Origin of the sequence: Rhodococcus sp. 4CII (genome assembly GCF_014256275.1) — a bacterium.
Taxonomy (GTDB): domain Bacteria; phylum Actinomycetota; class Actinomycetes; order Mycobacteriales; family Mycobacteriaceae; genus Rhodococcus_F; species Rhodococcus_F wratislaviensis_A.
In genome coordinates this window covers 1,085,797-1,316,482 of the sequence record NZ_JACCFE010000002.1, presented here as the reverse complement: position 1 = coordinate 1,316,482, position 230,686 = coordinate 1,085,797, and the positions used below count along the sequence as shown (strand labels likewise).

The window sequence follows — 230,686 nt, the reverse complement described above, 5'->3', positions numbered from 1 at the left end:
CGCGCCCATACATCACCTCCACCGGGTGTCACCGACTCGACGAGCGACCACGCCTGATCGGCGGGGAGGTCGATTACCAGATATTTGCCGGTGCCCGCGGGGGTGGCGGCGACGACGGTCGCGACGCCGGCCCGTCGCTGGAAGAACGTCTGACGGACGGTCCACCCGATGATGCCGTCGGCCTCGAGGCTGTGCCTTGCGCGGTCGAGGGAGCCGCTGCTGGTGATCAACCATCCGGGTAGCACCGCATGTCCGAGACCCCGGTACCGATCCCACGCCAGTGCCACGCCGCCGACGGCGAGCACGCCGATTCCGGCCCACGCGGCTCCGAACACGGGCCGGTCGAGGATCAGGAACATCAGAGCGACGGCGAGGGCGATCTCGGCGGGGATCAGCGCCCGCGTGTAGCGCCGGCGTGCGGCGACCGGGCCGTGCGCCGTGAGCGCGACCGCTGCCTGCCGGTGGTCGCCGATCACGGTGGCCATCACCCGTTCGGCTTCCGCGCGCGGACCCTGGGGGAGCAGGAGCGAGGACTCCCGGCGCTCCGCGCTGACGCCGGTCATGACGGCGTCCAGTCGCGCGCCACCGGCGAGTCGCAGCAGGAGCGGTTCCTCGAGCGTCGTACCGCGGAGACGGGCGCGGTCGAGTGTGGTCTGGCGGGTCTTCAACAGCCCGTGACTGACGTGAAGGGTGCGGCCGTTGTCCGTCAGCCTCATGTTGCCGTAGGTCAGCAGGTACCGGACGCACGCGAGCGCGCTCGCCGCGATCAGGAGGACGATGCTGCCGACCACCACGGCGAGGACGATCCCGACGCGCTCGGCGGATTCGATGCCCTCGGCCACCGTCGACGAGCGGGCGATCTTCGCGCCGATCCCGTACTGGAACGCGAGTCCGACAATGGCCGCGATGGTTACCACCCCGGTCACCGAGAACGGGGCGTAGCGCACCCAGGCCGGTGTCCAGTGGCCGATCTCGGTCACCGCCGGCTCCCGAGCGACCGCGGTGTGCTCGGCTCCGGCAGCGGCCTGACGGTCGAGCAGTGCGGCGCGAAGGTCGGGTACCAGCCGTGCGGAGAGCGCGTTGAGTTCGAACTTCGCCGCGTCCGGCTTGGACCCGACCTGCTTGCCGGTGCCGATGCGCACAATCGACAGGCCCAGTAGGCGATGCAGGACCCCCGCCTCCACGTCGACGGATCGGATGCGGTTGCGCGGAACCGACAGCAGGCGTTTGCGGAACAGGCCCTGCCGTAGTTGTACGTGCACCGGGCCGATCCGGTAGCTCGTCGTGAACCAGCGCGAGATACCGAACACGACGAACACGACGACAGCGACGAGACTCCACACGTGGTTGCCGCTCTGCGTGCCGATCACCAGCGAAATCAGCAATACCGGCAGAAGTTTCACGATCTCGTTGACCGGGTGGACCAGCAGCATCCGGCGGTCCAGCCGCAACCAGGGCTGCTCCTCCTCGGCGGCGACCGCGGCCTCGCCCTGCGCGATGGGGGGAGCGATTCCCGGTTCCGGTGCCGCACTCACGTGGCGTCACCGGCGTTGGTGCCCGCGACCTCGGTGAGCCGCGCGACGGTGCGGTCGGCGGTGTCCTGATCGAGGGCGGAGATCTTGACGGCACCGGCGGACGACGCCGTCGTGACGGTGACGGTCGCCAGGCCCAGCATGCGGTCGATGGGGCCGCGTTCGGTGTCGACGGTCTGGATGCGGGAGATGGGGGCGATGCGGCGTTCCTGGGTGAACCATCCGCTGCGGGTGTAGACCGCGGTGTCGCTGATCTCCCAGCGGTGCACCCGGTACCGCCAGATCGGGACGACGGCGACGTGGACGATCGCGAGCACGACGGTGATCGCGAGGGCCGTGACGTGCACCCACATGGGCCACCAGTGGAAGACGAGCGCGACGGCTTGCACGACGAAGACGGGAAACCAGAGAAGGGCGGCGTTGATCGCCCACAGTTGCCTGGCCTTGGGGCTGGGCCGCCACAGCGGGTCCGCCATCGTGACGGTGGTGGGCACACTCATGCCCCTACTTTGGCCGTGCCCCGCCATTCTGTCGAGAAGCGACCTATCGTGGGAGGACCCCCCGAAGTGAAAGGAGCGCAGACATGACGTCATTCGATGCGGCCGATTCTCCGGAGGTTCCCGAGGCGGACCGGCTCGAGCAGGAACTCGCCGTCGACGACGACACTTCCGACGAGGTCGAAGAGGTGTCGTCGCTGGAGGTGAACGAGGCGGACGTGGCCGAGCAGAGCCGGTCGGTTCCGGTCGACGAGGACTACCCCCGCGGATAGCGATCCACACGGCTACCGGGAGTCTGGGTGGCAGCGTCCGTCGTCGATGGCGCATGATCGCTGGGTGACCCATTCAGGTGAAGAATCCGGCCGGCCCACGATGCTTCCCATGCCCGGTGTTCCGGCACCGGCCCCGTCCGGCGCGTCTGCGCAGGACGTGACACCGTCCGCCTCCGCCATGCGGCGGGTGTTGCGGCGGGCGCGGGACGGCGCGACTCTGAACGTGGACGAGGCGACGGTGTTGTTGCAGGCCCGCGGCGACGACCTGGCCGATCTGTGTTCGTCGGCGGGCAAGGTCCGGGACGCCGGGTTGCTGGCGGCAGGTCGGCCGAAGGCGGTCACGTATTCGCGGAAGGTGTTCATCCCGCTGACGCGGTTGTGCCGGGACAAGTGCCATTACTGCACGTTCGTCACCGTGCCCGGCAAGTTGCGGGCGGAGGGACGCGGCGCGTATCTGGAACCGGACGAGGTGCTCGAGATCGCCCGGCAGGGCGCCGAATTGGGCTGCAAGGAAGCGTTGTTCACCCTCGGTGACCGGCCGGAGGACCGGTGGCCGGAGGCTAAGGCGTGGCTCGACGAGCGGGGTTACGACTCGACGCTGGACTACCTGCGGGCGATGTCGATCCGGGTGCTCGAGGAGACCGGGCTGTTGCCGCACCTGAACCCGGGGGTGTTGAGCTGGGAGGAGATTTCCCGCCTCAAGCCGGTGGCCCCGTCGATGGGCATGATGCTCGAGACGACGTCGACCCGGTTGTTCACCGACAAGGGGCAGTGCCATTACGGCAGCCCGGACAAGGATCCGGCGGTGCGGTTGCGCACCCTGACCGATGCGGGCCGGTTGAGTGTGCCGTTCACCACCGGGATTTTGGTGGGGATCGGGGAGACGGTGCGGGAGCGGGCCGAATCGATCATGGCGATCCGGAAGTCGCACAAGGCGTTCGGGCATGTTCAGGAGGTGATCGTGCAGAACTTCCTGGCCAAGCCGGACACCGCGATGCGCGATGTCCCGGATGCGGGCCTCGAGGAATTCCTGGCAACGATCGCGGTGTCCCGGTTGCTGCTGGGGCCGGGGATGCGGATCCAGTCGCCGCCGAATCTGGTGTCGACCACCGAGTGCGCCGCCCTGTTGGGGGCGGGTGTCGACGACTGGGGTGGGGTCTCGCCGCTGACCCCGGACCATGTGAACCCGGAGCGGCCGTGGCCGAACCTGGACACCCTCGCCGAGATCACCGCGGCGGCCGGGTTCGAGTTGACCGAGCGGACGGCGGCGCAGCCGCAGTTCGTGCTGGCCGGTGCGCCGTGGATCGATCCGCGGATCACCGGGCACGTGCAGGCCCTCGCGGACCCGCACACCGGGTTGGCGAAGCCCGGGACGCGTCCGGTGGGGTTGCCGTGGCAGGAGCCGGACGAGTCGTGGGAGTCGGCGGGTCGGGTGGATCTGAACACCGAGATCGACACCGCCGGTCGCAACACCGACACCCGCAGCGACCTGGGGAGCGCGTTCGGGGACTGGGAAACCGTCCGCGAACAGGTCCTCGAGCTCAGTGGCCCGGTGCGGGTGGACACCGACGTGCTCGCGGCCCTGCGCAGCGCCGAACGGGATCCGGCCGGGCTGTCGGACGACGAATACCTGGCGTTGGCGACGGCCGACGGCCCGGGGTTGGAGGCGGTGGTCGCGTTGGCCGATGCGCTGCGCAAGGACGCGGTCGGTGACGAGGTGACGTATGTGGTGAACCGGAACATCAACTTCACCAACATCTGCTACACCGGGTGCCGGTTCTGTGCGTTCGCGCAGCGCAAGGGTGATGCGGATGCGTTCACCCTGTCCACCGGGGAGGTCGCGGACCGGGCGTGGGAGGCGCACGTGGCGGGGGCGACGGAGGTGTGCATGCAGGGCGGTATCGACCCGGAGTTGCCGGTGACCGGGTACGCCGATCTGGTGCGGGCGGTCAAGGCGCGGGTGCCGTCGATGCACGTGCACGCGTTCTCGCCGATGGAGATCGTGAACGGGGCGTCGCGGGGTGGGCAGAGTGTCCGGGACTGGTTGACGGAACTGCGGGAGGCCGGTCTGGACACCATTCCCGGCACGGCGGCGGAGATCCTCGACGACGAGGTGCGCTGGGTGCTGACCAAGGGCAAGCTGCCGACGGCGACGTGGGTGGAGGTGGTGACCACCGCGCACGAGGTGGGGTTGCGGTCGAGTTCGACGATGATGTACGGGCACGTGGACAACCCGAAGCATTGGGTGGGGCATCTGCGGGTGCTGTCCGGGATTCAGGACCGCACGGGTGGGTTCACGGAGTTCGTGCCGTTGCCGTTCGTGCACCAGAGTGCGCCGCTGTATCTGGCGGGGGCGTCGCGGCCGGGTCCGACGAACCGGGACAACCGGGCGGTGCACGCGTTGGCGCGGATCATGCTGCACGGGCGGATCCCGAACATTCAGACCAGTTGGGTCAAGCTGGGGGTGACGGGCACCCAGGTGATGTTGCAGGGCGGCGCCAATGATCTCGGCGGGACGTTGATGGAGGAGACGATTTCCCGGATGGCGGGATCCGAGCACGGCTCGGAGAAGACCGTCGCCGAGCTGCGGGCCATCGCCGAGGGCATCGGCCGCCCGGCACAAGAACGCACTACGACACACGCACGACGCGAGGGAAGGTCGCCGGCCGCATGAGCGAGACGGATCGCCTCGGCGACGACACGATCGTCACCATCCTGAATCATGTGGCGCGGGGCATCAACCCGGTTCTCGACCTGGCCCTGACGGACCCGTTCGGAATCAAGGCTCGGACGTTCGGCCCGACCGCGGAGCAGCGCGGAGCCGTGGAGGCGCTGCTCGACGGCATCGCCTGGATCCTCGACACCATCCAGGTTCCCGGGACGGCGTCGTGGGACGAGGCCGGCGACGACGAGCGGGCGCGGTGGTGGGTGACGCGGATCGGTGCCGTCAACACCCTCGCGGTCGCGTTCCCGGGCATGTTCGGTGTGCTCGTCAACCGGCTTCCGATCCAGGACGTGCTGGGCTTCGCGAACCAGGCCGTCGTGCTCGTCGCCGTGGCCCGAGAGCACGGGGTGACGGAACGGTCCGAGCAGGTGGATCTGCTGGCGTCCGTGCTCTGCGCTCGCGAGACGGAGGCGCGGGCCGCGCTCGCCGACGCGGCGCGGCGACCGGCTTCCCGGGACGAGCAGCCGCTGTGGCGCCCGTTCCCGCTGATCGATGTCCTGTGGCGCACCGCCCGCACGGTGCGCGCACTCGGCAACGAACTCGACGAGCGTCCGCAACCGGGCCCGACGTCCACTCTCCTCGGGAACATCCCGGTGATCGGTGTCGTGGCTGGATATCTCGGCGAACGGGGCGCGCTGGCGAGAGCCGCGAAACAGGGCGAGAAGTGGATTGCGTCCCGGGCAGCGCTTCCCGCAGCGGTGCGCGTGGTCAGGTAACCCTCACCGCGGAGAGGTCGACCGGGCAGGCGATAATAGGGTCTTCCGCGGGGTACAAGCGGCCCGTACCTCGTGCTTACTCGTGTCAGAAAGGCAGGGAGAGCGGCAGTGCCCTACACGATTGCTGAACCGTGCGTGGATGTGTTGGACAAGGCGTGCATCGAGGAATGCCCTGTCGACTGCATCTACGAGGGCGGGCGGATGCTCTACATCCATCCCGACGAATGCGTGGACTGCGGCGCCTGTGAACCCGTCTGCCCCGTCGAAGCCATCTTCTACGAAGACGACGTCCCGGAACAGTGGAACGGCTACATCGCCGCGAACGTCGACTTCTTCGACGACCTCGGTTCCCCCGGCGGCGCGGCCAAGCTGGGCAAGGTCGACTACGACCCGCCGTTCGTCAAGGCTCTGCCTCCCATGGGCGAGGACTAGATGTGCCTCGTATCTCGGTAGCCAAAGCTCTTCCCGACTTCCCGTGGGACTCACTCGAGTCGGCGAAGGCGAAAGCCTTCGCGCACCCGGGCGGCATCGTCAACCTGTCCGTGGGCACCCCGGTCGATCCTGTCGCCCCGATCATTCAGGAGGCGCTGACCGCGGTCGCCGCGGTGCCCGGATATCCGACGACGCACGGCACGGACGAACTTCGTGACGCGGCGGTCGAGGCTCTGCACCGTCGATTCGGGATCACCGGAATCGATCCGGCGGCGGTGCTCCCCGCGATCGGCACGAAGGAGCTCATCGCTTGGCTGCCGCGCCTGCTGGGTCTCGGCGCCGAGGACCTCGTCGTCATTCCGGAGCTGGCATACCCCACGTACGAAGTGGGTGCTCTCCTCGCCGGGGCGCGCGTGCTCCGCGCCGACGGACTCAACCGGCTCGGTCCGGAGGGCGCGTCGCTGATCTTCGTGAACTCGCCGTCCAACCCCACCGGCAAGGTGCTCGGGCTCGAGCATCTGCGCAAGGTGGTCGACTGGGCGCGACGCCGGGGTGCGATTGTCGCCTCCGACGAGTGCTACCTCGGGTTGACCTGGGAGGGCGAAGCGCTGTCCATCCTGGACGAGCGGGTGAACGACGGCGACCTCACCGGCCTCCTCGCGGTGCACTCGCTGTCCAAGACATCCAACCTCGCGAGCTACCGCGCGGGATTCGTCACCGGTGACCCGGCGTTGGTGGCCGAACTTCTCGAGGTCCGCAAGCACGCGGGCATGATGGTGCCGTTGCCGATCCAGTCGGCGATGACCGCCGCGCTCCGCGACGACGACCACGAGAACGAGCAGCGTGAGCGGTACCGCCGCCGCCGCGAGATCCTTCTCGCCGCGGTCCGGGGCGCCGGATTCACCGTCGACAACTCCGAGGCCGGGCTGTACCTGTGGGCCACCCGCGGCGAAGCCTGCCGGGACACCGTCGAATGGTTCGCCGACCGCGGCATTCTCGTAGCACCGGGGGAGTTCTACGGGCCCGGCGGTGGCACCCACGTGCGCATCGCGCTCACGGCCACCGACGAACGGATCGCGGCCGCGGCCGAACGACTGGTCTGAGCCGAGTCGGCCCGGCGCGGGTAGCCGCGGTGTCAGGATTGTGCGGTGACCCTCGACGACGTCGCCGACGAGCTGTACGGCCTCGACCCCGGCGAGTTCGTCGAGGCCCGCACCGCGCGGGTGGCGGCGGCACGGGAGAGCAAGGACCGTGCGCTGGCGACCGAGATCGGGAAGCTGCGGAAGCCGACGGTCGTGGGCTGGCTCGTCAATCTGCTCGCCCGTGAGCTGCCTGACGAAGTCGATGCCCTCCTCGCCCTCGGCGAGGCACTCCGCGACGCGCAACGGCACCTGTCCGGGCCGGACCTGCGGCGGCTGACGACGCAGCGGCAGCAGGTGGTCCGCGCGTTGGCGCGCAAGGCCGGTGAACTCGCCGCGGAGCGCGACCGGACCGTCGGGGAGGACGCCCTGCGGGAGGTCGGTCAGACGCTGCACGCCGCCCTCGCCGACGCCGAAACCGCCGACCAGGTGCGGCGCGGCCGGGTGGTGACCGCGGCGACCTACAGCGGGTTCGGTCCGGCCGGACTCGCCGTCGTCCAGGGAAAGTCGGCGAAGCGGCCGTCGAAGTCCGGACCCGCCCCCACACCACCGGCCGAAAAGCCGAAGAAATCGCAGGAGCGTGATCTCGACGCCGAACGCGCGGCGGCCGCAGCGGAACTGGCGGACGCCACGGCCCTGGCCGACGAGGCCCGCGATGCCCTGGACGACGCGACGGCGGCGTGGGAGCAGACTCGGTCCACGCTGACCGAGATCGACCATCGGATCGCGGAATTGCGCGCCGAACTCGACCACGCCGAGCAGGAGCGGCAGTTCACCCGGAACGCGGAGACGGCGTCGGCGGAGGACGTGCAGCGGGGAGAGCGTGATCTGGAGACGGCGGAGCGGAGGGTGGAGGAGGCTCGGCGCACTCTCGACGATCTCGGCTGAGAAGCGTCCCGAAACCTTGACCTCGAGCGCGGTTCAGGTTCTAGCCTGGCCTCATGTCCTTCACCCAGCAGGAACTCGACTACCTGGCATCGCAACGCCTCGGCCGGCTCGCCACGGTCCAACCGGGCGGAACCCTGCAGGTCAGTCCGGTGGGCTTCCACTACAACGCCGACACGTCCACGATCGACATCCAGGGCTACAACATGGCGGCGAGCCGGAAATTCCGCAACGTCGCCGACAACGGGAAGGTGGCGTTCGTCGTCGACGACGTGCCGTCCGTCGACCCGTGGCGGGTCCGTTGCGTCGAAATACGCGGCCGGGCCGAGGCTCTCGACGCCGAGGCCGCGCAGTCGAACGGACTCGGCGGCCCGACCATCCGCATCCACCCCGAGCGGATCATCAGCTTCGGCCTCGGCGCCACCGACCAGGACGTCCATCAACTCGTCTCGAATGCCCGCGACGTGTAGCGGCGGGCTACGCGATGTCGGGCGAGTAGCCGGCCGCGAGCACGGCGACGGTGGACGGCGGCGTCAGAACGGTCGCCGTCCCGGACGGACGCGCCGACGGTGTCCCGTATCCGTCTTTCGACCACGGGACGACGGTCTCGTCCAGCACGACAGCGGGTTCGCCGTCGAGTAGGGCGAACGTGCCGCGGGGCAAGGACGACCACGCGGCCTCGTGGGTGCGCTGACGGGAGCCGTCGAGTCGTTCCGCGTGCAACCGGGCATCCATCTCGTCCGCGCTCGGCAGTCCGCCCCCGTCGGCCCGCTGCCAGGCGGCGCGAAAGTCGTTGTATCGCGCGCGCCTGCAGAGGGCGCACGGTCGGTGCCCGGCCGCGAGCGCCACCGCCTCGTCGTGGAAGAACAGCACCGTGTAATGCCCCTCGCTCCACTGCGGCACCGTGCGGGCGGGGTAGTCGGTGACGCAGGTGATCCACCGTCTGCCTGCATGGTTACGCACGACGGTGTGCCCGCGGTGCAGGCAGCCCCGGTTGCCCATGAACCGGCCGCGGAGTGGAATCGCGACGACGTCGGATCGGGGTGACACACGATTCCGTTCGGGCATGTGGCCGATGGTAGCCAGCCCGTCGGCGCGTCAAAACCGGATGGGGACCCCCGGGCAGCGCTAACCTGGGCTCGAGGGTTCCGTTCGGACGGGTGTCCCCGTCCGACCCGCGGTTCCCGGTCACAGTTCCTCACGATCTGAGGGCAGGAGGCAGGCAGCAATGGACGCCATCACCCAGGTTCCGGTGCCCACCAACGAGCCGGTCCACACGTACGCGCCGGGCAGTCCCGAACGTTCCCGAGTACAGTCCGCACTCGCCGACATCGGCACCGATCCGGTCGACATCCCGCACGTGATCGGGGGGAAACACCGGCACGGCAACGGCGACCGCGTCGACGTCGTCCAGCCCCACCGGCACTCCGCCGTGCTCGGCACGCTGCGCAGCGCCACCCACGACGACGCGTCGGCGGCGGTCGAGGCCGCGTCGGCGGCGGCACCGCACTGGCGGGCGCTCTCGTTCGACGACCGGGCCGCGGTGATCCTGCGCGCCGCCGACCTGCTGTCGGGGCCGTGGCGCGAAACGCTCGCCGCCGCGACGATGCTCGGCCAGTCGAAGTCGGTCCAGCAGGCGGAGATCGACGCGCCGTGCGAGCTGATCGACTTCTGGCGCTTCAACGTTCACTTCGCACGTCAGATCCTCGCCGAGCAGCCGATCTCCTCGCCCGGCGTGTGGAACCGGCTGGAATACCGGCCGCTCGAGGGCTTCGTCTACGCGATCACCCCGTTCAACTTCAGCGCGATCGCCGGCAATCTGCCGACCGCGCCGGCGCTGATGGGGAACACGGTGATCTGGAAGCCGTCGTCGACGCAGACCGTCGCCGCGTACTGGACGATGAAGCTGCTCGAGGCCGCGGGACTGCCTCCCGGTGTGATCAACCTGCTCACCGGCAGTGGGCAGGCGGTGTCGGAGGTTCTCCTGAACGATCCGCGCCTCGCCGGTATCCACTTCACGGGGTCGACCCGCACGTTCCAGCACCTGTGGAGCGAGGTGGGCGCGAACATCGGGAAGTACGCCGGCTACCCGCGGCTGGTGGGGGAGACCGGCGGCAAGGACTTCGTGGTCGCGCACGCCTCGGCCGACGAGGACGTGCTGCGGACGGCGCTGATCCGCGGGGCGTTCGAGTACCAGGGGCAGAAATGTTCGGCCGCCTCCCGCGCGTATGTCCCGAAGTCGTTGTGGCGGAGGATGCGCGACACGTTCACCGCGGAAGTCGACGCTCTCACCTACGGTGACGTGACCGATCTGGAGAACTTCGGCGGTGCGCTCATCGACCGGCGCGCCTTCGACAAGAACGTCGCGGCCATCGAACGCGCCCGCAGCACCGCAGGCCTCGAGATCGCCGTCGGCGGCAAGTACGACGACAGCGTCGGCTACTTCGTCCGGCCCACCGTCCTGCTGGCCGACGACCCCACCGACGAGGCGATGACCACCGAGTACTTCGGTCCGATCCTCACGGTCCACGTCTACGACGACTCCGCCCCGAACGCGTTCGCCGACGTGCTCGCCCGCGTCGACTCGGCGGCGCCGTACGCGCTGACCGGGGCGGTGATCGCCGACGACCGCCGGGCCGTCGAACAGGCCACGTCGGCGCTCCGGTTCACCGCCGGAAACTTCTACGTCAACGACAAGCCGACCGGTGCCGTCGTGGGGCAACAACCGTTCGGCGGCGCCCGCGCATCGGGCACCAACGACAAGGCCGGGTCCAAGCTCAACCTGCTGCGGTGGGTGTCGGCCCGCACCATCAAGGAGACGTTCGTTCCCGCCACCGACTACCGCTATCCGCACATGGGGTCGCAATGAAAGCGCCCACCGTCCTGGCGAATCCGCTGCGCCCGGCGATCCTCGCGGCGGCCCGGTCGTCGCGCGTCAAACGTGCCGTCACCGGCGCCCCGGTCACCCGGCGACTGGTCGACCGTTTCGTGGCGGGCGAGAGCCGGGAGTCGGCGCTGGTGTCGGTCCGGGAGATCCTCGACTCGGGCCGGTCGGTGTCCATCGACTTCCTCGGGGAGGACACCCGGGACGCGACGGGAGCGCAGGCGACCGTGGACGAGTACCTGGCGCTCGTCGCCGACCTCGGTGCCCTTCCCGAAGCGGCGGAAGGGAAATCGGGTGTTCGCCGGCTCGAGGTGTCGATGAAGCTGTCGGCGCTGGGGCAGTCGCTGGCCGGCGACGGCCGCCGGATCGCCACCGACAACGCGCGCACGATCTGCGCCGCCGCGGACGCCGCGGGCTTATGGGTGACCGTGGACGCCGAGGACCACACGACCACCGATTCGACGCTCGCGATCGTGCGGGACCTCCGCACCGAATTCCCGTGGCTCGGTGCCGTCGTGCAGTCGTATCTGCGCCGCACCGAGAACGACTGTCGCACCCTCGCCGGCGCCGGTTCGAGGGTCCGGTTGTGCAAGGGCGCGTACCGGGAACCCGAATCGGTCGCATTCAAGGACCGCGCCGCCGTCGACGCGTCGTACCTGCGATGCCTCGAGATACTCATGGACGGGGCCGGATACCCGATGGTGGCCTCACACGATCCCGCGGTGATCGACGCGGTCGCCCCCCTGGTCGGGCGCACGGGCCGCGCCGCGGACGCATACGAACACCAGATGCTGTTCGGGATCCGCGACCTCGAGCAACGTCGGCTCGCCAATGAGGACAAGCAGGTTCGGGTGTACGTGCCGTATGGCAGCCAGTGGTACGCGTACTTCATGCGGCGACTGGCCGAGCGCCCCTCGAACCTGCGCTTCTTCCTCCGTTCGGTGGTCACGCGGGACTGAACGCCGATCGGTTCCGGTGGGGGATTGCCGTTGTAAGGTTTCGCGGTGAAGACTTCGGGCGACGGATGGACCAGTGCGGTCCTCTTCGCCGTCGTCCTCGTGCTCGCCACGCTGCTCGCGTCGACCCGAATCGGAGAGGTCCGGCTCAGTCGTCCGCCGCGCACCGCGGTGGTGTTGTGGCTGTTGATCGCCGTGCCGTCGCTGCTGCAGATCGTGCTGCCCGCCGTCCTCGACGCCCTCGAGCGGGACCCCACCCAGATCCGGGACCACCAGTGGTGGCGGATCGTCACGTCGGTGGCGGTGCAGGACGGCGGACTCGCCGGAACGGTGGTGAACCTGCTCGTGCTCGCCTGGGTCGCGCCGCTCGCGGTCCGGGTCTGGGGCGGCATCCGCGCCGTTCTGCTGTTCGTGGCGAGCCAGGTCATCTTCGGTCTGTTCACCGCGTTTCTGTTTCCGTCGCCGGGGGCAGGAAATTCGGGTGCCACGCTCGCGCTGGCCGCGTCCCTCGCCGGTCTGGTCGTGATGCAGTCCCAGGAAAGGCGCGCCCTCGCAGCGAGCGGCGGAATCGTGCTCGCCGGCGTCCTGCTGGTGACGATCGACGACGCACACGGATGGGCGGTGCTGACCGGGGCCCTGCTCGGCGCAGCACTGGCCACCGTCAGTCCGCCGCCGGGAGACCTCGAGGGCCGCGTCCGCGCTCTGTGAGAGGCTGTGCGATGTGCTGCTGCGATCTCTGAATCCTCTGGCCGTCGCCCGGGGCGACGACATTCCCGACGCTCTCCGGATCGGCGACGCCACCCTGTCGCGCGGCGACGTGCTCGGTGCGGCGACGTCCGTGGCCGAGCGGGTGGCACGCGCGGATCGGGTCGCGATTTTCGCCACCCCCACCGTCACCACCGTCCTCGCGGTCGTGGGATGCCTCATCGCGGGCGTGACCGCGGTGCCGGTGCCGCCCGATTCCGGCCCGGCCGAACTCGAACACATCCTGCGTGATTCGGGTGCGCAGGCATGGCTGGGCGAGGCGCCGCCGGATCCGGCGGGACTGCCCGTCGTTCCGGTCCGCGTCCACGCCCGGTCGTGGCACAGCTACCCCGAACCACCCGAGTCGAGCATCGCGTTCGTGCTCTACACGTCCGGCACCACGGGACCGCCCAAGGGGGTCCTGATCAGTAGGAAGGCCATCGCCGCCGGCCTCGATGCCCTCGTGGACGCCTGGCAGTGGACCGGCAACGACACACTGGTGCAAGGACTTCCGCTGTTCCACGTCCACGGGCTCATCCTCGGTGTGCTGGGACCGCTGCGGATCGGCAGCCGCCTCGTCCACACGGTGAAGCCCACGCCGTCGGCGTACGCGGCGGCCGAGGGAACGATGTACTTCGGTGTCCCGACCGTGTGGAGTCGCATCGCCGGCGACCCCGAGTCGGCGCGTGCGCTGTCGGGTGCGCGACTGCTGGTGTCGGGCAGCGCCCCGCTGCCGGTGCCGGTGTTCGAGAAGCTGCAGGAGCTGACCGGGCACGCACTGATCGAGCGCTACGGCATGAGCGAGACGATGCTGACGCTCAGCACCCGGGCCGACGGCGAGCGTCGCCCGGGGTGGGTGGGTGTCCCGGTCCGCGGCGTCGAGACCCGGCTGCGGGACGAGGCCGGGCGGGACGTTCCGCACGACGGCGAGTCGATCGGCGGGCTGCAGGTACGGGGGCCGATGCTGTTCGACGGCTACCTCGGCAGGCCCGACGCGACGGCCGAGTCCTTCACGGACGACGGCTACTTCAAGACCGGCGACGTGGCCGTCATCGATCCGCAGGGGTTCCACCGCATCGTGGGCCGTGAATCCACGGACCTCATCAAGTCGGGCGGATTCCGGGTCGGGGCGGGGGAGGTGGAGACGTCGCTGCTCGGCCACCCGAGCGTGCGGGAAGCGGCGGTGGTCGGGGTTCCCGATCCGGACCTCGGCCAGCGGCTCGTGGCGTTCGTGGTGGGGGACAACGTCTCGGAGACCGAGCTGATCGAACATGTGGCCACCGAACTGTCGGTGCACAAGCGCCCCCGCGAGATCCGCGTGGTCGAGTCGCTTCCCCGCAATGCGATGGGCAAGGTGCAGAAGAAGCAACTGTTCTGACGTCGGTAGGGTGGCTAAAGATACCGGCCCGACACGGATTGGCAGGCGCACAGTGAGTGTGGAGAGCATCGTTCAGAGCACCCGGATAGTCCTCGCGTCGCGGCCGGACGGTGCGCCGACCCCCGACAACTTCCGATTGGAGGCCGTCAACCTGCCCGAGCCCGGCGAGGGTGAGGTGCTGATCCGCGTCATCTACCTGTCGCTCGACCCGTACATGCGCGGCCGGATGAGTGACGCCGAGTCGTACGCCGACCCGGTCGAGATCGGCGAGGTCATGGTCGGTGGCACGGTCGGACAGGTCGTCGAATCGCGACACCCGGATTTCGCCACCGGTGACTACGTGCTCGCATATGCGGGCTGGCAGTCGCATGCCGTGGTCGACGGCAACCAGCTCCGCAGACTCGACCCGGCCGCCGCACCGTTGTCGACCGCCGTCGGGGTCCTCGGCATGCCCGGTTTCACCGCTTACTCCGGCCTACTGAAGATCGGGCAACCCAAGGCTGGCGAGACGGTCGTCGTCGCGGCGGCCAGCGGTCCGGTCGGTTCGGCCGTCGGGCAGATCGCGAAACGGAAGGGTGCCCGGGCCGTCGGGATCGCCGGTGGCCCCGAGAAGTGCGCCTACCTGCTGGACGAACTCGGATTCGACGCCGCCGTCGACCACCGGTCCCCGAACTTCGCCGAGGAACTGCGTGCGGCGTGCCCCGACGGCATCGACGTGTACTTCGAGAACGTCGGCGGCACGGTGGCAGCGGCGGTGCTGCCGCTGCTCAATCTGTACGCGCGCGTTCCCGTGTGCGGCCTCATCGCGCAATACAACGACACCGAGGCACCCGAGGGCCCGGACCGGCTGCCCGGATTCTTCAGCCGGGTGCTCGTCAAGAGCCTGACGATCCGCGGATTCATCCAGCGCGAGTTCGTCTCCGAGATGTACGCCGACTTCCAGCGCGACGTGTCCGAGTGGATCCGGGAGGGGCGCTTCGCCTATCGCGAGGACATCGTCGACGGGATCGAGAATGCGCCCGCGGCGTTCATCGGACTGCTCCGGGGCAGCAATTTCGGCAAACTCGTCGTCCGGGTCGCCGAGGAGAACTGACCGGCGCACGACCGCCCCGGAACGGCCCTTCCCGGCGCTCGCCGTATTCGCCCTGGACACAGCGCTGTCGTGATACAACGGTGACAGAAGCGAACCCTCGTTATGTGTACGTGATGTCGATGGTGCGAGAGTTCGGTGTCATCCACACACGGGAGCGATGTGAACTATGACGAATCACAGTTCGGGGGCGGGCTCGCAGATCCTCGTCGACGGCAGGCCCGCGTCCGCTCCGCTCCGCGACACCGTGACGGTCGCTCGGAAACTCGTCCGGCACTTCGCCGACAACGTGACCCCGTGCGGTTCGCTTCCCGGCGAACAATTGCAGAGCGACGTCATGGATTTCACCGTGGTCTGCCTCGGCCTCGGCATCCAGATGCTCGACGAGGGCATCGGCCCGACGGACGCGGACCTCGCGGAGGTGCGCAACAGCTCGGCGCGCTGGGCCCGCGACGGATTCCCGCTGACACTCGTGCTCCGGATCCTCCACGAAGGCATCCGGGAGGCCGGCGACCTCGTGGCGTCGAATGCCCGGACGGAGGACCTCCCCGAACTGCTGGCCATCCAGAAGGTGATGTTCAGCCTGCTCGAATGCGTGACCGTGGCCGCCACCACCAGCTACGTGGAGGAACTCGAGGCCGTCAACAGCGAACGTGACGGCGCCGCGGTCAACCTCGTCACGGCGCTGCTCAGCGGGCGGAAGGCGGCGACCGCGGCCCGGCACGCGGGGGTGGAACTGGCCGACGAGTACGTGGTGCTCGGACTGTCGATACCCTCGCATCCCACGGAGGCGGTGACCCACCGGCGGAAGACCGTCGTCGCCCGGCAGAAGCTGCGGAGGTTGCAGATCGAACTGGCGGACGCCTCGGGTGGGGCGGCCCTGTGTTCGCTGAGCCCGGACGGCGGAACGCTGTTGCTGCCGGGGGCGCCGGAGCGGGCGTGGATGATCTCCCTGCTCGACCGCATCGGCGCGGCGGCCGGAGTTCCCCTCACCGCCACCTCGACCCGGGTGCACACCGCCGGGATCCCGGCAGCGGCGGAGCAGGTCCACGAACTCCTCGACCTGGCCGATCAACTCGCACTGCCGCCGGGCCTCTACGCGATGGGCGATCTGGCGCTCGAATACCAGCTCACCCGTCCCGGGCCGGGACGGACCCACCTGGCGCGACTCCTCGACCCGCTGCAGGGCTCACCCGAATTGATCGAAACGCTCGAGGTACACATCGGTCACGACCTCAACCGGCAGCGCACCGCGAAGAAGATGCATCTGCACACCAACACGGTGGATTACCGACTCGAGCGGGTGGCGCAGTTGACGGGCTGCGACCCGACCCGCCCGTCCGGGTTGCGGCAGATCCAGGCGGCGCTCGTGGCTCGCCGGCTCGAGGTCGCGCACACCCAGCGTTGAGGTTGCCCTGATCCGGACGTCCGACACCGGTGCAGACCCGTACGCTGCACCGTTCGCTACGATGTGGGCCGGATCATGTCGGGTCCAGTGCGTATTCGGTCGTTTCGTGGCCGAAATGTCAGGAAGGCAGACGATGGCCGGAGGGCGTCATTCGAGCGCGCACCAGGAGCGGTCCGGTCGTTCGCCCGCCTTCTACGCGGTGTGCGCCGCAGTCGTGATCGGGCTGGTGGCCTCCGTGGTGGTCGTCATCCAGGCGGTGCGCTCCTGGGCAGACGAATGCGATCAGATCACCGACTACACCCTCGCCGCCGACCCGAGCATCGTTCCCGCCCTCGACCGAATTCTCGGTGACGCGAAGGACACCGACCTGAGCTGTGCGAACGTCACGGTCGGCGCCGCGACGTCCGGCGACATCGCGGGACGGCTGGGGAAGGGCACCGACGCCCCGGACCTGTGGATCCCCGACTCCGGCGCCTGGGTGGGCAAGGCGGCACTCACCGCGGCCGGTCCGATCGAGGTGATGACGGGGTCGATCGCGTCTTCGCCCGTCGTCCTGGCGTCGCGCGAGGAGGACGCGCCGACGTCGCCGACGTGGCTCGCGGCCCTCCAGATCAAGGACATCCAGCTGGGAAACCCCCTCGTGACCGGGGTCGCGCAGGCCCCGATCAACGCCGCGCTCGCCGAGGGGCAGGCCGATCCCGTGTCCGCGGGGACGGTGCGGGCCGCGCTGGTCCCGCTCGCGCAGGAGGAGAGCGCGCGGACCGCGGACGAGCCGATCGGCGAGGACATGCTGCAGGGCGTCGTCGACCGCGGCGGAGTCGCCGTGGCCACCGAGCAATCCGTGCTCGATTTCTCCGACGGCGACGGCGCGCGCACGATCGCCGCGACGGTGCCGCCGAGCGGCAGCAACTTCATGAACTTCCCCCTCGTGGTCACCGCGCCCGCGCCCGATCGGCATTACCGGGCGACGCAGGTGGCCCGTGCCGTGGCCGATGTCCTCGGCGGTGAGGGCGCGCGCGGTGTCCTCGCCGATCACGGGTTCCGCGGTCCGGACGGGAGTCCACTGCCGGACGGCCGCGGCGTCGGCAAGACCACCAAGCTCGCGCTCGAGGACGAATCGGCGCTGCAGGACGCGCTCGGCGGATGGGCGCTGATGGCACTTCCCATCCGCACACTCGTCGCGATCGACGTCTCGGCCTCGATGGAGATGCCTGCCGGAAACCGGTCCCGCATGGACCTCACGGTCGACGCGGCCCTCGCCGGCAACGCGATGTTCCCGGACAGCGTGTCGGCGGGACTGTGGGCGTTCTCGCAGGGGCTGGGCGGGGGACCGCAGGACTACAAGGAGATGGTCCCGATCCGCCGCTACGACACCGTGGTCGACGGTGTCTCGCAGCGGCAGCTGATGGCGCAGCAGGCGACCAAGGTGGAAGGGCTCATCGGCGGTGGCACCGGCCTGTACGACACGACGCTCGCCGCGTTCCGGACGGTGCAGGAGACGTACGATCCGCGCGCCGTGAACAGTGTGATCATCCTGACCGACGGCGCCAACGAGGACCCGGACTCCGTCACCAGGGACCAGCTGATGAGCATCCTGCAACGGGAGACGGATCCGGCGCGGCCGGTCATCATCGTGACGATCGGGATCACCGACGACGCCGACGCGGCCACGCTCGCCGAGATCTCCCGGGTGACGGGAGGGTCGAGCTACGTCGCCAAGGACCCCGCCGACATCGCGAACGTGTTCGTCAACGCGTTGGCGGCCCGAGGACGGCGATAGCGCCTACCCTGATGCCGGCTGGGACTGCCTGCGCAGCCGGGTGTTGAGCACACCGAGTGCCGCGATGACGAGGAACAGGACGCACGTCGAGATCAGCTGGACGCGGGCGTCGGTGTCGAACAGCATGAGCACCACGAATCCGCCGAGCATCGCGAGCGTGAGGTAGCTGAGCCACGGAAAGAGCCACATCCGCACGGTGAGCTTGCCCTCGCGTTCGAGCTGCGGGCGCAACTTCAGGTGCGAGACGACGATGAAGATCCAGATGACCAGGAGGGCCGAACCGACGGCGTTCAGGAGAAGTCCGAGGAGGTCGTCGGGCAGCCACCAGTTGAGCAGCACACTGACGAAACCGAAGAACACCGACAGCAGCACCGCGTTCAGCGGGACACCCGAATTCGAGATCCGGGCCATGAACGCGGGACCGTCGCCGCGACGGGACAGCGAGTACGCCATCCGCGACGTGCCGTAGATGTTGGCGTTGAACGCCGACAGCAACGCGACCACGACCACCAGTTCCATGAACCCGGCCACGTACGGAATGTGCGCCTGGTTGAGCACCGCCACGAACGGTCCACTCTTCAGGTCCGACGAATCCCAGGGAAGAACGAGGACCATGATCGAGATGGACCCCAGGTAGAAGACGCTGATGCGCCAGACGACGCTGCGCACCGCCACGGCGATCGAGCGTTCGGGGTCCTCCGACTCGGCGGCAGCGATGGTCACGATCTCGATGCCGCCGAACGCGAATGCCACCACCAGCAGTCCCGCGGCGACACCGGCGAAACCTTCGGGCATGAAACCGCCGTGGCCGAAGAGATTGGTGGTGCCCACCGGTTCCGTGTCCGGGAGCAGGCCGAACACGAGCAGCACGCCGATCACCAGGAACCCGATGATGACGGTGACCTTGATGGCGGCGAACCAGAACTCGAACTCGCCGAAGTTGCTGACCTTCGCGAGGTTGACCGCTGCGAAGAAGATCACGAACACGAGCGCGACGACCCACTGCGGCACCCCGGGCAACCAGCCGCTCACGATGCCGGAGGCGCCGGTGATCTCGGCGCCGAGCACCATGATCAGCATGAACCAGTAGAGCCACCCCATCACGAATCCGGCCCAGTCGCCGATCCCGATCCGCGCGTAGTGCGAGAAGGAACCGCTGGCGGGTATCGCTGCCCCCATCTCGCCGAGCATGCGCATGACGAAGACCACGATGATGCCGGCGAGAAGGTACGAGACGAGGACGGCGGGACCGGCCGTCGCGATGCCGACACCGGTCCCGAGGAACAGTCCGGCACCGATCGCGGACCCGAGGCCCATCATCGTGAGATGACGGACCTTCAGGCCCCGGCCGAGGGTGCTGGTCGAATCGGTCATGGTGCCGGGTGTTCGCGTGCCGCTCACAGTGTCAGTCGTTTGCGTGCAGAGCCGCGTTCAGTTCCACGCCGGTTCCCTTCCACGGCACGACCTCGACTGCACCGGAGACGGAGTTGCGGCGGAAGAGCAGATTGGACTGGCCGTTGAGGTCCTTGGCTTTCACGACGGTGCCGTCCGGGCCGGTGACCTTGGTGCCCGCGGTCACGTACAGACCGGCCTCGAGCACGCAGTCGTCGCCGAGCGAGATACCGAGACCCGCGTTGGCGCCGAGCAGGCACCGCTTGCCGACGGAGATGGTCTCCTTGCCGCCACCGGACAGGGTGCCCATGATCGACGCGCCCCCGCCCACATCGGATCCGTCGTCGACGACGACCCCCGCGGAGATCCGGCCTTCGACCATGGAGTTGCCGAGCGTGCCGGCATTGAAATTGACGAAGCCCTCGTGCATCACGGTGGTGCCGCTCGCCAGGTGGGCGCCGAGGCGCACGCGGTCGGCGTCGGCGATACGGACACCGGACGGGACGACGTAGTCGACCATCCGAGGGAACTTGTCGACACCGAACACGGTGACCACGCCGCGGATCCGCAGACGCGAGCGCACCTTCTCGAAGCCCTCGACCGCGCAGGGGCCGAAGTTGGTCCACACCACGTTGGACAGCAAGCCGAACAGACCGTCGAGGTTGACGCCGTGCGGCGTCACGAGGCGGTGGGAGAGAAGGTGAAGGCGCAGGTACGCGTCGTGGGCGTCGGCGGGCGGCGCCGACAGGTCGGCGATGGTGGTGCGCACCACGACCTGGTCGACCTCGCGTGCCTCGTCGGGTCCGGCGAGAAGTGCCAGATCGGAGGGGATGTCGCCACCCTCGATCCGCTGGGTCCCCGCCTCGGCGAAGTTCCCCAGCTCGGGCGCCGGAAACCAGGTATCGAGAACGGTGCCGCCGACGGTCACGTTGGCGATGCCTACTGCTGATGCTCCCTGTGTGCTCACGGCACTAGAGGTTACTGCCTCATTACTCGCACATTCCGAGCCGGTCGTTATCAGCGCGTGATCGATTCGAAACCGAGCGGGTTCGGGCGCGATGGGAGACGATGCACGGGCTGTTTGCAAACCCTGTCGGGAAGGTTGTGAGAATGCGCGTTCCACAGTTCGGTCGTTCCTTGCGAAGCACGCTGCGGGTGGCCGCGGCGGGTGCACTCCTCGCCGGGGCGGTCTCCGTCGCGGCCCCGTCGATCGCGGTCGCCGCGCCGACCTGTCCGGGCGCGGGTCAGGCGCCCGTTCGAGTGGGCAGTATTCCGGGTGCCGCGCTCGAGGGTGCGACGGTCGACGGCGCGGGCCGCCTCTACACCACCGACCTCGTCAGTGGTCGCGTCTTCCGGCTCGACGCCCCCGGCGCGGCGGCCGTGCCCGTCGCGACGGTGCCGAGCGGCGGCGCGGGCGCACTCGCATGGGCGACGGACGGATCACTGCTCGTCGGGTACGGCGCGGACGCCCGGGTGCTTCTCGGCGACGTCCTCCGTCCGGGCGCGATCGCGAAGCTGAACACCGCGACGAACGTGCTCACGCCGTTCGCCTCGGGGCTGAGCGCGGCGAACGGGCTCGACGTGACGGCCGACGGAATCGCATACGCCACCAACGACTTCGGCACCCAGATCGGCCGGGTGTTCCCGGACGGCCGGGTCGAACCGAACTGGGCGACGCTGCCCAGCGCGAACGGTGCGGTGCTGGGTGCCGACGACCGGTACCTGTACGTGTCGCGGACATTCGTGAATCCGGGGGTGAGCCGGATCCCGCTGGCGAACCCGGGCGCGCCGGAGAGCATCCTCGACCTGACCGGTGGCGACGTCCTCGCCGCACCCGACGGCCTGACGCTGGACTCGAAGGGCCGTCCGGTCGTACCCGCCAACGCCCGCGGCGAGATCTGGCGGATCGACGCGCCGGGACGGTACTGCGTCCTCGGGTCGGGCCTGCCGACCTCCAGCGTCGTCACCTACGGAAAGGGCGCTACCGGCTTCGCCGCCGGGCGCCTGTACCGGGTCGGCTTCGACGGGGCGATCTACGAGATTCCCGGCGGGGTCGACGCCTGAGCACCCGTGACGGGGCGTCCGCCTAGGGTGGACGGGTGAGCACACTCGACCTCCACGCCGACCCCATCGACCTCACCGCCGCACTGGTGGACATTCCGAGCGTCTCGCACGACGAGTCGGCGATCGCCGCCGCCGTCGAGTCGGCGCTGCGGGAACAGACCACCGGGTTCGAGATCATCCGCAACGGCAACGCGGTGCTCGCCCGCACCGACCGGGGGCTGCCGAGCCGGGTGATGCTCGCCGGCCACCTCGACACCGTGCCGATCGCCGACAACGTGCCGTCGCGGCGTGAGGGCGAACTGCTGCACGGCTGCGGAACGGTCGACATGAAGTCGGGGGACGCGGTGTTCCTGCATCTCGCCGCCACCGTGGAGTACCTCGCGCACGACCTGACGCTGGTGTTCTACGACTGCGAGGAGATCGCGGCCGTCCACAACGGGCTCGGCCGGATCGAGCGCGAGATCCCCGAGTGGCTGCGGGCGGACGTCGCGATCCTCGGCGAGCCGACGGGCGGGCTCATCGAGGCGGGCTGCCAGGGCACGTTGCGGGTGACGCTCACCACCCGCGGCACCCGCGCGCATTCCGCGAGGTCGTGGCTCGGCGACAACGCGATCCACCGGTTCGCCCCGGTCCTGCAGCGGCTGTCGGACTACACGGCGCGGTCGGTGGACATCGACGGCTGCGTCTACCGGGAGGGGTTGTCCGCAGTGCGGATCGCCGGGGGAGTGGCCGGCAACGTCGTGCCCGACGCGGCGGAGATGGACGTCAACTTCCGCTTCGCCCCCGACCGCAGCGCCGAGCGGGCGATCGACCACGTGCGGGAGGTCTTCGACGGGCTCGAGCTGGGGTTCGAGGTCACCGACCTGTCGCCGGGCGCCCTGCCCGGATTGAGCGATCCGGCGGCCGCGGCCCTCATCGAGGCGGCCGGCGGGCAGTTCCGCGCCAAGTACGGGTGGACCGACGTTTCGCGGTTCTCCGCGCTCGGCATCCCGGCCGTCAACTACGGTCCCGGCGACCCGAACCTCGCCCACAAGCGGGACGAGCACGTGCCCGTGCAGCAGATCACCGACGTGACGGCGGTGCTGCGCGCCTATCTGACCGCGTCGTGACTGCCCGGTGCCCCTGGCGGGCCAACCGTTAGCCTGGGGCGCATGGCACCCGAGAAGAACAATTACGGTCGGAAGTCCTCGTCCGTGAAGCACCGGGGTCCGGTGCAGTTGAGGCGCGCCCGCAAGGACGAGACCACCACCGACGAGCAGTTGCTCGACGAGCGGGGGCGGACCGACTGGGTGCACACCGACCCGTGGCGGGTCCTGCGGATCCAGAGCGAGTTCGTCGAAGGGTTCGGTGCCCTCGCCGAGGTGCCGCGTGCCGTCACCGTGTTCGGGTCCGCCCGCACCGAGCCAGGTCACCCCGAGTACGAGGCGGGACGGGCGCTGGGTGCACGCCTGGCCGAGGCCGGATACGCCGTCATCACCGGTGGCGGCCCCGGTGTCATGGAGGCCGCCAACCGCGGCGCCAGCGAATCGGGTGGATACTCCATCGGCCTCGGCATCGAGTTGCCGTTCGAGCAGGGCCTCAACGAGTGGGTCGACCTCGGCATCAACTTCCGGTACTTCTTCGCCCGCAAGACGATGTTCGTGAAGTACTCGCAGGCGTTCATCTGCCTGCCCGGCGGCTTCGGGACGCTCGACGAGCTGTTCGAGGCGCTGACCCTGGTGCAGACGCGCAAGGTCACCCGGTTCCCGATCATCCTGTTCGGCACCGAGTACTGGTCCGGGCTGGTGGACTGGATCCGCGGAACCCTCGAACACAGCGGCAAGATCTCGGAGGGCGACGTCAACCTGCTGCACGTCACGGACAGTGTGGAGGAGGCGGTGCAGATCGTCGTACGCTCGCAGCAGGGTGTCGACGAGGCTGCTCTGCTCGGAACGGAGGACCAGTGGTGATACCGGAAGGCGTTCCGTCGCAGCCGTTCTCGGTGTGCGTCTACTGCGCCTCGGGGCCCGTGGGCGACCACTTCCTGGAACTCGCCGCCCAAGTGGGTGCCGAAATCGGTAAGCGCGGTTGGCAACTCGTGTCCGGCGGCGGCAACGTCTCGATGATGGGTGCGGTGGCCGAGGCCGCCCGGGCCGCCGGTGCGACGACCGTCGGGGTGATCCCGAAAGCGCTGGTGCACAGGGAAGTCGCCGACGTCGATGCCGACGAGCTGGTGGTCACGGACACGATGCGCCAGCGCAAGCAGGTCATGGAGGACCGGGCCGACGCGTTCGTCACGCTGCCCGGCGGCATCGGCACGCTCGAGGAGCTGTTCGAAACCTGGACCGCGGGTTATCTCGGCATGCACGAGAAGCCCGTCGTCCTGCTCGATCCGCACGGTCACTACGCGGGGCTGCTGGACTGGCTCGACGGGCTGCGCGGGGGCGGGTTCGTCGCGCAGCGCGCCCTCGATCGGCTGCTCGTCCGGACGGATGTCGGGGCGGCACTGGACGCCTGCGTCTCCTGAGGCCCGATCGTCCGTCCGCGTCGTGGCGCGCGTTGTTACCGTGCAGTAAGGTGACCTGACTCATACTGCACGCCCGAGGGGATGTCATGCGTTCTGAAGCTCGTTCGACGATCAGCCTGGTCGACCTCGCCTGGCGGCTGCCGGCCATGATCCCGGAGCTGCCGATCATGGCGAAAGGGGTTCTCGGACTGATCCGGACCCCCGACGCGAAGGAATCGATCGGGCTCGTCTTCCAGCGCGCGGCCGCGGCGCACCCGCGCCGCACCTTCCTGCGGTTCGAGGGCAACTCGCTCAGCTACCGGAACGCGAACATCCGGGTCAACCGGTACGCCCACGTCCTCGCCGACCTCGGGGTGTCCCGCGGGGACGTCGTCGGGATCCTGGGCAAGAACGCACCCGAGACGCTGCTCATCGCGCTCGCCGCCGTCAAACTCGGCGCCGCCGCCGGGATGCTCAACCACAACCAGCGCGGAGACGTCCTCGCACACAGCATCTCGTTGCTCGAGAGCCGGGTGCTGGTGGTGTCCGAATCCTGCGGCGAGGCCGTGGATTCGCTCGACGAACCGCCCGCCGCGGCGTCGGTGCTGTACTACGACGACCTCGACCGGCTCGCGGAGAGCGCCGCCGACGACAACCCCGAGGTGTGCGAGCAGATCCAGGCCCGGGAGAAGGCCTTCTACATCTTCACCTCGGGCACCACGGGATTGCCCAAGGCGAGCCTGATGAGCCACTTCCGCTGGCTCAAGAGCATGTCCGGGCTCGGCAACATGGGAGTCCGGCTCCGCGGCAGCGACGTCCTCTACTGCTGCCTTCCGCTGTACCACAACAACGCGCTGACGGTCTCGCTGTCGTCGGTCCTGGCATCGGGTGCCACACTCGCCCTCGGAAAGCAGTTCTCGGCGTCCAAGTTCTGGGCCGACGTCGCACTGAACCGGGCCACCGCATTCACCTACATCGGTGAGCTGTGCCGCTACCTGCTGAACCAGCCCGAGCAGCCCGGCGACCGCGACAACGACATCCGGCTGATGGTCGGAAACGGTCTCCGCCCGGAGATCTGGACCGAGTTCACCACCCGGTTCGGGATCTCTAGGGTCGCCGAGTTCTACGGCGCGAGCGAGTGCAACATCGCCTTCGTCAACGCTCTCAACGTCGACAAGACCGCGGGCATCTGCCCCCTCCCGCACGCCGTCGTCGAGTACGACGAGGACAGCGGATCGCCCCGACGGCACTCCGACGGCAAACTCCGCAAGGTCCGCACCGGCGAGGTCGGGCTGCTGCTGTCGAAGGTCACGGACCGGGCCCCGTTCGACGGGTACACCGACGAGGAGGCCACCGACAAGAAACTCGTCCGCGACGGATTCGACGACGGCGATTGCTGGTTCGACACCGGCGACCTCGTGCGCCGTCAGGGGTGGTCGCACGTCGCGTTCGTCGACCGGCTCGGCGACACGTTCCGCTGGAAGGGCGAGAACGTCGCGACCACCGAGGTCGAGGGCGCGCTCCTCGCGCACCCCGCGGTCGAGCACGCCGTCGTCTACGGGGTCGAGATCCCCGGAACCGACGGTCGCGCGGGGATGGCCGCCGTGACCCTGCACGAGAACGAGGAGTTCGACGGCCGGGACGTGGCGGAGTTGCTGTTCTCCCGGCTGCCGTCATACGCGGTGCCGCTGTTCGTCCGCGTCGTCGACTCGCTGGAGCAGACGTCGACGTTCAAGAGCCGCAAGGTGGAACTCCGCAAGGAGGGCTACGAGGTCGAGGACACCGAGACGTTGCACGTCCTGGCCGGGCGCAGCGACGGTTACAAGCCCTCGTACGACGGATATGTCGACGAGGTCGCGAAGGGTGCGCTGCCGCGCCCGTGAGTGCTTATTAGCCGCCGGACGTCGACAGGTACTCACGAGCGCCGACGGCGCAGCGAAACCTGCGTGCCAGTATTGACGCCATGGCCGAGAGACAGTTACCGCCCGAGCCCGACTGCCCGTCGCCCACGCTGTGCGGGCGCCCCGTAGCGGTCGATCGTGCGCTCGTGATGGCCATCGTGAACCGGACACCCGATTCGTTCTACGACCGCGGTGCCACCTTCGCCGACGCCGCGGCGATGTCGGCCGTCGAGCGGGCCGTCGACGAGGGCGCCGACCTCGTCGATATCGGCGGCGTGAAGGCCGGGCCGGGTGACATGGTCGACTCGGCCGAGGAGACCCGGCGGGTGGTGCCGTTCGTGGCCGCGATCCGCGAGCGCTACCCGGAATTGCTCATCAGCGTCGACACCTGGCGCAGCGACGTGGCCCGGCTGGCCGTCGCCGAGGGCGCCGATCTCATCAACGACACGTGGGCCGGTGCCGACCCGGCACTGGTCGAGGTGGCCGCGGAGACGGGCGCCGGCATCGTCTGTTCCCACACCGGGGGAGCGGTCCCGCGGACCCGGCCGTTCCGCGTCCGCTACTCCGACGTCGTCGCCGACGTCCTCGACGAAGTGGTTCGGGCCGCCGACAACGCGGCCCGGCTGGGGGTGCCCGCCGATTCGATCCTCATCGATCCGACCCACGATTTCGGGAAAAACACCTACCACGGGCTCGAGTTGTTGCGGCGAGTGGAAGATCTTGTAAATACGGGATGGCCAGTGCTCATGGCGCTGAGCAACAAGGACTTCGTCGGGGAGACTCTAGGTGTAGATCTCGTCGAGCGGTTGGAGGGAACATTGGCAGCGACAGCTATGGCCGCCGCAGGAGGCGCCCGCGTCTTCCGTGTCCACGAAGTTGCCCCCACGCGTCGAGTGGTGGACATGGTGGCCGCGATTCAGGGCCGACGCGCACCGTCCCGCACCGTGCGGGGGCTGGCATGAGTGCCGTGGGGGCCCGGGCGGCCCGTACGATGGTGGCGGAGGAGCGGCCCCCGCGTTCCTGGGCCGAGGCGAACAGCTGGGACCAGCCGTCGTGGAGCATCGCCGAACTCGAACGGGCCAAGGCGGGGCGCACCGTGTCGGTGGTCCTGCCCGCGCTCAACGAGGAGGAGACCGTCGCCGCGGTGGTCGACACCATCCACCCGCTGCTCGGCGGTCTGGTGGACGAGCTGATCGTGCTCGATTCCGGCTCGACGGACCTGACGGCGGACCGGGCGCGGGCGGCGGGTGCCACCGTGATCAGCCGGGAGGAGGCAGTTCCGGCGTTTCCTCCCGTGGCGGGCAAGGGTGAAGTGCTGTGGCGATCGGTCGCCGCGAGCACCGGCGATCTCATCGCGTTCGTCGACTCGGATCTGATCAACCCGGATCCGGCGTTCGTCCCGAAGTTGCTCGGACCGCTGCTGACGGCGGACGGCATCCATCTGGTGAAGGGCTATTACCGGCGTCCGCTCCGCCTCAGCGGGACGGAGGACGCCAACGGGGGCGGCAGGGTGACGGAACTCGTGGCCCGGCCGATGCTGGCCTCGCTGCGTCCGGAACTGACGTGCGTGCTGCAGCCGCTGGGCGGTGAGTACGCGGGCACCCGGGAGTTGCTGTCGGCGGTCCCGTTCGCCCCCGGCTACGGCGTCGAGATCGGGCTGCTGCTCGACACCTACGACCGTCTCGGCCTCGGTGCGATCGGCCAGGTCAATCTCGGGGTGCGTAAGCACCGCAACCGCCCGCTGTCCGAACTCGGGGTGATGAGCAGGCAGATCATCGGCACGATGATGCGCCGCTGCGGAGTGCCCGACTCCGGCGCGGGGCTGACCCAGTTCCTGGTGGACGGCGACTCGTTCGTTCCGACCACGACGGACGTCGCGCTGGCCGATCGTCCGCCGATGAACACGGTGTGCCCCTGACCGCGCACACCTCAGGGAGGATGCTGTCGGACGTCCGTGACAGGATCGGAGCATGGTGACAGCCCTGCTCTATCTGCTCGTCATGGCGTTCGTCGGCGCGATGTTGTTCCTCGCCGCCAGTGCGGTGTTCGGCCGTTCCGAGGAGCTCGCGCCGCTGCCGCCCGGCACCACGCTCACCGCCCTGCCTGCCGAGGGCGTGACGGGTGCCGACGTCGAGGCGTTGCGGTTCCAGCAGACGCTGCGGGGATACAAGGCCAGCGAGGTCGACTGGGCGCTGGCCCGGCTGGGACGTGAAATCGATTCGCTGCGTGAACAGTTGGCCGCGGTCGAAGCCGCGTCCGAAGATCCGGGTGACGTCCGATGAGCGCCGAGGACCGGGTGCGGTGCGCGTGGGCGGTCGACACGGACGGGTCCAGGCTGTACCGCGACTACCACGACCTCGAGTGGGGTCGCCCATTGCACGGCCGCGACGAACTGTACGAACGGCTGTGCCTCGAAGCGTTCCAGTCGGGACTGTCGTGGATCACGATTCTTCGCAAGCGGGACGCCTTCCGGGAGGCGTTCGCCGGGTTCGACCCGGAGGCGGTCGCGCGGTACACGGAACGGGACGTCGAGCGTCTGCTGGGGGACGCGTCGATCGTGCGGAACCGGGCCAAGATCGAGGCGTCGGTGAGCAACGCGCGTGCCCTCCTGGAGTTGTCGGACACGGACCTCGACACGCTGCTGTGGTCGTTCGCCCCGCCGCCGCGTCCGAGCCGTCCCGCCACCGTGAACGACGTCCCCGCGGTCACACCCGAGTCCACCGCGATGGCGAAGGAATTGAAGCGCCGGGGTTTCAAGTTTGTGGGCCCTACCACCGCGTACGCGCTCATGCAAGCCACCGGGATGGTAGACGATCACGTCGCTGCCTGCTGGGTGCCGATCGCCGCCTGAACTGCCGGTGGACCTGCCTATTTGTGACTCAGGTTCCCGGTACTCGTGTCCATAGGGAAGAATGGATGACACAAGCCTCGCCGAGTGTTGGCGGGGTGCCAAAATTTGTCGAGGCGCAAGCAGGCAGCGCAGATCTGGAGGGAGCAGAGGATGGCGGCCATGAAGCCCCGGACCGGGGACGGTCCCCTCGAAGCAACCAAAGAGGGACGAGGAATCGTCATGCGGGTTCCGCTCGAGGGTGGTGGACGTCTGGTTGTCGAGCTCACCCCGGAGGAAGCTGCCGCACTCGGTGAAGAGCTCAAGGGCGTCACCAGTTAGTCGAGTGCGGACAGACCCTCACAGGGCAGGCCCCGTCGCCGTTGTCGGTGCGGGGCCTGCCTCATGTCCGGGACGAGGAGGCGAACGTTCGTGCTGGCCGATGTGATCGACCTGCTGGCGTGCCCGCAGTGCCGGGCGAGCGTCGAACTCGACGAGGGTGCGATCCTCTGCGACGCAGGGCACTCGTTCGATGTGGCGCGTCAGGGCTATGTGAGCCTGATGACCGGGGCCGGTGGCAAGTTCGACGGCGACAGTCCCGACATGATCGCCGCGCGCGCGGAGTTCCTCGGCGGCGGCAGCTTCGACCCGTTGATGGACGCGGTCGCCGACGCGGTGGTGGCCGGCACCGAGCCCGGTGCCGACTCGCGAATCCTCGAGATCGGCGCGGGCACAGGCCACTACCTGGCGCGCGTTCTCGACGCCGTCCCGTCCGCGCGGGGGATCGGTCTCGACGTGTCCAAGTACGCGGCGCGGCGGATCGCCCGGGCGCACCCGCGCGCCGGAGCGGTGGTTGCCGACGTGTGGCAACACCTTCCGGTGCGCGACCACGCCCTCGATCACGTCCTGTGTGTGTTCGCGCCCCGCAACGCCGACGAGGCGCACCGGGTGCTGGCCGAGTGTGGCTCCCTGGTGGTCCTCACGCCCACGGAGCGGCATCTGGGTGAGCTGGTGGACCTGCTCGGCATGGTCCGGGTGGACGACCGCAAGGTCGAGCGGCTCGGCGCGGCGATGTCCGGGCGGTTCGAGCGCACCGACCACGTCGCCGTGGAGTATCCGATGTCGTTGTCGCACCTCGACGTCACCCGGCTCGTCGGAATGGGGCCGTCGGCGCGGCACCTCACACCGGACCGGCTCGCTTCGTCGATCGCGGCCCTCCCGCAGGAGTATCCGGTGACGGCGTCGGTGACGGTGTCCACCTACACCCGGCTCTGAAATCCCCGGTCAGCGCCGCGACAGCGCGTCCTGGTACACGTCGAGCGTCTGTTGTGCGATGGCCGCCCAGGAGAACTCGGCGATCGCGCGTGCCCGCCCGGCCTTTCCCATGGCCGCAGCGGTGCCCACGTCGGAGGTGATCGCGTTGACCGCCTCCGCCAGCGCGTGTTCGAATGCCTCCGGCTCGTACGAGTTGTAGTGCACCAGACGGCCGGTGACCCCGTCGTCCACCACCTCCGGGATACCGCCGACGTCGGACGCCACGACCGCGGTCTCGCAGGCCATGGCCTCGAGGTTCACGATCCCCAGCGGTTCGTACACGGACGGGCACACGAAGACGGTTGCGGCCGAAAGGATCTCCCGCACCTGTTCGGTAGGCAGCATCTCCCGCACCCAGAACACGTTGCCGCGGTGCGCCGCCAGGGCGGCGACTGCCTGTTCGGTCTCGGCGGCGATCTCGGGTGTGTCGGGTGCGCCCGCGCACAGCACCAGCTGGATGTCGGGCGCGAACTGGTGTGCGGCCGCGATCAGATGCCCGACGCCCTTCTGCCGGGTGATCCGGCCGACGAACGCCACCATCGGCTGGTCCGGGTCGACGCCGATCTCCGCGAGCGCGGACTGCCCATGAGCTGCCGGTCCCGCGTGCCAGACGGAGGTGTCGATCCCGTTGCGCACCACATGGACCCGGTGCGGGTCGACGAACGGATACGCGTCGAGGACGTCGAGTCGCATCCCCGCGCTCACGGCGATCACCGCGTCGGCGTGTTCCACCGCGTTGCGCTCGGACCAGGACGAGATGCGGTAGCCGCCGCCCAGCTGCTCCGCCTTCCACGGCCGCCGCGGCTCGAGGGAGTGCGCGGTGAGGATGTGGGGCACGTCGTACAACGCGGAGGCCAGATGGCCCGCGAGGCCCGTGTACCAGGTGTGGGAGTGCACCACGTCGACGCCGGTTGCGGCGTCGGCCATGCGCAATTCGGCGGACAGCGTCGCGAGCGCCGGATTGGCCCCTGCCAGCGCGGGGTCGGGAGTGTGCACGACCGCTCCGACGCGCGGAGCGCCCATACAGTGCACGTCCACCTCACAGAGCTGCTTCAACTGAGCAACCAGTTCGGTGACGTGTACACCCGCACCGCCGTAGATCTCCGGTGGGTATTCCTTGGTCATCATCGCCACCCGCACCGGCCTAACCTAGCCGTCCGGGCCGCTTCGGGCCACCGCTCTCGGACACATTCAGGTATCGGAGAAACGGTGACTCGGCGCTTCGCTGGCGGGGGGAGTGGCTGCCGGATAGGTTGACAGGGTGAGGAGCCAGCCACATGTGCTTGGAATCGTGCTCGCCGGCGGCGAGGGCAAACGTCTCTATCCGCTCACCGCGGATCGGGCGAAGCCCGCTGTGCCTTTCGGAGGCGCCTACCGGTTGATCGATTTCGTGCTCAGCAATTTGGTCAATGCGGGATACCTCCGCCTGTGTGTGCTGACGCAGTACAAGTCGCACTCGTTGGACCGCCACATCTCTCAGACGTGGCGACTGTCCGGGTTCGCGGGCGAATACATCACTCCCGTTCCCGCGCAGCAACGTCTGGGTCCGCGCTGGTACACCGGTAGTGCGGACGCGATCCTGCAGTCGCTGAACCTCGTCTACGACGAGGACCCCGAGTACATCGTGGTGTTCGGCGCAGACCACGTGTACCGGATGGACCCGGAGCAGATGGTGCAGCACCACATCGAATCGGGCGCCGGAGTGACGGTGGCCGGGATCCGGGTGCCGCGCAGCGAGGCATTCGCGTTCGGCTGTATCGACAGCGACGAGTCCGGGCGCATCGTGCAGTTCCTCGAGAAGCCGGCGCATCCGCCGGGAACCCCGGACGACCCCAACATGACGTTCGCGTCGATGGGTAACTACGTGTTCACCACCAAGGTGCTCGTCGACGCCATCCGGGCCGACTCGGAGAATTCCGACTCCGACCACGACATGGGCGGCGACATTATCCCCGCGCTCGTCGAGGCGGGCGAGGCGTCCGTGTACGACTTCAAGGACAACATCGTCCCCGGCGCCACCGACCGCGACCGGGGTTACTGGCGCGACGTCGGGACGCTCGACGCGTTCTACGACGCGCACATGGACCTCGTGTCGGTCCACCCGATCTTCAACCTCTACAACCGCCGCTGGCCGATTCGCGGGGAGACGGAGAACCTGGCACCCGCCAAGTTCGTGCAGGGCGGACTCGCGCAGGAGTCGGTGGTCGGCGCCGGGTGCATCCTGTCGGCCGCCACGGTCCGCAACTCCGTCCTCAGTTCCAACGTCATGGTCGACAGCGGTGCCACCGTGGAGGGCAGTGTCCTCATGCCGGGCGTGCGGATCGGCAAGGGCGCCGTCGTGCGCCGCGCGATCCTCGACAAGAACGTGGTCGTCGGCGACGGTGAGATCATCGGCGTCGACCTCGAGCGCGACAAGCAACGCTTCGCCGTCAGCAACGGGGGAGTCGTCGCCATCGGCAAGGGTGTGTGGATCTAGCTCACAGCTTGGACGCGCAGAGCAGGCCGTCGCCGATCGGCAGGAACACGCGGATCAGCTGGTCGTTCTCGGCGAGCGCCTTCGCCGCCTCGCGGACGGCGACGGTCGCGGCGTCACGCTGGCTCGGATCGACGACGCGACCCCCGTGCAGGGCATTGTGCAGCACGATGGCGCCCCCCGGACGCAGCAGTCGGACGCCCTCGCGGACATAGTGGGGGTGATCGACCGGTGCGCTGTCGACGAACACCAGGTCGTAGGCCCCGTCGGCGAGGCGCGGCAGGACGTCGAGTGCCCGGCCGTTGATCAGCCGCGTCCGGGCGGGTGCGATCGCGTTGGTCCGGAACGACAGCTTGGCGGCCCGCTGGTGTTCGGGTTCACTGTCGATGGTGGTGAGGACGCCGTCCTCGCGCATTCCCCGGAGCAGCCACAGGCTGCTCACGCCGGCGCCGGTCCCGACCTCGACGACCGTCTTGGCGTCCAGCATGCGGGCAAACAGGGCGAGGGCAGCACCGACCGCGGGAGGTACCGGCGCGGCACCGAGGTCGTCCGCCCGCTCCCTGGCCGCACCGAGGGCCTCGTCTTCCCGGACAGCCCCTTCTGCGTGGGTGAGTATCCGTTCGGCGTTTGTCTGCACGCACATGAGGTTATCGGGGTCTCGTCATCGCCGCTGCGAGGCGCGCTCGACACAATCCCCCGACACGCTCGTCCGCGATTCTCAGGATTAGCTCAGCTTGCTCACACCCCGCACATATCGCGGTGGGAAAGAGTATGACCAACGCCAGATCCGAAGACCGCCCGGCGGGGAGATCACGACGACGGAAGAAAATCCGGTGGCCCGGGAACAAATCCCGGAACCCGGGAGTTGACGCCTATACCACGTCCAGTGATCTGCGGTCCTGAGTAGGAGGATCCACTTAACTCGATGAGCAACCACTCGATGGCTCCAGACGAGAAGAACACCGATGGGCAGCCGTCGGAAGCCGAGCTGACGGGCACCGCTGTGTTCGATGCCACAGGCGAGAAGTCGGCCATGCCGTCCTGGGACGAACTCGTCCGCGAGCACGGTGACCGGGTGTACCGGCTGGCCTACCGGCTGTCGGGCGACGCGCAGGACGCCGAGGACCTCACCCAGGACACATTCATCCGTGTCTTCCGGTCGCTGTCCGATTACCAGCCCGGCACGTTCGAAGGCTGGTTGCACCGCATCACCACCAACCTATTCCTCGACATGGTCCGCCGTCGTAACCGCATCCGCATGGAAGCGCTGCCGGAGGACTACGATCGTGTCCCGGCCGACGGGCCGAACCCCGAGGAGATCTACCACGACGCCCGCCTGGACGCGGATCTGCAGGCAGCGCTCGATTCTCTCGCCCCGGAGTTCCGTGCCGCGGTCGTGCTGTGTGACATCGAAGGACTGTCCTACGAGGAGATCGGTGCCACACTGGGTGTCAAGCTCGGAACCGTGCGCAGCCGTATCCACCGCGGCAGGCAGGCTCTGCGTGATCATCTGGCTGTGAACGGAAAGGTTGACTCCGATCAGATCGGCGTCGGGTAGTTACCAGGAGGGACGAATGACGCAGGGGCGTGTACCTCGCCAGTTTGGCTCCACCGAACACCTGGCGAGTGAGGCCATCGCCGCCTACGTCGACGGCGAACTCCGCATGTCCGCCTATCTCCGGGCCGCCCATCACCTGTCCATCTGCGCCGAATGCGCGTTCGAGGTCGATTCTCAGCAGCAGGCGCGGCGGGCGCTGCGCCGCAGCGGCGACGTCGCGATGCCCTCGGGCCTTCTCGGTCTGCTGAGCCAGATTCCCAGCTGCAACCAGGGCGATCCCGCAGACAAGCCCCCGTTCGGCGCCCACTCCGCGGATTCGCCGGTCACGAGCGAGTACTCGATCACCAGCCGGATCTGGTCCCGGCGCCGGCGCCGTTGAGCGCATCCGGACCGACCACGGCGGTGTCCGCGCCCGCGGGACCATCGGTGATACTGGGGCGCGTGACGGACGCACACGAGGGGGACACGACAGCGTGACGGCGGATTACAAGACTCCGGGTCCCGGTACGACCGCACCCGACGGTCCCGCGTCGGAGGAGTCGGGCACGCTTCGCCCGGCCGATGCGCCGCGGCTCGATCCGCGGCCCGTGTACCGGCCGAACATCGACGCGGCGTCCAGTCGCGCGTTCGGCAGACCGGGCGGCGTCACCGGTTCGTTCGCCCCGTCGGATACCAGGCGTGAGAGCGAATTCCGCACGGCCGGGGCGCCGGACCCGGTGCTCGCGGAGGCGTTCGGCCGTCCCGAGGGCGAGACGGACACCATCCAGAGAGATCCCCACGAGAAGCCCGCGACGCCGGTGGACGCAGCCCCGCCCGCCGACCCCTGGCGCGATCCCGCGGCGGGCGTCGAGCTCGGCTCCCCGGCGTTGCACCCCGAAGAACGCTCCCGCCCGCCCGCACCTGCACTCAGTGCCCGCGAGGTCCTGTTCGGCGGCAAGGTAGCCCCGAAGGCCCTCGTCACGCTGGGCGGACTCGCACTCGCGATCGGCCTGGTCGGCGGGCTCCTCGCCGCCGTGATCACCGCCGACCGCAGTTCGCTCACCAGTCGGAGCGTCACCCTCGTCCAGGGCGGCGGCGACGAGGACCTCGGGCAGTCGCCCGTCGCGCGGGTCGCCGATGCCGTCCTCCCCGCCGTCGTGTCCATCCAGGTGGCGGTCGGCGACCAGGGCAGCACCGGTTCGGGTGTCGTCATCGACGGTGCCGGCTACATCGTCACCAACAATCACGTCATCTCCGCCGCGGCCACCGCGCCCGACGGCGGCAAGATTCAGGTGATCTTCTCCGACGGCACCAAGGCCGATTCGCAGATCGTCGGCCGCGACATCAAGACCGACCTGGCCGTCCTCAAGGTGTCGGCCGACAACCTGACGGTCGCGGAACTCGGCAAGTCCGGGGACGTGCAGGTCGGTGAGGACGTCGTCGCCGTCGGCTCCCCGCTCGGCCTCAGCAAGACCGTTACCCGCGGAATCGTCAGCGCCCTGCACCGCCCGATGCGGTTGTCCGGGGAAGGCTCCGACACGAATGCCGTCATCGATGCCGTCCAGACGGACGCCGCCATCAACCACGGCAACTCGGGCGGGGCGCTCGTCGACGACACGGGGCGGGTGATCGGCATCAACACCGCCATGCTCAGCGAGTCGGGTGGATCGGTCGGCCTCGGATTCGCGATCCCGATCGACGACGTCACGACGGTCGCGCAGACACTCATCCGGGACGGGCAGATGCATCACCCGGACATCGGCGTCAACGCCCGCACGGTCGTCAACGACAACACCAGCGGCGCGCAGGTGGCCAATGTCCGCTCGGACAGTCCGGCCGCGCGGGCGGGTGTGGTCGAGAACGATGTGATCGTGAAGGTCGGCGACCGCACGGTCACCAGCGCCGATGAACTCGTCGTCGCCGTCAACCTGCAGAAGATCGGCGAACCCGTCCGGGTTCAGCTGATCCGCGAGGGTCGACTGGTCGATGTCGACGTGACCCCGGCGTCCGACTGACTCGAGAGGTTGCTGTGAGATCGCTCCGCCATCTGGGCACCGACCCGCACCGCACAGTAGGCTGACCACGTGTTCGGCAACATTGGTTGGGGCGAGTTCATGGTCCTCCTCGTCGCGGCTCTGGTCATCTTGGGACCCGAGCGGCTGCCAGGTGCGGTCAGCTGGGTTACGAAATCTCTGCGGCAGGTCCGTGAGTATGCGAGTGGCGCGAGCCAGCAGCTCAAGGACGAGCTCGGTCCGGAGTTCGAGGATCTTCGCAAGCCGCTGTCCGACCTCAATCAGCTGCGCGGCATGACTCCGCGCGCCGTCATCACCAAGCATCTGCTCGACGGTGACGATTCGATTTTCACCGGCAACTTCGACAAGCCGAATCCTGTGTCGTTCGACAAATCGGGAACAAAAGCGGTGAGCGCCGACCCGTCGACGCCCACCGCACCGCAGAACAAGCCCCTGACGGCCGGCGAGCGTCCCCCGATCGACCTCGACGCGACATAGGCGCTTCGCGCTCGTGCGCCTTTTCGGTTGCTGGAACAACCAGAAAGGCGCACGGGCGCGGAGCGCCTAGAGGTGGCGGGTGGTGTCGATTCCCAGCGACATTCCCGCGAGTCCACGCTTGCGCACGGCCAGCTTGTCCGCGATGTCGCGGAGCGCCGACGCGGCCGGTGAGTCCGGGTGGCCGAGGACGATGGGAACTCCGCCGTCGCCGCCCTCACGGACCGCCTGCTCGAGCGGGATCTGGCCCAGCAGCGGCACCTTCGCGCCCACGGCCTTGGTGAGACGGTCGGCGACGGCCTGGCCGCCGCCGGAACCGAAGATGTCCATCCGGCTGCCGTCCGGCATGTCCATCCAGGACATGTTCTCGACGACACCGACGATGCGCTGACGGGTCTGCAATGCGATGGCACCGGCGCGCTCGGCGACCTCGGCCGCGGCCTGCTGCGGGGTGGTGACGACGAGGATCTCCGCGCCCGGGATCAGCTGAGCGACGGAGATGGCCACGTCGCCGGTGCCGGGCGGCAGGTCGAGGAGCAGAACGTCCAGATCGCCCCAGAAGACGTCGGCAAGAAACTGCTGCAGCGCGCGGTGCAGCATCGGACCCCGCCACACCACCGGAGTGTTGCCCTGGGTGAACTGGGCGATGGAGATCATCTTCACGTCGTGTGCGACGGGCGGCATGATCATGCGTTCCACCTGCGTGGGCTTGGCGTCGGTGCCGAGCATGCGGGGAACGGAATGACCGTAGATGTCGGCGTCGAGAACGCCCACCGACAGCCCGCGCGCCGCCAGTGCGGCGGCCAGGTTGACGGTGACGCTGGATTTGCCCACGCCGCCCTTTCCGGACGCGACGGCGTAGACGCGGGTGAGGGAGCCGGGCTGGGCGAACGGAATGACCGGTTCGGCCGAGTCGCCGCGCAGCGACTTACGGAGTTCGGTGCGCTGCTCGTCGCTCATCACGTCGAGTTCGACTCGGATCGCGCCGACGCCGGGAACATCCGCGACAGCTTTGGTGACGCGGTCGCTGATCTCGGTCCGCATCGGGCAGCCGGCGGTGGTCAGGTAGATCGCGATGTCGACGCTGTCGTCGGCTGCGATGTCGACGCTCTTGACCATCCCGAGTTCGGTGATCGGTTTCCGGATCTCGGGATCCTGGACGCGCGCCAGGGCGCTACGTACAGCGGACTCGCTCAGGACTGACATGACTCAATCGTAAGGATGCGCGCTCAGTGGATGCGCGGCAGGTCCGCGGCCGCCGGGATGATGCCGCTGGAGTAGCCGGCCGACCACGCGAGCACGTTGGCCACGTAGGCGGCGGAGTTGTTGTAGCGGTGCACCGCCTTGGCGGCCTGAATCGGGTCGCGAACGTCCAATCCGCCGTCGCACAGGTACTTTCCGGTGGTCAGCGCGGAGTCGAAGAGGTTCTGCGGATCGGCGACGCCGTCGCCGTTTCCGTCGCCCGCGTAGTGGTTCCAGGTCTCGGGCAGGAACTGGGTGGGTCCGACGGCGCGGTCGTAGTTGGGGTCGCCGTCCAGCTTGCCGCCGTCGGTGTCGCGGATCACATTGTTGCCGCCGAGCGACCCGTCGAGGACGGGGCCGAGGACGGGTTCGAGCATGTTGCCCTTGTCGTCGGCCTTGCCGTCGTAGGCGTGGGTGGACTCGACGCGGCCGATTCCGGCGATGAGCGTCCAGTACATGTGGCAGTTCGGTTGTTCGACGGCGAGCATGCGCTCGGCGTTCTGGTAGGCCGCGACATTGATCGCCGGGATGCCGAGTGCGCCCTGGGCGATGCTCGTCGGGAGGGGAGGGGTGGCCTGGACGGGCGCGAGTGCCGGCGGGGCGGCGGCCTCCTGAGCTGCGGGCGCAGCTTCCGCGGCGGTCTCGGCTACGGGAGTGATCGACTCCGCGGCCTCGGGAACGGCGGCGGGCGCCTGCTCGGCGACGTCGGCGGCCTCGGACGAGGAGCTCGTGGAGAGGAAGGGCACCTTGGGTGCGGCGCCGGCCGTGTTGGCTGCGGTGATCAGTCCGATGGGGACGAGTCCGGTAAGCGCGATGACCGAATTGCGGCGGATATGGGAGTCCGTCTTCTTGTTGTGCCGACCCACTCGATTGCCTCCTGCAACCCCCGTCTCGGGGTGTTCCGTTCAACTGACCGGATCGAGGCTACCTGATTCGATACATTTCCGTTATCCAACCGTGATCAAACGAAGTTGCATCGGGGGCTTCCGTTACTCGGAATGTACGTACGCGAGGGTAACGAACACGACAAGGTCACGCCAGGACCGAACGTGGCCGAGTGTCGAGTCACCGCCCGGCCGGACCGACCGGGCTACCGGCAACACGCCGCCGCGCGCCCTGCGAGAAAGCAGAGCGCGCGGCGAAACGGGGAGTGAACTACCGGGGAACGGTGGCCGGTGGCACCGCCGCTGCGGGCGCGAGCGGATCGGGTGCGGGCGATGCCGGGGCGGCGGGATCGGCCGGCGCGCAGAAGATCAGACAGGGCAGCTGCGGCAGCGGCGGAAGCCCGGGAATCGGCGGGGCCGGAGCGGGCGACGCGGGGGTGGCCGCACCGTCGGTGGCGGGCGAGGGCGTCGTCGCGAGATCACGGGTGAGGTCGGACCCGCCGGCGGCGGCGTCCGCGAGATGTCCGGGCGTCGGGGAGGCCGCCCCCGACAGCTGGCTCGGGGTCGGGGTGCCGCCGTTCTTGTAGGCGTTCGACCAGGTGATGACGTTGGCGGCGTAGGCGGCCGAGTTGTTGTATCGCAGGACCGCGCGGGTTTCCTGGAGGGGATCGCGGAGGTCGAGATTGCCCGTGCAGAGGTACCGGGCGGCGGCCAGCGTCGCATCGAAGACGTTGTTGGGGTCGGCCACGCCGTCGGCGTTGCCGTCGGACGCGTACTTGGCCCACGTGGACGGAATGAACTGCATCGGGCCGACGGCGCGGTCGTGAGCGGGGTCGCCGTCGGTGGCGCCGCGGTCGGTGTCCCGGATGACCTCGTTGCCCGCCAGCCGTCCGTCCAGAACCGGTCCCAGGATGGGGGTCAGGGTGGTGCCCACCGAGTCGGTGCGGCCGCCGCCGGCGTGACCCGATTCGATGCGGCCGATACCGGCGAGCAGATGCCACGGAAGTCCGCACTGCGGGGCCTCCGCCATCATCTCGAGTTCCGCGGAGCGGTATGCGTTGAGCACGATCTCCGGGATGCCCAGGGCGCTGAGGACCACCGGTGCGGCGATGAGTCCGGTGCCGGACGGCGACGTCGGAGATGTGGGATTTGTCACGGGAGGCACGGGCAATGGCAGCGGCGGCGGGGGCGCTGCCCGCTGCGAGCGCGCGACCCGCGGCATCGGTGCGACGAGACCGGACGGCGGAAGATATGCGGCCTGCGGGATGGTGCCCGCGATAGTCGACGTCCCGGCCGTGGCGCTGAGGGCGGTGGTGCTCACCGCCGCGTCACTGACCGCAGGACCGCCGGTGGAGGAGCCGAGAGTGGCGACGGCGCCCACCGTCAGGGCAGTCACCGTCAACAGTCCACGTATCCGCACTCGATCACCCCCTGCGGTGCTCTTCGTTTCGGCACACCGCATACATCCGAGAAGATGTGACTGACGTTACATATACGTGATCGGCGCTGCCGGAGATTGCGGGGATTCGCCGGCGCTCATTTCCGTCGGGGGCGGGTGTCGTCCTCGTCGGCCAGCAGGGTCTTGATCTCGTCGAGCTCGCGCCGCAGGTAGTCGCGGGTGGCGACCTCGCCGATCGCGATGCGCAGAGCCGCCAGTTCCCGGGCGAGGAACTCGGTGTCCGCCTTCGTCTGCTCGGCGCGCGAACGGTCCTCCTCGAGGGACACACGGTCGCGGTTCTCCTGGCGGTTCTGCGCCAGCAGGATGAGCGGCGCCGCGTACGCCGCCTGGGTGGAGAACGCCAGGTTGAGGAGGATGAACGGGTACGGATCCCACTGCAGCCGGACGGCGAAGACGTTGATGACGATCCAGACGATCACGATCACCGTCTGGATCATCAGGTAGCGGCCGGTGCCGAGGAAGCGGGCGAAGTTCTCGCTGGCCCGCCCGACGGCCTCCACGTCGTATGTGACCCGGAAGCGCCGGGTGCCGCGCGGGGTGTCGAGGCGCTGTCGATCGGACAGGCTCCGGGCGGCTGCGCTGGGTGCCTTCTCGCTCATCCGTCGATCTCCTCTTCACGCCAGTCCTCGGGGAGCAGGTGGTCCAGGACGTCGTCGACGGTGACCGCTCCGATCAGGTGGTCTTCGGCGTCGACCACCGGCCCGCACACCAGGTTGTAGGTGGCGAAGTAGCGGGTGACGGACGTCAGGGAGTCTTCGGGGGCCAGCCGCGGCATGTCGGTGTCGAGCAACCCGCCGACCAGGCTGGCGGGCGGCTCGCGCAGCAGCTTCTGCAGGTGAACGCAGCCGAGGTAGCGCCCGGTCGGTGTCGCGGTCGGTGGACGGACGACGAACACCATGCTCGAGAGGGCGGGGGTGACGTCGGAGATCCGGGCACGGGCCAGGGCCTCGGCCACCGTCGTCGAGGCCGTGAGGACCACCGGCTCCGGGGTCATCAGACCGCCCGCCGTGTCGGGGGAATGCTCGAGGAGGCGGCGGACCGGCTCGGAGTCCTGCGGGTCCATCAACTGCAGCAGCGATTCGGCCTCGGTCTCGGGAAGCTCGCCGAGGAGGTCGGCGGCGTCGTCGGGGTCCATGGCCTCGAGGACGTCGGCGGCCCGCTCGACCTCGAGGTGCATGAGCAGATCCGTCTGGTCGTCGGACGGCAGTTCCTGGACGACGTCGGCGAGGCGTTCGTCGTCGAGTGCTAGTGCGAGTTCGTGGCGGCGCTTCTCCGGCAGGAGCCGCATCGCGTTCGCGACGTCGGCCGCGCGCATCCCCTCGAACTGGGTGAGCAGCGCCGACACGCCCTGGCCGGGCATCGCCAGGTCGGTCTGCGTGAGGCCCTGGACGTGCTGCCACTCGACGACGTGCATGGCGGCGCGCCTGCCGAGCCGGCCGCGGTGGCCGCGCACCGCGACCTTCGACACCACCCAGTCCCGGGTGCGGGTCTGCTCGATGCCGAGATCGACGACGATGATGTCGGCGTCCCACAGCTCCTCGAGTTCCGGGTCGTCCACGCGCACGTGGGAATCCGCCACCTGGGCGAGCGCGAGCACCTCGCCGGGTCGCTGCTGGAATCGGCGCAGACTGACGTTGCCCGTCGTGAGCGTGACGGAGCTCGGTTCGATGGCGGTGACACGGAGCATCGGGACGAAGATGCGTTTGCGCGTGAACAATTCGATGACCAGTCCGAGGACGCGCGGCTGCTGCCTGCCGACGCGGGCGGTGATCACCACGTCCCGGACGCGCCCGATCGACTCCCCGTCCGGGCCGAGCACCACCAGGCCGGCCAGCCTGGCTGCAAAAACCTTGTTCGCAGCTGCCATGATTGCCAGGCTAGATCCTTGTGCAGAAATACAGGCAATCGAACACTGCGAAAGTGGAGGACCGTCCGTCATGAGTTCCGTCTACAGGCCACGGCGATCGGTGCTCGCCGTTCCGGGCAGCAGCCGCAAGATGATCGACAAGGCGAAGGGGCTGCCCGCGGACGAGATCTTCCTCGATCTCGAGGACGCGGTGGCGCCGCTCGCCAAACAGGAGGCGCGGGGGACCATCGCCGAGGCCCTGGCCGAGGACGGGTGGGGAGACCAGATCAAGGTGGTGCGGGTCAACGACTGGACCACCGAGTGGACGTACGCCGACGTCGCCGAGGTCGTGGGGCGTGCCGGCGCCCACCTCGACGCGATTCTGTTGCCGAAAGTGCCGGACGCCAGCCACGTTCAGGCACTCGACCTGTTGCTCACGCAGGTGGAGAAGGCCAACGGGCTCGAGGTCGGGCGGATCGGCATCGAACCGCAGATCGAGAATGCGATCGGGCTCACCAACATCGACGCGATCGCGACGGCCAGCCCGCGCGTGCAGACGCTGGTGTTCGGTCCCGCCGACTTCATGGCGAGCATCAACATGCGCACCCTCGTCGTCGGGGAGCAGCCGGACGGCTACGACCGCGGGGACGCATATCACCACATTCTGATGACCATTCTCATGGCCGCCCGCGCGCACGGGCTCCAGGCCATCGACGGCCCCTACCTCCAGATCCGTGATGTGGAGGCCTTCCGGCGGTCGGCGCAGCGCACGGCCGCGCTCGGCTTCGACGGCAAGTGGGTTCTGCATCCCACCCAGATCGAGGCGGCCAACGACGTGTTCAGTCCCCGCCAGGACGATTACGACCGGGCCGAACTGATCCTCGACGCCTACGAGTTCCACACATCCGCGGCGGGCGGGGGGCGCGGCGCCGTGATGCTCGGCGACGAGATGATCGACGAGGCGAGCCGCAAGATGGCGCTGGTGATCTCCGCCAAGGGGCGCGCGGCGGGCATGAAACGGACCACCGAGTTCGCGCGACCTGACGGGGGATAGCTGCAGCAGGCAGAATGGTTGTCACAGGACCGATCCTGAGAGAACCACACGAGGAGACCAGCTGACGATGACGAATCCACTCGGACAGTCCAACGGGGCGCGGCGTGGGGCTCTGCCGGAACCCCCCACGGGCTGGCCCATCGGTTCGTACCCCACGTACGCGGAGGCGCAGCGCGCCGTCGATTACCTCTCCGATCAGGAATTCTCGGTGGAGGACGTCACCATCGTGGGTGTCAACCTCATGCAGGTCGAGCGGGTGCTGGGCCGCCTCACCTGGGCGAAAGTCATTGGCGGAGGCATTGTTTCGGGCGCATGGCTCGGTGTGTTCTTCGGTCTGCTGCTGGGCATCGTCACCGGTGGTTTCCTGGCACCGCTCGTGGTCGGCATCGTCGGCGGCATCATCTTCGGGCTGATCTCCACGACCATCCCGTACGCGGCGACGCGGGGTACCCGGGACTTCGCGTCCACGATGCAACTGGTGGCCGGCCGGTACGACGTGCTGTGCGAGCCGAAGTCGGCGGAGACCGCCCGGGACATGCTGGCCAAACTGGCGCTCTGAGCGGCGCGCCCGCGGCGGCCTGCGGGTCGCGGTCTGATCACGGATTGCGTCCTATTCGCGACGTTCGCGGCGATTTCACCCAGTTCGCCGACGATGTCGGATAGGTTTACGGCGCAATGCGAGGGCCGCTGCTCTCGCCGAAACCGTGACCTGTCGGTGGAGTGCGCGTTCCGGCAGGAACCAATGCGCGGGCCCGCGTGCCCAGCCGTACCGCGACTGGATCCGTGAGGGGCCGCTCGAGGAGGCGGCTGTGCTGCATCGCACCAAGCCCGGACGCTCGCTGAAGTGGGGACTGATCGGTGCGGCCACGGTCCTCACCGTTCCCCTGCTGGCCGCGTGCGGGTCGTCCGAGGACGGCGTCGTCCTCAGTTTCTACACCGCGGCCGACGGCGCCGAACAGTACGCGGAGGCCGCGGCCAACTGCACGGCCGCGGCCGGGGGCCGGTACACCGTGGAGCAGCGCACGTTGCCGAAGGGTGCGGACGATCAACGCCTCCAGCTGGCCCGTCGTCTCACCGGAAACGACTCCTCGCTCGACATCATGACGCTCGACGTCGTGTGGACCGCCGAGTTCGCCGAGGCGGGCTGGGCGTTGCCGCTCCCACCCGACGTCGCGGCGAAGGTCGGCGAGGGCACGCTGGAAGGCCCACTCGAATCGGCCAAGTGGCAGGACCAGCTGTACGCCGCGCCGCTGAACACCAACACCCAGTTGCTCTGGTACCGCAAGGACCTGATGCCGGACGGGCAGCCGCCGCAGACGTGGGATCAGATGATCGACATCGCGGAGGGCCTGGCCGGGGAGGGGCGGCCCAGCTGGATCGGGGTGCAGGGCAAGCAGTACGAGGGCCTGATGGTGTGGTTCAACACGCTGCTCGCGAGCGCGGGCGGATCCGTCGTCGCCGACGACGGGACCACCGTGACCGTCGCGGACGGCGATGCGGCCCTGACGGCGCTCGAGGTCATGAAGCGGGTCGCCACCGCGAAGGGTGCCGACCCGTCGGTTTCCCAGGGCGACGAGGCGTCGTCCCGGCTCGGTATGGAGAGCGGAAAGTCTGCGTTCGAGGTCAATTGGCCGTTCGTGCTGCCGGGCATGATCGAGAATGCCGAGAAGGGCGACCTCCCGTTCATCGACGACAAGGGCAACCCGACGTCGGAGAACACGGGCAACACGGTGCTCACCGTCGACGGTCAGCAGAACTTCCTGCCCGCGCCGTACCCGTCGGTGATACCCGGCCGGCCTGCCGAGGTGACGATCGGCGGCTTCAACGTGGCGGTCGCGAAGACGAGCCGGCATCCCGATCTGGCGTTCGAAGCGGTGCAGTGCCTGCGAAACGAGGAGAACCAGCGCAACAACGCCGTCAACGGTGGTGTGCCGCCCACGTTGGCGAGCCTGTACGACGACCCGGCGTTCCAGGAGGCGTACCCCGCGTGGCGTGAGGTGCGGGACGGCCTCGACACCGCCTCCGTGCGGCCGGTGTCTCCGGCATACCAGAGCATTTCGACCCTGATCACCGCCACGTTGAATCCGGTCGGTGACATCGATCCGCCGCGCACCGTCGACGAACTCGCCGAACAGGTCCGCAAGGCGGTCAACTCGGAAGGGCTGATCCCGTGACGACCGAAACCGTGCAGGCGGACCGCGCCGAGGAGCCGAAAGTCGCGTCGAAGAGCCAGCTTTCGGAGGGCAAGAAGGCCGAGCGCCGCCTGGGACTGTGGCTGGTGGCCCCGGCCGCGATCCTCATGATCGCGGTGACGGCCTATCCCGTCGTGTACGCGGTGTGGCTGAGTCTGCAGCGCTACGACCTCCGGTTCCCCGACGAACGCAAGTTCGTCGGCCTCGCCAACTACGTGTCGGTGCTGACGGACGGGTACTGGTGGCAGGCGTTCGCGGTGACGGTGAGCATCACCGTCGTCTCGGTGGTGATCGAGTTCGTCCTGGGCCTGATCCTGGCGCTCGTGATGCACCGGACGCTGGTCGGGAAGGGGCTGGTGCGGACGGTGGTGCTCATCCCCTACGGCATCGTCACGGTCGCGGCCGCGTACAGCTGGTACTACGCGTGGACGCCGGGAACCGGCTATCTCGCGAACCTGCTGCCCGACGGCAGCGCACCGCTGACCCAGCAGATTCCGTCGCTCGCGATCATCGTGCTCGCCGAGGTGTGGAAGACCACCCCGTTCATGGCGCTGCTGCTGCTCGCCGGGCTGGCCCTCGTTCCCGACGACCTCCTCAAGGCCGCACAGGTGGACGGCGCCGGGGCGTGGACACGGCTGGTGCGGATCATCCTGCCGTTGATGAAACCCGCGATCCTGGTGGCGTTGCTCTTCCGCACGCTCGACGCGTTCCGCATCTTCGACAACATCTACGTCCTCACCAAGGGCGCCAACGACACCGGTTCGCTGTCGATCCTCGGTTACGACAACCTGTTCAAGGCGTTCAACCTCGGTATCGGGTCGGCGATCAGCGTCCTCATCTTCCTGTGCGTCGCACTCCTCGCGTTCGTGTTCATCAAGCTCTTCGGCGCGTCGGCTCCCGGGTCCGACACGGAAGGAAACCGATAACCATGGCCGTCGTCGACACCCCTCGCCGTAAGATCAGCTGGTCCGTGGTCAACCTGCTGGTCCTGCTCTACGCGCTGATCCCGGTGTTGTGGATCGCCAGCCTGTCGTTCAAACCCGCGGGAACGATCAAGGACGGCAAGTTCATTCCACAGAAGTGGACACTCGACAACTACCGCGGAATCTTCCAGACCAACGCGTTCACCAGTGCGCTGATCAACTCCATCGGCATCGGCCTCATCTCCACGGTAATTGCCGTCGTCATCGGCACCATGGCCGCCTACGCCATTGCCCGGCTGGACTTTCCGGGCAAGAAGCTGCTGGTCGGGGTGGCGCTGCTGATCGCGATGTTCCCCCAGATCTCCCTGGTGAGCCCCTTGTTCGACATCGAACGTAGGCTCGGGCTCTTCGACACCTGGGCGGGCCTGATCCTGCCGTACATCACGTTCGCGCTCCCGCTCGCCATCTACACGCTGTCCGCCTTCTTCAAGGAGATCCCCTGGGAACTGGAGAAGGCGGCCAAGATGGACGGCGCCACACCGGCGCAGGCGTTCCGGAAGGTCGTGGCACCGCTGGCGGCGCCGGGCATCGTCACCGCCGCGATCCTGGTCTTCATCTTCTGCTGGAACGATCTGCTGTTCGCGATCTCGCTGACGTCGACGGAACGCTCCATCACCGCGCCGGCGGCGATCGCGAACTTCACCGGCGCCTCCCAGTTCGAGGAGCCGACGGGGTCGATCGCCGCGGCCGCGATGGTGATCACGATCCCGATCATCGTCTTCGTGCTGTTCTTCCAACGACGCATCGTGGCCGGCCTGACCTCCGGCGCAGTGAAGGGATAATCTTGTGGCCGAAATCGTGCTCGACAAGGTGACGAAGCTGTACCCGGACGGCGCCAAGGCGGTGAGCGACGTCGACATCACGATCGCCGACGGCGAGTTCATCATCCTGGTCGGACCGTCCGGTTGCGGAAAGTCGACCACTCTCAACATGATCGCCGGGCTGGAGGATATCTCGTCCGGGGAACTGCGGATCGCGGGGGAGCGGGTCAACGAGAAGGCGCCGAAGGACCGCGACATCGCGATGGTGTTCCAGTCGTATGCCCTGTACCCGCACATGACGGTGCGGCAGAACATCGCGTTCCCGCTGACCTTGGCGAAGATGTCGAAGTCGGACATCGCGGCGAAGGTCGACGACGCCGCGAAGATCCTCGATCTCACTCAGCACCTCGACCGCAAACCGGCCAACCTCTCGGGCGGGCAGCGGCAGCGGGTCGCGATGGGCCGGGCGATCGTCCGCAGCCCCAAGGCGTTCCTGATGGACGAGCCGCTGTCGAATCTCGACGCCAAGCTCCGCGTCCAGATGCGCACCGAGATCGCCCGGTTGCAACAACGACTCGGCACCACCACGGTGTACGTCACACACGACCAGACGGAGGCGATGACCCTCGGCGACCGGGTGGTGGTGCTGCGCGGCGGGGTGGTGCAGCAGATCGGCGCGCCGCAGGAACTGTACGACCACCCGAACAACCTGTTCGTCGCGGGATTCATCGGTTCACCGTCGATGAACTTCTTCCCGGGACAGCTGACGGCCGACGGGGTGTCGACCCCGCTCGGCGAGTTCACGCTGCCCGCGGAGACGCTCGGCCGGATCGGGGCGTCGAATTCGGCGAAGGACGTTGTGGTCGGTATCCGCCCCGAGCATTTCGAGGACGTGGCGCTCGTCGACGCGGCGCAGCGAGACGCTGGTGCCAGGTTCACGGCCAACATCGAGGTGCTCGAGTCGATGGGGTCGGACAAGTACGCCTACTTCACGGCCGAAGGCCCGCAGGTGAACTCCCGGGAACTCGAGGAACTCGCCGCCGATTCGGGTACCGCGGTCGCGGGCGGCGGGCAACTGGTGGCCCGGTTGTCGGCGGAATCGTCCGCGGTGCACGGCAGTCCGCTGGAACTGTGGTTCGACCGCTCGAAGATTGCCGTGTTCGATCAGAACTCGGGGGCGAACCTCACCCGGTGACGGGAGTGTGGCGCTCACCAGTGCGGCTCGTGTTCGCGCCGCCGAGACCCCCGACGGTGCCCCACTCGGCGGCCAGGGCGGTGGCGTGGACCTCGTTCTCCTCGTCGTCTGACGGGGTCCGGGTGGTGCGGGTGATCCCGAAGAACGGCAGCAGCCCGGCGAGCGCGGCCGCGGTCGCGCCCACGACGAACGCGATCACGTAGGCCGATTCGGTCGGGACACCGGTCCCGGGAATGGTGATGCCGGCGAGCAGGGTCGCGAGCAGGGCGCTGGCGAACGAGCTGCCCACGGACCGGGCGATCGAGTTGATGCTGTTCGCGACGCCGGTCTCGTCCTGCCGGACCTCGGCCACCAGCAGCGACGGCAGGGATGCGTACGCGAGGCTGATGTACGTGTTGATCAGGAGGATGGCCGCGACCACTTCCCACGTGCGGTCGTGGGCGAGGATGAACACGAGGAACCCGCTGACGCCGACGACGCTCGCCGCGATCAGGACGGCGCGGGGGCCGAAGCGGTGGATCAGCTTTCCGCTCAGGATCGAGGCGATGACGCCACTGATCGCGCCCGGCAGCAGGTACACGGTGCTCGCCTCGAGCACGGTGGCGCCGAAGCCGTACCCGGCGATCGCACTCGGGGTCTGGACGAAGTAGGAGCTGCCCAGGAACATCACGAACATCGACATGCCGACCACGAGCGCGGACAGATGGGTGACGAGGACCGGTGGGTCGGTGAGCAGCCGGGGTGCGACGAGCGGATCGGTGATCCGGCGTTCGTAGAGGAACCAGCCCGCGAGGACGAGGATGCCCGCCACTCCGCTGGCGATGGTGACGGGGGACGCCCAGCCCCACGTGCCGCCCTCGGCGAGCGGCAGCAGGACGAGGACCAGGCCGGCGGCGAGAGCGGCCGCACCGATCCAGTCGATGGAACCCGCACCGCCGCGCGGCCGGCGGGGGATGGCGATCCAGGCGAGGACGAGTCCGGCGGCGGTGATGGCCGACGAGAGCCAGAAGACGCGGTGGAAGTCGGCGCCGTCGGAGACCAGGACCCCGGTGAGGACGATGCCGAAGCATCCGCCGAAACCGAGTGTGCCGGAGAAGATCCCCATGGCGCCGGTCAGCTTGTCCGCGGGAAGTTCGTCGCGCAGGACCGCGATACCGATGGGGAACAGCGCGAACGACACGCCCTGGAGCACGCGGGCGAAGATCAGCACCCCCACGGACGTCGACACCGCACCGATCAGGGAGCCGAGCAGCACGACCACGAGCACGCCGAGCAGGACGGGCCGTTTGCCGCGGAGGTCGGCGAGGCGGCCGAGGACCGGTGTTGCGGTGGCGGCGGCGAGGAGATTGGCAGTGAGGAGCCAGCCGACGGCCGTCGGACCGACGTCGAGTTGCGCGCCGATGGTTCCGACGATCGGTACCACCAGCGTCTGCAGAACGGCGACAATCATCACGACGAAGCACATGACGGGCAGGAGAGCCCGGGCTGCGGTGGTCGATCCGGCGGCCATGGGGTCCTCCTGTGGTGATGGGTGCATGGGCGTAGGTAAACACGGTACTGGGGCTAACTAACGAGGGGGTTCACGGTGGGGTCCGAACGGATGTCGAATCGAGCGCTGGGCCGGGCGACACTGGCCCGGCAATCACTGCTGAGCCGTTCGGACCTGTCCGCGCTCGACATGATCGAGCACCTCTGCGGTCTGCAGGCGCAGGCGCCCGCACCGCCGTACTTCGCGCTGTGGGCGCGGTTGACGCGGTTCCGTGCGGAGTCGCTGTCGGACCTCATCGAGAATCGCGCGGTGGTGCGCATCGTCGCGATGCGAGGGACGGTCTTCGCGCTGTCCGCGGCGGACGCCCTCTCCTTCCGTCCCCTGACGCAACCGCTGCTCGACCGGGACCTCCACACCAACCCGCAGCACCGCGCGGGTTTGCACGGCGTCGACCTCGACGCCCTCGCGGCCGCCGGACGCGAACTGGTGCGCGACGAACCCCGCACCCAGTTGCAGTTGCGGCCACTGCTCGAGCAGCGGTTCCCCGGCAACGACGGGGCAGCGCTCGCCCACGGGGTGCGGGGACTGGTCCCGATGGTCCAGGTTCCGCCGCGCGGCCTCTGGGGCAGATCGGGGCAACCGGCACTGTCGACGCTGGAGTCGTGGGTGGGCCGCCCACTGGCCGCCGCGCCGTCGATCGACACGATGCTGCTGCGCTACCTCGCCGCATTCGGTCCCGCGAGCGCCCGGGACGCCCAGGCGTGGTCGGGGCTCACCCGGCTCGGCGAGGTCCTGGACCGGTTGCGGCCCGGACTCCGGGTGTTCGCGGGAGAGTCGGGGCGGGAGCTCTTCGACCTCCCGGACGCGCCGCGACCCGATCCGGGGACCCCGGCGCCGGTCCGCATCCTCGCGCCGTTCGACAACGTGCTGCTTTCGCACGCCGACCGCGGTCGACTCCTCGACGACGAGCTGCGCAGGAAGATCTTCACGCAGAACGGCATCATCAAACCGGCGGTCCTCGTGAACGGCAGGGTCGCGGCATTCACCACCACCGTGGTCGAGAAGGCCCGGGCCACACTGGAAGTGGAGCCCTTGGTGACCGTCGCCAAGACGCACCGCACCGCGATCGAGGCAGAGGGCCGGCGACTGCTCGAGTTCGCGCATCCCGGCGCGGAGGAGCGCGTCGTGCGATTCACGGATCAGGGCCGGTGCCTGCGGGGGGCGCGCTGACGGAGCTCGGCAATGATCTCGTCGTTCCAGACATGCCTGCGGACGAGGCGGTACCGCTCCCGTGCCACCCACAGGTAGGCCTCGGCGTCGGTGTGGTCGGGCAGCATCTCCGCTGCTCGCAGCATCCGGACCACCGGCAGGAACTCCTCACCGAACCAGCGCCGCGCCACGGTCTCACGGCCGAGGAATTCACCGACCTCCTGCATGAGCCGGAATCCCCAGGCCTCGACGCTCTGGCCGATCTCCGCGTACTCCCACGGATCGGTGACGACGACGGCTGCCCGCTGGGGGCCGCTCAACGGCACCCGGGTGAGGAACAGGCGGCGGTGGTCCTTGATGACCAGGTCGCCGCGCTGCGCGATCCCGTCGGGTGAGATCTTGGTCTGGATCTCGGTGACGTAGGCGTCGATCGTGTTCCAGTGCATCGCGTACGCGATCGAGACGCGATGGTGGCCGTCGCTGACGAAGTGCATCGACCCGATCCGGTACACCTGGATCGGCGGCACCGATTCGCCCCGGCGTTGTGCAGCGGCGAGCCGTTGCCAGCGTTCCCGCACGCGGGTGGAGGTGGGCCGGAAGAACCGGTCGAAATCGCGGGTGCGGTCGACGCTGCCGACGATGGAGTTGACCGGGATCACCTGCAGTCCGAGCGACCGCTCGCCGACCCGGCCGACCGCCGCGACCACCTCGTCGAACGGCAGGATCTCGTTGACGTCGTCGGGTTCCCGGCGCAGCCAGTTGACCAGCCGCGACAGTTCGGCGCGACGACGCTGGCGGGTGAAGTCGTTCTCCGCGTCGGCGGCGGGGAACCCGGTGTCACGTGCCATGCCGGCGCCTCACGATCGTGGGATCGGCCCCCGGGGCCAGTTCCATCAGGGTGAAACCGACGGTGTTGATCACCGTCGTCGCGCCGAGCGTGCGGTCCTCGGCAGCTCGGCCGTACGGGTGGACGTGCCCGTGGATCATGACGCGCGCCTGCAACCTGCCCGCCAGGTTCTCGAAGCATTCGAAGCCTCGGTGCGGCGGATCCTCCTGGTCTCCGACACCCCGCGGAGGGCTGTGCGTGAGGAGCACGTCGACGCCGGACACACCAGAGCGGCGCGCGTGCCACGCACTTGTCAGCGCCAGGTTGCGGGCTCGTCGGCGCTGTTGCCGTTCGGTCCATTGATTGGGGCCGTCGTTGTAGCGGATCGACCCGCCCAGACCGGCGATGCGCAGTCCCGCAATCCGCACGATCCGGCCGTCCGCGTTGACCGCGCCACACGGCCCCGGCCACGCCGAGGGCAGGCCCGCCCGCATCCACCCGACGCGCCCAGCGGAGTAGCCGGACAGGTCGGCGTCGTGGTTGCCCGGCACGAACACACACGGAGCGTCGAGTGCGTCGATCAGGTATTCCAGGTAGTCGAACGGGAGATCGCCCGCGCCGAGAATCAGATCGACATCCATGGCACGCACCTGCGAACTCCACAGCGACTCGATCGTCTCGTCGGACACTGCGAGTACCGAGACCATGCTCCGACGCTACCGGCTCGAGAGGCCGGAGGACGGGTGAGCGGGTTCGGTGGTTTGATGACGGAGTGACTGACAGCGTTGTGGCCTCTGTTCGCGCGCACCTGCGGGAGCAGTTCGGGGGCCCGGAGCCGACCGCGGCGTCGGTGACGTTCCTGGGTGTCGAGCCCCTCGATGTCCTGCGATTCGCTCCCGACGACGAAGAACTCGTTCGGTACGCGACCCTGGGTTGTTCCCGGCACCCGATGGGCGACCCCGGTGAGTTGGTTGCCGACCCACTGCGCGGACCGCGTGCCGAACTGATCCTCACGCTGCGCGGCGGCACCGGGGTGGCGTCCGGGGTCGCACGCACCCTCGCGGTGCTCGCGGCCGCGCCGTCCGTCGAAGGTGTGGTGCTCGTCGAGGACGCCCTGCTCGACCTGGGGGAACCGCTGTGGAAGGACGCACCGTTCACCGCCGTGCTGCTCGGCGCGTCGACCGTCCCCGACCTCCCGCTGCCCGAACCGGCGGAGGCCGTTCAGTTCCTCGCGGTCGTACCGATCACCGGCACCGAGGCGGCGTGGGTGCGACTGCGCGGCGCCGGGGCGCTCCGCGACGCCTGGGCGGAAGCGGGTATCGACGTCCGCGATCCGAACCGCGGCGCCGCCACGCTCTAGAGCCAGTGGTTGCGTCGGAACGTGACGAACAGGCCCACCGTGATCGCTGCGATCACGACCAGAACGCTGTGATAGCCCAGTTGCCAATGTAGTTCGGGCATGTTGTCGAAATTCATGCCGTAGATGCCCGCGATCATCGTCGGCACGGCCGCGATCGCGACCCAGGCCGAAATCTTGCGCATGTCGGTGTTCTGCTGCACTGCGATCTTGGCGAGGGCGGCGTCGACGAGCGAGCTCAGGACCTCGTCGTATTCGGCGATCCGCTCGGCCACGGTCGTGTGGTGGTCGAGCACGTCGCGGAAATAGCGGCGGATCTCCTTCGGCACCGGATTGCCCGGCGACTGCGTCAATCTCAGCAACGGATTGGCCAGCGGGTTCACCGACCTCCGGAGTTCGACGATCTCGCGCTTGAGGAGGTAGATGTGCTCGACGGCGACGCTGCTGCGCGGGCTGAACACCGCCTCCTCCATGCTGTCCACGTCTTCCTCGATGGCCTGGGTGACCTCGAGGTAGGTGTCCACCACGTGGTCGGCGACCGCATGCAGCACCGCGTACGGGCCCAGGGCCAGTCGCTCCTGGTTCTGTTCGAGCGCACGACGGACGTTCGCGAGCGGGGAATGGTCACCGTGGCGCACGGTGATGACGTAGTCGGCGCCCACGAACACCATGACCTCGCCGGTCTCGACGATCTCGCTGGCGGTGGCCACCGACTCGTGGGGAACGTAGTTGACCGTCCGCAGGACCAGGAACACCACGTCGTCGTAGCGTTCGAGCTTGGGGCGCTGATGAGCGTGGACGGCGTCCTCGACCATCAACTCGTGCAGGCCGAACGTCTCGGCCACGCTCTCCATCTGTCCCTCGTCGGGGGCGAGCAGTCCGACCCACACGAACCCCTCACCGCGCCGGCGGACCTCGGCGAGCGCGGCCTGGTGCGTGAACTTGCCGGGAAGTCGTGTGCCGTCGACGTAGACGCCGCAGTCCACGATGGCGCGGGCGGTGGGGATCCGGATCTTGGGGCCGGCGTCCTTGCTGCCGCGCTGGTCCTTGTCGCTGCCACGCTTGGGGAGTGAGGGCACAGACGGCACCGGGGCCCTCCCTTCACCATCGAGTCGGAAACGCTGCCGAGTCGGAAACGCTGCTGGTGAATCGTACGTCAGCGCCGACTGCGGGTCGGCGGCGTCGGACGACACGCCAGGCTCCCGGGCCGCACGCTCGCGACCCGCGTCGCCACACCTGACAGACTGGTTGGGTGCTCATCGATCTCCACACCCATTCGACGGCTTCCGACGGAACCGACAGCCCGGCGGAGCTGGTGCGCGCCGCGGGGGCGGCGGGACTCGACATCGTGGCGATCACCGACCACGACACCACCGCGGGGTGGGCCGAGGCGGTCGCCGCCCTTCCTGCGGGACTGTCGCTGGTGCGGGGTATGGAGATGTCGTGCGAGGGGCGGGGTGAGGACGGCAGGCCGGTCGCGGTGCACCTCCTTGCGTACCTGTTCGACCCCGCGCATGCCGCGTTCGCCCGCGAACGGGAGCGGCTGCGGAACGAGCGGATCGTGCGGATCCGGGCGATGGCCGAACTCATGATGGAGGACGGTCTCCCCATCGACGCGGACGAGGTGCTGGCGGAAGCCGGACCTGCGGCGGGACGCCCCCATCTGGCGAGGGCACTGATGCGCGCGGGAGTCGTCGGCAGCGTCGGGGAGGCGTTCGTGGATCTGCTGGCCCCGCGCGGCCGCTACTTCGTCGACAAGTCGGACACACCGCTCGACGACGCGGTGCGGCTGGTGGCGGAGGCCGGGGGCGTGAGCGTCCTCGCCCACGGGCGAGCGCGGAGTCGGGGGCGGCTGTTGTCGCTCGATCACGTCCGGGACCTGGCCGGTGCCGGCCTGCACGGACTCGAGGTGCACCACCCCGACCACTCGGCCGACGACGCGCGGGTTCTGCAGGAACTGGCCGACGAAGCCGGTCTGGTCGTCACCGGTTCCTCCGACTACCACGGGACGAACAAGGCGATCCGGCTGGGAGAGTTCGCGACCGATGCCGACGAGTTCGACACGCTCGTGTCGAAAGCGTCCGGGGTGCAGGTGGTCTCGGCATGAACACCCACGAGTCCGAGCGGTACGACCCCTACGCCGTCGCCGTCCCGAGAACGGTGACGCCCACCGAACCGCCACGCAGTCCGCTCGTCGTCCGGGCATTGCGCGCCCTCAGCGGGGCCGTCGCCGCCGGTGTGGTGATCCTGTGCCTCGTCGTGATCGGCTCGGCCTACGTGGGCGGCGGCCGAGGATTCCCCGGCCCGGGAACCGTCTCCATCAGCGCGCACGTCGTCGCGTCCGTGTTCGTGATCGTCGCGCAGCGGATCGCGGACCGCAGGGAGGGCGTTGTCGCGGTCGTCGCGTCGGTGGCCGTCCTCGCGGCTGCGACCCTGCTGCTGTCCACGCAGTGGTGGGGCTGACGGACGTTCGGCGCGTTATCTGAAACCGGCTCTCACAGTGACCCGTCGGTAACTTGTTCTCACAGGTAGAGGGCAGAAAACGTGAGACATCTGACTGTCGCCACAATTTGATTGTGCATCGATCCTCGTGCCAGACTTGGCACCACTCCGACGTCGGCGCCACCGCCCTTCGGCGGGGGTTTAATGGCAGTGTTGCCAGGGCTCACCCGCCCTTGCCATGACGCTTCGGACGTTCTGCGGCCATCGTGATCGCGCACCCCGGAAGCTTCACCCTCAGTTGTCGTTCGTGGAGCAACTGTGAGGATCAGCGCCGATCCTCACGGTTACTTCTCAGTAACCCGGCCCCGAGTGAGCCTGGACTTAGCAGGAGTGTCATCGTGTCCATCGTGTCCGAACCCACCACACCGCAGAAGCTCGAGCTGACCGACGAAGAGATCTTCGCCGGCCACATCGGGGGGAAGCTCTCCGTAGAGACCACCACCGCTCTCGATTCGCAGCGCGCCCTGTCCATCGCCTACACGCCCGGTGTCGCGCAGGTTTCCCGCGCCATCGCGGCCGACGAGACCCTCGCCGACCGGTACACCTGGACCAACCGCCTCGTGGTCGTCGTCTCCGACGGCTCCGCGGTCCTCGGTCTCGGCGACATCGGCCCCCGCGCCTCGCTTCCGGTGATGGAGGGCAAGTCCGCGCTGTTCAAGAACTTCGCCGGCCTGAACTCGATCCCCCTGGTCCTGGACACGAAGGACCCCGACGAGATCGTCGAGACCCTGATCCGGCTGCGCCCGAGCTTCGGGGCGGTCAATTTGGAGGACATCTCCGCCCCGCGCTGCTTCGAGATCGAACAACGCGTCATCGAGGCGCTGGACTGCCCGGTCATGCACGACGACCAGCACGGCACCGCCATCGTCGTCCTCGCCGCGCTCAAGGGTGCGGTCAAGGTCCAGGACCGGGACCTGTCCTCGCTGCGGGTGGTGATCTCCGGGGCCGGTGCCGCCGGCGTGGCGTGTGCGAACATCCTGCTCGCCGCCGGCATCGCCGACGTGACGGTCCTCGATTCGAAGGGCATCGTCTCCGCCGACCGCCAGGATCTGAACGCGGTGAAGGTGGATTTGGCGGCCCGCACCAACCCGGCCGCACGCCGCGGCGGCATCGTCGAGGCCCTGGACGGTGCGGACGTGTTCCTCGGGGTGTCCGCGGGCACGGTGCCGGAGGAGCTCATCGCGACCATGGCGGAGAACTCCATCGTGTTCGCGCTGTCGAACCCGGACCCGGAGATCCACCCCGACGTCGCCCGCAAGCACGCGGCGATCGTCGCCACCGGGCGCAGCGATTTCCCGAACCAGATCAACAACGTGCTCGCCTTCCCCGGTGTGTTCCGCGGCGCCCTGGACGCCGGTGCCCGCCGCATCACCGAGGGCATGAAACTTGCCGCCGCCGAGGCCATCCTCTCGGTCGTCGGTGACGAGCTGGCTGTAGACAAGATCGTTCCCAGCCCGCTCGATCCTCGCGTGGCCCCCGCTGTCGCGGAGGCAGTCGCCGCCGCTGCTCGTGCAGAAGGCGTCACCGGCTAGCGAGAATCCGTCGAACACCCCGGACCGGAGCCCGCACCAAGGTTCCGCGGACGGGGTGTTTGCCGTTCACGGAGTGTTCGAAAAGTGTTCGCCGTCAAGCGCGGTCGGTGATCTGCTCGGCGCTGGGGTTGCGCCGCAGTCGGCCGGTGCCCGGAACGGACGCCCACACCGCAAGGGCGAGTAACCCGTCCACGACAAGCGCGAGAATCGTCACGAGAAGCGCGCCGACGAGAACCCGGTCGTACTGCCGAAGGGCAAGTCCGTCGAAGATGTAGCGGCCGAGTCCGCCGAGATTGACGTACGCGGCCACCGTTGCCGTCGCGATGATCTGCAGGGTGGCGTTGCGCAGCCCGCCGAGCATGAGCGGCAACGCGTTCGGGGCTTCGACACGCGTGAGCACCTGCCACTCGGTCATCCCCATTGCGCGGGCTGCGTCCACGACCGTCCGGTCGACATTCGCGACGCCCGCATATGTGCCGGCCAGCACCGGCGGGATACCGAGGATCACCAGCGCCAGGATGGGCGGGATCAGACCCAGCCCGAGTAGGAGCACCAGGAACGTCAGCAAACCCAGCGTCGGCAGCGAGCGCAGCGCGTTGACGAGACCGACGACCACCACGTCGCCCTTGCGCAGATGCCCGATGATCAGACCGATCGGCACCGCCACGACCGCGGAGAGCGCCACCGCCAGGAAGCTGTACCAGAGGTGTTCGAGGATTCGGGCGCCGATTCCGGTGCTGCCCGACCAATTTGCCGGGTCGACGATGTACTCCCACGCGCCGCCGAAGATGGTCATGACGCCTCCTCGGCGGCCGGGAGCGTCGATTGCCCCGCGACCAGCGGCGTGCGCCCGACCTTCTTCTGCCGGGTCCACGGCGTCAGCGCACGGCCGACCAGGAACAGCAGAAGATCGAACGCGAGGGCCAGCGCGACGATCGCGATGATCCCGGCAAGGATCTGGTCCGGGTAGTCACGCTGGTATCCCTGCGTGAACAAGGTGCCGAGACCGCCGATCCCGATCAGTGAACCCACCGAAACCAGCGAAATGTTGGTCACCGCCACCACCCGCACGTTCGCGACGAGAACGGGGAGAGCGAGGGGCAGTTCGACGGTGAGGGCCCGCCTCAGGCGGGTGAAGCCCATCGCGGTGGCGGAATCGACGACATCGGCGGGAACCGAATCGAGTGCCTCGGGCACGGCGCGGATCAGCAGGGCGGTGGAGTAGATCGTCAGGGCGATCACCACATTGAGCGGGTCCAGGATCTGCAATCCGACGACGGAGGGGATCGTCACGAACAGTGCGAGCGACGGGATCGTGAACGCGATTCCGGCCGCGATCAGCGTGATCTTCCGCAACCAGGACGCGCCACGGATCGCGGTTCCCACCGGGACGGCGATGAGCAGGCCGATGAGGAGCGGAACCAGCGCAAGATATAGATGGGTCTTCGTCAGGTCGACGACGACCGAGAAGTTGTCGATGAGCCACCGCATCGGATCACTGCCCGTCCGGGGTCGCCGGTTGGGCGGTGAAGTGGTGCTCACCCCTCGCACGATCTTCGGCCGCCCGCTGCTCGGCCAGCTTCGCGATCACCTCGGAGCCGAGGATGCCACCCGAGACCGCGCCGTCGGCGTCGACCGCGACCCCGATGCCGGACGGCGACGAGATGGCCGCGTCCAGGGCCTGCCGGAGGTCCGAGCCGGGTGTGAACAGCGATCCGCCCGCGGCCGTGCATTCGGAGACCGGGCGACCGGCCCGCGCTCCCTCGACGCCGGTCACGTCGATCCATCCCCGCGGACGGCCCGAATCGGTGACCACCAGTACCCACTCGCCCTGTTCGAGCCGCAGGCCGGGCAACTCCTTCTCGCTCGCGGTCCGGATCGTGTGCAGCGGAACCTGATCTGCGCTCCGGAACGACAACCCCCGGTAACCACGGTCCCGTCCCACGAACGAGGCGACGAAGTCGGTGGCCGGCGCCGACAGCACCGTGTCGGGTGCGTCGTACTGCTGCAACCGGCCGCCTGGTCCGAACACCGCCACCCGGTCACCGAGTTTGACGGCCTCGTCGATGTCGTGGGTGACGAACACGATGGTCTTGCGCATCTCGGCCTGCAGGCGCTGCATCTCGGCCTGCAGATCTTCGCGGACAACGGGATCGACCGCGCTGAACGGCTCGTCCATCAACAGGATCGGCGGATCGGCGGCCAGCGCCCGCGCGACCCCGACACGCTGTTGCTGCCCCCCGGACAGCTGGCCGGGATAGCGGGACGCGAGTGCCGGGTCGAGCCCGACCCGTTCGAGCACCGTCAACGCGGCCTTGCGGGCGTTGCGCCGGGAATCGCCGCGCAGCACGGGGACGGTCGCGACGTTGTCGACCACCGTGCGGTGCGGCAGCAGTCCTGCGCTCTGGATGACATAGCCGATGCCGAGACGAAGCTTCACCGCGTCGGTCCGGGCGATGTCGCGGCCGTCGACGGTGATCGTTCCCGCGGTCGGGGTGATCATCCGGTTGATCATCCGCATCGACGTGGTCTTGCCGCAGCCGGACGGCCCGACGAAGACCGTGAACGATTCGGCGTCGATCTCCAGGTCGAGGCCGTCGACCGCCGTCGTGCCGTCGGGGTACTGCTTGGTGACTCCCGAGAATGTGATCACCGCAGGCTCCTCACGAGACCGGCTTGTCGAGTCCCTGGTCCGTCACCCACTGCTTCGCGGCCGCGGCCGGTTCGGTTTTCGCGTCGCCGGACACCGAATCATTGAGCGCGACAAGCTCTTCGGTGGTCAGCTTCGCCGACAGCGCGTCGAGCGCCCGGGTCAGCTTGTCGGAGGACTTGGTGGTCCGGACGACCGGCACGACGTTCTGCGCCGCGAAATTGTTCTGCGGGTCCGCGAGCACCACGAAACCGTTCTTTGCGATCGCCGGGGACGTCGTGAAGATGTCTGCCGCCGTGATCTGTCCCGACGCGAGGGCACCGACCGTCGCCGGACCACCGCCGTCGGCGATCGGGACGAAGTTGTCGGGTGTGATGTCGAGGCCGTACTTGGCCTTCAGCCCGGGCAGGCCACCGGGGCGTTCCTGGAATTCGGCGGGAGCACCGAATTTCACCTCGGCCGAGTGCGCCGCGAGATCCCCGATCGAGGTCAGATTCCAGCGCTGCGCCGTCTCCTTGGTGACGACCACGGCGTCTTTGTCCTCGGCCGGGGCCGGGGTGGTGATCTTCAGCTCGGAGCCCAGCGCGGCCGGAAGCGCGGCGTCCACGTCGGCGGCGCTGGTGGCCGTCGAATCCGGATCGAGGTATTGCAGGAGGTTGCCCGTGTAATCGGGAATGACGTCGATCGAGCCGTCTTTCAGGGCGGGAATGTACGCCTCACGGCTGCCGATGTTGAACTTCGTGCTCACGTCGAACCCGTTGGCGCGGAGTACCTCGGTGTAGATGTTGGCGACCGTCTCGGATTCGGGGAAGTTCGCCGATCCCACGATGATCGTGTTGGGGTCGTCCCCGGATCCCTCGCCGCCCGCGGACAGGGGATCGGATCCGCCACCACACGCTGCGAGCGACACGACGGCGGCCGTCGCGAGGGCGATACTGCCCACGGAGCGGCGGGTGAAGCCCGACAGAATTCTCGAGGTGCGCATCAGCGTCCTTCCCGTTGTCACCGGCGCCGGACCTGCCGACGGAAACCGGTGGACGCGTGTCCGCGCCATCGGTTGGCCAGTGTAACGATAGGGACGGACAGAGCACGGTTTTCGACCAGCTCGAGGTAAACGAAAGGCGCGACGTGGCACACACACGGACAGGCGAATCGGGCGGACGCGGACCACGCCCGGCACGGTGGTCCCGGGCATTGATCACCGCGTCGGCCCTGCTTCTCGTCGTGGGAACGTCGGCGGCGTGCGGCGGCGACGCGACCCTCGACGGTTCCTCGGGCCGGCCGACGGGCGAGATCGTGGTGGGGGCCGGTGACGGCGCGGACAGCCGGATCCTGGCCGAGATCTATGCCGGTGCCCTGCGTTCGACGGGGGCGCCGGTCACGAACGAGGCGGGGCTCGGCGACCGGACCGCATACCTCGGTCAGCTCGATGCCGGAAACGTCACGCTGGTACCGGAGTTCACGGGCCGGTTGTTGCGCTACTACGACCCCGGCTCGGTGGAGACCGAACCGGACGACGTGTTCGAGGCGTTGAGCAAGGCTCTGCCGCAGGGGCTTTCGATCTCCGACTACGCAGCTGCCGAGGACCGCTCGGCACTGGCGGTGACGTCGCAGGTGTCCGGGACGCGTGATCTCACCACGCTCGACGAGTTGGTGCCCGCATGCGCCGGGAGTACCGCGGCGCTCGGCCCGAACTTCGAGGCAGACGCCCTTCCCCGGCTGACGGGGTGCACTTTCGCGCAGACCCGGACGGTGGCCGACGACGCCGCGGCTGTCGGGGAACTCGCGGGCCCGGACGCTCCGGACGGCGCCCTCGAGGTGGCCGGAGTGACCACCGCGTCACCGGACGTGGCGGCCGCGGACCTGGTACTGCTGGCGGACGACGAGCACGTGTTCACCGCACAGAACGTGGTGCCGCTGTTCCGGATCGGAACCCTCGGCGAAGCTCAGCAGAAGGCGCTCAACGTCGTGGCGGGTGAGCTGACCACCGCGGACCTGGCCGACATGATCGGCCAGGTCCGCGATGGTGCAGGTTCAGCCGACGTGGCGCGCGTGTGGCTCGACGCCCATCTGTGAACCCAGGAAGGCCCCGAGTTCGGCGACCGCGTCCGCGGCCTCGCGGACCAGGGACGCCTGAAGATGGGCGACGTGCCACAGCCGGGCGTACTCGGTGAGCATGACATCGACCTTCGACGCATCGAGCTTCGCCACGAACTCCATGATCTGCGGGTAGAGCACCTCGTCCACCCCGACATGGACCAGGGTGGACGGCAGCCCTGCCAGATTCGCGTGCAGCGGTGCGTAACCCGGGTCGTGCGCATCGCCGGTACCGAGGTACTTCTCGGCGGCGTCGGTCGACCACGCCGTGTTGACCACGAGATCCCGGTCTCGGGAGGTGTCGCGGCGGCCCGGATCGACCCACGGCGAGATCAGCGCCAGCGCGGCCGGAGTCACACCGTGCCGGTCGATCAGGCGCCGCGCGGTGGCGACCGTGAGACCCCCGCCCGCCGAATCCCCCGCGACGGCGAGTTGCCCTGTCGCGTAGCCGTGTTCCGTGGTCAGCTCGAGATACGCCGCCACCGCGTCCTCGAGTCCGGCCGGGAACGGATGCTCCGGAGCCAACCGGTAATCGAGGGTGTAGACCGCGCTGCCGGACTCCCTCGCGAGGTGAGCCGCCAGCGAACGGTGTGTTTTCGGAGAACCGATCGTGTACGCCCCGCCGTGCAGATACAGCACCGCGGTCCGGGGATCGGTGGCTCCCACCGTGATTCGCTCTGCCAACCGGCCCGCCAGCACGGCCGGACGGACGACGGCGCCTGCAGGCAACTGCTGCAACGGGGCAGCGAGTTCGAGGATCGCCCGCTGGACCGCGTACGGAAGCCTCGCATTGAGGCTGAGCCGGTAGAACGGCCGGAGGGCCGTCGCGACGACCGGCAGCGGCAGGTGGAAGGTCATCGGTACCTCAGTTCGACTTGGGAAGAATTCGTCCGGCGATGACGGCGACCACCCGCTGATAGCTCGGCCCGACGATTCGCACCCAGGCGTCGAGGAACTTGGCGTCGCCGCCGATCAGCACCCGCGGCTTACCCTTGCGGACACCGGTCACGATGGTCTCGGCCGCCGCCTCCGGCGTGGTCCGTGCAAGCTTCTGGTCGAAGAACTTCGCGAACGTGTCGAGGTCTTCGCCCGGGCCCGCTGTCGCGTTGCGGGCGATGGCCGTCTTGATGCCGCCGGGGTGCACGCACGTCACCTTGACCGGGTGCTTGGCGATCAGCATTTCCTGGCGCAGCGACTCGGTGAAACCGCGCACCGCGAACTTCGCCGAGTTGTACGCGCTCTGACCGGGCATCGACAGCAGACCGAAGAGGCTCGAGACGTTCACGACGTGACCGTCGCCCGACGCGATGAGATGCGGCAGGAAGGCCTTCGTGCCGTTGACGACTCCCCAGAAGTCCACGTCCATGATCTTCTCGATGTCCTTGAACTCGGACTTCTCGAACTCACCGTGGTAGGCGATGCCGGCGTTGTTGTACACCTGGTTGATCGTGCCGAAGTGAGCGCGCACCGCGTCGGCGTACGCGAGCACCGCCTCGCGCTCGGTGACGTCGAGGTGATCGGACTTGACGTCGGCGCCCAGCGCCTCGGCCTTGCGTGCGGTCTCGGCGAGCCCGACCGTGTCCATGTCCGAGATCGCCAGCCGGGCACCCTTGCCCGCGAGGTTCAGGGCGAGTGCCCTGCCGATGCCGGAACCGGCGCCGGTGATCACGACTACCTTGCCTGCGAACTCGCTCACTGTGCTGTCACCTTGTCGTCGTCGAGGTCGATCTGTGCCGGGATGGCGGTGGAACCGGGGACCGAGCCGTTGACGTACACGGGTGCCGGCAGGTCCGCGGTGGCCACGCTGTCGTACGCGCCGAGGTCGAAACGCCTGGTCTCGTTGCGGAACTGGAACGTGAAGCCCGGCCACAGTGTCGTGTTGTTGCCGTGCTTGTCGAGGTACCAGCTCGCGCACCCACCGTTGTTCCAGACGCTGTGCGACAGTTTCTCCTGGAGATCGGCGTTGTACCGGTCCTGCGCGTCCTGACGGACCTCGATCTTGCCGATGTCGTACTTGTCGAGCGTCTGCAGGGCGTCGACGAGGTAGTTGAGCTGTGACTCGATCATGAAGACCATCGAGGTGTGGCCCAGACCAGTGTTGGGGCCCACGAGGAAGAACATGTTGGGAAAGTTCGCGATCGCGGCGCCCTTGTAGCCCTGCTGTCCGCCCTCGTCGAAGACCTCGGCGAGGGAACGCCCGTCCTTGCCGAAGATGCCCTCGAACGTGGGGGAGTCGGTGACGTGGAAACCGGTGGCGACGACGATGGCGTCGACTTCGCGGACGGTGCCGTCCTTCGCGATCACCGAGTCGGCGGTGACCTCGGCGATGCCGTCGGTGACCAGGTCGACATTGTCCTGCGCGAGGGTGGGGTAGTAGTTGTTCGAGATCAGCATGCGTTTGCAGCCGATCTGGAAGTTCGGCGTCACCTTCTTGCGTAGATCCTTGTCCTTGATCTGACGGCGCAGGTGGCGCTCGGCCGCGAACTGCAGCGGCTTCATGAAGATCGGGGCCTTCGCGAGCCCCACGACCTGACTCTCCCGCATCCAGTAGATGCCGGTGCGGCACAGCTTCTGGAACCCGGGCAGGTACTTGAACGCGGTGTGCTCGAGCGCGGTGTACTCGCGGTCCGCGCGGGGCAGGATCCACGGCGCGGTGCGCTGGTACACGTCGAGATGCGACACCTTCTTGCCGATCGCCGGGACGATCTGGATGGCCGAGGCGCCGGTGCCGATGACGGCGACGCGCTTGCCCGTCAGGTCGGCGTCGTGGTTCCAGCGGGCGGAGTGGAAGATCTCGCCCCGAAAGTCCTCGATGCCCTTGATGTCGGGGAGGGACGGCTCGCACAGAGCGCCGACAGCGGATACCACGACCTTCGCGACGAAGTTCCCCTTGGTAGTGCTGACCTCCCACCGAGTGGTCGCCTCGTTCCAGTGAGCGGACTGCACGTCACAACCGAAGAGGTGCTTGTCGCGCACCTTGTACTCGTCGGCCACCGACTGGATGTACTTCTGGATCTCGGGCTGCGTCGAGAACGACCGAGTCCATTCGGGGTTCAGGGCGAACGAGTAGGAGTACAGATGCGACGGGACGTCGCACGCCGCACCCGGGTACGTGTTGTCCCTCCAGGTGCCGCCGACCTCGGTGCCGCGCTCGAGCACGAGGAAGTCGGTCTTGCCTGCCTGGGTCAGCTTGATCGCCGCGCCGAGGCCGGCGAACCCGCTGCCGATGATCAGCGTGTCGATGTGGCGGACACCCGCGGTGGGGTCGTAAGTGTCTGTGACGGGGAGACTCATGTAATAGACCATAGGTCGCTATTGAGGGGCAGTCAATAGCCTATTGACCTTCATTCAGTAGTCTTGTCTCATGGACGTTGTGAAGCGGACCCGTCTCAGCCCCGAACAGCGGCGCGCGCAATTGATCGACCTGGGCGCGAAGATGCTGGCCCAACGCCCCCTCGAACAGATCTCCGTCGAAGACATCGCAGATCAGGCCGGTGTCTCCCGAGGCCTGCTGTTCCACTACTTCGCCTCCAAGCACGACTTCCACCTCGAGATCGTGCGGCACACCAGCAGCGAAATGCTCGCGCGCACCGCGCCCGACCCCTACGTCGGGCAGGCGCGCGATCCCATGCAGATCCTGCGTTCGGTACTGGCCTCGTACGTCGACTACGTCAGCGAGAACCGCGCCACCTACGTCTCGCTGCTGCGGGGAACCGCGAGCGGCGACCCCGATATGCGGGCCGTCTTCGAGGACACGCGTGCCGTCATGTCCGAACGGACCCTCGAACAACTTCCCGCGATCGGAATCGAACGCACCCGAGCAGTCGAACTCGCCGTCCGCGGATGGATCGCCTACGTCGAGGAAGTCACCATCACCTGGCTGCGCGACCCGCACCTCACCCGCGACGAATTGATCGAACTCAACGTCCAGGCCCTTCCCGCCCTCGCCATCGCCGCGGCCCCCGAGATCGCCGCGGCGCTGCTCTCGGCCACCACAACCTGACATAGCTCGGACCGGGGAATGTCCCCGGTGCGTTTTCGCTGCGCACGCTCTCGTTTTCGGTAGCCGCACCCGCTGTAGGGCGCCAGAAGGGGTGCGTGTGTCGAGAAGGGGTGCGTGAGGCCGGGCGGTGAGTGCCCGCCTATCTGGCCCGAGATACAACGAAGCCGGGTCGAATCCACTCCGTGGAGTGAACTCGACCCGGCTCGATGGCAGCTCAGGCGATCGAACTCAGCCGAAGGCCTCGTCGATGATTTCCTGCTGCTCCACGGCGTGCACCTTGCTCGAACCCGAGGACGGTGCCGACATCGAACGGCGCGAGATGCGCTTGATCCCGGACAGCTTGTCGGGCAGCAACTCGGGCAGCGCGAGCCCGAAGAACGGCCACGCACCCTGGTTGGCCGGCTCCTCCTGAACCCACCGGAATTCGGTCGCGTTGGGGTAGCGGTCCAGCGTCTCGCGGAGACGCCGGCTCGGAACCGGGTACAGCTGCTCGATGCGGACGATCGCGATGTCCTCGCGGTTGTCCTTCTGCTTCTTCGCGAGCAGTTCCCAGTACAGCTTGCCGCTGACGAGGAGGACACGGCGAACCTTGTCGCGCTCGCCGTCGCCCGTCTCGTACGTGGGCTCCTCGAACACCGAGCGGAACTTGCCGGTGGTGAAGTCCTCGACCTCGGAGACGGCGGCCTTGTTACGCAGCATCGACTTCGGCGTGAACACCACCAGCGGGCGGCGGATTCCGTCGAGCGAGTGGCGCCGCAGCAGGTGGAAGTAGCTGGCCGGGGTGGACGGGACTGCCACGGTCATCGAACCCTCGGCGCACAACTGCAGGAAGCGCTCGATACGACCGGACGTGTGGTCGGGACCCTGGCCCTCGTGGCCGTGCGGCAGCAGCAGCACGACGTCGGAGAGCTGACCCCACTTGGCCTCGCCGGACGAGATGAACTCGTCGATGATCGACTGCGCGCCGTTGACGAAGTCACCGAACTGCGCCTCCCACAGCACCAGCGCGTCCGGGTTGCCCACGGAGTAGCCGTACTCGAAGCCGACAGCGGCGAACTCGCTGAGAGCGGAGTCGTAGACCAGGAACTTGCCGGGGTTCTCGCTGCCGAGGTTCTGCAGCGGGGTGTACTCGGCGCCCGTCTTGCGGTCGATGAGGACCGAGTGACGCTGCGTGAACGTGCCGCGCTTGGAATCCTGGCCGGAGAGGCGGACCATCTTGCCCTGGTCGACCAGCGAACCGAACGCGAGCAGTTCTGCGAAGGCCCAGTCGATCTTGCCCTCGCGGGACATTTCGCGGCGCTTCTCGATGACCGGCTTGACGCGCGGGTGCACCGTGAAGCCGTCGGGCAGGTCGACGAACGCGTCGCCGATCCGCGCGAGCACGGACGCATCCACGGACGTCTTCAGCTTCGTGGGCAGCACCTGGTCGAGTTCGACCGACTCACTGGGCTCCGGGGTGTACTTCTCGAGTTCGCGGACCTCGTTGAACACCCGTTCCAGCTGGCCCTGGTAGTCGCGCAGGGCGTCTTCGGCTTCCTTCAGCGAGATGTCGCCGCGCCCGATCAGGGATTCGGTGTAGCTCTTACGGACGCTGCGCTTGGTGTCGATCACGTCGTACATCGCCGGCTGCGTCATCGACGGGTCGTCGCCCTCGTTGTGACCGCGACGGCGGTAGCAGATCATGTCGATGACGACGTCCTTCTGGAACTTCTCCCGGAAGTCGACGGCAAGCTGGGCGACCCACACACAGGCCTCGGGGTCGTCGCCGTTGACGTGGAAGATCGGTGCGCCGATCATCTTCGCGACATCGGTGCAGTACTCGGACGACCGCGAGTGCTCCGGGGCGGTGGTGAAACCGACCTGGTTGTTGACCACGATGTGCACGGTGCCGCCGGTGCGGTACCCGCGCAGCAGCGCCAGGTTCAACGTCTCCGCCACGACACCCTGACCGGCGAAAGCGGCGTCGCCGTGCAGCATGAGCGGCAGTACGGTGAAGCCGTCCTCGCCCTTGTCGAGGATGTCCTGCTTGGCGCGGACCAGACCCTCGAGAACCGGGTCGACCGCCTCGAGATGCGACGGGTTGGCGGTGAGCGACACGGTGATGTCGTTGTCGCCGAACATCTGGATGTACTGGCCCTCGGCACCGAGGTGGTACTTCACGTCGCCGGAGCCGTGCGCGGCCGCCGGGTTCATGTTGCCCTCGAACTCGGTGAAGATCTTCGAGTAGGGCTTGCCGACGATGTTCGCGAGAACGTTGAGACGACCGCGGTGCGGCATGCCGATGACGACCTCGTCGAGCTGGTGCTCGGCGGCCTGGTCGATGACGGCGTCCATCATCGGGATGACCGACTCGGCGCCCTCGAGGGAGAACCGCTTCTGACCGACGTACTTGGTCTGCAGGAACGTCTCGAAGGCCTCGGCCGCATTGAGCTTGCTCAGGATGTATTTCTGCTGAGCGACCGTCGGCTTGACGTGGTGCGCCTCGACCCGATCCTGCAGCCACTGCTGCTGCTCCGGTTCCAGGATGTGCGTGTACTCGACACCGACGTGGCGGCAGTACGCGTCGCGCAGCACGCTGAGTACGTCGCGCAGCTTCATCTTCTCCTGGCCGTGGAAGCCGCCGACCTTGAACTCACGGTCGAGGTCCCACAGGGTCAGGTCGTGCGTCCGGACGTCGAGGTCCGGGTGGCTGCGGAACTTGTCCTTGACGAACTGCAGCGGATCCGTGTCGGCCATCAGGTGACCGCGGTTGCGGTACGCGGCGATCAGCTCGAGAACACGGGTGTTCTTGTCGACGGCGCCTTCGGGCACGTCCTTGCGCCAGCGGACCGGCTCGTAGGGGATGTGCAGCGCGTGGAAGATCTCGTCGTAGAACTCGTCGCTGATCAGCAGGTTGTGGATGGTCCGGAGGAAGTCACCGGACTCGGCACCCTGGATGATGCGGTGGTCGTACGTCGAGGTGAGCGTCATGAGCTTGCCGACGCCGATCTCGGCGAGGCGTTCGTCGCTCGCGCCCTGGAACTCGGCGGGGTACTCCATCGCGCCGGCACCGATGATGGCGCCCTGGCCGTTCATCAGTCGCGGCACGGAGTGCACGGTGCCGATGCCGCCGGGGTTGGTGAGCGAGATCGTGACACCCGAGAAGTCTTCGGCGGTGAGCTTGCCGTCACGCGCGCGCCGGACGATGTCCTCGTAGGCGCTGTAGAACTGCGTGAAGTTGTGGGTGTCGGTGTTCTTGATCGCGGCGACGACGAGGGACCGGTTGCCGTCCTTGCCCGGCAGGTCGATGGCCAGGCCGAGGTTGGTGTGTGCGGGGGTGACCGCGTTCGGCTTGCCGTCGATCTCGGCGAAATGCCGGTTCATGTTCGGGAACGCCTTGACCGCCTGCACGATCGCGTAACCGAGGAGGTGCGTGAACGAGATCTTGCCGCCGCGGGTACGGGCGAGGTGGTTGTTGATGACGATCCGGTTGTCGAACATCAGCTTCGCAGGGATGGCGCGAACGCTGGTGGCGGTCGGAATGGCCAGCGACGCCGACATGTTCTTGGCGACGGCAGCAGCTGCGCCGCGGAGAACCTTCGACTCGTCGGCGGCCGGAGCGGGCGCCTTGGCGTCCTTCGCAGCGACGTCCTTTGCGGGTGCGGCCTTCTTGGGGGCCTCGGTCTTCGGGGCAGCAGCCTTCGAGGACGCACCGTTGGGTGCGGTCTTCGGCGCGGCGCCGTTGGCCGTCTTGGTCTGAGACGGGGGTGCTGTCTTGGACTCGGAAACCGGGGGGGTCGAAGTCTTGGCGGGGGGAGCGGCAGCCGGTGCGGCGGTGGTGGTGCCGTTCGTGCCGTGTCCGTTGGCTGCGCCTGCCTTGGCGGCGGCGTCCGGAGAGTAATCCGTCAGGAATTCGTGCCAACTCGCGTCCACGGACGACGGATCGTCCTGGAAACGCTGGTACATTTCGTCAACCAGCCACTGGTTCTGTCCGAACTGGGATGTAGAGCTGCTGCTCACGGCAGGTGTTCGCCTCGTTTCTATTTCGGTACCCGATCAGAGCGCCTATATACATGAGACTAGCCCTCGCGTGTGACGTGTAGATCGCCAGGCCCGCACGTGTGAGCTGTCTCACGGCCAACCGATGGGGTCACCATCGATGACGGTTCTCGCCCCGCGATTATTCCCCGCGCCGGTCTCCGCCGCATCCCACAGTCCCGAATAGTGGCCACCGGCATAGCGCAGGGTGGCGTGCGAACCGGTCTCGACAACCCGTCCCTTGTCGATCACGAGGATGACATCTGCCCGGGCCGCGGTGGCCAGTCGGTGGGCTACGACCACCGACGTGCGGGTGCGTGTCACCCGGCTGCTCGCATCGAGAACTACCTGCTCGGTGGCCGGATCGAGGGTCGCGGTCGCTTCGTCGAGCAGCAGCAGGTCTGGGTCGACGAGCTCGGCCCGGGCGAGCGCGATCAGCTGCCGCTGACCCGCCGACAAGCCCTGCCCGCGCTCGCCGACGGGGTGATGCATCCCACCCCGCAACTCGGCGATGGTGCCGAGGGCGCCGACCGCGCGGGCGGCGTCCTCGATCTCCGCGCGGCTCGCGTCGGGGCGACCGTAGGCGATGTTGGTGGCGACGGTGCCGGTGAAGAGGTGGGCTTCCTGGGGGACCACGCCGAGCCGCCCGCGGTACGCGCCGAGCGGGTACCGGCGGAGGTCCACGTCGTCGACGAGCACCGCGCCGGACGTCGGGTCGTAGAAACGGGCGAGCAGTTTCACGATGGTCGACTTGCCCGCGCCGGTCTTGCCGACGAGGGCGACCGTGGTGCCGGCGGGGATGTGCAGGTCGATGTCGGTCAGGGCGTCGCTGTCCGCGCCCTGGTACCGGAACCCGACGTCGCGCAGGCACAGCTCGCCGCGCAGGTGCCCAGCGACCGGCTGCAGGTCGTCGCGGGAGGTGGCCCGCTCGATGGAACTGGGTGTGCGGAGCAGGTCACCGATCCGTTGCAGACCCACACTGGCCTGCTGGTACCCGTCGAACACCTGCGACAGCTGCTGGATGGGCCCGAACAGCAACCCCAGGTACAGCACGAACGCGACGAGCGTTCCGGCCGTGGTGTCGCCGCCCGCGACCTGCCGGGCGCCGACGAACACGACGGCGGCCAGCGCCAGGTCCGACAGGAACGCGATGAACGGGAAGTACACGGAGATCGCCCGCTGCGACCGCATCCGGCTGCGTCGATAGCTGTTCGCACGCTCGGCGAACCGGCGGGCGGCGAATTCCTCCCGCCGGTATGCCTGGGCGGCCCGCAACCCGGCGATGTTCTCCTGGAAGTCGGCATTGACGAGTGAGATCCGCTCCCGCGACACGGTGTACGCCATCGAAGAGATCCGGCGGAAGAGCAGGGTCGCGACGACCAGCGGCGGAATGACGGCGAGCGCCACCAACGCGAGCGTGACATCGGTGGCGACGAGGGCGACGGAGATGCCGGCGACCGTCAGCACGCTCACCACGGCGGTCGACATACCCGTCTGGATGAACGACGACAACGCGTCGACGTCGGTGGTCATCCGGGTCATGATCCGGCCCGACAGTTCGCGCTCGTAGTAGTCGAGGCCGAGTCGCTGCAGGTGGGCGTAGCTGCGTACCCGCAGTCCGAACAGGACCCGCTCACCCGCCCGGGCGGTGATCACCGTCATCAAGGCGACGACGAGCCAGTCGGCCACCACGAGGAGAACGCCGACCCCCGCCGCCGTCCACAGGGTCGCGGAGTCCTGGGGGACCACCCCGTGGTCGATGGCGAACCGGACGATGGAGGGGAACGCGATCCCGGCCAGCGAATCGAGCGCGAGGCAGACGACGACGGCGACGAGGAGGGCACGAACCGGTCGCAGGATCCGCCACAGCCGGAAGTCGGGCTCGGGCAGCCGGAGGTTCCGGGTCTCGATTCCCGGGCTCTCGACGGCGGGCGGAAGCGCATCGACGGCGTGCTGGAGTTCCGGGGTGGCGGCCACGTTGCCCAGGGCGCCCGCCATCGGTCCACCCGCGGTCCGGCCACCGCCCGACCCGAGAGCCGGGGTGCGTCCGGACGCGACGGCACCGCCGGGAACGTCCCAGTCCTCGTCGTCGTCCGGCCACAGTTCCGATTCGAGCGGTATGCGCCGGTACGGCATGGGGTCGGCCTGCGCGGGCACGCTCACGTCGAGGGGGCCCGAGTTCTCGGCGGAGGCGAACAATGCGCGGAAGAGGGCGCATCGCTCGTCGAGTTCGGCCACCGTGCCGGAATCGATGATCCGCCCGCCATCGAGAACCGCGACACGGTCGGCGAGCGACAGCGTGGAGCGGCGATGCGCGAGTATCAGCGCCGTCCGGCCCCGATTTGCCCGCAACGCCTCGAAGATCGACGCCTCGGTGGTGGCGTCGACGGCAGAGGTTGCGTCGTCGAGGATCAGCACCCGCGGATCGGTGAGGAGGGCGCGCGCCAGCGCGATCCGCTGCCGCTGACCGCCGGACAGGGTGAGGCCGCGTTCGCCGACCACGGTGTCGTAGCCGTCCGGTAGTGCGGACACGAACTCGTCGGCGGCGGCCATGGCGGCCGCGGCCCGGATCTCTTCGGCGCTGGCGTCGGGCCTGCCGAGCGCGATGTTGGCCGCGATGGTGTCGGAGAAGAGGAACGGTTCGTCGAACACGAGGCCGACGGCTTCCCGCAACTGTTCCGCGGACAGCTGGGAGACGTCGAACGACTCGCCCCCGGAGGTGAGGGACACGGCTCCCGACGAAGGGGCGTAGAAGCGCGGGAGCAGCAGCGACAGTGCGGTCTTGCCGGAGCCGGCCATCCCGACCACCGCGACCGTCTCGCCGGGTGCGATGCAGAGGTCGAGTCCACGGAGGATGTGGCGGTCCGGTTCGAATCCGAACGTCACCGAGCGCAGGTCCACGCCCAGCGGCCCGTCGGGCAGGGCCGTGGGATGCGCCGGGTCCGCGACTTCCGGTTCGGCGTCGATCACCTCGTACACGCGCTCGACCGCGGCCCGCGACAACTGCGCCATGATCACGACGGACGACAGCGTGCGGGTGACGCCCGTCATCGCCGCGACGTATGTGGCGAATGCGAGGAACGTGCCGATCGTGATGGAGCCGTGCAGTGCCAGGAAGCCACCGAGCGCGATGACGCCGACGAGACCGAGCTGAGGGAGCGCCGCCATGGTCGGGGCGAAGCGCGCGTTGATCCGCGCGGCGCGCAGGCGTTCGGCGTACAGCGTCCGGCTGTGGTCTTCGAGCTGGTCGACGGCGCGGCGCTCCTGGCCGAACCCCTTCACGACGCGGACCCCGGTGACGGTCTCCTCGACGTGTTGCGCGAGGTCGGCGGCCCGCTGCTGTGCGGACCAGGTGGCCGCGAACAGCTTCGGCCTCATCGCGTACACGACGAGGCAGACGGCGGGGACGATCACGAGCGCGACCACGGTCAGCAGCGGCGACAGCCACGCCATGATGGCGAGCGCGAGGACGAACTGGAGCAGCGCGCCTGCCGACAGCGGGACCATCGCGAGAAGTCCCTGCACCAGCTGGAGGTCGGTGATGGACCGGGACACCACCTGGCCGGTGCGGATCTGATCCTGCCCCCGCCCGTCGAGCCGCTGCAGTGCGCCCAGCAGACCGAGCCGCAGATCGTGCTGGACGTCGAGTGACAGTTTGCCTGCGAGCATCCGGCGTCCGAACTGGCAGCCGAACCGCACGCACGCGAGCAGTGCGATGAGCAGTGCGGCGGTGCCGATCACCTGCGTGGCGTTTCCCGATCCCGCTGCGTCGACCGCGTACTTGGTGAGGAGAGGGAACGAGATGTCGATGCCTGCGGCGACCACCGTCACGCCGAGGGCTCCGAGCGCGACGCGGCGGTGGGCCCAGCATTCACCGCTCAGCCGCCGAATCCACCCGGGCCGCGCCTGGTCCTGGTTCGGCGTCTGCTCTCGTTCGATCACCGATCCGGACGCACTCTCACCTGCCACTGGATCCACGTTAGCGCCGGCCACCGACAGGCCGGCGCCCGGTGCCGTGTCAGGTGATGTCGCGCTGCCGGGTGCACGCCCAGCCGCCGGCGACGAATACCGCGGTCCACACGAGCAGGGCGAGGGGGGCGGTGGGCCAGAGAGTGAGCCAGTCGATCTCGTTGCCCGCGGCGGCGTTGGCGACCGTCCCGAGGGTGGCCGACACCGGGAGGATGCCGCCGACGGAGCCGAGGCCGATCCCGCCGAGGATCGACCGGAGGATCATCTCGCCGAGGGTGTACCAGACCACGAGTGCGATCGTGCTGCCGACGGATGAGCCGGTCAGCATCGACACACCGCCGCCGAGCAGCGCCCACAACGTGGCGCAGAGCAGTGCCGCCCCGAGCATCGCGAACAGGGATCCGCGCACCGCGAAACCCTCGCCGCCGAACGTCAGCAGCAGGGCGACGCTGACGACCTCCACGACGAGGCAGTAGAAGAAACCGAAGGCCGCGGTGACGCCGAGTTTGGCGCCGATCACTCCGTCCCGGCCGCGGGCGGTGAGGAACGTGGTGGTCAGCGTCTTGTAGCGGAATTCCGTTCCCACGTTCACCGCCCCGAACAGCGCGGCGAAGAGAATGACGAGGGCGAGGGCCACTGCCAGCCCGAACAGGGTGGCAACCAGATTGGCGTCACCCGGGTCGGCCTCGAACGCATCGGTGAACGCGCGCATCACCGGAAGGGTGATCGCGCTCGAGAACATCCCGACGACCAACGGTGCGAGACCGAGCATCCACCAGAACCGCAGCGTGGTGACCTTGCGGAATTCCGCGGTGAGAAGAGCTGTCATCGCGGGCCTCCGGACATCGGACCGTGTTGGGGGTGTGCAGGTGGCGGAGCGTACCCGGGCGGGGGACCGTAACCCGGCTGCTGCGGGTACCCGGGTGGCAGTGCATACGTCTGCGGCGGGCCGTAACCCCACGGCGCGGCGGGGCTCGCCCCGGCGACGTACTGGCCCGCGGTCATCGACAGGAACAGTTGTTCGAGGTCGATGTCGTCGCCGACCGCCCCGAAAATGGTGACCCCGGCCGCGGCGGCGACCGACTGGACGACGTCGAGGGACGCTCCGACGACGGCGAGGCGCCCGTCCGCCAGCGACCGCGCGTCGACTATTCCCCGGGCGGCCAGCGCGGTCGCGAGCGCGGGCGGGTTCGAGGACGCCACCAGCAGCCGGCTCTGCTGCGACTTGCGCAGCTCCTCCATGCGGCCCTGATAGACGAGGGAGCCGCGGCTCACGATCACGAGGTTGTCGACGGTCTGCTCCACCTCGCGCAGGATGTGGCTCGAGATCAGAACGGTCCGTCCGGACGCGGCGAATCCCTTCAGGAACTCGCGCAGCCACGCGATGCCTTCAGGGTCGAGTCCGTTGGCCGGTTCGTCGAGGATCAGGATCCGCGGGTCGCCCAGCAGTGCGGTTGCCAGCGACAGTCGCTGACGCATGCCGAGGGAGAAGCCGCCCGCCTTGCGCCCGGCGACGTCCTCGAGCCCGACGAGCGCGAGCGTCTGCCGTGCGCGCGCATCCGGCACACGGATCGCGGACGCGTACACCTTCAGGTGATCGAGGGCGGTCCGGTTGGGATGCAGGCTCTGGGAGTCGAGGACGGCGCCGACCGTGCGCGCCGGGTCGGTCAGGAGGCGGATCGGGACCCCGGCGACCGTGGCGGTGCCGGACGTCGGCCGGACCAGACCGAGAATCATCCGCAGGGTCGTGGTCTTGCCCGACCCGTTGGGCCCGAGGAATCCGGTGATCGATCCCTGTGGCACGGCGAAGTCGAGGTCGGTGACCGCGTCGACGTTCTTGAAGCGTTTCGACAGCCCGCGCACCTCGATCGGATGCGCGAAACTTCCCGGGATTGCTGTGGTCAACCCGTCCTCCCCTGCCACAATCGAATGGAACTGATTCGACCCTACTGGGCTGCCATGACGAGATTCACCAACTGACGTACGGCGCGCGCTGACACCACTGATTGGGGACACACATGAGCAAGCACCACCACCACAATCACCATCGCGACATCCTTGCCCCGGCCTACACGGGACGCCTGTCGATCGATCCGTTTCCCGCGCTGCGCCTGCCGGACGACGAATCCGCTCCGGAGGCCGCGTACCGGTTCATCCACGACGAGTTGATGCTCGACGGCAGTTCGCGGCTGAACCTGGCGACGTTCGTTACCACCTGGATGGACCCCGAGGCCGACACGTTGATGGCCGAGACGTTCGACAAGAACATGATCGACAAGGACGAGTATCCCGCGACGGCGGCGATCGAGTCGCGGTGCGTGTCGATGGTGGCCGACCTCTTCCACGCCCCCCACCTGTCGACCACCGACCCGGCCAGCGCCACCGGTGTGTCGACGATCGGTTCGAGTGAAGCCGTGATGCTGGGCGGTCTCGCGCTCAAGTGGCGGTGGCGGGCGAAGCGGGAGGCGGCCGGGAAGGACACGGCGCGGCCGAATCTGGTGCTCGGCAGCAACGTGCAGGTGGTGTGGGAGAAGTTCTGCCGGTACTTCGACGTCGAGCCCAAGTACCTGCCGATGGAGAAGGGCCGCTACGTCATCACGCCCCAACAGGTGCGTGACGCGGTGGACGAGAACACCATCGGAGCCGTCGTCATCGTGGGCACCACCTACACCGGGGAACTCGAACCGGTGGCCGAGATAGCGGACGCGCTCGACGACCTCGCCGCGTCCGGCGGCCCCGACGTCCCGATCCATGTCGACGCGGCCAGCGGCGGTTTCGTCGTCCCCTTCCTGTATCCGGATCTGTTGTGGGACTTCCGGGTTCCGCGGGTGGCGTCGATCAACGTCAGCGGCCACAAGTACGGGCTGACGTATCCAGGAATCGGGTTCGTGGTGTGGCGTGACCGGGAATATCTTCCCGAGGGCCTGGTGTTCCGGGTCAACTACCTGGGCGGCGACATGCCGACGTTCACACTGAACTTCTCGCGGCCGGGCAATCAGGTGGTGGGCCAGTACTACAACTTCCTGCGACTCGGCCGGGCCGGTTACAGGTCGATCATGGAGACGCTGCGCGTCACCGCCGTTCGGGTGGGCAAGCGCGTCGGGGAACTCGAGTACTTCACGCTGATCACCGACGGCACCGACATTCCGGTGGTGGCATTCGAGATGGCGGGGGATCCCGGATTCACGGTCTTCGACGTGTCACACGAGTTGCGGGCGCGAGGGTGGCAGGTTCCCGCATACACCATGCCCGCCGACGCCGAGGACGTGGCGGTGTTGCGCATCGTCGTGCGCGAGGGCTTCAGTGCCGACCTCGGCACTCTCCTCGTCGAGGCGATCGAGGAAGTGTGCGCCGAACTTCGCGAGAAGGGCGGAGGGCGTTCGACGGCACAGCACTTCGCCCACTAGATCAGGGCTCGATCGCACGCAGTTCGTCCGGCCAGCGGGCCGGGGCGGGCCCGAACGCGTCACGCGCGTTCTTGATCACGCCCTTACCGATGGCCCGGTTGCCTGCGCCGCCGATGGCCGCGCCGATGCCGGCGGGCACGAGTTTGCCGAGGATCAATGCGCTGCGGCGGGCTGCGTACTTGGTGATGAACTTGCGCACGAGTGTGCTGTTCATTCCCTTCAACGTGGGGCCCGGGATTCGGCTGGTGATCGCGGTCGCCCAATTCTTCGCGGTCACGCCGGTCGCCTTCTGGACGATCTCCATGCCCGATTCGCCGAGGGCGACCGACAGGACGAGTGCGCGTCGCTGCTGATGATCGACAGCGGAGATGCCGTGCACCGATGCGACCGCGAGGGTCAGCAGCGCCGCGGCCTCCAGGAAGAACGCCGATTCGGCGCCCACTGCCGCGATGGACGCGACCGTGCCGACACCGGGAACGGCGGCCGTCGCGCCGACCGCGCTACCGCTGCCCGTGACGGCGAGCAGGAACATCTTCTCCATGCGCTCGACGATCTGCGCGGGCGATTCGCCGGGGTGCGAGCGCCGGACCCAGTCGACGTATTTGGCCACTGCGGGGGCCTGGAGTCGACTTCCGTTGTCGAGGACCGAGACCAGTACCTTCTCCACCGGTCCACCATTGCCAGCCATCGGGGCTCCCGTCTCGCCGTCCGCTTCGAGTGTGCTGGCACCGACTGTAGGTGAGCGCACGCTGTGGCCGGTGTCGGCACCGGTGCCTAGGCTGGTGTCGTGAGCGTCGTCGACAGCGATACCGCCAGGTCGTCCGGTGCGTTCCGGCGCCCGGCCGCACCGCTCCGCGCGCTGGTGAGCGGGTACGACGGCTATCGGCTGGCCGGGTTCGAGCCCGGCATCCACCTCGGTCTGCCGTCGCCCTGGCTCACGGTGATCCTGACGATCGACGAGCCGCTCGACATCGCCGCGCAGGCGGAGCCGCGGCAGGCGCCCGGTCGGTACGACACGCTGGCCAGCGGCATCGCCACGTCGCCGGTGACGATCCGGCACGACGGCAACCAGCACGGCGTCCAGCTCGCGCTCAGTCCGCTCGGCGCCCGGGCGCTGCTGGGGGTGCCCACCGCAGCCCTCGGCGCGTGGGTGGTCGGACTGGGTGACCTGCTCGGCCCAGATGCGGACGAACTGACCGAGCGACTGTCCCTCGAATCCGGATGGGACGCGCGGTTCGCGATCCTCGACGAGGTCCTGACGCGGCGCGCGGCGCAGGCGGCGATCGACCCCCACCTCGCGCGGGCCTGGAGCCTGCTCGTCGCCGGCGGCGGCACCCGGGTCGGCGACGTCGCACGCGAGGTCGGGTGGAGCAGAAGGCATCTGGTCGACAAGTTCGTCGCGGAGTACGGCGTCACGCCGAAGGACGTGGTGCGGCTGTCGCGATTCCACCGTTCGCACCGGATGCTCAAGGGTGCCCCCACCGCGACGCTCGCGGAGGTGTCGGCCGTGTGCGGCTACTACGACCAGGCGCACATGGCGCGGGACTGGCGTGACCTCGCCGGACTCGCTCCGTCGCGGTGGCGCGAGAGCGATCCGTTCTCATTCGTCCAAGACGTCGACGGCGGCGGTGGCGCAGAGTGAAGCCATGACTACTTCGACGCATACCACCTGTGTGTGGCCCACCCTCGTGTATCGCGACGCGCGGGCCGCCATCCGCTTCCTCGTCGATGCCTTCGGGTTCGAGGAGAGGGCGGCGTACGGCGAGGGCGACCGGGTCGATCACGCCGAACTCGGCTGGCCGAAGGGTGGTGGGATCATGCTCGGCTCACCTCGCGAAGACTCGGTGATCAGCGACCTCCCGCCCGGGACCGGCTCGGTGTACCTCGCCGTCGACGACCCGGACGCGCTCCACGAGCGCGCCGTGGCCGCAGGCGCGACGATCGTGCGCGGACTGCGGGACGAGGACTACGGGTCGCGCGGATTCACCTGCCGCGACCCGGAGGGCGTGTTCTGGAGTTTCGGCACCTACGCCGGGGCGTAGAGCCGCCCGATCACGCTCCGTGCCCGGCCGGGACCTCCTCGCCGGGCTTCGGCGGTGGTGGCGGCGTGCCGTCCCCGAACGGCTTGCCGCCCAGCTGTTCACGTCCGTGCGGTGCGAGCCAGCCGGACAGGTCCGGGCCCTTCGGCACGATCCGCGTGGGATTGAGGTCGGTGTGCACGATGTAGTAGTGCTGCTTGATCTGGGTGAAGTCGATCGTGTCGCCGAATCCCGGGGTCTGGAAGAGATCGCGCGCGTAGCTCCACAGGACCGGCATCTCGTCGAGCTTGTTCCGATTGCACTTGAAGTGCCCGTGGTAGACCGCGTCGAAGCGGGCGAGGGTGGTGAACAGGCGCACGTCCGCTTCGGTGATCGTGTCGCCGACGAGGAACCTGCGGTCGGTCAGGCGTTCCTCGAGCCAGTCGAGGCGGGCGAACAGACGGTCGTACGCGGCGTCGTAGGCGTCCTGGGATCCGGCGAAACCACACCGGTACACGCCGTTGTTGACGTCGCGGAACACGAGTTCGGCGACCTCGTCGATCTCGTCGCGCAGCGGCTCCGGGTACAGGTCGGGGGCGCCCTCGCGGTGATACCGCGTCCATTCCGAAGACAGGTCCAGCGTGATCCGGGGGTAGTCGTTGGTGACCACCTGGCCGGTGGGTACGTCGACGATCGCCGGCACGGTGATGCCCCGCGGGTAGTCGGGGAAACGCGCGAGGTACGCGTCCTGCAGGCGCGGGATCTTCAGCACGGGATCGAGCCCGCCCGGATCGAGATCGAAAGTCCAGCTGCGCTTGTCGTGGGTCGGCCCGCACAACCCCAGGGACAGCACGTCCTCGAGTCCGAGCAGTCGCCGGACGATGATCGCGCGGTTGGCCCACGGGCACGCGCGGGCGGCGACGAGGCGGTAGCGGCCCGGTTCGACGGGATACCCGTCTCGACCGTCCGCTGTGATGCGGGTGGCGATGTAGTGGGGTGTCACGGGTGAACTCGGCGCCCGATTCGACGTAGGCGCCCGCCGTGCCCTGCTGATCTTCCGTCCGGTCCGTCATGGTCACTCGTCCCGTCTTTCGAGGTGGTCTCAGAGCGTACTTCGCGACAGCGTGACTGCGGAGTACGTGCCCAGTTCCCGGTATCCGGCGCGGGCGGCGAGCGCGCGCGAGGCCAGATTGTCGCGGGGTGAACGGCATTGGGCGATCAGTCCGCTGTCGAGAGCGTCGTCGGTGGCGATGCCGGCGACCGTGGCGCCCAGCCCACGCCGCCGGAACGCGGGGACCGTCAGCACACCGACGTCGGCGAGAAAACCCTGGAACTCGGCGTACCCGGCGGAAGCGACCGGCTGCTGTGCGTCGTCGAGGATCGTGAACCATCGGTCGCGGTCACCGAGGCGGGCCTCGGTGACGTCGTCCGGGGGACTTGCCGCCTCGACATGGCGAACGTGGTCGTACTCGTGGGAGACGAGGGGAGGCGTGCCGGTCGCGGGGTCCTGGTAGTCGGTGGCGAAGGCGAGCACCATCGGGCCGGCGCACCGTCCGGATCGATCCTGGGTGAGTGCGAGCAGCGTCGCGGATTCCGCCAATTCCCCGGAGGTGTGCGCGTCGGCGCGCTCGATCGCCCACCGGGGTCCGACCAGTGCGGACGCCTCGCCCAGGCGCAGGAATCGGATCGTGTCGGTCTCGTCGTCCACCCGGACGGCGCGGTCGTCGGCGTCCGGGCGGGTGGCCAGTGCGTCGTCGGGCAATCCCAGTTCACGTGACCAGGCGAGTCGAACGATGTCGAGGTGATGGGAGTCCACGCACCCCACGGTAGCCGCTTGTTCCCACCCCCTCCGGACGGTATATTCCACGTGGAGTATTCACCGTGGAGTAGTGGAGGTGGTGACCGTGGCACTCACACCACTCGGGGTCACCATCCTCGGACTGCTGTGTGAGCGCACGATGCATCCGTACGAGATGTACCAACTCGCCGCCGCCCGGCGCGGACGGGTCGTGAAGATCCGGCCGGGGTCCCTGTACCACACCGTGAGCAGGCTCGAAGGTGAAGGACTGGTGCGCACCACCGGCACCGACCGGGCGGGAAACCGGCCCGAACGCACCATGTACGAGATCACGGACACGGGCCGTGAGGCGCTCGTGCACCGAGTGAGCGACATGCTCGCCACCCCGGCGCACGAGTACCCTCAGTTTCCCCTCGCGCTGGCGGAGGCGCACAACGTCGACGCGCACACCGTGGTGGACCTGCTCCGGGACCGCCTCGATCACCTCCGCGGAGAAATCGGCGAACTCGAGACCGCGTCCGCGCTCGCCTGCTCCACCGAGACACCCAGGATCTTCCTCCTGGGCAACGAGTTCCTCCTCACCGTCGCCCGTGCGGAGCACGACTGGCTGAGCGTTCTGGTGACCGACATCGAATCCGGCGCCCTGCCCTGGCTTTCGCCGGAACTTCTCGACCGACTGACACATTCACGCCGGATCCCCTCCGGTTCAGCAAAGGATTGAAGATGGACACCGAGCGCACCGCACCACCCACGTCGCCACCCGAGCATCGAAATCCGTGGCCCGCTCTGTGGGCCCTGGTCATCGGCTTCTTCATGATCCTCGTCGACAGCACCATCGTGGCGGTGGCCAACCCGGCGATCATGAACGACCTGCACACCGACATCAACAAGGTCGTGTGGGTCACCAGCGCCTACCTGCTGGCCTACGCGGTACCGCTGCTGGTCACCGGCCGCCTCGGTGACCGGTTCGGTCCCAAGAACATCTACCTGATCGGGCTCGTCCTGTTCACCGCGGCGTCGCTGTGGTGCGGTCTGTCCGGCACCATCACCATGCTCATCGTCGCCCGGGTCTTCCAGGGTCTCGGCGCCGCCCTGATGACGCCGCAGACGATGGCCGTCATCACCCGCACGTTCCCGCCGGACCGTCGCGGCACGGCGATGGGGCTGTGGGGCGCCGTCGCCGGCGTCGCCACCCTCGTCGGCCCGCTCGCGGGTGGCGTCCTCGTCGACAACCTCGGCTGGGAGTGGATCTTCATCGTCAACGTGCCCGTCGGGGTGATCGCGTTCGTGCTGGCTTGGCGGTTGGTGCCCGCGCTCGAGACCCACCAGCACAAGTTCGACATTCCCGGTGTCGTCCTCAGCGCGCTCGGCATGTTCTTCCTCGTGTTCGGCATCCAGGAAGGCAGCTCCTACGACTGGTCGGCCACCGTGCTGGCGTCGATCGGCGCCGGTCTCGTCCTTCTCGGAGTCTTCGTCTGGTATCAGTCCTGGAACAAGAACGAGCCGCTGCTGCCGCTGGGGCTGTTCACGGACCGCAACTTCTCGCTCGCCAACGTGGCGATCACCGCCATGGGTTTCGCGATCACCGCGATGGTCCTGCCGCTGATGTTCTACACCCAGGCGGTGCGCGGTCTGACACCCACGCGGTCGGCGCTGCTGCTGGTGCCCATGGCCGTCCTCACCGGCGTCTTCGCGCCGATCGTCGGCAAACTCGTCGACCGCACCCACCCGAGGTACATCGCGGGCGCCGGATTCCTGCTGTTCTCGATCGCCCTCGGCTGGCTGTCCATGGTGATGTCGCCCGACGTGGCGATCTGGCAACTGCTGCTGCCGATCGGCCTGATCGGACTCGCCAACTCGTGCATCTGGTCGCCGCTCGCGGCCACGGCCACGCACAACCTTCCGCCCCACCAGGCGGGTGCCGGAGCCGGTGTCTACAACACGACCCGTCAGGTCGGCGCGGTGCTCGGCAGCGCCGCGATCGGCGCACTCATCACGGCGCGGCTGTCCGCGCAGGGACTGAACAGCGACAGCCAGGAGGCCGGCGTCGGCGAGATGCCCGAGTTCGTGAAGGAACCGTTCGCCACGGCGATGGCGCAGTCGATCTGGCTGCCCGCCGCCGTTCTGCTGATCGGCTTCGTCGCCTCGGTGTGTTTCGCACGACCGTTGCGAGAGAAGAAGTCCGGTGTCACCGAGGGCGACGCAGCCAGTCGGGAAACATCACTGCGGGGTTGAGGTAGTCGTCGGGGTCGAACGCCTGCTTGATCGCCCACATTGCCGTGATGTCCTCGCGACCGAGGGCGAGGTCCAGATAGTTGCGTTTGTGAGCGCCGACACCGTGCTCGGATGCGATGGTGCCGGCGTGATCGCGGATCAGTTCCGTGATCGGCTGGTAGAGCACGCTCTCGTCAGGGCAGCGCAGGACGTTCAGGTGGAGGTTGCCGTCGGCGACGTGTCCGAACAGCACCGGAACGGCGCCCGGTGCCCGGCTCGTCACCAGCGCGACGGCATCCGCGACGAATGCGGCGAGGGTGTCCAGGGGGAGCGCGGCGTCGAACTTCAGCGGGGGCCCGAACAGTCCGACCACGTCGGCGAACGCGTCCCGTGCCGCCCACAGCCTCGCGCGCCCGGCGGCGTCGATCCCGACGGCGGGCTCGTCGTCGGGACCGCAGCGCTCCAGCCCCTCGGCCAGCTCGTCGGTGAGGTCGCGGCGGCCGGCCAGTTCCACGAGGAGGTACCACGGCAGTCCCGTGGGAACCGCGAGACCCAGCTGCGACGAGGCCAATTCGAGTCCGCGGCCGTCGAGCATCTCCACGGCGTCCACCCCCTCGAGCCGCCGGACGACGCGAGCCGCGTCGATCAGCCCGCGCAGCTGTGCGAAGCCGGCGAGGGCGGTGACGCGGAAGTCCGGCACGGGGTGGAGCGTGAGATCGGCGGTCGTGACGACCCCCAGAGTGCCCTCGCTGCCCACCCACAGTGCGGGCAGGTCGTATCCGCAGTTCTCGGCGCCCACCCGGGTGCTGCGCCGCACGATCGCCCCGTCGGGAAGCACGACTTCGAGGCCCAGCACCTGCGCGGACATGGGTCCGTACCGCACGGTGTGCAGCCCACCGGCGTTGGTCGACACCATGCCGCCGATCGTTGCGGAATCGCGGGACGCGAGGTCGACGCCGAACAGCAGTCCCGCGTCGGCGGCGGCGCGCCGGAGCGTGGCGAGGGTGACACCGGCGCCGACGGCGACGCGGCGGTTCTCGCGGTCGACGGCCCCGACCGACGTCAGCCGTTCCGTCGACAGCAGCACGTCGTCGTGTTCCGGAACCGTGCCGGCTTCGAGGCCGGTGCGTCCGCCCTGCACGGTGACCTTCACACCGGCGCCGCGGCAGATCCCCAGCACGGCCGAGACTGCCGCGGCATCGGCGGGCCGGACGAGTGCGCTCGCCCGCCCGCGGTAACGGCCGGTGTGGTCGGTGGCGCGGGCGGCGAGCACGTCCGCGTCCACGGTCACGAACCGCTCGCCGACGACGTCGGCCAGCGCCGCGCGCAGCGAGTCCACACCCCGATCGTAGGCGGAACGCATGTGGCAGTCTGGCCGCATGACTGAGCCTGCCTCCGCTGCGCATCCCACCCGACTCGAGCGTGTCCGCACCGATGCCGGCGCCGAGATCGCGATCCTGACATTCGCCCACGGCCCGTTGAATCTCTTCGATCAAGCGATGTTCGACGCCGTGCAGTCGGACGTGGCGGCGCTTGCCGAGAACCCGCCCCGCGCGGTGCTGCTGCGCGCCGAGGGCAAGGTCGTCTCCGCGGGGGTGGACGTGCACGTGTTCGACGGGCTCACCGCGGAGCAGGGCGCGGATCTGTGGCAGGAACTGTTCGCCGAGATCTGCCATCCGCTCGAGGCGCTGCCCTGCCCCGTCGTCTACGCGGCCCACGGCCTGACGCTGACCGCGGCATTCGAGATCGCGCTCGCCTGCGACATCATCCTCGCCGCGCCGAAGGCGAAGTTCGGACTGGTCGAGACGGTCGTCGGCCTGACGCCGTCGATGGGCGGGCCGCAGCGGCTGGCCGAACGTGCGGGGTCCGGCCGGGCGCGGGAACTCGTGATGACCGGCGACCTGTACGACGCCGCGACGCTGCACACCTGGGGTGTGGTCAACGCCGTCCACGAGGACGTCGACACGGAGGCACGCGCACTCGCGGCACGGCTGGCGGACGGTCCGACCCGCGCACACGACGCCACGAAGCAGATCATCTCCGCGTGGCGGTCGGGTGGAGTCGCGCACGCCGACTCGATCACGCCCGACGTGTCGGGCGCGCTGTTCGAGACCGACGACCTGCGGGGCGCGGTGCGCAGCTTCCTCGATGTCGGACCGGGCAAGGCCACCTACACCGGACGCTAGGCGTCGGCGATCCGCTCCCCGCAACTGTGACGGGCGTCATATAGTCGTGGCAACGTCCCGGTTCGCGCAGCAGTGGAGTCAGCGGAGGTGCAGATGCCGTCGTCCCTCGTCGAGTACCCGAGTGGGGGCCCGTTCTTCCACGACGACCGGGTGGTCCGTGCTCGCGACGGCCTGCTCCGGTACGGCGGGCTCAACCCGTCGCTCACCGAACTGCTCGACGTGTCCGTGCACCGCTACGCGGGCCGGGTGGCCGTCGAGGAGGACGGCGGCCGGTCGCTCACGTTCTCTCAGCTGTGGACGTCCGCGGCGCGGGTCGCCGGCGGACTGAAGGCGAAGGGCGTCGAGATCGGTGACCGCGTCGCCGTGCGGCAGCCGATCGGGGTCCGCTGGGTGGAGGCCTTCCTCGGGGTGCTGCTGGCCGGAGGCGTGCCGGTGGGCGTCAGCCCGGCGCTCGGCGACGCGCAGACCGGCGAGGTGCTCGCCGACAGCGAATCGGCGTTGATTCTCGACGGCGAACTGCCGGAAGGTATCTCGTTCATCGACGACGGCGCGAGCCCCGACGAGTTGGTACTGCTGTCGTACACGCCCGGCCCGTCGGAGTCCCCGAAGGGCGTCGAGTTGAGCAACGAGAACGTCCTCTCCACCATCGAATCCGTCCTCCACGCGCGCGGCTTCAGCTCCGAGGGGCTGCGGAATCTTCTGGTCGAACCGGAACTGCACACCGTCGGATCGCTCGTCGAACTGCTCTCGACGCTGGTGGTGGGCGGGACGGTCCTGCTGACCGGGAGCACCGACGCCGCCTCGTGGCGGGGCACCGGAGCCGACGTGCTCACCGCGGCACCCGCCGTCCTCCTGCGGGCCGTGGAGTCCTCGCGGGTGACGAGCTTCGGCAGGCGCGCGGTGCGCTGGATCGATTACAGCGGGGCCGGCCTGTCGCTGGAGCAGTCGCAGTTGCTCAGGCGGACGTTCCCTGCGGCCAAGCACTATCTCGGGTGGGGCATGACCGAGACCTGCGGAGCGGGGCTGGCGCTACCCGACGAGTGCGCACTGACACACGCGGGCAGCGTGGGGGTCGCATTCGGCGGGATGGAGGTGGCCCTGTTCGGTCCCGAGGCCGACCGCGGGATCGGTGAATTGCTGTGCCGCGGGCCCGGAGTCAGCCGCGGTTACTGGAACCGGCCCGACGTCACCGCGAAGACGTTCACCGGGGGCTGGTTTCACACCGGGGACACCGCGAATATCGACGACGAGGGCTTCGTCCGTATCGTCGACCGCGACACCGCTGCCTAGGCGGTCCGAAAGGCAGGTATTTCACCCGTGAGCTCTCCCGTCGCCGAGCTGCACATGCACATCGAGGGTTCCCTCGAACCCGAGCTGATCTTCGAGCTCGCCGAACGGAATTCCGTGCAGCTGCCGTACACGGACCTCGACGACCTCCGCTCGCGGTACGAGTTCACCGACCTGCAGTCGTTCCTCGACCTCTACTTCGCCAACATGCAGGTGCTACGGACGGCCCAGGACTTCGCGGACCTCACCCGCGCCTACTTCGCGAGGGCGTCCGCCGGCGGCGTGGCGCACGTGGAGTTCTTCTTCAATCCGCAGGCACACGTCAATCGTGGTGTCCCGCTGCACGAGGTGCTCGACGGGATCATGGACGCGGTGGCCACCAGTGAGCGGGAGTTCGGACTCAGCAGCGCCGCCATCGCCGCGATCCTGCGGGATCGTCCCGTGCACGAGGCGGAGGACGTGTTCGGGGAGATCGTCCGGTTGCAGACGCCGATCGTCGGGCTCGGACTGGACTCGGCCGAGGTGGGCAACCCGCCGTCGCTCTTCGAGGACGTGTTCGCCCGCGCCCGGTCGGAAGGCCTGCACGTGGTCGCCCATGCCGGTGAGGAAGGCCCGCCGGAGTACATCTGGCAGGCGCTCGACCTGCTCGGCGCGGAGCGCATCGATCACGGGGTGCGGGCGCTGGAGGACCCGGCGCTCGTGGCGCGCCTGGTGGACGAGGAGGTGCCGCTCACCGTGTGCCCGTTGTCGAACGTGCGGCTGTGCGTCGTCGACTCCCTGTCGGAACACCCGCTGCGGACCATGCTCGAGGCCGGCCTGATCGTCACCGTCAATTCCGACGATCCCGCCTACTTCGGTGGATATGTCGACGACAACTTCGCGCAGTTGCGGGACCAGCTCGGGCTCACGGATGCCGAACGGGACACGTTGGCGCGCAACTCGATCAGGGCGTCGTTCGCGAGCGAGGCGAGGAAGGCGGAACTGCTCCGCGGCTGACGTCAGTCGATCAGTCCGGCATCGTCGAGGCTGCCGACGACGGCCAGGACGTCGCGGTCGCGGCCGAACGGACCGACCAGGCAGAGGCCCGCGGGCATTCCGTCGTCGGTGCGCAGCGGCACGGTCGCGTTGGGCAGGCCCGAGATGGATGCGAGGCACGTGAGCATGCCGGTGGTACGCATCGTGTTCCGGAACCGGTCGCCGCTGGGGTAACTCGTCCGCTCGGGCGCCGGGGAGGACGTCGCGGGCAGCAGGAGCAGCCTGTCGCCGACGTACGCGGTGATCGTCTTCGAGGCCTCGGCCAGCATGGTCATCTTCCGGGCGTACGTGGTTTCCCAGATTCGGCTCGCGTCGCCGAAATTGCGGCGCGGTTCGTCGCCGAGCGACGTCATCGCCTCGCTCACCCAGTCGCCGTGCAGTTCCCAAGCTTCGTACCCCTGCACGTCGGCGACCGCCTCGTACCAGTCGGGGAGGCGGCCGATGTCGGTGTCGGTCCACGTCAGGCGGGGCAGGGAGCTCTTCTCCCACGACGTCAGGGCGCGCCGCATTGCGCCGAGGACGCCTGCCTCGGCGACGGCGTTGATGCCGTCCGACGTGAGTGCGCTGCGGAACGGGGTCTCCGCGGTGAGGGGAAGCAGTGCGCCGGACACGGCGACGAGGGTGGCCAGGTCGCCGCAGACCCACGCCGGGGTGTCGAACGTGGGGGACAGGGGGAACAGCCCCTCGGTGGAGACGGCCCCCCGCGACGGCGCAAACCCGTACAGGCCCTGGTACGAGGCGGGGATCCGGACGGAACCGGTGGTGTCGACACCCAGGCCGATGTCGGCGGCGCCCTGCGCGACCGCGCTCGCGGCGCCCGACGTCGCGCCGCCGGGCAGACGATCCTCGGCGTGCGGGTTGGGCGGCGTCCCGAATTGCTGGTTGACACCGGAATGCCCGTACCCGAGGTCGTCGGTCTGGGCCAGGCCGACGACGCGCGCACCCTGACCGAGGAGACGCGTCACGACGGCGGCGGTTCCCGTCTCGGCCGGCACCTCGGCGAGTCGCCGACCGCTGCCCGCGCCGATCTGCTGTCCCGCAACGGCATACAGGTCGGTGACGGCGAGCCGCATGCCGGTAAGGGGCCCGTCGCCGGTGGGCGCGACCAGCGGATCTCCCTGCACCCGCCACGTCGCCTTGTCGACGGGGGCGAATTCGGACACCGCACCGCCGCCGGCGACGGACAGGCCGTCGGGAAGGGGCGGAACCCCGGGATCGTGCAGCCGTTCGCCACAGGCGCCGAGCGCGACGACGCCGAGCGCGGCCGCCCCGGACGTTCCGGCGACGCGAAGGAAGGCACGACGGTCGAAAGATCGACTGGGGGGCACCCACCCCACGTTAGCGACCGAGGACCTGCTGCAGGTACGCGTTGCCGAACATTCGCTCGGGATCGTACTTGTCGCGGACGGCGACGAACTCGTCGAAGTTCGGATACGCGGGCCGTAGGTCCTCGGCGGTGCGCCCGTGCAGTTTGCCCCAGTGCGGCCGGCCGTCCACGTCCCGGGCGATCGCCTCGACCGCGGCGAAATAGGGTTCGTGATCGCGGCGGTGATACTGGTGCACGGCGATGTACGCCGTGTCCCGGCCGTTCGCCGTCGACAGCCACACGTCGTCGCCCGCGGCGAAGCGGACCTCGACGGGGAACGCCACGGTGAACCCGGACTTCTCCACCCACGCGTCGATCGCGGCGAGAGTGCCGGGCAGTGCCTCGGTGGGAACCGCGTATTCCATCTCGCGGAACTTGACCCGGCGCTCGGAGGCGAAGACCCGGTAGCTGCGGTCGGTGTACTCGCGCGCACCCAGGATGCGCGACGACAGACGGTTGATCCGCGGAATCGTCGAGGGCGCGAGGACTGCGACCCGGTTGATGCCCTCGAACACGATGTTGGACAGCAGTTCGTCGTCGACATACGCGCGGACCGGGTGGACGGGCGACGTCGGAGTGTCACCGGGGAGCCGGGTGTTGCGTTTCGTCAGCACGCGGCGGGTGTGGGGGAACCAGTAGAACTCGAAGTGGTCGATGGTGCTGCGGTCGTGGTCGAGGCGTTCGAGGGTGGCGTCCAGCGACTCGGGTGCCTCGACGGCGTGCATCACGTAGTTCGGCACGCACTGGATCGTGACCTTCGAGATGATGCCCACCGCGCCGAGGCCGAGACGTGCGGCCTCGAACAGTTCGGGGTTGTCGGTGGGGGAGCAGCCGGCCACCGATCCGTCCGCCAGCACCACCTGGAGGGCGCGGACCTGAGTGGCGAGACCTCCGAACCGGGCTCCGGTGCCGTGGGTGCCGGTGGACAACGCCCCCGCCACCGACTGCACGTCGATGTCGCCGAGGTTGATCATGGCCAGGCCGCGGTGCCAGAGCTGCTCGTTGAGATCGCGCAGTCGTGTGCCGGCGAGCACGGTGACGAGTGCGCCCGCGGGTTCGTCGAGCGTCACGGATTCGATCCCGGTCAGGGCGTCGAGGCCGACGAGGATGCCGTCGGTGACCGCGACCCCGGTGAAGGAATGGCCGGCCCCGACGGCCTTCACCCGCCGGCCCTGCTCTGCGGCGCGGGCGAGGAGTGCACTCAGCTCCTCCACCGAGCAGGGAGTCGCGAAGCGCTGCGGGTTCGCAGTCTCGGTGCCCGCCCAGTTGCGCCATGTGTCCTGTGCCATCCGCCCATCATGAACCTGGACGCTCGTCCAGGCAAATATCGGGGTTGGTCGGGCGTCCGTGTTGGTCACGGACGAGGCTCCGGCAGGTTCTACGATCAGAGGATGCTGAACAGGCTTCCTGCGGATGAACGTCGTGCCCAACTCGTCGAGTCGGCGCTGGCCATCGCGGAGCAGCGCGGTGTCGCATCGGTCACGGTGCGGGCCGTGGCGGAGGAGGCCGGAGTCTCGCTGGGAGTGGTGCACTACTGCTTCGAGAGCAAGGAAGAACTCCTCGCCGCGATGGGCGAGAGCCTCGTCCTCCAGCTCAGCGCGTCGATGCGGCTGGCATTCGGGCAGGTGCGGCACGCACCGGACCTGCGCGGGATCGACGGCTTGCGTGAACTCCTCCACATCGGGATCAGCGGGATGTGGCCGATCATCGAGGCCACCCCGGACCGCCAGTTGCTGACGTACGAGATCACCGCGCAGGCGCTGCGGCACCGCGCGTCCGGAAGTGAGCGGGCCGGCGACATCGCCGGGCAGCAGTACCGGACGATGGACGAGGAGGCGATCGAGTTCCTCGCCGAGTGCGCCGGGATCGCGGGCGTCGGGTGGGGGACCCCGGTGGAGGCGATCGCGCGGTTCGGGCTGGCCATCCTCGACGGGCTCGTGCTGCGCTGGCTGGTCGACCGCGACAGTGAGGCCATGATCGCGGCGCTGGACGACATGGTGCAGGTGATCGCCGCGAAGGCCGTCGAGCAGCCTTGACCGCCGCGCGATCGATCTGGACAATCGTCCAGCTCAGTGGTTGACTGGCGCCCTCGCACCGATGGACCACGATTGGACGAACTGTGACGCCGACGCTCGACCGTCTCATCGCCGCGACCGCCGAGGTCGACCCGCCGCTGGCCGCGCTCGACCTTCCCACGCTGCGTGCGAACGCCGCCGACCTGGTGGAACGCGCCGGCGGAACGCCCGTGCGGGTCGCCAGCAAATCCGTCCGCTGCCGCGCAGTGCTCCAGGTCGCCCTCGGTGAGAATCTCACCGCGTCCGGCGGCTTCCGCGGGATCATGGCGTACTCACTCCGCGAGGCGATCTGGCTGGCCCGGCACGGTGCAACCGACATCCTCATGGGCTACCCGACCGCCGACCGTGGGGCCCTCTCCGAACTCGCCGCCGACCCGGACCTGCTGAACCGGATCACCTTGATGGTCGACAGCGACGACCAACTCGACTTCCTGCTCGCCGCGGCGGGCGTCACGTCCCTCCGTGCCCGGCTGTGCGTCGACGTGGACGCCTCGCTCCGACTCGGGCCTCTCCACATCGGGGTCCGCCGGTCCCCGCTGCGCGAACCGGCCGCCGTCGCCGCGTTCGTGCGGCGCGCCGCGGCGCGGGGATTCGCCGTCGTCGGCGTCATGTTCTACGAGGCGCAGATCGCCGGACTTCCCGATTCCAGCCCACCCGTCGGCTGGATGAAACGGGCCTCCGCGAAGGAACTCGCCACCCGTCGCAGCGCCGTGGTGAACGCCGTGCAGACGGAGGTCGGGGTGCTCGAGATCGTCAACAGTGGGGGTACCGGCTCGCTCGAGGTGAGCTCCGCGGACCCGGTCGTCACGGAGGTGACGGCAGGCTCGGGCCTGTACGTGCCGACGCTCTTCGACCGGTACCGTGCGTTCTCACCGCACCCGGCTCTGTACTTCGCGCTGTCGACGGTACGCAAGCCGGCGCCAGGCATCGCGACGCTGTTCGGCGGCGGCTACATCGCCTCCGGTCCCGCGGGACGCAGACGGGTGCCGACGCCGACGTGGCCGCCCCGGCTGAAGCTCCTGCGCAACGAGGGTGCAGGAGAGGTGCAGACGCCCGTGACCGGAACGGTGGCAACAGAACTCGGTATCGGCGACCGCGTGTGGTTCCGGCATGCCAAGGCAGGCGAGTTGTGCGAGCGGTTCACCGACATCCACCTCGTCGAGTCGGACGGCTCCCGCACCGTGGTACCCACCTACCGCGGCGAAGGCCGGTGCTTCGGCTGACCGGTGAGCCGCATGAACGCGCCCAGTTCGGTGAGACCCTCCGGGGTGCTCGGCATGTAGTGCGTGAGCGATTCCGAGCGGATGATGATCGCGGCCCATTTCCCGCGGGACACCGCCACGTTCATCCGATTGCGCGACAGCAGGAACGACATGCCGCGCGGCACGTCCTCGATCGCGGACGCCGTCATCGAGACGATGGCGACGGCCGCCTCCCGTCCCTGGAACTTGTCGACCGTCCCCACCTCGACCTTGCCGAGGCCCACCGCGGCCAGGTCGCGTTCGATCATTCCGACCTGCGCGTTGTACGGCGCCACCACGAGGATGTCGGACTCGTCGAGCGGGCGGGTGCCCTCGAACTCGCTGGGGTCGGTCCAGTCGGAACCGAGCAGCTTCGTGATCCGGTTGACCACCTCCCGCGATTCCTCGGGAGACTGGGTGGCGTTGCCCTGATGATCGACGAAGACGGTGTGCACGCCCGGTTCGATGCCGCCGAGTTGTCTTGCGGCACCGGCTGATTCCTGTGAACGCAGCTTGCCGTCGTACGAGAGCGCCGACACGGGCGCACAGAGGTCCGGATGCATCCGCCATGTGCGTTCGAGGAAGTAACCGCGGCTCGCGGGCAGCGCCCCGTGTCCCTCGGCGAGCCACCCGAGTGCCGACGCGTCGACCGGTTCGGGATGGGTGCCCTGGCTGACCTGCGGGAGCTGCTGAGGATCGCCGAGAAGGAGCAGATTCCGGGCCGCGCCGCCCACCGCGATGGTGTTGGCCAGCGCGAACTGCCCGGCCTCGTCGATGACCAGGAGGTCGAGGCTGCCGGGCGGAACACGGTCGGTGTTCGCGAAGTCCCATGCCGTCCCGCCGATCACGCACCCCCTTCCCTTCGCCTGGCCGATGAACCCGGGGTAGTCCTGGGAACTGATGTCGGTCCAGGTCGCGGAGCGATGCCTGCCGTCCTTCTTCGCGACCATCTCGGCGGGAAGGCCGGCTTTCACGACGCCGCCGAGCATGTTTTCGATGACCGAATGTGACTGCGCGACAACACCGATCCGCCACTGGTGTTGCTCGACGAGTGCCTTGATCACCCGGGCCCCGGTGTACGTCTTGCCGGTGCCGGGAGGACCCTGCACGGCGACGTACGAGGCGTCGAGGTCGAGGAGCGCCGCGGTGATCGCGCCCGCATAGTTCGTCCCGTCGACGGGCGGAAGCGGGTTCCCGCTCCGCGTGCGCGGGTCGGATCGCCGGAGAATGTCGACCGGCGCGCACCGCGGGAGGTCCGGCAGCGGCGAGCACATGCCGTCCGCGGCCACGGCGATGGACGATTCGATGCGATCGGTCGTGATCGGCGGGCCCGGGGTGATCGCCGTCGGAAGTTGCCCGTACTCCTCGCCGTTCAGGAGTTCCTCCACGATCACCACGTCGCGGCGGCGGCCGTCCTTCCCGACCTCGAGAACGTTGACCGTGCATGTTCCCCGCTGCTGCGGATTGTCGCCCGCGACGGCCTCGGGGGCGGGAGCGTCGTACAGCGCGTACATCGTGGACTTTGGTCCCACGGTGCTCCCGGTGCCGAACCGGCCGGTGAGTTCGAGTCGCCGGCGCAGCTTACGCTGCCGCGGCGTGCTCTTGTGCCAGTTCTCCTCGACGACCGCCGACGACACCACCAGGACGTCCCGGATGTCCGACAACTCGTCGTGCGGGACGGTCAGCCGATCGAAGTGCGCCCACCAGAACGGTTTCCGTTCGCGGCGGTGATAGCCGACCGCCGCCGCCATGAGGGCAGCCGCCTGCTGATCGTGGCCCCGGTGCTCGCTCGGACCGTGCCCGGCGAACTCGCGCAACGCCGCCTCCGCAGGCGTGCAGTCCTCGGTCACCGCGGTGGGTTCGTCACCGGGCGGGCGGAGGAGCACGCCGTGCGTCTCCGCCTGGCCGATCAGCCAGTCCCGCAGTCGCAGCGTCGAATCGCAGTCGTACTCGTTGTAGGCGGCGATGCCCTGCAGCAACGCGCGTGCTTCGTCTTCGCGGCCGTTGTCGCGGTGATCGCAGTAGTCGGCGTACGCGACCACCGACGCGGCGGCGTTGGTTACGTCGCCGTCGCGCGGTCGCTCCGGCATGTACAGCGGTTCGAGTTTCTTGATGCTGTACGAACGTTCGCCGATGCGCAGGCACGCGCGCACTACCGGGTACAGGTCGACCAGGACGTTGTCGCGCAGCAGGGCGTCGACCGTCTCCTCCCCGACGCCGTGCCGTCCTGCCAGTCGCAGCAACGCCGACTTCTCGTACGCGGCGTAGTGGTAGATGTGCATGTTCGGGTGCCGCTGACGACGCGCGGTCACGTAGTCGAGGAAGTCCACGAGGGCCTGCCGTTCCTCGGCGCGGTCGTGCGCCCAGAACGGCCGGAACACGGCGTGGCCGGCGGGACCCTCGACCACCCCGAACAGGTACTCGAGACCCCAGTCGGTCGAGCCGTTCTCGGCCCACAACGGGTCTCCCTCGAAGTCGAAGAAGATGTCGCCGTCGTCCGGTTCCGGCAGCCCGCCCAGCGCCTGCGGGGCGTACACCTGGAATTCGGGAGTACCCGTGGATTCCTGACGCAACTGCAGAACGGCCTGGGCGCGAAGCGATTCGAGGGTGCGGTCGGGAAGCCCCTCGACTCCGCCGGAATGCGCGGCGAGCGCGTCGAGTGTCCCGATCCCGGCCGCGAGCAGCCGGCTCCGCTGGGTCGACCGCATGCCCGCCACCAGCAGGAGGTCGCGGTGCCGCTCCACCTCCGGGGTGCACGTGTCACACCGGCCGCAGGCCGTGTACCGGGGGTCGCCCCACTCCGCGACCGTTCCTTCGTCGTGGTGCTCGTCGAGGATTCGTTCGAGCGACGACCGCCGAGCCGAATACACGGGAGCGATGTCGCCGAGCGGGTGTGCGGAGTCGCTGTCGTCACCGAGCAGGAGGTGGACGTCCGGTGACGTCGGAACTCCGTTGTCGGCCAGGGCTTCCGCGTACGCGGCGAGCTGGAGGAGTGCCGGCACCTTCGCGTGCCGCGACAATTTGGTGTCGTAGACGGCGTACGTGTCGCCGTCGCGGACGAGGAAGTCGCAGAAACCGAGGAAGCGGCCGTCGAAGAAGGTGCCCTGGTACACGACGTCGGCGCCGCCGCGAATCGCCTCCACGGTGGCCAGGTTGGCGTCGAACAGGCCCACTCGCGTGTACTCGGGCCGCTCCATCGTGATCACCCCGTCGCCGAACTCTGCGCGGAACCGCGCGAGCCGCCGATGTTCATGGGCGTCGCCGAGGCTCGACGTCCGCTGCAGCATGGGATCGTCGTCGGCCGACGTGCCCGGCGAATCGGCGCCGGCGAGCCCGAGCGTGGCATCCAACCGCCGTAGCAACGCGAACTCGCAGGTGGCGGCCGCCGAGAGGTCGCTGGCGCTGTAGACGATGGTGTCGTCGAGGAGGAACACAGGCCGATTGTGCCATCGGGGGGCGACAGGCCCAGAATGGCAGCCATGCCTTTCTTCGACGGCCACTCCGGGCTGATCCACTACCGGCACTGGAGTGCGGTGGGTGGACCGGTCGCTCAGCTCGTGTTTCTTCACGGAATGGGTCAGCACACGGGTCACTATCACCGGTTCGCGCGTGGACTGACGTCCGCCGGAATCGGGGTGTGGGGTATCGACCAGGCGGGCCACGGCCTGTCGGAGGGTGACCATCCGGGGCCGGTCGCCGAGTTGGCGGAGGACGCCGCGCTTCTCACCCGGCTCGCCGGGCAGCACGCGCCGGACGTCCCGCTCGCGCTGATGGGGCACTCCCTGGGCGCCGCGGTCTCGCTGGAACTTCTCCTGCGCGGCGACACCGGTTTCCGGTGCGCGATTCTGTGCGGGATGCCGAAGACCGCCGCGGTGCCGCAGACGGCGGAGGCGCTCGGGTCGGTGGGGATGCCGCTGCTCGCGGTGCACGGTGTGGACGATCGCATCGCACCGATCGATCCCGTCCGCGACTGGGCTGCGGGGGTCCGCGGCCTCGAACTCCGGGAGTTCGACGATGCCGGACACGACCTGCTCCACGAGAAGGTCCACGCCACCGTGACGGCGGTGGTCCGCGACTTCGTCCTGGGTGCGACACGCCCGTGAGTGGCCGAGGAGTCTGTGCACTCCTGTGCACTCCCCGGCCACTCACGGGCGGCGGAGCCGCTTACGCGTAGATGGCCTCGATGGCGGCGCCGTGCTCCTTGTGAATGACGTTCCGCTTGAGCTTCAGCGTCGGCGTGAGCTCACCGGTCTCCTGCGTGAAGTCGACCTCGAGGATCCGGTACTTCTTGATCCGCTCGGGGTTGGACACCTTCTTGTTGCCCTCGGCCACGGCCTCGTCGATCTCGGCGACCAGATCGGGGTGCTTGACCAGCTCGGACACGGGGGTGTCGGCGGCCAGCCCGTGGCGTTCCTTCCAGCCCGGCAGGGTCTCGGAGTCGAGGGTGATGAGCGCGCCGATGAAGGGCTTGCCGTCGCCGACCACGAGGCACTGGCTGATCAGCGGGTGCGCGCGCAGAGCGTCCTCGAGGACTGCCGGCGCCACGTTCTTGCCGCCGGCGGTGACGATGATCTCCTTCTTGCGGCCGGTGATCGAGACGTAGCCTTCTTCGTCGATCGAGCCGAGGTCGCCGGTGTGGAACCAGCCGTCTCGGATCGAATCCGCCGTGGCCTGCTCGTTGTGCCAGTAACCGCCGAACACGACCGGCCCCTTGAGCAGCAGCTCGCCGTCCTCGGCGATCTTCGCGGCATGACCGTCGATCGGCTTCCCGACGGTGCCGACCTTCTGGGCGCGGGTGGTGTTCACCGAAACGGCGGCGCTGGTCTCCGTGAGGCCGTAGCCCTCGTAGACCGGGACGCCGATTCCGCGGAAGAAGTGGCCGAGGCGTGCGCCGAGCGCGGCACCACCGGAGACGGCGCGGTCGCACTCGCCACCGAGTGCGGTGCGCAGCTTCGAGTAGACGAGCTTGTCGAACAGGGCGTGCTTGAGCTTGAGGCCCAGACCGGGGCCGCCGTTGTCCTGCGCCTCGCTGAACGCGATGGCGGTCGCGGACGCCTTCTCGAAGATGCTGCCCTTACCGCCGTCGTACGCCTTCTGCTTGGCGGAGTTGTAGACCTTCTCGAACACGCGCGGCACCGACAGGATGAAGTGCGGCTTGAAGGCGGCGAACTGGTCGAGCAGCGTGGTGAGGTCGGCGGTGTGCGCGACCGTGACCTTGGCGTCGAACGCACCGAACGAGATGGCGCGGGCGAAGACGTGTGCGAGTGGCAGGAACATGAGGGTGCGCCGGCCCGCGTACATCGCGTCGTTCAGCGCCAGCTTCACGGCCGCCGACTCGGCGTAGAAGTTGGAGTGGGTCAGCTGCACGCCTTTCGGGCGGCCGGTGGTGCCGGACGTGTAGATGAGGGTCGCGGGCGACGACGCGCGCACCTGGTGACGTCGCTCGTGCAACTGCTCGTCGGTCACGTTCTCGCCGCGCTTCGACAGTTCCTCGATCGCGCCGCCTTCGATCTGCAGAACCTCACGCAGATCCGGCGCGGCCTCGGTGACGACCTTGAGTGCGTCGGCCTGCTTCGCGTTCTCGACGACCAGCAGCGACGTGCCGGAGTCCTCGAGAATCCACTTCGCCTGATCCGGCGCGGACGTCTCGTAGATCGCGACGGTGCAGCCGCCTGCCGTCCAGATCGCGTAGTCGATGACGACCCATTCGTAGCGGGTCGCCGAGAGGATCGCGACGCGGTCACCGAGTTCGACGCCCGACGCGAGGAGACCCTTCGCGACGGCGGAGACCTGCTCCGCGAACTCGGCGGCGGTGACGTCTACCCAGCCGCCGTCACCCGGGCGTTTGAATGGCACGAACTTCGGGTCTTCCTCGGCATGACGGAAGACCGTGTCCGCCATGGAGGCGTCCTCCGGAATTGAGAACGACTGCGGTACCGAGAATTCACGCACTATGACCCCTCCACTGAAACGACATGACGGATGTGCATTCGATCACATTTGTCCTGATTTCGCACCAGGGTCGATGTCCGTTATGTGTACTTCTGTTCTGACCAGCGGAGATAAGTGTAACTCGACGTAAACTGATAACTCAGGCGGCCTCTTCGAGGCGGCGCGAGTTCGCCGACAGCCACCGCCGGATCGCGTAGTTCAGCTGATCCGGATCGACGCCGAGCTCGGTCGCGGTCGCCTCCAGGATTTCGTCGGCACGACCGTCGTCGGTGGCCTCGGAGATGCCGAGCGCGCCGCTGATGAAGACGTCCGCGACCCGGTTCGGCCGGACCCCGGGAATCCCGGCGAGCATCAGGAAGTGTGCCCACGTGACGTCGCTGCTCTCACCACACACCTCGACCCAGGCGTCGTGGATCTGCTCCAGGGCGGCCTCGTCGCGCGCGGCCTCCAGAAGGTCGTCGATGCTGTTGATGCGGAGCTGGTGGAGCCGCTCGGCCGCCTGCTGGATGTGCCGAGCCTCGATCGGCACCCCCGTGGCGGTGTACCGCCGTTTGTACGAGCCGACCTTGCCCGCCCACTGATCCGAGCTGCCTGCCTCCTCGAACGTGCGGAGCAGGTCGCGGGCACCGTCGGTGAGGGGCTGATCGGGGTGTGCCCGCCGGTACGCCAGGTAACGGTCGACGACGGCGACCTCGCTGTGGCCTGCGCTCGACTGCACCGATTCGATGATGCAGAGGGCGAGGCTGTGCCGATAGGCATCGGAGGTGACCCAGCCGGAGGGGTCGCCCAATCGGTCGCGGCAGGCGGTGACGACGGTTTCGATGGTATCGGCAGAGACGGTCACGAGATCCTCCAAAGGCAGTCTGTTCTGTGCTCTGTCCGGTGTATCGACAGGGCCTTCGGGAACGTTGCACCGGAGCTGAAGATTCCTCGAGAACGACCGTCAGAGGGAGGCCAGCAGTTCTGTGACCTCGCTGTCCGAGAGTTGATGGAAATCGTCGTACGCAGCGCCGACGCCGCCGAGATCGGCTGGGGTGTATGGGCAGATCACCTCGTCGGCGGTCACCCGGAGGCGCCCGACTGCCTCCGGCGCGGCAACCGGGACGGCGACGACCACGCGCGCCGCGCCCAGTTTTTTCACCGATTGGCAGGCCACCGCCGCGGTCGCGCCCGTGGCCATCCCGTCGTCGACGAGAACGGCCGTACGGCCCTTCAGAGACGTGCGCGGCCTGCCGCCCCGCAGCACCCGGGCCCGCCGTGCGAGTTCGTGGCGCTCCTTCGCCTCGACCATGGCGAGCGCGGTCTTGCTGATCCGCGCGATCCGGAGAACGTCGTCGTTGATCACCCGGGACTCGCCCTCGCCGATGGCGCCCATGGCGAGTTCCGGCTGCCACGGGACACCCAGTTTGCGGACGAGCACGACGTCGAGGGGGGCCGACAGTGCGGCGGCGATCTCGAAGGCGACCGGCACTCCGCCGCGTGGCAGACCGAGCACCACCAGGTCGGTGCCGCGCAGGTGGCCGAGTGCGGCGGCCAGTCGGCGACCGGCGTCGGCGCGACTGGTGTACAGCATCGAACGCTCCGTGAATCGGGGAGAACGCTTCGACTTCGACGCTACTCCCGATCGCGTCGGTCAGATCTCGGTCACGGTGAATCGGCGCAGGGCGAGGGCGGGATTCTTCTCCCGCACCTCGGTGATCCGGTCCGCGTCCACCGCGGCGACCGCGGCGCCCACCCGTTCACCGAGTGACGCGACGACCACACCCATCGGGTCGACGATCATGCTGTTGCCGGCGCCCGTTCGCGCGCTCTGGTCGGCGGCGGCCACGTACACCGTGTTCTCGATGGCGCGGGCCCGCACGAGTGTGGACCAGTGGTCCTCCTTGAGCGGTCCGGGCACCCACTGTGCGGGCAGCAGCAGCACGTCGGCGCCTGCGTCGACGATGCGGCGGGTGACCTCGGGGAACCGGAGGTCGTAGCAGGTCTGCATGCCGAACGTGAGGCCGTCGACGGCGAAGGTCTCCGGGGTGCCGATCTCACCCGCGCGGATCACGTCGGACTCCTTGTAGCCGAACGCGTCGTACAGGTGGAGTTTGCGGTACGTGGCGGCGATGTCGCCGCCCGGTCCGATCGCGACGAGGGTGTTGGAGATGTGATCGTCCCCGGGCAGTTGTTCGTTGACTCCGGCCACCAGGTGGACGTCGAGTTCCTTCGCCGTCGCGGCCAGGCCCGTGACGAACGGCCCGTCCAGGCCCTCGGCCGATTCGACGATCCGCTCGTCCGTTCGCGGTGCGGTGAACATGGCGTACTCGGGCGCCACCACGACCTTCGCGCCCCGGCCCGCGGCCTCGGCGGCGAGAGTGCGGAGTGTGCGCAGATTCTCCTGCTTGTCCTCACCGGGAGCGAACTGTATGACAGCGATATCGACCATGCCGTCCACGCTAGGCGACGACGTCGCGGCGCTGTTCCCCGTCCCGGTCGCCGCGTATTTCCGCGGCATGGCATTGCGGTGTGGAGTCGTGCACTAAACTGCTGGTCAATGAGTGATATCGAGCGTGACCCCGAACCCCCCACTTTTGCCGACCTCGACATCGACGATCGGGTCTTGAAGGCACTGTCCGATGTGGGCTACGAGTCGCCCTCGCCGATCCAGGCCGCCACCATCCCGCCCCTCCTCGCCGGCAACGACGTCGTCGGCCTGGCACAGACCGGCACCGGTAAGACCGCCGCGTTCGCAGTGCCGATCCTCTCGAAGATCGACCTGACGCAGAAGTCGCCGCAAGCATTGGTTCTCGCGCCGACCCGGGAACTGGCCTTGCAGGTCGCGGAGGCGTTCGGCAAGTACTCCGCCCACATTCCGGGGCTGCACGTCCTGCCGATCTACGGCGGGCAGAGCTACGGCGTCCAGCTGTCCGGGCTGCGGCGCGGCGCGCACGTCGTGGTGGGCACGCCCGGTCGTGTGATCGACCATCTGGAGAAGGGCACCCTCGATCTGTCCAAGCTCTCGTACCTCGTGCTCGACGAGGCCGACGAGATGCTGAAGATGGGTTTCCAGGAGGACGTCGAACGCATCCTCTCCGACACACCCGAATACAAGCAGGTCGCCCTGTTCTCGGCCACGATGCCGGGCGCGATCCGCAAGATCTCGAAGCAGTACCTGCACGATCCGGTCGAGATCACGGTGAAATCGAAGACGTCCACCGCGTCCAACATCTCGCAGCGGTACGTCCAGGTGGCGCATCAGCGCAAGCTCGACGCCCTGACGCGTGTCCTCGAGGTCGAAGACTTCGAGGCCATGATCATCTTCGTGCGCACCAAGCAGGCCACGGAGGATCTTGCGGAGAGACTGCGCTCGCGCGGATTCTCGGCGGCGGCCATCAACGGCGACATCGTGCAGGCCCAGCGTGAACGCACCATCGGTCAGCTCAAGAGCGGCGCCCTCGACATCCTCGTGGCCACCGACGTGGCCGCACGTGGGCTGGACGTCGATCGGATCTCCCACGTCGTCAACTACGACATCCCGCACGACACGGAGTCGTACGTCCACCGGATCGGCCGCACCGGTCGCGCCGGACGCGCGGGCGAGGCGCTGCTGTTCGTGGCACCGCGCGAGCGGCACCTGCTCAAGGCCATCGAGAAGGCGACGCGTCAGCCGCTGGCCGAGATGCAGCTGCCCAGCGTCGACGACGTCAACGCGCAGCGGGTGTCCAAGTTCGGCGACTCGATCACCGAGAGCCTCACCTCCGACAATCTGGCGTTGTTCCGCAAGATGATCGAGGACTACGAGCAGGAGCACGACGTGCCGCTCGCCGACATCGCGGCGGCGCTGGCCGTGCAGTCGCGCGACGGCGAGGCGTTCCTCATGGCGCCCGAACCGCCGCCCGCGCCCCGCCGCGAGCGTGAGCCGCGCGAACGTCCCGCTCGCCGCTTCGACGACGGCCCGCCGACGCGGTCCCGCGGACCGGAGGGCCAGGAGCTCGCGACCTACCGCATCGCCGTCGGCAAGCGGCACCGTGTGGTGCCGGGCGCGATCGTCGGGGCCATCGCGAACGAGGGCGGGTTGCGGCGCAGTGACTTCGGGCACATCAGCATCCGGCCGGACCACAGCCTGGTGGAATTGCCCGCCGACCTGTCCAGCGAGACCCTCGAAGCCCTGCGTCGTACCCGGATCTCCGGGGTGCTGATCCAGCTGCAGCCGGATTCGGGTCCGCCGACGGGTCGTCCGGGCCGCGGTGGCCGAGACGATCGGGGCGGTGGAAAGTTCCAGCGCGACCGCGACAGCCGGAAAAGGCCGCGCGAGTAGTTCCCGCGCGGCCTTCCGAATTGTGATCTCCGGCGGTTACGCCGGGGGAGCAGGGGCCGGGGCGGGTTGTGCCGCCTCGGCCGGCAACGGTCCCTCTTCGGGGACGAAGAACGAACCGACGGTCGGCAGCACGTAGCAGGTCGTGCTGGTGTAGCCGACGGTGCCGAAGATCGATGCCACGACCGTGCCAGGTCCCGTCGCGACGACCTTGTTCAGCGCCGGGTACCCGCCCTCCGTGACGCCGTCGAGCGGCAGGATTCCGCTGGCGCCGGTGTTGGTGTTGATCCACGCGACGTTCAGGCCGGAGGACTGCACGACACCGGGGTAGGCGGACAGCGCCTGGAAGCTGATTTCGTTGGCCTTCACCTCGGCGTTGGGTCCGGCGGTGGCCGACGCCAGCGTCAGGGTGACCGGGGCGACGGTGCCGCACCCCACGGTCGGCGCCGTGTAGAAGAACGGTGTGGACGGCCCGGCGACGTCACTCAGTACGGTCGACGTGGCCAACGCCTCCACCGCGGCCTTCGCTTCCGGCTTGTCTGCCTGAGTGCGCAGTTCGGCGAGTCCGGGGACGTCCGGGGTGGCCGGGTCTGCGGCTGCCGTCCCGGAGACTCCGAATGTCGCCGCGATGCCGACCGTTGCCGCCGCGATCGTGCGTCGCGTCACGCTCATACCGTCCACCTGAACTCCTCGTTGTCTCGTCCGGGCCGCTCTGCAGCGCCGCCCGAACGGAGAATTTACCCGAGCCCGAGCGTATCGGCCCGTGCGCCGTCCAGGGACTGCCGGATGATGTCGGCGTGACCGGCGTGCCGCGCGAGTTCCTCGATCTGGTGCAGCAGCAGGTAGCGGACCGTGAACACGACCCCCGGCGTCATCCACCGGGCCACGTCGGCAGGCAGGTGAACGTCGCGATCGAGGTCGGTTTCGGCGGCGACCGCGGCCTCGGTGGCGCGCTGCGCGTCGCCGAAACGGGCGAGGAGAACGTCGACGGTCTCGTCGTCGGTGACGTTCCATGCCGCCATCCACGCGGCCACCGGATCTTCGCCGCCGCGCGGGGTGCCGGTGATGCGGGAGGTCATCGCTTCTTCGCCGTCGATGACGTGCTTGACGAGCGAGGACAGGCTCATCTCGCTGGCACTGGGCACGCTGCGGGCCTGCTCCTCGGTCAGCCCCGACACTGCGTTGCGGAACGCGGTGCGCTGGTTGTCGAGCATGAGGAGAAGGAGTCCGCGCTCGTCGGAGATGGGGTTCGGGATGCTGGGTGTCTCGGTCATGCCTTCAGTGTCGCGCGGATAGCGGACACTTACTGTCCTCGATCGGCGAGGGTCGGGCTCGTGGGCGGGACGAAACCCCCCGCGCCTTCCCAGCGGTCCGGGCACGGCCGCCCTACGATCGACACCAGTGTCCGGGGAATGCCCTCGGTCCCGGATCGAGTCGCGAACCGAGGTGCGTATGCCCCTGGAAGAGTCGTCGTCGGCCCACACCGACCCGTCCCGGGAGGGCGCTGCCCAGCCGGAGCACGACCTGGAGGGCCACCTCGTCGAGGCCCGGTCCGAGGACTTCTTCCATGCCCGGGAACTGCAGGTGGACCACGAGTGGTTCAAGACTGCCGTCTTTTACGAGGTCCTGGTCCGTGCGTTCTTCGATTCTTCGGGCGACGGCACGGGCGACCTGAAAGGGCTGACGTCCAAGCTCGACTACCTGGCCTGGCTCGGTGTCGACTGCCTGTGGTTGCCCCCGTTCTACGATTCACCGCTACGCGACGGCGGATACGACATCCGTGACTTCCGTGCGGTGCTGCCGGAGTTCGGGACGGTGGAGGACTTCGTCCAGCTTTTCGATCAGGCGCACCGCCGGGGGATCCGAGTCGTCACCGACCTGGTCATGAATCACACGTCCGATACACACGCCTGGTTTCAGGAGTCGCGCAGCGACCCCGAGGGCCCGTACGGCGATTTCTACGTGTGGTCCGACCGCGACGAAGCGTATCCGGACGCGCGCATCATCTTCGTCGACACCGAAACGTCCAACTGGACGTGGGATCCGGTCCGCAAGCAGTACTACTGGCACCGCTTCTTCTCCCATCAGCCGGACCTCAACTACGACAATCCGGACGTCCAGGACGCGATGATCGATGTGCTCCGGTTCTGGTTGGACCTCGGGATCGACGGATTCCGGCTGGACGCCGTGCCGTATCTGTTCGAGCGCGAAGGCACCAATTGCGAGAACCTGCCGGAGACACACGCGTTCCTCAAGAGGTGCCGGGCCGTCGTGGACGCCGAGTACCCGGGTCGCGCCCTGCTCGCCGAGGCGAACCAATGGCCGTCGGACGTCGTGGAGTACTTCGGGGAGCCGGACGTGGGGGACGAGTGCCACATGGCGTTCCACTTCCCGCTGATGCCCCGCATCTTCATGGCCGTCCGCAGGCAGAACCGCTTTCCGATCTCCGAGATTCTCGCGCAGACACCGCCGATTCCGAGCTCGTGCCAGTGGGGGATCTTTCTCCGCAACCACGACGAACTCACGCTCGAGATGGTGTCCGACGAGGAGCGGGACTACATGTATTCCGAGTACGCGCAGGACCCGCGCATGAAGGCGAACATCGGTATTCGGCGACGTCTCGCGCCGTTGCTGGAGAACGACCGCAACCAGCTCGAGCTGTTCACGGCGCTGCTGCTGAGCCTGCCGGGATCACCCGTCCTCTACTACGGCGACGAGATCGGCATGGGCGACAACATCTGGCTCGGCGACCGCGACTCGGTGCGGACACCGATGCAGTGGACCCCCGACCGCAACGCCGGATTCTCCCGGGCCGACCCGGCGCGAATGTATCTGCCCGTCATCATGGATCCCACGTACGGCTACCAGTCGGTGAACGTCGAGGCGCAGATGAACTCGACCAACTCGTTGCTGCACTGGACCCGGCGCCTCATCCAGGTCCGCAAACAACATCCGGCGTTCGGGACGGCGGCCTTCACCGAGCTCGGCAGCGCGAACCCGGCCGTCCTGTCGTACGTGCGCGAGACGCCGCGGAGCGCGGAACGCCCGTACAGCGACGTCATCCTGTGTGTCAACAACCTGTCCAGGTTCCCGCAGGCGGTGATCCTGGACCTCACCGAGTTCACCGGTCGAATCCCGGTGGAGCTCACGGGTTCCGTACCCTTTCCCGCCATAGCGGACGACGGATACATGATCACGCTGCCCGGTCACGGCTTCTTCTGGTTCGCGTTGCAACCGGATCCGAAGTCCGGCGGAGTAGTGAGCGGACATCCGGTCAGTAGCGAAGCGGAACAGGCGGTGCAACAGTGAACGAACTCACCAGTGAACGCATTCCCGACGCCACCCTCGAGCGGCAACTGGCCGAGTGGCTGCCGGACCGGCGGTGGTTCGCCGCCAAGGGCAACACCATCTCGGCGGTGCGGATCCTTCTGCGTCACACGCTGACCGCGGTCTTCGGATTCTCGGCGGAGCATCTGCTGGTGGCGGTGGAGTTCGAGGCCGGGCCGCCGCAGGTGTACCAGATCCCGCTGGGGTTCCGCAGTCATCTGCCCGAGGACCTCGAGCCGTGGGCGTTGCCGGACGGCGGGGAGAGCACCATGATCGCGTACGACGGACTGCACGACGCCGAGGTCATCACGCTGTACGCCGACCTGCTGGCCGAGGCCACGGGTTCCGGGCCGGTGCAGTTGAAGACGGTGCCGGGCACGGTGATCGAGCCGGGGCTCCGCGGCCGGACGCTCGGTGCGGAACAGTCGAACACGTCGGTGGTGCTCGGCGAGAAGCTCCTGATGAAGATCTTCCGTCTGGTCACGCCGGGTGTGAACCCCGACGTGGAACTCCACCTCGCGCTCGCTGAAGCGGGCAGCGAATACGTGGCGACGCTGCGGGCGTGGATGGAGACCGACGTGGCCGGTGTGCTGACCACCCTCGCGATGGTGCAGGACTTCGAGGCCAACTCCGCCGACGGGTGGAGCATGGCTCTCGGCAGCGTCCGCGACCTCCTGATCGAGGCCGATCTCCACGCCGCGGAGTTGGGAACCGACTTCGCCGGCGAGGCCCATCGCATGGGCGCTGCCGTCGCCGAGGTGCACGCCACCCTGGCGCGTGAACTCGGCGCAGAGGAACGGCAGGTGGCGTCGACGACCGTCGACGCCATGACGCGCAGGCTGGACGCCGCCACGTCGATCGTGCCCGAGCTGGGTGACGTGGCCGATGCCGTGCGGGACACGTTCGCCGAGGCGGAAGCGCTGGGCGCTACCACCGTCCAGCGGATCCACGGCGACCTTCACCTCGGTCAGGTACTGCGGACACCGGAGCGGTGGCTGCTCATCGACTTCGAGGGAGAGCCGGCCAAGACGCTCGACGAGCGCCGGGAACCGGACAGTCCGCTGCGGGACGTCGCGGGCATGCTGCGGTCCTTCGACTACGCCGCTCACCATCTGCTGGCCGATTCGGTGCCGATGGGAGCGACGGGTGCCGCGTCGCAGCGGGACTTCCGTGCGCGGGAATGGGCCCAGCGCAACGCCGACGCCTTCTGCGAGGGCTATGCCTCGGTGTCGGGCACCGATCCACGCGAGGCGGCGGCGCTGCTCCGGGCCTACGAACTGGACAAGGCGGTGTACGAGACCGTGTACGAGTTCAGGAACCGCCCGAGTTGGATCGGCCTGCCGCTGTCCGCGATTCGCAGACTCACCGGAGAACCTCGGTGAGAGCCGGGGACGACACCGTGCCCGTGTCGAACTGAGTGCGGTACAGCTCCTCGTACCGGCCGCCCGCGGCGAGCAGTTCGGTGTGGGTGCCCCGTTCGACGATGCGCCCGGACTCGACGACGAGGATCAGATCGGCCGCGCGGACGGTCGACAACCGGTGGGCGATCACCACCGCCGTCCGGCCTGCGAGCGCCTCCCCGAGCGCTTCCTGGACGGCGGCCTCGGAGGTGGAATCGAGGTGCGCCGTGGCCTCGTCGAGGATGACGACCCGCGGATGCGCGAGCAGGAGCCGCGCGATGGTCAGCCGCTGACGTTCTCCACCGGACAGTCGATAGCCGCGTTCGCCGACCACCGTGTCGAGGCCGTCGGGCAGGGCGGCGACCAGTTCGGTGAGCCGCGCCCGCTCCAGGACCTCGTCGAGGTCCGCCTGCGTGGCGCCGGGCCGGGCCAGCAGGAGGTTGGCCCGCACGGTGTCGTGGAAGAGGTGGCCGTCCTGTGTCACCATGCCGACGGTGGCGCGCACGGAGTCGGCGGTCAGGTCCCGCACGTCGACCCCGCCGAGTCGCACCGCGCCCGCGTCGGCGTCGTACAGCCGGGGAACCAGCTGGGCGATGGTGGATTTCCCGGCCCCGGACGACCCCACCAGCGCGATCATCTGTCCGGGTTCGGCGCGGAACGACAGCCGGTGCAGCACGTCGACGCCGCCACGGGTGTCGAGGGTTGCGACCTCCTCGAGCGACGCCAGCGACACCTTGTCGGCCGAGGGATACGCGAACTCCACGGAGTCGAATTCCACCGACACCGGGCCCTCGGGCACCGCGACCGCGTCGGGTTTCTCCGCGATCAATGGTGTCAGGTCGAGGACCTCGAAGACGCGCTCGAAGCTCACCAGCGCGCTCATCACGTCCATGCGTGCGCTGGCAAGTGCGGTGAGGGGGGAGTACAACCGGGTCAGCAACATCGCCATCGCGACGACGGCGCCCGCGTCGAGTTGTCCGCGCAGTGCGTAGAACCCGCCCAGTCCGTAGACGAGCGCCAGAGCGAGCGCCGACACGAGAGTGAGTGCGGTGACGAACACCGACTGCAGCATCGCCGTGCGGACACCGATGTTTCGCACTCGGCGGGCACGCACCGCGAATTCCGCGGACTCCTCGGAGGGCCGGCCGAACAGCTTGACGAGGGTGGCGCCCGGCGCCGAGAACCGCTCGGTCATCTGAGTGCTCATCACCGAGTTGTGGTTGGCTGCCTCACGATTGAGTTGCGCGAGTCGTGCGCCCATCCGGCGGGCGGGCAGGACGAAGATCGGCAACAACAGCAGAGCGCACAGGGTGATCTGCCAGGAGATCCCGACCATCACGATGAGCGTGATGCCCAGCGTGACGAGGTTGGACACCACCCCCGACAGGGTGTCGCTGAACGCGCGCTGCGCACCGATCACGTCGTTGTTGAGGCGACTGACCAGCGCGCCGGTGCGCGTGCGGGTGAAGAAGGCGATCGGCATCTTCTGCACGTGGTCGAACACGGCGGTCCGCAGATCGAGGATCAGGTTCTCGCCGATGCTCGCGGACAGCCACCGTGTCCACAGGGCGAGGGCGGATTCGAGTACGGCGATGACCGCGATGAGCGCTGCGAGACGCACGACGACGGAGACCGCGTCGCCGCCGACGATGGCGTTGACGACACGTCCCGCCAGTACCGGGGTTGCGACTGCCAGCGCGGCCGTGACGACGCTGAGCAGCAGATACCACCCGAGGCTGCGACGGTGGGGCAGGGCGAACCGGGCTATCCGCCGCAACGTCGTACGGGAGAAGGGTCGACGATCCTCTTGGGCGTGCATCGCGTTGTACATCGCGTTCCACGCCGTGACTTCCATGCTCATGCCAGCGGCCTCCTGTCGCTATCCCCCCACGGTAGAGCCGGGGTATGACACGACGGTAGAACCTCGACTTAACTCGAGGTCAAGCCGCGGGCGCGGGTGACTATTTCGCGACGTCGACGACCACCCGGGTCGGACCGGAGAGAGCCGACACCGTGAACGGGCGACCCGGCTGCGTGACGCCGATGAACGACTGCGTGACGCCTTCGAACACGAGCGCGCCGTTGACCTCGGTCACCGTTCCGCCGGGAACCCCTGGCACCGGGTCGGGACCCGAGTATCCCTCGACGTCACTGTCGAACGGGTACGCCGACCCGTCGATCTGCACCTGCAGGATGCCGTTGCCCGACACCGGAATCGTCTTGCCGCTGCCGTCCTGGACCGCCGCGTCCACGTACTGGACCCGCCAGCCCGGCGTGCCCTTGCCGCCGAGTTCGTACACCACGCGGTCGAATCCCTCGTGCTCGCCGACGCGGACGTCGGTGACCGTGAGCTTGGCCGAGTCGGACGCTGCGGACGATTTCGGCGAGGCGTCGGTCGGGATCGGCGCCGAATCGGGTTCGAGGGCGCTGCTCGTGATGGCCGCTGCGGTCGGTGATGTCGCCGCCGCACTGCTGGCGGAGTTCGACCCCGAGCATCCGGTGAGCGTCAGGGCCAGTGAGCAGGCGGCGAACACGGCGACGGGACCGATCCGGTGGTTGATCATGCTTCGATCGTAGGCCGGAGCCGATCAGAGTCGGGGGAGCCCCGGGCGTGGCGTCGCGATCGCGTCCAGGTACAGCCAGTCGCCGTCGACCCGGACGAATCGACTGTTCTCGTGCAGCGATTCGCGGCGGCCGTCCAGTACGTAGTGCGCGCGGAACTCGACGGTGCCCGTGGTGTCGAGCAGGCCGCCGTCGCTCGTGCCCAGGATGTCCAGGCGCGTCCACCGCTGATCGGGGTCGAGGTCGAGACTCCCGGGCCGGGTGCTCGGATGCCACGTCGCGAGGAGGTAGTCGGCATCCATCACGGCAAACGCGCTGAACCGCGATCGCATGAGACGTTCGGCCGTGGGAGCCTGCGACTCTCCGCGGTGATACCTCCCGCAGCACTCGTCGTACGGTTCACCGAGCAGGCAGGGGCATCGAGCGGTCACCGTCCCAGTATGGACGCCCCTCACACAAGCTTGTGGGTGCGGTCCTTCCAGTACTGCGCGCGCAGTTCCCGCTTGAGGATCTTGCCCGTCGGGTTGCGGGGCAGGAGGTCGACGACATCGACCGTCGTCGGGCACTTGAACTTCGCCAGACGCTGACGGGTGTAATGGATCAATTCGTCCGGCTCGACACTCGTCCCCGTCACCGGCACCACGACTGCCTTCACGGTCTCGCCCCAGTGGTCGTCCGGCACCCCGATCACGGCCACCTCCGCCACCGCCGGGTGTTCGACGAGCACCCGTTCGATCTCGGGTGAGTAGACGTTCTCACCGCCGGTGATGATCATGTCTTTCAGCCGATCCTCGATGAACACGAAACCGTCGGCATCGGCACGACCCATGTCGCCGCTCCGCAACCAGCCGTCGGCGGTCACGGCCTCCGCCGTCGCGTCGGGCTTGCCGAGGTACCCGGGTGTGCGCTGTGCCGTCCGCCACCACAGTTCCCCGGTCGCGCCGGGGGCGACGTCCTCGGCGGTGGCCGGGTCCACGATGCGCATCTCGACCCCGGGGATGGGCCGCCCGGCCGACGCCATCCTCGCCTCCTGCGCGTGGTCGCGGTGGACCTCCGGCAGCAGTGCGGTGACGACACCCGCGCACTCGGTCATTCCGTAGACCTGGACGAACTCCGTCTCCGGCCACGCGGCGAGCGCGCTGCGTAGTAGCGGCAACGGCATCGGCGCGGCGCCGTACGTGATGCGATGCAGCGCACCGAACGCCGCCACCGCCTGCTCTCCTGCCGCGAGCACTCCCGCGATCACCGGCGGCACGAGGAACGCGATGTTCGCCCCTGCCGCGAGACCGGCGAACAGGGACGGTGCGTCGGCCTCCCGGGTGAAGTGGCAGCGGGCGCCGGCGTGGACGCCCATGATGGCGTAGCAACTCCCGCCGACGTGGAACAGCGGCATCGCGACGAGGAGGCAGTCGTCGTGGCGCGCTGGCAGGATGTCGAGCACGGCGTTGCTGTGCGCGATCAGGTTGCGATGGGTCAGCTGAACGCCTTTGGGCCTGCCGGTGGTTCCCGAGCTGTAGAGGATCAGGGCGGTGGAATCGGCGGCCACCTGCGGCACCGACGCCGGCGCGGACGTCTCGGCGAGCCACGGCTCGAATTCGTCGTGCTCCCCGCCGACGGTGACGATCTGCTCGATGCCCGTCAGTCGATCGCGGAGCGCCATGACCTGTTGTAGGAACTCGTTGCCTACGAACAGGATCCGCGCTCGGGAATCGTTGATCACGTAGTCGAGTTCCTCGCCGGCCAGTCGCCAGTTCGGCACCGCGGCGGCCGCGCCGAGAAGCGAGGCGGCGTAGGTGACCTCGAGGCACGACAGGTGGTTCTTGTCGACGAACGCGACCGTGTCACCCTGCCCGATTCCGCCTTCCGCCAGGGCCCCCGCGATGTGCAGGATCCGGTCGCGCCAACCGGACCACGTGTATTCGGTGCCCTGGAACTGCACGGCGACGTCGTCCGGCCGGACCTGCGCCCAGTGCGCGAGGCGGTCGAAGATGATCTCGTTGTCGGCGTCCGACATGCGCCCACCTCTCATATGTGACGTCAGTCACATCAGGCTAGTAGCCGGTGATCCGATCAGTGACGTTTTGCCTCACGCGGCCGAACTGCTCCGGCTGCGTGCATCCGCGCGTCGCAGCGCGGCGGTGCCGACGGCGCCGACCACGATCAGGGTGATGCCCAGCCAGTCGGGGTCGTTGTCGGTGACGAGCATCGCGATCCCCACACCGATCACGAACGGCGGCAGGAAATCGAACAGCTTGACGAGGGGCGGTGCCACCTCTTCCGGTTCGCCCGGCTCCCGCGGCGCCTGCGCGCTCGCCACGTCCGGATACCACTCGGTGAACGACAACGCGAACAGCAATGCCCCGATCGGGATGATCCAGCCCGTCCAGAAATTGTCCGGTTGATCGAGGACCACATCGCCGAACAGTCCGGCCACCGCGGACACCGTGAACGACAGCGCCCACACCAGTGTGATGAGCTGGTTGACCCTGAGGAACAGTGGTGAGGTCCAATACTCCTCAGGTGTGGTCTCTTTCGCATACGGCAGCGTGAACGGATTGCGCAGCAACAGCGAGCCGAACGCGAACGCGACCAGCGCGAGGCTCGACATCTCGCCCGACCACTTCTCCAGCCACGTGATCAGGTTGTCGGACGCGAACAGTCCGATTGCGGCGAGGGCGCCGAAATAGACGATGTCGAACACTTCGAGGGGTTTGAGGCTTCCGCCGCGGCGGTGGCCGAGTATCAGGAACAGGATCGACAACCCGAGCGCGGTCGCGACCGATTGCTCGAACCGGCCGGGGCCGGACAGCAGCGACATCACGATCCACGGCGCCAGGCCGGCGAACGGTGATTGCAGGAACGCGTCGAGGAACCGCGATCCCGCCCGGGGAGTAGGGGGGTCGATGGCCATCAGGCTTCTCCTTCGCGCCGGCGATACCGGAATTCTCCCAGTTCGGCAATGCCGTCGTGGCCGTTTCCACTCGCTCGCCGTGGCCGAGATCACGGCCCCTCGAACCGAAGATCAGGGTGGTCCCTGATGGCGGGCGGTCGCGGGTGTCGACAAGATGGAGGAGTGCACCGCGCGTGCACCGTCCCGGCCCGTCACCACGGGGCCGGACCGCCACAAGAGGAATGACGAAAGGCGATCATGAGCACGCATGCCCCCGCTGTCGCTGCCCGTGCTGTCGAGCTGTCCAAGACGTACGGCACCGGCGACACCCAGGTCCACGCGCTCAGCGCGGTATCCGCGGAGTTCGCCCGTGGTGAGTTCACCGCGATCATGGGACCGTCCGGTTCCGGAAAGTCGACGCTGATGCACTGCCTGGCCGGCCTCGACTCGGCCAGTTCGGGTTCGGTCCTCATCGGCGACACCGAACTGACGACGCTGACCGACAAGCAGATGACGCAGCTGCGCCGCGACCGGATCGGCTTCGTGTTCCAGGCATTCAACCTGGTGCCGACTTTGACCGCCCTCGAGAACATCACGCTCCCGCTGGACATCGCGGGCCGCAAGCCGGACGCCGCGTGGCTGGACAACGTGCTCACCAAGCTCGGACTGCAGGACCGCCTCGAGCACCGGCCCGGTGAGCTGTCCGGGGGTCAGCAGCAGCGGGTCGCATGCGCCCGCGCGCTGGCCGGGCAGCCGGAGATCATCTTCGGCGACGAGCCCACGGGCAACCTCGACTCGAAGTCGTCGGGTGAGGTGCTGTCGATCCTGCGGGCCGCGGTGGACGAATTCCATCAGACCGTCGTCATCGTCACGCACGATCCCCGCGCGGCGGCCTACGCCGACCGGGTGGTCTTCCTCGCCGACGGCACGATCGTCGACGAACTGCGTGAGCCGACGGCCGATTCGGTCCTCGACACGATGAAGCGACTCGACGAGCCCGCCCACGCCCTCACGTCCGACGCGGCGGTCTGACCGCATGGCATCCACATCCAGCGCGCCGATGCGCAAGGTGTCGCTGCGCAATCTTGCGGCACACAAGGTCCGGCTGGCGCTGACGGTGCTGTCCGTGGTGCTCGGCACCGCGTTCGTCGCCGGTTCCTTCGTCTTCACCGACACACTCCAGAAGACGTTCGATTCCATCTTCGAGAACACCGCGCAGGGAGTCGACGTCCGGGTGTCGACCGAGGAGCGCAACTCCAGCGGAGTGCCCCTCGCCGACATCGACACCATCACCGCGCTCGACGGCGTCCGCGCGGTGGCACCGGCCGTCAGCGGACAGATCGTCCTCATCGACTCCGGTGGCGCCGCCGTCCAGACCGGAGGTGCGCCGAGCATCGGCGAGTCGTACCTGCCGCCGGGTCAGGCTCTCGGCGAACCCGACGAATACGTTCAGGGCGCACCGCCCGCGCACGTCGGCCAGATGGCCGTCAACGCCAGTGCCGCCGAACGCGCCCATCTGGCGGTCGGTGACACCACCAAGGTCCTCGTGCCCGCTCGCGGCATGGTCGACGTGACCGTCTCCGGCATCTACGACACCGGCAACGAGACCGGCGGTTTCATCGGCGCGACGTTCGTCGACTCGCAGGCCCGCCAACTGTTCACCGACGGTAAGCACGTCGAGTACATCGACGTGGCCGCCACCGGCCTCAGCCAGACCGAGCTGCGCGACGAGATCGCCACCGCCCTTCCCGACGCGAAGGTCCAGACCGGCGCCGAGGTGCGCGAGGAGACGAAGGCGCAGGTCACGGAGGCGCTGAGCTTCATCAATTACTTCCTCCTCGCATTCGGTGCGATCGCCCTGCTCGTCGGCACGTTCATCATCTACAACACGTTCTCGATGATCGTCGCCCAGCGGCTGCGTGAACTGGCGCTGCTCCGCGCGATCGGCGCCAGCCGCAAGCAGGTGGGACGCTCGGTGGTGTTCGAGGCCCTCGTGGTCGGTGTCATCGGCAGCGCAATCGGTATCGCCGCCGGCGTCGGACTCGCTTACGGTCTGAGGGCCCTGCTCAACGCCTTCGACGTCGGGCTGCCCGAGGGGCCCCTCCAGGTGGGGCCGCGCACGATTCTCATCGCCCTCGTGGTCGGGGTCCTCGTGACGACGATCAGCGCGTACGCCCCCGCCCGCCGCGCGTCCAAGGTTCCGCCGGTCGCGGCGATGCGGGAGGAATTCGCGTCCACCGGTGACTCGCTGCACCTGCGCACCATCGCCGGTGCCGTGCTCGGTGTCCTCGGCGTCGTGGGACTCGTGATCGGTTCCCGCGGCACGGGTGGCGGTGCGGCCGCCGTCGTCGGTGCCGGCGCGCTGGGTCTGATCCTGGCCGTCCTGTTCGCCGCACCCGCGCTGTCCCGGCCGATCGTCGGGGCGCTCGGCGCGGTGCTGGCGAAGCCGTTCGGCCCGGTCGGGCGTCTTGCCCGCACCAACGCGGTGCGGAATCCGCGCCGCACCGCCGCCACCGCGTTCGCGCTGACGCTGGGGTTGATGCTCGTCTCCGTGATCGGCGTCTTCGGTGCGTCCGCGAAGGCCAGCGTCAACCAGCTCGTCGACTCGGGTGTGTCCGCCGACTACGTGCTCACCGGTCCCAATCAGATCGGCGTGCCCAGCGGCGCGGCGCGGGCGGTCCGGAACCTCGACGACGTGCAGAGCGCCGTCGCCCTGCACCCGGTGTCCGTGACGGTCGACGACGAGAAGCAGCAGGGCGTGTCGCTGGACGGCCCGCTCGACGGTGTCCTCGACTACAAGCTCGTCGAGGGTGGCGCCGACCTGACCGGCAACCACCTCATCGTGTCGCAGACGACGGCCGCGAAGCAGGGCTGGGCCCTGGGGTCGACGGTCCCGATGACGAGCGCCGACGGAAAGGTCGTCGACGCCGAGGTCACGGGTGTCTTCGAGGACAACCAGCTGGTCGGCGACTGGCTCGTGTCGGACGAGGTGTACCGACAGGTCATGCCCGCCGCGACCATCCCCGATCTGGCGGTCCTGATCGATGCGAAACCGGGCGCCGACCTCGCGCAGTTGCGCACCGACCTCGAATCCGCCACCAAGCAGTTCGTCGTGGTGCAGGTACAGGACCGGGATCAGTTCAAGGGCACGCAGGGGCAGCAGATCGACACCCTCCTCGCGATTCTCTACGGACTGCTCGCACTCGCCGTCGTGATCGCGATCCTCGGCATCATCAATACCCTCGCGCTGTCGGTGGTGGAACGCCGGCGGGAGATCGGGATGCTCCGCGCGGTGGGTATGCAGCGGTCGCAGATGCGCCGCACGATCTACCTGGAGTCGATGCTCATCGCGGTGTTCGGCGCGGCCGTCGGAGTGCTGCTCGGTATCGCCTTCGGCTGGGGCTTCGTGAGCACTCTGAAGGATCAGGGGCTCGATCAGGTGACGGTGCCGTGGGGGCAGGTGGTCGCGATGCTCTTCGGGTCCGGCGCGGTGGGTGTGCTCGCCGCGTTGTGGCCGGCGAGCCGCGCCGCCCGCACCCGCCCGCTGGAGGCCATCGCCGACCTCTGACCCCTGAGTACTTGTCAACCGCGGGAGGTTGACAAGTACTCACGGGCGCGAAGCGCATACTGTGGGGCCGTGCTGAGAATTGTGATCGTCGGAGCGGGTCTGGCCGGTCTGCGCACCGCCGAGGAACTCCGTCGGGCCGGATACGACGGCGACCTGGTTCTTCTCGGGGGTGAACCGCACCTTCCCTACGACCGCCCGCCGCTGTCGAAGGAAGTGATGCGCGGGGAGAGGAGCGACACCACCCTCAAGCCGCGGGAGTTCTTCGACGAGAAGAACATCGAACTGCGTCTCGGGGTCGAAGCGGCGTCGGTCGACACGGCATCCCGCATCCTGAGACTCGCGGACGGAACCGAACTCGGCTACGACGAACTGGTGATCGCCACCGGTCTCGTGCCGCGTCGGATTCCGGGACTGCCGGACCTCGCGGGCGTCCACGTTCTCCGATCCATCGACGAGAGCCTGGCGTTGCGCAAGGATCTCGCCGAAGGCAAGCGCGCCCTGATCGTCGGGGCGGGCTTCATCGGCTGCGAACTGGCGGCGAGCATGCGGGCAGGCGGCCTGGACGTGGTGCTGGTGGAGCCGCAGCCGACGCCGCTGGCGTCCGTGCTCGGCGAGAAGGTCGGCGGTCTCGTCGCCCGGCTGCACACCGACGCGGGGGTCGACCTCCGGGTGGGGGTGGGACTCACGTCGCTGGTGGGTACAGGCCGGGTCACGGGGGCCGTTCTCGGCGACGGAAGCGAAGTGGACGTCGACGTCGTCGCGATCGGTGTCGGCTCGGTGCCGGTCACCGCGTGGCTCGACGGCTCGGGTGTCGAACTGGACAACGGGGTGGTGTGCAACTCCGTGGGACGCACGACGGTTCCGCACGTGTGGGCGGTCGGCGACGTGGCGGCATGGCAGTTGCAGGTGGGCGGACGCAAACGCGTCGAACACTGGAGCAATGCGGGCGAGCAGGCCAAGATCCTCGCCGGCGCGCTGACCGGGACCGGTGACGAGAACCTCGCCGCTCAGGTGCCGTACTTCTGGAGCGACCAGTACGACGTCAAGATCCAGGCGCTGGGCACGGTGGCAGCCACCGACGAGGTGCACGTGATCAAGGACGACGGGCGCAAGTTCCTCGCCTACTACGAGCGGGACGGAATTCTGGCCGGTGTGGTCGGCGGTGGAATGGCGGGCGGTGTCATGAAGATGCGGGGCAAGATCGCGGCGGGGACTCCGATCGGCGACGTCCTCGAGGCCGCGTCGGCGTAGGCCGCCGGGCGGGGGCGCGATAGATTCTCCGGGTGATTGTTGCGCTCATCGACTCGGGTCTCGGCATGCTGCCGACGGCAGCGTGGCTGCGCAAGTTGCGGCCCGACCTGAACCTGATTCTCGCTCTCGACCCGGACGGGGCCCCGTGGGGGCCCAAGCCCGAGCAGTGGGTGATCGACCGTGTTCTCGCGACGGTCGAGCGCAGTATGGGCCACGGTGCCGAGGTGATCGTGCTGCCCTGCAACACGGCGAGTGTGACCGCACTCGACCATGTCCGGGAGTTCGTCGGACCGCAGGTTCCGGTGATCGGCACCGTGCCGGCGATCAAACCGGCCGCCGCGGCATGTCCGTCCGTGGCCGTCTGGGCGACGGCGGCGACGACGGCGAGCCGATATCAGGCCGATCTGATCGAGAAATTCGGCAACGGCAGTGCCGTGGTGGGTGTCGCGTGCCACGGTCTCGCCGAGGCCATCGACCGCGGCGAACGGGACGCGGCCATCGCTGCCATCGCCTCCGCGGCGGAGCGCACACCCCGCGACGTCGGCGGGGTGGTGCTCGGGTGCACCCACTACCCGCTGATGGCCGACGAGATCGCCGCGCAGCTCCCCGCCGGGGTGCGGCTGTTCGACAGTGCGGAGGCGGTCGCGGCGCAGACCCTCCGTCGTATCGATGCGCTGAACCGTCCGAGCACGGGGGAGGGCACTGTCGAGGTGTTTCTCAGCGGCAGGCCCGGACATCTGCCTGCGAGTGCGGAGGCGTTCCCCGCCGGTCAGCTGTTGTCCGCGGGACGTTCTCACCCGAGCTGAACCATCCCGGCCGCCACCACCCGCGCGACGTTGTCGAGTTCCTCGCCGTGCCCTCGCGGCAGGTCGTCGAGGTCGTGCAGACGGTCGTTGCCCGCGGCGGAGAACATCGCCGCCACCCACGCCGTCGCGCATGCCCGGAGGGTTCCGGGTTGGACGGGATACGGCGAACTGGCCTGGAGTAGCCGCTCGGTGATGTCGCGGAGATAGTCGCGGAACCGCCGCAGGTGGGCGCGGACGTCCGGGTGGGTCTCGGCTTCACGCCAGATGATCACGCGCATCACCGACGAGTGGTGATCGCGCAGATTCAGCGCGGTGTCGAGGTTGACGAGGCTGGCGGCGGGGTCGCCCGGGGTGACCAGGGGGCTCACGTCGCCGAACGGTTCGGTCGGCAGTCTCTCGGACAGCAGGGCCAGGAGGATGTCGGTCTTGGTGGGGAAGTAGTAGAACACCAGTCCTTTCGGGACGTGCGCGGCGGAGGCGATCGATGCGGTCGACGTGGCATCGAATCCGTTTGCGGCGATGAGGGATTCGGCGGCGTCGAGAATCAGCTCCCGGGCGTCGCCGTCGAGCTTCGCGCTGCGCCGCCGTCGGCTTTTCCGCGGTGGGAGACCACCGGGCTTACGGAGATGCGGTGCTGGCATGGGCCTTTCCGAACGTGGACGGCGGGGCGCAGGCCGTAAGCCTGCGCCTCGCCCGAATCGATGTGCTCCGTGCTGATGGTTTGCAGATCAGTGATGTGTCGCCAGCCCTCCGTGTCCGTGCATCCGAGAACTCATCACCGGCAGTCCGGTGACAGCCACGACGACTGCCAGCACACCGACGACCCACGCGGTCCACGACGCGCCCCTGAGTGCGTCGAAGTTCATCACCCACGGGGAGAGGAACAACAGCACACCGAAGACGGCCATTGCGTATTCGGCGACGGTCATCTCCGGGCGGCTCATGTGGACGAGACCGGAGAGGGCCACCAGCACACCGAGCACGATGAGTGACCACATCGCGGCGTTGTTGGTGTCGAGCCACAGCGGCGAGAGTGCCGCGAAGGCGCCGATCACGATCGCCACCACATCCTGCATACGACTCCACGATCTCATGTCGAACCTCCTCGGGAACGGATTGTGTCCACCTCGAGTACACGCCTGATTGACCGCCCGATCAATACGTTCACCGTTGCAGTCGGATAACACGAACTGCAGGTCAGGATATGTTTCGTGATCTCTGTTCTCGGTGGTGGGCCTGCTGTCGGTCTCGTGTGGGACAGTGCGTTCGTGACATCCACTGCAGATGACGTGAAGCGCGCGCTCGCGGACCTCTCGGACGAGACCGATGCCGTGAATCTGGCACGGTTCTTCAAGACCGGTCCGGGCGAGTACGGGGAGGGCGACGTCTTCATCGGCGTGCGAGTTCCCGGAACGCGCAGTGTGGTTCGCGCCCATTCCGATCTGGATCTGCCGGAGGTGACGGTGCTGCTGGACAGTCCGGTGCACGAGCACCGGCTGGCGGGACTGCTGGTGCTCGTCGCGCAGTTCGACCGGGCGGGCAAGGCGGGTGACGACGCCCTGCGCGAGAAGATCGCGTCCTTCTACCTCGACCTGGTGATGCGGGGGCGGGTGAACAACTGGGATCTGGTGGATTCGTCCGCCGACCGGATCCTGGGCGCGTGGCTGTACCACCGGCCGCGGGATCTGGTGTTCGAACTGGCGGGGGACGACGACCTCTGGCGCCGGCGCGTCGCGTTGCTCAGCACGTTCGGTTTCATCCGGCACGGTGACGCGTCCACGACGCTCGAGGTCGCGGAGTCCGTTCTCGCCGATCGCCGCGACCTCACTCAGAAGGCGACGGGGTGGATGTTGCGTGAGGTCGGCAAGCGGGTGGACCGCGCCCTGCTCACCGGTTTCCTGGACCGGCACGCCGCGGCGATGGGCCGCACGGCCCTGACGTACGCGTGCGAGCACCTGACCGCGGAGGAGCGTGCGGGCTACCGCGCGATGCGGTGACCGGATTGCCGCTACATTCGGTGGCATGACTGCTCCCACTCCCACTCCGACTCGCCGTCGCCGACGTGCCGGGGTGATCGTCGGCGCGGTCCTCGCGGTGATGGTCGTCGTGGCGGGAGGGGTGCTGTGGCTGGCGCCGGATCGCTACCTGCCTTGGGACACCGCCGAATTCCCGGTTGTCGACACGAGCGCGTTGTCTCCGCAGCAGGTGCGGATCGTCCGACTGCTCGAGGCGGAGCACGGCAGGCAGCGACCGGGCACGTTCTACTCGGAGGGGGTCGAGGAGCCCTGGTGCGCGGATTTCGTCAGCTGGATCATGCGGGAAGCCGGGCAGTCGTTGTCGAATCCGAATTCCGGGTACTGGCGGGTCCCCGGCGTCTACACGTTGCGGGAGTACTACGAGTCGCAGTCCCGGTTCGAGCACGCCGGCGGCGGGTACCGGCCGACGGTCGGGGACGTGGTTCTCTACGACAACAGCAGCTGGGTCGGCCAGCACACCAACGTCGTCGTGGCCGTAGACGGGGATACGGCGACGACGGTCGGCGGCAACGAGTTCGGGCGCATCCGCGTGCACACGGTGGACTGGGCGACCGATTCCGCGGTCGTAGGGTTCGGTCGACTCGGGTGAGCGCCCTCAGAATTCGATCTTGAGGTGGTCGGTGACCGGTCGCGCCTGGCAGCCCAGGATGTAGCCGCTCTCGATGTCCTCGGGGTCGAGGATTTCGCTGTTCTCCATCTCGACCTTGCCTTCGAGCACGGTGCACGCGCACGACCCGCACTCGCCTTCCTGGCAGGAGTAGGGGACGTCGATTCCCTCGGCCAGCATGATGTCGACGAGGGTCTGCTTGCGCGGCCAGCTCAGGTTGTGGATTTCGCCGTCGAGTTCCACCTCCACGGTGGCCGCGTCGGCGGCCTCGTCCTCGGTGACCTCCACGACGTCGGCGTCGCGGAAGGGGTCGCCGGCGAGCGAGTTGAACACTTCGGCGTGTACCTGGCTGCGCGGCATCCCGGCGTCGGCGAGCGCCTTGTGGATCGTGTCCATGAACGGCGCCGGTCCGCACATGAATGCTTCGTGCCCGAGATACGGCGCGACGGCGGAGGCGAGCTGATCGACGCCGGGCAGGCCCTGGACCGTCTCGAGCCAGTGGATGGACACGAGTCGCGACGGGTACCGGCTCGCGAGAGTGCGGAGTTCCTCCGCGAAGATCACCGACTTCTCGTCGCGGTTGGCGTAGAACAGGACGACCTTGCCGGACCCTTCGGTGAGGGCGGCCTTGAGGATCGAGATCACCGGGGTGATCCCGCTGCCCGCCGCGAACAGCAGGAAGTCGTGGTCCAGTGACTTGGGCGTGAACACACCCGACGGGGGGAGGACCTCGAGGGTGTCGCCGACGGCGACGTTGTCGCAGAGCCAGTTGGACCCGTAGCCGTCTGCCGTCCGCTTGACGGTGACCTTGGGAGCGCCGTCGGCGAACGGTGAGCTGGCGAGCGAGTAGCACCGGGCGACCGAGCCCGTGCGGTCGCTGGGGATGCGCAGGGTGAGGAACTGTCCCGGCTTGTACGCGAACTTGTCGGCGAGTTCTGCCGGAACGTCGAAGACCAGCGACAGGGAGTCGGGGGTCTCCTCGACCACGCCCGAGACGGTGAGCACCACCGATCGTGAGCTGTGCGGCACCTCGACAGTCGTCATCGTGTGTGCAGTCCTTCCGTACCTCGCGGCGCCGGAACGCTCGCTTGCCTGTCCCAAATATAGAACAGGTTCTAGTTTTTGCCTAGCGGGTGGAGTCCGCGCGGAGTGTCCAGCGTATCGAGTGCCGTCCCCTCCGGCTCGGCCCGGCCGTACCTGTCCGTTCGGGCAGTTTGTGCGCCGCGGTCGGACGGTTCGGCTCCGCGGGTCTGTAACCGGGGCCCGAACTGGGTCACAGTGGGTTCCAGGTGAGACGCCGATCACATCAATGGGGTCCCCTTCCGCATCGCTTCAGATCCGACATCGACTAATCGAGGAGACGGCCATGGCCATCGAGCTCAACCAGATCTGGGACTTCCCCATCAAGGAGTTCCACCCGTTCCCCCGGGCACTGATGGGAGTGGGCGCCCACGACATCATCGGCGTCGAGGCGAAGAACCTCGGATTCAAGAGGACCCTTCTCATGACCACGGGCCTGCGTGGCTCGGGCATCATCGAGGAACTGGTCGGCAAGATCGAGTACCAGGGCGTCGAGGTCGTGCTCTACGACAAGGTCGAGTCCAACCCCAAGGACTACAACGTCATGGAGGCGGCCGCGCTCTACCAGAAGGAGAAGTGCGACTCGATCATCTCCGTCGGTGGCGGCTCGAGTCACGACGCCGCGAAGGGCGCCCGCGTCGTGGTCGCGCACGACGGCCGCAACATCAACGAGTTCGAGGGATTCGCCAAGTCCACCAACAAGGAGAACCCGCCGCACATCGCCGTATCCACCACGGCCGGAACGGGTTCGGAAACGTCGTGGGCGTACGTCATCACCGACACGTCGGACATGAACAACCCGCACAAGTGGGTGGGATTCGACGAGGCGACCATCGTGACCCTCGCGATCGACGACCCGCTGCTCTACTACACCTGCCCCCAGCACTTCACGGCGTACTGCGGATTCGACGTCCTCGCGCACGGCAGTGAGCCGTACGTGTCGCGGCTCGACTTCGCCCCGTCGCTCGGCAACGCGCTGTACTCGGTGGAACTGGTCGCGAAGAACCTGCGCGAGGCCGTGTTCGAGCCGCGCAACCTGAAGGCCCGGGAGGGAATGATGAACGCGCAGTACATCGCCGGCCAGGCGTTCAACTCCGGCGGCCTGGGCATCGTGCACTCCATCTCGCACGCGGTCAGCGCGTTCTTCGACAGCCACCACGGACTGAACAACGCGATCGCGCTGCCCCGGGTCTGGGAGTACAACCTGCCGTCGCGGTACGAGCGGTACGCCCAGCTGGCCGGAGCGCTGGGGGTCGACACCCGCAACCTCACCACGGTGCAGGCGGCGGACGCGGCCGTGGAGGCGGCCATCCGTCTGGCGAAGGACGTCGGAATTCCGGACAACTTCGGTCAGGTGCGCACCGACTCGTACGAGAAGAACCAGATGAACACGAAGAAGTACGAGGGTCGCGGTGACACCATCCGGGGCGACGAGAAGACCGTGCGGGCCATCTCCGAGCACATCCAGGGCGACTGGTGCACACCGGGCAACCCGCGCGAGGTGACGGTCGAATCGATGATCCCCGTCGTCGACCACGCGATCAACAGCGCGTACTGAACCCGAACCGCCGAAACTCGCGTCCGGGGCGGGCGCCGCACCCCAGCCTGGCCCCGCCCCGGATGCGTTCCCACCATCACCTGACCCAAGGACGGATGCCCCGATCATGACTGCACCGCACACTGCCCCGGAACCGGCGGACATCAGCTTCACCGACGGCGCGGAACTGAAGGAGGCGCTGCGCGAGGTCGACTACATCGCCGACGACGAGTTCGCGGTGGTCGTCCACCTCGCGACCGCGCTCGAACGTCCGCTGCTGCTGGAGGGTCCGGCCGGTGTGGGTAAGACGGAACTGGCGAAATCGCTGGCCGAGGCCGCGGGGCGGAAGCTCGTTCGCCTGCAATGCTACGAGGGACTCGACGACAACCGGGCGCTGTACGAGTGGGACTACGCGAAACAGCTTCTGCACGTGCAGATGTTGCGCGACCGCATCGGTGAGCAGATGGCGGGGTTCGACAACATCGCCGATGCATCGAAGTTCCTGGCAGCCCAGGATTTCGGGCTGTACTCGGAGAAATTCCTGTCGGTGCGTCCGTTGCTCGAGGCCATTCTGTCGCCGGAACCGGTAGTGCTGCTCGTCGACGAGGTGGACCGCACCGAGGAGTCGATGGAGGCGCTGCTCCTCGAGGTTCTCGCGGAGGGCCAGGTCACCATTCCCGAAGTGGGGACGTTCGCCGCGCGCTCGGCGCCGTGGGTGATCCTGACGTCCAACGACACTCGGGAACTCTCGCCCGCACTCAAGCGTCGGTGCCTGCACTACCACCTCGGATATCCCACCCCGCAGCGTGAGCGGGACATCGTGACGGCCAGGGCGCCCGAAGTCGAGGACGCCGTCGCTGCGGATGTCGTGGATCTGGCGCGCACGTTGCGTCAGTTGCCGCTCCGCAAGAGCCCGTCGATCGCGGAGGTCATCGACGCGGCCCGTGCCGCGGTGGTCCTGAAGGCGACGGGGGTGGCCGTGAGCTCGCAGGCCGCGGTGCGCGACATCCTGCTCACCGCCCTGCTCAAGTACACGAGCGACGTGCAACTCGCCCGTACCCGGCTGGACGGCGGCGAGCCTGTAACGGCGGCCGACGAGGAGTCCGCTTCGGCCGGGCCCGTCGAGCGCGCGACGGTTGCGTCGCGGCCCGCCAACACCACCACCGCCGTCTTCCGCGGGCACGGTGGCCGCGACCGCGGCGGCATCGGCGCCGGCCGGCAGGGCAGGCGCTGACGATGCTCCGCCCGCTGCCCGACCCCGCCCCGTCCCTGCCCGCGCAACTACTCGACGTTCTGGCCGCGTCGTTCGCAAAGGTGTTGCGCCGCTACGGCGTGGCCGCCTCACCCGCCGAGGTCATCGAGGTTCGCCGGGTGTTCGGTCTCGTCGGGGGACGGGATGTCGCCACGCTGCGGGCGTCCCTGCGAGCGGTGTGCGCGAAGTACACCTACGAGCAGCCGGGATTCGAGCGAGCCTTCGACGTATTCTTCGCTGCGGCCCCCGACGCGGCGCCCGACGAGCGCCCTCCGTCACGGGTCGAGTTCGCGGAGGGACTTCCGGACGCCCTGGAGGTGGCGGACAACGGGGACACCGCCCGGTACGCGGAATACAACGAGCGCGCCGCCGAAGTCGGCGACCACTTCGACACCCCTGAGGCGGAGAAGGGTTTCAACCCGCACAAGGACGACGACGATGTCAGTATGACCTCGAGCGACGCGGATCTGTCCGTCGATTCCGAAGAGGACTCCGGCCGCCGCGGCGTCACGTACACGGTGGAGGTCGAGCGGGCGGCGAGTACCGCGGTCGGTGACCTGGCGCCGTCCACGAGCGGCGCCGTCGTCGGATCGCTGTCCTGGGATGACCCGGAGTCGATCCTCGCGTGGCTCGACGCGTACGACCCGAGCAAGGTCTACGCCGATTCGGACGGCGCCGAACCTCTCACCGCAGCCCAGCTGAACCGGCTGGCGGAGGCGGTGGAGGCGTTCGTCGGTGCCCTGGCGGATGCCCGGGATCCGACGGCGGGTCACCCGACGGCGCCGGCGGCCGCGGGCGGAACGGGGTCGGCGACGTCGCGCGCCGAGGTGAATCAGGCTTGCCACGAGGTGCTTCGGCGGATGCGGGGACCGTCGCGCCCGCGCCCTCGCGAACTGGCGAACGGCCGACTCGACATGCGCCGGACGGTCCGCGCGAGCCTGCGGACCGACGGCGTGCCGTTCCACCTCATGGTGCGGGCACCGCGACCGGACCGGGTGCGGGTGCTGATCCTGGCCGACGTGTCGCTGTCGGTACGACCGGTGACCGCCTTCACCCTCCGATTGGCGCAGGCCATGCATCGCCGCGCGAGCCGGTGTCAGGTACTGGCATTCGTGGATCGGCCCGTCGACGTCACAGACACCCTCCTCGCCGGGACGGACGACGATGCACTGGCATCCGTTCTCGCGGACCCCCGCATCGATCTGGAGGCGAGCAGCGATTACGGCCGGGTGTTCGCCGACGTGTTGACCGAGTTCGGCACCGACGTGAACTCCCGCACCTCGGTGGTGGTCGTCGGGGACGGGCGGTGCAACGGCCTCCCGCCGGGTGTCGACGAATTCGCCGAGCTACGGCGAAAGGTTCACCGGCTCGCCTGGATCACCCCGGAACCCGAGCGGTACTGGAACCAGGCGTCGTGCGCGATGCCGGACTACGCCGAGATCTGCGATCGTGTCGTCGTCGCGCGCGACGCGGCCCAGCTGATGTCCCGCGCCGCCGAACTGGGACACGCGCTGCGGTGAGTTTCGCCCACCTACCCGATCGGGTAGGTCCTGCACCTGTCCTTCGGTGGGTGTGGGAGCAGGTCCCCAGCCGTAGGGTTTAGATGCAGGTCTTGTAATCTGTATCACAATCGAGCAGGTGCCGGGAGGAGCGTCGAGTTGTCCGTGTCCTATCCGTCCATCCGCACCACCACCCCGGGCAGGCTGGTCAAATTCCACGCACCCGAAATCGTGTTCGGTATCGGGTCGATGGTCGAGGCCGCACACGCCGTACTCCGTCTCGGCGGCGCGCGGCCGATGCTCGTCACCGATCCGGGTCTGATCGACGCCGGCTGGGCGTCCGAACTGCAGGATCAGCTTCGCGAGCAGGGCCTCACCCCCGTCGTGTGGAGCGCGCTCACACCCAATCCCAAGGACCACGAGATCGCGGCCGGACACGACGCGTACCGCGAGGGGGAATGTGACGTCCTCGTCGCGCTGGGCGGCGGATCCGTCATCGACGCGACGAAGGGCATCGCGGTGCTCGCCGCGAACGGGGGCCACATCCTCGACTACGAGGGAGTGGACCAGGCGACCAGCCCGATCCCGCCGCTGGTGATGGTGCCGTCCACGTCGGGCACCGGCGCCGACGTGTCCCAGTTCTGCATCGTCACCGACACGACGCGCGGCACCAAGATCACCATCATCGGCCGGGCCCTCGTGCCGGACGTGACCGTGATCGACCCGCGCCTGCTCACCACCATGCCGGAGTGGCTCAACGCCGCGACCGGCCTGGACGCGCTCACCCACGGCATCGAGGCCTTCGTGTCGCTGGCCCACAATCCGCTCACCGACCACCATGCGCTCCGCGCGGTCGGGCTGGTCACCGACACCCTGGTCCGCACCATCGAAGAGCCGATGGAGATGGAGTCGCGCTCTGTCATGGCCCAGGCGAGCCTGGAAGCCGGGCTCGCGTTCACCAACGCGATTCTCGGTGCCGCGCACGCCATGAGCCATCAGGTCGGGGGCCTGCTCGACCTGCCGCACGGAGTCATCAACGGCATCCTCCTCCCACACGTGATCCGGTTCAACGCCACCGACGACGCCACCCCGTTCGTCGCCATCGCCGCAGCCCTCGGTCTGGAGGAGCGGCGCGCAACCCCCGAGGAGGCCGCGCTCGCGGTCGCGGACCGGGTGGAGCGCCTCGCCCGGGAGGTCGGTGTTCCGAAGGGGCTGGGGCAGTTGGGAGTTCGTGAGACGGATCTCTCGCGGCTGGCCGAATTCGCCCTCCGGGACGCGTGCATGTCCACCAACCCGCGCACGGCGACACAGGAGCAGATGGTGGCGCTGTTCCGGTCGGCGCTGTGAGCACATGAACGCCCCCGATCTGTCCACGCTCACCGGACTCCGGTCCGGGAAGCCGACGTTCTACCCTCAATACCGCGGTGCCGCCGAACGTCTCGAACGCGTCGTGCACGCCCTCGAGCTCATCTCCCGGGCCCTCGTCCGCACGGTCGAAGGCCCCGAGACCCTGATCTGTGCGGTCGCCGAGGCAGCGCGGGCGCACCTCGACGCTCAGTGGGTCGCGTTCGCCCTCGCCGACGGCATGCTGCCCGACGCCGGTCCCCGCCGGCTCGTGCTCGGCCCGGATGCGACGCCGTTCCTCGTCGACAACGTGGAGGGACCGCCGCTGCCGGACGAGGTCGTCACGTGCCTGGCGGACATCCGGTCGGCGCGCACCGGCGGTGCTCCCGTGATCGACGCCCATCACGCATTCGTGCCGATCGTCCTCGAAGGAGGCGTCGTCGGGGCCTTCGCCGCATGGACCGCCGAGCACCGCACGCTCGATACCACCGACGGTGCGGTCCTCAGCATTCTCGCGAGTCAGACCGCCGTGGCACTGCAGAATTCGGCGCTGTATCAGCGGGGTCAGCTCCTGCTCGAGCGAGCCGAGCACGCATACGCGGAAGCTCGCCGCACCGCTTCGGATCTCGCGGTGCGCAACGCCGAACTCGAATCCACCCAGCGTCAACTCGGGGCGGCGCACCGGCATCAGGTGCTCGACGAGGAACGGCACCGGATCGCCCGCGAACTGCACGACAGCGTCACCCAGGCGGTGTTGTCGGCGGGCATGCAGATCGAGGTGTGCCGCAGCGGGGTCCCGGACGACGAACGCAGCGAACGGCTGGATCTGGCAAAGGAATTGACGCGCCGTGCCGTGGAGCAGCTGCGGTCCGCGATTTACGCGCTCAATCACTCCGGCGGGTCCGACCGGACATCGCTGCCCGAGATGCTCGAGCAACTGGGGGTGGTGCACATGCCCGACGAACTCGAGGTCACCGTCCGTGTCGGCGGCACCCCCGCCGAATTGTCCAGCGACCGGGAACATGCGCTGTTGCGGATCGCCGGCGAGGCGCTGTTCAACGCCGCGGTGCACGCCAACGCGACCCGCGCCGTCCTGCGGCTCACGTATTCGGAGAACTCGGTGCTGCTGTCCGTCGCCGACGACGGCGACGGCGATCCCAAGCGCATGCGCCTGATGCTGCGGATGGCCGCGAACAACGACCTCGACGGGCACCACCGCGGGTTGGCGAACATGCAGGCCCGCGCAGCCGAGTTCGGCGGCACTCTCGATGTGGCGCGCGCCAGGATCGGCGGGGTCCGGGTCGCCGCCCGGATTCCGTTACATTCCGACAGTGAGGTGGACCGATGACCATTCGAACCTCGGTGCGTGACCAGGCCGGGTCCGTGCGCCCCACCTCGGTGGTGAAACTCGTGCTCGTCGACGACCACGCGATTCTGCGTCAGGGGCTGCGCTCCGTCCTCGAGCGGGAACCGGATCTCGAGGTGGTGGGGGAGGCGTCGTCGAGTCAGGAAGCGCTGGCCGTCGTCGACCGAGTCGCGCCGGATGTCGTGCTGATGGATCTGAAACTGTCGGCGGCCTCCGACTACGAGGGGCTGACCCTGTGCGGGCAGTTGTCCGCCGCCGACAGCAAGTTGGGTCTGCTCGTGCTCACGACGTTCCTCGACGAGCAACTCGTCGTCCGCGCCATTCACGCCGGCGCCCGCGGATACGTGGTCAAGGACGTCGACACCACCGAACTCGTGCGCGCCATCCGAGCCGTGTCCCGTGGTGAAAGTGCGTTCGACTCACGCAGTGCGTCCGCGGTGATCCGCTCACTCAACGGTCAGACGACGCCGCGTGAAGGACTCACCGAGCGTGAACTGGAGGTCCTGCAACTCCTGGCCAAGGGGCTGTCGAACGCGAAAATCGGTGAGCGGCTGTTCATCTCGGCGACGACGGTGAAGTTTCACGTCAGCAACATCATGCGCAAACTGGACGTCGGCCGGCGTGCGGAGGCCGTCTACGAGGCGGGCAAGCTCGGTCTGATCTGATTTGTCAGCAATCGCAGTCGTGGCCACGCGCGGCGGAGGCGGTTGCCGGCGCCGGACAACAGGCATCGCCCTTCCAGGCGTTGGCGCCTTCCCTGACCGCGATCGCAGCGATGACGAGGGCAGCGATCGAGTCGGCCCAGGACCACCCGAGCAGGCTGTTGATCAGCAGGCCGACCAGCAGAACCGCCGACAGATAGGTGCACAGCAGGGTCTGCTTGGAATCCGCGACCGCGGACAGTGAGCCGAGTTCGCGGCCCGCGCGGCGCTGCGCCCACGACAGCACCGGCATGACCGCGAGGCTGACCGCCGCCAGTGCGATGCCGACGGGGGAGTGCTGGGCTTCGCCGACGCCGGCCAGGGATCGCATCGCGTCGACCGTGACGTACAGGGCCAGGCCGAAGAACGAGAACGCGATGATCCGCAGCGCCACCTTCTCCCGGGACTCGGGATCCTTGCCGGCGAACTGCCAGGCCACCGCGGCGGCGGAGGAGACCTCGATGACCGAATCGAGGCCGAAGCCGATCAGGGCGGTCGAGGACACCCGGGTGCCCTCGGTGAGCGCGATGACGGCCTCGAGCACGTTGTAGCTGATCGTCGCCGCCACGAACAAGCGGATCCGCTGCCCGAGGACCAGTCGCCGCCGGTCGGTGAGATTCGGCCGCGCAGGGGGCATTCCGAGATCCGAGGCCATCAGCAGCACCCCTCGGCTTCGGCGTCCGGGCAGCAGGACGGGTCGACCGCCGGCACCAGTGCGAGCAGATCGTCCAATGCCCGCCCGATTCGGGGGTCGGCCAGCTCGTATCGGGTGCGCCGGCCCTCTGGGGCCGCGACGACGAGCCCGCAACCACGCAGGCAGGCCAGGTGATTCGAGAGGATCTGGCGCGACACCCCGATCCGCTCGGCCAGTTCGGACGGATACCCGGGTCCCGATCGCAGGCTCAGCAGGATCTGCGTCCGCGTCGTGTCCGACAGGGCATACCCGAATCGAGCCAGCGCCTCTTGATGGACCACGGTCTCCATGACCCAAACGATACAACGCTTCCTGTATTCAGGAAATGCTGAACACTCGCTCCTGCACTCAGGATGCTGTCGACGCGAGATCGTTCGCTGTGAGAGCGAGAATGTCGTTCGCGTGACTGAGGGCGATGAAATGACCCCCGCCACTGATCGGGTGCCAGATCGCGCCCGGGGTCTTGTCCGCCACTGTCTTGTTGATGACCTCGGGCACCAGGGTGTCGGCGCTGCCCTGCCAGAAATGCACGGGGCGCTCCACACGGGTCATGTCGAACGGCCACGCCTCGTAGAGCATGGTGGCGTCGGCGACGAGTCCGTTCGCACCGTGCCGGAAGCATTCTCGCCCGGCCGCCAGGAACACCTCGAGAACCTTCTCGTCGGCCAGTACCTCCCGATCCGCGGTGCACGCCGAATCCGTGATCGCCTTCGCGTAGCGATCCGCGAAATGTGTGGCACTCATACCGAGCAATTCGTACATGAGCGTGAAACCGGGATGGAAGTGAAGCGCCAGGCGACCGCCCAGTGCGTCCACGCTGCTGAGGTACTTCGCGGCCCAGTTCGGACCGAACGTTCCGTAGTTGCCGCCGGCGATGCACCCGACATTGACGAGGCGCGCGGGGTCGAGATACGCGGCGGCCGCGAGGGCCCAGGGGCCGCCCTCGGACCAGCCGGTGACCGCGAATCGTTGTGCGCCGAAGGCGTCGGCGAGAAGCAGGAGGTCCTCGGTCCAGCTCTCGAAGGTGCGGCCCGGCTGAAGGTCGGACCCGCCTATGCCCGGCCGATCCGCGCAGACGAATCTCAATCCATGGGCCGTCGCAGCCGTATCGAACAGCTCGGCCTCCAGCCGGCTCGACGGTCCGCCGTGGTTGTGGAGTACGAGCGGTCCGTCCAAGTCGCCGGCCTCGAGATACGTGAGAGTCCGGTGACCGGCCCGGATGCTTCCTTCTCTCGTCACGGGAACTCCTCGCGGTGTTGATCGGATGTCGTCAGCGGGATGGTCCGTGTCGACCCTGCTGATCGCCCGATTCGTCCATATTAGGCTGGCCCCGTCATTCCGCGGACGTCATATCACCATCTGGTAATATGACGCCATGAGCGCCTATGCCGCACTGGCCGAGCCTCACCGCAGGCAAATCCTCGACCTCCTGCGTGAGGGCGAGCAGCCCGCCGGGGAGCTCGTCAAGCGCATCGAGCTCAGCCAGCCCGGCGTGTCCAAGCACCTCAGGGTGCTGCGCGAAGCCGGGCTCGTCGTCACGCGCGCCGTGGGTAAGCAGCGCCTGTACGCGCTGCGCCCGGAACCCCTCGCCGAGGTCGACCAGTGGTTGGAGCCGTATCGCGCGATCTGGTCGAACCGCCTCGACGCCCTCGAACGACACCTGGAGGAGAACCCATGACCGACGGAACCCTGGAAACCATCGACGGCCGCCCGGCGCTGCGCTTCGAGCGCACACTCGCACACTCGGTCGAGCGCGTGTGGCGGGCGGTCAGTGATCCGGCAGAGCTGGAGCGCTGGTTTCCCGCAGCCGCCGACTGGACACCGGCAACGGGGGAGACCTTCGAGGCCTACGGCGCGACCGGCGAGGTGACCGAGGTCGATGCGCCCCATCGCCTGGCGTGGGACTTCGGCGGAGAAAGCTACAGCTTCGAACTGACCGCGCAGGGAGACGGGTGCCTGCTGGTCTTCACCCACGTCTTCGGTGACCGCTCGCTCGCGGCGCAGACCGCCGCCGGGTGGGAAACCTACTTCTCGCGCCTCGAGCCCCATCTCGCAGGCGGGTTCCTCTCCGAAAAGGACGCACACGAGCCGTGGACGGAATGGGAGGAAGTACACGAACGCTACGCCGAGCGCTTCGGGGTCGACCCGACGCCGGGACGCCGCTTCCTTGCGGCTCAGCGTGGCGAGTCATGATCCGATAGTTCCGGCTCGGGGCCCGTACTCACCCACGCAGCGACTAGCTCGAGCGCTGCGTGGGTGAGTTTGTCGGTCAACGGATTTCGCCGGCAGCTGGCGTTGGCGGCCGAACCCGACGCCGCCGCGGTGGGCACCCCGACCGGGCACCATGACCGATCCACCGCGCCACCGTTGCCGATGCCGGCGCGAGATTCGGTCGCCGAAGCGGTCCTGAGCGCACAGCTGCGGGCGTCGTGAGGTGGTCAGCAGTCGATGACGAGCCAGCCGCCGTGGTGCTCGAACACCTCGAACGGGCACCCCGTCGATTCGCCGAGTGTGCGCAGCTTCGCGGTGTCGAAGGTCCGAATGTGCCCGTGGCACGCCGTCGCCTCGTCCTCGTACGGCACGGCGACGACCACCCGGTCGCGGGCGATGCGCAGGGCCTCGGATATCACTGCGGCACCGGTGTTCTCGTCGACGTGTTCGAGGAGGTGGACTGCGGTGACGGTGTCCGCGCTGTCGTCGGGAACGGGTACGTGCGCGGCGTCGCACACGAGGGTGCGCACATCGAGTCCGAGTTCCGGGGCGACGGCGTCGAGGAGGGTCATGGTGCCGGGAAGGATGTCGGTGGCGGTGACGGACCGGCCTGCGCGGGCGAGTCGGAGCGGGAGGAAGCCGAAGCACGAACCGAGATCGAGGACGGAACCGCGGACCAGTTGTTCCGCCTTCTCGTGGATGGGCGCGAAGTCGGCGGTGCCGTCGAGGAGTTCGGCCAGCGAGTTCCGGTAATAGACGGTCCACGCTTCGAGCGCACCGTCCACGGTCGAGCGGACGAGTCCGACCATGGTCGACTCGAATTCGTCCTGACCGAATTCGGCGCCTTCGATGGACGCGGTCACGGAGGCGACGAGTCTTTCGCTGAGATCGCCCGGCTTCAGCGAGTGGGTGACCCGCAACTGGTCGCCGTCGCGGGTGAGTGTGAGCGGCTCGCCTTCGACCCGTCGCACCGTGACGTGACCATGTGACCACCGCCCGGGTTCGCAGGGCGCGAGAGAGTCGAAAGCCTGTGTGTCGAGAGTGGAAGTCATTCGTGGCAACCTTGCCGGGAGAAGAGAGGTCAGGATTGGGTGTCGGGCTCGCCGAGGGAACTCAGACCATCGTAGAGCGATTGCATTCCGCTGGCGAGTAGTTCGTTCAGTTCGAGCGAATCGTCGTCGAGCCACTGCTCGTACGCCGACATGGCAACGCCCAGTAGAAGATAGCCGACGGTCCGTGGAACGTGATCGGTCGGTGAGACTCCGAGCCTGCTCGCGACGTATTCGGCGATGACGTTGCGCCAGCCCTCGTACATGACCACCGAATACGCCTGCAGGGCGGGCACTCGCAGGATCAGGCCCATGCGTTTGCGGTGATTGACGGCCTCACTCGCGGGGAAGGCGTTGAACTGCAGCAGCGCGGCGGTGAGCCCGTCGACGATCGGGATGTCGTCGGGTTGCGCCGCGAGTTGAGCGCGCATCTCGTCGAGGTGGGCGTCGAAGTCTCCCCATGGGATCGCGTTCTTGGACGGGAAGTAGCGGAACAGTGTGCGCCGGGCGATGCCGGACGCCTCGGCGACTTCGTCGACGCTGGTGGCGTCGAAGCCCTGCTCCGTGAACAACTCGATCCCGACGGTGCTGATCCGATCCTGCGTCGTGGACGGGCGCCGCCCTATCCGACTGGATGGTTTTCGGCGACTTCTCAACTTTCGTACCCTCCCGGTCTGTCATTCTGCACTCGATGCCATTACAGTGGTGAGGCGAGTCACAGAGATGGTTCCCTATGACGGGGAACATCCCTCCGGCTCGCGCCGTATCACCGAACAGTAGGAGGAAATCATGTCGGATCGCGACAACAACGTGCTGGAAAACGACTTGGTCGAGGAATCCCTGGTGGAAGAGGTCTCGATCGACGGCATGTGCGGCGTGTACTGATCATGTCCGCTCCAGCATCTGCCTCGGTGACCGGCGGCGCCGGTATCGATCTCGACGTGGGCTGGAAGCTTCATCCGCAGGTGGCGCTGCGTCCCGAACCTTTCGGGGCGCTGCTCTACCACTTCGGGACGCGCAAACTGTCGTTCCTGAAGAACCGCAAGATCGTCGCGGTGGTCGAAGCTCTTCCCGCACATGCCGACGCCCGGTCCGCGCTGCGGGCGCAGGGTATCGGGGACGACACTGCCGCGCAGTACGCGCGGGCGCTCGGCACGTTGGCCGAGTCGCACATGATCGTTCCCGCCTGACCAGCTCTCTCCACCCAGTACCAGAGGACACAGCCCATGACCTCCATGCTCGAAAGGCCCTCCGCGGTGACAGCCCCCGTCGCTCCGGTCGGCCGTCTCGTCGACCAGTTCGAACTCGGTCTCGACGCCCCGATCTGCCTGACCTGGGAGTTGACCTACGCGTGCAACCTGTCGTGCGTGCACTGCCTGTCCTCGTCAGGCCGGCGTGATCCGCGCGAGTTGAGCACCGAGCAGTGCAAGTCGATCATCGACGAACTGCAGCGTATGCAGGTGTTCTACGTGAACATCGGCGGCGGTGAGCCGACAGTCCGCTCGGATTTCTGGGAGCTGGTCGATTACGCGACCGCCCATCAGGTGGGTGTGAAGTTCTCCACCAACGGCGTGAAGATCGACAAGAAGGTCGCGGCCCGGCTCGCGGCCAGTGATTACGTCGACGTGCAGATTTCCCTCGACGGTGCCACGGCGGAGGTCAACGACGCCGTCCGTGGTCCGGGTTCGTTCGCGATGGCCGTGCGCGCACTCGAGAACCTGTCCGAGGCGGGTTTCAAGGACGCGAAGATCTCCGTCGTCGTCACTCGGCACAACGTGTCCCAGCTCGACGACTTCAAGGCTCTGGCCGACAAGTACGGCGCCACCCTGCGCATCACCCGCCTGCGGCCGTCGGGGCGCGGCGCGGATGTGTGGGACGAACTGCATCCCACGCAGGTGCAGCAGCGCGAGCTGTACAACTGGCTCGTCGCCAACGGCGAGGGTGTACTCACCGGCGACTCCTTCTTCCACCTGTCCGCCTACGGCGACGCGTTGCCCGGGCTGAACCTGTGCGGCGCCGGACGGGTGGTGTGCCTGATCGACCCGATCGGCGACGTCTACGCGTGCCCGTTCGCGATCCACGATCAATTCCTCGCCGGAAACATCGTGGCGGACGGCGGTTTCCAGCAGGTCTGGCAGACGTCGGAGCTGTTCCAGGAACTGCGGTCCCCGCAGACCGGCGGCGCGTGCAGCAAGTGCAGCCACTACGACTCCTGCCGCGGCGGGTGCATGGCCGCGAAGTTCTTCACCGGGCTGCCGATGGACGGCCCGGACCCCGAATGCGTGATCGGCAACGGCGAACTGGCGTTGGCCGCGGCGGGAGAGATCCCGAAATCGAGCGTCGACCATTCCCGCACCGGCCAGCGCCGGACCCCGCGGGCGCCGGTTCCGCTGACGCTGATGGTGCGTCCCCCGGCAAAGATTTGTGACGAGAACCCGCTTGCGGGCATGGACCAGACGTAACGACCGTCTGCCAGGTACGAGAGGTATTCCCATGGGTAAGAATCCGTTCTTCGAGACGGTGGCCGAGGCTCAGCGTCGGGCAAAGAAGCGCCTGCCGAAATCGGTGTACGCGGCGCTGATCGCCGGTTCCGAACGCGGCGTGACGGTCGACGACAACATTGCGGCGTTCGGTGAGCTGGGGTTCGCTCCCCACGTCGTCGGGCTGTCCGACAAGCGTGAGCTGTCCACGACCGTGATGGGGCAGCAGATTTCGCTGCCCGTCCTGATCTCCCCGACCGGCGTGCAGGCGGTACACCCCGACGGTGAGGTTGCCGTGGCACGCGCGGCGGCTGCGCGGGGAACGGCGATCGGTCTGAGTTCGTTCGCCAGCAAGTCCGTCGAGGAGGTCACGGCGGCGAATCCGCAGACCTTCTTCCAGATGTACTGGGTCGGCAGCCGCGACGTGCTGATCCAGCGGATGGAACGGGCCCGCGCCGCGGGTGCGACCGGGCTGATCATCACCACCGACTGGTCGTTTTCGTACGGTCGCGACTGGGGCAGCCCGGCCATCCCGGAGAAGATGGATCTCAAGGCGATGCTCCAGTTCGCGCCGGAGGGCATCACCCGCCCGAAGTGGTTGTACGAGTTCGCGAAGACCCGCAAGATCCCCGACCTGACCACCCCGAACCTGGCGCAGCCCGGTCAGGAACCGCCCACGTTCTTCGGCGCCTACGGCGAGTGGATGCAGACGCCGCTGCCGACGTGGGACGACATCGCGTGGCTGCGGGAGCAGTGGGGCGGGCCGTTCATGCTCAAGGGCGTCATGCGGATCGACGACGCCAAGCGCGCCGTCGACGCCGGTGTCACCGCGATCTCCGTCTCCAATCACGGCGGAAACAATCTCGACGGCACCCCGGCGCCGATCCGTGCGTTGCCGGCCATCGCGGAGGCCGTGGGCGACCAGGTCGAGGTGCTCCTCGACGGTGGAATCCGACGCGGTAGTGACGTCGTCAAGGCCGTCGCGCTCGGCGCGCGGGCGGTGATGATCGGTCGTGCGTATCTGTGGGGCCTCTCGGCCAACGGTCAGGCCGGTGTCGAGAACGTCCTCGACGTCCTCCGCGGCGGCATCGACTCGGCACTGCTGGGGCTGGGGCACTCGAACATCCACGACCTCACCCCGTCCGATGTCGTGATCCCACCCGGATTCGCTCGCGTTCTCGGCGCCGAATCCTGATCCACGAACGGCGTAGATGTCTGCGCAACTGACAGACCCGATCACCCTGGCCGGACGCCATGCCCGGTCCAGGGTGCTTCTGGGTCCGCATCCCACCAATCTGGGTGTGCGAAGGGGATTTTCACCCCGTCACGTCGCGTACTACGAGCGGCGGGCGCGGGGCGGGGCCGGGATCGTCGTCACCGAGGTGGCGTCGGTCCACGACTCCGACTGGCCGTACGAGCGGGCGCCGCTGGCGTCCGACTGCGTCGACGGCTGGCGGGGCGTGGTCGCGGCGTGTCGCCCGCACGGCACGCTCGTGCTGGCCGGGCTGGGGCATACCGGACTGCAGGGGTCGAGCGCGTATTCGCAGGCGGTGCTGTGGGGACCGTCGGGAGTTGCCGACGTGATCTCCCGTGAGATGCCGATGCAGATGGGGCGGGCGGAGATCGACGGCCTCGTCGACGGTTTCCGTGCAGCGGCCGCCGCGGCCGTCGCCGCCGACGTGGACGGTGTGGAGATCGATGCCGGACCGAGAAGTCTGTTGCGGCAGTTTCATTCGGACCTCACCAACCTGCGTGACGACGCCTACGGTGCGGACCCGTTGCGACTCACCCGTGAGGTCCTCGCCGCCGTCCGGGACGAGCTGGGACCGGGCCGGGTCCTGTCCCTGCGTCTGAGCTGCGACGAGGAGACGTCGTGGGCGGGGATCACACCGTCGATCGCAGCCGGGCACGCACGCCGACTGGCCGACGCCCTCGACCTGCTCGTGGTGGTACGGGGCGGTCCGCTGTCGCCGAACGCCTATCGTCCCGACTTCCACCGGTCGCCGTCGTTCAATACCGAACTGTGCCGCGGCATTCGCCAGGCGGTCGCCGGCGTGGTTCCCGTCGTGCTGCAGGGCAGCGTGATCGATCCGTCCGACGCCCGGCACGCGCTCGCCGACGGGATCGCCGACGTCGTCGAGATGACGCGAGCCCAGATCGCGGATCCGGACCTGGTCGTCAAGATCCGGCGCGGCGCCGCACCGCGGCCGTGCGTCCTGTGCAACCAGACGTGCCAGGTTCTCGACCCCCGCAATCCCGTCGTCACGTGCATCGGCAACCCGAGCGCCGGGCACGAGACCGTCGATCCTCCCGGCGAGTCCGCGGACGGTGCGGTCGGAGCGGTTCTGGTGGTCGGCGGCGGTCCGGCAGGACTCGAAGCGGCCCGCGTGCTCGCCCTCCGGGGTCGCCGGGTCACCGTGGCGGAGGCGTCGGCCCGCCTGGGCGGGATGGTCCGGGCCGCCGCTGCCACTGTGCCGCACCTCGGGGCGCTGACCGACTGGCTCGAGGGTGAATGTCATAGCCTCGGAGTCGAATTCCGACTGGGATCCGCCGTCTCGGATGCCGAACTGGATGCCGCGGAACGCGCGGGCACGACGGTGGTCCTCGCGACCGGCAGCAGGCCGCGGCCGCTGCCGTTCCCCGTCGACGGGAGCATCCGGTGCCTGGGCGCTGCGGAACTGACGGACGGCGCCGCGCTGCCTGCGGGCCCGCATGTCGTCTTCGACCCGGTGGGCGGACCGATCGGCCTGGCGGCCGCCGAATGGCTGGCGGCGCGGGGACGGGCGGTGAGCATCGTGACCCAGGATTCCGTGGCCGGCTCGCGACTCGGAATGACCGGGGACCTCGCCGACGCCAACGCCCGCCTGCAACGGGCCGGGGTCACGCGCCACCTCGACAGCCGCATCGTGTCGGTCGGCGACGCCGGAATGTGGGTGGTCGACCGCCATACCGGGGAAGAGTCGCTGGTGCCGTGCGCCGTGCTGATCGACTGCTCGCACCGACTCCCCGAGGACACGCTCGGCTCGACCCGCCCGGACACGGTGCGGGCAGGCGATTGCGTGGCCCCCCGCACGCTGCTGGAGGCGGTCCGTGAGGGCCGCGCCGAGGCGCAGAACGTGACCGCACGCAGACGGTCCGAGTTCGACCACCATCCGTTCACCCTCGTCAACGAAAGATAGGACTCTTCCATGGGACAGTTCGACGGCAAGGTCGCGTTCATCACCGGGGCTGCCCGCGGGCAGGGGCGGACGCATGCGGTGCGATTGGCGCGGGAGGGCGCGGCGATCATCGCCGTCGACATCTGCGGACCGGTGTCCGAGTACAACACGTATGAGCCCGCGACCGCGGACGACCTGGCCGAGACGGTGCGGTTGGTGGAATCCGAGGGCGGCAAGATCGTCGCGGAGCAGGCGGACGTACGCGACAGCGCCGCAATGAAGGCTGTCGTGGACCGGGGCGTCGAACAGTTCGGCCGGCTCGACATCGTGATCGCCAATGCCGGCATCTGCAATTGGAACCGCTTCTGGGAGATGCCCGATGAGCAGTGGGAGACGCTGATCGACGTGAATCTCACCGGCGCGTGGAAGACGTTGAAGGCAGCGGTCCCGGCACTGATCGAGGGCGGTCGCGGAGGCTCGATCATCGTGATCAGCTCCGTCGCGGGCATCAAGCCCCTTCCGGGACAGGCGAATTACGCCGCCTCCAAGTTCGGGCTGGTGGGACTGACGCAGACCGCCGCGAAGGAGCTCGGCGAATACGGCATCCGGGTCAACTCCATTCACCCGTACGGCGTGAAGACCCCGATGGGGACGGACCCCGGAAGCCTCGTGATCCTCGAGAAGCACCCGAACTACATGTCGAGCTTCGGCACCATCCTCACCGACCATCCGCTCGCGGATACGGACGACATCACCGATGCCGTGGTGTGGCTGGCCGGAGACGGTTCGCGGCGGGTGACGGGCAGTCAGGTCGCCGTCGACATGGGCAACACGAAGGTGTGAGCACGTCCGGGTACCGCCACCTGTTCACCCGATTGCGTCTGGGACCGCTGACCCTGCGCAATCGGGTGGTCTTCTCCGCGCATCTCACGGGATACGCCGTGGACGGGCTGCCCACCCCGCAGCACGCCGCCTACTACGCGGCGCGGGCGAAGGGTGGTGCGGGCCTGATCATCTCCGAGGAACACGCCACACACCCCGGCGACTGGCCGTACGAGAAGGTGATCGCGGGCTACCGGCCGGAGGTCGTCCAGGGGTACCGGCGGATCACCGACGCGGTCCACGAGCACGGCGTCCCGATCCTGGCTCAGGTCAATCACAACGGCGGTCAGGGATCGAGCATGTACTCGCGGCGTCCGCTGTGGGCGCCGAGCGCCGTCCCCGACCCACTGTTCCGCGAAGTTCCCAAGGCGGTCGATCAGCGGGAGATCCGGACGCTCGTCGACGGGTACGCGCGCGTGGCCGAGCACTGCATCCGGGGCGGATTCGACGGGATCGAATTGCAGTGCTCCCATTCGTCGCTGGTGCGCAGTTTCCTCGCTCCCGCGACGAATCAGCGCGCGGACCGGTACGGCGGGTCGCTCGCCAACCGTGCTCGGTTCCTTCTCGAGGTCGTCGCCGCCGTGCGCGCGGCGATCGGCCCGGATCACGCGCTCGGTGTGAGACTTGCGGGGGAGGACCTGTTCGACGGCGGTGTGCGTCTCGACGAGGCGGTGGAGGTGGCCGCTCTCGTCGAAGCGGACGGCCGGGTCGACTACCTCAACACGTCGATCGGAATGGCCACCGAGACGCTGCACATGATCGAGGCGTCCATGGCCGTACCCCGTGGGTACGCGTTGTTCGTCCCGAATGCGATCCGGCAACGTGTCGGCCTCCCGGTGGTGGGTGTCGGCCGGTTCACGGATCCGCACCAGGCCGACCGGGCGCTGGACGAGGGGCACTGCGACCTGATCGGGGTCGTGCGCGGGCAGATCGCCGACCCCGACTTCGCGGCGAAGGCCCTCGCCGGCGAGGAGGGCGAGATCCGCACGTGCCTGGCGTGCAATCAGGAATGTGTCGGGCGCATGGGATTGGGCCGCTGGCTGGGGTGCGTCGTGAACCCGCGCGCGGGACGGGAATCGATCCCGTTGCCCGAGCCCGTCGTTCGCGGCAAGCGAGTGGTCGTGGTCGGCGGCGGTCCCGCCGGTCTGAAGGCTGCTGCGACCGCGGCGCAGCGGGGTCACGACGTGACGCTGTTCGAACGCGCGACCGCGCTCGGCGGGCAGGTACGGACGGCGGCGGTCGTGCCGGGCCGCCGCGAGTTCGCCGAACTGGTCGCCGATCTGGAATCGGAATGCCGGCGGAACGGGGTCGACGTCCGCATCGGCACCGACGCGGACGCGGAGACCGTCGCCGGGGAGCGTCCCGACGTGGTGGTGGTCGCGACCGGGGCACGTCCGCGGCGTCCGCGCTGGGCAGGCACGCGGCACCGGGTCGTCGATGTCCGCGACGTTCTGGAGGGGCGCGCGAATCCGTCCGGGACGGTGCTGGTGGTCGACGAACTCGGATTCCACCAGGGCACGTCCGTCGCGGAGTTCCTCGCCGACGCGGGCTGTGCGGTCACGATCTGCACGCCGGGGATGATCGTCGGCCAGGATCTCGGGATCACGCTCGACCTGGAGGGCTGGAAGCGGCGTGCGCATCGCACGGGCATCACCCAGGTCACGGACGTCGTGCCCATCGAGTGCGAAGACGCCGACGGACGGATGGTGGTCACGTTGCTGCATCACCCGACCGGTCGGCTCACGCAACTCGACCTCGACTGGGTGGTGTCGTCCGCGCACCAGCAGCCGGAGGACGGGCTCTGGAAAGAGCTGGCCGACAGCGGAATCGAGGCGCACAGAGTCGGCGACGCCCTGGCTCCGCGCCGCGCGCACTCCGCCGTCATCGAGGGGGAGCGGATCGCCCTCTCGCTCTGAGCGGTCGGCTGCGGGCTCCTGGCGCCGGCACCCGGATGCGCGTCGCCTAGCATCGGAGGATGTCTCATTCCGGACACCTCGACGATGCGGTGTGGCCTGAACTCGTGTCCCGGGCGTCGACGGTCGTGGTCCCGGTCGGCTCCCTCGAGCAGCACGGCCCGCACCTGCCACTCGACACGGACACCACCATCGCCGACGCCGTGTCCCGCGCGCTGCCCCACGTGCTGGTGGCACCCCCGATCGCCTACGGCGCAAGTGGCGAGCACGAGGGATTCCCCGGAACCGTCTCGCTCGGCGCGGAGGCACTCGAGACCGTACTGGTCGAGTACGGACGGTCCGCGTGCCGGTGGGCCGACCGGGTACTCTTCGTCAACGGGCACGGAGGAAACGGACCTGCGCTGGTCAAGGCTGTCGCCTTGCTTCGATACGAGGCCCGCGACGTGGCGTGGGTGCCCTGCGCGGTCCCCGGCGCCGACGCTCATGCCGGACGTACGGAAACGTCTTTGTTGCTGCACCTTTCGCCCGCTCGGGTCAGGTTGTCCAGGGCCGAAGCCGGTAATACGGAACCTGTCGCGAGGTTGATGCCAAGACTGCGCGAAGGCGGTATGGTCGCCGTGTCGGCCAACGGCGTGCTCGGTGACCCGACGAGCGCTACGGCGGCGGAGGGGGCGCAGCTCTTCGGCGTACTCGTCGACACAGTCACCAAGGCACTTGCCCGGTGGGAACCGGGCCACGATGGGAGGCTCCAATGACCCGCACGGGCGTCCTCGAGTCGCCGAGGGCGAATTTCCGGCATGTTCCCGCGTTCAATTTCGGGCATGCCCTGCCGGCGGTCTCCGACCCGCATACGATCGACTGATGCGCCAAGCTCGACTTCCCGATGGATTCGGGATCCGAATCGACCCCAAGGTACGCGCATACTCCGGAGGTCGAGTGCTCATCGGCGGTTCGCCGACGCGGATGTTGAAGCTGGCCCCCACCGCCGCGGCCATGATCGGCGACGGCTACCTCGAGGTCGTCGATCCGCAGTCCGCGGTGGTCGCACGCCGCCTCCTCGACTCGGGTGTCGCGAACCCGCGACCGATGAGTACCCCGTCCCCGCGGGACGTCACCGTCGTCATTCCGGTGAAGAACAACGCGTCCGGACTGCATCGGGTACTGGCGTCGCTCCGCGGACTGGACGTGGTCGTCGTGGACGACGGCTCCGACGTCCCGATCGTCGCCCCCGCACTGCAGGACGGGTGCGGTGGCCGGGTCACTGTTCTTCGCCACGAGACGGCCAAGGGTCCGGCGGCGGCGCGAAACACCGGTCTGCGTTACGCCGCAACTCCGTTCGTGGCGTTCCTCGACTCCGACGTCCTGCCCCGCACCGGCTGGATCGAGGTCATGCTCGGTCACTTCAGCGATCCCGCGGTCGCGCTCGTCGCCCCGAGGATCGTCGCGCTCGAACCCGAGGCCAGCACGCTCGCGCGGTACGAGCACGCCCGGTCCTCCCTCGACCTGGGGCGTAAGGAGTCCGCGGTCCAATCCGGCGGTCCGGTGTCCTACGTCCCGAGCGCCGCGATGATCGCCCGGCGTGAGGTGCTCGACGAGTTCGGCGGCTTCGACGAGTCCATGCACGTCGCCGAGGACGTCGACCTGTGCTGGCGACTCCAGGAGTCCGGTTGGCGCCTGCGCTACGAGCCGGTGGCCCACGTTGCGCACGATCACCGGGTGACGTTCGGAAAGTGGTTCGACCGCAAGCTGTTCTACGGAACCGGTGCGGCGCCGCTGGCGGCGAGGCATGAGGGCATGGTCCCGCCGCTGTCGATGTCGCCGTGGACGTTCTTCGCCTGCATCGCCGCCGCCACGTGCACCCGGCTGGGTCTCCTCGGCGCCGTCGTCACCCTCGCGATGATGGTGGTGCGCCTGCGCCGCATGTTCACCGGTCTCGACCAGCCGACCCGAATCGCGGCCATCCTCGCAGCTCAGGGTTTTGCCGGCGGGGCGTGGCAGCTGGCCTCCGCGATGTGTCGCCACTACTGGCCCGTCACGCTCGCGGCGGTGCTGCTGTCGAAACGGATTCGCCGCATCGCTCTCGCCATCGCAGTCGCGGAGGGCGTCGCAGACTGGGTGACGCACCGGGAGCCCGGGGGCCTGGGGCCGGTGCGGCACACGGTGTTCAAGCGGTTGGACGACGTCGCGTACGGCGCCGGCCTCTGGAAGGGCGCCCTCGTCGCCCGTGACCTCGACGCATTGAAGCCCCGGTTGAAGTCATAGTGGCCGATCCGATTGACGCCGCCGACGTCGTGGTCGTCGGCGGCGGTTCGAGTGGATGTGTGGTGGCCGCCCGTCTCAGTGAGGATCCGGCACGATCGGTGCTCCTCCTCGAGTCGGGACCCGGGTACCGGTCGGCCGTCGATTGTCCCGTGCTCGACTACCGGACGTTGCCGGTCGGTCCGGGCAGCGCGTTCACGGAGACGTACGGTGTGGAATTGGCGCCGAGTGTGCCCTCGACCATGGTGCGCGGTCGCGTCCTCGGCGGTTCGGGGGCCGTCAACGGCGCCTACTTCGTCCGCGCGACGGAAGCAGATTTTCGGCACTGGCCCGCATCGTGGTCGTACGAGAACGTCTTGCCGGTCTTCCGGGCACTCGAGCGTGACGCCGACTTCGACGGCAATCGGCACGGCACCACCGGGCCGATGCCCGTGCGCAGGCAGTCCGCGGAGCAACTGAGCGAGATCAGCGCAGCGTTCTGCGCGGCGGCGGTCGGGGCAGGGCATCCTGAGGAACCCGACAAGAACGGCACAGGCGCCGGCGGGATCGGCCCTGTCCCGCTCAACATCGACGGCGGCCGCCGGGTCGGCACGGCCGCCGCCTATCTTTTGCCGGCGTGGGAGCGTCCCAACCTGACGGTCGAGACGAGCTCGGTCGTCGTCCGAATTCTGTTCTCCGGTACCGAAACCGTCGGCGTGGAGGTCGATTCCGGCGGCGTGCGGCGCACCGTTCACGCGGGCCGTGTGGTGCTCGCGGCCGGCGCCGTCGAAACGCCGGTGCTGCTGATGCGTTCGGGAGTGGGTCCGTCGGAACACCTGAGGGACAATGACATCCCGTTGATCGTCGACCTGCCCGGAGTCGGCACCGATTTCAGCGATCATCCGGAAGTCGCTCTGCCGTACCGTATCCGGACCTCCCTCCGGCGCAGCGATACGAGCCCGGTCGTCGAGATGGTCCTGAATGTAGGCGACCTCGAGATCCGTCCGTACACCGCGCCGTTCGACGTGCTCGTCCCCGGTTCGGGGCAGCCCGATCCGATCCTCGGGATCGGGCTCATGGCGGCGGAGAGTCGGGGCGCCATCCGGCTCACATCGCGCCACCGGCACGACCGTCCGCGGATCGAATACCGTTACGCTCAATCCGCCTCCGATCGACGGGCCCTCCGCGAGGGGCAGGCCATCGGGCTGGAGCTGCTCCACTCACGCGAGCTCGGCTCGCTGCTCGTGCCGCTGGCCGAGGAGGTGTCCGATCGCTCGGTGCTCGCCCACCTGGGGACGTCGCTGCACCTGAGTGGCAGCTGCCGGATGGGCGAGAGCGCAGACGCAGGTGCCGTGGTGGACGAGCGATGCAACGTCAGGGGAGTGACAGGGCTGACGATCGCCGACACCTCCGTGTTCCCGGTGGTCCCGAGCCGTGGGCCGCACGCCACGGCGGTCATGGTCGCGGAGCGCGTCAGTATTTTCCTGAGGGAGTGACCGGGCCGGGAGGAGTGATCGGGGCGACGACACAACCCCGTGTGACCCGGGTTACAGTAGGCAGAGACGCCGTGGAGGAGTTCGATGCAAAGTCAACCGCCCACAGGGGGCAATCCGTGGGTTGCCGTGCGCCCTGGAGACGACGTCGCGATGCTGGCACGCAGGGTGTCCTCGGCGCATCAGCTGTTCGTCGATCGGCACGCACCCGTAGGTCGTGCCCCGGACGGCGAGGGAAATTCCGTCCGTTCCGTCATCCTCGACTCGTGGATGCGGAGCACCAGCAAAGGCGTGAACCCGGACGGGTCGGCCCGCGCGGTCGATCTGGCGGCCGCGGATCTCGCCGCGTACCGGGCGTCGCACCCGATGTCGATCATCCGCCCGGTGGTACGCAAGCTTCTCGTCGAGGATGCCGCCGACACGGGACTGCTCGTGGCCATCACCGACGAGAAGGGGCAGTTGCTGTGGGTCGAGGGGGATTCGTCGGCCAAGGACCGCGCGCTGGAGATGAACTTCGTCGAGGGTGCCGACTGGAGTGAGGACACCGTCGGCACCAACGCGCCGGGCACCGCGCTGGCGCTCGACCACTGCGTGCAGATCTTCGGGGCGGAGCATTTCAGCCGGTCGGTGCACGACTGGAGTTGCTCGGCGGCGCCCGTGCACGACCCGGCGACGGGGTTGATCGTCGGCGCCATCGACATCACCGGGGGTCCCCGGGTGGCGGTGCCAGAGGTGCTGTCGCTGATCAGGGCCACCGTCGCGGCCGCCGAGGCCGAACTGCGCCTGCATCTGCTGCGGTCACCGCAACCGCTCGTCGAGACGGTGCTGCGGTTGGAGGTGCTGGGCTCGGGGCGCCCGACGTTGGTGCGGGGAGCCGACCGCATCCCGTTGTCGCAGCGGCACGCGGAGATCCTCCTGCTCCTCGCGGAGCATCCCGAGGGGCTGAGTTCCGACCGTCTCGCGGTCCTGCTCGACGAGAACGAACTGGACGCCGTCACCATTCGAGCCGAGATGTCGCGTCTGCGAAAGGTTTTCGGTCCCGCCAATCTCGGATCGCGACCCTATCGACTGCTCGCCGAATTGACGTCGGACGTCCGGCAGGTGCGCGGTGCCCTCGACCGCGGTGAGCTCGCTGCCGCCCTCGACGTCTACTCGGGCCCGGTGCTCCCCGGGTCGGAGGCGCCGGGGGTCGAGGACCTCCGGGACGAACTGCGGGCCCGCGTGCAGGCGGCGCTGCTGCGGGAGGGCGATCAGGGGCTGCTCGCCAAGTGGACCACCTCGGTGCACGGCCGCGAGGACGTGGCCGCATGGGAGGCGTATCTCGCCGGACTCGACCCGCGTTCACCCCTGTACGCGCAGGTCAAGTCCAGGATCGATCTGTTCGATCGGCAGTACGCAACGTAGTTGCAACGGTACGGTCCCTAGTGTTGTGAGTCACACCGAGAAAGTTCACCCGAGTTTCACGACACCAGGGAGTTATCGATGACCGTGTATGCCCGCCCGGGTTCGCCCGACGCCGTCATGTCCTTCCAATCGCGTTACGACAACTGGATCGGCGGCCAGTGGGTTGCGCCCGTCAAGGGCCAGTACTTCGAGAATCCGACACCGGTCACCGGGCAGCCGTTCTGCGAGGTCGCGCGTTCGACGTCGGAAGACATCGAACTTGCACTCGACGCCGCACACGCCGCGGCTCCGGCCTGGGGCAAGACGTCGGTCGCCGAGCGCGCCATCATCCTGAACAAGATCGCGGACCGCATCGAGGAGAACCTCGAGTCGATCGCGCTCGCCGAGTCCTGGGACAACGGCAAGCCGATCCGCGAGACCCTGAACGCCGACATTCCGTTGGCCATCGACCACTTCCGCTACTTCGCCGGCGCGATCCGCGCCCAGGAAGGCGCCCTGTCGGAGATCGACTCCGACACCGTCGCCTACCACTTCCACGAGCCGCTCGGCGTCGTCGGGCAGATCATCCCGTGGAACTTCCCGATCCTGATGGCCGTGTGGAAGCTCGCTCCCGCCCTCGCCGCGGGCAACGCGGTCGTCCTCAAGCCCGCCGAGCAGACCCCCGCGTCGATCCTGCACCTGATCTCGGTCATCGGCGACCTGCTCCCGGCCGGCGTGGTGAACATCGTCAACGGCTTCGGCGTCGAGGCAGGCAAGCCGCTCGCCTCGAGCCCGCGGATCCGGAAGATCGCGTTCACCGGTGAGACCACCACGGGCCGCCTCATCATGCAGTACGCGTCGCAGAACCTGATCCCGGTCACCCTCGAACTCGGTGGCAAGAGCCCCAACATCTTCTTCTCCGACGTCCTGTCCTCCAACGACGACTACCAGGACAAGGCGCTCGAGGGCTTCACGATGTTCGCCCTCAACCAGGGCGAGGTGTGCACCTGCCCGTCGCGTTCGCTGATCCAGGAAGACATCTTCGACGAGTTCCTCGCGATGGCGGCCATCCGCACCAAGGCCGTCCGTCAGGGCGATCCGCTCGACACCGACACGATGATCGGCGCCCAGGCGTCCAACGACCAGCTCGAGAAGATCCTGTCGTACATCGAGATCGGCAAGGGCGAAGGCGCAAAGGTCGTCACCGGTGGCGAGCGTGCCGAACTCGGCGGCGACCTGTCCGGCGGCTATTACGTGCAGCCGACCATCTTCACCGGTCAGAACAAGATGCGGATCTTCCAGGAGGAGATCTTCGGACCCGTCGTGTCCGTGACGTCGTTCAAGGACTACGACCAGGCCATCGAGATCGCCAACGACACGCTGTACGGCCTCGGCGCCGGCGTGTGGTCCCGCGACGGTGGGGTCGCCTACCGGGCCGGCCGCGACATCCAGGCCGGGCGGGTGTGGACCAACACGTACCACCAGTACCCCGCGCACGCCGCGTTCGGTGGCTACAAGCAGTCCGGCATCGGCCGCGAGAACCATCTGATGATGCTCGAGCACTACCAGCAGACGAAGAACCTGCTGGTCAGCTATGCACAGAAGGCTCAGGGCTTCTTCTGATGGACGCACCCCGGGCGCCTCAGCGCCTGAAGGCAACCGCCGGGGCGGTGGAGCTTCTCCGCCGCCTCGGCGGTACCCACGGGGCGCTGATGATGCATCAGTCCGGTGGATGCTGCGACGGCTCCGCGCCGATGTGCTACCCGGACGGGGAATTCATCGTCGGCGACCGTGACGTGCTGCTCGGTGTCCTCGACCTGCGACTCGGTGTCGGGGACATCCCGTCCAGCCGTCCCGAGGATGCCGACGCGGTGCCCGTGTGGATCTCCGGTTCCCAGTTCGAGGCGTGGAAGCACACCCAGCTGGTGCTCGACGTGGTGCCGGGCCGCGGATCCGGATTCAGCCTCGAAAGCCCGGAAGGCATGCGGTTTCTCAGCCGTGCGCGTGCCTTCACCCCGGAGGAGAACAGCAGCCTCGCCGCAGAGGAGGTCATCGTGGGTGAGCGGTGGGAGCAGGGCTGGAGGCCCGCACCGTCACCCGAACCGCAGGTGGTCGCCGAAGCGGTCGACGCGTGCCCCGTGCCCGCCCGACGCGAGGGTCGCTAGCACCTCATTTACGTCACCGTCACGTTCTGCTGACACGACGTGTACACAGCTTGTCTAACGTTCGCCCCGGCGTCGAAAGTCCGCTCCTCGAGCGGTCGGCGGGGCACATTCGGATCGATGTAGGGGACGGAATGTCACTCGTAGAACCATCCAAGAATTCCGGAACCGGGCAACATCACGATGCTGCCGACTTCCACTCGGAAGATAGTAGTTATCTCGAAAAACGCACACTCCGAAAGGGTTCGGCGGGGTGGGTGCTCCTCGCCGGTCTCGGCGTCAGCTACGTGATCTCCGGCGATTACGCCGGATGGAACAACGGGCTGGCCGAGGGCGGATTCGGTGGCCTGCTGATCGCCGGTGTGGTCATCGCCGGCATGTACCTCGCGATGGTCCTGGGCATGGCGGAGATGTCGTCGGCCCTTCCCGCCGCGGGCGGTGGCTACACATTCGCCCGGCGCGCGCTCGGCCCGTGGGGCGGATTCGCCACCGGCACGGCCATTCTCATCGAATACGCGATCGCTCCGGCAGCCATCGCGACGTTCATCGGCAGCTATGTCGAGTCGCTGAACTTGTTCGGGATCACCGACGGGTGGTGGGTGTATCTGGCGGTCTACGCCATCTTCATCGGTATCCACCTCACGGGTGCCGGCGAGGCCCTGAAGGCAATGTTCGTGATCACCGCGATCGCACTGGTGGGTCTCGTCATCTTCGCGATCTCCGCGATCGGCCTGTTCGACGCGAGCAACCTCACCGACATCGCCGCGACCGACGCCGCGGGGGCATCGAGTTTCCTGCCGTTCGGCGCATTCGGTATCTGGGCGGCGGTCCCGTTCGCGATCTGGTTCTTCCTGGCCGTCGAGGGCGTGCCGCTGGCCGCGGAGGAAGCGCGCGAACCGGAGAAGAACGTTCCGCGCGGAATCATCATCAGCATGCTCGTCCTCATCGTCACGGGCGCCTCGGTCCTGTTCCTCGCGACCGGTGCGCTGGGTGCCGAGAGCCTGTCCACGTCGGGTAACCCGCTGGTCGAGGCGCTCGGCGACGGCACCGCGGCGAAGGTCGTCAACTACATCGGCCTCGCCGGCCTCGTCGCCAGCTTCTTCTCGATCATGTACGCGTACTCGCGACAGACGTTCGCGCTGTCCCGCGCCGGATACCTGCCGACGAACCTGTCGATCACCAACTCGCGGAAGGCGCCCACGCTCGCGCTCATCGTGCCCGGTGTCATCGGCTTCGTCCTCTCACTGACCGGTGAAGGCGCGATGCTCCTCAACATGGCGGTGCTCGGTGCAGCCGTCAGCTACGTGCTGATGATGGTCAGCCACATCGTCCTCCGCAGGCGCGAGCCGGAGATGAAGCGGCCCTACCGGACACCCGGCGGCATCGTCACCACGTCGTTCGCGCTCGTCATCGCGGCCGCTGCCGTGATCGCCACCTTCCTCGTCGATCCGGTCGCCGCACTGTGGACCCTAGGCGCGTTCGCGGCCTTCATGGCTTACTTCGGCCTGTACAGCCGCCACCATCTCGTTGCCAATTCGCCCGACGAGGAGTTTGCTGTTCTTGCGAAGGCAGAGGAAGAACTCGATTAACGGCTCCCCGCGAGAGGCGGCGGATTTCACGCTCAGACCGCACGCACATCCGACCCGAAGGGGAATGCGCATGGCTGACGTCGTCAACACGAGTGTGGCCCCGTTCTGCCACAGCCAAGATCGCCCTGGCAGCGTTCCTATCTCGGCAGTCGATAAATCCGCACTCCCGACACTGGAACGTTCGTTCCGCGAGCCCGAGTCGCTGCTTGGCTCTCGCAAGACAACTCGAACACGTTCTCGTCGTGTATGCGGGCGCGACCAAAACCACCATTCGGCCGGCCCGCGTGGCGCTCTCGATCAGTTCCCGATTCGATGCGCCGATCGCTGCATCTGCGGCCTTACGGGCCATCGTGGACTTGGCGAGGAACTTCGGGGTGAAGTTCTCGACCGCGATCAGATGATGACTGTCGACAACACATTTCGCCCAGGCCCTCGCATCATGCCGGGCCTGCCGAGCAGCCTTCTTCTGCAAGGTCGCTGCGGCCGTGCGGGCCCGCTGGTATCCCTTCGACTGCGGACCCCGCTTTCCGCTGTGTCGCCGGGCCATCCTCCGCTGCGCCTTGCTCAGTTCGGCGGCGCACCGCTTTCGATGTCCCAGATGCGGCAGGTCGAACCTCGGGCTTGTGGTCGTGGCCGTGACGGATACGCCGCCGAAGCCGTTAGCTGTACCTCACGATTTCCTCCACAGCAATATCGTAGTCAGGAGTACCGACATGAATAGACGTCAAACTCACCGCATTGGCCTGACGAGCTGCGCCGGGATTCGAAAAGATGGGGCACACCCCCGTGAGTCCCAATGACCACCTACAGCCACGGGATAGCCGGAACCGGATACACGTTCGACGGCCTCGTCGACCTCATGGCGAAGGCGACGCCGCTGCGCAGCGGTGACGAACTCGCCGGATGCGCGGCGTCCTCGGATGCCGAACGCGCTGCGGCGCAGTGGGCGCTGGCCGACGTCCCACTGGGCACGTTCCTGAACGAACTGGTCGTGCCCTACGAGGACGACGAGGTCACCCGGCTCATCATCGACTCGCACGACCGGGTCGCGTTCGGCGAGATCTCTCACCTCACGGTGGGCGGCCTGCGCGACTGGCTGCTCGATGTCGCGGCGCGGGACGGCGCGGCCGAGACGTTCCGCCGCGTCGCCCCGGGCCTCACGCCGGAGATGGTCGCGGCGGTCAGCAAGATCATGCGCAACCAGGACCTCATCGCGGTCGCGCGGGCGGTCACCGTCACCGCCGGATTTCGGACGACGCTCGGTGTGCCCGGGCACCTGGGCACCCGGCTGCAGCCCAACCATCCCACCGACGACCCGCGCGGAATCGCGGCCGCCACGCTCGACGGACTGCTGCTCGGTTGCGGCGACGCTGTCATCGGTATCAACCCGGCCACCGATTCGCCGCACGCCACCGCCGAACTCCTGCATCTGCTCGACGACATCCGGCAGCGCTTCGACATTCCCGCGCAGTCGTGCGTGCTGTCGCACGTGACGACCACGATGGGACTGATCGAGGAAGGCGTTCCCGTCGACCTGGTGTTCCAGTCCATCGCCGGAACGCAGGGCGCCAATTCCAGCTTCGGTGTCGACATCGCGTTGCTCCGTGAGGCCAACGCGGCCGGCCGGTCGCTGAAACGCGGAACCGTCGGCGACAACGTCATGTACCTCGAAACGGGGCAGGGTTCGGCGCTCAGCGCGGGCGCTCACCTCGGCACGGGTGGCAGGCCCGTCGACCAGCAGACTCTGGAGACCCGGGCGTACGCGGTGGCCCGCGATCTCGAACCGCTGCTGATCAACACGGTGGTCGGGTTCATCGGACCGGAGTACCTGTACGACGGCAAGCAGATCATCAGGGCCGGGCTCGAGGACCATTTCTGCGGAAAACTCCTGGGCCTGCCGATGGGCGTCGACGTCTGCTACACCAATCACGCCGAGGCCGACCAGGACGACATGGACACTTTGCTCACCCTGCTCGGTGTCGCGGGCGCCGCCTTCGTCATCGCGGTGCCCGGCGCGGACGACGTCATGCTCGGATACCAGAGTCTGTCGTTCCACGACGCGCTGTACGCCCGCCAAGTGCTCGGACTGCGGCCGGCGCCGGAATTCGAGGAGTGGATGCGCCGGCTCGGCATGGTCGACGACGCGGGCCGGGTCCTGCCGGTCGATGCCGCGGCATCGCCCCTTCGCGCGCTGACGGGAGCACGATGAGCGATCCTGTGGTGCACGACTTCTGGGCGGAACTGCGGGCCACGACGCAGGCGCGTATCGGTCTCGGCCGCACCGGCGACGCCCTCCCCACGCAGCGCGTCCTCGAATTCCGGTCGGCGCACGCCGCGGCGCGCGACGCCGTCCACCAACCGCTCGACGCGCAGGCGCTGGCCGAGCAGGTCGAGGCGGTGGGCCTCGGGAAGCCGGTGGTCGTGACGAGTCAGGCGTCGGATCGGAGCGAATACCTCCGCAGGCCCGACCTCGGTCGCACGCCCGCAGACCTGTCCGCAGTTCCCGCGGGAACCGCCGAGGTGGGATTCGTCCTCGCCGACGGGTTGTCGCCCCGGGCGCTCACCGATCACGGGGTGTCGCTGCTGTCCGCGCTGGTCGACGAATTCGGCGGAACGTACTCGCTGGCACCACCGGTGATCGCGACCCAGGCCCGGGTGGCGCTCGGAGATCACATCGCGCAGGCACTGGGCGTGCAGACGCTCGTCCTGATGATCGGGGAGCGGCCGGGACTGTCGGTGGCAGACAGCGTCGGTGTCTATCTCACCCACCTCCCGCGTCCCGGACGCACCGACGCGGACCGGAACTGCGTGTCCAACATCCACCCACCCGAGGGGCTCGGCTACGAACTCGCCGCCCGCGTCGTGGCGGGTCTCGTGTCCGGCGCCAGGAAATTGGGCCGGTCCGGAGTGGAGTTGAAGGACACTTCCCGTGCGGATGCGCTGGCAGCCCCCTCGGAGATCCTCGAACTGTAGTCGTGTTATCTAAAGGGCGGCAGGTCCGACCGGGCCTGCGGAGAACCGCCCTGGACGGGGTGTGACGAGGAGAGATCTATGGCCTTCGCTGGCAATGTGGACGAGTTGGCCCTGCTGCAGGCGGTCCGGTTGAAAGAGCAGGTCAGTGCCGGTGTTCTGGCCGAGCACCTCGGTGTGAGTGCCGCGTCCGCTCAGGCCGCCTACGACGCGCTGCTCGCCCAGGGCAAGGCGCAGGAAGTCTCGGACGGCCGAATCGGGCTCACCGACGCCGGGCTGGCGGAGCTCGAGGATCAGCTCGACGCCGAGCGGGTGTCCATCGACGAGGACTCCATCGCGGAGGTCTACGAGAGCTTCGTGCCATTCCACGAGGAGTTCGTCGGACTGATCGACACGGCCGATGCCGAGCAGCTGGCGGATCTGGACCGTCGCGCGTCCGTCGTGTTCGACGACCTGTCGGCGTTCGTGCCCCGGCTGTCCCGCTATCAGGACCTGTTCGCCGACGCTTTGGCGAAAGCGGCTGCGGGGGAGTCGAAGTGGATTTCCGAGCCGGTGATCGACTCGTACGCGACCGTGTGGACCGAGCTGCGCAGGGAACTGCTGGGGGCGTCCGGCACCGCCGAATGACGTGACACGTGTCACCACCCCCCATTTCGGGGGTGGTGACACAGTGAGCCGGATCACTACCTTTCCTTCCATCCCGGATACGCCCACCAGGGCGTTCCCACGGACCACGGAGGAATCGAGTGACCACAGTCTCCACGTCGGGTGAGGGCGTACCCCACGCCCCCACACCGGTGCGCCGAGGCGGTACCAGTGTCCGCAAGGTCGCCATCGCGAGTGGCATCGGCACGACCATCGAGTTCTACGACTTCTTCATCTACGGCACCGCGGCAGCCCTGGTGTTTCCCACGGTGTTCTTTCCCGCCCTCGGTTCCACCGCCGGGACGGTCGCGTCCTTCGCGACGTTCGCCGTGGCGTTCGTCGCCAGGCCGGTGGGCGCCATGCTGTTCGGGCACTACGGTGACCGGATCGGACGCAAGAAGACCCTGATCTCTACGCTCATCCTGATGGGCGTCTCTACCTTCCTGATCGGATTGCTGCCCGGGGCGGCGACGATCGGGGTCGCGGCCCCGATCCTCCTGGTGCTGCTGCGTTTCGGCCAGGGATTCGCCGTCGGCGGCGAGTGGGCCGGCGCAACCCTGCTGACCGCGGAGTACGCGCCGCCGGGCAAGCGTGGTCTGTACGCGATGTTCCCGCAGCTCGGTCCCGCTGTGGCGTTCGTCCTCTCCAGCGCCACCTTCCTCGTCACCGGCACCCTCCTCGGCGACACCAACGAGGTCTTCCTCGACTACGGGTGGCGGATTCCCTTCCTGTTCAGTGCCGTCCTGGTGGGAATCGGTCTCTACATGCGCCTGGCGATCGAGGAGACACCGGTGTTCCGCGCCGCCCAGCAGGCCGGCCGTGCCGACACGGCCCCGCGCACCCTCCCGCTGATGGACGCGTGGCGGTACCAGACCAAGGAGATCCTCCTCTCCGCCGGCGCCCTCGCCACGCTGTTCGCGTTCTTCTACATGGGCACAGCATTTCTCACCAGTTACGGCACCAAGACCCTCGGGTTCAGCCGTCCCTTCGTCCTGACGGTCGGTATCGCCTCCGCAGTCGTCTTCGGATTCACGATCGTCGTCTCCGCGCTGTATTCGGACCGGATCGGGCGCCGGCGGGTCATCATGATCTCCTGCGGACTGGCCGTCGTATGGGCGCTCGCGCTGTTCCCTCTGCTCGACACCGGTTCACCCGTTGCCTTCACGATCGGTGTGATGGTCACGCTCGCGATCTTCGGAATCGCTTACGGCCCCTGCGGCGCTCTGCTTCCGGAGATGTTCCAGACGCGGTACCGCTACACCGGCGCCGGCCTCGGCTACAACCTCGCCGGCGTGCTCGGCGGCGCCGTGCCGCCGTTGATCGCCGCACCCCTGGCATCCGCGTACGGCAGCGCCGCGATCGGCGTTCTGCTCGCCGTCCTCGGTGTGGTGAGCCTGCTGTGCACGAAAGCCCTGGTGGAGACGAAAGACGACGCACTCTGACTCCGTCGGCGAGGGGTGTCCGAAGTCCGCACAGTTATCGGCGCCCCTCGTCGCGCACTATGCCCTGGATCACGTCAACCAAGAGTAAGTTCGACCGCGGAAGGGCCTTCGGGCCCGCCCGTCCCGTAGGCGCCCGAACGGGTTCCTGGAGAGGAACAGCGATGACAACCCCGCTTCCCAGCTACACCCACGGCGTGTGGGACGCCCCGATGCTGGGTGAGACCATCGGAGACAACTTCGATCGGACGGTGGCCGCCCACGCCGACCGTGACGCCCTTGTCGACCGGCCCTCGGGGCGGCGGTGGACGTACGCGGAACTGGCCCGCGACGTGGACGCCGTGGCGGCGGGGTTGCTGGCGCGGGGGATCGTCAAGGGTGACCGGGTGGGGATCTGGGCGCCGAACTGCCCGGAGTGGACGCTGATCCAGTACGCGACCGCGAAGATCGGGGCGATCCTGGTCAACATCAACCCCGCCTACCGGGCACACGAGTTGCAGTATGTGCTCGATCAGGCCGGGATCCGGCTGCTGGTGTCGGCTCCGCAGTTCAAGTCGTCCGACTACGCGGCGATGATCGAGGAGGTCCGGCCGCAGTGCCCCGACCTCGAGACGGTGGTGCTGCTGGGCAGCGCCGAGTGGAGCAGGCTGGCGTCGGACGGTGCGGCCGCCCACGCCGCCGATCCGGCCCGGCTGGCCGCGGCGCAGGCCGCGTTGTCCGCGGACGACCCGATCAACATCCAGTACACCTCGGGGACAACCGGGTTCCCGAAGGGGGCGACGCTCAGTCACCACAACATCCTCAACAACGGGTACTTCGTCGGCGAGTTGTGCCACTACACCGAGCAGGACCGAGTGTGCATTCCGGTGCCGTTCTACCACTGCTTCGGGATGGTGATGGGCAACCTGGCGTGCACCAGTCACGGCGCCACCATGGTGATCCCGGGCCGGTCGTTCGATCCGGTGGCGACGCTGCAGGCGGTCGAGGCGGAGAGGTGCACGTCGCTGTACGGGGTGCCGACGATGTTCATCGCCGAACTCGCCGTGCACGATTTCGACTCGTTCGACCTGTCCAGTCTGCGGACCGGGATCATGGCCGGGTCGCCGTGCCCGGTGGAGGTGATGAAGCACGTCATCGAGTTGATGGGGATGGCGGAGGTGTCGATCTGTTACGGGATGACCGAGACGTCGCCGGTGTCGCTGCAGACCCGGGCCGACGACACGATCGATCAGCGGGTGTCGACGGTCGGCCGGGTCGGTCCGCATCTGGAGGTCAAGATCGTGGATCCGGCAACGGGTTTGACCGTCTCGCGGGGGGAGCCGGGGGAGCTGTGCACCCGCGGGTACTCGGTGATGCTCGGGTACTGGAACAACCCGGAGAAGACGGCGGAGGCGATCGACGCCGGCCGGTGGATGCACACCGGCGACATCGGGGTGATGGACTCCGACGGGTACGTCGCGATCACCGGGCGGATCAAGGACATGGTGATCCGCGGCGGGGAGAACGTCTACCCGCGGGAGATCGAGGAGTTCCTGTACACCCATCCCGACATCCTGGACGCTCAGGTGATCGGGGTGCCCGACCCGAAGTACGGTGAGGAACTGATGGTGTGGGTGCGGATGAAGGAAGACACCGAACCCCTGGACGCGGAGAAGGTCCGCGAATTCTGCACCGGCAAACTCGCCCACTACAAGATCCCGAGGTACGTGCACGTCGTCGACGAGTTCCCGATGACCGTGACGGGCAAGGTACGCAAGGTCGAGATGCGCGAGCAGTCCCTCGACCTGCTCGGGCGCATCTGACCCGCCCCGTCCCCTGGGCTGCAGCAGGACCGCGACGGCGTGCCGGCCGCGCACCGCCGACGCGTCGTCACGGGCGACGGCGTCGAACAGTGCGTGCTCGAGTTCGGGCACGGGGCGGCTCGTCAACCCAGAGCGCCGGCGATCGCGTCGAGACCGGCGGCCGCGCAGGCTTGGTCCCGCATGCCGTCGGGGGCGCCGCCGACGCCGATACCCGCGATCGACCCGCTCGCCGATTTCACACTCACCCCGCCGGCGAGGAACAGTGTGCCGGGAAGGTCGGCGACCGTCGCGCCGTCGCCCTTGGCCCGATCGCTCAGGTCGCTGGTGTTCGCGCCGAACGCGGCAGCGGTGTAGGCCTTCTGCCGGGCCGCCTCGACGGTGTGCTGGGCGGCATTGTCCCCGCGCAGCAGGGCCTGCACGTTGCCGGCACGATCGACCACCGACACGGAGACGGAGCCGAGTCCGTCGGACTGGCACCTCGCGAGGGCCGCCTGTGCGGCGGTCTGCGCGGCGGCGATCCCGAGTCGGTTCTGGGTCACGACACCGCTCGCGGCGTCGTCGATCGGGACGGGTGCGGAGGCGGCCGCGACCGGAGTGGACGTCACCGCGGCCTCGTCGGTCGCGGAGGTGCCGCAGGCCGAGGTGACGACGATCGCGGCGAGCGGGATGGTGATCGCCAGAACGCGAGGCAGGCGGTGGGAGGTGCGCATCGGTAGGCCTTTCGGGGAGTGACGGCTGACGTGACCAGCCTGGCCCGGCGGTACCGACGACGACATCGGGCCGACGGCGCTCCCGGGCTCATCCGTGCGGCGCCGGGAGATCATCCGAACGGTGGATCCGCGACCCGCCGGAGGTCCGTAGCATTCATCGGCGTGACGACACCCGCGGACGGAGTGGACAGGTCGGCCGGCGCGAGCCTGCGCGGCCCGCTCGCCACCGCAATCCATATCTCCTTCTACGTCCTCCTCGCGACGTCGACGGTTCGGTATCTGACGTACCACGGTGTGAGTGGGCGATTCGTCGTGGTAACTGCGTTGATCGTCGCACTCGCCGCGTTGTACACACTCACCGCCGTCGTGGCGCGACGAGACGGGGCGTGGGAACCCTGGGTCGTGCCCGTGCTCACGACGTGGGCGGTGCTCGTCTGGTTCGCCCCCAGTTTCGCCTGGTGCGCCTTTCCCATGTTCTTCCTGTGCACGCGCGCCTACCCGAGCCGGATCGCGTACCCGGTCGTCGGCGTGCTCGCCGTCCTGACGTCGCTGGCATTCTTCACCTTCTCCGGGCGCACCGAGTGGGCGGTGCTGGTGGGTCCGCTGTGCACGGGTGCGCTGATCGTCATGGCGTACAGCCAGATCGAGCGGGACAGCCGGGAGCGGGTGCGTCTGCTGCGCCAGGTCGCGGACACCCGGTCGCGGCTCGCGGAGACCGAGCGAGCGGCGGGAGCGCTCGCCGAACGCGAACGCCTCGCCCGCGAGATCCACGACACCGTGACGCAGGGACTGACGAGCAGCCTGCTCCGGCTCGAGGCGGCCGACCAGATCTGGGCGCAGGCAGATCCGCGGACGGAGTCGCGGGCGCGCGAAGACGTTCGTGCGGCAACCGGGACGTTGCGGGAGAATCTGGCCGAAACACGCAGTCTCGTACACCATCTCGCCTCGCCCCACCTCGAATCCCAGCCGATCGACGTGGCGCTGCTCGCCGCGGCCCGGACCCACCATCCCCGGGCGGAACTCCGGGTCGTGGGCACTCCGATCGCGATTCCGGCGGAGGTGACGCACGCGCTGCTGAGGATCACCCAGAGCGCGGTCTCCAACATCGCCAGGCACGCCAACGCCGAGACGGTCGGAGTGACACTGACGTATCTGCCGGATGCGGTGGCGCTGGACATCTTCGACGACGGCACCGGATTCGATCCTGCACCGGCAGGGTCGCCGTCGGCCCGCGGCGGATACGGTCTCCGTGCGATGCGCAGGCGCGTCGAGCAACTGGGCGGAACGTTCACCGTCGAGAGTGCCCCGGGCGACGGCACCGTGGTGGCCGCCCAGATACCGTGCGCGCGAGGAATCGCGGAATGACGACCGTCACCGTGTTGCTGGTCGACGACCATGCCGTCGTCCGGGCCGGGCTGCGCGCCCTTCTCGATTCGCAACCGGACATCGACGTGATCGCCGAGGCAGGCACGGGCGAGGAGGCGATCGATGCGGTGACGGAGGCCCGTCCGCGGCTCGTGACGATGGATCTGGCCCTCGGATCCGGCATCGACGGGGTGGAGGCCATCCGACGCATCCGGCAGGTCGATCCGGACGTGCCGGTGCTGGTGTTCACGACGTACGACACCGACGCCGACGTGGTGCGCGCCGTCGACGCCGGCGCCATCGGATACCTCCTGAAGGACTCGACACCTCAGGAGATCTTCGCCGCGGTCCGCAGCGCGGCAGCTGGGCAGAGTGTGTTGTCGCCCCCCGTCGCGTCGCGACTCCTGCAGCAGATGCAGCGCCCCGAGGAGGCTCTGACGCCGCGGGAAGCCGAGTTGCTGACCCTGTTGGCGACGGGCATGACCAACAGGGAACTCGGCCGGGCACTGTTCATCAGCGAGGCGACGGTCAAGACTCACCTCGCGCACATCTACGCGAAACTCGGTGTCGACACCCGGGCCGCCGCCGTGTCCGTGGCCCTGCGGAGACAGGGCATCCGCTGACCGCAGAGGGTTCTCAGCGATACGTCCGCATGAACCTTTTGGCAACGATTTGCCGAAGCCCTGTCGAGCGGGTGTCCAGGTGGTTATGTTCGAAAGGAGCGGTGACCTTCCGCTCGCACCATGAATTGCGTGTTGAGAGGACAAGGGCCATGGTCGGCAACATCATCGGCACCATCATCTTCGGTGCGGTCATCGGCGTCCTGGCGCGTCTCGTGATTCCGGGCAAGCAGGCGATGGGGTGGGTCATCACCGTCGTCCTCGGCATCATCGGTGCGCTGATCGGGTACTGGGTGTGGGAGGGACTCCTCGGCAAGGGCAACACCGGCGGGATCGACTGGATCCGGTGGATCATCAGCATCGCTGCCGCGGCCGTGCTGACGCTCGGGTACACCGCGATGACAAGCAAGAAGCGAGTGTAATGCTGCGCCCGTGAGTCACGGGCGCAGGCACAGAAGCGTCATGTCGCGCAGCACTTTCCGGGTGCGCGCGGGTGTCGTCGGATCGGCGCTGTGCGGGGTCGAGTTGATCAGCCCGAACGTGGCGTGTGCCTTGGTGCGGGCATCCGTCTCGTCCAGTGAAGCGTCCACCTGCAGAAGCACCTTCACCCAGATCTCCACGTAGCGCCGCTGCGTCTGCCGGACCTCCCGGCGGGCGTCGGCAGGCAGGCTCTCCAGGTCTCGATCCTGGATGCGAATGAGGTCGGGTTCCCCGAGCGCGAAGTCCAGGTGGAAGTCGACGAGACCCTCGAGGGCGTGCGTGGGAGAGGTGGCTTCGGCGACCACCAGCGACCCGCCCTCGAACAGTCGCGTGCTGATTCCGACGAGCAGTTCCACGAGGACGGCGTCCTTGTTGGGGAAGTGCCGGTACACAGCGGGTCCGCTGATTCCCACGGCGGAACCGAGATCTTCGAGGCGGACGCCGACGAATCCTCGTTCGGCGATCAGGCGGGCGGCGGCGTCGAGCAGTTGGCGGCGACGGTCCGCCTTCATCTGCTCCCGGCGCGTGATCGGTGCCCCGGCGCCGTCCGTTGACGGGATCGGCGCCCCGGCGTCGTCGACGTCTGTGGTCATCGCGTTGCTCTTTTCGGGTGTGGTCTGGACAACTCAGTTAATCACAGTTATCTTAGTTTCAGTTATCGAGTATTAACTCACTCGGCACGCGCGTCAATACGAGAAGGCGGCAGGATGGCACTGGGCGGAACGACTGCACGGGAGGGCTACCGGGCAGAGCACACGAAATTGGTGGACGAGCTGAAGTCGAGGCTGGCAGTCGCGGCCCTCGGCGGCAGTGAGAAGTCGCGCGAGCGGCACGTCAGCCGAGGCAAGCTCCTGCCCCGCGACCGGGTCGACACACTGCTCGATCCCGGCAGCCCGTTCCTCGAGATCTCGCCGCTCGCGGCGAACGGCCTCTACGACGACGATTGCCCTGGTGCGGGCGTCATCGCCGGCATCGGCCGGGTGTCCGGCCGGGAATGCGTGATCGTCGCCAACGACGCGACCGTCAAGGGCGGCACCTACTATCCGATGACGGTGAAGAAGCACCTGCGGGCGCAGGAGATCGCGCTGCAGAACCAGCTACCGTGCATCTACCTCGTCGATTCCGGCGGCGCGTTCCTGCCGAGGCAGGACGAGGTGTTCCCCGACCGCGAGCACTTCGGGCGCATCTTCTACAACCAGGCCACGATGAGCGCGGCCGGTATCCCGCAGATCGCGGCGGTCCTCGGCTCCTGCACCGCCGGCGGCGCATACGTGCCCGCCATGAGCGACGAGGCCGTCATCGTCCGCAACCAGGGCACCATCTTCCTGGGTGGCCCGCCGCTGGTGAAGGCCGCCACCGGCGAGGTCGTGACCGCGGAGGAACTCGGCGGCGGCGACCTGCACTCGAAGGTCTCCGGTGTCACCGACCACCTCGCGGAGGACGATCAGGACGCGCTGCGGATCGTGCGAAACATCGTCGCCACCCTCGGCCCGCGCGCCGAGCGTCCGTGGGACGTCATCTCCACTGTCCCCGCGTCGGCGCCGCAGACCGACCTCTACGAGGTGGTCCCCACCGACCCGCGCACCCCGTACGACGTCCACGAGGTCATCGACCGGATCGTGGATGGCGCCGAGTTCCAGGAGTTCAAGGCCGAATACGGCAAGACCCTGGTCACCGGTTTCGCGCACATCGAGGGCCACCCGGTCGGGATCATCGCGAACAACGGTGTGCTGTTCGCCGAGTCCGCGATGAAGGGCGCGCACTTCATCGAGCTGTGCGACAAGCGCACGATTCCGCTGCTGTTCCTGCAGAACATCGCGGGATTCATGGTCGGTCGCGACTACGAGGCGGGCGGCATCGCCAAGCACGGCGCGAAGATGGTCACCGCCGTCGCCTGCGCCCGGGTCCCGAAGCTGACCGTCGTGATCGGCGGCTCCTACGGGGCCGGGAACTACTCGATGTGCGGGCGGGCGTACTCGCCGCGGTTCCTGTGGATGTGGCCGAACGCGCGGATCTCCGTGATGGGCGGGGAGCAGGCGGCGTCGGTGCTGTCCACGGTGCGCAGCGAGCAACTCGACAGCGCGGGCAACCCGTGGTCGGCGGAGGACGAGGAGGCGTTCAAGGCGCCGATCCGCGAGCAGTACGAGGCGCAGGGTAACCCGTACTACTCGACGGCCCGGCTGTGGGACGACGGCATCATCGATCCCGCCGATACCAGAACTGTTCTCGGACTGGCGCTCTCGGTGTGTGCGAACGCACCGGTCGAACCGGTCTCCTACGGCGTTTTCCGGATGTGAGTGGAATGACTGAAATGACTCGGATTGATACCGTCCTGGTGGCCAACCGCGGCGAGATCGCGGTGCGCGTGATCCGCACCCTGCGCGCCATGGGCATCCGTTCCGTCGCCGTCTTCAGCGAAGCCGATCGGGACGCGCGGCACGTGCGCGAGGCCGACACCGCCGTGCTGCTCGGACCGGCCGCGGCGCGGGAGAGCTATCTCGTGATCGAGAAGGTGATCGCGGCGGCGCAGGCAACCGGCGCGCAGGCCATCCACCCCGGTTACGGGTTCCTGTCGGAGAACTCCAAGTTCGCCGGTGCCTGCGCGGACGCCGGCATCGCGTTCCTCGGCCCGTCCTCGCACGCCATCGAGGTGATGGGCGACAAGATCACCGCCAAGAACGCGGTGGCGAAGTTCGACGTGCCCGTCGTCCCCGGCATCGCCCGCCCCGGCCTGTCCGACGACGAACTGATCGCGGCCGCAGGCGACATCGGCTACCCCGTTCTCGTCAAGCCGTCGGCAGGCGGCGGCGGCAAGGGCATGCGTCTGGTGGAGGAGCCGGGCGCACTCGCCGAAGCGCTGCGCAGCGCACGGCGCGAGGCGGCGTCGGCGTTCGGCGACGACACACTGTTCCTGGAACGATTCGTGTTGCGGCCCCGGCACATCGAGGTGCAGATCCTCGCGGACGGCCACGGGAACGTCGTGCACCTGGGCGAGCGTGAGTGCAGCCTGCAGCGCCGCCACCAGAAGGTCATCGAGGAGGCGCCGTCGCCGTTGCTGGACGAAGCGACCCGCGCCCGGATCGGCGAGGCTGCCTGCAACACGGCGCGCTCCGTCGACTACTCCGGAGCGGGAACGGTCGAATTCATCGTCTCCGCCGACAAGCCCGACGAGTTCTTCTTCATGGAGATGAACACCCGGTTGCAGGTCGAGCACCCCGTCACCGAACTCGTCACCGGACTCGACCTCGTCGAGTGGCAGGTGCGGGTCGCCACCGGTGAGCCGCTCGGCTTCACCCAGGACGACGTCACCCTCACCGGTCACGCCATCGAGGCGCGTGTCTACGCGGAGGATCCGAGTCGCGGATTCCTCCCCACCGGCGGACTCGTGGCCGATGTGGTCGAACCCGCCGGCCCCGGTGTCCGCGTCGATTCCGGGTTGCGGGCCGGGACGGTGGTCGGCAGCGACTACGACCCGATGCTGGCGAAGGTCATCGCTCACGCCGACGACCGCGCAGGCGCGTTGCGGAAACTGGACCGGGCGCTGGCCGGGACCGGGGTGCTGGGAGTGGTCACCAACATCGAGTTCGCGCGTTTCCTGCTCGCCGACCCCGACGTGGTGGCGGGCAACCTCGACACCGGTCTGCTCGACCGGCGGCTCGAGGACTTCGCCGCCGCGGAGGCCACCGATGCCGCCCTCATCGCCGCTGCCGCATTCCGGTGGGTGCAGCGCTGGCCCGACCGCGCGCAGTCCGACCCGTGGGACGTCCCGAGCGGCTGGCGGGTCGGGGTTCCCGCGCCCACCAGCATCCGGTTGTCGTCGGCCACCCGCACCGACCACGTCCGGATCACGGGCAGCCCGACCGACGCCACCGCGCAGGTCGAGGACGGCGACACCCTCTCGCTGACGGCGTCGCTCGACGGAACCACACTGTCCGTGGTGATCGACGGCCGGCGCGAAACGTACCGGGTGGCGCAGACGGACGGCCACATCTGGCTCGCCGGGTCCGACGGCACCACCATGCTGCGCGAGGTCCGTGAACTCAGCGTCCGCACCGGCGACGTGCACGCCGGCGAGGCCGAGATCACCAGTCCCATGCCCGGATCCGTCATCGCCGTGGGCGCCGACGCGGGCGCGCACGTCACCGCAGGCCAGACTCTCGTCGTCGTCGAGGCGATGAAGATGGAGCACTCGCTCACCGCGCCCGTCGACGGCGTCGTCGACATCCTCGTCGCACCCGGTGACCAGGTGATGGTCGACCAACTGCTCGCCCGGGTCACTCCGCACACCGACACCACTGACACGAAAGAAGACGCGTCATGACCGAATTCCTTGCCACCGGCCAGCTTCCCGACGAGTACCAGCAGTTGGCGAAGACCGTCGCCGACTTCGCCAAGAACGTGGTGGCACCGGTCGCGGCGGAACACGACGCCAACCACACCTTCCCGTACGAGGTGGTGTCGGGGATGGCCGACATGGGCCTGTTCGGCCTGCCGTTCCCGGAGGAGTACGGCGGAATGGGCGGCGACTATTTCGCCCTCTGCCTGGCACTCGAAGAGCTGGGCAAGGTCGATCAGAGTGTCGCCATCACCCTGGAGGCCGGCGTGTCGCTGGGCGCGATGCCGATCTACCGGTTCGGCAACAAGGAGCAGAAGCAGGAGTGGCTGCCGCAGCTGACGAGCGGCAAGAGCCTGGCCGCGTTCGGGCTCACCGAGCCGGGCGCCGGAAGCGACGCCGGCGGGACGAAGACCACCGCGAAGTTCGACAGCGGTGAATGGATCATCAACGGCAACAAGCAGTTCATCACCAACTCCGGTACCGACATCACCAAGCTCGTCACGGTCACCGCGGTGACGGGCTCGAAGGACGGCAAGAAGGAGATCTCCACCATCCTGGTGCCGACCTCGACGCCGGGCTTCACCGCGGAGCCGGCATACAACAAGGTCGGCTGGAATGCGTCCGACACGCATCCGCTGACCTTCTCGGACGTGCGGGTACCCGAGGAGAACCTGCTCGGTGAGCGGGGTCGCGGGTACGCGAACTTCCTGCGGATCCTCGACGAGGGCCGCATCGCCATCGCCGCGCTGAGTGTTGGTGCGGCCCAGGGATGCGTCGACGAGTCGGTCAAGTACGCGAAGGAACGTGAGGCGTTCGGACGGCCCATCGGACACAACCAGGCCATCGCGTTCAAGATCGCCCGCATGGAGGCGCGCGCCCACACCGCGCGCACGGCGTACTACGACGCCGCCGCCCGGATGCTGTCGGGCAAGCCGTTCAAGAAGCAGGCCGCCATCGCCAAACTCGTCGCCTCCGAGGCCGCGATGGACAACGCCCGGGACGCCACCCAGATCCACGGCGGTTACGGATTCATGAACGAGTACACCGTGGCGCGGCACTACCGCGACAGCAAGATCCTGGAGATCGGCGAGGGCACCACCGAGGTGCAGCTGATGCTCATCGCGCGGGAGGCGGGACTGTGACCGAGTCCGACAACGCGACCCGGATCGTCCAGCGCGGCCTGTGGTTCGAGGAGTTCGAACTCGGCGCGGTGTACGAGCACCGCCCCGGCCGCACCGTCACCGAGGCCGACAATGTGCTGTTCACCACCTTGACGATGAACACGCAGGCCCTGCACCTCGATGCCGCGTACAGCGAGGGCACCCAGTTCGGTGAGCGTCTCGTCAACTCGATGTTCACCCTGTCGACGCTGGTCGGACTGTCGGTGGCGCAGCTGACGCAGGGGACCATCGTCGCGAACCTGGGATTCTCGGAGATCAGCTTCCCGAAGCCGCTCTTCCACGGCGACACGCTGTATGCGGAGACGAAGATCGCCGACAAGCGGGAATCGAAGAGTCGTCCCGGCGAAGGTATCGTCACGCTCGAACACACCGGACGCAACCAGAACGGCGACGTGGTCGCGATCGCGGTGCGTAAAACCCTCGTCCAGAAGAGGCCGTCATGAGCTGGGAACTGCCCGGGCCCGCCTGGTTGTTCTGCCCCGCCGACCGGCCCGAGCGGTACGCGAAAGCGGCTGCGGCAGCCGACGTCGTGATCCTCGACCTCGAGGACGGGGTCGCGCCGGCGGACAAGGAAGCCGCCCGGATCGCCCTGATCGACACACCGCTGGACCCCGATCGCACCGTGGTGCGGGTCAACCCGGTCGGCACCGAAGACCACGAACGCGACCTGCTGGCACTCGACGGCACCCGCTACACCCGGCTGATGCTCGCCAAGTGTGAGTCCGCCGACCAGGTGCTGTCGCTGGCGCCGCGCGAGGTGATCGCCCTCGTCGAGTCGCCGCTCGGTGCGCTCGCGGTGAGCGAGATCGCATTGGCGGCCAGCACCATCGGCGTGATGTGGGGAGCCGAGGACCTCGTGGCCGCGATGGGCGGCAACTCGAGCCGCCGCAACAACGGGAGCTACCGCGACGTCGCCACCCAGGTGCGCTCGTCGACGCTGCTGGCGGCCAAGGGGTATCACCGGCTCGCGCTGGACTCGGTGTACCTCGACATCAAGGACCTGGACGGGCTTCGGGCCGAGGCGCTCGACGCCGTCGCCGTCGGATTCGACATCAAGGTCGGCATCCACCCGAGTCAGGTCGCGGTGATCAGGGAGGCGTATGCGCCGTCCGCCGAGGACGTCGACTGGGCGACGCGGGTTCTCGCCGCCGTCGCGGACGAGCGCGGGGTCTTCGCCTTCGAGGGAAAGATGGTGGACGCGCCGGTGCTGCGTCACGCCGAGGCGATCCTGCGCCGCGCACAGGTCGACTCGAAGGGGAAGTAGCGGGTTCCCGGTGCGGGGCGCGAAAGAGCGCGGAACGGCCGCGCTGTCGGGGAAGATGGTGCCCATGACAGCCGATCCGCAGTGGGTGCCCACCGAAGCCGACGTGCGCGACGCGGTGATCACCGATTTTGCCGCGTTCGTCGCGCGGCGCCACGGCGTCACGGTGGACGACTATCGGTCGCTGTGGCGCTGGTCGGTGGCCGAGCCCGCGGACTTCTGGCAGGACGTGTGGGACTATTTCGAGTTCCGCTCCGCCACGGACCCCGGACCCGCCCTCGCCGACGCCACGATGCCGGGTGCCGTCTGGTTCCCCGGGGCGACCGTCAATTACGTCGACCACGTCTTCCGGAACGCGCGACCCGGCACCGCGGCGATCCGGTATGCCGGCGAGGGCGTGCCCGACGTCGCTGTCGGATGGGACGAGTTGCGGTCCCGCGTGGCTTCGCTCGCGGCCACACTGCGCGACCACGGTGTCGGGGTCGGCGACCGCGTCGTCGGGTACCTCCCCAACATTCCGGAGGCCGTCGTCGCGTTCCTCGCGACGGCGTCTCTCGGCGCCGTGTGGGCGGCGTGCGGACAGGACTATTCGGCGCCGGCCGCGCTCGACCGACTGGGCCAGTTGGAACCGAAGGCACTGATCACCGCGGACGGGTACCGCTTCGCGGGCAAGACACACGATCGGCTCGGGGCGGCCGCCCAGCTTCGCGGCGGAATGCCGTCGTTGGTCCTCACGGTGGTCGTGTCCCATCTAGACCCGGACGCGACCGTCGACGGCGCGATCGCCTGGGCGGACGCCGTCGGGCGGGACGACGACCTCGAGCCGGTCGCCGTTCCGTTCGACCACCCGCTGTGGGTGGTGTTCTCCTCGGGCACGACGGGCCTGCCGAAGGGCATCGTGCACGGGCACGGCGGGGTCCTCCTCGAGCACGTGAAGTCGCTCGCGCTCCAGCTCGACATCGGCCGCGAGGACGTCCTCTTCTGGTACACCAGTCCCAGTTGGATGATGTGGAACTTCCAGACGGCGGGTCTGCTGGTGGGAGCGACGATCGTCTGCTATGACGGCAGCCCGTCCTATCCGACGCCGGATGCGTTGTGGGCCTTGGTGTCACGCCTCGGTGTGACCGTGGTCGGCACCAGTCCCGGATATGTTCTCGCGTGCGACAAGGCGGGGGTGGTCCCCGTCCGCGACCACGATCTGAGCGCGCTCCGCGCGGTGGGAGTCACCGGATCGACGCTGCCGGCGTCGTCGTCGCTGTGGCTGTCCGAGAACGTCGGTCGCCGCGTTCCCGTCGTGTCGATCACGGGTGGGACCGACGTGGTGTCGGCGTTCGTCGGGGGAGCGCGCACCGTCCCGGTCTGGCCGGGGGAGTTGTCCGCCCCGTGTCTGGGTGTCGCCGTCGACGCGTTCGACGAGTCGGGGCGGCCGGTGCGAAGCGAGGTCGGCGAGCTGGTCGTGACCGCGCCGATGCCGTCGATGCCGGTGTCGTTCTGGAACGATCCGGAGGGAAAGCGTTACCGGGAAGCCTATTTCGAGGTGTTCCCCGGTGTGTGGCGGCACGGTGACTGGATCACGATCACCGATCGCGGGACGGTGCTGATGCACGGACGGTCGGATTCCACGTTGAACCGCAACGGAATTCGGATGGGAAGCGCCGACATCTATCAGGTGGTGGAGAAATTGCCGGAGATCGCGGAGGCGCTCGTCGTCGGAGTCGATCTGCCGGACGGTGGATACTGGATGCCGCTGTTCGTGGTGTTGGCGGACGGGGTGACGCTCGACGACGCGTTGAAACAGCGCATCCGCGGCGCAATCCGCGAGCAGGCCTCTCCCCGTCACGTGCCCGATGACATCATCGAAGCGCCCGGCATTCCCCACACCCGGACCGGCAAGAAACTCGAGGTTCCGCTCAAGCGGATCTTCCAGGGCGCGGACGCCGGGCGCACGGTGGACCGCAGCGCCGTGGACGACCCCGGCCTGATCGACTGGTTCGCGAGTCACGGCCGGTAGCCGGCTGCGTAGACCCAGTCCCGCTACGCATCGATTAGGTGAGTCTTACCTTGGTAGCTGCTCCGGCTCGGGAGCTCGAGTAGTGCGGCGAAATGTGAGAAATCTCCCGCACGGTGCAGGTGCGGCGCATCTCGGCAATCGTGACGAATCGGGCAACCCTGGCAGCTCTGCCGTTCGAGGTGTTCCAGATGTTGGGACGACCATGCCGGCCGGTCGGGTCGATTCAGGGGGGATGTCGGTGGTCCGACCCTCCCTGGGCAGGTCAGCCCCCGATCTGCGCCGATCGACCTGGTGTTCTCCGCCGGGCAACCGTCCAGTTCGCGGGGAGTCGTCCCCTGCGAATGCGGTGGTCGATTATTCCCGGCGGGTGGCTCGGGATCCGTGTCGTTTTGAGACCTGCGCGGGCCTTTGGTAGACACGGTGGTTGGCAAAAACTGCGGTCACGGGGGTGGTGATTGTTCAATGCCGCGGTCGGTCACGAGATCGGCTGCACCGTACACGGAGAACAATCAGGAGGCGGCGCATGAAACTGGATATGACAGTTGTACACCTTGCCAAATTCCGACTCTCGGTACGGTATCCATCCTTCTGTTGTACGCAACGCTGGGAATGTGGTTCTGCCTGTTGAATATGAGCGCGTCGAAGATCGAATTCGGGCCTGGTTCTGGAAGTATCGAGGGTTGGGTACGTCACACCCGTACCGGTAACGGCACGGGATGTGACGCCGATGTAATTCCCGGCGTCGCCGAGGAACCGTACGAACCGAAGTTGTCATCACCGAACGAGAGGAGGGCGGAGCAGTGAACGCGACGATGCTTCGCTCCTTCACCAGCGCCGTAGACTCGGCTCTCGACGCGGGGGATGACGAGCACCGATTGGGTGGCCGCTTGTTGGATCGATGAGAGAACGGAGCCACGTATGAACCCGCTCACCGCATGTAGTTCGGGAAGTAAGGGCCGTGGAGTGTTCAGCGTCGCAGGCAATCGGGTTTCGGGCGATCGTCTGACATCGACTCCGAGTGTGGTGGAACTCTTCGATCAGCGCAGGACGTCCCACGTCCGGCGTGTTCCCGTTCCGCGAGCAGCTTCGAACCGGCAAGGCCCGTTCATGTGATGGCGTTCATCGGAGGACCGGCCCACGATGCAGTCCGTGGGATCGAGAGCTACGAATCACCAAAGACACAGGCGGCAGTCGCCACGCGTTCGAGAACGGAGTAACCCTTGGGGTCGGGACATGCAGCGGGTAGTAACGGTGCTCCTGAAGGGGCGTTTCCGCTGTCAGCTGCGCAGCGAGGCATCTGGTTCGCGCAGCATGCAATGGGTGACGTGCCCCTCACCATCGCCCAGTACATCGAGCTTCGCGGTGGCATCGACCTCGACCTCCTGACCGAGGCCAGCAAACGGACGGGCCGGGAATTCGGTTCCGGCTTCCTGCGCCTCGTCGAGCTCGAGGGTGTGCCGTACCAGTACGTCGACAAGGCGCTCGACGACGCCATCACCTATGTCGATTTCCGAGAAGATGACGACTCCGTCGACGCCGCCGAGAAGTGGATGCGCGCCAATTACAGCGCCCCCGTCGACCTCCTCGAAGACCGCCTCGTCGTGGTCTACCTGCTGCACGTCGGAGAAAACCACTACTTCTGGTTCTGCCGCATCCATCACATCGCGCTCGACGGCTTCGGCGCAATGGCCCTCATCGCACGCATCGCCGAGATCTACACGGCACTGGTCGAGGGCGCCGAGCCGCCGGCCTGCCGGGCCGAGGACCTGGTGCGGATCGTCGAGGACGAGCAGCGTTACCGCAATTCCGAGCGGTTCGCGAAGGATCGCGAGTACTGGGCCGAACGCACGGCGCACCTGCCGGAGGCTCCGAGCCTGGCCGGACGTTCGGCCATGGTGGGCAAGTTCGCAAGGCTCTCCTCCGAAGCCCTGCCCGAGTCCACCGCCGCCCTTCTGGACGAGGCGCTGGGCGGCAGCAACGCCAGTTCCGCTCCCGTCGTGGTGGCCGCCTTCGCGGCCTACCTGGCCCACATGACGGACCGGACCGACGTCGTCCTCAGCCTCCCGGTCTCGGCCCGCACCACGGCCACGCTGCGCCGCTCCGGCGGGATGGTGTCCAACATCGTTCCGCTGCGACTCCAGATCACCCCGGAGATGACCGTCCCCGAGCTGGTCAAGAGCGTGCAGATCGAGCTGACCGGCGCCCTGCGCCGCCAGCGCTACCGTCACGAGGACATCCGCCGCGACGCCGGGGCGCCCCAGGGGCAGCGCGGATTCTTCGGTCCCTCGATCAACATCATGATGTTCCACAGCGAGATCAAACTGGGCACGGTCACCGGCCACCAGAACGTGCTCACCACCGGTCCCGTCGAGGATCTGTCGCTGAACATCTACCAGGGTGTCGCCGGCAGCAAGATCCACATCGACTTCGAGGCCAACCCGAACCTGTACTCCGCCGACGAGCTGGACCGTCACCACAGCCGGTTCTTCGGCTTCTTCGAGCGCTTCCTCGCGGCAGGCGACGACGCGTCGGTGTCGGACCTGGCCGCGATGACCGACGAGGAACGCGAACAGGTCGTGACCGGGTGGAACGGCGACGTCGTGTCTCCGCCGCCCGGGACGATCGCAGACCTCCTCGACGCTCAGGTCGCACGCACCCCCGATGCGACGGCGCTCGTCTTCGAGGGCGAGGAACTCACGTACGCCGAGTTCGACGCGCGGGTCAACCGGCTCGCCCGGACGCTGATCGGACGGGGAGTGGGACCGGAGACGAAGGTCGCGCTCGCGATCCGACGGTCGCTCGACTCCATGGTCGCGATGTACGCCGTCGTCAAGGCAGGCGGCGCGTACGTTCCCCTCGACCCCGACCACCCGGCCGAGCGCACGGCATACGTGCTCGACAGTGCCCGCCCCCTGTGCATCCTCACGGTGTCGCGGGACGGTCTCACATTCCCCGCCGCCCACGACGTCGTGGAGATCGACACCCTGGATCCGACCGGCGTACCGGCCGGGCCGATCGGCGACGACGAACGAACGGCCGATCTGAGGCCGGCCAACGCGGCGTACGTCATCTACACCTCCGGCTCCACGGGACGTCCGAAGGGTGTGGCGGTGAGCCACGCGTCGGTGCTGAACCAGGTCACGTGGATCGCGGCACGCTACGGACTCGATTCGAGCGATGTGGTGCTGCAGAAGACGCCGACGACGTTCGACGTGTCGGTGTGGGAACTGTTCGCCGCGCTCGCCTCCGGATCACGCCTCGTCGTGGCCGCTCCCGAGGGGCATCGCGATCCCGCCTATCTCGCCGACGTGATCGCGCGCGAGAAGGTGACGGCGACGTCGTTCGTCCCGTCGATGCTGTCGGTGTTCGTCTCCGAGGCGGACCGCGGACAACTGGACAGTCTCCGCGTCGTTCTCGTTGCGGGAGAGGCGTTTCCGCCTGCCGTTGCGAGCGCGTTCCGGGCGAAGTCGGATGCCGGGTTGCACAACCTGTACGGCCCCACCGAATTCACCGTGCATGCCACCGCGGGTGAGGTGGATCGTGACTCCCTCCACACGATTCCCATCGGAACGCCGGTGTGGAACACCGAGGCGTACGTGCTCGACGGTCATCTCCGTCCCGCTCCCATCGGTTCCGCGGGAGAGCTCTATCTCGCGGGCGCCCAGGTGGCCCGCGGCTACGAGGGCAGGCCGGACCTCACGGCGGATCGCTTCGTGGCGAACCCCTTCGGTGCCGTCGGCACGCGCCTGTATCGCACCGGCGACCTCGTCAAGTGGCGCGTCGACGGCAGCATCGAGTACCTCGGTCGCACCGACTTCCAGGTCAAGGTACGCGGCCTGCGGATCGAGCTGGGCGAGATCGAGGCCGCGATGTCCTCGTATCCCCATGTGGCGCAGTCGGTTGCGGTCGTGCACGACAGCTCGCTCGGGCAGCGGCTGGTCGGGTACGTCGTTCCCGAACCCGGCTCGGCGCTCGAGGTCGACGATCTGACGACCCATGTCGCGAGGGCGGTGCCCTCGTACATGGTCCCCGACGCCGTCATGGTGATCGCGGAGATGCCGGTCGGTGCGAGCGGCAAGCTCGACCGGAAGGCGCTGCCCGAGCCCACGTTCGTGGCCGAGACCAGCGAATACGTGGCTCCGCGCAGCACCATGGAGGAGTCGATCGCCGGACTGTTCGCGGAGGTCCTGGGGGTGCCGCGGGTCAGCGTCGGCGACTCGTTCTTCGCGCTCGGTGGCGACAGCATCGTCTCGATCCAGCTGGTGTCCCGCGCGAAGGAAGCCGGAGTTCTGTTCACGGCCCGCGACGTCTTCGAGCGCAAGACCGTGGCATCGCTCGCCGAGGTCGCGAAGTCTGCTTCCGACTCCGCGACGGTGCACGTCCTCGAGGAGCTGCCGGGCGCAGGCATCGGCACGATGCCGCTGACTCCGGTGGTGCACTGGATGACGGAACTGGGCGGCGACTTCCACCGCTTCTCCCAGTCGATTCTCCTGACCCTGCCGCCGAAGGTCGAGCGGGACCGGCTGGTGCGGACGCTGACGGCCGTCGTCGACCGCCACGATGCCCTGCGTTCGTCGTTGCGCCGCAACGACTCTCCGACCGGCTGGTCGCTCGATGTCGCACCGATCGGATCCGTCGACGTCGACCGGCTCGTCGACCGGGTCGAGTTCACGGACGGACCGGGCTCCGACACGTTCGAGGCCCTGGCCGCGCACGCGCTCGAGCGCACCGTCGACACGTTGGACCCGGCGACCGGCAGCGTCGTGCGCTTCGTCTGGTTCGCGCCCGCCGAAGATTCCGGAGACCTTGCACCGGGACGCGGCGAGGACGGGGACGCCGACGAGGTCGAGCGCACCCCGCAGTCGGGACGACTGCTCGTCGTGATCCACCACCTCGCGGTCGACGGTGTGTCCTGGCGGGTACTGGTCCCCGACTTCGCATCCGCCTGGGCGCAGATCGCCGCCGGCGCCGATCCGCTGCTCCCGGCGGTCGGCACGTCGGTTCGCCGCTGGGCGCACGGCCTCGCCGACAGCGCCAAGACCGCCCGGCGCCTGGCCGAACTCGAATACTGGCGCACCACGCTCGACGGTGCGGATCCGTTGATCGGGTCGCGCGCCCTCGACGGCCGCGACACGGTCTCGACCACCGGCCGCGTCCGGCTCGAGGTGTCGGCGGACGTCACCGACGGTTTGCTGACCGGTGTGCCGCGCGCGTTCCACGGCGGTGTCAACGACGGTCTCCTCACCGCCCTCACCCTGGCCGTCGCGGCGTGGCGGGCGGAACGGGGAGTCGGTGAGTCCTCGACTCTCGTGCACCTCGAAGGCCACGGCCGCGAGGAGACGGTGCTGCCCGGCGCCGACCTGTCCCGGACGGTGGGCTGGTTCACCAGCATGTTCCCGGTCCGGCTGTCGGCGCCCGGCGTCGACGTGCAGGATGCGCTCGCCGGCGGCGGCGCCGCGGGACGCGCCGTGAAGTCGGTGAAGGAGCAGCTCGCGCAGGTGCCCGAGCACGGTATCGGATACGGGATGCTCCGATTCCTCAACGCCGAGACGCGCGCGATTCTCGCGGCCCTGCCGAGCCCTCAGATCAGCTTCAACTACCTCGGTCGCGTGTCGGTGGGCGAGATCCCCGACGCGTTCCGCGCCGCGGGCTGGGTGCCGGACACCGACACGATGGAGCTCACCGGCAGCCGCAACAGCGAGATGCCGGTGCACTTCGCCCTCGACATCAACGCGATGATCGTGGACGTCGAGGGCGAACAGCGACTGTCGGCCACCGTCGACTTCCCTCGCGGTGTCCTCACCGAGGCCGAGGTGGCCGAGCTCACGGCGCTGTGGACGCGTGCGCTGGAGGGGCTGGTCGAGTACACGAAGCGACCCGGGGCGGGTGGACGGACCCCGTCGGACCTCGACCTCGTGTCGCTGAGCCAGAACCGGATCGACACCCTCGAGGGTGAGTACCCCGCCCTTTCGGACGTCTGGTCGCTGGCCCCGCTGCAGGTGGGCTTGCTGTTCCACGCGTCGCTGGCCGGCACCGCCACCGACGTGTACACCACGCAGCTGGTCATGGACCTGGGCGGATCCGTCGACACCGGCCGGCTTCGCCGCGCCGCCGAGTCGCTCGTGGCCCGGCACCCCAACCTGCGCACCGCTTTCGTGTCGGCCGATGACGGCACCGGCATGCAGGTGGTCGTCGACCGGGTGGACGTGCCGTGGACGGAGGTCGACCTCGCGTCGGCGTCCGAAGCCGACCGGAAGTCGCAGCTCGATGCGCTGATGCTCGCGAACCGGACGGACCGGTTCGACATGACCGCACCGCCCCTGGTGCGATTCCTCCTGGTCGAGACGGGCGAGGACCGCTACCGGTTCGCCGTCACCAACCACCACATCCTCCTCGACGGCTGGTCGCTGCCGATCCTCATCCAGGACCTCCTGACCCTGTATGCGGTGAACGGCGACGCGCTGGCACTGCCGCAGCCGCGTCCGTACCGCAGCTACCTCGAATGGCTGGCCGCGCAGGACCCGCAGGAGTCGGTGTCGGCGTGGGCGAAGGCCCTGGGCGGCATCGAGGAACCCACTCTCCTCGCCCCCGCGCACGCCGATACCGCCCCGGCGCTCACCCCCGGTGAGCTCGTGATCGATCTGCCGGACGACCTGCTCGCCGACATGACCGCGCGGTCACGCGAGCTCGGCGTCACCATGAACACCCTCGTCCAGGCTGCGTGGGGAATCGTGCTGGGCAGGCTGACCGGCCGGGACGACGTGGTGTTCGGCACCACTGTCTCGGGGCGTCCGCCGCAGGTGCCCGGCATCGAGTCCATGCTCGGGCTCTTCATCAACACGCTGCCCGTTCGCGTCCGCGTGCAGGCAGGCGATGCCGTCCGCACGCTGCTGGACCGTATCCAGCACGAGCAGACCGAGCTGCTCGATCACCACCACGTCGGGCTCACCGACATCCAGCAGGACCTCGGCCTGGGTGCGCTGTTCGACACCCTGATGGTCTACGAGTCCTACCCGCTCGACCGCGAAGCCCTCACGAAGAACAGCGACATCGAGGGCCTCCGCGTTCTCGACGTGACGTCCAACGACGCGACGCACTACCCGCTGGCGATCGTCGCGATGACCGACCCGCGGCTGCACCTGACCGCCAAGTTCCTCCCCGAGCTCTTCGATGCCGCCGAGGTCGAGGAGATCATGGCGCGGGTCGTCCGGGTGCTCGGTGCGCTGTCCGGGGACATCGACGTCCCCGTCGCGGACATCGACATCCTCGCGCCCGACGAGCGGGCATCGCTGCTCGCAGCGCACGGCACCGACGCCGCCGCGCCGCTGTCGCTGCCGGAGATCCTCGCCGCGACCGCCGCGGAGAACCGGGAGCGCATCGCTCTCGTCGCGGACGGCGAATCGATGACCTACGCGGAACTCGACGCGCGATCGAGCCGACTCGCCCGTGTGCTCATCGACCGCGGTGTCGGGCCGGAAACGTCTGTTGCGCTGGGGATGACGCGCTCGCTGCACTCGGTGATCGGGACGTGGGCAGTGGCCAAGGCCGGTGGCACGTTCGTGCCCGTGGACCCCCGCTACCCGGCCGAGCGCATCGCGCACATGGTCTCCGACTCCGGCGCGATCCTCGGCCTGACCGTGGCCGCCCAGCAGGACACTCTGCCGGCGGGCATCGAATGGCTCGCCCTGGACTCGGCCGAGTGCGATGCGCTGTGCGCCCCGAAATCGCCGGCGCCGGTCACGGACTCCGAACGGACCGCGTCGGTGCAGCTCGCGCACCCGGCGTACATGATCTACACCTCCGGTACCACCGGTCTGCCCAAGGGCGTTGCGGTCACCCACACAGGTCTGGCCAACTTCTCGGCCGAGCAGCGCACCCACTACGGCGTGAGCCCCTCGGCGCGGACCCTGCACTTCGCGTCCCCGAGCTTCGACGCGTCCGTTCTCGAACTGCTGCTCGCCTTCGGCTGCGGCGCGACGATGGTCGTCGCTCCCGCCGACCTGTACGGCGGTGAGGAACTGCGGAAGTTCCTCGCGGACCACGAGGTCACGCACGCGTTCGTCACACCCGCCGCGCTCGCGTCGGTGGAACCGGCCGGACTCGACCGGCTCGAGGTCGTCGTCGTCGGCGGCGAGGCGTGCCCGCCGGAACTGGTGGAACGTTGGGCGCCGGGCCGTCGGATGTACAACGGCTACGGTCCCACCGAGGCCACCATCATGAGCAACGTCAGCAACCAGCTCGTCGCGGGTCGGCGGATCGAGATCGGCGGACCCGTCTGCGGTGTCACCGTCTACGTTCTCGACGAGCTTCTGCGCCCGGTCCCCGTAGGCGTGGCGGGGGAGCTGTACATCGCCGGCCCCGGTCTCGCGCGGGGCTACCACGACCGTCACGGCCTCACCGCCGAGCGGTTCGTGGCGAACCCGTTCGGCGAGAACGGAAGCCGGATGTACCGCACGGGTGACATCGTCCGGTTCGTCGTCGATCCCGGGCATCGCGCCGGATACGGCGTGGAATATGTGGGCCGCAGCGACTTCCAGGTGAAGGTGCGCGGTTTCCGCATCGAACTCGGCGAGATCGACGCCGCGCTCGTCCGCCATCCGGACCTCGAATTCGCAGCCACGCTCGGCACCGCGCTGCCGTCCGGCGCGACGGCTCTCGTGTCGTACGTGCTGCCGTCGTCGGGCAGCGCCGTCGACGTCGCCGAGGTGACGCACTTCGTCGGTGACACGCTCCCGGCGCACATGGTGCCGAGCACGATCGTCGTCCTCGACGAGATCCCGCTCACCACCGCGGGCAAGCTCGACCGGAAGGCGCTGCCCGAGCCCAACTTCGACGCCCTGCAGGGGGAGATGGTCGAACCGCGTACGCCGACCGAGGAACTGGTCGCCGGTGTGCTCGCCGACGTCCTCGGGCTCGCGAAGGTCAGTGTCGCCGAGTCGTTCTTCGATCTCGGTGGCAACTCGCTTCTGGCAACCAAGGCCGTCGCCCGGCTCAACGCCGCGGCGGGCACCAGTCTGGGTGTGCGCGAGTTGTTCGAGGCGCCGACCGTGGAACGACTCGCCGTGACGGTGGCGCAGCAGGCCGGCACGGCCTCGGGCCGACCAGTCCTCGCCGCCGGACCGCGCCCCGACCGGGTTCCGCTGTCGATGGCTCAGCAGAGCATGTGGCTGATGAACCGGTTCGACACCGCGTCGTCGGCGTACAACATCCCGCTGGCCGTCCGACTGTCCGGTTCGCTCGACATCGAGGCGATGTCGTCGGCCGTGTCGGATGTCCTCGCGCGGCACGAGTCGCTGCGGACGGTGTTCCCCGACTCCGTCGACGGCCCGTACCAGCAGGTCGTCGACGCCGGGCAGGTTCCGTTCGACCTGACGCCGGTCCCGGTGCCCGACGCCGAACTCCACACGGCCCTGACCGAATTCGCCACCGAAGGATTCGACGTCACGGCCGCGCCGCCGCTGCGCATCCGGCTGTTCACCACGAGCGAGAGCGAGTTCCTGCTCGTCCTCGTCGTGCACCACATCTGCGCGGACGGTGCCTCGATGGCGCCGCTCGCCCGGGACGTCATGGTCGCCTACAGTGCGCGCACCGCGGGCGCGGCTCCGCTGTGGCAGCCGTTGCCGGTGCAGTACCCCGACTTCGCGTTGTGGCAGCGCGAGGTTCTCGGCGACCCCGCCGACACCCGGTCGCTGGCAGGCAGGCAGATCGCCCACTGGGCCGAGACCCTCGCCGGGGCGCCCGAGCTGATCGACCTCCCGCTCGATCACATCCGCCCCGCCCGGCAGTCGATGCAGGGTGATTCGATCGACTTCGCGATCACCCCCGAACTGCGGCGCGGACTCGAAGCGGTCGGGAAGGAACACGGCGCCTCGCTCTTCATGGTGACGCATGCGGCACTGACCACGTTGCTGTCGCGGCTGAGCAACAGCGACGACATCACCGTCGGCACCCCGCTCGCGGCACGCAGCGATCAGGCACTCGACGACCTCGTCGGCATGTTCGTCAACACCCTCGTCCTGCGCACCCAGGTGCGCCCGGGCGATTCGTTCGCCGCCCTCGTCGAGCGGGTCCGCGAAGGCGACCTCGCGGCGTTCGGCAATTCCGACGTCCCGTTCGAGAAGATCGTGGAAGCCCTGCGGATCCGGCGCTCGGCGGCCTACTCGCCGGTGTTCCAGGTGATGCTGTCGTTCCAGAACAATCGGATGGATGCGCTCGAACTGCCGGGACTGACCGTGCGCGTGATCGAGGACATGGCGCAGGGCGCCAAGTACGACCTCACGTTGACGATCACCGAGAAGGCCGACGAGTCGGGTGATCCCGCCGGGCTCGGCGGCAGGTTCACGTTCGCGACCGATCTGTTCGAGCGGAGCACCGCCGAACGGATCGCGGAACGATTCGTCCGGATCCTCGAGGCCGTCGTCACCGATCCCGGTGTCGCTGTAGGCGACATCGACATTCTCACGAAACACGAGAGAGCAAAGTTGAGCCAAGCCAGACCTGCCCGCACGATGACGGTTCGCGAGCTGCCGCAGCTTCTGGCTGCCGCGGTCGAGGTCGCGCCCGACGGTGTCGCGGTCGCGCACGACGGCATGCAGGTCACATACCGCGAATTCGACGAGCGACTGCGCCTGATGTCGGCGCCGCTGTCCGAGCGCGGGATGGGCCCGGACGCGATCGTGTCCGTGGTGCTGTCCGGGCTGGTTCCCACCATCATGACGGCCCCGCCGTCGGAAGACGGGAAGGACGGCTTCGGCGCGATCCTCGACCGAGTCATCGCCGACGCGCACGCCCTGGTCGGTGACATCGAGATCGTCGCGCCCGCACCGGACGTCGTCGCGGTACCCGAAGCCGAGTCCGCGGAGACGCCGGGCTGGCCGCTCGAACTCTTCGTCACGCGCTGGCAGGAATGCGTCGAGCGCGATCCGGAGGCTCTCGCCGTCGTCGCCGGCGGTGTGTCGACCACCCGCGGTGAACTCAACCGCCGGGCCAACCAGCTGGCACGCGAACTGCTGTCCCGCGGTGTCCGCCCCGACGACGTCGTCGCGCTTCTCGTTCCCCGTTCGCTCGAGTGGGTGGTCGGGATGATCGCCGCCTGGAAGGTCGGCGCGGCGTACTCCCCGTTCGACCAGAAGTGGGCGATCGACCGGATCACCGGTCTCGTCGAAGACAGCGGCACACGGGCCGTGGTTGCCACCCGGTCCTGGAGCGGGCTCACCGACGCGCCCACCGGAAACGCGGCTCTCGACGATCCGATCGTGCTCGACGATCCCGAGACGGTCCGCCACCTCGCATCGCTCGACGACACCGACTTCCCGCACGACCCGTGGTCGGACGAGCACGCAGGCAAGCGCCTCGCACACGTCATCTCGACGTCCGGTTCGACCGGACGGCCCAAGCCCACGATGGTGCCGATGCTGGGTCTGTCCAACAACTATCAGTCGTACCAGGGCGACCTTCGCGTGAAGGACGGCACCGGACTGCTGATCGCGAACTCCCCGCTGTTCGACCAGACGCAGAAGAACATCTGGGTGGGGCTCGCGTACGGCGGCGTGCTCCACCTCGCCGACGACGGCTTCGATCCGGGGCCGATTCTTCGCATGATCGGCACGGGCGACGTCCAGATCACCAACCTGGCGCCCAGTGCGTTCGAGGTCCTCACCGAGCTGGACACCGAGGGCGTCCTGCCCAATCTGAAGGTGATCCTCCTCGGCGGCGAGGTGCTGCGGCCGGCGGCCTGCACGGCGCTGATCGGCACGGACTCGCGCGTGCTCAACAATTACGGTCCGACCGAGGCCTCGGTCACGTGTTCCTCGTACGAACTGGACCTCTCCACCGCGGACGCCGAGAAATGGCCGGTCCCGTTCGGTACCGCGTTCCGCGGCGTCCGGTACCACGTGCTCGACGGCCGGATGCGCCCCGTGCCGCCGGGAGTGACCGGCGACCTGTACATCGGCGGCCAGGTCCTGGCCCGCGGTTACGGCAACATGTCCGGCACCACCGCGTCGCGTTTCGTGGCGAACCCGTTCGAGGGGCCCGGCGCCCGGATGTACCGGACCGGCGACCTCGTCCGGGAACTCGACCACGGTGGGCTCGTGTTCGTGGGCCGCAGCGACTTCCAGGTCAAGATCCGCGGTCTCCGGATCGAACTCGGCGAGATCGAATCGGCACTCACCGCGAACAGGGCGGTGCAGCAGTCGGTGGTGGTCGTGCACGACAGCGAGCAGGGTCCCCGGCTCGTCGCGTACGTCACCGCGACCGCCGGCGCCGAACTGGACGTCGACGCGACCGTGGAGGCACTGCGTGACGTGCTGCCTTCGCACATGATCCCGGATACGGTGATGGTTCTCGACGAGATGCCTCTCAACGCGAATCTCAAGATCGACCGCAAGGCTCTCCCGGAGCCGGTTTTCACCACCGGCACCGTCGAATTCGTCGCACCGCGCACGCCGCTCGAGCAGGTCGTCGCCGGCATCTTCGGTGACGTGATCTCGGTGCCGCGGGTGAGCGTCGACGACTCGTTCTTCGACCTCGGCGGCAACTCGCTCAGCGCCACCCGTGTCGCTGCCCGCGTCACGTCCGCGACCGGCACCGAGGTCGGGATCCGCGATCTGTTCGAGGCTCCGACGGTCGCCACCCTCGCGACCCTCGTCGAGGACCGGGCGCACCATGGCTCCACCCGTCCGGCTCTCGTCTCGGGCGAGCGTCCCCGGGAGCTGCCGCTGTCGCTCGCGCAGCAGCGGATGTGGTTCCTCAACCGTTTCGATCCGTCGTCGCCGGCCTACAACGTGCCGCTCACCGTGCGGCTGCGCGGCGAGCTGGACGTCGCCGCCCTGGCCGCTGCGCTGTCCGACGTCGTCGCGCGGCACGAGGTGCTGCGGACGGTGTTCCCGGACTCCGATTCCGGTGCGCACCAGGTGATCCTGCCTGCCGCCGATGTCGACCTCGCTCTCGAACCGGTCGACGTCCGCGAGGAGGATCTGCGGGCCCGCCTGTTCGAGTTCGGTTCCACCGGATTCGACGTGACCGACACGATCCCGGTCCGGGCCCGCCTGTTCCGGCTCGGCGCGGACGACCACGTCCTGGTCCTCGTCATGCACCACATCGCATCCGACGGCGCGTCGACGCTGCCGCTGGCCCGCGACGTGATGACGGCGTACGCCGCGCATCGGGACGGGACGCAGTCGGCCTGGCCGGTTCTGCCCGTCCAGTACGCGGACTACGCGCTGTGGCAGCGGGAGGTGCTCGGTTCCGAGGACGATCCCGATTCCCTCGCCGCCGCCCAGATCGACTTCTGGTCGAAAACCCTCGCGGGTGTGCCCGACGTCCTCGCCCTTCCGACCGACCGCCCCCGGCCCACGGTGCGGTCGATGGCCGGCAGTTCCGTCGCATTCTCCGTCGACGAGGACATCCACCGCCGTCTCGGCGAGGTCGCGCGGGCGCACAACGTGTCGCTGTTCATGGTGTTGCACGCGTCGCTGTCCGTGTTGCTGGCACGACTCAGTTCGAGCACCGACATCGCCATCGGCACGGCCGTGGCCGGTCGCGGCGACGAGGCACTCGAGAACCTCGTCGGCATGTTCGTCAACACGCTGGTGCTGCGCACCGAGGTCGAGCCCGGAACGTCCTTCGCCGCTCTGCTCGAACAGGTCCGCACCCAGGACCTCGCCGCGTTCAGCAATCAGGACGTCCCGTTCGAGCAGTTGGTGGACGCCCTGAACCCGACCCGGTCGACGGCGTACTCGCCGTTGTTCCAGGTGGTGCTCACACACCAGGTGAACGGCATCCCGTCGCTCGAGTTCGCCGGACTCGAGGCGACACCCGGTGCCGTGGACGTCGAGTTCAGCAAGTTCGATCTCACCGTCGACCTGCGTGAACTGTGGTCGGACGAGGGTGCGCCCACCGGGATCACCGGTGTCCTCGGATTCGCCACCGAGATCTTCGACGCGGACACGGTGCAGGGCTTCGCGGATCGTTTCGTGCGGATCCTGGCCGCCGTCGCGGGCGGCGGCACCGACGTCGCGGTGGGGGACATCCCCATCCTCGACGCGGAGGAGACCGCGGAACTGACACCGGTCCGCGGTATCGAGGGCGTCTCGCCCACGCCTCTCGTGGAACTGCTGTCTGCTGCCGTCGCGGCGAACCCCGACGGAGACGCGGTCGTCGCGGGCGGCGACAGCATCACCTACCGCGAACTCGACGAGCGCTCGAACCGGGTGGCGCGCATCCTGATCGAACGCGGAGTCGGCGCGGAGACGTTCGTCGGGCTCGGCATCACCCGCTCGATCGCGTCCATCGTCGGCATCTGGGCCGTCGCCAAGAGCGGCGGCGCGTACGTCCCCATCGACCCTCGATACCCGGACGAGCGCATCGCGCACATGATCACCGATTCCGGTGTGGCGCTGGGTCTCTCCGTGAGTGCCGAGGTCGACGGGCTTCCGGCGGACGTCGACTGGCTCGTCCTCGACAGCGCGGAGTTCGAGGCGGCCACCGCGGCGTACTCGTCGGCTCCCGTCGCGGAAGCGGAGCGCCGGACGGCGGTGACACCGGCCAACAGTGCCTACGTGATCTACACGTCCGGTACCACCGGGCAGCCCAAGGGCGTCGTCGTCACGCACCGGGGTCTGGCGAACTTCGCCGCCGAACAGCGTGAGCGCTACCAGGTGACGACTCACTCGCGGACGCTGCACTTCGCGTCCCCGAGCTTCGACGCGTCCGTTCTCGAACTGCTGCTCGCGGTCGGCGCCGGCGCCACCATGGTGATCGCTCCCACCGACGTGTACGGCGGTCCCGAGTTCGCGAAGTTCCTGCGCGAGCAGCGCGTCACGCACGGCTTCGTGACGCCGTCGGCGCTGGCGTCCGTGGATCCGTCCGGGCTGGACGACTTCCAGTTCGTCGTCGCCGGTGGCGAGGCCGTTCCTGCCGAACTCGCGGCCCGCTGGGCACCCGGACGCTCGCTGTTCAACGGCTACGGTCCCACCGAGACCACGATCATGACCAACATCAGCGACCCGATGGCCGCCGACGGCCCGGTCACGATCGGTGGTCCGATCCGCGGCACCAGCGCACTGGTCCTCGACGATCGTCTCCGGCCCGTTCCGGTCGGTATCGCAGGCGACCTCTATCTGTCGGGTCTCGGACTCGCCCGCGGTTACCACCGGCGGACGCCGCTGACCGCGGGACGCTTCGTCGCGAACCCGTTCGGTGAGCCGGGCGACCGGATGTACCGCACCGGCGACGTGGTGCGCTGGACGAAGGACGCGGACGGGCTGCTGAGCGTCGAGTACGTCGGCCGTTCGGACCAGCAGGTGAAGGTTCGCGGATTCCGCATCGAACTCGGCGAGATCGACACGGTGCTCGCCAAGCACCCCGCCGTCGACTTCGCCACCACGGTGGTCCTGCCCGGACCGTCCGGGGATTCGGTCCTCGTGTCGTACGTGCTGCCGGTGTCCGGCGCCGACGTGGACGTCGCCGGGATGCTCGACTTCGTGGGCGAATTCGTCCCCACGTACATGGTGCCGTCGACGATCGTGACGCTCGACGCCATCCCGCTCACGCCGGTGGGCAAGCTCGACCGCCGGGCTCTGCCCGAGCCGGAGTTCCTGGCCGAGGACCGTGAATTCCGCGCCGCCGGAACCGCGCTGGAACAGCGGGTCGCCGCGGTGTTCGCGGAGGTGCTCGGTGTCGACGTGGTCGGTGCCGACGACTCCTTCTTCACGCTCGGCGGCAACTCGCTCGCCGCCACCCGGGTGATGGCGCGGATCAACGAGGCCGTCGGCATCGACGCCCCGGTCCGCGAGATCTTCGAGGCCCCCACGGTGGCACAACTGGCCCGCAGGCTGGAAGCGCTGGGTGTCGACGCGGGCGGTCGTCCGCCCGTCACCGCCGGACCGCGGCCGGACCGTGTTCCGCTGTCGCTGGCGCAGCAGCGCATGTGGTACGTCAACCGATTCGATCCCGAGTCGGCCGAATACAACATTCCGTTGGCGCTGCGACTCACCGGTGAACTGGACGTGGAGGCGTTGCGGTCGGCGATCGCCGACGTCGTGTCCCGGCACGAGTCGCTGCGCACGGTGTACCCCGACTCCGTCGACGGTCCCTACCAGGTCGTCCTGTCCGGCACGAAGTCCGAACTCGATGTCGTCGAGGTGTCGGACGAACAGGAACTGCGGGAGCGGGTCGTCGCGCTGGCGTCGGCCGGTTTCGACGTCACCGCCGACGTCCCGGTCCGCGCCGCCCTGTTCACACTCGGGGAGCGCGACCACGTCCTCGTCGTCGTGGTCCACCACATCTCCGCGGACGGTTCGTCGATGGCGCCGCTCGCGCGGGACCTGTTCGGCGCCTACGGCGCTCGCGTGCAGGGGGAGGAGCCCAGCTTCTCGCCGCTGCCCGTGCAGTACCCCGACTTCGCCCTGTGGCAGCGGACCGTCCTCGGGAACGAGGACGATCCGGAATCGCTCGCGGGCAAGCAGATCGCATACTGGACCCACGCACTGGGCGACGCCCCGGAGGTCCTCGACCTCCCGGCCGACCGACCACGCCCGGCCGTCCGGAACCCGCGGGGTGGCCTGATCGAATTCGAGATCGGGCAGGACGTGCACCGGTCCTTGAACGAACTCGCGCAGACCCACCAGGCGTCGCTGTTCATGGTGGTGCACACCGCACTCGCCGTGCTGCTGGGACGACTGAGCAACACCACCGACATCTCCGTCAGCACCCCCGTCGCGGGCCGCGGTGACCGTGCGCTCGACGACCTCGTCGGGATGTTCGTCAACACCCTCGTGCTGCGCACCGACGTCGACCCGAACGCCCGTTTCAGTACGCTGCTCACGCAGGTTCGTGAGGTCGACCTGAATGCATTCGGCAACGCCGACGTGCCGTTCGAGCAGGTCGTCGAGGTGCTCCGTCCGTCGCGGTCGGCCGCGTTCGCGCCGCTCGCGCAGGTGATGCTGAGTTTCCAGAACCTCGAGCGGCCGACGCTCGAACTCGCCGGGCTCACGGTGGACGTCCTCGAGAGCGGACTCACCACGAGCAAGACGGATCTCGGGGTCGCCGTCGAGGAACTTTTCGGCGAGGACTCCGCCGAGAACGGCATGCGGGGATGGTTCTCCTACGCGACCGACCTCTTCGACGAGTCGACGGTCCGCGCCTTCGCCGATCGTTTCGTGCGCGTGCTCGAGGCCGTGACGGCCGATGCGGACGCCGTGGTCGGTGACATCGACATCCTGACCGAGGACGAGAAGGCCGGTCTGGTCGTTCCCGGCGACGGGGCGCAGTCCCTCATGTCGCACTCCATCTCGGAGGAGTTGGCGGCCACCCAGTCGCTGCCCGAACTCCTCGACGGTGCGGCGTCGATCAACCCGGACGGAATCGCGCTGTCGCACAACGGGACCGATGTCACGTACGCGCAGCTTCGGGACAAGTCCGCCGAACTGGCGCGCACACTCGCCGGGGTGGGCGTGGGCCCGGAGGCCGCGGTCACGGTGGCCCTTTCCACCCTGCTGCCCGGACTGCTCGACGGTTCGTCGGGCGAAGGTTTCGCCGACACGTTCGCCGGTGTCCTCGCCGGCGTGATCGCGGACGCGACATCGGCGACCTCCGCGACTGCGGCAGAGGAACGGACCCTCGTCGACCTGTTCGACGAGCAGGTGGCGCGGACACCGGACGCGGTTGCCGTGGTGTTCGGCGACGACGCGCTGACGTATGCCGAGTTCGATGCCCGGACCAATCGCCTGGCACGGGAACTGCTCGCACGGGGTGTCGGCCCGGAGTCCCGGGTCGCGGTCGCCCTGCGCCGTTCCCTCGAGATGATGATCGCGATCTACGCGATCGAGAAGACGGGCGCCGCGTATGTGCCGCTCGACCCGGATCATCCGGCGGCGCGCACCGCGTACGTGATCGAAAGCGCCTCCCCGGTCTGCGTGCTGACCTCGACGGTCGATCGGGCCGCCGAGACGGACGCGCCGCAGATCGACGTGGACACCGTCGACCTCTCCGGTCACCCCGACGGTCCGATCACCGACGACGAACGCGGGGCACCGGTCCGTCCGGATTCGGCCGCGTACGTGATCTACACATCCGGATCGACCGGAAAGCCCAAGGGCGTCGCGGTCACTCACCGGGCGATCGTCAACCGGTTGCTGTGGATGCAGGACATGTACCCGATGGATTCCACGGACGTCGTCCTGCAGAAGACTCCTGTCACGTTCGATGTGTCCGTGTGGGAACTGTTCTGGCCGCTCGAGGTCGGAGCCAAGCTCGTCGTCGCAATCCCGGACGGGCACCGCGACCCGGCGTACCTGTCCAAGGTCATCGCCGAGCACAGCGTGACCACGATGCACTTCGTCCCGTCCATGCTGGCGGTGTTCACCGCAGGTGCGGACGCTGCGCTGTGCGGTTCGATGCGTCAGGTGTTCTGCAGCGGTGAAGCCCTTCCTCCGGCCTCTGCCGACGCATTCCGGGAATTCTGCTCGGCAGCGCTGCACAACTTGTACGGCCCGACGGAGGCCGCGGTCGACGTCACCTACTGGCAGTGCACCGAAGCGGATCGCACGACGGTGCCGATCGGCGCGCCCGTGTGGAACACCCAGCTGTACGTCCTCGACTCGCGGCTGCGTCCCGTCCCGGCTGGCGTGCACGGCGAGCTGTACCTCGCCGGAATCCAGCTGGCCCGAGGCTACGTCGGCCGCAGCGACTTGACGTCGGACCGGTTCGTGGCGAATCCGTTCGGCGGGGCCGGGCAGCGGATGTACCGCACCGGCGACATCGTCCGCAAGCGCGCCGACGGCATCGTCGAGTACATCGGGCGCCGCGACTTCCAGGTCAAGCTCCGCGGACAGCGACTCGAACTCGGCGAGGTCGAGTCCGCCCTTCTCGCGCACCCATCGGTGGCGCAGGCCGTGGTCGTCGTGCACCGCAGCGAGACCACCGGCGAGAACCTGGTGGGCTACGTGATCCCGGTGTCCGGTGGGGCGATCGACACCACTTCGGTTCTGGAGGCTGCAGCGCAGACCCTGCCCGCGTATATGGTGCCCGCCCGGCTCCTCGTCCTGGACAGCTTCCCGCTCGGGGCAACCGGCAAGTTGGACCGGGGAGCACTCCCCGAACCCGACTTCGTCCCGTCCGAGGCCGAGTACGTCGCACCCCGGACCCCGGTCGAGGAGATCGTCGCGGGGGTGTTCGGTGAGGTGCTCGGAGTCGAACGTGTCGGTGCCGCCGACTCGTTCTTCGACCTCGGTGGAAACTCGATCAGCGCAACGAGGCTCACCGCCAGGCTGACCGCCGCGCTCGGCGCGCAGCTGTCGGTTCGGGAGTGCTTCGAGCACCCGACCGTCGCGGAACTCGCAGAGCTGCTCGAGGTGACCGCGGGAACCGCCGAACACCGTCCCGCGCTCGTCGCCCGACCGCGGCCCGACCGCATCCCGCTGTCGCTGGCACAGCAGCGGATGTGGTTCGTCAACCAGTTCGATCCCTCCTCCCCGGCCTACAACCTGCCGCTGGCGGTGCGGTTGACCGGTTCGATCGACCCGGCGGCACTGAATTCGGCGTGGGCGGACGTCGTGGAGAGGCACGAGTCGCTGCGGACGGTCTTCCCGGTCGGCGACGAGGACGCGCACCAGGTCGTCCTGCCCGCAGCCGACGTGGTGTCCGACCTGACCCCGACCCCGGTCGCCGACGAGCAGGACCTGTTCGCGCGGATGCGTGACCTCGGTGCCACCGGATTCGACGTCACCGAGACGGTCCCGGTGCGGGTCGCCTGCTTCGAGGTGAACCCCACCGACCACATCCTGATGATGGTCGTGCACCACATCTCGGCCGACGGTGCGTCGCTGGCACCGCTGTTCACCGACGTCATGACCGCCTACGCGGCGCGCGCCGCAGGCAGTGCCCCGGACTGGGAACCGCTGCCCGTCCAGTACGCCGATTACGCGCTGTGGCAGCGTGAGTCGCTCGGCGACGAGTCCGACCCCGAATCGCTGGTCGCCCGGCAGCTGGGCTACTGGCAGCAGGCGCTCGGCGGGCTCCCCGAGGTGCTCGAGCTGCCGACCGACCGGCCGCGGCCGCCCGTGCAGTCGCTGCGCGGCGCGTCGGCACGGTTCACGATCGACGCGCAGACCCACCGCGGGCTGCTCGCGATCGCCCAGGAAACGAACTCGACCCTCTTCATGGTCGTGCACGCCGCGCTCGCCGTGCTGCTCGAGCGGCTGTCGTCGCAGACGGATGTCGCGATCGGCACGCCGGTCGCCGGCCGCGGCGAGCGGGAACTCGACAGGCTCGTCGGCATGTTCGTCAACACCCTCGTGCTTCGCGCGTCGGTGCGCCCCGACGACACCTTCGCCGACCTGCTGGCGCAGGTCCGCGCCACCGATCTGAATGCGTTCAGCCACAGCGACGTTCCGTTCGAGCGTCTCGTCGAGGTGCTGGACGTACCGCGGTCGACGGCGCATCAGCCGCTGTTCCAGGTGGCGTTGTCGTTCGACAACAACGAGTCGGTCCGGATGGAGTTCCCGGGTCTGGAGATCTCCGCGCTCGACGCCCCGCTCGAGGTCGCCAAGTTCGACCTCCAGCTCAGTGTCGGTGAGCGCTACGTCGACGGGGCCGCCGCGGGCATCGCCGGGACATTCAACTATTCGACCGACATCTTCGACGAGCGGACCGTCCTGAGCTTCGCGGACCGGTTCCACCGGATCCTCGCAGCCGTGTCGTCCGACCGCGACGTGGTCCTCGGCGACATCGAGATCCTCGATGCCGCGGAGAAAGCTGCGATCGCACCCGTCCGGGGACCGCAGTCGGTCGAGCCGCGCACGCTGCCCGAACTGCTGCGCTCGGGTGTCGAGATCTCGCCGGAGTCGGTGGCCGTGTCGTTCGAGGGCCGCGAGCTGTCCTACCGCGAACTCGACGAGCAGTCGAACCGGCTGGCCCGGGTTCTCGTCGAGCGGGGCGTGGGGCCGGAGAACTATGTCGCACTGGCGATCACACGATCCGTCGAGTCCATCCTCGGGATCTGGGCGATCGCGAAGTCCGGCGGCGCCTACCTGCCGGTCGATCCGAAGCTTCCGTACGAGCGGATCGGGGAGATGCTGGCCGATTCGGGCGCTGTTCTCGGACTGACGGTCGCCCGCCACCACCACGACCTTCCCGCCACGGTGCCGTGGATCGTCCTCGACGAGACCGCGGTCACCGAGGAGATCGCTGCCCGCAGTGCGGCCGAGGTGCAGGACGAGGATCTGCGCCGCGCGCTGACGGTCGATCACCCGGCGTACCTCATCTACACGTCGGGTTCGACGGGTAAGCCGAAGGGCGTGGTGGTCACCCACCGCGGTCTCGCGAACCTCACCCGCGAGGTGCGCGAGCACTACGTCGTGACGCCGGACTCCCGGTTCCTGCACGTGGCGTCGCCGAGCTTCGACACGTCGGTCGGCGAGATGCTCGCCGCGTTCAGCGCCGGCGCCACGCTGGTGGTCTCGCCCGCGGACGTCTACGGCGGCGACGAACTCGCCGACCTCATCCGCCGCGAACGGGTCGACAACGTGGTCATGACCCCGACCGCGCTGATGACCGTCGACCCCGACGGACTGGACTGCGTGAAGTCCGTCGTCGTCGGTGGCGACACCTGCACCCCGGAACTGGTGGCACGGTGGGCGCCCGGCCGCGAGATGCGCAACGCCTACGGTCCCACCGAGACCACCGTCATCGTCACCATCACCGAGCCGATGGTCCCGGGTGAGCGGGTGACGATCGGTTCGCCGCTGCGGGGCGTCGAGTCCCTCATCCTCGATTCGCGGTTGCGGCCGGTCCCGGAGGGGGTTCCCGGCGAGCTCTACATCTGCGGTCCGTCGGTGACCCGTGGCTACCACAACCGTCCGTCGGTCACGGCGGAGCGGTTCGTGGCCAACCCGTTCGGTGAACCCGGCGCGCGCATGTACCGCACCGGTGACGTCGTCCGGTGGGCGGACGGACGCCGGGTGGAGTACGTCGGCCGGTCCGACTTCCAGGTGAAGGTCCGCGGATTCCGCGTCGAACTCGGTGAGATCGACGCCGCCCTGGCCGCACAGCCGGACATCGAGTTCGCGGTGACGGTGGGGCGCGAGAACCCCGCCGGGCTGACGACCCTCGTGTCGTACGTCCTGTCGGCCGACGGCGCGACCGTCGACCCGGAGACGCTGAAGTCGGTTGTCGGCGAAACGCTTCCGCCGTACATGGTGCCGGCGGTGGTGATCGTCCTCGACGAGATCCCGCTGACCGGCATCGGCAAGTTGGACCGTGCGCGGCTGCCCGAGCCCGAGTTCGTCACAGCGGGTGCGGAATTCCGTGCCCCGACGACCCCGGCCGAGGAGTCGATCGCCGCCATCTTCGCCGAGGTGCTCGGGCTCGAGCAGGTCAGCGTCGACGACAGCTTCTTCGACCTCGGCGGAAACTCGCTGAGCGCCACCCGGGTCGTGTCCCGGGCCGGGCAGGTGTTCGGTCTCCGCATCGGAGTTCGCGAACTGTTCGAGGCGCCCACCGTCGCGGGTCTGGCCGCGCGCGTCGCCACCCCGGACGAGAACGTCCGGCCGCGGCCGATCCTCGGACCACGGGAGAGGTCTGCCTTCGTTCCGCTGTCGCTGGCGCAGTCCCGGATGTGGTTCATCAACCGCTTCGACCCGGACTCGCCCGCCTACAACATCCCCCTCGCGGTCCGGTTGACCGGCGCCCTGGACGTCGGCGCACTGCAGTCCGCGGTGCTCGACGTGCTGGGGCGGCACGAGTCGCTGCGCACGATCTACCCGGATTCGGCGGACGGTCCGCACCAGGTGATCCTTCCCGCCGACCAGGTGCGGCTGGACCTGACGCCTGCCGCGGTGACGGACGACGAACTGCGCGAGCAGCTGGTCGACATGGTCACCAGCGGATTCGACGTCACTGCCGATGTCCCGCCGATCCGGACGCGACTGTTCGAGGTCGGACCGCAGGACTACGTGCTGGCGCTCGTCGTGCACCACGTGTCCACCGACGGCGAATCCACGGCACCGTTCGTGCGCGACGTCATGGTGGCGTACGCGTCCCGGGCCACGGGTCGCGAACCCGGCTTCGCGCCGCTTCCGGTGCAGTACGCCGATTACGCGATCTGGCAGCGGGAACTCCTCGGCAGCGAGGACGACCCGGAGAGCCTGATCTCCGCCCAGCTGGGCTTCTGGACGAAGACCCTCGCAGGGGTGCCCGACCTCCTCGAGCTGCCGGTCGACCGGCCGCGGCCCCCCGTGCAGTCGCTCCGTGGGTCGCGGATCGACTTCACGATCGACGCCGAGGTGCACCGCGGTCTGGCGGCGCTGGCCCGCAGGCACAACGCCAGCGTGTTCATGGCCGTGCACGCCGCGTTCGCGGTGCTGCTCAGCCGGCTGTCCGGCACCGAGGACATCGCGGTGGGCACCCCGATCGCGGGCCGCGGCGAACGCGAACTCGACGACGTCGTCGGCATGTTCGTCAACACCCTCGCACTCCGTGTACAGGTCGACGGGCAACAGACGTTCGACGAGATCCTCGATCGCGCCCGCGAGGCCGACCTCGAGGCGTTCTCGCATGCCGACGTTCCGTTCGAGCGCCTGGTCGAGGTTCTGAACCCCGCGCGCTCGACGGCCCATCACCCGATCTTCCAGGTGGGCTACTCGTTCCAGAACACGACGACGGCCGAGCTGGAACTGCCCGACCTCACCGTCACGCCGCTCGAGGTCGAGGGAGACACCGCACAGTTCGACCTGCACCTCATCCTGGGGGACAGCCCCGAAGGCGAGCAGATGTCGGGCGTGTTCACGTTCGCCACCGACCTCTTCGACCCCGCCACCGTCGAGCGCTTCGCGGACATGTTCCGGCGGGTGCTGGCCGCCGCGGTGGACGCGCCGCGGACCGCGGTCGGCGACCTGCCGCTCGTCGGGGTCGACGAGCGCGCGCTGGTGGTGTCCGGATGGAACGACACCGGGCAGCCCCTGCCGGATACGACGCTCGCCGACATGTTCGCGGCCGCCGCCGCGTCGAACCCGGACGTCACCGCGATCGTGTTCGACGGCGAGTCGCTCACCTACACCGAGTTCGCGACGAGGGTGAACCGGTTGGCCCGGAACCTCATCGATCGTGGTGTCGGCCCGGAAACGGTGGTCGGCCTGGCGATTCCGCGTTCGGTGGAACTGCTGGTCGGGATGTACGCGATCGTCGCGGCCGGCGGCGCGTACCTGCCGATCGACCCGGACCATCCGGCGGATCGCACCGCGTACGTGCTGGAGAGTGCGCAACCCGTCTGTGTGCTGACGACCCGCACGGTCGTCGAGGCGCTGCCCGGCGGCGTCGACTACCTTCTGCTCGACGAACTGGACCTCGGCGGACTCGACGCGACTCCGGTGACCGACGCGGAGCGCACCGCACCGCTGCGGCCCGACAATGCGGCATACGTGATCTACACGTCGGGTTCGACCGGCCGGCCGAAGGGCGTGGCGATCGCGCACGGTGCGATCGCGAACCAGTTGCGGTGGAAGCAGTCGGAGTACCCGCTCTCAGCCGAGGACGCGGTGCTGCTCAAGACGGCCGCGACGTTCGACCTGTCGGTGTGGGAGTTCTGGTGGGCACTGACCGCGGGTGCGCGGCTGGTCGTCGCCACCCCGGACGGCCACCGCGATCCTTCGTACCTCGCCGGACTCGTTGCGGAGCAGCAGGTTTCGACGGTGCACTTCGTACCGTCGCTGTTGTCCGCGTTCGTCGCGGTGGCGGAACCGGCGCAGCTGGTGTCGTTGCGGCGTGTGCTCTGCATCGGTGAGGCCCTGCCCGCCGACGCGGTGCGCCGATTCCGCGACGTCTGCGACGCCGAGATCTTCAACCTGTACGGCCCCACCGAGGCCGCCGTCAGCGTCACGCACTACCGGTGCGGCGACGAGCGCGACGGTTCGGTCCCGATCGGCCGGCCCGAGTGGAACACGCAGACGTACGTTCTCGACTCGCGTCTGCACCCCGTTCCCGCCGGTGTCACAGGTGAGCTCTATCTCGCGGGCGAGCAGTTGGCGCGCGGGTACTTCGGGCGCCACGACCTCACAGCGGAGCGGTTCGTCGCGAATCCGTTCGGCGAGGCCGGGGCCCGGATGTACCGCACCGGCGACGTGGTGCGGTGGAACCGCGCCGGCGACCTCGACTACGTCGGCCGCAGCGACTTCCAGGTGAAGGTCCGCGGCTTCCGCATCGAACTCGGTGAGATCGAGCGCGCGCTGGTCGCGCACCCGTCGGTGGCACAGTCCGTCGTCGTGGTGCACCACGACCGGCACACCGGCGACCGCCTCGTCGGCTACGTCGCGCCGGAGCCGGGCCGCTCGGTCGACGACGCCGACGTCCTCACGTTCGCGGGCCGGTCGGTTCCGGGATACATGGTTCCGTCCGCGCTGATCACCCTGGACGCGCTGCCGCTGAACATCAACGGCAAGCTCGATCGCAAGGCCCTGCCCGAACCTGAGTTCGGTGGCGCCGCAGACCATTACAAGGCACCGCGGACCCCCGTCGAGGAAATCGTCGCGGGTGTCTTCGCGGACGTTCTCGGTCACGAGCGCGTCAGCGTCGACACCAGCTTCTTCGATCTCGGCGGCAACTCGCTGGTGGCGACCCGAGTGGTCGCGCGGATCAACGCCGCCCTCGACACGTCGATCGGAGTGCGCGAGCTGTTCGAGGCTCCAACGGTGATCGCCTTGTCGGCGCGTGCCGAGCAGTCCGATTCGGCAGGCGCGAACCGGCCGGCGTTGGTGGCGCACCCGCGTCCCGCCCGGATTCCGCTGTCCCCGGCGCAGTCCCGCATGTGGTTCATCAACCAGTTCGACACCGCGTCGGCGGCGTACAACATTCCGCTGGCGATCCGGTTGACGGGCCGTCTCGACGTCGCGGCGCTGGGGCAGGCGCTCGGCGACGTCGTCGAGCGGCACGCGTCGGGCGTTTGCGTGGCGTGGTGGGTGGGGCGGTGCGTGCGCTGGGGGCGACGTCGTCGAGCGGCACGAGACCCTGCGGACGACCTACCCCGACACCGGTGACGGACCGGGCCAGGTCGTGCTGCCCGCCCGGAGCTTCACCGCACTCGACATCGAGGACGTGGCCGACGAGAATGCGTTGCGCGAACGCGTGATCTCCCTCGTCACCGCCGGATTCGACGTCGCGCAGGCCGTGCCCGTCCGGGCCCGCCTCCTGCGCATCGACGCCGACCAGCACGTGCTGGTCATCGTCGTCCACCACATCTCGTCCGACGGTGCCTCGACGGCGCCGCTGGCCCGCGACGTGGTGATCGCCTACAGCGCCCGCGCCGCCGGCTCCGAACCCGCCTGGGCTCCGCTCGACGTCCAGTACGCGGACTTCTCGCTCTGGCAGCACGAGTTGCTCGGTGACGAGAACGCACCGGATTCGCTGGCCGCCAAGCAACTCGACTACTGGCGGACCACGCTGAACGGTCTGCCGGACGTGCTGCCGTTGCCGACGGACCGGCCGCGACCGCCCGCACAGTCGATGCGCGGCGCGAACTTCGACTTCGAGATCGACGCGGAACTCCGCGACCGGCTCGGGGCGCTGGCCCGGGAACACAACGCGTCGCTGTTCATGGTCGCGCACGCGGCGCTGTCGGTGCTGCTCGCGCGGCTGAGCGCCACCGACGACATCGCTGTCGGCACCGCGATCGAGGGCCGCGGCGAGGCCGCACTCGACGACCTGGTCGGCATGTTCGTCAACACGCTGGTGTTGCGCGCGCAAGTCGACGTCGAAGCCCCGTTCGCGGACCTCCTCGCACAGGTGCGTCAGCACGACCTCGGCGCGTTCACCCACACCGACGTGCCGTTCGAGCGGCTGGTCGAGATCCTGCAGCCGGAACGCTCGACCGCGTTCTCGCCGCTGTTCCAGGTGGCTCTCGCGTTCCAGAACATCGAGCAGGCGCACCTCGAACTCCCCGGACTGACGGTCGAGGGACTCGACGGTGGGATCAACGCCGCAAAGTTCGATCTGCAGCTCACGCTCGCCGACGCGGCAGGCGCGGACGGGGACGCGCCGATGCGTGGCGTGTTCACCTACGCGACGGATCTGTTCGACGAGCGCACCATCGCGTCGTTCGCCTTCCGCTTCCAGCGCATCCTCGAGGCGATCACCACCGACGCGTCCGTGCTGATCGGCGACATCGACGTCCTCAGCGAGAACGAGCACACCGTGCTCGCACCGGTGCGCGGCGCGGATACCGCCGCACCCGAGATGCTGTCGGGCATCCTCCGCGCTGCCGCGGCGGTGAACCCCGACGCCGTCGCCGTCGTGTGCGGCGACGAGCAGGTCACCTACCGGGACCTCGACGAGCGCTCGAACCGGCTCGCTCGCGTGCTCATCGGCAGGGGCATCGGGGCCGACGATTTCGTGGCCCTCGCGCTGACCCGCTCCGTCGAATCGATCCTGTCCATCTGGGCGGTCGCGAAGACCGGGGCGGCGTTCGTCCCCGTCGATCCGAGCTACCCGTTCGACCGGATCGTGCACATGGTCACGGACTCCCGCGTGGAGATCGGTCTCACCACCGCCGCCCACGTCGCCGAACTCCCGGACACCGTGCGCTGGCTCGTGCTCGGTGCGGACGAGATGGACGACGCGTGCGCGTCCGTGTCGAACGAGGCCGTCACCGACGCGGACCGCATCCGTCCGACCCGGGTCGACGACGCGGCGTACGTCATCTACACGTCGGGATCGACGGGCCTGCCCAAGGGCGTCGTCGTCACCCACACGGGCCTGGCGAACGTCACGACCGAGCAGATCGAGAGGCTCCGGCTCACCCCGCAGTCGCGGGTGCTGCACTTCGCCTCGCCCAGCTTCGACGCATCGGTCTTCGAGTTGCTGCACGCCGTCGCCGCCGCGTCGACGATGGTCATCGCGTCCGGTGTCGTGTACGGCGGAGACGAACTCGCGCGGTTGCTGAAGAAGCAGAAGGTCACGCACGCCTTCATCACCCCCGCCGCGCTCACCACGGTGGACCCGGCCGGGTTGGAAGGCATCGAGGTGCTGTCGGTGGCCGGCGAGGCCTGCCCGCCGGAGCTCATGCAGAAGTGGGCGCCGGGCCGGCGCATGTTCAACCTGTACGGCCCGTCCGAGGCCACGATCTGGAGCACGTCGAGCAACCCGATGAAGGCGGATCGACCCGTCACCATCGGCGGTCCCACCCGGGGCGTCGACGTGGTCGTGCTCGACTCCCGGCTCACTCCCGTCCCGGTGGGTGTCGCGGGTGAGCTGTACGTCGCGGGACCGAGTGTGGCCCGCGGCTACCACAACCGGTTCGCACTGACGGCGGAACGATTCGTCGCCAACCCGTTCGATGGTTCCGGTGAGCGGCTCTATCGCACCGGCGACGTGGTGCGCTGGGTGCACGACGGCGAGACGGGGGAACTCGTCCTCGACTACGTCGGCCGCAGCGACTTCCAGGTGAAGGTCCGCGGGTTCCGCATCGAACTCGGCGAGATCGACGCCGAACTCGGCAGGCACCCGAGCGTCGACTTCGCGGTCACGCTCGGCCATCACCGTGAGCAGACCGGGCAGACCGTCCTGGTGTCGTACGTGATGCCCGCAGCGGGCGCGTCCATCGACGTCGCCGAATTGTCGGCGTTCGTCTCCGAGACCCTGCCCGGGTACATGGTGCCGTCGTCGATCATGGCCATCGACTCGGTGCCGCTGACACCCGCCGGCAAGCTCGACCGCAAGGCCCTTCCCGAGCCGCAGTTCGTGTCGGCCGCCGGCGAGTACACCGCGCCGTCCACGCCGATGGAGAAGGCCATCGCGGACGTCTTCGCACAGGTCCTCGGTGTCGACCGCGTCAGCGTCGACGACTCGTTCTTCGCCCTCGGTGGCGACAGCATCGTGTCCATCCAGCTGACGACCCGGGCGAAGAACGCCGGGGTGCTGTTCACGGCGCGAGACGTCTTCGAACGCAAGACCGTCGCCGCGCTGGCCGACGTGGCCGCGTGGGCCACCGAGGTCGACTCGGTGAAGCTCGAGGAGTTGCCGGGCGGCGGGGTCGGCACGATGCCGCTCACCCCGATCGCACACTGGCTGGTGGAGACGGCAGGAACCTTCGACAAATTCTCGCAGGCCGTTCTGCTGACCACCCCACCCGCTGTGACCCGAGATCAGTTGGCGGACACGGTGGATGCGATCCTGGCACGCCACGACATTCTCCGCTCCCGGCTCACCCGGGACGGGGACGACTGGTCGTTCCAGGCTCTCTCCGCCCGCAAGGCGCTCGATGCGGACGACCTCATCGAGCAGATCGAATTCACCGACAAGCCGGGCACGGACGAGTTCGAGCGGCTTGCCCGCGCGGCCCTCGATCGTGCCGCGGACCGGCTGGATCCGGCATCGGGCCGGATGACGCAGTTCGTGTGGTTCGCCCCCGCGGAGTCGCTGCCGGGGCAGAGCGGCCGCCTGCTGGTGCTCGCGCACCACCTCGTCGTCGACGGAGTGTCCTGGCGAGTGCTGCTGCCGGACTTCGCGACCGCGGGGTCACAGATCATGGCTGGGCAGCCGGCACAGCTCGAGCCGGTCGGTTCCTCCGTCCGGGCCTGGGCGCACGGTCTCGTCGAGGAGGCGAAGTCCCCGCACCGCGTGGCGGAACTCGACTTCTGGCGTGAAATGATCGCCGGCACGGATCCGCTGATCGGGCGGCGCGCGTTCGATCCGGAACGCGACGTGATCGCCCGGACCGATCGCCTGAGCATGACGTTCTCGACGCAGGTGACGCAGGCGCTGCTGACCACAATCCCGCAGTCCGTGAACGGCGGGGTCAACGACGGCCTCCTCGCGGCGCTCGCTCTCGCGGTGTCGCGATGGCGTGAACTCCGCGGCGGGACCGCGGATCGTTCGGTGCTGATCAATCTCGAGGGCCACGGCCGGGAGGAGTCGACGGTTCCCGGCGCCGACCTCTCCCGCACCGTGGGCTGGTTCACGAGCCTCTACCCGGTGCGGCTGGACGTCTCACGGGCCGATCTCGCCGACGCGTTCGACGGCGGCACCTCGGCGGGTGCCGCGCTGAAGGCGGTCAAGGAACAGTTGCTGGCCGTGCCCGACAAGGGCATCGGCTACGGGCTGCTGCGCTACCTCAACGACGAGACGGCTCCGGCCCTGGCGTCGCTACCGACTCCGCAGATCGGGTTCAACTACCTCGGTCGGGCGGGTTCGGTGGACCTTCCCGCCGAGATCCGGGACCTCGGCTGGATCCCCGACAGCGACTCGGGTGAGTTCGGCGGCGCCATGGACGACGAGATGGTGGCGCCGGCGGTGCTCAGCATCAACGCGGTGACGTCGGAGACGGCGTCCGGCCCCCAGATCGAGGCCAAGATCGCGTTCGCCACCGACATTCTCGACGAGGCGGACGTGTGGGAATTCGCCGAGCTGTGGCACGCTGCGGCGACCGCGCTGGCCGAACACGCGTCCGGGCCGAAGAGCGGCGGTCTCACGCCGTCCGACGTTCCCCTCGTGACCGTGACGCAGGACGATCTCGAGGCGCTCGAGCGGCGCTACCGGGGCGCCACCGACGTGTGGCCGCTCGCTCCGCTGCAGTCCGGAATGTTCTTCCATTCCGTTCTCGCCGAGGACGCGGTGGACGTCTACACGGCTCAGGTCGTGCTCGACTTCCAGGGTGTCGTCGACACCGGCCGCCTCCGCGGCGCGGCGGAGGCGCTGATCGCGCGCCACGCGAACCTGCGCACCGCGTTCGTCCCCGACGATTCGGGGACCGCGGTCCAGGTGGTCGTCGATCACGTTGCACTGCCGTGGGAAGAGCTCGACCTGTCGGCGCTGTCCGAGGCCGACCGCGAGGCGCGGATCAGTTCCGTTCTGAGCGAACACCGTTCGGCGCGATTCGACATGGGCCGCCCGCCCCTCATGCGGTTCCTGCTGATCCGCACGGGGGAGAGCAGCTACCGGTTCTCCATCAGCAACCACCACATCCTGCTCGACGGATGGTCGATGCCACTGCTGATGAAGGACCTGCTGGTGCTGTACGCGACCCGCGGCGACGCTTCGGTGCTGCCGCGCGTGCGTGGCTACCGCGATTTCCTCGCCTGGCTGTCCGAACGCGACACCGACGCCTCGCGCAGCGCCTGGGCACACGCACTGGCGGGACTGGACGGCCCAACCGTTCTCGCGCCGGCGCCGAGCGGCGAGGACCGTCCCGAACCCGCCGAATTCGCAGTGCATCTCGGCGAGGTGGTGAGCGAGAACCTCGCGCGGATCGCCCGGGACCGAGGCCTGACGATGAACACGATCGTCCAGGCGGCGTGGGGTCTGCTGCTGGCCCGGATGACGGCGTCCGGTGACGTCGTCTTCGGTGCCACCGTGTCGGGTCGCCCGCCGGAGGTCGCCGGGATCGAGTCGATGGTGGGTCTGTTCATCAACACCATCCCGATCCGGGTGCGCATCGATCCCCGCGAGACGCTCCTCGGCCTCCTCGAGCGGTTGCAGGCGGAGCAGTCGGCGCTGTTCGACCACCACCACATCGGTCTCCCCGAGATCCAGCAGGTCGCCGGAATCGGCGGACTGTTCGACACGTTGACGGTGTTCGAGTCCTACCCCGTGGACCGGGCCGGACTCACCGAGGACAGCGACATCGACGGTCTCCGGGTCGCCGGGGTGCAGATCAGCGACGCGTCGCACTACCCGCTGAGCCTGCTGGCCCAGTCGGACAGCGAACTGCAACTGGTCCTGAAGTACCTTCCGGACGTGTTCGGTGCCGACACCGTCGAACGGTTCGGTTCCCGGCTGACGCGGATCCTGCAGACCATCGCGGCCGGAAGTTCCACTCTGGTGGGCGATCTGGATCTGCTCACCGCGGACGAACGCAACCTCGTGCTGTCCCGGTGGAACGATTCCGGGCACGAGGTGACGGACGAATCCGTGGTGTCGATGTTGGGCGCACAGGTCGCACGCTCACCCCACGCCACCGCGGTGGTGGCGGACCACGTGCGCCTCACCTACGCCGAGTTCGACGCGCGGGTGAACCGTCTGGCACGGCACCTCATCGCACTGGGCGTCGGTCCGGACTCCGTGGTGGGCATCGCGATGCGGCGCTCGCTCGACATGGTGGTCAGCCTCTACGCCGTCCATGCGGCGGGCGGCGCGTACGTCCCGATCGACCCGGAACACCCGGCCGACCGGACGTCGTACGTCGTGGACAGCGCCGCACCGACGTGCGTGCTGAGTTCGGCAGACGACATCGCGAACCTCGATGTGGACGTGCCCGTGTACCTGGTCGAGGACTTCGACCTGTCCGAGTACGGCGACGGCCCGGTCGAGGACGCCGAGCGGCTCGGGGACCTGCGCCCGGACAACCTGGCGTACGCGCTGTACACGTCGGGTTCGACGGGACGTCCGAAGGGCGTGGCAATTCCGCACTCGGCGCTGGCCAACCAGCTGGCCTGGATGCGAGACGTCTACGGCATCGGCGCGCAGGACGTGGTGCTGCAGAAGACCCCGTTCACGTTCGACGCCTCCGTATGGGAGCTGTTCCTGCCGTTGGTGGTCGGTGGCACCCTCGTGATCGCCACGCCGGACGGTCACCGGGATCCCGAGTACATGGCGGCGACGGTCGGCACGGAATCGGTGACGGTGATCCAGTTCGTCCCGTCCGTGCTCACCATGTTCCTCGACGCCGCGACCGCCGACGGGTGCGGTTCGCTGCGGCTCGTGTTCGCGGGCGGTGAGCCCCTGCCGCAGTCGGCTGCGGAGCGGGTCGCCGGACTCGGTTCTGCGGAGCTGGTGAACCTGTACGGTCCGACCGAGGTGACCATCAACTCGACGGCCCACGTGGTGGAGCGGTCGGGAACGGGGGCGATCGCGCCGATCGGTGCGCCGGCCTGGAACACCCGGGCCTACGTGCTCGACGCGCATCTGAACCCGGCACCGGTCGGAGTTCCCGGCGAGCTGTACCTCGACGGTGCGCAGCTGGCCCGCGGATACGTCAACAGTGCCGCGCTGAGCGCGGACCGGTTCGTCGCCAACCCGTTCGGTGGTTCCGGGGTGCGGATGTACCGCACCGGTGACCTCGTCCGGTGGAACGAGCACGGCGGCCTCGAGTTCGTGGGCCGCACCGACTTCCAGGTGAAGGTGCGCGGCCTGCGCATCGAGCTCGGCGAGGTCGAGGAGGCCTTCGTCCGGCACGCCGACGTGGCCCAGGCCGCGGTGATCGTCCACGACAGCGAGGTGGGGGCGCGGCTCGTCGCCTACGTCGTTCCGAGGCCGGATGCGGCGCTCGACACGGCGGCGCTCACCGAGTTCGTCGCGGAATCGTTGCCCGACTACATGCTTCCGGATTCCGTGATGGTGCTCGGCGCACTTCCGCTGGGTACGAGCGGCAAGCTCGACCGGCGCGCTCTGCCGGTGCCGGACTTCGCGTCGGCGGCCGAATTCCGGGCGCCGCGCACCGACACCGAGCGGGCTCTGGCGACCGTGTTCGCGGAGCTCCTCGGGCGCGACGGTGTCGGCATCGACGACTCGTTCTTCGAGCTCGGCGGCGACAGCATCGTGTCGATCCAGCTGGTGGCGCGGGCCCGTTCGGCCGGTATCCACTTCACGGCGCGCGACGTCTTCGAGCGGCGAACCGTCGCCGAGCTGGCGGCGGTGGCCGATTCGGGTGCCTCCGCGGCGGCGGTTCTGCAGGAGTACGAGGGTGGTGGCGTCGGAACGGTGCCGCTCACCCCGGTCGCCCGCAAGATGGTCGAACGCGGCGGAGACTTCGACCGGTTCGTCATGCCGTTGCTGCTGACGCTGCCAGCCGGAATCGACCGTGCGCAGGTGATCGCGACGATCACCGCGGTCGTCGACAGGCACGACGTGCTGCGGTCGGCTCTCGTCACGGACGGGTCGGAGGACGCGCTCGAGATCGCACCCGTGGGCAGCGTGGACATCGACGCGACGGTGCAGCGGGTGGAGATCGCGGCCGGCGACCAGCCCGGCACCCCGGAGTTCGACGCGGTCGCGAGTGCGGCGTTCGACGCGGCGCTGGATCGTCTCGATCCGCGTGCGGGATCGATGCTGCAGTTCGTCTGGTTCGACCCGGCGGAGGCCGATCGACGCGGTCGGTTGCTCGTGGTGCCGCACCACCTCGTCATCGACTCCGTGTCGTGGCGGATCCTGGTGCCGGACTTCGCGACCGCAGGCGCACAGGTCGCGGCTGGGGCGTCACCGTCCCTGGAACCGGTCGGAACGTCGCTGCGGCGCTGGACCGACGGTCTGCTGGAGGCGGCGGCGACACCGGAGCGGGTGGCCGAACTCGGCGTGTGGGAGCACATGCTGACCGGTCCGGATCCGCTGCTCGGATCGCGTGAGCTGGACCTGCGCACCGACCTGGTCGACACGCTGGAACGGACCCGCGTGGACGTGCCCGCAGCGGTCACCGAGGCCTTGCTGGGTGGCACGCCGGGCGCGCTGGACGGTGAGATCGGCGACGTCCTCGCGACCGCCCTCGCGCTGGCGGTGGCCGCATGGCGTCGTGACCGCGGAGTCGAGGCGTCGTCGACGGTGGTGACCCTCGAGGGACACGGCCGTGAGGAGTCCACGGTTCCGGGTGCGGATCTGTCGCGGACGGTCGGCTGGTTCACCACGATGTACCCGGCCCGTCTCGATCTCGGCGGAGTGGACATCGCGGATGCCATGAACGGCGGCGTGGGCGCGGCGGATGCGGTGCGTGCGGTGCGTGATCAGCTGGGCGCGATCCCGGACCGGGGAATCGGCTACGGTCTGCTGCGCTACCTCAACCCCGACACGTCGGCGGTCATGAGGCAGTGGCCGGAACCGCAGATCGTGTTCAACTACATCGGACGCGTCAGCGCGGCCGAGGTTCCCGAGGCCGTGCGCGGCCTGGACTGGCTGCCCGATTTCGAGTCGCCCATCTCGGGTGGGTTCGAGAAGAGCGCGATGCCGGCGCAGGCGGTGCTCGACATCCAGTCGGTGATCTCGGAAACCGAGGAGGGCCTGCAGCTGTCGGCCTTCATGTCGTTCCCGCCCGGCATCCTGACTACGCCGGAGGTCGACCGGTTCGGACAGTTCTGGGTGGCGGCGCTCTCCGCGCTCGTGGCTCAGGCAGAGGAGCGGTCCGAACGCTGACCGACGTGGCCCGTGGTGGGAAGGTTCTCGGCCGACCCACCACGGGACCTCAGGCCCAGTCGAAGGACATCTCGCCCGCGACGCCGAGGTGCTTGCACAGCTTGTGGATGCCGCCGAAGTCCTGCACCAGCGCGGAGCGGCTGGTGTCGTGTTCGGCGTCGTCGATCATCGCCCGGCCGCCGTCGAGGTCCAGGATCTCGACGATCGTGTGCCAGGTGGAGTAGTCGTTGCTGCTGAATGCGGTCATCGCGTCGACCAGTCCGTCCAGGAAGTGGCGCCGGTCGCCGGGACCGAGGGTGTCGTAGACGACGGCGGCGATGTCGTCGGCGATCGAGGCGTGGCAGTACTCGTCCCGATTGTGCAGCCGGACCGTCGCCCGGTTGACCGGCTGGATGACGTCGTCCTCGGTGATCAGATCCAGATAGGAACTGATCGAGATCTCGGCCACCGTCATGAAGGCAAACGTTGTGATCGCCCGCTTTCTCGGGTCGGCGGCCTCGGCCGTCGCCGCGCGTTGGCGGCGCAACGTCAGGACGTCGGGAAGGGCGTTGTTCGGCATCGCCCATCCGCGCTGTCTGCGGGTGACCGCGCTGGCGTTCAAGTGCATGAGGGTGTGGTACTGCTCGTCCACCATCGCCTGGTGGACGGCGACGGCGAATGTGTCTCCCAAGCCGGTGTCCAGGGCGTCGTGCGCGACGAGGTCGAATCCGGGATTGACCACGTACTGCTCGATGTCCATGACGTTCTTGTTGAACGCGATCCACGCCCACGCCCGAAGTTGGTTCCGTTGCTCCTCGCGCATGGCACGGAACCGATCATGATCGGCGAAGGGTAGCAGCGCGTTCGGGTAGTCCTGCTTGCCGACGTCGAACAGCGCGTCGAGGTCGGGTTCCGGTTTCTTGACGGTTGCCCGTTGTCCCCAGTTCCGGGCGAGCCGGGACACGACGGCGCTCTCGACCGGATCCGCCGGATCGTACTCCGGGAGCGAGGGAGTCTTCTGGAAAGTCATGACACGTCTCCGTTCCTGTCCCACGCCCGCGGCTGTCTGTGAACGAGATCGGTGAAGAGGTCGGCGCAGAGCCGGGCGAGGGGTTCGCTCCGGTCGCCGAGGGTCGATGTCGACCGCGTCATGAGCGACGCGAAGTCGTCCTCCGTACCCTGTTCGACGGTCTCCGTCAGGGTGGCGAGCGCCGCGGCGAGCGCGCGCCTGGCCTCGCCGGCGAACGGATTGCCCGCCTGAATGTCCCGGTACACCTCGGGGACGCCGCCGCCGACACGGGCGAGGAGGGCGAGTGACACGAGATGGGGCGGTGTTCCGACCGCGGTGAGCGCGGCGCCGTCGACACCGAGTTCGGCCAGGGCGAGGCCGAACGCGAGGATCCCGGCGTGGGTGAGCGCCTGAGTGGCCGCGGTGAGCCGGTCGTGGTTCTCGGCGTCCAGACGGACCACCGACGACCCCCAACCGGACAGCGACGACAGGAACCAGTCGACGTCGCCGCCGTCCCGGTAGGTCACCGCCGCGATCGGCCGGCCCTCCGGCGCGAGGGATGGCGCGAACATCGGGTTGATGCCCACCGCGCTGTTGCGCAGCGCGCTGTCACGCAGAGCGGCGGCGAATCGGGATTTCACCGACAGCGTGTCGACCAGGAGGGCATGCGTAGACAACTCTGCGACGACGAACGGGATCGCGTCCAGCGCGGCGCCTTCGGGGATCGCCAGGATCACCGCATCCGACGAACTCACCACCGCCCGAACCTCGGGTGACGGGTCGGTGACGTCGCCCTTCACCTGATCCGGATCGGATCGGTCGGTGAACCGGACGTCGATGGTGCGCACCATGTTTCCGTCGTCGCGCAGCCGAGTCGCCAGCATCCGGCCGACATCGCCGGAGCCGCCGATCAGAGCGACGGTCCGGGCCGATGCGGCCGGGGCGTTCACTGCCCTATCTCGTTCGGCCTGTCCGCCGTCACGGACAGAGCGCGCAACATGGTGGCCGCCTTCACCATCGCCTCGTCGAACTCTTCCTCCGGGTCGGACAGCGCCGTGATCGCACCACCGATGCCGAACGTCACCTCGGTGTCGGTGGCGACGATCGTGCGGATGACGATCGACAGATCGGCCGTCCCTGTCAGGGAGAAGTAACCGATCGACCCCGAATACACGCCCCGCGGGCCGGACTCGAGCCGGTCGATGATCTCCATCGTCCGGATCTTCGGGGCGCCGGTCATCGATCCGCCGGGGAAGGCGGCCCGCACGCACTCGACGACGGACGCGTCGGCGCTGAGGGTTCCGCGCACTGTCGACACCAGCTGATGCACGGCCGCGTACGTCTCGATGTCGAAGAGCTTGGGAACGTGCACCGAACCGGGAACGCAGACCCGGGCCAGATCGTTCCGGGTCAGATCGACGATCATCAGGTTCTCGGCGCGATCCTTCTCGCTGTCGAGCAAGTCCTGCCGCAGCGCCGCGTCCTTGGCCGGTGTGGCGCCGCGCGGACGCGTCCCCTTGATGGGCTTGGACTCCACCACCCGGTCGGCGCCGATCCTGAGGAACCGCTCGGGGGAGGCGCTGAGAACGGACAGACCGGCGAACTGGAGGTACGCGCTGTACGGGGTGGGGCTGATGGAACGGAGCAGTTCGAACGTGTGCAGGGGATCGATCGACTGGTCGACCGTCGCCATATTGGTCAGGCACACCTCGTAGGACTCACCGGTCCGGATCTCGCCCAGCGACGTCGCGATGTGTTCGAGGTATTTGTCGTGCTCGTGGCGCAGGGCGAGTTCGGCCGTCTCCGGCTTCCGGATCGGCGATACCGCGGTCGCCGGGTGATCCGGTTCGGCCAGCCGGTGCAGCGCCGCCTCCATCTCGTCGAGCCAGCGGCGCAGTTCCGGATCGTCCGGGTGATCGCTCAGGCACAGGGCGTAGGTGCGTTCGCCCGAATGATCGATGACGACGGCACGATCGGCGAACACCAGAGCGGCGTCGGGAGTGGGCGACTTGTGCGCCGCCGCACCACCCGTCTCGGCTTTCAATTCGTAGCCGAGGTACCCCACGTAGCCGAGGCCGAACGGCACACCCGGGAGGCCGGGCACCGACCGGGCCTGCAGTTGACGCTCGAGATAGTCGAAGAACGGGGCGTGCACCTGCTCGACCGGCAACCCCTCGCGGGTGATCCGGACGATCGATTCGCTGACGTCGTAGGTGATGTACTCGGCGCGGGGGCCGGAGCAGTTGCCCATGATCGTGAATCGCGAATTCGGTTCCGATGCCGAGGTCCCGTCGAGCCAGAACGCGTTGGGCCCGGAGGCGAAGAGGTCCTCGAACGTGGTGCGGGGGTCGACCTCGTGGTCGACTCGCACCTGCTGAACCACATACGGCGCGTGGGGGATCGGGATTCTGAGCATGGAGCCGTGGGTGGGTGACCCGGAATGCGTCTGCGTGAGGTCACGGAAGTTCGCGAGCAGTTCGTGCCCGAAGGCGGTGCTGATGGATTCGGGGTGGAACTGGACCCCCCACAGGGGGCGGCTGCGATGGCGGACGCCCATCAGCAGACCGTCCGCGGTCCAGGCGGTGGCCTCGAGATCGTCGGGGAGGTCTTCGACGATCAGCGAGTGGTAGCGGACCGTCGGGAACGGCGAGGGGATGCCGGCGAACAGTTCCGAATCGTTGTGCTCGACGAGCGACACGCGGCCGTGCATCGGTTCGGGTGCGAGAACGACGCTGCCGCCGAACAGCTGACACAACCCCTGATGGCCGAGGCACACACCGAGCACGGGAAGTTCGGTTTCCGCGAGGATGCGCGCGCTGATGCCGAAGTCGCGTTGCCGTTCCGGGCGTCCGGGGCCGGGGGAGATGACGATGTTGTCGAAGTCGGACCAGGGGATCGAGTCCCACTCCACGTCGTTGTGCACGACCGTGGGCGGCTCACCGTTCACCTCGGCCAGCAACGTGAACAGGTTGTAGGTGAAGGAGTCGTAATTGTCGACCAGCAGCGTCCGGGTACTCATCACGACTCGACATTCGCAGACGGCACGGAACTGTGATGAACGTGGTGGTCGTCACCGTGGCTGTGGTTGCCGTTGTGGCGGGTGCGCTCGTCCGCGGGTGTGGCGTTGATCACGAGATCCTCGAGCCTGCAGGTCTCGGCGATGAGAAGGTCGTACAGCGAATCGAAGAACTCCGGCGACAGAGAATGGCTGTCTGCGTACTGCCGCGCCCGCTCGTGGACGAGGTGAACCCGGCCCGGCTGCATCATGGCGATGTGCTCGCGCCGCTTCAACTCTCCGATGCGCAGGCACACCTCCAGGCGCTGGCGCACCGCTTCGAGCAGGGTCACGTCGACGGCGTCGAGTTCCGCGCGCAGACCCTCGAGTGCCTGCTGCGCCGAGACGTCAGGATGCTCTCCGGAATCGTCGCCGTTCCGCTGTTCTACCGAGAAATACATAGTCGCCCCACTCGCTCGATCGGCAGTAGCCTTCTCATCCCGACTATCGTGTGTCATTGGTGGTTCGTTTCCGCGGGTCTTCCGGATGGCCGAGAGTGCTGTCCGGACCAGTCGTGCGCGAACCGGGTGGGTTATCACCTCCAGAGTCTCGATCTCGAGTTGAGACTTTGATGGACGGTTGGCTAACGTAATCTGAAGTCTATTTCCGCCAACTCAGGATACGAGGAATATGCGTATATCGTCGGCCGGTAGGGCTCTGTTGTTCGCGCTGGCAGGCATCGTGACGTTCTGCAGTGCGGCACCGGCGGCAGCGGACCCCGTCGAAGCCGAACCCGCACCCGTGGCCGACCCCTCCGTGCTGCCCGGGGCGAACGACTGGAGCTGTACGCCGTCCGCCGCGCATCCTCGTCCCGTCGTGCTGGTGCACGGCACGTGGACCGGCATGCTGGGAACGTGGAAGGACCTCGCCCCGGCACTTACCGCGGAGGGGTATTGTGTCTTCGCTCTCAACTACGGACAAGCTGCGGGTCTGACCGAGGGCAACCTGATGCGCATGTTCGGCGGCGCCGACATCGCGGAGTCCGCGCAGCAGCTCGCCGGGTTCGTCGACCAGGTCCGCACCGCCACCGGCGCCCCGCAGGTCGACGTGATCGGGCACTCGCTCGGCGGCACCGTGGCCCGCCAGTACCTGCGGTTCGACGGCGGTGCCGACCGTAGTAACCCCACGCTGAACAAGGTGCACTCGCTCGTCACACTCGGCGCCACCAACCACGGAACCAGCTTCGGGGACGTCCAGACGCTCGGTGCGATCGCGCAGGCGCTGGGTGTGCCGGTCACGACGCTCGCCGGTGTCGCGGTCGGACCGTCGTACATCCAGCAGATGGTGGGGTCACCCTTCCTGCAGGTGCTCAACGCGGGGGGCGACACGGACCCCGGCATCGACTACACGGTTGTCGCGAGCCGCGCCGACACCGTCTCGACGCCGCCCGAGAACACGTTTCTGACGCCCGGTCCGGGGGCAGTCGTGCACAACGTCTGGCTGCAGGACGGATGCCCCGCGAACACGGCGGAACACAACCAGCTCACCACCGACCCCCGGGCCGTGTACATCATCCAGCGGGCGCTGGATCCCACCTACGGAGACCGCAACCCTGCGCCGTGCTGACCCGGCGCGGATGATCGGTGGTGCCGGTCAGTCCCAGATTCCGACGTCGTCGAGATGCGCGACAAGTCGCTGCGCGCCGTCGATGAAGTGCGCCTTGTTCTCGGCGCCCACGACTTCGGCCTTGCCGTCGGCCAGGGCAGCGATGAGACGGCGATGGCTCTCGACCGCCGATTCGCCCCAGGCGGGATCGGACGAATAGAACTGCACCGGGGTGTACCGGGTTGCGCTGAGCAGGAACCACGACAGCTTGCTCGCGTCGGCCAGACGGTTGATGACCCGGTGGAACGTGAACTCGAGATCCTCGATGCGATCGGCGTCGCCGTCCTCGACGGCGCGCCGCAGTTTCCCGTTGATCGCGGTCAGCTCGTCGATGGCCTCCGGGGTGGCGGACCGCGTCGCCCGGACGGCGAGTTCTTCCGCGATCTGGCCTTGCAACCAGAACAGATCGTGAATGTCCTCGCGGCTGAGCGGGGCGACCACGTACCCGCGGTGAGGGACCAGTTCGACCAGACCCTCGCCGCGCAGGGTCAGGAGCGCCTCACGTACCGGTGTGACGCTGACGCCCAACTCGGCCGCGGTCTCGTCGAGACGGATGAAGTCACCCGGGCGGACGCCCCCGGACATGATCAGGTTCCGGACGTGCACGGCGACGTCGTCCGACAACTGCGGCCGGCGGCGCAGGGTGCGGCCCGATGAGGATCGTGACACGGAGGGCGATGCCATGGAGAACTCCTTCGATGCGGCACACAGCATAAACCGCCGGGGGTGCTTACAAGCCGTAGGTCTTGCCGATGATGTCGCGCTGAATCTCGTTGGTACCACCGTAGATGCTGGACACGATGGTGGAGCGCACGTGCTTCTCCATGTCGAACTCGGTGGCGTAGCCGTACCCGCCCATCATCTGCATCCCCTCGAGCGCAACCTTCTTCGCCGTCTCCGTGACCTTCAGCTTGGCCATCGACGCTTCGCGGGCCAGCATCTTGTCCGGGTTCGCATCGACGTCCTTCGCGACGCTGTAGACGAGGAGCTTGCAGCATTCGATTTCCGTCGCGAGATCGGCGATCCGGTGCCGTAGCGCCTGGAACGATCCGACGGGCCGCCCGAACTGCTTGCGCTGGGTGACGAAGTCGAGGGTGTCGGCGAACGCGCGTTGCGCCGTGCCGAGCATCATGGCCGCGAGGATGAGGCGCTCGAAGTTCAGGCCCGTCATCAGCTGCCGCCACCCGTTGCCGACCTCGCCGACCACGGCGTCCTCGGGGAGCGCACAATCGGTGAAGTAGAGGTCGTTGACCTCCTTGCCGCCCATGGTGTCGATGCCGCTGATCTTCAGCCCGGCGGTGTCCGCGGGGACGTGGAACATCGTCAGACCTTCGTGCTTGCCGTCGCCGCGCCCGGTGCGGGCCACGAGCAGGATGTTGTCGGCGAAGTGCGCGTTGGAGCACCACGTCTTCTGGCCGTTGATCACCCAGCCGTCGGCGGTCTTCTCCGCGCGGGTGCTGAGATTGCCGACGTCGGAACCGGCTTCCGGCTCGGACATCGAGATGGACTGCGACCGGCCGGCGACGATGCCGCGCAGCACGACGTCCTTCTGGGCATCGGTCCCGAACTTCGCGTACGCGCCACCCGTGATGAGGGTCGGTCCGATTCCGCCGATGGGGGCCATGCCCTTGGCGGCCTCCTCGAGCAGGATGCACATGTCGACGTGGCTGGCCGCCGAGCCGTCGTACTCCTCGGGGATGGTGATGCCCAGCCACCCGAGTTCGGCCATCTTCTCGTACAGGCCCTGGTTGTGATTGTGCTCGCCGTGGTTCGTCAGCCTGTCGCGCTGCTCGCGGGTCCCGCTCTCACGCTTGCAGAAATCGGCGATCGCTGCCGCGAAGTCCTTCTGTTCACTGGTGAAATCGACGCTCATGTCCGGGGGACTCCTCAGGGGTGCTTCGGCCGGCGAATCGGACGGCCGATGGTGACTGGACGGGGCTTGCCGCGATGGGGTCTGCCACATACTGTGATGTCCACTACATTACATCACATCACATATATTTGATGTGATCGCGAGGGAGGATATCGACCATGTCACAGCAGGCGGAGACGACCGACACGACACCCGACGAGCAGCCCGCGGCCGGAACGGAGCCTGCGCCGACGACGTTCTCGTCCCTGGACCCGCGCACCGGCGACGTTCTGGCCGACTACCCGATCCAGGGGGACAAGGACGTGCGTGCGGCGGTCGACGCCGCCCGAGCCGCTGCGAAATGGTGGAACGCGCTCGGGTTCGACGGCCGCAAGCAGTGGCTCCTCGACTGGAAGAAGTCGATGGCCCGCGACGGCGAGCAACTCGCCGCGCTCGTCGCCGCCGAGACCGGCAAGCCGTACGACGACGCGCTCCTCGAGGTCATGCTCGCCATCGAACATCTCGACTGGGCCGCGAAGAACGCGGGCAAGGTCCTGAAGCGTCGAAAGGTGCCGTCCGGCTTGGTCAGTGCGAACCAGGCCAGTAGTGTCGGCTACGAACCGATGGGGGTCGTCGGCGTCATCGGTCCCTGGAACTATCCTGTCTACACGCCGATGGGTTCCATCTCCTACGCGCTGGCCGCAGGCAACACCGTCGTCTTCAAACCGAGCGAACTCACCCCCGGCGTCGCGATGTGGCTCGCCGACAAGTGGGCTGCCCTCGTTCCCAATCAGCCTGTCCTGCAGGTGGTCACCGGCGACGGGTCCACCGGTTCGGCCCTCGTCGCGGCCGGCGTCGACAAGATCGCCTTCACCGGGTCCGCCGCCACCGGCAAGCGCGTCATGGCGGCGTGCGCCGAGACGCTGACACCTCTGGTCGTGGAGGCCGGTGGCAAGGACGCCATGATCGTCGCCGCCGACGCGAACCTCGACGAGGCGGCCGGATTCGCGGTGTTCGGGGCGATGGGCAACGCGGGGCAGACGTGCGCGGGAGTCGAACGCATCTACGTCGTCGACTCGGTGTACGACGAGTTCGTCCGGCTGGTCGCCGAGAAGTCGAGGGTGCTGCGGCCGGGCCCACGGGACGCGTCCTACGGTCCGATGACGATGACCAGTCAGTCGGACGTCGTCCGCGACCACGTCCGGGATGCGCTCGACAAGGGCGGATCCGCGGTGGTGGGCGGACTCGACTCCATCCGGGACGGATACGTGGGGCCGATCGTGCTCACCGGTGTTCCCGAGGACAGCGCCGCGATCCGGGAGGAGACGTTCGGCCCGACCGTCGTCGTCAACAAGGTCGCGAGCCTCGACGACGCGGTGGCGAAGGCCAACGGCACCACGTTCGGGCTCGGCGCGTCCATCTTCACCAAGGATTCGAACAAGGCGATGCAGGTGGCCGAGAAGCTCCGCGTCGGCGTCGTGACGATCGGTTCGGTGCTCGGATTCGCCGGGGTGGCGGCGTTGCCGTTCGGTGGCGTCGGCGACTCGGGATTCGGCCGCATCCACGGAGCGGACGGACTGCGTGAATTCAGCCGGGTCAAGTCCATCGCCCGGCAGAGGTTCGCGGCGCCCCTGAATCTGCTGACCATGCAGCGCAAGTCGCGGGACATGAAGATCTCGGCCTGGATGCTGAAGAACCGCCACGGACGCTGATCACACGGGAGGAAGGCACCACATGCCGACGAAGACCGAGCGCGCCGATCCCGCCACGCCGGGTGGGGTTCCGCGAGGCAGGCACGGCTGGCAGCGGCGGGTCGACGAACTCGACCCGGTCCGGGATCACCAGGAGATCCACCGCATCACGGCCGGCTACGAGTTTCCGTGGGACTACCAGCGGTCGCTCGAGTTCGCGCTCTTCCGAACGTACTGCGTCCCCACCATCTCCGAACTGCTGCAGCGCACCGGTGAATTCGAGAAGCGTCCCCAGAAGCGGTACGACGACACCGCACTCCTGATGGCCGAACTCGTCGAACACGGCTACGACTCCGAGCGCGGCATCGAGTCGCTCCGCGTAGTGAACCGCATGCACGGCAAATACGACATCGACAACGACGACATGCTGTACGTGCTGACCACCTTCATCTACGAGCCGATCGATTGGATCGACCGGTTCGGGTGGCGGCGGTTGACCCCGAACGAGCGTCTCGCGTGCTTCCACTTCTACCGCCAGGTGGGAATTCGGATGGGAATCAAGAACATTCCCGAGAGCTACGCGGACTTCTACCGGTTCAAGACCGACTACGAGCGGAGGCACTTCCGGTACACCGACGACAATCATCGGGTCGGCACCTACACACTGAAATTGTTCTGTTCCTGGTTCCCGGCGCCGCTCCGGCCGTTCGTCGCGCAGGGGGTGTACTCGCTCCTCGACCCGATGATGCTGGCGGCCTTCGGGTTCCCTGCCGCACCGCACCTGCCGCAGAGCGCGTCCCGCCGCGCGCTGCGGGTCCGTGCTCGGCTCGTGCGCTTCCTGCCGCCACGGCGGGTGTCGAAGGCCGCGCGGGATCCGCACAACCGCAGTTACCCCGGATATCCGGTGGGCTACCGCCCCCGGGACCTGGGAGCGGACAACGACAATCATCGCGGGAGTCGTCGCCGCGCAGCCTGACGTTCCGTGCCCCCCGGGGAGCCGACCGAGGGCACGACTCGATCACCTCGAGAAGCTCAGTGGCCCAGGAGTACGGCCGTCATCAGGGTGTGGAGGCGTGCCCGCGACTCCTCGCGGGTGTCGAAGTGGACCAGTCGGCCGATATCGAGGACCAGCCCCAGCGCCGCGTGTACCAGGAACCGCGCCTCCGGCGCCGAGAGTTCGGTCCGCACCGCCGTCACCAGATGGACCCATTCCTCGACGTGCAGGCGCTGCACGTTGCGCAGGTTGGTCCGCTCGTTCTTGGGGAGGTTGCCGATCTCAGCGAAGTACACCGACAGCACTTCCGGATTCCGGAACGAGAGTTCGAGGTAGGATTCGGCGAGTTTGCGCAGCGCATCCTCGGGGTCGGTGGCGGTGGACAGGGCAGCCGAGGTGGCCACGGCCAGCCGATCGGAGGCGCGGTAGAAGACGGCCGCGAGAAGGTCTGCCTTGCTGGGGAAGTGGCGGTACACGCTCGAGGCGTTGATGCCGGCGGCGGAGCCGATCTCCTCGATGCTCGAGTCGTGGTACCCGTGCCGGTCGAAGATCTTCCCGGCCTCGATGATCAGCAGTTCGCGCTTGGACGTCACCGTCAGGCCCCGGACGCCATCCGTCCCCGAGTCCGTGCCCGCGTCGGCGACGGCGGGCGGGAGCGACGCATCGAGTATCGATGCGCACGCCGACTTCAGGAGCGCGCCGAGCCGGCGTGTCGCGAGAGTGGTCCGATGCGCACTGATGCTTGCCATCACACTCAGGGTCGACGCGCCCAGCGTCGTGGCGTCGACGGCGGTGAGTTCGGGACGGATCTCCCGAAGCGGCGCCGCCACGCACCCGGTGACGTGGACGAACACGGAACGGATCCGGGTGCGGTCGTCGGCCTCGAGGTACCGGCCCTCCCAGCGATAGAGTCCGGCGACCTTGCGGTGCTCGATGCTGTTGGCGACGAGCGCGGAGACCAGATGGTCGAGCTGGTCTGCGGGGCCGAGTCCGGCGACGGCGTCGAGCGCGCCCTCCGCCGCGGCCTGCAGTGCGTCGGCGGTCGTCGTGGCCGCATGCACGAGCAGGGCGTACTTGTTCGGGAAATGCCGGTAGAGGGCCGGACCGGAGATCCCGATGGTCGCCGCGATCTCGTCGACACCGACCGCGTGGTAGCCGCGCTCGCTGAAGGCTTCGGCCGCAACGTTCGCGATCTGGGCCTTGCGATTCTTCGGGCGACGGCGGATCGGCCGGTCGGTGGCGGCACCGGCCGCCGCGCTGGTCCGAGCCACGGTCACCTCCAGTAATCGGCAGTCATCCGCCAGTTTAGCTGTCGATGATCTTAACCGAGACTTTCGCATCGTCGGATCGGTTGAGGGCCTGATGCAGGCAGGGCATCGCGCAACATGTGTGGAAAGTGCCGGTGAATCTGGTCGATGACGGGCCAGAGGGGTATTGACACGCACGGAACGCGACGAATAAGTTAACAGAAATTCGCATGTGTCCGCTGTCTCTGGACGATCGTGCGCTCCTGGACGTCACAGCTCGAACAATCGGAGGTAGCTGAATCATGAGTTGGCGGCGCGGTCGACGAGGTGAACTGACGTGAGGACGAAATTCACCGAGGCGTTCGGCGTGAATCTCACGATCCTCCCGTCGATCACGCCGCCGCCGTACGCCGAATACCGCCAGGCGATCATCGATTCCGGAATCGGCATCGTCGAGACCGCCGGCTCCAATCCGGTGGATCACCTCCCGCATCTCGAGGATGCGGGGATCAAGGTGATCCACAAGTGCACGAGTGTGCGGCACGCGATGAACGCCGAACAGGTAGGCGTCGACGCGGTCAGCATCGACGGCTTCGAATGCGCCGGCCACCCCGGTGAGGACGACGTCGCGGGTCCGATCCTGATTCCGGCCGCCACCCGAAAGCTCACGATCCCGGTGATCGCGTCGGGTGGGATCGCGGACGCGCGCGGCCTGGTCGCAGCGCTCGCTCTCGACGCCGATGGCGTGAACATGGGTACCCGGTTCATGTGTACGGTCGAATCCCCGGTCGACATCGAGTCCCGGGGCTGCGAGTTCGCCGACATCCAGCATCTCGTCGCCCGCCCCCGGGGCCGCACGGTCTTCGAGAGGGGCGATCTCGACGCCGGAATCTGGACCGCGGGTCAGAGCCAGGGCCTGATCGACGACATCCCGACCGTGCGCGAGCTCGTGTCCCGGATGGTCTCGGAGGCGGAATCGATCATTACCGGACGGCTTGCGCACACGGTCGACTCGCGCCTCGGAGTGGTGTCGTGACCGCCCCGGCCGTCGACGGGCTGCACGTCGTCAACGAGGCCGGCATCCTCCGGATCACGATCGACCGGCCCGATCGGATGAATGCCCTCGACCTGACACACATGTCGGCGCTGGGTGACGTGCTCACGGCGGCCGCCACGGACTCTTCTGTTCGTGTCGTGGTCATCGCGGGGGCGGGCAGCAGGGCATTCAGCACGGGAGCCGATCTCGCGGCCGCGGCCGCGGCCGGAGGCCGGGAAGCGCCGGCAGAGGTGGTGATGGAATCCGCCAACAGGGTGATTCGTGCCGTCGTCCAGTTGCCGGTGCCGGTCATTGCCCAGGTGAACGGAGCCGCCGCGGGGGTCGGCGCGTCCATCGCCCTGACGGCCGATCTGACGTATACCTCCGACAACGCGTATCTACTCCTCGCATTCGTCAACATCGGGCTGATGCCCGATGGCGGTTCCATTGCCCTGATCGCGGCATCCATCGGCCGGGCACGGGCCACCCGGATGGCCCTTCTCGGAGAGCGCTTACCCGCTTCGGAGGCGGAGCGGGAGGGCCTGATTGCGGGTGTCCTACCTCCGGATGAACTCGCCGCGCACGTCGACGCCGTGGCGACCCGGCTGGCCCGGGGGCCGAGGCGGGCGATCGCACTGACCAAGCGGGCACTCACCGCGGCGACACTGACAGCTCTGGATGCGTCGCTCGACCGCGAGAAGGCGGGCCAGGCGGAACTTCTGCAGGCACCCGACTTCGTCGAAGGTGTCAATGCGATGCTGGCGAAACGTGCTCCGAATTTCCGGAGTTGATGCGAATTTCGGTTAACAAGATTGTTCCGATAGACGTCGAGATCTGTAATACTCGTCACAGCTCGGTGAAGGTCCGGACAGGCACACGCGCGCCGGGTACGAGTACAGCGAAGGGATCACCCACCACATGTCATCAGGTAGCGAGCTGCTGGAGCAGCCACTGCAATCCCGACGCAACCACTGGAACAACTGGGTTGCGACGCACGCGGAGACGAAGCCCGATCAGGCCGCGTTCCGCTTTCTCGGCCACAGCACGTCCTGGCGCGAATTGCACGACCGCTCGGAGGCGCTCGCCGGCGCACTGTCCCGGCGCGGCGTGAACTTCGGCGACCGTGTTCTGCTGCTCACCCTCAACCGCACCGAGTTCTTCGAGGCGGTCCTCGCGGTCAATGCGCTCGGCGCCATCGCGGTCCCCGTCAACTTCCGGCTCACCCCGCCCGAGGTCGCGTTCATCGCCCGCGACTCGGGGGCCCGTGCGGTGTTCACCGAGCCCGCGCTCGCACCACTGGTCGCCGCGGTGCGGCAGAACGTTCCCGAACTGGGCCTGGTCGTGAGCATCGGCGCCGACACGGAAGGCGACGTGCTCGGCTACGAGGCGCTCGTGTCGGAGGACGGCCCGGCGCATGCGCCCGTCGATCTGCCGGAGGACACACCCTCCCTGATCCTCTACACCTCCGGAACGACGGGTACGCCCAAGGGTGCGGTGCTCTCGCACTCGAACATGGTCGGACAATCCATCACCTGCATCCGCGCGATGCGCTATGACGGCGACGGCGACATCGGGTTCCTCGCGTCCCCCGTCTTTCACGTGGCCGCGCTGGGTTCGGTCGCCCCGATGCTGATGCTCGGCGGTACCACGGTGATTCACCCGCTCAAGGCGTTCAACCCCGCCGAGATGCTCGACGTGTGGGAGCAGGAGCGGATCACGACGGTCTTCCTCGTGCCGGTGCAGTGGCAGGCCGTCTGCGCCGACCCGACGGTGCGGACGCGCGATCTCGCCCTGCGCGTCATCAGCTGGGGTGCGGCGCCCGCGTCGGACACGGTACTGCGCGCCATGGCGGACACGTTCCCGCAGGCGCTCATCGTCGCTGTGTTCGGGCAGACCGAGATGTCGCCCATCACGTGCGTCCTCGACGGGGACGACGCGATCCGCAAACTGGGCTCGGTGGGCAAGCCGATCCCGACGATCCAGACGCGCGTCGTCGACGACGACATGAACGACGTCACCCCCGGGACCGTCGGCGAAATCGTGTACCGCGGACCGACGATGATGCGCGAGTACTGGCAGAACCCAGCCGCCACCGCCGACGCATTCGTCGGTGGATGGTTCCACTCCGGAGACCTGGTGCGGCAGGACGACGAAGGATTCGTCTACGTCGTCGACAGGAAGAAGGACATGATCATCTCCGGCGGAGAGAACATCTACTGCGCCGAGGTCGAGAACGTCCTGTTCGGACATCCGCGGATCCGTGAGGCGGCCGTCGTCGGACGCCCCGATCCCAAATGGACCGAGGTGCCCGTCGCCGTCGTCGCGCTCGACGACGACGGAGACGATTTGACGGTCGACGAACTCGCGGCGTGGCTCGACGACAAACTCGCCCGGTACAAGCACCCGAAGGACGTCGTCGTCGTCGACGCACTGCCCCGCAACGCCAGCGGCAAGGTGGTCAAGGTCGAACTCCGAAAGGCCCACGGCGCAACCGACGTCGCGGTCGTCTGATCCCGATTTCCATACTGCTCGACACCGGTCGCCGATCGTGGTGACCGGCGCCGGGGGAGGACCGCGTGACATTCCAGCTGCCACCCGCCAAAGGGCCCGTCAGACATTTCGCCAACGAAGTCGGCGCACTCATCGGGTTCTCGATCGCGACCACGGTGGCCGCGGTGCGAGTTCTCGTGCGGCGCAAGCTGGCCTGGCGGGAACTGCTGGACCAGGCCTGGCGGATCGCCTCGGTCACCTCGGCCCCCGCTCTGCTGCTGATGATCCCTATCGGCGTCCTCATCGCCGTCACGATCGGAAGCCTCGCCGGTCAGCTCGGCGCCGAGGGTTACACCGGGGCCGTCGTGGGGTTCGTGATCGTCGGGCAGGCGTCCGCGCTGGTCTGTGCGCTGATGCTCGCCGGGGTCGGTGGGTCCGCGATCTGCGCCGACCTCGGCTCGCGGACGATCCGCGAAGAGGTCGAGGCCATGGAGGTCCTCGGACTCGACGTGATCGAGCGGCTCGTGGTCCCGCGCGTGTTCGCGGCGGTGGTCGTCGGCGTCGCTCTCTGCGCGATGGTCACCGCAGTCGGAGTGTCGGCCTGTTTCCTGTTCCAGGTGATCGTCCAGAACAGTTCGGCGGGAAGTTTTCTCACGGCGCTGTCCCAGTACACGCGGTTGTCGGATTTCGTGGTCGCCCTCGTCAAGTCGATGGCGTTCGCGGTGACGTCGGCGCTCGTCGCCAGTTTCAAGGGGCTCCACGCCAAGGGTGGCCCTAGCGGTGTCGCCGACGCCGTCAACGAGGCGGTGGTGCTGGCCTTCATCCTGGTCTTCATCGTCAACACGGTGCTCAGTCAGCTCTATTCCGTTCTCGTCGTCCCGGTAGGTGGTTACTGATGGTCGTGAGCACCCGATGGCCGGGCGCCCGGTGGGTACTGTCCCGGGCCCGTCAGCCGCTGGACGTGGTGACGGGCCTGGGGCGCGAATTCACGTTCTACGGCAGTGTGATCGCCGGGGTTCCGCTCGCGGTCGTGAAGTATTGGCGGCACATCATGCGCCAGATCGGCGACATCAGTTTCGGCGGTGCCACCCTGCTCGCCGGCGGCGGCGCAATCGGTGTCGTCTTCGCGATGTCCGCGGTCGCCGCCACGCAGGTGGGCATCGAGGGACTGCGCGGGCTCGACCTGCTCGGCATGGGATCGCTGTCCGGGCTCCTGTCGGCGATCCTCAACACCCGCGAACTCGCGCCCGTGATCGCGAGCATCGCGCTGGCGGCGAAGGTGGGGACCGGGTTCACGGCGCAGCTCGGCGCCATGCGCATCTCGGAGGAGATCAGCGCGCTCGACGCGATGGCGATCCCGTCGCTGCCCTTCCTCGCGAGCACCCGACTCGTCTCGTGCCTGATCTGCGTGGTGCCGCTGTACGTCGTCGGGCTGCTGTCGTCGTATCTGGCGTCGCGGCTGGTGATCGTCACATTCAGCGGGCAGTCGGCCGGAACCTACGACTACTACTTCCATCTCATGCTCACCCCCACCGACGTCGTGTATTCGTTCGTCAAGGCCGTCGTGTTCGCGACCATCATCGCGCTGGTGCACTGCTCGTACGGATACCACGCGTACGGTGGCCCCGAAGGCGTCGGCCGGGCGGCCGGGCGGGCGCTGCGGACGAGCATCCTCGCCATCGGCATCGTCGATCTGCTGCTGACCCTGACGTTGTGGGGTCTCGTCCCGTCCGCACCTGCCCTGGGATTGCCGTGATGCGCGGTCGCCCGGGAGGTCCGGGCAACGGCGCGCTCGCCGTGCGGGGGGTGATCGGCGTGGCGGTCCTGATCCTGGGATCGGCAGTGCTGGTCGGTTTCGGCACCGGTGCCATCGTCACCGATCCCGTGGTGACGGCGACACTTCCGGCCGCCGCCGGTGCCGTGAAATCGCACACCACGGTGTCTTACAAGGGTGCGGCCGTCGGAACCGTGTCGAGTGTCGACCCCGGAATGAACGAGACGGGTATGGACATCAGCCTTCGACCCGAGCAGATGCACAACATCCCGGCGTCCGTCCAGGTGCGGGTCGTGCCCCGCACACTGTTCGGCGACCAGAACGTCGAGTTGGTGTCGACCGGCGGAACCGGCGGTGCCCGACTCGAGGCAGGCGCCCGTCTGCAACCCGACACCTCGGCCGACACCGTCCAGATGTACGACCTGTACTCGAAGGTCTACGACATGCTGTCGCGGGTGAGGCCGGAGCAGATGCAGGCCGCGCTGAGCGCCGTCGCCGACGCGCTGCGCGGACGCGGTGAACAGCTGGGACACACGATCGACAGCCTCCACACGGTCGCGACATCGACTGCGCCTCTCGTCGATTCGGTCGCGGAGCGTGCGCCGCAGATCGCCCGGATCGGTGAGCAGCTGGCCGCGGCCGCGCCGGACGTCCTCGCCACCATGGACGCCGCGGTGTCTCTGTCGAACACTCTCGTCGAGAACACCGACAGCTTCACCGGATTCCTCGCCGCCTCGCTCGTCGTGTCGAGGAACTCCGGAGACGTACTGGAACAGAACGCGGACAACATGATCGCGGTGGCACTGAACGTCTCGCCGACCCTGGGCGCCGTGGCCAGCAAGTCAGATCTGCTGCGAGCCACCCTCGACGAGGCGGGCCCGTTCGGCGACGCCGGCGCCGCCGTCTTCTCCACCGGGAAGTTCGCGGTCCGGGTTGCCGCCGACCTGTCCAACCCGCGGCCGTACACCTCGGCCGACTGCCCGCAGTACCCCGGCATGAGCGGACCGAATTGCGGAGGCGGTGACGGAGGATGAGCGTCCGCAACTCGGCAATCAAACTGGCAGTCTTCGCCGTCCTCGGCATCCTCTCGGCGGTCCTCGTGGTCAACACCCTGCGGGTGCCGGTCGAGGGGCAGACGGTGACGTACAAGGCGTTGTTCACCGACGCGCAAGGTGTCACTCCCGGCAGCGACGTCACCATCGCCGGTGTGCGGGTCGGACGGGTCGATTCGATCGACGTCGTCGACGGCGACGCCGGAAGCGCGGGCGCCCTCGTGGACTTCGAGGTGCAACGCGATCAGGAGCTTCCCGCCGACACCACCGCCGCGATCCGATACGGCGACCTGCTCGGGGTCCGGTACCTCGATCTGGCGGCCGGACCGTCGGGCGAGGGCACGCTCGCGGAGGGTGACACGATCCCGCTCGACCGCACCACGCCCGCTCTCGATCTCACCGGTCTCTTCAACGGGTTCAAGCCACTGTTCGACGCCATCGACCCGAAGCAGGTCAACGCGCTCGCCACCGAGGTCGTCGCCGTGTTCGACGGCAGGAAGGCGAGCATGGAAACTCTGCTGCGCAGGGTCGCGGACGTCACCGGCAACCTGGCGAATCACGATCAGCTCATCGGCGATCTCATCCGGAACCTCGAGGTGGTGGTCGGAACGGCCGCGGCGCGGGGTCCCGAGCTGTCCCACCTCGTCGACAGCCTCACCCAGTTCACCGGAATGCTCGCCGAAAACAACGAGGTCCTCATGGACACCATCGATCAGAGTGCGGAGGTCAGCCGGTCGGCGCTGCAGATCGTGGACGGCCGCGTCCCGGAGCTCAGCCGCACCGTGGAACAGCTCCATTCACTGACGGGGGCGATGCTGGGCGCCGACCCGGAATTCGACCACCTGATGGTGGCCATGCCGGAATTCTTCTCGTCCGTCGACCGCTCGGGCTCGTACGGCTCGTGGCTCAACATCTACCTGTGCACCTTCATCGTCAACGTCGACGGTCGCGAAGGCGCCCTCGGTCCCGACCTGCATTCGAGGTACTGCCAATGAGTGTCACCGAGAAGGTGCGCGACGTCTGGGACGCGCTGGCCGGAAATCAGCGAGTGCGGCCCGTCAACCCGCTGATAGTCGGGATCGCCGGAATTCTCGCCGCAACGCTGGCACTGGCGCTGGTTCTCGTGATCCCGCGGGTGGGTTTCGCCGTGCGGACCGACGGATACACCGCGGAACTCGCGAACGCCGCGGGGCTCACCGACTCCGACTACGTCTACGTGGCGGGTGTCCCGGCCGGCCGGGTGACCGAGGTCGATCTGGCGGGTGATCACGTGGTCGTGCACTTCCGTCTCGACGGTGAGCGCCACCTCGGATCGACGACGTCCGCGGGCGTGAAGCTGGCGACCATTCTCGGTAAGCGGTATCTCGACGTGTCACCGTCGGGACCGGGCGACCTGGCGACCGGCGGGGTGATCCCGCTGAGCCGCACCGGTGTTCCGTACTCGCTCGACGACATCGGATCGTCCGCCGTCGAGACCGCGGGCGACCTCGACGTCGACGGATTGCAGAAGATGCTCACGGTCGTGACGGACACGGTGCCGCAGGACGCGAACCTCAACCGCGAGGCACTGGCGGGTGTGAGTGCGGCGTCCGCGATCCTGGCGAAGAACGCCGACCAGGTCACACAGTTGCTGGGCAGTTCCCGAACCCTCACGAACGTGCTGGTCGGTCAACGGGATCAGCTCACCACCTTGCTCGGAAACGCGGACGTCGTGATGAACACGCTCGCCACCCGGCGCGCGGCGATCCGCCAGATGGTCGACGATCTGCAGGCGCTGGTCGCACAGGCCTCCCAGTTCCTGGGCAAGAATACTGCCGAACTCGACTCGCTGCTCGTGAACGCGAGGCAGGTGACGGACCGGCTCACTGCGAACCTCGCGAACCTCGACGCGCTGCTGTCGACGGGTGCTCCCGCGGCGAGGGCGCTCGTGAACGCGACCGGCAACGGCGACTGGGCCGACGTGTCCGCACCGTCGGCCGTGATCGCCGACAACCTGCTCTGCGTAGTCGGGCTGATCACGGGGTGCTCGTGACCGCGGGCGCCGGGCGCAGAGTCGCCGGGATAGGTGGTGTGCTTGCCCTCGTGGGGGCGATCGTGGTGGCCGGCTGGCTGCTGATCTTCCGCACGTCGTCCACCGTCGTGCACTCCGAATTCGCCTACGTCAACGGCGTGTTCCCCGGTACGAAGGTCTCGGTGCTCGGAGTTCCGGTCGGCACCGTCGAGGCGGTGGAGCCGAGAGGAGCGACCGTGATGGTCACGATGTCCGTCGCACCGGACGTCGTGCTGCCCGCGGACATGAACGCGTATGTGCTGGTGACGTCCGCGATCGGGGAGCGCTTCGTCGAACTCGGTCCCGCATACACCGGCGGCCCGGTATTCGAGAGTGGGCAGACCATCCCACCCGAACGCAGTCATTCGCCGATCACCTGGGACCAGCTGATGGACAGCGTCGACACCGTCGTCAAGACTCTCGGCCCCGACGGCGGCGACGCCGGCGCCGCGATCTCGGCCGCGGCGGCGTCCACGGACGGGCTCGGTCCCGCGATGAACGACGCGATCCGCACTCTGTCGCAGGCGAGTTCGGTGATCGCGGGCAACAGTGCGGACGTCGGCGCGCTCGTCGACAATCTCGAAGTCCTCGTGAACACGATCTCCGCGCGTCAGGCGCAGGTCGATTCGCTGGCCGGTTCGCTCACCGCGATCGGGGACGAGTTCGCCGACCAGAAGTTCGCGATCGGCGACACGGTGGACCGGTTGTCCGCGCTGCTGAACCAGATCGACCAGCTCGTGTCCGCACGGGGCGGCGACATCGGCGCCGGCATCGGCAACCTCGCCGGAGTGAGCGAGGTGCTTCAGAGACACGACACCGATCTCGCCGAGATCATGGACCTGGTGCCCTTGTTGATCGACAACATCGCGCGTGCGGTCACTCCGGACCAGCGTGCCCGCATCCGGCTGAACATCTCCACCAACCTGGCGCAGGCCGAGCCGACGTCCCCGCTGTGCGAGGTGGTGGAGCCGATTCTCTGCCGGGGAGCGGGAATCACCAACCCGATTCAGTTTCCGCCCAGCATGTCCGATCCGTTCGGGCTGCGCGACCTCATGGTCGGAGGACGATGACCATCCGGACGAGGACGAAGTCGCTGACGGTGGCGTTGGTCGTCGGTGTGGCGCTGCCGGCCGCGGGGTGTTCGCTGAGCTTGCAGGATCTGTCGGTGGGGCGTTCGCCGGACGGGCCGTCGTATCAGATCTCCGCGCAGTTCGACGGAGTGGATCGCGTCGTCCCCGGCGCCGAGGTTCGGGTGGGGCAGGAGGTGGTGGGCCGCGTCTCGGACGTGTCGACCCGAAACTTCACCGCTCGGGTCGAGATGCGGATCCGCGACGACGTCCCGATACCGCGGGATGCGACGGCCAGATCGAATTACCCACGGCCCTCGGCAATCCCTTCGTCCGACTCGATGTCGGGGACGCGGCGGGCGCACCCATGAGTGAGGGCGACACGATCCCCCTGAACCGGACGTCGCGCGGTCCCGACATCGAGAGCGGACTGGCCGCCCTGGCCACCGTGCTGAACGGCAGCGGCATCGACCAGGTGCACGCCATCATGAACGAATTGACCGTCGCCTTCACGGGCCGCTCGGACAAGGTCCGGGAACTGGTGGACATGCTGAACGACACGCTGGGGGTCGTCGACGACCATCGGGACGAACTCGACCGGGCGATGGTGGCGTCCAATGCCTTCGCGGCGGACCTCGCGGCCGGGCAACCGATCCTCGACCGGGCGATGACCGGAATGGTCCCGGCGGTGGATCTCCTGGTGTCGCAACGAGATCAGATCATCGCGCTGATGGGGGAGGCGTCCCGTCTCAGCCGTGAGGCGCAACACGTCCTCGGCAGCGCCGGATCCGAATTGTCGGCCGAGATCAGCGACGCGGGAGCCGTACTGACGGCACTCGACGGGTTCGAATCGCAACTCGCGCCGACATTGAATTCGGTGGCGACGTTTCTCGGTGGATTCGCAGCCGCCACACCCGGCGACTACACCACGTTCGACGGAACGTTCGACGTCACCGCCGTCATCGCCAAGCTGCTGACCGGATCGGCTCCGCTCGAGGTGCCGGAAGCCCGCACACTGCCCGAGGTGCTCGGCGGTGGCGTCCGATGATGACACGTCACGTGGTGGCGCAACTGGTGCTGTTCCTCGTGATCTCGATCGCCGCGATGCTGTTCGGGCTGCGGTACGTGACCGGCCCGGACACGTTCGGACGTCCCATTCACCTGAGTGCCCGGCTCGACCACGCCGCCGGCCTCGCCCAGGGGGCGTCCGTCAACTATCGCGGCGTCGGGGTGGGCACGATCAGCTCCGTCGACGTGGACCCCAAGGGGACGGGCGTCGTCCTCGAAATCGAACTGCATCCCGGAATCCGGGTACCCGCCGGCTCTACTGCGAAGATCACCACCGAGAATGCGATCGGCATCCAGGCGCTCGATCTCGTGCCGGACAGCGCCGACCCGCCGTACTACGGCGACGGCGACGTCGTCGACGTTCCGGAGGAGGGCATCCCCCGCTCGCTCGACGCGACCCTCGTCGAAACGACGGACCTCGTCAACTCGATGGACGTCACCGCCCTGTCTTCGCTGGCCGACACGTTCGGCACCGCCTTCGGAGGCACGGGACCCGACCTGCAGAACCTGCTCGACGGCTCCGCCGAAACAGCCCGCACTCTCGAAACCCGCACCGACGCACTGTCGACCATCGTGAACAAGGGCATGCCGCTCCTGGACACGGCGGACGGCCTCACCGCCGCGCTGCCGGAAACGGCGAGCACCGCCCGCAGCGTGCTCGAGCAGTTGCGAGCCCACGACTCCGCCCTCGTCGCCCTGCTCGGGCGCTCGCCGCAGACGCTGGCGAGCCTGGACGCATTGCTGTCGGGCAATCGGGACTCGCTGGGCGCCCTGATGGCGAATCTCATTCTCCCCACCCGGATCATCGGCGACCGCACACCCTCCCTCGACTACGGCCTGACGATCATGCCCGGCGCACTGCCGAAGATCGCGTCGATCGAAAAGGGCGGACTCGCCGACCTTCTCCTGGTCGGAACGCAGGGGCCGATGTGCGTGTACGACGCCCCGCGCCGTCTGGTGACCGACGCAGAGCCGAGTCGGCCCGCCCTGGACTGGACGTGCCAGTCGCAGCAGTATCTCGAGCAGCGGGGTGCCGTGAATGTTCCACGGCCCGACAACCTGGGTCAGGAGAACGCGACGCGGAACGGCGGTGTCTACGGCCCACCGGTCGCGGACGATCCGCTGGTGATCGCGCCGCCGCTGACGGGGCACACCCCGCGTTAGGCGCGGGGTCGTTACGCCGGGGTGCCCGCCGCCCGCCGATAGCCTCGCACCGCGGGGTAGGTGAAGATCAGCAGCCCGGCCACCGACCACGCGACGGCCTTGATGAGAGGTTCCGCGACGGGCCCGCCCATCGACAGTCCCTTCATCGCGTCGATCGCACACGACATCGGCTGGTTCTCCACGAACGGCTGCAGCCAGGTCGGGTAGGCGCCGGTGGGAACGAACCCCGAATTGAAGAACAACAGAAGGGTGCACAGCAGGGAGAGGAGTTCGACGAGGGGAGCCTTCGCCGCGTTGACGGCGAGGGCGGTGACCATCGTCGCGAAACTCACCCCGAACAGCAGGGGCACCAGCATCAGCGCGATCCCGGCGAGAATGCCTTGGTTGAACCGGAATCCGATGGCGAACCCGACGGCGATGATCAGCACCGTGGTGAGCACGATCCGCACGGATTCGGCCATGAGCCGGCTGAGGAGGCCCGACGCGCGGTGCACGGGCAGCACCCAGAACCGGCTGAGGAGCCCGTCCGCCCATTCCTTCTTCAGTGACAGTCCACCCGCGATGGAACCGAACATCGCGCCGACGAGCGTGATCATCGGAACGGTGCCGAACACGCTGTTGACCCCGGTGGCCTTGGTGATCGAGATCCCGAGCACCGCCCAGAACATCAGCAGCATGAGCGACGGGTACACGATCGCCTGGAGCATGGTGTACGGGTCGCGTGCCCAGCGCAGCAGCAGGCGCCTCGTCTGCAGCAGGCTGTGCGAGAAGAGCGCGGCGAGGGAATTCTCCGGGTGGGGTTCGATCACCTCGGGGAAGGTCACCGTCGCCGGTGTGTCGGATCGGTACTCGGTGGTCATCCGCGCCTCACATTCGACCAGATCGACAACGGGATGAAGACGAGCGCCAACCCCGCGCACCACAACAGCGTGGGGGTCAGGAGCTGAAGCGTGATCGTCCCGTCCGTCATGGCACGCATGGACGAGGAGAACTGCGAGATCGGCTGATTTCGCACGAAACCCTGTGCCCATTCGGGGAACTGCGTGACCGGAACGAAGCCGGAGGAGAACATGCCGAGGATCAGCTGGGGGAGTGTCAGCGCCTGACTGGTCACCTCGGGGCTCCTCGTGAGAGTGCCGAGGGCATCGGCCCCCGTGGTGAGGGTAAATCCGATCAGCATCGCCAACCCGCAGAACGCCGTGGTCAGCCCGACTCCGCCGGAGAACCGGAACCCGATCGCATACCCGTAGGCGATGGCGGCGATCAGCGAAATCGTCGAGTGCACGAGGCAAGCGGTCATGCGCGCGGCCAGCGGGACCCCCGCAGCTATGGGCATCGTCTGGAATCGCGAGTTCATGCCGTTCGACGCCTCGGTGGCCGCCCGGTGTGCCGCCGAGATCGCGGTGAACGCCATGGCCTGCAGGATGATGATCGGCATGACGAACTGGGCGTAATCGACGCCCTGGAACTTCATCACCAGGCGCAGCGGCAGATAGAAGCCGACCGTGAAGATGAGCGGGGCGAGCACCGCGATGAAGAACTGACCGAACACCCACATCGTGTGCAGGTTCCGCTGTGACAGCGCGATCCACTGCTGAATGCTCGACGGTTGCGGTCGACGGTGTCTGCCCTCGAACGTGCTGTCGAATCCGAGCTGGGCGGGGGCCGTCACGACGGCAGACTCTCGTCGACGCGGACGTGACCGGTGAGCGAGAGGAATACGTCGTCGAGCGACGGGCGACGCAGGGCGATGTCGGCGAGCGTCACCTCCGCGAGGTCGAGCCGGCGCAGCACCTCGGCGAGGGTCTGGGCGCCGTGTTCCGCGGGGATCGACAACCGATCGGGTCCTTCCTCGATGACCCGTCCGGGTGGGCACAGGCTCGTGAGGATCTCCCGGATGCGCGGCAGGTCGTCGAGGCTGACCGGGACCACTTCGCAGTAGCTTCCGCCGGTACGCGCCTTCAGTTCGTCGGCCGTGCCCTCGGCGATCACGGTGCCCTTGTCGATCACGACGATGTTGTCGCTCAGGAGGTCGGCCTCCTCCAGGTACTGGGTGGTCAACAGGATC

Annotated in this window: 180 protein-coding genes and 4 pseudogenes (3 of these 184 only partly in view); 117 read left to right on the top strand and 67 right to left on the bottom strand. The window is 68.4% G+C overall.

Going from position 1 to position 230,686, the window contains the following annotated elements:
• Nucleotides 1-9, bottom strand: the 5' portion of a protein-coding gene (locus H0B43_RS07005) for a uracil-DNA glycosylase (RefSeq protein ID WP_185728690.1). It extends 735 nt beyond the left edge of the window; only the first 9 of its 744 coding nucleotides appear in the window; it begins with the start codon at nucleotides 7-9; the stop codon falls past the left edge of the window.
• Nucleotides 1-1,535: the 5' portion of a PH domain-containing protein gene (locus tag H0B43_RS07000; protein ID WP_185728692.1), read on the bottom strand. Its footprint begins 7 nt before the window's first position; only the first 1,535 of its 1,542 coding nucleotides appear in the window; it begins with the start codon at nucleotides 1,533-1,535; the stop codon falls past the left edge of the window. The genes H0B43_RS07005 and H0B43_RS07000 overlap by 16 nt, the downstream gene beginning before the upstream one ends.
• Nucleotides 1,532-2,032 carry a PH domain-containing protein gene (locus H0B43_RS06995; RefSeq protein ID WP_185728694.1) on the bottom strand — a complete coding sequence of 167 codons (501 nt, stop codon included), beginning with the start codon at nucleotides 2,030-2,032 and terminating at the stop codon, nucleotides 1,532-1,534. Before H0B43_RS06995 ends, H0B43_RS07000 begins: the two co-directional genes overlap by 4 nt.
• An 83-nt stretch (nucleotides 2,033-2,115) precedes the next feature.
• Between H0B43_RS06995 and H0B43_RS06990 the strand changes: the two genes are divergently transcribed.
• From H0B43_RS06990 to H0B43_RS06960, 7 genes are all read left to right on the top strand, one after another.
• Nucleotides 2,116-2,301: a hypothetical protein gene (locus H0B43_RS06990; RefSeq protein WP_185728696.1), complete on the top strand. Its 186-nt coding sequence runs from the start codon at nucleotides 2,116-2,118 to the stop codon at nucleotides 2,299-2,301.
• Nucleotides 2,302-2,347: 46 nt separating this feature from the next.
• Nucleotides 2,348-4,975 carry a bifunctional FO biosynthesis protein CofGH gene (locus H0B43_RS06985; protein ID WP_185728698.1) on the top strand — a complete coding sequence of 876 codons (2,628 nt, stop codon included), beginning with the start codon at nucleotides 2,348-2,350 and terminating at the stop codon, nucleotides 4,973-4,975.
• Entirely contained in the window at nucleotides 4,972-5,742 is a 771-nt protein-coding gene (locus H0B43_RS06980; RefSeq protein WP_185728700.1) for a hypothetical protein, read from the top strand. The genes H0B43_RS06985 and H0B43_RS06980 overlap by 4 nt, the downstream gene beginning before the upstream one ends.
• A 108-nt stretch (nucleotides 5,743-5,850) precedes the next feature.
• A complete protein-coding gene (gene fdxA / locus H0B43_RS06975) occupies nucleotides 5,851-6,174 on the top strand; it encodes a ferredoxin (RefSeq protein WP_005239185.1) in 324 nt (107 codons plus the stop codon).
• A 2-nt stretch (nucleotides 6,175-6,176) separates the two neighbouring features.
• On the top strand, nucleotides 6,177-7,277 hold the full coding sequence (gene dapC, locus H0B43_RS06970; protein WP_185728702.1) for a succinyldiaminopimelate transaminase: 1,101 nt from the start codon (nucleotides 6,177-6,179) through the stop codon (nucleotides 7,275-7,277).
• 45 nt (nucleotides 7,278-7,322) lie between these two features.
• Nucleotides 7,323-8,201, top strand: a complete 879-nt coding sequence (locus tag H0B43_RS06965) for a hypothetical protein (RefSeq protein ID WP_185728704.1) — start codon at nucleotides 7,323-7,325, stop codon at nucleotides 8,199-8,201.
• Between the two features lie 53 nt (nucleotides 8,202-8,254).
• Entirely contained in the window at nucleotides 8,255-8,668 is a 414-nt protein-coding gene (locus H0B43_RS06960) for a PPOX class F420-dependent oxidoreductase (RefSeq protein ID WP_185728706.1), read from the top strand.
• 7 nt (nucleotides 8,669-8,675) lie between these two features.
• Here the strand turns inward: H0B43_RS06960 and H0B43_RS06955 are convergent, their stop codons facing one another.
• On the bottom strand, nucleotides 8,676-9,266 hold the full coding sequence (locus H0B43_RS06955) for a hypothetical protein (RefSeq protein WP_185728709.1): 591 nt from the start codon (nucleotides 9,264-9,266) through the stop codon (nucleotides 8,676-8,678).
• Nucleotides 9,267-9,426: 160 nt separating this feature from the next.
• Between H0B43_RS06955 and pruA the strand changes: the two genes are divergently transcribed.
• From pruA to H0B43_RS06920, 7 genes are all read left to right on the top strand, one after another.
• Nucleotides 9,427-11,067, top strand: a complete 1,641-nt coding sequence (gene pruA, locus H0B43_RS06950; RefSeq protein WP_185728711.1) for an L-glutamate gamma-semialdehyde dehydrogenase — start codon at nucleotides 9,427-9,429, stop codon at nucleotides 11,065-11,067.
• Nucleotides 11,064-12,041 carry a proline dehydrogenase family protein gene (locus tag H0B43_RS06945; RefSeq protein WP_185728713.1) on the top strand — a complete coding sequence of 326 codons (978 nt, stop codon included), beginning with the start codon at nucleotides 11,064-11,066 and terminating at the stop codon, nucleotides 12,039-12,041. Before pruA ends, H0B43_RS06945 begins: the two co-directional genes overlap by 4 nt.
• Before the next feature lie 45 nt (nucleotides 12,042-12,086).
• Nucleotides 12,087-12,746: a rhomboid family intramembrane serine protease gene (locus tag H0B43_RS06940; protein ID WP_185728715.1), complete on the top strand. Its 660-nt coding sequence runs from the start codon at nucleotides 12,087-12,089 to the stop codon at nucleotides 12,744-12,746.
• Nucleotides 12,747-12,759: 13 nt separating this feature from the next.
• Nucleotides 12,760-14,160, top strand: a complete 1,401-nt coding sequence (locus tag H0B43_RS06935) for an acyl-CoA synthetase (RefSeq protein WP_185728717.1) — start codon at nucleotides 12,760-12,762, stop codon at nucleotides 14,158-14,160.
• 52 nt (nucleotides 14,161-14,212) lie between these two features.
• The gene (locus H0B43_RS06930; RefSeq protein ID WP_185728719.1) at nucleotides 14,213-15,253 is read left to right on the top strand and encodes an NADP-dependent oxidoreductase; all 1,041 of its coding nucleotides are present in this window, start codon (nucleotides 14,213-14,215) and stop codon (nucleotides 15,251-15,253) included.
• Nucleotides 15,254-15,419: 166 nt separating this feature from the next.
• Nucleotides 15,420-16,658 carry a CdaR family transcriptional regulator gene (locus H0B43_RS06925; RefSeq protein WP_185728721.1) on the top strand — a complete coding sequence of 413 codons (1,239 nt, stop codon included), beginning with the start codon at nucleotides 15,420-15,422 and terminating at the stop codon, nucleotides 16,656-16,658.
• Nucleotides 16,659-16,791: 133 nt separating this feature from the next.
• Nucleotides 16,792-18,438 (top strand): substrate-binding and VWA domain-containing protein, encoded by a 1,647-nt coding sequence (locus tag H0B43_RS06920; protein WP_185728723.1) that lies wholly within the window; start codon nucleotides 16,792-16,794, stop codon nucleotides 18,436-18,438.
• A gap of 3 nt (nucleotides 18,439-18,441) precedes the next feature.
• On the opposite strand, the gene H0B43_RS06915 is transcribed toward H0B43_RS06920, so the two are convergent.
• Both H0B43_RS06915 and dapD read right to left on the bottom strand, forming a co-directional pair.
• Entirely contained in the window at nucleotides 18,442-19,812 is a 1,371-nt protein-coding gene (locus H0B43_RS06915; RefSeq protein WP_185728725.1) for an amino acid permease, read from the bottom strand.
• Nucleotides 19,813-19,843: 31 nt separating this feature from the next.
• Nucleotides 19,844-20,797, bottom strand: a complete 954-nt coding sequence (gene dapD, locus H0B43_RS06910; protein ID WP_185728727.1) for a 2,3,4,5-tetrahydropyridine-2,6-dicarboxylate N-succinyltransferase — start codon at nucleotides 20,795-20,797, stop codon at nucleotides 19,844-19,846.
• 143 nt (nucleotides 20,798-20,940) lie between these two features.
• On the opposite strand from dapD, the gene H0B43_RS06905 reads away from it, so the two are divergent.
• The 11 genes from H0B43_RS06905 (at nucleotide 20,941) to H0B43_RS06855 (ending at nucleotide 30,382) form a co-directional block, all read left to right on the top strand.
• Nucleotides 20,941-21,894 carry an SMP-30/gluconolactonase/LRE family protein gene (locus tag H0B43_RS06905; RefSeq protein ID WP_185728728.1) on the top strand — a complete coding sequence of 318 codons (954 nt, stop codon included), beginning with the start codon at nucleotides 20,941-20,943 and terminating at the stop codon, nucleotides 21,892-21,894.
• Between the two features lie 35 nt (nucleotides 21,895-21,929).
• Nucleotides 21,930-23,003, top strand: coding sequence for a succinyl-diaminopimelate desuccinylase (dapE, locus tag H0B43_RS06900; RefSeq protein WP_185728730.1), 1,074 nt, complete (start codon nucleotides 21,930-21,932; stop codon nucleotides 23,001-23,003).
• Between the two features lie 42 nt (nucleotides 23,004-23,045).
• Nucleotides 23,046-23,843: a TIGR00730 family Rossman fold protein gene (locus tag H0B43_RS06895; protein ID WP_185728732.1), complete on the top strand. Its 798-nt coding sequence runs from the start codon at nucleotides 23,046-23,048 to the stop codon at nucleotides 23,841-23,843.
• Nucleotides 23,837-24,400 (top strand): TIGR00730 family Rossman fold protein, encoded by a 564-nt coding sequence (locus H0B43_RS06890; protein WP_185728733.1) that lies wholly within the window; start codon nucleotides 23,837-23,839, stop codon nucleotides 24,398-24,400. Before H0B43_RS06895 ends, H0B43_RS06890 begins: the two co-directional genes overlap by 7 nt.
• An 86-nt stretch (nucleotides 24,401-24,486) precedes the next feature.
• Complete coding sequence (locus tag H0B43_RS06885) at nucleotides 24,487-26,262, top strand: long-chain-acyl-CoA synthetase (RefSeq protein ID WP_185728734.1); 1,776 nt, start codon at nucleotides 24,487-24,489, stop codon at nucleotides 26,260-26,262.
• A gap of 80 nt (nucleotides 26,263-26,342) precedes the next feature.
• Entirely contained in the window at nucleotides 26,343-27,242 is a 900-nt protein-coding gene (gene folP / locus H0B43_RS06880) for a dihydropteroate synthase (protein WP_185728735.1), read from the top strand.
• Nucleotides 27,239-28,198: a glucosyl-3-phosphoglycerate synthase gene (locus H0B43_RS06875; protein ID WP_397517485.1), complete on the top strand. Its 960-nt coding sequence runs from the start codon at nucleotides 27,239-27,241 to the stop codon at nucleotides 28,196-28,198. Before folP ends, H0B43_RS06875 begins: the two co-directional genes overlap by 4 nt.
• A 52-nt stretch (nucleotides 28,199-28,250) precedes the next feature.
• The gene (locus tag H0B43_RS06870; protein WP_185728736.1) at nucleotides 28,251-28,562 is read left to right on the top strand and encodes a DivIVA domain-containing protein; all 312 of its coding nucleotides are present in this window, start codon (nucleotides 28,251-28,253) and stop codon (nucleotides 28,560-28,562) included.
• Entirely contained in the window at nucleotides 28,559-29,131 is a 573-nt protein-coding gene (locus H0B43_RS06865) for a DNA-3-methyladenine glycosylase I (RefSeq protein WP_185728737.1), read from the top strand. Before H0B43_RS06870 ends, H0B43_RS06865 begins: the two co-directional genes overlap by 4 nt.
• Nucleotides 29,132-29,281: 150 nt before the next feature.
• The gene (locus H0B43_RS06860; RefSeq protein ID WP_003936084.1) at nucleotides 29,282-29,449 is read left to right on the top strand and encodes a DUF3117 domain-containing protein; all 168 of its coding nucleotides are present in this window, start codon (nucleotides 29,282-29,284) and stop codon (nucleotides 29,447-29,449) included.
• A gap of 90 nt (nucleotides 29,450-29,539) precedes the next feature.
• Complete coding sequence (locus H0B43_RS06855; protein WP_185728738.1) at nucleotides 29,540-30,382, top strand: putative RNA methyltransferase; 843 nt, start codon at nucleotides 29,540-29,542, stop codon at nucleotides 30,380-30,382.
• Between the two features lie 9 nt (nucleotides 30,383-30,391).
• Here H0B43_RS06855 and glgA read toward each other — a convergent pair whose 3' ends face one another.
• Complete coding sequence (glgA, locus tag H0B43_RS06850) at nucleotides 30,392-31,561, bottom strand: glycogen synthase (RefSeq protein ID WP_185728739.1); 1,170 nt, start codon at nucleotides 31,559-31,561, stop codon at nucleotides 30,392-30,394.
• A 121-nt stretch (nucleotides 31,562-31,682) separates the two neighbouring features.
• Here glgA and glgC point away from each other — a divergent pair, with 121 nt between their 5' ends.
• Nucleotides 31,683-32,897: a glucose-1-phosphate adenylyltransferase gene (glgC, locus tag H0B43_RS06845; protein WP_005239253.1), complete on the top strand. Its 1,215-nt coding sequence runs from the start codon at nucleotides 31,683-31,685 to the stop codon at nucleotides 32,895-32,897.
• Nucleotide 32,898: 1 nt separating this feature from the next.
• Here the strand turns inward: glgC and H0B43_RS06840 are convergent, their stop codons facing one another.
• Nucleotides 32,899-33,537, bottom strand: a complete 639-nt coding sequence (locus H0B43_RS06840) for an O-methyltransferase (RefSeq protein ID WP_185728740.1) — start codon at nucleotides 33,535-33,537, stop codon at nucleotides 32,899-32,901.
• Nucleotides 33,538-33,819: 282 nt separating this feature from the next.
• Here H0B43_RS06840 and sigE point away from each other — a divergent pair, with 282 nt between their 5' ends.
• The 4 genes from sigE to tatB all read left to right on the top strand — a co-directional run bounded on the left by sigE (nucleotide 33,820) and on the right by tatB (nucleotide 36,941).
• Nucleotides 33,820-34,452: an RNA polymerase sigma factor SigE gene (sigE, locus tag H0B43_RS06835; protein WP_185728741.1), complete on the top strand. Its 633-nt coding sequence runs from the start codon at nucleotides 33,820-33,822 to the stop codon at nucleotides 34,450-34,452.
• Between the two features lie 16 nt (nucleotides 34,453-34,468).
• Complete coding sequence (locus H0B43_RS06830; RefSeq protein ID WP_185728742.1) at nucleotides 34,469-34,831, top strand: RNA polymerase subunit sigma-70; 363 nt, start codon at nucleotides 34,469-34,471, stop codon at nucleotides 34,829-34,831.
• A 94-nt stretch (nucleotides 34,832-34,925) separates the two neighbouring features.
• Nucleotides 34,926-36,446, top strand: coding sequence for a trypsin-like peptidase domain-containing protein (locus H0B43_RS06825; protein WP_185728743.1), 1,521 nt, complete (start codon nucleotides 34,926-34,928; stop codon nucleotides 36,444-36,446).
• A gap of 69 nt (nucleotides 36,447-36,515) precedes the next feature.
• Nucleotides 36,516-36,941, top strand: coding sequence for a Sec-independent protein translocase protein TatB (tatB, locus tag H0B43_RS06820; RefSeq protein ID WP_185728744.1), 426 nt, complete (start codon nucleotides 36,516-36,518; stop codon nucleotides 36,939-36,941).
• Nucleotides 36,942-37,007: 66 nt separating this feature from the next.
• On the opposite strand, the gene H0B43_RS06815 is transcribed toward tatB, so the two are convergent.
• The 5 genes from H0B43_RS06815 to H0B43_RS06795 all read right to left on the bottom strand — a co-directional run bounded on the left by H0B43_RS06815 (nucleotide 37,008) and on the right by H0B43_RS06795 (nucleotide 42,390).
• A complete protein-coding gene (locus H0B43_RS06815; RefSeq protein ID WP_185728745.1) occupies nucleotides 37,008-38,144 on the bottom strand; it encodes an Mrp/NBP35 family ATP-binding protein in 1,137 nt (378 codons plus the stop codon).
• 23 nt (nucleotides 38,145-38,167) lie between these two features.
• The gene (locus H0B43_RS06810; RefSeq protein WP_185728746.1) at nucleotides 38,168-39,046 is read right to left on the bottom strand and encodes a lytic murein transglycosylase; all 879 of its coding nucleotides are present in this window, start codon (nucleotides 39,044-39,046) and stop codon (nucleotides 38,168-38,170) included.
• 289 nt (nucleotides 39,047-39,335) lie between these two features.
• The gene (locus H0B43_RS06805; RefSeq protein WP_185728747.1) at nucleotides 39,336-40,484 is read right to left on the bottom strand and encodes a lytic murein transglycosylase; all 1,149 of its coding nucleotides are present in this window, start codon (nucleotides 40,482-40,484) and stop codon (nucleotides 39,336-39,338) included.
• Nucleotides 40,485-40,600: 116 nt separating this feature from the next.
• A complete protein-coding gene (locus H0B43_RS06800) occupies nucleotides 40,601-41,122 on the bottom strand; it encodes a DUF1003 domain-containing protein (RefSeq protein ID WP_185728748.1) in 522 nt (173 codons plus the stop codon).
• Nucleotides 41,119-42,390 (bottom strand): magnesium transporter MgtE N-terminal domain-containing protein, encoded by a 1,272-nt coding sequence (locus H0B43_RS06795; RefSeq protein ID WP_185728749.1) that lies wholly within the window; start codon nucleotides 42,388-42,390, stop codon nucleotides 41,119-41,121. Before H0B43_RS06795 ends, H0B43_RS06800 begins: the two co-directional genes overlap by 4 nt.
• Nucleotides 42,391-42,460: 70 nt before the next feature.
• Between H0B43_RS06795 and H0B43_RS06790 the strand changes: the two genes are divergently transcribed.
• From H0B43_RS06790 to H0B43_RS06765, 6 genes are all read left to right on the top strand, one after another.
• Nucleotides 42,461-43,423: a CoA ester lyase gene (locus tag H0B43_RS06790; RefSeq protein ID WP_185728750.1), complete on the top strand. Its 963-nt coding sequence runs from the start codon at nucleotides 42,461-42,463 to the stop codon at nucleotides 43,421-43,423.
• A 67-nt stretch (nucleotides 43,424-43,490) separates the two neighbouring features.
• A complete protein-coding gene (locus H0B43_RS06785) occupies nucleotides 43,491-43,982 on the top strand; it encodes a general stress protein (protein ID WP_015889781.1) in 492 nt (163 codons plus the stop codon).
• Between the two features lie 250 nt (nucleotides 43,983-44,232).
• A complete protein-coding gene (locus H0B43_RS06780; RefSeq protein WP_185728751.1) occupies nucleotides 44,233-45,597 on the top strand; it encodes an ABC transporter substrate-binding protein in 1,365 nt (454 codons plus the stop codon).
• Nucleotides 45,594-46,541: a sugar ABC transporter permease gene (locus H0B43_RS06775; protein ID WP_312033895.1), complete on the top strand. Its 948-nt coding sequence runs from the start codon at nucleotides 45,594-45,596 to the stop codon at nucleotides 46,539-46,541. The genes H0B43_RS06780 and H0B43_RS06775 overlap by 4 nt, the downstream gene beginning before the upstream one ends.
• 2 nt (nucleotides 46,542-46,543) lie before the next feature.
• Nucleotides 46,544-47,380, top strand: a complete 837-nt coding sequence (locus tag H0B43_RS06770; RefSeq protein WP_185728752.1) for a carbohydrate ABC transporter permease — start codon at nucleotides 46,544-46,546, stop codon at nucleotides 47,378-47,380.
• Between the two features lie 4 nt (nucleotides 47,381-47,384).
• Nucleotides 47,385-48,554 (top strand): ABC transporter ATP-binding protein, encoded by a 1,170-nt coding sequence (locus H0B43_RS06765; protein WP_185728753.1) that lies wholly within the window; start codon nucleotides 47,385-47,387, stop codon nucleotides 48,552-48,554.
• Here H0B43_RS06765 and H0B43_RS06760 read toward each other — a convergent pair.
• On the bottom strand, nucleotides 48,544-50,064 hold the full coding sequence (locus H0B43_RS06760) for an MFS transporter (RefSeq protein WP_185728754.1): 1,521 nt from the start codon (nucleotides 50,062-50,064) through the stop codon (nucleotides 48,544-48,546). The two genes, H0B43_RS06765 and H0B43_RS06760, sit on opposite strands and share 11 nt — an antisense overlap.
• A gap of 75 nt (nucleotides 50,065-50,139) precedes the next feature.
• Here H0B43_RS06760 and H0B43_RS06755 point away from each other — a divergent pair, with 75 nt between their 5' ends.
• On the top strand, nucleotides 50,140-51,273 hold the full coding sequence (locus H0B43_RS06755) for a winged helix DNA-binding domain-containing protein (protein ID WP_397517486.1): 1,134 nt from the start codon (nucleotides 50,140-50,142) through the stop codon (nucleotides 51,271-51,273).
• Here H0B43_RS06755 and H0B43_RS06750 read toward each other — a convergent pair.
• Both H0B43_RS06750 and H0B43_RS06745 read right to left on the bottom strand, forming a co-directional pair.
• Nucleotides 51,243-52,100 carry a chromosome partitioning protein ParB gene (locus H0B43_RS06750; protein WP_185728756.1) on the bottom strand — a complete coding sequence of 286 codons (858 nt, stop codon included), beginning with the start codon at nucleotides 52,098-52,100 and terminating at the stop codon, nucleotides 51,243-51,245. The genes H0B43_RS06755 and H0B43_RS06750 overlap by 31 nt on opposite strands.
• Nucleotides 52,090-52,785 carry a metallophosphoesterase gene (locus H0B43_RS06745; protein ID WP_185728757.1) on the bottom strand — a complete coding sequence of 232 codons (696 nt, stop codon included), beginning with the start codon at nucleotides 52,783-52,785 and terminating at the stop codon, nucleotides 52,090-52,092. Before H0B43_RS06745 ends, H0B43_RS06750 begins: the two co-directional genes overlap by 11 nt.
• 65 nt (nucleotides 52,786-52,850) lie before the next feature.
• Here H0B43_RS06745 and H0B43_RS06740 point away from each other — a divergent pair, with 65 nt between their 5' ends.
• Complete coding sequence (locus H0B43_RS06740; protein ID WP_185728758.1) at nucleotides 52,851-53,438, top strand: suppressor of fused domain protein; 588 nt, start codon at nucleotides 52,851-52,853, stop codon at nucleotides 53,436-53,438.
• Here H0B43_RS06740 and corA read toward each other — a convergent pair.
• Nucleotides 53,435-54,523 (bottom strand): magnesium/cobalt transporter CorA, encoded by a 1,089-nt coding sequence (corA, locus tag H0B43_RS06735; RefSeq protein WP_185728759.1) that lies wholly within the window; start codon nucleotides 54,521-54,523, stop codon nucleotides 53,435-53,437. The two genes, H0B43_RS06740 and corA, sit on opposite strands and share 4 nt — an antisense overlap.
• A gap of 164 nt (nucleotides 54,524-54,687) precedes the next feature.
• On the opposite strand from corA, the gene H0B43_RS06730 reads away from it, so the two are divergent.
• The 3 genes from H0B43_RS06730 (at nucleotide 54,688) to H0B43_RS06720 (ending at nucleotide 57,469) form a co-directional block, all read left to right on the top strand.
• Nucleotides 54,688-55,542 (top strand): PHP domain-containing protein, encoded by an 855-nt coding sequence (locus tag H0B43_RS06730; protein WP_185728760.1) that lies wholly within the window; start codon nucleotides 54,688-54,690, stop codon nucleotides 55,540-55,542.
• The gene (locus tag H0B43_RS06725; protein WP_185728761.1) at nucleotides 55,539-55,898 is read left to right on the top strand and encodes a hypothetical protein; all 360 of its coding nucleotides are present in this window, start codon (nucleotides 55,539-55,541) and stop codon (nucleotides 55,896-55,898) included. Before H0B43_RS06730 ends, H0B43_RS06725 begins: the two co-directional genes overlap by 4 nt.
• Nucleotides 55,899-56,275: 377 nt before the next feature.
• Nucleotides 56,276-57,469 carry an NADP-dependent malic enzyme gene (locus H0B43_RS06720; RefSeq protein WP_185728762.1) on the top strand — a complete coding sequence of 398 codons (1,194 nt, stop codon included), beginning with the start codon at nucleotides 56,276-56,278 and terminating at the stop codon, nucleotides 57,467-57,469.
• Between the two features lie 94 nt (nucleotides 57,470-57,563).
• Here H0B43_RS06720 and H0B43_RS06715 read toward each other — a convergent pair whose 3' ends face one another.
• Genes H0B43_RS06715 through H0B43_RS06700 form a run of 4 tightly spaced genes read right to left on the bottom strand, consistent with a single transcriptional unit; the run spans nucleotide 57,564 to nucleotide 61,104 of the window.
• Complete coding sequence (locus tag H0B43_RS06715; RefSeq protein WP_185728763.1) at nucleotides 57,564-58,265, bottom strand: ABC transporter permease; 702 nt, start codon at nucleotides 58,263-58,265, stop codon at nucleotides 57,564-57,566.
• The gene (locus tag H0B43_RS06710; protein WP_185730080.1) at nucleotides 58,262-58,960 is read right to left on the bottom strand and encodes an ABC transporter permease; all 699 of its coding nucleotides are present in this window, start codon (nucleotides 58,958-58,960) and stop codon (nucleotides 58,262-58,264) included. The genes H0B43_RS06715 and H0B43_RS06710 overlap by 4 nt, the downstream gene beginning before the upstream one ends.
• A gap of 4 nt (nucleotides 58,961-58,964) precedes the next feature.
• Nucleotides 58,965-60,122 carry an ATP-binding cassette domain-containing protein gene (locus tag H0B43_RS06705; RefSeq protein ID WP_185728764.1) on the bottom strand — a complete coding sequence of 386 codons (1,158 nt, stop codon included), beginning with the start codon at nucleotides 60,120-60,122 and terminating at the stop codon, nucleotides 58,965-58,967.
• A gap of 10 nt (nucleotides 60,123-60,132) precedes the next feature.
• The gene (locus H0B43_RS06700) at nucleotides 60,133-61,104 is read right to left on the bottom strand and encodes an ABC transporter substrate-binding protein (protein ID WP_185728765.1); all 972 of its coding nucleotides are present in this window, start codon (nucleotides 61,102-61,104) and stop codon (nucleotides 60,133-60,135) included.
• A gap of 209 nt (nucleotides 61,105-61,313) precedes the next feature.
• Here H0B43_RS06700 and H0B43_RS06695 point away from each other — a divergent pair, with 209 nt between their 5' ends.
• A complete protein-coding gene (locus H0B43_RS06695; RefSeq protein WP_252189851.1) occupies nucleotides 61,314-62,195 on the top strand; it encodes an ABC transporter substrate-binding protein in 882 nt (293 codons plus the stop codon).
• On the opposite strand, the gene H0B43_RS06690 is transcribed toward H0B43_RS06695, so the two are convergent.
• The 3 genes from H0B43_RS06690 to H0B43_RS06680 are packed head-to-tail and all read right to left on the bottom strand — an operon-like array spanning nucleotide 62,154 to nucleotide 65,510.
• On the bottom strand, nucleotides 62,154-63,074 hold the full coding sequence (locus H0B43_RS06690) for an alpha/beta hydrolase (RefSeq protein ID WP_185728767.1): 921 nt from the start codon (nucleotides 63,072-63,074) through the stop codon (nucleotides 62,154-62,156). The genes H0B43_RS06695 and H0B43_RS06690 overlap by 42 nt on opposite strands.
• 7 nt (nucleotides 63,075-63,081) lie before the next feature.
• Entirely contained in the window at nucleotides 63,082-63,912 is an 831-nt protein-coding gene (locus H0B43_RS06685) for an SDR family oxidoreductase (RefSeq protein WP_185728768.1), read from the bottom strand.
• Entirely contained in the window at nucleotides 63,909-65,510 is a 1,602-nt protein-coding gene (locus H0B43_RS06680) for an NAD(P)/FAD-dependent oxidoreductase (RefSeq protein ID WP_185728769.1), read from the bottom strand. Before H0B43_RS06680 ends, H0B43_RS06685 begins: the two co-directional genes overlap by 4 nt.
• A 70-nt stretch (nucleotides 65,511-65,580) precedes the next feature.
• Here H0B43_RS06680 and H0B43_RS06675 point away from each other — a divergent pair, with 70 nt between their 5' ends.
• Nucleotides 65,581-66,219: a TetR/AcrR family transcriptional regulator gene (locus tag H0B43_RS06675; protein ID WP_185728770.1), complete on the top strand. Its 639-nt coding sequence runs from the start codon at nucleotides 65,581-65,583 to the stop codon at nucleotides 66,217-66,219.
• Between the two features lie 228 nt (nucleotides 66,220-66,447).
• Here the strand turns inward: H0B43_RS06675 and H0B43_RS06670 are convergent, their stop codons facing one another.
• The 4 genes from H0B43_RS06670 to H0B43_RS06655 all read right to left on the bottom strand — a co-directional run bounded on the left by H0B43_RS06670 (nucleotide 66,448) and on the right by H0B43_RS06655 (nucleotide 76,110).
• On the bottom strand, nucleotides 66,448-70,218 hold the full coding sequence (locus H0B43_RS06670) for a multifunctional oxoglutarate decarboxylase/oxoglutarate dehydrogenase thiamine pyrophosphate-binding subunit/dihydrolipoyllysine-residue succinyltransferase subunit (RefSeq protein WP_185728771.1): 3,771 nt from the start codon (nucleotides 70,216-70,218) through the stop codon (nucleotides 66,448-66,450).
• Between the two features lie 111 nt (nucleotides 70,219-70,329).
• Complete coding sequence (locus H0B43_RS06665; RefSeq protein WP_185728772.1) at nucleotides 70,330-74,205, bottom strand: ABC transporter ATP-binding protein; 3,876 nt, start codon at nucleotides 74,203-74,205, stop codon at nucleotides 70,330-70,332.
• Between the two features lie 49 nt (nucleotides 74,206-74,254).
• Nucleotides 74,255-75,034, bottom strand: a complete 780-nt coding sequence (locus tag H0B43_RS06660; RefSeq protein ID WP_185728773.1) for an ABC transporter permease — start codon at nucleotides 75,032-75,034, stop codon at nucleotides 74,255-74,257.
• Nucleotides 75,031-76,110: an ABC transporter ATP-binding protein gene (locus tag H0B43_RS06655; protein WP_185728774.1), complete on the bottom strand. Its 1,080-nt coding sequence runs from the start codon at nucleotides 76,108-76,110 to the stop codon at nucleotides 75,031-75,033. Before H0B43_RS06655 ends, H0B43_RS06660 begins: the two co-directional genes overlap by 4 nt.
• Nucleotides 76,111-76,223: 113 nt before the next feature.
• Between H0B43_RS06655 and H0B43_RS06650 the strand changes: the two genes are divergently transcribed.
• Nucleotides 76,224-77,612 carry a glutamate decarboxylase gene (locus tag H0B43_RS06650; RefSeq protein ID WP_185728775.1) on the top strand — a complete coding sequence of 463 codons (1,389 nt, stop codon included), beginning with the start codon at nucleotides 76,224-76,226 and terminating at the stop codon, nucleotides 77,610-77,612.
• Between the two features lies 1 nt (nucleotide 77,613).
• On the opposite strand, the gene H0B43_RS06645 is transcribed toward H0B43_RS06650, so the two are convergent.
• A complete protein-coding gene (locus H0B43_RS06645; RefSeq protein WP_185728776.1) occupies nucleotides 77,614-78,300 on the bottom strand; it encodes a hypothetical protein in 687 nt (228 codons plus the stop codon).
• A 99-nt stretch (nucleotides 78,301-78,399) separates the two neighbouring features.
• Between H0B43_RS06645 and H0B43_RS06640 the strand changes: the two genes are divergently transcribed.
• Both H0B43_RS06640 and H0B43_RS06635 read left to right on the top strand, forming a co-directional pair.
• Nucleotides 78,400-79,254, top strand: coding sequence for an AraC family transcriptional regulator (locus tag H0B43_RS06640; protein WP_185728777.1), 855 nt, complete (start codon nucleotides 78,400-78,402; stop codon nucleotides 79,252-79,254).
• A gap of 4 nt (nucleotides 79,255-79,258) precedes the next feature.
• Nucleotides 79,259-79,654 (top strand): VOC family protein, encoded by a 396-nt coding sequence (locus H0B43_RS06635; protein ID WP_185728778.1) that lies wholly within the window; start codon nucleotides 79,259-79,261, stop codon nucleotides 79,652-79,654.
• A 10-nt stretch (nucleotides 79,655-79,664) separates the two neighbouring features.
• Here the strand turns inward: H0B43_RS06635 and H0B43_RS06630 are convergent.
• Nucleotides 79,665-80,703, bottom strand: a pseudogene (locus H0B43_RS06630) (glutathione S-transferase family protein).
• Between the two features lie 29 nt (nucleotides 80,704-80,732).
• Nucleotides 80,733-81,455 (bottom strand): GNAT family N-acetyltransferase, encoded by a 723-nt coding sequence (locus H0B43_RS06625; RefSeq protein ID WP_185730081.1) that lies wholly within the window; start codon nucleotides 81,453-81,455, stop codon nucleotides 80,733-80,735.
• Between the two features lie 70 nt (nucleotides 81,456-81,525).
• On the opposite strand from H0B43_RS06625, the gene H0B43_RS06620 reads away from it, so the two are divergent.
• Together H0B43_RS06620 and H0B43_RS06615 are read left to right on the top strand one after the other, a co-directional pair.
• Nucleotides 81,526-82,149 carry a PadR family transcriptional regulator gene (locus H0B43_RS06620; protein WP_312034037.1) on the top strand — a complete coding sequence of 208 codons (624 nt, stop codon included), beginning with the start codon at nucleotides 81,526-81,528 and terminating at the stop codon, nucleotides 82,147-82,149.
• Between the two features lie 2 nt (nucleotides 82,150-82,151).
• Entirely contained in the window at nucleotides 82,152-83,663 is a 1,512-nt protein-coding gene (locus H0B43_RS06615; protein ID WP_185728780.1) for an MFS transporter, read from the top strand.
• Here the strand turns inward: H0B43_RS06615 and H0B43_RS06610 are convergent.
• Nucleotides 83,617-84,981 carry an FAD-binding oxidoreductase gene (locus tag H0B43_RS06610; RefSeq protein ID WP_185728781.1) on the bottom strand — a complete coding sequence of 455 codons (1,365 nt, stop codon included), beginning with the start codon at nucleotides 84,979-84,981 and terminating at the stop codon, nucleotides 83,617-83,619. The genes H0B43_RS06615 and H0B43_RS06610 overlap by 47 nt on opposite strands.
• Nucleotides 84,982-85,021: 40 nt before the next feature.
• On the opposite strand from H0B43_RS06610, the gene H0B43_RS06605 reads away from it, so the two are divergent.
• The 3 genes from H0B43_RS06605 to H0B43_RS06595 all read left to right on the top strand — a co-directional run bounded on the left by H0B43_RS06605 (nucleotide 85,022) and on the right by H0B43_RS06595 (nucleotide 88,111).
• On the top strand, nucleotides 85,022-85,828 hold the full coding sequence (locus tag H0B43_RS06605; RefSeq protein WP_185728782.1) for an enoyl-CoA hydratase/isomerase family protein: 807 nt from the start codon (nucleotides 85,022-85,024) through the stop codon (nucleotides 85,826-85,828).
• A 93-nt stretch (nucleotides 85,829-85,921) separates the two neighbouring features.
• Complete coding sequence (locus H0B43_RS06600) at nucleotides 85,922-87,118, top strand: class I adenylate-forming enzyme family protein (RefSeq protein WP_185728783.1); 1,197 nt, start codon at nucleotides 85,922-85,924, stop codon at nucleotides 87,116-87,118.
• A gap of 27 nt (nucleotides 87,119-87,145) precedes the next feature.
• A complete protein-coding gene (locus H0B43_RS06595) occupies nucleotides 87,146-88,111 on the top strand; it encodes an adenosine deaminase (RefSeq protein WP_185728784.1) in 966 nt (321 codons plus the stop codon).
• Nucleotides 88,112-88,113: 2 nt separating this feature from the next.
• Here H0B43_RS06595 and H0B43_RS06590 read toward each other — a convergent pair whose 3' ends face one another.
• Both H0B43_RS06590 and H0B43_RS06585 read right to left on the bottom strand, forming a co-directional pair.
• On the bottom strand, nucleotides 88,114-89,478 hold the full coding sequence (locus H0B43_RS06590; protein ID WP_185728785.1) for an amidase family protein: 1,365 nt from the start codon (nucleotides 89,476-89,478) through the stop codon (nucleotides 88,114-88,116).
• A 10-nt stretch (nucleotides 89,479-89,488) separates the two neighbouring features.
• On the bottom strand, nucleotides 89,489-90,805 hold the full coding sequence (locus H0B43_RS06585) for a D-arabinono-1,4-lactone oxidase (protein WP_185728786.1): 1,317 nt from the start codon (nucleotides 90,803-90,805) through the stop codon (nucleotides 89,489-89,491).
• Between the two features lie 102 nt (nucleotides 90,806-90,907).
• Here H0B43_RS06585 and H0B43_RS06580 point away from each other — a divergent pair, with 102 nt between their 5' ends.
• Nucleotides 90,908-91,552, top strand: a complete 645-nt coding sequence (locus tag H0B43_RS06580; RefSeq protein WP_185728787.1) for a TetR/AcrR family transcriptional regulator — start codon at nucleotides 90,908-90,910, stop codon at nucleotides 91,550-91,552.
• A gap of 83 nt (nucleotides 91,553-91,635) precedes the next feature.
• Entirely contained in the window at nucleotides 91,636-92,814 is a 1,179-nt protein-coding gene (locus H0B43_RS06575; RefSeq protein WP_185728788.1) for an amino acid deaminase/aldolase, read from the top strand.
• Here the strand turns inward: H0B43_RS06575 and H0B43_RS06570 are convergent.
• The gene (locus H0B43_RS06570) at nucleotides 92,784-96,266 is read right to left on the bottom strand and encodes a TM0106 family RecB-like putative nuclease (protein ID WP_185728789.1); all 3,483 of its coding nucleotides are present in this window, start codon (nucleotides 96,264-96,266) and stop codon (nucleotides 92,784-92,786) included. The two genes, H0B43_RS06575 and H0B43_RS06570, sit on opposite strands and share 31 nt — an antisense overlap.
• A 45-nt stretch (nucleotides 96,267-96,311) precedes the next feature.
• Here H0B43_RS06570 and H0B43_RS06565 point away from each other — a divergent pair, with 45 nt between their 5' ends.
• A complete protein-coding gene (locus H0B43_RS06565) occupies nucleotides 96,312-96,935 on the top strand; it encodes an alpha/beta hydrolase (RefSeq protein WP_185728790.1) in 624 nt (207 codons plus the stop codon).
• Nucleotides 96,936-96,996: 61 nt separating this feature from the next.
• Here the strand turns inward: H0B43_RS06565 and H0B43_RS06560 are convergent, their stop codons facing one another.
• From H0B43_RS06560 to H0B43_RS06545, 4 genes are all read right to left on the bottom strand, one after another.
• Nucleotides 96,997-98,784: a long-chain fatty acid--CoA ligase gene (locus tag H0B43_RS06560; RefSeq protein ID WP_185728791.1), complete on the bottom strand. Its 1,788-nt coding sequence runs from the start codon at nucleotides 98,782-98,784 to the stop codon at nucleotides 96,997-96,999.
• A 139-nt stretch (nucleotides 98,785-98,923) separates the two neighbouring features.
• Nucleotides 98,924-99,628, bottom strand: coding sequence for a heme peroxidase (locus H0B43_RS06555; protein WP_185728792.1), 705 nt, complete (start codon nucleotides 99,626-99,628; stop codon nucleotides 98,924-98,926).
• 99 nt (nucleotides 99,629-99,727) lie between these two features.
• Nucleotides 99,728-100,357 (bottom strand): phosphoribosyltransferase, encoded by a 630-nt coding sequence (locus H0B43_RS06550; RefSeq protein ID WP_185728793.1) that lies wholly within the window; start codon nucleotides 100,355-100,357, stop codon nucleotides 99,728-99,730.
• A gap of 60 nt (nucleotides 100,358-100,417) precedes the next feature.
• Nucleotides 100,418-101,215, bottom strand: a complete 798-nt coding sequence (locus tag H0B43_RS06545) for a carbon-nitrogen hydrolase family protein (protein WP_185728794.1) — start codon at nucleotides 101,213-101,215, stop codon at nucleotides 100,418-100,420.
• A gap of 108 nt (nucleotides 101,216-101,323) precedes the next feature.
• Between H0B43_RS06545 and H0B43_RS06540 the strand changes: the two genes are divergently transcribed.
• Nucleotides 101,324-103,087 carry a DEAD/DEAH box helicase gene (locus tag H0B43_RS06540; protein ID WP_185728795.1) on the top strand — a complete coding sequence of 588 codons (1,764 nt, stop codon included), beginning with the start codon at nucleotides 101,324-101,326 and terminating at the stop codon, nucleotides 103,085-103,087.
• A 36-nt stretch (nucleotides 103,088-103,123) separates the two neighbouring features.
• Here the strand turns inward: H0B43_RS06540 and H0B43_RS06535 are convergent, their stop codons facing one another.
• On the bottom strand, nucleotides 103,124-103,756 hold the full coding sequence (locus H0B43_RS06535) for a hypothetical protein (RefSeq protein WP_185728796.1): 633 nt from the start codon (nucleotides 103,754-103,756) through the stop codon (nucleotides 103,124-103,126).
• Between the two features lie 65 nt (nucleotides 103,757-103,821).
• A complete protein-coding gene (locus H0B43_RS06530; protein WP_185728797.1) occupies nucleotides 103,822-104,358 on the bottom strand; it encodes a DUF664 domain-containing protein in 537 nt (178 codons plus the stop codon).
• Between the two features lie 178 nt (nucleotides 104,359-104,536).
• Between H0B43_RS06530 and treS the strand changes: the two genes are divergently transcribed.
• Together treS and H0B43_RS06520 are read left to right on the top strand one after the other, a co-directional pair.
• Nucleotides 104,537-106,393, top strand: coding sequence for a maltose alpha-D-glucosyltransferase (gene treS / locus H0B43_RS06525; protein WP_185728798.1), 1,857 nt, complete (start codon nucleotides 104,537-104,539; stop codon nucleotides 106,391-106,393).
• Complete coding sequence (locus H0B43_RS06520) at nucleotides 106,390-107,793, top strand: maltokinase N-terminal cap-like domain-containing protein (RefSeq protein WP_185728799.1); 1,404 nt, start codon at nucleotides 106,390-106,392, stop codon at nucleotides 107,791-107,793. Before treS ends, H0B43_RS06520 begins: the two co-directional genes overlap by 4 nt.
• On the opposite strand, the gene H0B43_RS06515 is transcribed toward H0B43_RS06520, so the two are convergent.
• The 5 genes and pseudogenes from H0B43_RS06515 to H0B43_RS06495 form a co-directional block, all read right to left on the bottom strand.
• Entirely contained in the window at nucleotides 107,774-109,672 is a 1,899-nt protein-coding gene (locus tag H0B43_RS06515) for an ABC transporter ATP-binding protein (protein WP_185728800.1), read from the bottom strand. The two genes, H0B43_RS06520 and H0B43_RS06515, sit on opposite strands and share 20 nt — an antisense overlap.
• Before the next feature lie 100 nt (nucleotides 109,673-109,772).
• Complete coding sequence (locus tag H0B43_RS06510; protein WP_185728801.1) at nucleotides 109,773-110,375, bottom strand: hypothetical protein; 603 nt, start codon at nucleotides 110,373-110,375, stop codon at nucleotides 109,773-109,775.
• A gap of 24 nt (nucleotides 110,376-110,399) precedes the next feature.
• Complete coding sequence (locus H0B43_RS06505; protein ID WP_185728802.1) at nucleotides 110,400-110,828, bottom strand: YchJ family metal-binding protein; 429 nt, start codon at nucleotides 110,826-110,828, stop codon at nucleotides 110,400-110,402.
• On the bottom strand, nucleotides 110,825-112,387 hold the full coding sequence (locus H0B43_RS06500; RefSeq protein WP_185728803.1) for a long-chain-fatty-acid--CoA ligase: 1,563 nt from the start codon (nucleotides 112,385-112,387) through the stop codon (nucleotides 110,825-110,827). Before H0B43_RS06500 ends, H0B43_RS06505 begins: the two co-directional genes overlap by 4 nt.
• 72 nt (nucleotides 112,388-112,459) lie before the next feature.
• Nucleotides 112,460-113,354: pseudogene (locus tag H0B43_RS06495) on the bottom strand (hypothetical protein).
• 167 nt (nucleotides 113,355-113,521) lie between these two features.
• On the opposite strand from H0B43_RS06495, the gene H0B43_RS06490 reads away from it, so the two are divergent.
• From H0B43_RS06490 to H0B43_RS06475, 4 genes are all read left to right on the top strand, one after another.
• Nucleotides 113,522-114,295, top strand: a complete 774-nt coding sequence (locus tag H0B43_RS06490) for an ABC transporter ATP-binding protein (protein ID WP_185728804.1) — start codon at nucleotides 113,522-113,524, stop codon at nucleotides 114,293-114,295.
• Between the two features lie 4 nt (nucleotides 114,296-114,299).
• Complete coding sequence (locus H0B43_RS06485; RefSeq protein ID WP_185728805.1) at nucleotides 114,300-116,831, top strand: ABC transporter permease; 2,532 nt, start codon at nucleotides 114,300-114,302, stop codon at nucleotides 116,829-116,831.
• A 69-nt stretch (nucleotides 116,832-116,900) separates the two neighbouring features.
• Nucleotides 116,901-118,082: an FAD-dependent oxidoreductase gene (locus tag H0B43_RS06480; protein ID WP_312033899.1), complete on the top strand. Its 1,182-nt coding sequence runs from the start codon at nucleotides 116,901-116,903 to the stop codon at nucleotides 118,080-118,082.
• A 32-nt stretch (nucleotides 118,083-118,114) separates the two neighbouring features.
• Nucleotides 118,115-118,888, top strand: a complete 774-nt coding sequence (locus tag H0B43_RS06475; protein WP_185728806.1) for a glutamate racemase — start codon at nucleotides 118,115-118,117, stop codon at nucleotides 118,886-118,888.
• On the opposite strand, the gene H0B43_RS06470 is transcribed toward H0B43_RS06475, so the two are convergent.
• On the bottom strand, nucleotides 118,876-119,529 hold the full coding sequence (locus H0B43_RS06470) for a TetR/AcrR family transcriptional regulator (protein ID WP_185728807.1): 654 nt from the start codon (nucleotides 119,527-119,529) through the stop codon (nucleotides 118,876-118,878). The two genes, H0B43_RS06475 and H0B43_RS06470, sit on opposite strands and share 13 nt — an antisense overlap.
• Nucleotides 119,530-119,616: 87 nt before the next feature.
• Nucleotides 119,617-119,982: an SPW repeat protein gene (locus H0B43_RS06465; RefSeq protein ID WP_185728808.1), complete on the bottom strand. Its 366-nt coding sequence runs from the start codon at nucleotides 119,980-119,982 to the stop codon at nucleotides 119,617-119,619.
• A gap of 174 nt (nucleotides 119,983-120,156) precedes the next feature.
• Here H0B43_RS06465 and H0B43_RS06460 point away from each other — a divergent pair, with 174 nt between their 5' ends.
• Nucleotides 120,157-120,885, top strand: coding sequence for a DNA alkylation repair protein (locus H0B43_RS06460; protein WP_185728809.1), 729 nt, complete (start codon nucleotides 120,157-120,159; stop codon nucleotides 120,883-120,885).
• A gap of 25 nt (nucleotides 120,886-120,910) precedes the next feature.
• A complete protein-coding gene (locus tag H0B43_RS06455) occupies nucleotides 120,911-121,513 on the top strand; it encodes a CHAP domain-containing protein (RefSeq protein ID WP_185728810.1) in 603 nt (200 codons plus the stop codon).
• Nucleotides 121,514-121,519: 6 nt separating this feature from the next.
• Here the strand turns inward: H0B43_RS06455 and H0B43_RS06450 are convergent, their stop codons facing one another.
• A complete protein-coding gene (locus H0B43_RS06450; RefSeq protein ID WP_185728811.1) occupies nucleotides 121,520-122,575 on the bottom strand; it encodes a ferredoxin--NADP reductase in 1,056 nt (351 codons plus the stop codon).
• 322 nt (nucleotides 122,576-122,897) lie between these two features.
• Between H0B43_RS06450 and mdo the strand changes: the two genes are divergently transcribed.
• From mdo to H0B43_RS06420, 6 genes are all read left to right on the top strand, one after another.
• The gene (mdo, locus tag H0B43_RS06445; protein ID WP_072948386.1) at nucleotides 122,898-124,169 is read left to right on the top strand and encodes an NDMA-dependent methanol dehydrogenase; all 1,272 of its coding nucleotides are present in this window, start codon (nucleotides 122,898-122,900) and stop codon (nucleotides 124,167-124,169) included.
• A gap of 106 nt (nucleotides 124,170-124,275) precedes the next feature.
• A complete protein-coding gene (locus H0B43_RS06440; RefSeq protein ID WP_185728812.1) occupies nucleotides 124,276-125,382 on the top strand; it encodes a MadB family AAA-type ATPase in 1,107 nt (368 codons plus the stop codon).
• 2 nt (nucleotides 125,383-125,384) lie between these two features.
• A complete protein-coding gene (locus H0B43_RS06435; RefSeq protein WP_185728813.1) occupies nucleotides 125,385-126,920 on the top strand; it encodes a MadC family VWA domain-containing protein in 1,536 nt (511 codons plus the stop codon).
• Nucleotides 126,921-127,058: 138 nt separating this feature from the next.
• Entirely contained in the window at nucleotides 127,059-128,246 is a 1,188-nt protein-coding gene (locus H0B43_RS06430) for an iron-containing alcohol dehydrogenase (RefSeq protein WP_185728814.1), read from the top strand.
• A 4-nt stretch (nucleotides 128,247-128,250) separates the two neighbouring features.
• Nucleotides 128,251-129,591, top strand: coding sequence for a MadS family sensor histidine kinase (locus H0B43_RS06425; protein ID WP_185728815.1), 1,341 nt, complete (start codon nucleotides 128,251-128,253; stop codon nucleotides 129,589-129,591).
• Nucleotides 129,588-130,274 carry a MadR family response regulator transcription factor gene (locus tag H0B43_RS06420; protein ID WP_185950057.1) on the top strand — a complete coding sequence of 229 codons (687 nt, stop codon included), beginning with the start codon at nucleotides 129,588-129,590 and terminating at the stop codon, nucleotides 130,272-130,274. Before H0B43_RS06425 ends, H0B43_RS06420 begins: the two co-directional genes overlap by 4 nt.
• 4 nt (nucleotides 130,275-130,278) lie before the next feature.
• Here H0B43_RS06420 and H0B43_RS06415 read toward each other — a convergent pair whose 3' ends face one another.
• Genes H0B43_RS06415 through H0B43_RS06405 form a run of 3 tightly spaced genes read right to left on the bottom strand, consistent with a single transcriptional unit; the run spans nucleotide 130,279 to nucleotide 132,243 of the window.
• A complete protein-coding gene (locus tag H0B43_RS06415) occupies nucleotides 130,279-130,965 on the bottom strand; it encodes a cation transporter (RefSeq protein ID WP_185728817.1) in 687 nt (228 codons plus the stop codon).
• Nucleotides 130,965-131,294: a helix-turn-helix transcriptional regulator gene (locus H0B43_RS06410; protein WP_185728818.1), complete on the bottom strand. Its 330-nt coding sequence runs from the start codon at nucleotides 131,292-131,294 to the stop codon at nucleotides 130,965-130,967. Before H0B43_RS06410 ends, H0B43_RS06415 begins: the two co-directional genes overlap by 1 nt.
• Nucleotides 131,295-131,352: 58 nt before the next feature.
• Complete coding sequence (locus H0B43_RS06405) at nucleotides 131,353-132,243, bottom strand: alpha/beta fold hydrolase (protein WP_185728819.1); 891 nt, start codon at nucleotides 132,241-132,243, stop codon at nucleotides 131,353-131,355.
• Between the two features lie 136 nt (nucleotides 132,244-132,379).
• Between H0B43_RS06405 and H0B43_RS06400 the strand changes: the two genes are divergently transcribed.
• The 3 genes from H0B43_RS06400 (at nucleotide 132,380) to H0B43_RS06390 (ending at nucleotide 133,437) form a co-directional block, all read left to right on the top strand.
• On the top strand, nucleotides 132,380-132,682 hold the full coding sequence (locus H0B43_RS06400) for a helix-turn-helix transcriptional regulator (RefSeq protein WP_185728820.1): 303 nt from the start codon (nucleotides 132,380-132,382) through the stop codon (nucleotides 132,680-132,682).
• Nucleotides 132,679-133,197, top strand: a complete 519-nt coding sequence (locus H0B43_RS06395) for an SRPBCC domain-containing protein (RefSeq protein ID WP_185728821.1) — start codon at nucleotides 132,679-132,681, stop codon at nucleotides 133,195-133,197. The genes H0B43_RS06400 and H0B43_RS06395 overlap by 4 nt, the downstream gene beginning before the upstream one ends.
• Nucleotides 133,198-133,260: 63 nt before the next feature.
• The gene (locus H0B43_RS06390; RefSeq protein WP_185730167.1) at nucleotides 133,261-133,437 is read left to right on the top strand and encodes a hypothetical protein; all 177 of its coding nucleotides are present in this window, start codon (nucleotides 133,261-133,263) and stop codon (nucleotides 133,435-133,437) included.
• Nucleotides 133,438-133,442: 5 nt separating this feature from the next.
• Here H0B43_RS06390 and mftM read toward each other — a convergent pair whose 3' ends face one another.
• On the bottom strand, nucleotides 133,443-134,267 hold the full coding sequence (mftM, locus tag H0B43_RS06385; protein WP_185728822.1) for a mycofactocin oligosaccharide methyltransferase MftM: 825 nt from the start codon (nucleotides 134,265-134,267) through the stop codon (nucleotides 133,443-133,445).
• Between the two features lie 29 nt (nucleotides 134,268-134,296).
• Nucleotides 134,297-134,920: a mycofactocin system transcriptional regulator gene (mftR, locus tag H0B43_RS06380; protein ID WP_185728823.1), complete on the bottom strand. Its 624-nt coding sequence runs from the start codon at nucleotides 134,918-134,920 to the stop codon at nucleotides 134,297-134,299.
• 133 nt (nucleotides 134,921-135,053) lie between these two features.
• On the opposite strand from mftR, the gene mftA reads away from it, so the two are divergent.
• The 14 genes from mftA to eat all read left to right on the top strand — a co-directional run bounded on the left by mftA (nucleotide 135,054) and on the right by eat (nucleotide 151,562).
• Nucleotides 135,054-135,149, top strand: coding sequence for a mycofactocin precursor MftA (gene mftA, locus H0B43_RS06375; RefSeq protein WP_005573048.1), 96 nt, complete (start codon nucleotides 135,054-135,056; stop codon nucleotides 135,147-135,149).
• Nucleotides 135,150-135,151: 2 nt separating this feature from the next.
• Nucleotides 135,152-135,454, top strand: coding sequence for a mycofactocin biosynthesis chaperone MftB (mftB, locus tag H0B43_RS06370; RefSeq protein WP_185728824.1), 303 nt, complete (start codon nucleotides 135,152-135,154; stop codon nucleotides 135,452-135,454).
• 36 nt (nucleotides 135,455-135,490) lie between these two features.
• Complete coding sequence (gene mftC / locus H0B43_RS06365; RefSeq protein ID WP_185728825.1) at nucleotides 135,491-136,726, top strand: mycofactocin radical SAM maturase; 1,236 nt, start codon at nucleotides 135,491-135,493, stop codon at nucleotides 136,724-136,726.
• Nucleotides 136,727-136,757: 31 nt separating this feature from the next.
• A complete protein-coding gene (mftD, locus tag H0B43_RS06360) occupies nucleotides 136,758-137,939 on the top strand; it encodes a pre-mycofactocin synthase MftD (protein WP_185728826.1) in 1,182 nt (393 codons plus the stop codon).
• Nucleotides 137,940-137,955: 16 nt separating this feature from the next.
• A complete protein-coding gene (locus H0B43_RS06355; protein ID WP_185728827.1) occupies nucleotides 137,956-139,923 on the top strand; it encodes a mycofactocin system FadH/OYE family oxidoreductase 1 in 1,968 nt (655 codons plus the stop codon).
• Between the two features lie 9 nt (nucleotides 139,924-139,932).
• Nucleotides 139,933-140,745, top strand: a complete 813-nt coding sequence (locus tag H0B43_RS06350) for a mycofactocin-coupled SDR family oxidoreductase (RefSeq protein ID WP_185728828.1) — start codon at nucleotides 139,933-139,935, stop codon at nucleotides 140,743-140,745.
• Nucleotides 140,742-142,700, top strand: coding sequence for a mycofactocin system FadH/OYE family oxidoreductase 2 (locus H0B43_RS06345; protein WP_185728829.1), 1,959 nt, complete (start codon nucleotides 140,742-140,744; stop codon nucleotides 142,698-142,700). The genes H0B43_RS06350 and H0B43_RS06345 overlap by 4 nt, the downstream gene beginning before the upstream one ends.
• 59 nt (nucleotides 142,701-142,759) lie before the next feature.
• On the top strand, nucleotides 142,760-143,452 hold the full coding sequence (gene mftE / locus H0B43_RS06340; protein ID WP_185728830.1) for a mycofactocin biosynthesis peptidyl-dipeptidase MftE: 693 nt from the start codon (nucleotides 142,760-142,762) through the stop codon (nucleotides 143,450-143,452).
• 106 nt (nucleotides 143,453-143,558) lie between these two features.
• Nucleotides 143,559-144,959, top strand: a complete 1,401-nt coding sequence (gene mftF / locus H0B43_RS06335) for a mycofactocin biosynthesis glycosyltransferase MftF (protein WP_185728831.1) — start codon at nucleotides 143,559-143,561, stop codon at nucleotides 144,957-144,959.
• Entirely contained in the window at nucleotides 144,959-146,431 is a 1,473-nt protein-coding gene (gene mftG / locus H0B43_RS06330) for a mycofactocin system GMC family oxidoreductase MftG (protein ID WP_185728832.1), read from the top strand. Before mftF ends, mftG begins: the two co-directional genes overlap by 1 nt.
• A gap of 84 nt (nucleotides 146,432-146,515) precedes the next feature.
• Nucleotides 146,516-147,832: a helix-turn-helix domain-containing protein gene (locus H0B43_RS06325; protein WP_185728833.1), complete on the top strand. Its 1,317-nt coding sequence runs from the start codon at nucleotides 146,516-146,518 to the stop codon at nucleotides 147,830-147,832.
• Nucleotides 147,833-147,910: 78 nt separating this feature from the next.
• The gene (gene adh, locus H0B43_RS06320) at nucleotides 147,911-149,434 is read left to right on the top strand and encodes an aldehyde dehydrogenase (protein ID WP_005239499.1); all 1,524 of its coding nucleotides are present in this window, start codon (nucleotides 147,911-147,913) and stop codon (nucleotides 149,432-149,434) included.
• Entirely contained in the window at nucleotides 149,434-149,976 is a 543-nt protein-coding gene (locus H0B43_RS06315) for a DUF779 domain-containing protein (protein ID WP_185728834.1), read from the top strand. The genes adh and H0B43_RS06315 overlap by 1 nt, the downstream gene beginning before the upstream one ends.
• Before the next feature lie 131 nt (nucleotides 149,977-150,107).
• A complete protein-coding gene (eat, locus tag H0B43_RS06310) occupies nucleotides 150,108-151,562 on the top strand; it encodes an ethanolamine permease (protein ID WP_185728835.1) in 1,455 nt (484 codons plus the stop codon).
• On the opposite strand, the pseudogene H0B43_RS06305 reads toward eat, so the two are convergent.
• Nucleotides 151,462-152,199 (bottom strand): annotated as a pseudogene (locus H0B43_RS06305) (RNA-guided endonuclease TnpB family protein); the annotation flags it as partial. The gene eat and the pseudogene H0B43_RS06305 overlap by 101 nt on opposite strands.
• A 159-nt stretch (nucleotides 152,200-152,358) precedes the next feature.
• On the opposite strand from H0B43_RS06305, the gene H0B43_RS06300 reads away from it, so the two are divergent.
• The 5 genes from H0B43_RS06300 to H0B43_RS06280 all read left to right on the top strand — a co-directional run bounded on the left by H0B43_RS06300 (nucleotide 152,359) and on the right by H0B43_RS06280 (nucleotide 158,418).
• Nucleotides 152,359-153,771, top strand: coding sequence for an ethanolamine ammonia-lyase subunit EutB (locus H0B43_RS06300; RefSeq protein WP_185728836.1), 1,413 nt, complete (start codon nucleotides 152,359-152,361; stop codon nucleotides 153,769-153,771).
• The gene (eutC, locus tag H0B43_RS06295) at nucleotides 153,768-154,535 is read left to right on the top strand and encodes an ethanolamine ammonia-lyase subunit EutC (RefSeq protein WP_185728837.1); all 768 of its coding nucleotides are present in this window, start codon (nucleotides 153,768-153,770) and stop codon (nucleotides 154,533-154,535) included. The genes H0B43_RS06300 and eutC overlap by 4 nt, the downstream gene beginning before the upstream one ends.
• A 78-nt stretch (nucleotides 154,536-154,613) precedes the next feature.
• Nucleotides 154,614-155,159 (top strand): hypothetical protein, encoded by a 546-nt coding sequence (locus H0B43_RS06290; RefSeq protein ID WP_185728838.1) that lies wholly within the window; start codon nucleotides 154,614-154,616, stop codon nucleotides 155,157-155,159.
• Between the two features lie 119 nt (nucleotides 155,160-155,278).
• Complete coding sequence (locus H0B43_RS06285) at nucleotides 155,279-156,619, top strand: MFS transporter (RefSeq protein ID WP_397517487.1); 1,341 nt, start codon at nucleotides 155,279-155,281, stop codon at nucleotides 156,617-156,619.
• Nucleotides 156,620-156,780: 161 nt separating this feature from the next.
• Nucleotides 156,781-158,418, top strand: coding sequence for an AMP-binding protein (locus H0B43_RS06280; protein WP_185728839.1), 1,638 nt, complete (start codon nucleotides 156,781-156,783; stop codon nucleotides 158,416-158,418).
• 122 nt (nucleotides 158,419-158,540) lie between these two features.
• On the opposite strand, the gene H0B43_RS06275 is transcribed toward H0B43_RS06280, so the two are convergent.
• Nucleotides 158,541-159,128: a heme-binding protein gene (locus tag H0B43_RS06275; protein WP_185728840.1), complete on the bottom strand. Its 588-nt coding sequence runs from the start codon at nucleotides 159,126-159,128 to the stop codon at nucleotides 158,541-158,543.
• A 162-nt stretch (nucleotides 159,129-159,290) separates the two neighbouring features.
• On the opposite strand from H0B43_RS06275, the gene H0B43_RS06270 reads away from it, so the two are divergent.
• From H0B43_RS06270 to H0B43_RS06260, 3 genes are all read left to right on the top strand, one after another.
• The gene (locus H0B43_RS06270) at nucleotides 159,291-160,493 is read left to right on the top strand and encodes a sensor histidine kinase (protein ID WP_185728841.1); all 1,203 of its coding nucleotides are present in this window, start codon (nucleotides 159,291-159,293) and stop codon (nucleotides 160,491-160,493) included.
• Nucleotides 160,490-161,116, top strand: coding sequence for a response regulator transcription factor (locus H0B43_RS06265; protein WP_185728842.1), 627 nt, complete (start codon nucleotides 160,490-160,492; stop codon nucleotides 161,114-161,116). The genes H0B43_RS06270 and H0B43_RS06265 overlap by 4 nt, the downstream gene beginning before the upstream one ends.
• A 149-nt stretch (nucleotides 161,117-161,265) precedes the next feature.
• Complete coding sequence (locus tag H0B43_RS06260) at nucleotides 161,266-161,535, top strand: GlsB/YeaQ/YmgE family stress response membrane protein (protein ID WP_185728843.1); 270 nt, start codon at nucleotides 161,266-161,268, stop codon at nucleotides 161,533-161,535.
• A gap of 15 nt (nucleotides 161,536-161,550) precedes the next feature.
• Here the strand turns inward: H0B43_RS06260 and H0B43_RS06255 are convergent, their stop codons facing one another.
• Nucleotides 161,551-162,186: a TetR/AcrR family transcriptional regulator gene (locus tag H0B43_RS06255; protein ID WP_185728844.1), complete on the bottom strand. Its 636-nt coding sequence runs from the start codon at nucleotides 162,184-162,186 to the stop codon at nucleotides 161,551-161,553.
• Between the two features lie 114 nt (nucleotides 162,187-162,300).
• On the opposite strand from H0B43_RS06255, the gene H0B43_RS06250 reads away from it, so the two are divergent.
• The 8 genes from H0B43_RS06250 to H0B43_RS41360 all read left to right on the top strand — a co-directional run bounded on the left by H0B43_RS06250 (nucleotide 162,301) and on the right by H0B43_RS41360 (nucleotide 205,485).
• Nucleotides 162,301-163,890, top strand: a complete 1,590-nt coding sequence (locus H0B43_RS06250) for a carboxyl transferase domain-containing protein (RefSeq protein WP_185728845.1) — start codon at nucleotides 162,301-162,303, stop codon at nucleotides 163,888-163,890.
• A 14-nt stretch (nucleotides 163,891-163,904) separates the two neighbouring features.
• Nucleotides 163,905-165,914, top strand: a complete 2,010-nt coding sequence (locus H0B43_RS06245) for an acetyl/propionyl/methylcrotonyl-CoA carboxylase subunit alpha (protein WP_185728846.1) — start codon at nucleotides 163,905-163,907, stop codon at nucleotides 165,912-165,914.
• Entirely contained in the window at nucleotides 165,911-167,071 is a 1,161-nt protein-coding gene (locus tag H0B43_RS06240) for an acyl-CoA dehydrogenase family protein (RefSeq protein ID WP_185728847.1), read from the top strand. Before H0B43_RS06245 ends, H0B43_RS06240 begins: the two co-directional genes overlap by 4 nt.
• Nucleotides 167,068-167,553: a MaoC family dehydratase gene (locus H0B43_RS06235; protein WP_185728848.1), complete on the top strand. Its 486-nt coding sequence runs from the start codon at nucleotides 167,068-167,070 to the stop codon at nucleotides 167,551-167,553. The genes H0B43_RS06240 and H0B43_RS06235 overlap by 4 nt, the downstream gene beginning before the upstream one ends.
• Complete coding sequence (locus H0B43_RS06230; protein WP_185728849.1) at nucleotides 167,550-168,374, top strand: CoA ester lyase; 825 nt, start codon at nucleotides 167,550-167,552, stop codon at nucleotides 168,372-168,374. The genes H0B43_RS06235 and H0B43_RS06230 overlap by 4 nt, the downstream gene beginning before the upstream one ends.
• A gap of 64 nt (nucleotides 168,375-168,438) precedes the next feature.
• Entirely contained in the window at nucleotides 168,439-170,382 is a 1,944-nt protein-coding gene (locus H0B43_RS06225) for an acetoacetate--CoA ligase (RefSeq protein WP_185728850.1), read from the top strand.
• A 1,316-nt stretch (nucleotides 170,383-171,698) separates the two neighbouring features.
• A complete protein-coding gene (locus H0B43_RS06220; RefSeq protein ID WP_252190866.1) occupies nucleotides 171,699-196,412 on the top strand; it encodes a non-ribosomal peptide synthase/polyketide synthase in 24,714 nt (8,237 codons plus the stop codon).
• 16 nt (nucleotides 196,413-196,428) lie between these two features.
• Nucleotides 196,429-205,485 (top strand): amino acid adenylation domain-containing protein, encoded by a 9,057-nt coding sequence (locus tag H0B43_RS41360; protein WP_397517539.1) that lies wholly within the window; start codon nucleotides 196,429-196,431, stop codon nucleotides 205,483-205,485.
• Nucleotides 205,486-205,534: 49 nt separating this feature from the next.
• On the opposite strand, the gene H0B43_RS06215 is transcribed toward H0B43_RS41360, so the two are convergent.
• From H0B43_RS06215 to H0B43_RS06200, 4 genes are read right to left on the bottom strand one after another with little or no spacing between them, the layout of a single operon-like run.
• Nucleotides 205,535-206,494 (bottom strand): diiron oxygenase, encoded by a 960-nt coding sequence (locus H0B43_RS06215; RefSeq protein ID WP_185728851.1) that lies wholly within the window; start codon nucleotides 206,492-206,494, stop codon nucleotides 205,535-205,537.
• On the bottom strand, nucleotides 206,491-207,423 hold the full coding sequence (locus H0B43_RS06210) for a prephenate dehydrogenase/arogenate dehydrogenase family protein (protein WP_185728852.1): 933 nt from the start codon (nucleotides 207,421-207,423) through the stop codon (nucleotides 206,491-206,493). The genes H0B43_RS06215 and H0B43_RS06210 overlap by 4 nt, the downstream gene beginning before the upstream one ends.
• On the bottom strand, nucleotides 207,420-209,492 hold the full coding sequence (gene pabB / locus H0B43_RS06205; protein ID WP_185728853.1) for an aminodeoxychorismate synthase component I: 2,073 nt from the start codon (nucleotides 209,490-209,492) through the stop codon (nucleotides 207,420-207,422). The genes H0B43_RS06210 and pabB overlap by 4 nt, the downstream gene beginning before the upstream one ends.
• Nucleotides 209,492-209,929: a chorismate mutase family protein gene (locus H0B43_RS06200; protein WP_185728854.1), complete on the bottom strand. Its 438-nt coding sequence runs from the start codon at nucleotides 209,927-209,929 to the stop codon at nucleotides 209,492-209,494. Before H0B43_RS06200 ends, pabB begins: the two co-directional genes overlap by 1 nt.
• 229 nt (nucleotides 209,930-210,158) lie before the next feature.
• Between H0B43_RS06200 and H0B43_RS06195 the strand changes: the two genes are divergently transcribed.
• Nucleotides 210,159-211,094 (top strand): triacylglycerol lipase, encoded by a 936-nt coding sequence (locus tag H0B43_RS06195; protein WP_185728855.1) that lies wholly within the window; start codon nucleotides 210,159-210,161, stop codon nucleotides 211,092-211,094.
• A gap of 27 nt (nucleotides 211,095-211,121) precedes the next feature.
• On the opposite strand, the gene H0B43_RS06190 is transcribed toward H0B43_RS06195, so the two are convergent.
• Nucleotides 211,122-211,817 (bottom strand): GntR family transcriptional regulator, encoded by a 696-nt coding sequence (locus H0B43_RS06190; protein WP_185728856.1) that lies wholly within the window; start codon nucleotides 211,815-211,817, stop codon nucleotides 211,122-211,124.
• Nucleotides 211,818-211,863: 46 nt separating this feature from the next.
• Nucleotides 211,864-213,006: an acyl-CoA dehydrogenase family protein gene (locus tag H0B43_RS06185; RefSeq protein ID WP_185728857.1), complete on the bottom strand. Its 1,143-nt coding sequence runs from the start codon at nucleotides 213,004-213,006 to the stop codon at nucleotides 211,864-211,866.
• Nucleotides 213,007-213,164: 158 nt separating this feature from the next.
• On the opposite strand from H0B43_RS06185, the gene H0B43_RS06180 reads away from it, so the two are divergent.
• Complete coding sequence (locus H0B43_RS06180) at nucleotides 213,165-214,697, top strand: aldehyde dehydrogenase family protein (protein ID WP_185728858.1); 1,533 nt, start codon at nucleotides 213,165-213,167, stop codon at nucleotides 214,695-214,697.
• A gap of 22 nt (nucleotides 214,698-214,719) precedes the next feature.
• Entirely contained in the window at nucleotides 214,720-215,652 is a 933-nt protein-coding gene (locus tag H0B43_RS06175; protein ID WP_185728859.1) for an oxygenase MpaB family protein, read from the top strand.
• A 56-nt stretch (nucleotides 215,653-215,708) separates the two neighbouring features.
• On the opposite strand, the gene H0B43_RS06170 is transcribed toward H0B43_RS06175, so the two are convergent.
• On the bottom strand, nucleotides 215,709-216,947 hold the full coding sequence (locus tag H0B43_RS06170; protein WP_185728860.1) for a TetR/AcrR family transcriptional regulator: 1,239 nt from the start codon (nucleotides 216,945-216,947) through the stop codon (nucleotides 215,709-215,711).
• Nucleotides 216,948-217,278: 331 nt separating this feature from the next.
• Here H0B43_RS06170 and H0B43_RS06165 point away from each other — a divergent pair.
• The 12 genes and pseudogenes from H0B43_RS06165 to H0B43_RS06115 form a co-directional block, all read left to right on the top strand.
• Nucleotides 217,279-217,953: pseudogene (locus tag H0B43_RS06165) on the top strand (NAD(P)H-dependent flavin oxidoreductase); the annotation flags it as partial.
• A complete protein-coding gene (locus H0B43_RS06160) occupies nucleotides 217,950-218,744 on the top strand; it encodes an enoyl-CoA hydratase (RefSeq protein WP_185728861.1) in 795 nt (264 codons plus the stop codon). The pseudogene H0B43_RS06165 and the gene H0B43_RS06160, both read left to right, overlap by 4 nt.
• 127 nt (nucleotides 218,745-218,871) lie before the next feature.
• Nucleotides 218,872-220,464, top strand: a complete 1,593-nt coding sequence (fadD5, locus tag H0B43_RS06155) for a fatty-acid--CoA ligase FadD5 (RefSeq protein ID WP_185728862.1) — start codon at nucleotides 218,872-218,874, stop codon at nucleotides 220,462-220,464.
• 65 nt (nucleotides 220,465-220,529) lie between these two features.
• Nucleotides 220,530-221,339: an ABC transporter permease gene (locus H0B43_RS06150; RefSeq protein WP_185728863.1), complete on the top strand. Its 810-nt coding sequence runs from the start codon at nucleotides 220,530-220,532 to the stop codon at nucleotides 221,337-221,339.
• Nucleotides 221,339-222,199 carry an ABC transporter permease gene (locus H0B43_RS06145; protein ID WP_185728864.1) on the top strand — a complete coding sequence of 287 codons (861 nt, stop codon included), beginning with the start codon at nucleotides 221,339-221,341 and terminating at the stop codon, nucleotides 222,197-222,199. Before H0B43_RS06150 ends, H0B43_RS06145 begins: the two co-directional genes overlap by 1 nt.
• A complete protein-coding gene (locus H0B43_RS06140; RefSeq protein WP_185728865.1) occupies nucleotides 222,199-223,251 on the top strand; it encodes an MCE family protein in 1,053 nt (350 codons plus the stop codon). The genes H0B43_RS06145 and H0B43_RS06140 overlap by 1 nt, the downstream gene beginning before the upstream one ends.
• Nucleotides 223,248-224,264, top strand: coding sequence for an MCE family protein (locus tag H0B43_RS06135; RefSeq protein ID WP_185728866.1), 1,017 nt, complete (start codon nucleotides 223,248-223,250; stop codon nucleotides 224,262-224,264). The genes H0B43_RS06140 and H0B43_RS06135 overlap by 4 nt, the downstream gene beginning before the upstream one ends.
• Nucleotides 224,261-225,301: an MCE family protein gene (locus tag H0B43_RS06130; protein WP_185728867.1), complete on the top strand. Its 1,041-nt coding sequence runs from the start codon at nucleotides 224,261-224,263 to the stop codon at nucleotides 225,299-225,301. The genes H0B43_RS06135 and H0B43_RS06130 overlap by 4 nt, the downstream gene beginning before the upstream one ends.
• Complete coding sequence (locus tag H0B43_RS06125; RefSeq protein WP_312033904.1) at nucleotides 225,298-226,389, top strand: MCE family protein; 1,092 nt, start codon at nucleotides 225,298-225,300, stop codon at nucleotides 226,387-226,389. Before H0B43_RS06130 ends, H0B43_RS06125 begins: the two co-directional genes overlap by 4 nt.
• Complete coding sequence (locus tag H0B43_RS41355; protein WP_252189855.1) at nucleotides 226,386-226,757, top strand: MlaD family protein; 372 nt, start codon at nucleotides 226,386-226,388, stop codon at nucleotides 226,755-226,757. Before H0B43_RS06125 ends, H0B43_RS41355 begins: the two co-directional genes overlap by 4 nt.
• Complete coding sequence (locus H0B43_RS41350) at nucleotides 226,754-227,434, top strand: MCE family protein (protein ID WP_252189856.1); 681 nt, start codon at nucleotides 226,754-226,756, stop codon at nucleotides 227,432-227,434. Before H0B43_RS41355 ends, H0B43_RS41350 begins: the two co-directional genes overlap by 4 nt.
• Nucleotides 227,431-228,618 carry an MlaD family protein gene (locus H0B43_RS06115; RefSeq protein WP_185728869.1) on the top strand — a complete coding sequence of 396 codons (1,188 nt, stop codon included), beginning with the start codon at nucleotides 227,431-227,433 and terminating at the stop codon, nucleotides 228,616-228,618. The genes H0B43_RS41350 and H0B43_RS06115 overlap by 4 nt, the downstream gene beginning before the upstream one ends.
• An 11-nt stretch (nucleotides 228,619-228,629) precedes the next feature.
• Here H0B43_RS06115 and H0B43_RS06110 read toward each other — a convergent pair whose 3' ends face one another.
• The 3 genes in view from H0B43_RS06110 to H0B43_RS06100 are tightly spaced (each overlapping or abutting the next) and all read right to left on the bottom strand, a layout consistent with a single transcriptional unit that may run on beyond the window.
• A complete protein-coding gene (locus H0B43_RS06110; protein WP_185728870.1) occupies nucleotides 228,630-229,478 on the bottom strand; it encodes an ABC transporter permease in 849 nt (282 codons plus the stop codon).
• On the bottom strand, nucleotides 229,475-230,290 hold the full coding sequence (locus H0B43_RS06105) for an ABC transporter permease (RefSeq protein ID WP_185728871.1): 816 nt from the start codon (nucleotides 230,288-230,290) through the stop codon (nucleotides 229,475-229,477). The genes H0B43_RS06110 and H0B43_RS06105 overlap by 4 nt, the downstream gene beginning before the upstream one ends.
• Nucleotides 230,287-230,686 carry the end of an ATP-binding cassette domain-containing protein gene (locus H0B43_RS06100; protein WP_185728872.1) on the bottom strand. It continues 569 nt past the right edge of the window, so only the last 400 of its 969 coding nucleotides appear in the window; its start codon lies beyond the right edge, outside the window — the gene reads right to left on this strand; the stop codon is at nucleotides 230,287-230,289. The genes H0B43_RS06105 and H0B43_RS06100 overlap by 4 nt, the downstream gene beginning before the upstream one ends.

What these genes read in the sequence shown, in the direction of transcription:
- H0B43_RS06995 (WP_185728694.1), bottom strand. Translation starts at nt 2,032, where the DNA reads ATGAGTGTGCCCACCACCGTCACGATGGCGGACCCGCTGTGGCGGCCC.
- H0B43_RS06990 (WP_185728696.1), top strand. Translation starts at nt 2,116, where the DNA reads ATGACGTCATTCGATGCGGCCGATTCTCCGGAGGTTCCCGAGGCGGAC.
- H0B43_RS06985 (WP_185728698.1), top strand. Translation starts at nt 2,348, where the DNA reads ATGGCGCATGATCGCTGGGTGACCCATTCAGGTGAAGAATCCGGCCGG.
- H0B43_RS06980 (WP_185728700.1), top strand. Translation starts at nt 4,972, where the DNA reads ATGAGCGAGACGGATCGCCTCGGCGACGACACGATCGTCACCATCCTG.
- H0B43_RS06960 (WP_185728706.1), top strand. Translation starts at nt 8,255, where the DNA reads ATGTCCTTCACCCAGCAGGAACTCGACTACCTGGCATCGCAACGCCTC.
- H0B43_RS06955 (WP_185728709.1), bottom strand. Translation starts at nt 9,266, where the DNA reads ATGCCCGAACGGAATCGTGTGTCACCCCGATCCGACGTCGTCGCGATT.
- pruA (WP_185728711.1), top strand. Translation starts at nt 9,427, where the DNA reads ATGGACGCCATCACCCAGGTTCCGGTGCCCACCAACGAGCCGGTCCAC.
- H0B43_RS06945 (WP_185728713.1), top strand. Translation starts at nt 11,064, where the DNA reads ATGAAAGCGCCCACCGTCCTGGCGAATCCGCTGCGCCCGGCGATCCTC.
- H0B43_RS06925 (WP_185728721.1), top strand. Translation starts at nt 15,420, where the DNA reads ATGACGAATCACAGTTCGGGGGCGGGCTCGCAGATCCTCGTCGACGGC.
- H0B43_RS06920 (WP_185728723.1), top strand. Translation starts at nt 16,792, where the DNA reads ATGGCCGGAGGGCGTCATTCGAGCGCGCACCAGGAGCGGTCCGGTCGT.
- H0B43_RS06915 (WP_185728725.1), bottom strand. Translation starts at nt 19,812, where the DNA reads ATGACCGATTCGACCAGCACCCTCGGCCGGGGCCTGAAGGTCCGTCAT.
- H0B43_RS06905 (WP_185728728.1), top strand. Translation starts at nt 20,941, where the DNA reads ATGCGCGTTCCACAGTTCGGTCGTTCCTTGCGAAGCACGCTGCGGGTG.
- H0B43_RS06895 (WP_185728732.1), top strand. Translation starts at nt 23,046, where the DNA reads ATGGCACCCGAGAAGAACAATTACGGTCGGAAGTCCTCGTCCGTGAAG.
- H0B43_RS06885 (WP_185728734.1), top strand. Translation starts at nt 24,487, where the DNA reads ATGCGTTCTGAAGCTCGTTCGACGATCAGCCTGGTCGACCTCGCCTGG.
- folP (WP_185728735.1), top strand. Translation starts at nt 26,343, where the DNA reads ATGGCCGAGAGACAGTTACCGCCCGAGCCCGACTGCCCGTCGCCCACG.
- H0B43_RS06875 (WP_397517485.1), top strand. Translation starts at nt 27,239, where the DNA reads ATGAGTGCCGTGGGGGCCCGGGCGGCCCGTACGATGGTGGCGGAGGAG.
- H0B43_RS06870 (WP_185728736.1), top strand. Translation starts at nt 28,251, where the DNA reads ATGGTGACAGCCCTGCTCTATCTGCTCGTCATGGCGTTCGTCGGCGCG.
- H0B43_RS06865 (WP_185728737.1), top strand. Translation starts at nt 28,559, where the DNA reads ATGAGCGCCGAGGACCGGGTGCGGTGCGCGTGGGCGGTCGACACGGAC.
- H0B43_RS06860 (WP_003936084.1), top strand. Translation starts at nt 29,282, where the DNA reads ATGGCGGCCATGAAGCCCCGGACCGGGGACGGTCCCCTCGAAGCAACC.
- H0B43_RS06840 (WP_185728740.1), bottom strand. Translation starts at nt 33,537, where the DNA reads ATGTGCGTGCAGACAAACGCCGAACGGATACTCACCCACGCAGAAGGG.
- sigE (WP_185728741.1), top strand. Translation starts at nt 33,820, where the DNA reads ATGAGCAACCACTCGATGGCTCCAGACGAGAAGAACACCGATGGGCAG.
- H0B43_RS06830 (WP_185728742.1), top strand. Translation starts at nt 34,469, where the DNA reads ATGACGCAGGGGCGTGTACCTCGCCAGTTTGGCTCCACCGAACACCTG.
- H0B43_RS06815 (WP_185728745.1), bottom strand. Translation starts at nt 38,144, where the DNA reads ATGTCAGTCCTGAGCGAGTCCGCTGTACGTAGCGCCCTGGCGCGCGTC.
- H0B43_RS06800 (WP_185728748.1), bottom strand. Translation starts at nt 41,122, where the DNA reads ATGAGCGAGAAGGCACCCAGCGCAGCCGCCCGGAGCCTGTCCGATCGA.
- H0B43_RS06795 (WP_185728749.1), bottom strand. Translation starts at nt 42,390, where the DNA reads ATGGCAGCTGCGAACAAGGTTTTTGCAGCCAGGCTGGCCGGCCTGGTG.
- H0B43_RS06790 (WP_185728750.1), top strand. Translation starts at nt 42,461, where the DNA reads ATGAGTTCCGTCTACAGGCCACGGCGATCGGTGCTCGCCGTTCCGGGC.
- H0B43_RS06785 (WP_015889781.1), top strand. Translation starts at nt 43,491, where the DNA reads ATGACGAATCCACTCGGACAGTCCAACGGGGCGCGGCGTGGGGCTCTG.
- H0B43_RS06770 (WP_185728752.1), top strand. Translation starts at nt 46,544, where the DNA reads ATGGCCGTCGTCGACACCCCTCGCCGTAAGATCAGCTGGTCCGTGGTC.
- H0B43_RS06760 (WP_185728754.1), bottom strand. Translation starts at nt 50,064, where the DNA reads ATGGCCGCCGGATCGACCACCGCAGCCCGGGCTCTCCTGCCCGTCATG.
- H0B43_RS06750 (WP_185728756.1), bottom strand. Translation starts at nt 52,100, where the DNA reads ATGGCACGTGACACCGGGTTCCCCGCCGCCGACGCGGAGAACGACTTC.
- H0B43_RS06745 (WP_185728757.1), bottom strand. Translation starts at nt 52,785, where the DNA reads ATGGTCTCGGTACTCGCAGTGTCCGACGAGACGATCGAGTCGCTGTGG.
- H0B43_RS06725 (WP_185728761.1), top strand. Translation starts at nt 55,539, where the DNA reads ATGAACACCCACGAGTCCGAGCGGTACGACCCCTACGCCGTCGCCGTC.
- H0B43_RS06715 (WP_185728763.1), bottom strand. Translation starts at nt 58,265, where the DNA reads ATGACCATCTTCGGCGGCGCGTGGGAGTACATCGTCGACCCGGCAAAT.
- H0B43_RS06710 (WP_185730080.1), bottom strand. Translation starts at nt 58,960, where the DNA reads ATGCGGTGGCTCATCGACAACTTCTCGGTCGTCGTCGACCTGACGAAG.
- H0B43_RS06700 (WP_185728765.1), bottom strand. Translation starts at nt 61,104, where the DNA reads ATGCGCACCTCGAGAATTCTGTCGGGCTTCACCCGCCGCTCCGTGGGC.
- H0B43_RS06690 (WP_185728767.1), bottom strand. Translation starts at nt 63,074, where the DNA reads ATGACCTTCCACCTGCCGCTGCCGGTCGTCGCGACGGCCCTCCGGCCG.
- H0B43_RS06680 (WP_185728769.1), bottom strand. Translation starts at nt 65,510, where the DNA reads ATGAGTCTCCCCGTCACAGACACTTACGACCCCACCGCGGGTGTCCGC.
- H0B43_RS06675 (WP_185728770.1), top strand. Translation starts at nt 65,581, where the DNA reads ATGGACGTTGTGAAGCGGACCCGTCTCAGCCCCGAACAGCGGCGCGCG.
- H0B43_RS06660 (WP_185728773.1), bottom strand. Translation starts at nt 75,034, where the DNA reads ATGACAGCTCTTCTCACCGCGGAATTCCGCAAGGTCACCACGCTGCGG.
- H0B43_RS06650 (WP_185728775.1), top strand. Translation starts at nt 76,224, where the DNA reads ATGAGCAAGCACCACCACCACAATCACCATCGCGACATCCTTGCCCCG.
- H0B43_RS06645 (WP_185728776.1), bottom strand. Translation starts at nt 78,300, where the DNA reads ATGGCTGGCAATGGTGGACCGGTGGAGAAGGTACTGGTCTCGGTCCTC.
- H0B43_RS06635 (WP_185728778.1), top strand. Translation starts at nt 79,259, where the DNA reads ATGACTACTTCGACGCATACCACCTGTGTGTGGCCCACCCTCGTGTAT.
- H0B43_RS06615 (WP_185728780.1), top strand. Translation starts at nt 82,152, where the DNA reads ATGGACACCGAGCGCACCGCACCACCCACGTCGCCACCCGAGCATCGA.
- H0B43_RS06605 (WP_185728782.1), top strand. Translation starts at nt 85,022, where the DNA reads ATGACTGAGCCTGCCTCCGCTGCGCATCCCACCCGACTCGAGCGTGTC.
- H0B43_RS06600 (WP_185728783.1), top strand. Translation starts at nt 85,922, where the DNA reads ATGCCGTCGTCCCTCGTCGAGTACCCGAGTGGGGGCCCGTTCTTCCAC.
- H0B43_RS06585 (WP_185728786.1), bottom strand. Translation starts at nt 90,805, where the DNA reads ATGGCACAGGACACATGGCGCAACTGGGCGGGCACCGAGACTGCGAAC.
- H0B43_RS06580 (WP_185728787.1), top strand. Translation starts at nt 90,908, where the DNA reads ATGCTGAACAGGCTTCCTGCGGATGAACGTCGTGCCCAACTCGTCGAG.
- H0B43_RS06565 (WP_185728790.1), top strand. Translation starts at nt 96,312, where the DNA reads ATGCCTTTCTTCGACGGCCACTCCGGGCTGATCCACTACCGGCACTGG.
- H0B43_RS06550 (WP_185728793.1), bottom strand. Translation starts at nt 100,357, where the DNA reads ATGCTGTACACCAGTCGCGCCGACGCCGGTCGCCGACTGGCCGCCGCA.
- H0B43_RS06545 (WP_185728794.1), bottom strand. Translation starts at nt 101,215, where the DNA reads ATGGTCGATATCGCTGTCATACAGTTCGCTCCCGGTGAGGACAAGCAG.
- H0B43_RS06540 (WP_185728795.1), top strand. Translation starts at nt 101,324, where the DNA reads ATGAGTGATATCGAGCGTGACCCCGAACCCCCCACTTTTGCCGACCTC.
- H0B43_RS06535 (WP_185728796.1), bottom strand. Translation starts at nt 103,756, where the DNA reads ATGAGCGTGACGCGACGCACGATCGCGGCGGCAACGGTCGGCATCGCG.
- H0B43_RS06530 (WP_185728797.1), bottom strand. Translation starts at nt 104,358, where the DNA reads ATGACCGAGACACCCAGCATCCCGAACCCCATCTCCGACGAGCGCGGA.
- treS (WP_185728798.1), top strand. Translation starts at nt 104,537, where the DNA reads ATGCCCCTGGAAGAGTCGTCGTCGGCCCACACCGACCCGTCCCGGGAG.
- H0B43_RS06515 (WP_185728800.1), bottom strand. Translation starts at nt 109,672, where the DNA reads ATGAGCATGGAAGTCACGGCGTGGAACGCGATGTACAACGCGATGCAC.
- H0B43_RS06510 (WP_185728801.1), bottom strand. Translation starts at nt 110,375, where the DNA reads ATGATCAACCACCGGATCGGTCCCGTCGCCGTGTTCGCCGCCTGCTCA.
- H0B43_RS06500 (WP_185728803.1), bottom strand. Translation starts at nt 112,387, where the DNA reads ATGTCGGACGCCGACAACGAGATCATCTTCGACCGCCTCGCGCACTGG.
- H0B43_RS06490 (WP_185728804.1), top strand. Translation starts at nt 113,522, where the DNA reads ATGAGCACGCATGCCCCCGCTGTCGCTGCCCGTGCTGTCGAGCTGTCC.
- H0B43_RS06485 (WP_185728805.1), top strand. Translation starts at nt 114,300, where the DNA reads ATGGCATCCACATCCAGCGCGCCGATGCGCAAGGTGTCGCTGCGCAAT.
- H0B43_RS06470 (WP_185728807.1), bottom strand. Translation starts at nt 119,529, where the DNA reads ATGCCAGCACCGCATCTCCGTAAGCCCGGTGGTCTCCCACCGCGGAAA.
- H0B43_RS06465 (WP_185728808.1), bottom strand. Translation starts at nt 119,982, where the DNA reads ATGAGATCGTGGAGTCGTATGCAGGATGTGGTGGCGATCGTGATCGGC.
- H0B43_RS06455 (WP_185728810.1), top strand. Translation starts at nt 120,911, where the DNA reads ATGACTGCTCCCACTCCCACTCCGACTCGCCGTCGCCGACGTGCCGGG.
- H0B43_RS06450 (WP_185728811.1), bottom strand. Translation starts at nt 122,575, where the DNA reads ATGACGACTGTCGAGGTGCCGCACAGCTCACGATCGGTGGTGCTCACC.
- mdo (WP_072948386.1), top strand. Translation starts at nt 122,898, where the DNA reads ATGGCCATCGAGCTCAACCAGATCTGGGACTTCCCCATCAAGGAGTTC.
- H0B43_RS06440 (WP_185728812.1), top strand. Translation starts at nt 124,276, where the DNA reads ATGACTGCACCGCACACTGCCCCGGAACCGGCGGACATCAGCTTCACC.
- H0B43_RS06435 (WP_185728813.1), top strand. Translation starts at nt 125,385, where the DNA reads ATGCTCCGCCCGCTGCCCGACCCCGCCCCGTCCCTGCCCGCGCAACTA.
- H0B43_RS06425 (WP_185728815.1), top strand. Translation starts at nt 128,251, where the DNA reads ATGAACGCCCCCGATCTGTCCACGCTCACCGGACTCCGGTCCGGGAAG.
- H0B43_RS06420 (WP_185950057.1), top strand. Translation starts at nt 129,588, where the DNA reads ATGACCATTCGAACCTCGGTGCGTGACCAGGCCGGGTCCGTGCGCCCC.
- H0B43_RS06415 (WP_185728817.1), bottom strand. Translation starts at nt 130,965, where the DNA reads ATGGCCTCGGATCTCGGAATGCCCCCTGCGCGGCCGAATCTCACCGAC.
- H0B43_RS06410 (WP_185728818.1), bottom strand. Translation starts at nt 131,294, where the DNA reads ATGGAGACCGTGGTCCATCAAGAGGCGCTGGCTCGATTCGGGTATGCC.
- H0B43_RS06400 (WP_185728820.1), top strand. Translation starts at nt 132,380, where the DNA reads ATGAGCGCCTATGCCGCACTGGCCGAGCCTCACCGCAGGCAAATCCTC.
- H0B43_RS06395 (WP_185728821.1), top strand. Translation starts at nt 132,679, where the DNA reads ATGACCGACGGAACCCTGGAAACCATCGACGGCCGCCCGGCGCTGCGC.
- mftM (WP_185728822.1), bottom strand. Translation starts at nt 134,267, where the DNA reads ATGACTTCCACTCTCGACACACAGGCTTTCGACTCTCTCGCGCCCTGC.
- mftA (WP_005573048.1), top strand. Translation starts at nt 135,054, where the DNA reads ATGTCGGATCGCGACAACAACGTGCTGGAAAACGACTTGGTCGAGGAA.
- mftB (WP_185728824.1), top strand. Translation starts at nt 135,152, where the DNA reads ATGTCCGCTCCAGCATCTGCCTCGGTGACCGGCGGCGCCGGTATCGAT.
- mftC (WP_185728825.1), top strand. Translation starts at nt 135,491, where the DNA reads ATGACCTCCATGCTCGAAAGGCCCTCCGCGGTGACAGCCCCCGTCGCT.
- mftD (WP_185728826.1), top strand. Translation starts at nt 136,758, where the DNA reads ATGGGTAAGAATCCGTTCTTCGAGACGGTGGCCGAGGCTCAGCGTCGG.
- H0B43_RS06355 (WP_185728827.1), top strand. Translation starts at nt 137,956, where the DNA reads ATGTCTGCGCAACTGACAGACCCGATCACCCTGGCCGGACGCCATGCC.
- H0B43_RS06350 (WP_185728828.1), top strand. Translation starts at nt 139,933, where the DNA reads ATGGGACAGTTCGACGGCAAGGTCGCGTTCATCACCGGGGCTGCCCGC.
- mftE (WP_185728830.1), top strand. Translation starts at nt 142,760, where the DNA reads ATGTCTCATTCCGGACACCTCGACGATGCGGTGTGGCCTGAACTCGTG.
- mftF (WP_185728831.1), top strand. Translation starts at nt 143,559, where the DNA reads ATGCGCCAAGCTCGACTTCCCGATGGATTCGGGATCCGAATCGACCCC.
- H0B43_RS06325 (WP_185728833.1), top strand. Translation starts at nt 146,516, where the DNA reads ATGCAAAGTCAACCGCCCACAGGGGGCAATCCGTGGGTTGCCGTGCGC.
- adh (WP_005239499.1), top strand. Translation starts at nt 147,911, where the DNA reads ATGACCGTGTATGCCCGCCCGGGTTCGCCCGACGCCGTCATGTCCTTC.
- H0B43_RS06315 (WP_185728834.1), top strand. Translation starts at nt 149,434, where the DNA reads ATGGACGCACCCCGGGCGCCTCAGCGCCTGAAGGCAACCGCCGGGGCG.
- eat (WP_185728835.1), top strand. Translation starts at nt 150,108, where the DNA reads ATGTCACTCGTAGAACCATCCAAGAATTCCGGAACCGGGCAACATCAC.
- H0B43_RS06300 (WP_185728836.1), top strand. Translation starts at nt 152,359, where the DNA reads ATGACCACCTACAGCCACGGGATAGCCGGAACCGGATACACGTTCGAC.
- eutC (WP_185728837.1), top strand. Translation starts at nt 153,768, where the DNA reads ATGAGCGATCCTGTGGTGCACGACTTCTGGGCGGAACTGCGGGCCACG.
- H0B43_RS06290 (WP_185728838.1), top strand. Translation starts at nt 154,614, where the DNA reads ATGGCCTTCGCTGGCAATGTGGACGAGTTGGCCCTGCTGCAGGCGGTC.
- H0B43_RS06280 (WP_185728839.1), top strand. Translation starts at nt 156,781, where the DNA reads ATGACAACCCCGCTTCCCAGCTACACCCACGGCGTGTGGGACGCCCCG.
- H0B43_RS06275 (WP_185728840.1), bottom strand. Translation starts at nt 159,128, where the DNA reads ATGCGCACCTCCCACCGCCTGCCTCGCGTTCTGGCGATCACCATCCCG.
- H0B43_RS06265 (WP_185728842.1), top strand. Translation starts at nt 160,490, where the DNA reads ATGACGACCGTCACCGTGTTGCTGGTCGACGACCATGCCGTCGTCCGG.
- H0B43_RS06260 (WP_185728843.1), top strand. Translation starts at nt 161,266, where the DNA reads ATGGTCGGCAACATCATCGGCACCATCATCTTCGGTGCGGTCATCGGC.
- H0B43_RS06255 (WP_185728844.1), bottom strand. Translation starts at nt 162,186, where the DNA reads ATGACCACAGACGTCGACGACGCCGGGGCGCCGATCCCGTCAACGGAC.
- H0B43_RS06250 (WP_185728845.1), top strand. Translation starts at nt 162,301, where the DNA reads ATGGCACTGGGCGGAACGACTGCACGGGAGGGCTACCGGGCAGAGCAC.
- H0B43_RS06245 (WP_185728846.1), top strand. Translation starts at nt 163,905, where the DNA reads ATGACTCGGATTGATACCGTCCTGGTGGCCAACCGCGGCGAGATCGCG.
- H0B43_RS06240 (WP_185728847.1), top strand. Translation starts at nt 165,911, where the DNA reads ATGACCGAATTCCTTGCCACCGGCCAGCTTCCCGACGAGTACCAGCAG.
- H0B43_RS06230 (WP_185728849.1), top strand. Translation starts at nt 167,550, where the DNA reads ATGAGCTGGGAACTGCCCGGGCCCGCCTGGTTGTTCTGCCCCGCCGAC.
- H0B43_RS06225 (WP_185728850.1), top strand. Translation starts at nt 168,439, where the DNA reads ATGACAGCCGATCCGCAGTGGGTGCCCACCGAAGCCGACGTGCGCGAC.
- H0B43_RS06220 (WP_252190866.1), top strand. Translation starts at nt 171,699, where the DNA reads ATGGGTGACGTGCCCCTCACCATCGCCCAGTACATCGAGCTTCGCGGT.
- H0B43_RS06215 (WP_185728851.1), bottom strand. Translation starts at nt 206,494, where the DNA reads ATGACTTTCCAGAAGACTCCCTCGCTCCCGGAGTACGATCCGGCGGAT.
- pabB (WP_185728853.1), bottom strand. Translation starts at nt 209,492, where the DNA reads ATGAGTACCCGGACGCTGCTGGTCGACAATTACGACTCCTTCACCTAC.
- H0B43_RS06200 (WP_185728854.1), bottom strand. Translation starts at nt 209,929, where the DNA reads ATGTATTTCTCGGTAGAACAGCGGAACGGCGACGATTCCGGAGAGCAT.
- H0B43_RS06195 (WP_185728855.1), top strand. Translation starts at nt 210,159, where the DNA reads ATGCGTATATCGTCGGCCGGTAGGGCTCTGTTGTTCGCGCTGGCAGGC.
- H0B43_RS06190 (WP_185728856.1), bottom strand. Translation starts at nt 211,817, where the DNA reads ATGGCATCGCCCTCCGTGTCACGATCCTCATCGGGCCGCACCCTGCGC.
- H0B43_RS06185 (WP_185728857.1), bottom strand. Translation starts at nt 213,006, where the DNA reads ATGAGCGTCGATTTCACCAGTGAACAGAAGGACTTCGCGGCAGCGATC.
- H0B43_RS06180 (WP_185728858.1), top strand. Translation starts at nt 213,165, where the DNA reads ATGTCACAGCAGGCGGAGACGACCGACACGACACCCGACGAGCAGCCC.
- H0B43_RS06175 (WP_185728859.1), top strand. Translation starts at nt 214,720, where the DNA reads ATGCCGACGAAGACCGAGCGCGCCGATCCCGCCACGCCGGGTGGGGTT.
- fadD5 (WP_185728862.1), top strand. Translation starts at nt 218,872, where the DNA reads ATGTCATCAGGTAGCGAGCTGCTGGAGCAGCCACTGCAATCCCGACGC.
- H0B43_RS06145 (WP_185728864.1), top strand. Translation starts at nt 221,339, where the DNA reads ATGGTCGTGAGCACCCGATGGCCGGGCGCCCGGTGGGTACTGTCCCGG.
- H0B43_RS06140 (WP_185728865.1), top strand. Translation starts at nt 222,199, where the DNA reads ATGCGCGGTCGCCCGGGAGGTCCGGGCAACGGCGCGCTCGCCGTGCGG.
- H0B43_RS06135 (WP_185728866.1), top strand. Translation starts at nt 223,248, where the DNA reads ATGAGCGTCCGCAACTCGGCAATCAAACTGGCAGTCTTCGCCGTCCTC.
- H0B43_RS06130 (WP_185728867.1), top strand. Translation starts at nt 224,261, where the DNA reads ATGAGTGTCACCGAGAAGGTGCGCGACGTCTGGGACGCGCTGGCCGGA.
- H0B43_RS41355 (WP_252189855.1), top strand. Translation starts at nt 226,386, where the DNA reads ATGACCATCCGGACGAGGACGAAGTCGCTGACGGTGGCGTTGGTCGTC.
- H0B43_RS41350 (WP_252189856.1), top strand. Translation starts at nt 226,754, where the DNA reads ATGAGTGAGGGCGACACGATCCCCCTGAACCGGACGTCGCGCGGTCCC.
- H0B43_RS06115 (WP_185728869.1), top strand. Translation starts at nt 227,431, where the DNA reads ATGATGACACGTCACGTGGTGGCGCAACTGGTGCTGTTCCTCGTGATC.
- H0B43_RS06110 (WP_185728870.1), bottom strand. Translation starts at nt 229,478, where the DNA reads ATGACCACCGAGTACCGATCCGACACACCGGCGACGGTGACCTTCCCC.